Source organism: Lentzea albida (assembly GCF_900111005.1).
GTDB lineage: Bacteria > Actinomycetota > Actinomycetes > Mycobacteriales > Pseudonocardiaceae > Lentzea > Lentzea albida.
Genome location: NZ_FOFV01000005.1, coordinates 111,102 through 338,211 on the forward strand (window position 1 = coordinate 111,102; position 227,110 = coordinate 338,211).

Consider the following 227,110-nt stretch of genomic DNA (forward strand, 5'->3'; position numbering starts at 1 on the left):
AGGTGCAGGAAGAGCGGCTGCAGGTCCGGCGCGGCCCCCGTCCAGCCGGTGCTGTCGGCGTAGAACTGGGCCTCCAGCAGGTTCGCGCGCCCGGCGGGCAACGGCTTCACCGACTCGTAGACCACGCTGATCAACGGGTGGTCGTGCAGGTTCTCCCCCACGCCGGGCAGGTCGGCGACCACGTCGATGCCGAGGTCGCGCAGGTGCCCGGCGTCGCCGATGCCGCTGCGCTGCAGGATCGCGGGCGAGCCGATCGTGCCACCGGAGAGGATCACCTCGGCGGCGGCGCGGACGGTGCGCCGCTGACCGTCCACGATGTACTCGACACCGGCCGCGCGGCCGTTCTCCACGAGCACGCGGTCGATCAAGGCGCCGGTGGTGACGGTCAGGTTCGGGTCGTCCAGCACCGGTCCGACGAAGCTCTGCCAGGCGCTCATCCTGCGGCCGTCGCGCACGGTCATCTCGTTGAAGCCGACGCCGCGCATGTCGTCGCCGTTGAAGTCCTCGTTGCGCTTGTGCCCGGCGGCGACCGCGGCGTCCACGAAGGCCCGCGCGGCCGGGTGCGGGTGCGCGATCGGGCTGACCGGCAGCGGACCGCCGGTCGCGTGGTGCTCACCGGCTCCGGCGAGGTGGTCCTCGGAGCGCAGGAAGAGCGGGCGCACGTCGTCCCAGCCCCAGCCGGGCACGCCCCAGCCGTCGTAGTCGCTCGCGTGCCCGCGCATGTAGATCATGCCGTTGAGCGAACTGCTGCCGCCGAGGACCTTGCCGCGCGGCCAGAACAGCGAGCGGTTGTTGGCGTGCTTCTGCGGCACGGTCATGACGGCCCAGTCCTGCGGCCCGGCCAGCAGCAGCGGCCACCCTTGCGGGCTGTGGATCTCCTCGGCCACGTCGGCCGGTCCCGCCTCCAGCACGTGCACGGTCCTGCCCGCGTCCAGCAGCCGGCGAGCGAGCGCGCTCCCCGCCGATCCGGCGCCGACGATGACGTAGTCGCTGCTGCTCATGGCAACCCTCTCCACTCGGTGACGGGTGCCACTGTGCGACGCGGACGGGTTCGCGAGTTGACGTGCGGCGCACCGGAGTTGCCGTCTCGCGCACCCGCCGCGGAACGCGATCACCGCGTGGGACGATGACGGGGTGAGCGAGACACCCCGGCGCGGGCGCTGGCAGACGCCCTACACCCTCGAGCGGTTGCTGGAGGTCGCCGTGCGGGTGTTCACCGAACGCGGCTACGACGGCACGAGCTTCCAGCACCTGACCCAGGCGTCCGGGCTGTCCAGGTCCTCTATCTACCACCACGTCGAGAGCAAGGAGCAACTGCTGCGCCTGGGCCTCGAACGCGCGCTGGAGCCGTTGATGGCCAGCACCACCGAGGAGGGCGCGACCACCGGCCGCGCCCTCGACCGCCTCTCCTACCTGATCAAGCGCAACGTCGAGATCCTCGCCGCCGAACTGCCGTACGTGAAGCTGCTGCTGAGCGTGCACGGCAACACGGAGACGGAGCGGTGGGCGCTCGAACAGCGGCGCACGTTCGACAAGGTGATCGCCGGGGTGGTGCAGGAGGCGATCGACGAGGGTGACGTGCGCGCCGACCTCGACGCGCGCACCACGGCCCGGTTGCTGTTCGGCACGATCAACTCGCTCGCCGAGTGGTACAAGCCGCAACGCGGGCGCAAGCCTGATGAGCTCGCGGACCAGATCTGCGCGATGATCCTGCGCGGCATCCAGACCTAGTGTGCGGTCACCTCAGTCCCGACACGGCGGTCGGCACGGCCCTGGTGACCTTGATCTGGTCCACCAGCAGCAGCTCCCGCACCGCGGGACCGATCTCCTGCTGCCACCGCTCGCTCTCGTAGACGTTGGCGTACAAGGCGATCCGCTCCTCCTCGTCGGCGAACCGGCGGATCCAGACGTAGCCGTCCGGGTCCTCCTCGTCGACGAACGACGCGGTGACCGACATCCCCTGCTCCACCTGGAACGGGATGACGACGTTCTCCATGTACCGGACCCAGTCGTCCCGCCGCCCCGGCCGGGTCTGGTACCGGCGGATCTCGTAGAACATCAGCTGCTCCAATGGTTTCAGCCTCAGGACACGCGCAGGACGAGCTTGCCACGGGTGCGGTTGGACTCGCCGCGGGCGTGGGCCCGGGCGACCTCCTCGAGCGGGAACGTCTCCTCGACCTCCACCACCACGTCGCCGGCGTCGATCAGCTCGGCGATGCGGGCGAGCGCCGGGCCGTCCGGCTCGACCAGGAAGGCCGAGACGCGCAGGCCCTTCGCCTCACCGGCGGCGACCAGTTCGGGTGACGCCCCGCCGGGGATCGCGACGAGGAGACCACCGGGCCGCAACACCTCCAGCGACCGGGTGCTGGTGTGGTCGTGGCCGTCGCCGACGAGGTCGATCACGACGTCGACGTCGGACACCGCGTCCTCGAACCGCACGTCGGTGTAGTCGACGACCTCGTCCGCGCCGAGCTTCGTGAGCCAGTCGTGGCTGCGGGCACTGGCGGTGCCGATCACGTGGGCGCCGAGGTGCTTCGCGAACTGGACGGCCAGGTGACCGACCCCGCCCGCGGCGGCGTGGATGAGAACGCGCTGGCCGGACGTGACGTGAGCCGTGTCCACCAACGCCTGCCACGCCGTCAGCGCGGCCAGCGGGACCGCCGCCGCCTGCTCGTGACCGACGCTGGAGGGCTTGAGGACGAACTGCCGCGCGGGCGCGGTCACGTACTCGGCGTAGGCACCGGCCTGCCGCGGGAACCACGGCATGCCGTAGACCTCGTCGCCCTCCTTCAGCGTCGTGACGCCGAAGCCGACCTTCTCCACGACACCGGACACGTCCCAGCCGAGGATGAACGGTGGTTCCCCGAGCACACCGGCCATCCCGCCGCCGGCGCGGGTCTTCCAGTCGACGGGGTTGATCCCGGCGGCGTGCACCTTCACCCGGACCTCGGTCGGCAACGGCTCCGGACGCGGCACCTCCCGCACCGACAGCACCTCGGGACCGCCGAGGGCGTCCTGGACCACGGCGCGCATCGATGATTCAGACACTGGACTCTCTCCCTGGGTCACGCTCTCGGGAAGTTCTCTCCCCTGGCTCCAGCAACGTATCCCCAGGGTTATAGTTACCCGCAAGGGCTAGTACTTCCTATCGGGAAGCATGCAGGTGAGAGGCTCGCAATGACCACCGTATGTCTCACGGGGCAGCACTCCGACCACGACGTGTACGCCGCGCAGTGCCCGTGCCGGGCGATGCTCGACCTGCTGGCGAACAAGTGGTCGGCACTGGCGATCGGCGCGCTGGAGGAGGGCCCTCAGCGGTTCGGCGAGCTGCAGCGGCACCTGCAGGGCGTCAGCCCGAAGGTGCTGACCCAGACCCTGCGCCGGCTGGAGGAGTTCGGCTTCGTCGACCGCACCATCTACCCCGCCGTGCCGCTGCACGTCGAGTACTCGCTCACCGAACTGGGGAGCAGCGCGGCGGTGCCGTTGCGGATGCTGCGGGTGTGGGTGGAGGACAACATCGACAACGCGGCGAACGCGGGCGTGCCGGAGGCGTCCTGCGCCGCCGACTAGCGCGTCGCCGGCAGAGGGTGATCAACGTGATCTCCCCGAACCCGGTCTCCCGTGCGGGACGAGCCACGACAGCCCTGTGCGCACCTCGCGGAATCGGCCGGGGCCGACGGCGGAGCGGCCACGGACGTCCAGGCGCCGCTGGTCGAGATCACCAAGCCGGCATGGCTGCGCGCTCCTGAACCACGAACGCGCTCCGCATCCGGTGCGCTCACCACGGCGATCACACCAGAGCACTCCCCCAGGAGCTCAGCTGGGCCACACGGGCGTGTCGACGAGTCCCGCGAACTGCGGCACGACCTGGTCGTACCGCGGCTCACGCGGCACGACCACGGACGTCTCGGGGCGCGGTGCCGCCGGAGGCGTGGCGAGCACGTACTTGGCGTAGAGCTCGTCGAAGATCGGTGTTCCGGTCATGCAGAGCATGGTGAGGAGACCAGATCACGGATTCCGTCACAACGGGTCTAAACCGCTGGATCAGGTGACAAACGCGCTCACCTGGGTGGTCGCCGGTCCACGATCCGCTTCATCTTGCCCACGGAACGTTCGATTCCACCCGGCGCGACCACCTCGACCGCGACCGTGACACCGATCGAGTTCTTCACGAGCTTCCTGAGCTGGGCCCCCGCGTCTCCCGCGACGGCGTCCTCGCGGTGCTCGACCAGGACGGTCAGGTCGTCGAGGTTGCCCGTGCGGCTCAGCACGCACTGGAAGTGCGGCGAGAGCGCCGGCACGCGCAGGATCAGCTCCTCGATCTGGGTCGGGAAGAGGTTCACGCCGCGCAGGATGATCATGTCGTCGGTGCGTCCGGTGATCTTCTCGATGCGACGCATCGACCGGGCCGTGCCCGGCAGCAGGCGGGTCAGGTCGCGGGTGCGGTAGCGGATGATCGGCATGGCCTGCTTGGTGAGCGAGGTGAAGACGAGCTCACCCTCCTCGCCGTCGGGCAGCACCTCACCGGTCACCGGATCGATGATCTCCGGGTAGAAGTGGTCCTCCCAGACGTGCAGGCCGTCCTTGGTCTCCACGCACTCGCTCGCGACGCCCGGCCCGATCACCTCGGACAGGCCGTAGATGTCCACGGCGTGCATGTCGAGGCGGCGCTCCATCTCGGCGCGCATGTCGTTGGTCCACGGCTCGGCGCCGAAGATGCCGACCTTCAGCGACGTCGAGCGCGGGTCGACGCCCTGGCGCTCCATCTCGTCGATGATCGAGAGCATGTAGGACGGCGTGACCATGATGACGTCGGGCTCGAAGTCGCGGATCAGCTGCACCTGGCGTTCGGTCATGCCGCCGGACACCGGGACGACCGTGCAGCCGAGCTTCTCCGCGCCCGCGTGCGCGCCGAGGCCGCCGGTGAAGAGCCCGTAGCCGTAGGCGTTGTGCAGGACGTGCCCCTGACGCCCGCCGGCCGCGCGGATGCTGCGTGCCATCACGGTCGCCCACGTGTCGAGGTCGTCGCGCGTGTAGCCGACGACGGTCGGGCGGCCGGTCGTGCCGGAGGAGGCGTGCACGCGCACGACCTCCTGCCGGGGCACCGCGAACATGCCGAACGGGTAGTTGTCGCGCAGGTCGGCCTTGGCGGTGAACGGCAGCTTCGCCAGGTCCCCCAACGTCTTCACGTCGTCGGGGTGCACGCCCGCCGTGTCGAAGGCCGCGCGGTAGTGCGGCACGTTCTCGTACGCGTGCCGGACGGACCACCGCAGCCGTTCGAGCTGCAACGCGCGCAGCTCGTCCACCGACGCCGTCTCGATCGGCTCCAGGTCACCCGGCTGAGGGCTCAGGTCCAGCATCACGTCCTCCTCGTCGCCCGTTGCCGGGCAGGGTAGTTGACCGAACGACCATTCGGTAAGTATTGTCCGCCGTGACCGGCGTCTCAGCGAGGAGACCGCAGTGACCACAGCGACGTTCGAGGCCTGGGAACACAGCATCTGACGCACCTTCGTGCCGTTGCGGGCCCGCTGCGAGTCGGACGTGGCGAGCTTCAGCGGTGACGTCGGGTCCGCGCCGCTGGGCTCGGTCCTGCTGGCCGAGGTGGCCGCCTCGCACGCCGTCGTCGAACGCACCCGGCGGCTGATCCGCCAGGACGACCCGGAGCTGTACGAGTTCGGCCTGCAGGTCAGCGGGTCGAGCGTGATCGAGCAGGACGACCGGCGGGCCCGGCTGCTGCCCGGCGACCTCGCCATCTACGACACCTCCCGCCGTACCGCATCTCGTTCAGCGACGACTTCCGCATGACCATCGCCATGTTCCCCCGCAGGCTCGTCCGGCTGCCAGAGCACCAGCTGGCCGGGCTGACCGCCGTGCGCCTCGCGGGCGACACCGGGCTGGGCTCGCTCATCGCACCGCTGATGAAGGGCCTGAGCTCGGAGCTCAGCTCCACCAGGCCGGTCATCGCGACGCACCTCGGTGACGCCGTGGTGGACCTGGTGACGGCGGCCTTCGCCCAGCAGATGCAGCAACACCTCGACGAACCCGCCGCGCACCGCGCCCTGCTGGCCCGCGCCGGCAGGTTCATCGACGACAACCTGCACGATCCCGGCCTGTCCTCGAAGACCGTCGCCGACGCGCACTTCGTTTCCGTCCGCCACCTGCAGAAGGTCTTCGAGGCGGAGGGCACCTCGGTGTCGGCGATGATCCGCGGCCGCCGCCTCGAACGCTGCCGCCGCGACCTCGCCGACCCGCGGTGCGCCGACGTCCCGATCGCGAACGTCGGCCACCGCTGGGGTTTCACCGATCCGGCGCACTTCTCGCGGCTCTTCCGCGGCGCGTTCGGCCAGTCGCCGCGCGAGTACCGCAAGAACCGTCCTTGGAGGACGATCGTCACGACCTTCTCCTCGGTGTTGGCGAGGATGCCGGAACAGCCGAGCTCACGGCCGATGCCGCTCGACTTCATGCCGCCCCAGGGCAGGGCGGGGTCGATGGCCGCCCACCCGTTGACCCACACCGCACCCGCGCGCACCTTCGCCGCCATCGTGTGCGCGAGCGAGACGTCCCGTGTCCAGATCGTGGCGGCCAGGCCGTACTCGGTGTCGTTGGCGATCGCGAGGGCCTCCTCGACGGTGTCGAACGGGATCACCGCGCCGACCGGGCCGAAGATCTCCTCGCGGGCGATGGTCGAGGCGTTGTCGACGTCGGCGAAGATGGTGGGGCGCACGAAGAAACCGGGCCCGTCGACCTCGCCGCCCCCGGCGACCAGCCGCGCACCCTCGGCCTTGCCCTTCTCGACGTAGTCGGCCACCCGCTGCTTCTGCTTCGCGTTCACCAGCGCGCCCATGGTGGTCCGCGCGTCGAACGGGTCACCGAGGACCTGCGCCTCGGTGGCCTGGGCCAGGGCGTCCACCACGTTCTCGTAGTGGGAGCGGTGCACCAGGATCCGGGTGCCGGCCGCGCACACCTCGCCCTGGTTGAAGAACAACCCCATGGCGATGCCCTGGACAGCTGCCCGCACGTCGGCGTCCTCGCACACGATCTGCGGGCTCTTGCCGCCGAGTTCCAGGGTGACGCGCTTGAAGGTGTCCGCCGCGGACTTCTGGATCTGCCTGCCCACCTCGGGCGACCCGGTGAAGCTGATCTTGTCGACGTCCGGGTGCGCGACGAGCGCCGCTCCCGTGGTCCCGCCGAGCCCGGGCACGACGTTCACGACACCGGCCGGGAAACCGGCCTCCTGCACCAGTGTCGCGAGGTGCAGGATGGACAGCGGTGCGTCCTCGGCGGGCTTGACCACCACGGTGTTGCCCGCGGCGAGCGCCGGGCCGAGCTTCCACGCGGCGATCATCAGCGGTGTGTTCCACGGGATGATCGCGCCGATGACGCCGACCGGTTCGCGCACGGTGTAGGAGTGCGTCTTCGCCGTGCCGAGGTACCCGGCGGTCGGGATCGTGGCGCCCTGAGCCTTGTCCGCCCACCCGGCGAAGTGCCGGAACGTGGCGGCGGCGTTCGGGACGTCCAGCATCCCCGGCTGCGCGAACGGCTTGCCGACGTCGAGGGCCTCCAGCCGCTGCAGGACCTCGCCGTCCCGTTCCACGAGATCGGCGAGCCGGTTCAGCAACACCCCGCGCGTGACACCGGGTGTGTCACCCCAGGCACCGTCCAGTGCGGCACGGGCGGCGCGCACCGCCAGGTCCACGTCCGCGGCGCTGCCGTGCGAGACCCTGGCCAGCACCTCGCCGGTCGCGGGGTTGAGGTCCTCGAACGTCTCCACCGCGTCCGACCAGGTGCCGTCGACGAACAGGCCGGTGGTGAACCCCGTCCGCGGCTCGGCGATGAGTGTCATGGCGTCCTCCTGCGATGCGTGCCGGTGCTTGCCGTCACGCATCGCAGGAGGACGCTGCCGGGACTTGTGCGTGGACGCACGCGGCTTGACCGGTGGCGCTTGCCAGGCCGTGTCCCGGCCTAGAGGTCCGCCATCGCCGACTTCGGGTTCTCGACGCAGTCGGCGACGAACCGGATGAACCCGCCCGCGGTGCCGCCGTCGCACACCCGGTGGTCGAACACGAGCGAGAGCTGCACGACGTGCCGCACCGCGATCTCGCCGTCGACCACCCACGGCCGCGGCAGGATCCGGCCCATGCCGAGGATCGCGACCTCGGGGTGGTTGATGATCGCGGCGCTGCCGTCGACCCCGAGCACGCCGTAGTTGTTGAGGGTGAACGAACCCGAGCTCAGCTCGGCCGCCGTGGCGGTGCCCTCGCGGGCGGCGGCGGTGAGCCTGCGGATCTCGGCGTCGAGGCCGCGCATGCTCAGCCGGTGCGCGTCCCTGACCGACGGGACCACGAGTCCGCGGTCGGTCTGCGCGGCGAGGCCGAGGTTGACACCGTCGAGGTGGGTGATCTCGCCGTGGTCGGTGTCGACGCGGGAGTTCAGCTCGGGGAAGCGGGCGAGCCCCGCCACGACGAACCGGGCGACCATCGCCAGGAGTCCCGGTGCCGCACCGGTCTCCTTCAGCTCGGCGCGGAGTTCGAGCAACGCGGTCGCGTCGACGTCCACCCACGTCGTCGCCTCGGGGATCTCCGTGCGGCTGCGGGACAACGTGGTGGTGACGGCCTTGCGCATGCCGGTCAGCGGCACGCGGGTGCGGATCGGCAGGCCGGTGCGCTGGTCCACATCGGACACCACCGGGGCCGGCACCGGCGTCGGCTCGGGAACGACGACCGCCGCCTCGACGTCGCGGCGGGTGATCAGGCCGGCGGGCCCGGTGCCGGTCACCGCGGTGAGGTCGACGCCGTTGTCCTTGGCGAGGCGCCGCACGATCGGCGACTGCACCGCGGGGCGTTCGCCGGTGGGCGCCACCGCCGGCGTGGAACGGGCAACGGCCTTCCTGCGGCGACGGGAGGTGCTCGTCTCCGAGGTCCCGTAGCCGATCAGGACGTTGCCGGAACCGGCGCGCTCCTCCTCGGCGTAGGTCTCGGCGGCGGCGGACTGCGCGGGACCGACAGAGATCAACGGCGAGCCGACCAGGAGGGTCTCGCCCTCCTCGCCGTGCAGCCGCGCGACGACACCGCCGAACGGCGACGGCACCTCGACCATCGCCTTCGCCGTCTCGACCTCCGCCACCGGTTCGTCCACGGCGACGGGGTCACCGGTCTTGACGAGCCACCGGACGAGCACGGCCTCGGTCAGCCCCTCGCCGAGGTCGGGCAGGTCGAACACCTGGGTGCTCATGCGGCGTCCTCCCACTGCAACGTGTCGACGGCGTCGAGGACCCGGTCGACGCCGGGCAGGAAGTGGTGCTCCAGCTTGGGTGCCGGGTAGGGCACGTCGAAGCCCGTGACGCGCCGGACCGGGGCCTCCAGGTGGTGGAAGCAGCGCTCCCCCACCCGTGCCGCGATCTCCGAGGCCACCGAGGCGAAGCCGGGAGCCTCGGCGATGACGACCGCACGGCCGGTCCTGCGGACCTCGGCGCAGACGGTCTCGTCGTCGAACGGGACGATCGAGCGCAGGTCGACCACGCCGAGGTCCCGTCCCTCGGTCGCGGCCTGCTCGGCGGCGGCCAGCGCGACCGGCACGGACGGGCCGTACGCGATCAGCGTGGCGTCCTTGCCGGGACGGCGGACCACCGCGCGGCCGATGGGCGGCACGGGCACCGCCACGTCGACCTCTTCGCGGGCGAAGTAGTGCTTCTTGGGCTCCAGGAAGACGACCGGGTCGGAACCGGCGATCGCCGCGCGCAGCAGGCCGTACGCGTCGGCGTTGGTGGCCGGTGCGACGACGGTGAGACCAGGGGTGTGCGCGTAGTAGGCCTCGGACGAGTCGCAGTGGTGCTCCACGCCGCCGATGCCGCCCGCGTACGGGACGCGGATGACGATCGGCAGCCGCACCTTGCCGCGGGTGCGGTTGCCGAGCTTGGCCACGTGGCTGACGATCTGCTCGAACGCCGGGTACGCGAAGGCGTCGAACTGCATCTCGACGACCGGGCGCATGCCGTTCATGGCCATGCCGACCGCCATGCCGACGATGCCGGACTCGGCCAGCGGGGTGTCGAAGACCCGGCTCTCGCCGAACTCGCGGTGCAGGCCGTCGGTGACGCGGAAGACGCCGCCCAGCTGGGCCACGTCCTCGCCGAACACCACGACGGAGTCGTCCTCCGCGATGGCGTCCCGCAGCGCGGCGTTGATCGCCTGCGCCATGGTCATCTTCTCGGCGGTCATCAGGCCTCCTCGGCGTCGAGCTCGGCCCGCAGCGCCGCGCGCTGCTCCGCCAGCTGGGGCGTGGGGGTGGAGTAGACGTGGGCGAAGATCTCCTCGGGGTCCACGACCGTCTCGGCGCCGACGCCGGCGCGGACCGCGGCCGCCATCTCCTCCGCGGCGGCGGCGATCTCCTGCTCGCGTGCGTCGTCGAGCGCGCCCACCGACGTCAGATAGGTCCTCACGCGCAGCAGCGGGTCGCGCGGGAGCCACTCCGCGACCTCGTCGTCGGCGCGGTAACGAGTGGCGTCGTCGGCGTTGGTGTGCGACTCGACGCGGTAGGTGTCGGCCTCGACCAGCGTCGGCCCCTCCCCCGCGCGGGCACGGGCGACGGCCTCGCCGAGCACCTTCTCGAGCACCGGCAGGTCGTTGCCGTCCACGCGGAAGCCAGGCATGCCGTAGCCGATCGCCTTGGCCGCCAGTGACGGCGCGACCGACTGGCGCGCAAGGGGGACCGAGATCGCGTACTTGTTGTTCTGCACGAAGAACACGACCGGAGCGTTGAAGACGGCGGCGAAGTTGCAGGCCTCGTGGAAGTCGCCCTCGCTCGTCGCGCCGTCACCGCACAGCGCCATGACGACCGTGTCCTCACCCTTGAGGCGTGCCGCGTGAGCGACACCGACGGCGTGCAGCAGCTGCGTCGCGAGCGGGGTGGCCTGGGGCGCGACCTTGTGCTCGTTCGGGTCGTAGCCGCAGTGCCAGTCGCCGCGCAGCAACGTGAGCACCTCGACCGGGTCCACCCCGCGGGCGGCGATCGCTGCCGTGTCGCGGTAGGTCGGGAACAGCCAGTCGTCGTCCGAGAGGACGGACGCGCACGCGACCTGGCACGCCTCTTGGCCGCGCGAAGACGGGTACACGGCCAACCGTCCCTGACGGACCAGCGCGCCGCACTGTTCGTTCAGCCGCCTGGCGAACACCAGCTTGCGGTACCCCTCGAGCAGGGCCTCGGCGTCGGGTTTCGACGCTCCCCTGACCAGGCGGCCGTTCTCGTCCAGCAGCCGGGCCGGGGTGATGGCCGCCTTGAGCTGACCGGCACTCATCCGCACCTCCACGAGCAGTTACACCAGGCCCGAATGTTGCCTATATTGGAGGCCAATCGGCTAGGTCCGAGCCCAAGTGCGAGACGATTGACTTCTCGCTTCGATTCAGCCGGTCCAGTTGGACCGGTGCACAGCCCTTTTGCCCCGGGGAGTGAGACACGTGGACGCGGAACTGGACGAGGTCGACCGGCGGATCCTCGCCGAACTGGAGGCGGACGGCCGGTTGTCGGGGCGCGCGCTGGCCGAACGCGTGACGATCTCGCGCGCCAACGCCTACGCCCGGTTCGAACGTCTCGTGGCGGACGGCGTGATCACCGGCTTCCACGCGCGGGTGGACCCGGTGAAGGTGGGTCTCACGACGTCCGCGTACGTGGCGATGACGGTGCGGCAGAACAACTGGCGGGACCTGCAGGCGCGGCTGCGGGCCATCCCCGAGGTGCGGCACATGGCGCTCATGGGCGGCGAGTTCGACGTGATGCTGCTCGTCAGGGCGGCGGACAACGACGCCCTGCGCCGCGTCGTCCTGGAGCAGTTGCAGAACATCCCCGGAGTGCTGTCGACCAAGACGTTCCTGATCTTCGAGGACGCCGAGAACTGAGCTTCGCGTCACATCGGGTGGAAGCTGACACCGGTGTCAACGAATAGCTTCGAACCGTCCACAGGATCACGGTTCGAGGAGATGTTCACCATGGGCAAAGCGTTGGGGTACAAGGCTTTCGGCGAGGCAGACGTGCAGGTGTCCTTCGATCGGCCGGACCCCGTGCCCGGCCCGGCCGAGGTCCTCGTGCGCGTCGCGGCGGCGGGGGTCAACCCGCTCGACCACAAGCTGCGGTCCGGGCACGTCCCCTCCCTCAACGGCGAGCTGCCGTTCCCCCAGGTCCTCGGCATGGAGGCGGCCGGGACGGTGCTCGCGGTCGGCGAGGACGTCACGGGCCTGGCGGTCGGCGACCGGGTCACCGGGTTCGCGCTGACCGGCGCGGGCACGTACGCGGAGACGACGCTGCTGCTCGGCACGTCCACCGCCCGCATCCCCGACGCGCTGCCGGCCACCTGGGCGGCGACGATCCCGGTCGCCGGCACGACGGCGCTGGACGTGCTCGACCAGCTCGACCTGCCCGCCGGATCCTCGTTGCTGGTCAACGGGATCGGCGGCGGCGTCGGCATCGCGGTGGCCCAGCTCGCGCGGCACCGCGGCCTGGTGGTGACCGGCACGGCCAGCACGGGCAAGCGCGACCTCGTCGAGTCGACCGGCGCGACGTTCGTCGACTACACCGCCGGCGACGTCGTGGAACTGCTCCGCGCCGAGGCCCCGGACGGCTTCGACGCCCTGGTCGACAACGTCGGCGGCGACGCGTTGCGCGCCGTGGCGCCACTGGCCAGGAAGATCGTCTCGATCGGCGACTTCTCCGTGGGCGAGGTCGGCGGCGTGGTGGTGGAGCGCCGGGTCGACCGGGCGGGCCTCGAACGCGTCGCCCAGCTCATGGTCGAGGGCGCGCTCGACCCGCACATCACGGCGACCTACCCGCTCGACCGGGCGGACGAGGCGCTGGCGCTCGTGGAGTCGTTGCACGCCAAGGGCAAGCTCGTCATCGACCTGAGCCTCTGACCCGGCTCAGCGGGCCTCGATCCGGGTGCGGAACCGGGTGTTGCCCTCGATCAGCTCGTCGAGCGCGGCCCGCGCCTCGACGAGCCGGGTGATGTCGGCGGTCAGCCGGTCGCGTTCCCCCACCATGGCGACGAACGCGTCCTCGGCGACCTCCAAGTCGGACGTCTCCACGCACGGCAGCAGGCGGGCGATCACCTTGCTGCCGAGACCCGCGTCGAACAGCCGCCGGATGACCTCGACGCGCGAGACGTCCGTCGCCGCGTAGTGCCGCTGACCGCCGACGGAGCGCGTGCTGTGCATGAGCCCCTGCTGCTCGTAGTACCGCAGCGAGCGGGCGCTGACCCCGGTCAGCCGGGCCAGCTCACCGATCTTCATCGTGGCGGTGGAGGCGGTCATGGATCCAGCGTAACCCGGCACCACCACTGTCCGGAGTGGACAGATGCACGCGGGCCGGACCCCGCGGCCGCGCTCCGGTCCGGCGCCCGGCAGGTCGTGCGCGATCGGGCACGACCTGCCGGGCCTGCCGGTGGTGCCGAGATCCGCCGCCACCGGCCGGACCCCGCCACCACCGGCGCACCGCCGCGCGGCTCGCCCACCGCGCAAGCTCGCGGAACGCCGGTGTCCCGCACCTCGAAGAGCACGGGACACCGGCGTGGTGACATCAGCGGCCGTAGGCCTCGAGCAGCCGCAGCCACACCTCGCTGACGGTCGGGAACGACGGGACGGCGTGCCACAACCGGTCCAGCGGGACCTCCGCGACGATCGCGATGGTCGCGGCGTGCAGCAGCTCGGCGACGTCCGGGCCGACGAGGGTGAAGCCGACGATCACCTTGCGGTCCTCGTCGACGACCATGCGGGCGTGGCCGCTGTAGCCCTCGGCGTGCAGCGAGGAACCGGCGGTGGCGGCGAGGTCGTAGTCGACCACGCGGATGCGCAGCCCGGCGGCCTCCGCGGCGGCCGCGGTGAGGCCCACCGCCGCCATCTCGGGCTCGGTGAAGACCACCTGCGGCACCGCGCGCTCGTCAGCGGTCGCCGCGTGGCGGCCCCACGGGCCGACGTCGACGGTCTCGCCCTTGGCGCGGGCCGCGAGGCCGTCACCGAGCGCACGGGCCTGGTACTTGCCCTGGTGCGTCAGGAGAACGCGGCGGTTGACGTCGCCGATCGCGTACAGCCAGCCGTCGCCGAGAGGCGTGCCGTCCTCGCCCAGGACGCGCATCGCGTCGTCGACGGTGAGCCAGGAACCCGGCTTCAGGCCGACCGCGTCGAGGCCGATGTCCTCGGTGTTCGGCGTGCGGCCGATCGCGACGAGCAGCTCGTCCGCCTCGATCTCCTCACCGCTCTTGAGGGTGATGTGCACGGTGCCGTCGTCATCGCGGCGCACCGAGGCGGCCTCGGCACCGACGCGCACGGTCACACCGGCCTCCTGCAGGGCCGCGGTGACGCGCTCGCCGACGAACGGCTCCTGCACGTGCAGCACGCCGTCGCGGGCCAGCACCTCGACCGTCGCGCCGAGGCTCGAGAACGCGGTCGCCATCTCCGAGGCCACGACGCCGCCACCGATGATGGCGAGCCGGCCGGGAACCTCCTTCGCCGCAACGGTCTCGCGGCTCGTCCACGGCTTCGACGCGCGCAGGCCCTCGATGTCGGGGACCAGGGCGCCGCTGCCGGTCGCGACGACGACGGCGTGCCGCGCGGTGAGCGTCGTGACGCCGTTCTCGCCGGTCACCTCGACGACCTTCTCGCCGGTGATCCGGCCGTGGCCTCGGTACAGCGGGATGCCCGCGGACTCGAGCCAGGCGACCTGGCCGTCGTCCTTCCAGTCCGAGGCGAAGGCGTCGCGGCGGCGGAGCACGGCGGCCACGTCGAGCTCGCCCGTCACGGCCTCCCGTGCGCCGGGGAGCTTCTTCACGGCGCGGAGGGCGGCGGCGCTGCGCAGCAACGCCTTGGTCGGCATGCACGCCCAGTAGGAGCACTCACCGCCGACCAGCTCGCGCTCGACGATGGCGACGCTCAGGCCGCCCTGGACCGCGCGGTCGGCGACGTTCTCGCCCACCGGGCCCGCGCCGATGACGACGACGTCGTAGGTTTCCGCAACCATGTCACAGCTCCTTGGAAGTGCGGCGCAGACGCAGCGCCGAGATGAGGAAGAAGACACCGCCGAGGACCGCGTACCCGGCCACGTTGGTCAGTGAGGCGTCCGGTGCGCCCGAACCCAGGGCGAAACCCGAACCGGCGAACACCGAGATGCCGCCGCTGAGGATCATCGACCACTGGCCGCCCATCTTCAGGCGGGAGATGCCGACGGCCAGCTGCACGAGGCCGGCGATGACGGCCCAGGCGCCCCACACGATCAGGACCGCGGGCACTCCGGACGCACCGGCGAAGGCGAGGCCGATCGCGGCCGCCAGGCTGATCGCGATGTTGAGGTAGAGGCCGTACGGGAGCTGGGTGGCGCGGGAGGCGCGCACGTCGACCACGGCCGCGGCCACGTCGAACAGCGGGTACAGCACGATCAGGGCGATGCCGAGCGGCCCGAGCGCCCCGCCCGTGGCGAACAGCACGCCCGCCCAGACGATGGCGAAGGCGAACCGCACGAAGTACAGCCGGCGCAGCGCCTGCGCCGTGCCGGAGGCGGGTGAGTCGACGGGCGAGTCGACGGTGGTCATGGCGTTCCTTCCGAGGTACTGACGAGACCGAACGTTCTATCTGAGATGCAGCATGCTCACTTCCGCTCGAAGTGTCAAGACAGAACGTTCTATCTGATAGATTGGACACCATGGAGCACAGCGAAACCCAAGGGCGACCGTCGGAAGCTCGGTCGCGCCTGCTCGGAACGGCGACCAGGCTCTTCTACGCGGAGGGCATCCACTCGGTCGGCATCGACCGCATCGTCGCCGAGGCGCAGGTGACCCGCGCCACCCTGTACCGGCACTTCCCCGGCAAGGAGGACCTGGTCCTCGCCTACCTCGCCGAAGCCGGTCGAGCCGTCGAGGCCCTGATCGACGACGCGGTCGCCGCCGGGGCGCCCGCGGCCGACACCGTCCGCGCCATCAGCCGGTCGATCGCCCACGGCATCCAGACCTCCGAGTTCCGCGGCTGCGCGTTCCTCAACGCCGTCGCCGAGTACCCCGACCCCGCGCACCCGGTGCACCGTGCCGTGATCGAGCACCGGCAGTGGTTCCTGGAGGTCATGACGGACCTGTTGGCGCGCATCAGGGAGGAGCCCGCCGAGCCCGCCGCCCGGCACTTCGTGATGCTGCGCGACGGCGCCATGACCGCCGGCTGCCTGCACGACCCGGAACTGGTCTGCGAGACGTTCCTGCGCGGCGTCAACGGACTCCTGCAGGCCCACGCGGTCGACCAGACCGGCAGGTCGGCCTGACCCGCGGCCCGGGCGGAGGACGTGTCCACCCGGGCCCGCGCGAGGATCAGAGGTAGATCGACTTGAGCTGCTGGTAGTTGAGCAGCGCCTCCGGGCCGAACTCGCGGCCCATCCCGCTGGCCTTGACCCCGCCGAACGGCGACGCCGGGTCGACCGTGTAGTGGTTGATCCCGATCGTCCCGGTGCGGATCCGGCGCGCCACCTCGAGACCGCGCTCCTCGTCGTCCGTCCACACCGAACCGCCGAGGCCGTACTCGGAGTCGTTCGCGATCCGGATCGCGTCGTCCACGTCGTCGTAGGCGACGATCGACAGCACCGGCCCGAAGATCTCCTCACGGGCGATCATGTCGGCGTTGTCGACGTCGGCGAACACCGTCGGCTCGACGTAGAAACCCCTGTCCAGCCCGGCGGGACGCGACCCGCCGACGATCAGCCGCGCACCGTCGGACCGGCCCTTGGCGATGTACCCCTCGACCCGCGAACGCTGCCGCGCGCTCGCCATCGGACCGACCTGGGTGTTGGGGTCCAGCGGATCCCCGACCGTCAGCCCACCGACCACAGTGGACACGGCGTCGACGACCTCGTCGTACCGGCTGCGCGGCGCCAGCACGCGGGTGCTCGCGAAGCACGCCTGGCCGTTCGCCAGCAGCGTCGCGTTGACGAACTGCTCCCCGATCGCGATGCCGAGGTCGGCGTCGTCGAGCACGATGGCGGCCGACTTGCCACCGAGCTCGAGCGTCACCGGCCGCAGCAACGCGCCGCACGCGGCGGCGATCTGCCGCCCGGCCGCGGTGGACCCGGTGAAGGCCACCTTGTCGACACCGGGGTGCGCCACGAGGTAGGCACCGACCTGACGCCCGGCGGGCACGACGTTCACGACACCCGGCGGCAACCCCGCCTCGTCGACGGCCTCCGCGAACAGGACCGCGTCGAGCACCGTCTCCGGCGAGGGCTTGAGGACGAACGTGCACCCCGCGGCGAGCCCAGGCGCGTACTTGGTGGCGGACAACAACTGCGGCGCGTTCCACGGCACGATCGCCGCCACGACACCGATGGGCTCCTTGCGGATGCGAGTGAGCCCACCGGTCATCGCCTGCCGCACCTCTTCGCCGGAGCCGTCCCGGACCAGGTCGGCGTAGTAGCGCAACAACACGCCGGGCAGCCCGCCCTCGATCCCCTGCGCGAGCGTGATCGTCATGCCGTTCTGCGCGCTGACGGCCCGCGTGATCTCCGCCGCGCGCTTCTCGAGCGCCTCGGCCAGCCGGTAGAGCGCGTCGGCCCGCCGCCCCGGCTCCCAGCTCGACCAGCCGGTGGGATCGTCGAACGCCGCGCGGGCAGCGGCAACGGCGGCGTCCACGTCCTGCTCGTTGCCGTCGGGAACGCTGCCGAGGACCTCCTCGGTGCTGGACCCGATCACCGTGATCCTGGCGGTGGACCGGGGCGCCACCCATTCGCCGCCGATGAACAGCGCGTCGTGGTGCGGATTCACTTGTCTCCCTAGGGTGCTGGGGTCTCGCCGCCCCGGTTGCGCCGCCCTTCGCCGGGTGGGCGGGGACCGGTGGGGGACGCCGTCGCGCGGCGGTCGGCGGGAACGCTGGAGCGCGCCGGGCCGTTGGGCGACGAGCGCGTCGTATGTAACGCTCACTATAGCGGGTGGGGTGGTCGTGCCCCAGTACCGCGATCGTGTGATTGCGCTGCGGCGCAGGCTTTTCCGTCTCGGGTGGGGAGACGGCGGGTGGGGAGACGGCATGGCGGGTGGCGGTGGTGGTGGCGGCGGTCGTGACGTGTCATGGCGCGGCAGGTGGCGATGGCGGACGGTGGGAGCGGCCAGCGGTGGACGGCGGTCGTGACGTGGCGGTGGCGGCCGACGGTGGGTGGCGGCGGTGGGTGGCGCGGTGGGCGGCGGTGTCGTGGTGGTGGTGGTGGTGTCGTGGGGGCTAACGCGTCCCCAGCCAAGACGACCCGCGCTGCGCGGCAGCGCCCCGCGCGACTCGCACCCCAGCGCCGCCCCTCCCGCCCGATCCCAGCGCCGCCCGCCCCACCGAGCGCGGACACCGCCCGCCCCCACCGGCGCCCACGCCACCCGCCCGCCGCGCCCCTGCGCCGCCCACCCCGCCAAGCTCCCAGCACCGTCCCCCACCGGTCCCGCAGCTCCAGGCGGGCACCGGCCACACAGGACAGTCAGCCGCCCAACCCGAAGAACTCCCCCACCAACTCCGCCGTGTTCACGTGGTGACTGGTCTTCCCCAACACCCCCGGCACCCGAGCCGGCCCGGGAATCGTGTGCCCACCCCCGTGGACGGTGTACAGCACCACCGGCGGCCGCCCCTCCTGCCGGTACGACGTGCGCTCCACCTCCGTGGGGTCGCCCGCCTCGACCTGGGGCAGCCGCGAGGTCGTCGGGGTCGCGGTGATGCCGTTGCGCTCGGCGAAGTACACGGCGGTCTGCGGCGCGGACAGGCTGAGGCCGCCCACCTTGAAGAACTTCCGCTGCCACCAGGGGAAGCCGCCGCCCTCGTAGGAGACGATCGGGTCCTTCGTGCCGTGGATCAGCAGGACCGGCAGCGGGGTGGGTGACGGGTCCTCGGCGAGGAAGTTGTCGGGGACCGGCATGGTCGCGGCGAGCACGGCGGCGCCGGCGAGCAGGCCGGGTGCCTCGTGGGCCAGGCGGATGACCATCTGGCCGCCGTTCGAGTAGCCGAGGGCGAACACCTTCTCGCGGTCGATGCGGTGGTGCTCGCTCAGCAGCTCGACCACTGCTCGGGCGAAGCCCACGTCGTCGATGTTCTCCTTGCGGGCCGGGAAGTAGCTCTCGCTGCGGGCGTCGTTCCAGTTGCCGCGGTGACCGTCCAGGTAGGCCACCACCGCCTGGCCCGACTCCGCCAGGGCGTCGTACGCGCCGCCGGTGAAGTCGCGGTGGACGTCGCCCGTCTGGCGGGAACCGTGGAAGACCAGCAGAAGCGGGCGCGCGGCGCCGGGGGTCTCGACGGTGGTGAAGGTCCGGGTCCGCCCGGCTACGTCCACGCTCTCGCGCGTCACGGTTGCGGTGGTGGTGGGCATGAGGCTCACGATCCTTTTCGTACGCCAAAGCGGATGCGCTATCCGTTTCAAGGTAACACAGGCGGATAGTGCATCCGCTTCGGTGTGAGCGCGGGCACCGCGAGGAGTCGCCGTCTCATGGACGCAGCCCGCCCTCCTTTTCCTGCCTTAGCCACAGAACTCAGCGCACCTCCCGGAGCGAAGCGACGATGGCAACCGTCCTGATCACCGGAGCCTCCCGCGGCATCGGGCTCGAAACCGCGCGGGCGCTCGTCACCGCCGGCCACTCCGTCTGGACGGGCAGCCGCGACAAGGCCCGCGGTGAAGCGGCCGCCGCGGCCGTCGGCGGTCGCTTCGTCCAGCTCGACGTCCTCGACGACGAGTCCGTAGCGGCGGCGGCCGGCACCGTGGGGGCGCTGGACGTGCTGATCAACAACGCTGGCGTCCTCGAACCGAACGTGCCGCTCCCGGACGTGACGACCGCGGAGCTGATGGCCGTCTTCGACACCAACATCTTCGGCGCGGTGCGCACCACCAACGCGTTCCTACCCGCGCTCACCCGGTCGGCGGCCGCGGCGGTGGTGAACATGTTCACGGCGCAGTACGCCAAAGCGTGTCCGGCTCTGCGCGTCAACTGCGTCAACCCCGGCCTGACCGGCACGGACATGATGAACGGGTTCGGTCAGCCGCCGGCGGTGGCCGCGGCGGCGATCGCCCGGATCGCCACTGCCGGGCCGGAGAGCCCGACCGGGCGGTTCCTCGGCGCGGACGGCGTCATCCCCTGGTGACTTCCGTCCACAACGGACGGTCACACCAGCTCGAACACCGGTTCCAGCGCCGCCAGCCTGGGCAGCGCGACGCCGAGCCGCCGCGCTTCGGCCAGCACGTCCCTCGCGTAGACGCCCGCCGGCTCACGGGTCATGTACCCCGTGCGTTCGGTCTGTTCCAAGACGTGGCTGAAGATGTTCTCCCGGCTCAGGGCCTGCCTCAGCACGAAGCCGAGCAGTCCCACCGGAACGCGTGACGCGACGGTCGCGCCCAGGCGCGGGGTCCCTCCCCTGGCCTTCAGCAGCGGGATCATCTCCCGGATGAGCAGGAACGGCTCCCTGGTGGCACCGGCCGACCTCGCGAAGCCCGCACGGCCGCCCGCCGCCAGCACAGGGGCGAGGAACGCGGCGTCCACGATGAAGTGGAACCACAGCCAGTCGCGGAAGTCCCGCACCCGCGACACCGAGAAACCCGTGCGCTGGAACAGGTCGCGCACCACCCGGTAGCGGACACCGCGGTTCGAGTCGTCGCAGAACCCCAGGAAGACGTTCTTCAGCAGGGCGCCGTGCAGTTCGGAGCCGATGAAACCGCCGCCGGCGCCGGGGAACCCCCAGACGACCTGGTCGGCGGGCAGCGGTGAGACCACCGCAGCGGGGTCCGCCCACACGTTGCCGAACACCAGCACGGTCGCGTCGCCGACGTGCGGGGCCAGCACCTCGACCGCGCCGTCCAGCTGGTCGTGGTTGACGCTGAGGACGATCAGGTCGTACTCGCCGTCCAGGTCCTCGCGCAGGGTGACCGGCCACCGCTCGTCCACCTCGGCGCCGCGCGCACGGCCGTCCCTGATCCGCAGGTCGACCTCGGGCGGGAGCTGCGCGGCCCTGCCCGGGCGGACGTAGAACTCCACCTGGTGACCCGCTTCCGCGAAAGCCCACCCGTAGAAAGTCGCGATCGCACCGCGGCCGAAAATAAGAATTCTCACAGCGTTCTCCCCGATCTCGAAAATTCGATTACCAGGTGATCGGAAGTGCGATGAGGCCGTAGACGGCGCTGAGAGCGCGGAACTCGACCTGGTCCCGCGGGACAGCGAGTGCGAGTGACGGGAAACGGCGGAAGAGCGCGGGAAAGGCGACGCGCATTTCGAGCCGGGCGAGGGGCGCGCCGAGGCAGTGGTGCACCCCGTGGCCGAAGCCGAGGTGGCCGACCTCGCCGCGGCGGACGTCGAGCGTGCCGGGGTCGGAGATGAAGTCCGGGTCGTGGTTGCCGGTGTGCAGGCCCACCAGCACGAGGTCGCCGGCGCGGATGGTCTCGTCGCCGAACTCGACGTCGGTGGTGGCGATGCGCGGGACGCCGTTGTGCACGATCGACAGCCACCGCATCAGCTCCTCGACCGCGGGTTCCACGGCCTCGGGGTCGTCGCGGACGGCGGCGAGCTGGTCCGGGTGGCCGAGCAACGCCAGGGTGCCCATCGCGAGCATGTTCGCGGTGGTCTCGTGCCCGGCGACGAGGAGCAGCAGCCCGAGCCCGGCGACCTCCGCCGTCGACAGCTCGTCGCCGTGGTCGCGCACGAGCATGCCGAGCAGGTCGTCGCCCGGCTCCTCCCCGATCCTGGTCACGAGTCCGACCAGGTAGGCGTGGATCTCGCGCTGGGCGGCGGCGCGCTCGGCGTCCGACAGCCTGAGGTCGAGCATCTTGGCGCTGCGTTCCTTGAACTCGCCGCGGTCCTCCCACGGCACGCCGAGCAGTTCGCAGATCACCAGCGACGGCACGGGCAGCGCGAACTCGGCGACGAGGTCGGCCCCCGGTCCCGACCGCTCCAGCGCGTCGAGGTGGTCCTCGACGATGCGCTCGACGAGCGGGGCGAGGTGCCTCATCCGCCGCTGGGTGAACTGGCCGGTGAGCATCCGGCGCAGGCGGTGGTGGTCCGGCGGGTCCATCAGCAGGAGGTTGCCCGCAGGCTCCTCCCCCTCCGCGAAACCGTGCGCCGACGGGACGTTGCTGAACCGGGCCGAGTCGGCGAGGACCGCCTTCACGTCCGCCTGGCGCGTGACGAGCCACGCCGATCCGCCGGCGGGCCACGGCACCCTCCGGACGCGGTCGCCCGTCAGCAGTTCGGCCGGCGGAGCGAACCCGTCCCTCCGCATGAACAAAGGAACGTCGGCCGGAGCAGGACCGGTGCGCGTTTCTGCCACGAGAGATCTCCCCTGGAATTCCGGCGGCTCGTTCCGCCGCCCTGTCATCGACTTTATGCACTCAAGTGGAAAACACCGTCCACTTGCGCGGAAGTGAGAACAACGCGTGCGGGAGCGACTCACTTCGCCGTTCACGCATCGACCGGCAATGCATTCCTGCCGGAAGGGCGCAGGACCCCGGAACAGCGAACTGGCCGGGGGAAGAGGTTCTCCCCCGGCCAGTTCACCGGCGCTGCACCACGCCCAGGAGCAGGCCTAGTTCCAGGCTCGGTAGTCGTCGTGCGGCAGCGGGTGGTCCACCGGAACGACTCGCGAGTTGACCGCGGTCAGGCAGCCGGGGCACAGCAGCTGGCGGAACACGATCTCCGCGTCGACGTACTCCGACGGGTCGTGCCAGATGTGCGGTCCCGCCTCGGTCGGCGCCGTCTCTCGCCGGGCGAGGGAGTCGAAGAACGCGCCGCCTTCGAGCGGTCCGATCCGCGTGCTGCAGTGCACGCACACGACCGTGGAGTCCACGACGGCGAGGTTGTCGTCGAGCCGGCGGGCCTCGGACAGGTCCGCCACGCTGATCTCCTCGGTGCTCAGCCCCGTCACGCCCGCGTCGGTCGCACGCCGTTGGCGCAGCCGCACGCGGGTCGCCGCCGTGGCGTCCGCGTCCACCTCGCCGTCCTCCGCGACGACGACGCCGTAGACGTCACGCGCCGCCTCGGCCGAGACGCGGGCCTGCCGCACGTCCTCGCCGACGCTGTCCTCCTCGCGCAGCAACGGGTCTCCGTACCCACCGCCCGCCTGCCAGTGCAGGTAGAGCGCGTCGCCGGGGCCGAGGTCCGACTCGCCCTCTGCGGGCAGCACCTCGACCTGCCCGCCGAGCTCGTCCAGACCGGCGGGGATCGACGCCACGTCCGCGAGCTGCGGTCCGTCGATACCGCGCACGACGAGGTCGAGCTGCGAGTTGCCGGGGTACCCGCCCGCGAGGCCGACGTTCTGGTTCGCCACCTTGCCGTTGCCCGACACGACGAGCGACATCCGTCCACTTTGGTCCGGGTGCTGGACGTAGCAGACCGAGCCGCTCATGCCGCCGCGCTGCCGGCCGGGGCCGCCCGAGTCCGTCTGCTCGCGGCGCCACAGGGCGACCAGCGGGTAGAGGTACTCGGTCATTTCGACGTCGGGTGCCCGCGCGGAGGGGATGATCAACCGACCACCGGTGTCGACGCCGTCGTGGTGCACCTGGGCGCCGTAGCCGCCCGCCATGACGTCGAAGATGGGCGACACGAAGCGCTTGCTCGCCCCGCCGCGAACGTCCACACCGGACACGACGCAGAGGTCGGTGGTGCCGTTGCAGATGGACTGCACGTCGGTGCGGTGGTCGGGTTCGGCGTCGAGCATCCTCGCGAGGACCTCGGCGACGAGGTTGCCCGCGCCCCACGCGGGGCCGAACGGGCCCTTGCCGACCGCGGCGGGGAAGGACGCGTTGGTGATCGTGTCCTCGTCGGTGACGATCTCGAAGCAGCGCATCAGGCCGCCCGCGGCCCACGGGATGTCCCCCGCCAGCAACGGGAGCATGGTGAACACGATGCCGGCGCGCAGGCCCGGGTAGGGGCAGTTGATGATGCCGGTCTGGCCCGTGGTGCCGCGGAAGTCGAAGACGAGCTTCTCGCCCTCCTTGGTCATCGCGACCTTGATGGCGTGCAGGTTGCGGTCGCCGGTGCCCGACTGCTCCTGGTAGCCGACCGCGGTCCAGGTGCCGTCCGGCAGGTTCGCGAGCTTGGCCCGCAACCGGCGTTCGGCGTCGTTCATCATCCGGCGCATCACGGCCTTGACCGTGTCGGCGCCGTACTTGGTGATGAGCCTCAGGATCTGGTCGCCCGCGTTCTTGTTCGCGGCGATCTTGGCGCGCAGGTCGAGGCCGACCAGGTGGGGCAACCGCGAGCGGCGCACCCAGGCGTCGGCGATGTCGCGCTGCAGCACGCCTCCGCGCACGACCTTCATCGGTGGTGTGGGCACGGCCTCACCGAAGACGTCCTGCGCCGACGGGCTGAACGAGCCGGGGCGCGGGCCGCCGAGGTCGACCTGGTGGGCGATCGCCGTGGTCCAGCCGAACAGCTTGCCGTCGTGGAAGATCGGCGCGAGGATCGCGGCGTCGTTCTGGTGCAGGCCGCCGCCGATCCACGGGTCGTTGCACAGGAACATGTCGCCCTCGGCGATGCCGGGGTTGTCGCTGCGGTTGCGCAACGTCCAGGTGATCGCCAGGTCCATCGAGCCGATGAGGCCGATGTTGTAGGTGCCGACCTGGACCTGCTCGCCGAGCTCGTCGCAGATGGAGAAGTTGAAGTCGTTGGACTCGGTCACGACGTGCGAGCCCGACATCCGCCGCAGCGTCTCGCCCATCTCCTGGGTGATCGCCCAGAGGCGGTGCCGCACGACCTCGTAGGTGAGCGCGTCGACCTGCTCGTGGTCGTCGGCGATCTGGTGCAGGGGAAGGGAAGGGGAGATCTGCGCCAGCAGCTCCTCCCTCGGCATCGGGCGGCTGGTGAACTCGTCCGCGCCGGGGATCCGGGATGTCATGAGGGCTGTCCTCCCTGGTAGCGCAGCACGAGGTTGCCGAGGTGGTCGACGGTGCCGGTGACGCCGCCCGGGACCACGACGACGGTGGTGGGGACCTCGACGATCGCGGGGCCCTGCAGCACGTGGCCCGCGCGCAGCAACGAGTAGTCGTAGACGGGGGTGGGGACGAAACCAGCCTGCGAGTCGAGGCAGACGTCCCGTTGGCCGAGGAGCGCCTCGGACGGGTCCTCGCCGTCGCCCCGGGGAACGCGCGGCAGCTCGACCGGGAAACCGAGGCTCGCCTTGGCGCGCATGCGGTAGGTGATCGCCTGCACGCCGGCCTCGCGGAAGCCGGAGCCGCTGCCGTTGATGCGCTCGTACTGCTCCTCGAAGCGTTCGAGGACCTCGTCCCCGGTCCTCTCGGTGAACGTCCCGTCCGGTACGGCGGTGGACAGTTCGGTGACCTGCATGGAGTACCGCAGGTCGACCTCGCGCTCGAGCACGACGTCGTGGAACTTCACCTTCTGCCGGTCCAGCGCGCGCTGGAGGTCGGCTTCGAGGCGCGCGTAGTGCGACTCCAGCACGGTGTGGTCGACCGGGAAGGCCGAGGGGTCGGACAGCTCGGCGCTCAGCGAGACGTCGGAGGCCGCGAGCCCGTAGGCCGAGAACGCCGACGCGACGGGACCGAGCGGGACGACGACCTCGCGGACACCGAGGTCCTGGCAGTAACCGGCGCAGTGGGCGGGACCGGCCCCGCCGAACGCGTAGGCGACGAAGTCGCGCGGGTCGAAGCCCGCCTGCACGACCGCCCGCCGCAGCAGGTCGCCGGCCTGGGCGTTCTGCACCTCGTGGATCGCGATGGCGGCCTCTTCGACCGTGAGCCCGAGCGGCTCGGCCACGTGCACGCGGATCGCCTCGCGCGCCAGGTCCATCCGCAACGGCTTGCGGCCGCCCAGAAGTCCGCGCTCGCTCAGGATGCCCAGCACCAGGTTGGCGTCGGTGTTCGTGGGACGCGTGCCGCCGTTGCCGTAACAGGCGGGCCCCGGCACGGCTTCCGCGCTCTGCGGTCCGAGGCGGAGGTTGCCGCCCGCGTCCACCGACGCGAGCGCGCCGCCGCCGGAACCGATGGTGTGCACGCGGATCGTGGCCGCGTTGATCGGGAACTGGTTCACGATCGAACCGGGCGCCATGACGGGTTCGCCGTCGACGATCAGCCCGGCCAGGAACGTCGTGCCGCCGACGTCCGTGGTGATCACGTTGCGGTGCCCCAGCTGTTCGGCCAGGCGCTTGCCACCGATCACACCGCCGGACAGCACCGAGCCGATCGTGGTGATGGCGTGCTCGGGAGCGCGGTCGGCGGTGATGGTGCCGCCCTCGCTCTGCATGACCAGCAGCGGTCCCCTGAGGCCGCCCTCCTCCAGCTGCTTCTGCAACGGCAGGAGGTAGGTGCGCAGCTTCGGGCCCACCTGGGCGTTCATGATCGTGGTCGAGGTGCGCGAGAACTCGCGGATGCGCGGGCTCACCTCCGACGACAGCGTCACGTACAGCTCCGGCGCGATCTCGTGGATCAGCTGGCGGACGCGCTGCTCGTGCGCCGGGTTCTTGAACGACCACAGCAGGCAGACGGCGATGGCCTCCACGCCCTGGTCCACGAGGGTCTGTGCGACGCGGCGGACCTCGTCCTCGTCCAGCGGCACCAGGACGTCGCCCGTGTAGTCCACCCGCTCGGTGACCTCGAGCGCCCGGTACTTGGGGATCAGCGGCGCGGGCTTGCGCTGCCGCAGGGTGTCCTGGATCTCGTGCGCCGACCGGCCGAGCGTGCGGCCCTCGGCGTTCATGATGTAGATCGCGTCCCGGTGGCCCTTGGTGGCGATGAGGCCGACGTCGGCCACCTCTCCCTGGACGAGGGCGTTGATCGACGCCGTGGTGCCGTGGGCGATGTAGTCGGTCTGCGAGAGGAGCTCTCCGACGCCGATGCCGAGCTCGGCGGCGAGGTCCTCGATCGCCTTCATGACACCGACCTCGCGGTTCGGCGGTGTCGTCGGGGTCTTGGCCGAGACGATCCGCCCGGCTCCGTCGGACGCGACGGCATCGGTGAACGTGCCGCCCACGTCGATGCCCAGTGCGTAAGGCATGTGCGTTCTCCTGGTGGTTCTTATCGCTGGTGGGCGGTGACGCGTCCGGTGGCCGTGTGCAGGAGCTCGTCGGGGAAGCCGTCCGCGCCGCCCATCCAGGCGACGTGCTGGTCCGGGCGCACGAGCAGCAGTGCCGCGGGGTACCGGTCCGCGTGGTCCGCGAGCACGTCGTCCGGCAGGTCGACGACGGCGAGCGGCACGCCGGTCTCCCCCGCCGCCCAGACCCACGGTGCCGTGTCGGCGCTGTTGTCCGTGCGCAGCAAGGTGAAGCCGGGCCCGAGGAGGTCGAGCACCGACCTGCCGTCGTCGAGCCAGCTGTGCGGCAACCGGAACCCGGGCTGGGCCCTGTCCTGGTAACCGCCCATGCTGATGGCGTCCTGCTCCTCGCCCCCGATCACGAGCGGGGAACCCGCGTAGTGGTAGCCGAAGCTGAAGCCGTCCGGCGAGTAGCGCGAGGGCTCGGTGATCGCGAGCCGTTCGGCGAACTCCGCGCGGGCCTGCGCGCCCTCGTCGCCGGGCAGGTGGATGTCGGGCGAGAAGCCGGCGAGCGACTTGCGGGCCTTCGCCCCCACGGCCGCGGCGAACTGCTCCCCCACCGGCCTGCGTTCGAGCTCGTAGGCCCGCAGCAGCTCCGGCGGTGCCCAGCCCTGGCGGACGGCCGCGAGCATCCACCCCAGCGCCGCCGCGTCCTGGATGCCCGCGTTCATGCCGAACCCTCCCACCGGGATCCAGATGTGGGCGGCGTCCCCCGCGAGGAACACCCTGCCGTCCTGGTAGCGCTGGGCCACGAGCTGGCGCCCGGTCCAGCGGACGACACCGAGCACCTCGTGTTCGACGTCCGCGCCGACGGCCTCGCGCAGCAGCTGCTCGGGGTCCTCGGCGTCGGTGTCGTGGTCCGGTGCGAACGCGACGTGGTTGAGCCACAACGCATCCCCGTCGATGGCGATGATCGAGGCCTGCTTGCGGCCGTGCGTCCAGTAGGTCCAGGCCCGGTCGCGTGCGGCGATCTCGCCGAGCTCCGGTGACCGGACGAAGGTCGACACGAACTTCTGGATCGCCTCGACGCCCTCGTACCGGATGCCGAGCTGACGGCGGACGGCGCTGTGCGCACCGTCGCAGCCCACGACGTACGCGGCGCGCAGAACTCGTTGCGCGCCTTCGGTTTCCACGACGGCCTCGACGTGGTCGTCGTGCTGGCGCAGCTCGACCAGGCGGGTGCCGCGCTCGATCGACACCGCGGGCAGGCCGTTCGCGTGCCGTTCGAGGAGGGGTTCGAGGTACAGCTGCGAGATGCGGTGCTGGGGCTCCGGCGTCGGCCAGTCCATCATCCCGGTGCCGGAGAGCACCTCCCGCGCCGACGGCAGGTCGATGCGGTAGATCTCCTCGCCGACGAGCGTGGTCCGGTACTGGATCGACGTCGGGTAGTACGACGGCAGTCCGGCGCGCCGGATGTCGTCGGCGATCCCGAGGCGGCGGAAGATCTCCATCGACCGGGCGGAGGTCGTGTTGCAGCGCGGGTTCTCCGCGCGTTCTTCGGACGCCTCGACGACGTGACACCGCACGCCGCGCTGGGCGAGGTCGATCGCGAGCGTCAGCCCTGTGGGGCCTGCTCCGACGACCAGGACGTCGAGCAGTTCGTCACTGCCGGGTTGCTGTGTCATGAGCTGATGAACTCCCCTACCAGGGCGCAGAACTCGTCCGGCCGGTCGATGTGGATCCAGTGGCCGGCCCCGGCGACCACCTCCAGCCGGCCGTGGGGCAGTGCGGCGGCGAGGCGCCGCGAGACCTCGACGGGTGAGACCCGGTCGTGCTCCCCGTGCAGCGCCAGCACCGGTGTGGAGATCGACGCGAGGTCGACGGCGGGTGCGTCGACGGCCGCGAACATCGACCGGAAGGCCTCCTCGGCGCCGGGGCGCAGTGCCTGGCGCACGCGGAAGTCCGCGAGCTCGTCGAGCAGGTCGCCGTGGACGCTCTCGTCGGCGACGAGCCGCGCGAGGGTGGCGCGCATGGACTCCTTCGTCGGCTCGCCGTAGAACGGGACCGCGGCGGGCAGCGGCCCGGTGCCCGCACCGCCCATGACGACCGCGCGGCGGACCCGGTCCGGCGCGATGGCGAGCAGCGCCAGCGCGGCGGCCCCGCCGGCGGCGGAGTTGCCGACGAGGTTCACCTTCCCGAGTCCGTTGCGGTCGAGCAGGTCGAGGACCTGCCGTGCGCGGGCGTCGGCCCACGCCCGCGGTCCTTCGAGCCCCTCGGTCCCGGCGGCGGTGACCTGGACGCCGAAGCCGAGCAGGTCCGGCGCGACGCAGTCGAACTCCGCGCGGAGCCGGGTCGTCACCGCCGCCCAGTTGCTGACGGCGTCGACACCGGGCCCACCGCCGTGGAGCAGGACCAGTGGGAGATCGGCGCCTGTCACGGCGACGTCCTCCGTTGCGACGGACACCCGGAACCTCCTCGTTCGAGACATTTCACCATCACCCGCGCCACCGCCGGACGCACGTCGGAACCGGTCAGGCTTCCGCGACCGCACCGGCCTTGACCGGCGCGCCGACCGCGTTCGGGGTCGAACGCCCGAACCGCGTCAGGAGCAGCACCGCCGCGCCACCGATCAACGCGGGGATCGTGAACACCTGGTACATCGAGCTCGGCTGCCACCCCGCCTGCACGAGGTAGCCGGCGAACAGCGGTGCCAGCACGGCGCCGAGCCTGCTCACCGCGACCGCCATGCCGAGCGCCGTCGCGCGGGACTCCGCCGGGTAGATCAGCGGCACGATGACGTTGATGCCCGAGATCGTCCCGTTGAGGAAGAGCCCGAGCACGACGGCGAAGACCAGTGCGATCGCCAGCGTTCCCAGGGAGAGCGAGAACAGCACGAGCATCACGGCGGCGAGGCCGAAGTACGCCGCGGTCAGCTTCCGCGCCTCCACTTTGGACACCAGCACGCCGAGCAGCGCCGCGCCCGTGATGCCGCCGAGGCTGAACAGGATGCCGCCGCTGATGCCCTGCTGGTTGGACATGCCCGCCTTCAGCAGGAGGGTGGGCGTCCAGGAGCTCGCGAAGTAGAACGCGGTCTGCGCCGCGGTGAACGCGAGCCAGACCAGGACCGTGCGGACGGCGTTGCCGCCCTGGAACAGCGACTCCAGCGCGACCTTGCGCGAACCCGTGTCGTGCGCGGGCAGCTCGTCGACCGGCTGGCGTCCCATCGAGACGAGGATCTTGTTGAACCTCTGCAGCGCGCCGGCGGGGCGCTTCGCGACCAGGTAGTCCATGGACTCCGGCAGAAACCGCAGTCCCACCAGGAACAGCACGGCCGTCGCGACGGCGCCGAAGACGAACACGGAGCGCCAGCCCATGGAGCCGACCAGCACACTCGTGGAGAGCCCCGCGATGACCGCGCCGATGCCGTAGCCCGTCGTGATCAGCGCGACGGCCGTTCCCTTGCGCTTGTTGTTCGAGTACTCGGAGGTGAGCACCGGCAGGCTCGCCGCCATCGTGCCCACGGCGACACCCGTGACGACGCGGGCGGCGAGGAGCTGCCCGAGGTCCTGGGTGAAGGCCGCCGCCAGCATGCCGAGCGACGCCAGCGCCAGGCTGCCGAGCGTGATCTTGCGGCGGCCGATGCGGTCGGCGAACGGCGCCAGGAAGAGCGCGCCGATGGCCATTCCGGCCAGGCCACCGCTCAGCAGCACGCCCACCGACGACGGGGACAGGCCCCATTCGCGGGTGATGGCCGGGCCGACGAAGGACGTGACCAGTAGATCGAAACCGTCGACCACGTTCATGACCAGGCAGAGGGCGACTGCCTGGACCTGAGCGCGACTCATCGGTGAATTTCTGACCTGCTCGAGAACGTTCACGGGAAACCTCGCTTCGTTGCGACGGTCGTTCAGGCCCCGAAAAAGCCCGGCCCGGCACTGTGGTGCCGATCCGGAGCCCACCCTCTGTATGTAACGCTCACTCTACAACTTGGGGCAGGCGTTGGCCAGCACCAATTGCGACGGCGGCCGTGCGACGACCCTCGGTCGGTGAGCCCCACCGGCAACGATCTATCGGTGGACAGAAGGGCCACACCGGCCGTGGCGCCTGAAAGACCTTCTCTGAACAAACGCCGAACGAACAGCGACCGCGGACCGCGGGGCGCCGGGCGGGGGTTCTGGCGAACCCCGCCACCCGCGCGTCACCGCGTCGTGATCGGGAAGGGCTCAGACCGCGCCGGCCGTCGCGGGGGCCTTCTTCGCGGCGGAACCGAGGCGGATCGCCGACACGAGGAAGAAGATGCCGCCGAGCGCGGCGTAGCCCGCCACGGAGGTCAGCGCGGCGTTCGGCTGCGAGGCCATCAGGATGAACGAGGTGCCGGCGCCCACGGACAGGCCACCACTGAGGATCATGGGCCACTGGCCGCCCATCTTGCGGCGGCCGACGCCGACGACCAGCTGGACGATGCCCGAGACGATCGCCCACGCGCCCCACACCTGCAGGATGCCGGGGATGCCGGTCGTGCCGCTGGCGATCGCGATGCCGAGGGCCGCGAGCGTGCTGACGGCGACGTTGACGTACAGGCCCAGCACGTTCTGGGACTGCTTCGAGGAGCGGGCGTCGACGATGGCGGCGGCCACGTCGAACAGCGGGTACAGGATGACGAGCGTGATGACGATCGGCCCGAGCTCGGACCCGGTCACGCCCACCAGGACGGCCCAGACGAGTGCGAACGCGGCACGGACGAAGTACAACCGCCGCAGGGACGACGCGGCAGGACTGGTGGCAGTCACGGGATTTCCTTCGGTTCGATGTGGACGGCCCGGCTCATCGCGTCGTTCGCGCGCCAAGACCGAATTCCTTGCCCCACGTCCGAGGAGACGGACACCGGGGCGGTGTATAGAACGATCGCTACACCGGTACTGTATCGACGGCCCGTGACGGAGTCAAGACCGAACGTTCTATCTCATCCAGGTGGGTGACGATCGGGCACCGGCCGGTGTCGCCCTTGTGGTCTGAAGCCGAAGCCTCAGTTCCTGTTTCCGTTGCGCGGCAACGACATTCACCCACCGGATCGTCCCAGTCGCTCTCGGTCACGCGCACCACGGTGTTCCGCGCCCCGGAACGCCTCCGTCGTCAGGAGGCGCTCCAGCCCCCGTCGAGGACCATCTCGGTGCCGGTGACCGAGTTCGTCTCCGGTGAGCACAGGTAGGCCACCGCACCGGCGACCTCGGCCGGTTCGATCAGGCGCTTGACCGCGGTCTTCGCGAGCAGCACCTCCGCCAGCACGTCGTCGACGCTCAGGCCGTGCGCCTTCGCCTGGTCCGCCAGCTGGTTCTCCACCAGCGGGGTGCGCACGTACCCAGGGCACACGCAGTTGCTCGTGACGCCCTTGGCCGCGCCCTCCAGCGCGATCACCTTCGACAACCCCAGCAGTCCGTGCTTCGCGCTGACGTAGGCGGACTTGTAGGCGCTGGCCCGCAGTCCGTGGACGCTGGCGACGTGCACGATCCGCCCCCAGCCGCGTTCGTACATCCCCGGCAACACGGCGCGGCTCAACAGGAACGGCGCCTCCAGCATCAGCCGCAGCATGAAGGCGAACCGCTCCGGCGCGAACTCCTCGACCGGCGACACGTGCTGGACCCCGGCGTTGTTGACGAGGATGTCGGCGTCGAACCGCTTGTCCCCCAAGCTCTTCGTGTCACTCAGGTCGAGCGGCAACGCCTCACCGCCGATCTGCCTCGCCATCCTCTCGGCACCGTCGGCATCGACGTCGCAGACGACGACGTGAGCACCGAGCCCGGCGAGCCGGGTGGCCACAGCGGCCCCGATCCCGCTCGCCGCACCCGTGACGAGGGCACGCCGACCGGCGAGCGCGCCCGTCACGACTTCGCCCCGGCGAAGGGGTTGGTGTCGGTGTGGCGGTGTCCCCAGACGCTGGCCTGGCCGAAGTCGTGGGGGACCCAGTCGTCGTCGACTGTGATGCCGCCGCAGCCGATTTCGAGGTGGAAGCCGCTGGGGTTCTTGACGTAGAAGGAGATGGCTTTGTCGTTCATGTGGCGGCCGAGGCTGATGGAGACGGGGACGTTGTTGGCGTGGGCGCGGTCGTGGGCGCGGCCGACGTCGTCGATGGTGGCGTGCTCGAACTCGAGGTGATGGATCGAGGCGGTGTCCGCCGTACCGAGAGCGATGCTGTGGTGCGTGGAGTTGCAGCGCAAGAAGAACAGGCCGGGTGAGCGGTAGTCGGTGAGCCGGAACTCCAGCACCGTCTCGTAGAGGTGGCGCAGTTCGGTCAGGTGGGGGGTGGCCAGGACGAGGTGGCCGAGTCCGGTGATGCCGGGACCACCGGTGGGGCGGTCGGCGGCGACACGGACCTTGGTCTCGCCGATGGCCAGTTCGACCCGGAACCCGGCGGGGTCGGTGAACCAGCGCAGATGCGTGGCACCCCGCAGGTCGCGTTCGTCGTCGATGCCCTCGGCCACGGTGTAGCCGGCCACGGTGAGGCGGTGGGTGAGGCGGTCGAGTTCGGCGGGGGTGTCGACCACCCAGCCGATCTCACGCGGAGAGTCCTCGGTCGACGGGTAGAGCGCGACCCGGTATTTGAACTCGTCCATCTCAGCGAGCGCGATCGTCTCCGTACCCGACTTGGCGTCGGTCACCCCGACACCCAGCGTGCGCCACAACAGATCGGTCCACGCGTCGACATCGGTGACGTTCAAGCCGACATAGCCCAGCTTTCTGATACCCACCAGGTCACCCCTCCGACATAGAGTTGTATGTAACGCTCACTATACGACTCGTGAGGCCGGCGAGATCTCGCGAACGGGCGAAAGCCGCCTGACGGCCCAACTGCCGGGTGCGGGCCACCGGGGGCGAACGGCGCAGCCGTCCCCAACCCCGCTGCCCCGCACCGACCGAGCCTTCGGCGGCCGGCGAATCCTGCCCACAACCCCAGCCCCCCAAGGCGGGGCCCCGGGACGACCAAGCCTTCGGCGGAGAGCCGGTCCACGCCCGCGATCCCAGCCACCCGCCGCCCCGCGACGACCAAGCCTTCGTTGGACAGCCAGTCCCCACCCACAACCCCAACCACCCGCCCCCGCACCGACAAGACCCTCGGCACACAGCCAGTCCTCACCGGCAACTCCAGCCCCAAGGCGAGCCACCGCCCCACCCCACACCGCGGAGCTCCAACCCAGCACCTACCAACCCGCGCACGAAAAAGACCGGGCCGGCGATCCCCCGCCGGCCCGGCCGCTGCGAGGCTGCACCGGCGTTCCCCCGCCGGTGCAGCCGCTCCACTCAGGCGACAGTCGCGTCCACGGTGACCGGGATGTTGCCGCGCGTGGCGTTGGAGTACGGGCAGATCTGGTGCGCGGCTTCGACGAGCTCGTCCGCCACCGCCTGGTCCACACCGGAGAGTTCGACGTGCAGCGCGGCGCTCAGGCTGAAGCCACCCTCGGGCGTCGGGAGCACCTGGACCTCCGCGACGACCGCGGAGTCGGTGACCTGGACCTTGCGCTGCGCCGCGACGGCCTTCAGCGCCGAGTGGAAGCACGAGGCCCAGCCGGCCGCGAACAGCTGCTCCGGGTTGGTGGCGCCGCCGGGGCCGCCCATCTCCTTCGGGATCGCGAGCGAGATGTCGAGCAGGCCGTCGTCGGTCCTGGCGTGCCCTCCGGCCCTGCCGTCACCGGTCGAGGTGGCGATGCCGACGTACAGAGGAGTGCTCATGGCGGATCCCTTTCACGATCGCGGACGATCCGCGATACCGAACGTTCTATCGAGCTCCATCGTGCAGACGCGGACGCGCGTTGTCAAGACCGAACGTTCTATCTAAATTCGTGTAGAGTGAACGCTACATCCTGATCAGAGAGGACTTCCCGTGCACCGCTGGTCCTTCGACGACATCCCTGCGCTGTACGGGCGCACCGCGGTCGTGACCGGGTCGAGCACCGGCCTCGGGTTCGCGATCGCCGACGCCCTCGCGCGGCGCGGAGCCGAGGTCGTGCTGGCCTGCCGTGACGCGGGGCGGGCCGCCGCGGCCGCCGACCGGATCTGGGCGGGCTCGCCCGGCGCGGTCGTGCGCACGTTGCCGTTGGACCTCGCCTCTCTCGCGTCGGTCCACACGGCGTCCCACCGGCTGCACGACGAATACGGCCACATCGATCTGCTGGTCAACAACGCGGGCGGGTTCCGCCGGCGGTACTCGCTCACCGAGGACGGGTTCGAGTCGACCATCGGCGTCAACCACCTCGGCCCCTTCGCGTTCACCGGACTCGTTCTCGACCTGCTGCAGGACACGCCGGGCGCTCGGGTGGTGACGGTCGCCAGCAACGGCCACCTCAACGGCACGATCGACCCCGCCGACCTCGACCCCGAGGCGGGCCCGCGGTACCGGTTCGCGAAGGCCTACAACCGGGCCAAGCTCGCCAACCTGCTCTTCGCCCACGAGCTCGACCGGCGGCTGCGGGCGGTCGGCGCCCCGGCGATCTCCGTGGCCGGTCACCCCGGACTCGCGAGGACCGAGGGCGGGCGCGAGATGAACCGGCTCGTCCAGATCGTGCTCGACCCGAGGGTCAACCCGCTGATGTGGAAGCTCTCCCAGAGCGCGGAGATGGGGGCGCTCGGCCCGCTCCGCGCCGCCACCGACCCGCTCGCCCGCGGTGGCGACTACTACGGCCCGCGCGGCCGCACCGGTCACCCCGAACGGGTGACCTCCTCCAGCCTCTCCCACGACGCCGTCGTGCAGCGCCGCCTGTGGGAGGAGTCCGAAAGACTGACCGGCGTCACGTATCCGACGAAACGATCACGGAAGAACGAGGCAAGCAGTTGAGCAAGAGGACCCGTCGCATCGCGGTCACCGCCCTCACGGTGGCCGGCGCGATCTCGCTGACCGTCCCCCAGGCCACCGCGGCCCCGCACGCCGCGACACCGAACGCCGAGGTCGCGAGCAGCGCGGTCACGACCGCCGGGTCGTTCGGCAGGCTCGGCCCGCTGACCGACCTCGTCGTCGAGCGCCTCCTCGTGAGCGACGACGTGGCGGCGTCCAAGTTCGGCACCGCCTCGCCGATCGAGGACCCCGTCCGCGAGGAGCAGGTGCTCCAGCAGGTGCGCGCGCAGGCCGTCGGCGCCGGGGTGGACCCGGAGGCCGCAGCGGTGTTCTTCCGGGACCAGATCACGGCGAGCAAGGTCGTGCAGAAGGGCCTGTTCGCACGCTGGACGGCACACCCGGAGGAGGCTCCCACCACGCGTCCCGACCTGGCGCAGATCCGCGTCCGGCTCGACCAGCTGACCACGGCGCTGCTCGGGCAGCTCAAGGCCACCGAGGGCGTGCGCGCCCAGCACGTCCCGTGCACCGTGCAGCTGGTCCTGGCCACCACGTCGGCGACCGTCCTGCAGGACCTCGACGGCCTGCACCGCGAGGCACTCGGCTCGGCGGTGCGGTCCACGTGCGCCGCGCGTTGACGCAGGTCAGCGCGCGTTCTCGGCGTCGGCCACGCGGTCGAACCCCAGCTTCCGGTTGACCAGGGCACCCAGCGCGGCGGTGCGGCGGCGCGTCAGCACCCGGCCCACCCACGTCTGCACCCGGTAGAACCACGAACCGGGGTAGGAGGCGTGCCGGCCCTTCGCGAAGTCGTCGAGCGTCCGCGTGGCGATCTTCTCCGGCGAGTCGGCCGCGTCGCTGATCTTCGCGGTCGTGCCGTCGAGGAAACCCGTCGCGACGGCACCGGGGTGGGCGGCCATCACCCGCACCCCGGTGCCGGCCAGCTCCTGCGCCAGGGCCTCGCTGAACGACAGGACGAACGCCTTCGTGCCCGCGTAGACGGCCTGGTAGGCCAGGGGCTGGAAGGCCGCCGTCGACGAGACGTTGATGATCCCGCCCGCTCCCCGCTCGCGCATCCGGCTCCCTATGCGGTGGGTGAGGGTCACCAGGCCGGTGATGTTGAGGTCCACGCTCGCCAGCTGGGCGTCGAACGGCCGGTCGAGGAACGGGCCGATCGAGCCCGCGCCCGCGTTGTTGAGCAGCAGGTCGACCTCGATCCCGCGGCGCCGCAGCTCGTCGTCGACCTCGCGCGGACCGTCATGACCCGCGAGGTCGGCGGCGACCACCTCCACCCGGACGCCGTGCGCGCTCCGGATCTCCTCCGCCAGCCTGCGCAACGAGTCGGCCGACCGCGCGACGAGCACCAGGTCCGCTCCCCTGCGCGCCAGCTCGAGGGCGTAGGCCGCGCCGATCCCCTTCGACGCGCCGGTGACCAGCGCGGTGCTTCCCGCGAACGACATGACCACTCCATTGCTTCAAGACTTGAAGTATCTGCCCGAGCGTAGCAACTTCAAGACTTGAAGCAAATGACTAGACTGCGGTGGTGGCAGACGCGGAGCTGGAGCGGGCGGTTCGCCTCAACCACGAGATCTTCATGCGCACCAGCGACCGGATCGCGGGCGTCCTCGCCGAGCACGGGCTCACCCACGCGACCGCCCAGGTGCTCTGGGCGCTCGACCCCGCCCGGCCCCCGGCGTCGATGAAGGCACTGGCCGCACAGCTCTACTGCAACGCGTCGAACCTGACCTTCATGGCGGGCCAGCTCCTCGACCGCGGCCTCGTCGAGCGCGCCGTCGACCGGGACGACCGGCGGTCCCGCGTGCTCGTCCTCACCGAGGAGGGCGTCCGGGTCCGCGCCGCGGTGCTGAGCGCGACGCTCGGCACCAGTCCCCTGGCAGGCCTCGCCCCCGACCGGCTCGCCGCACTCCTGGAGCTGATGGAGGACGCGCTCGCCGACACCCGGCGAACCGGCGCTCCCTCCACAGTGGAGTGACCGGAAGGGGGGTGCACCACACCCTTCCGCTCTCCCGCCCAACGCCTACGGTGGGTTCATGAAGCGCGAGAACGACCTGGGCGACTTCCTGCGGGCCCGGCGAGACGCGGTCACCCCCGCCGCCGCGGGACTGCCGGACGACGGCCACCGCCGGGTGCCGGGCCTGCGCCGCGACGAGGTCGCTTTGCTGGCCGGGGTCAGCACCGACTACTACACGCGGCTGGAACAGGGCAGGGAACGCCGTCCGTCCGAACAGGCCCTGCGCGCGATCGCCCAGGCGCTGCGCCTGAACGAGGCCGCCGCCGAGCACCTGTACCGGCTCGGCATGCCGGCACTGACGACGGAGACCGCGGCGGTGGCCGAGGTCGGCTCGGACCTGCGGCTGCTGATGGCGAACGTCCGGGACCTGCCCGCGTTCGTGGTCGGGCCGGCGCAGGACATCCTCGCGGCCAACCCGATGGCCGAGGCGCTCTACTCCGGGTTCGCGCGTTTCGACAACCTGCTGCGGATGATCTTCCTGGACCCGTTCGCGCGCGAGTTCTACGTCGACTGGGACAAGGCCGCCGAGATCGCGGTGGGCAACCTGCGCGCGCAGTCCGCCACCTTCCCCGGCGACCGGCGCATCGAGGCCGTGCTGGGCTCGCTCAGCGCGCGCAGCCCGGCGTTCGCGTCGCTGTGGGCGCGCTACGAGATCCGTCCCCGGACGCACGAGGACAAGCGGTTCCGGCACCCCGGGGTGGGTCTGCTGCACCTGCACTTCGAGGCGCTGGCCGCGACCAGCGCGCCGGGACAGCACCTGTCCGTCTACACCGCCGAACCCGGCAGCGCCACCGAGGACGCCCTCGTGCTCCTGCGCCGGCTCGCCGAGCGGAGTGAAGTTTCGACCTTCACTGAAGTCACCGAGCAGACCGGGAGCACCGACCGATGACCGCCGGGACCTTCGAGATCGCGGGCAGGCCCGTCGCCCGCCTGGGCTTCGGCGCGATGCGGCTGACCGGCCTCGGCATCTGGGGTGAGCCCGAGGACCGGCGGGAGTGCGTCCGCGTCGTGCGCCGGGCGGTCGAGCTCGGTGTCCAGTTCATCGACACCGCCGACTCCTACGGCCCGCACGTCAGCGAGGAGATCATCCGCGAGGCGATCCACCCGTACCCCGCCGACGTCCTGATCGCGACGAAGGTGGGCCTGACCCGCAACGGGCCCGACGTCGTCGACACCCCGCGGGGCAGGGTCCGGCTGGGCCCGAAGGCGTGGCCTCCCGTGGGCAGGCCCGAGTACCTGCGCGCGCAGGTGCTGCTGAGCCTGCGGCGGCTGGGGCTCGACCAGATCGACCTGTTGCAGCTGCACCGGGTCGACCCGCAGGTCCCGCTCGAGGACCAGGTCGGCGAGCTGAAGGCGTTGCGGGACGAGGGGAAGGTCGTCGCGATCGGACTGTCGCAGGTGGACGTCGCCCAGATCGAGCGGGCCAGGGCCGTCGTCGAGATCAGCACGGTGCAGAACCGCTTCAACATCACCGAGCGCGACTCGGAGCCGGTGCTGGACCACTGCACCCGCCACGGGATCGGCTTCATCCCGTGGGCACCCGTCGCCCAGGGCGGCCTGGCGGCGGGCGACGTGGTCGACCGGATCGCGAAGGCCCACGACGCGACGCCCGCCCAGGTGGCCCTCGCGTGGCTGCTGGCCCGTTCCCCGGTGGTGCTGCCGATCCCCGGCACGTCGAAGGTGGCACACCTGGAGGAGAACCTGGCCGCCGCGCGGATCGAACTGACCGCCGCCGAGGTCGACGACCTCTCCGCGGCCTGACCCGGAGGACGAGCGTTGCTGCTCCCCCACGACGAACTCGGCAGCGGCCGACCGGTGGTGCTGCTGCACGCCCGGCCCGCCGACAGGACTATGTGGCGGCGGCACCTGCCGCTGCTCGCCGCCGCGGGTTTCCGCGCGGTCGCCCTGGACCTGCCGGGACACGGTGCCGCGGTGCTACCCGCACACCACACCGCCCCACCGGCCGACGACGTGCTGGAAACCTTGGGCCACCTCGGGATCGACCGGTTCGACATCGCGGGCAACTCACTCGGAGCGCTGGTGGCGCTGCAGATCGCGGCCGCCGCACCGGACCGGGTGCGGTCGCTCGTCGCCATCGGCTACCGCCGGCACGACCAGCCGCAGACCGACGGATTCGCCGCGGCGTTGCGACGCGAACGGGACAGGCTCGCCGCGGACGACCTCGAAGGTGCCGTGCAGGCCGGGGTGCAGGCGTGGGTGTCACCCGACGCGTCGCCGGCGGTCAAGGAGCACGCCGCGACGATGATGCGCGGCAACCTGCACCTGCGCCGGGCGCACGGAGAACCGCCCCGCGCCGACGACCCGGACCCGCGGCGGCTGCGGCCGCTGGCCGGGCGGATGCTGGTCGTGGTGGGAGCGCAGGACTTCCCGGACTTCGTCACCGGCGGCGAGGCGCTGCTCGAGGGCACCGGGGCGGGCGGCCTCGTGGTCGCGCCGGGCGCCGCGCACCTGGTGCCGCTCGACCAGCCGGAGTGGACGTGCGGGCTGCTGCAGGGTTTCCTGCGGCACAGCCAGGACTCGCGTGAGTCCTGACCGATCGGCGCAACGGTTTCTCCCGTCGCCAAGGCACGCGGGTCCGGGACTCACTCGTCCAGGACCCGCGTGCCTGCTCTCACGCCTCCGCGGGAGTGACGCGCTCGGCCCGCAGCGACAGCAGCGCGGAGACGGACAACAGCACCGCGATGATGACCGACACCGCGGCGATCGCGCGGGTCGACCCGTGCGCAGCGGCCACCGCGTAGAAGGTGCCGCCGATGACCGCGACCGACAGCGCGGCGCTGATCTGGAGGGTCGCGCTGACCAGACCGCTCGCGAGGCCCGCGAACGCGCGCGGGACGAGGGTGACCGTGATGCGGATGAGCGACGGCAGGGCGAGCCCTTGACCGAACCCGATGAGCGCCAGGGGTGCGGCGGCCCACGGGGTCTGGCCCAGCGCGGTGACGAGCCCCGCGAACGCGAGGAAGCCGATGGTCTCGAGGACCAGGCCGGCGGCGGCGATCCCCCGCGGCACGAACCGCGCGAGGTTCGGCACGACCAGCGGGCCGATCAGGAAGCCGATGCCGAGCGGCAGGATGTCGAGGCTCGCCTGCACCAGCGTGCGCCCGACGGCCTGCTCGTGTTCCGAGAACACGAGGAAGAACCCGGCGATCGAGTAGAACAGGGCGACCGACACCAGCGCGATCCGCACTCCGGGCGCGGTGACCGCCTTGGGTGGCACCAGCGGCATGACGCGAGCGCGTGAGCCGCCGGCACCGAGGGCGGATTCGTGGCGCCAGAACCGGATCAGCACGCCGGCGGCCGCGACGAGCAGCACCAGGCACCACAGGGGCCAGTCCAGGTCGGGCCCCTCGACCAGCGGGACGACGATCCCGGCGAGACCGGTGAGCAGCAGCAGGGCGCCGGTCCGGTCGAGCCGCTGCGCACCCCCGCTGTGCGGGTCGCGCAGGAAGAAGCCGCCCAGCAGGGCCAGCGCGGCGACGGGGAGGTTGACGAGGAAGATCGCCCGCCAGCCCAGGCCCCCGATGTCGGCGGTGACGAGGAGTCCGCCCAGGGACTGGCCGATGACGGCGGCGAGCCCGAAGGTCGCGCCGTGCAGGCCGAGGGCGATCCGCTGCTCACGACCGTCTAGGGCGGCACGGATGAGCGCGAGTGACTGCGGCGCCATGAGCGCGGCGGTGACGCCCTGCAGGACGCGCCCGGCCAGGAGCGTCCAGGGTCCGGTGGCCACGCCGCACAGCAGTGAGGCGAGCGCGAACCCGACCAAGCCGACGAGGAAGACCCGCCGCCGTCCGTGCAGATCTCCCAGCCGCCCACCGAGGGTGAGCATCACCGCGTACGTGGCGGCGTAGCTGGCGACGATCTGCCGGCCGAGGGTGTCCCCGCCGCCGAGGTCGTGCTGGATCGACGGGATGGCGAGGTTGACGATGAAGAAGTCCAGCGGCGGCAACAGCGTGCCGGCCAGCAGCGTGACCACTCCGGCCCACGTGCGGGCCTGCGTCCTGGTTGTCGAAGTCATTGCGCGGCCTTGCTTTCAGCGTGTGCGTCGGTGTGACGGGCGTGTGCCCGCCGCGAGGGGCCGTCCTCGTCGGCTCCGGAGTGCGTTCACCACACCCGTGCTGTGCGGGGACTGGTCATGACACCGACGGTATGGACGCTTCGACCCGCGTGGGAGGGCGCAGTGCCCCCACCCGGTGCGCCGCCGGCCGTCTCAGGCCACGGGCACCGGCGGGGCGTCGAGGAGACTCCGCTCGCCGTCGACGCCGTGGGCCAGCGCGCCCGCCACGTCCTCGTGGGGCGTGCCGAGCCGGATCGCGGCGGCCTCGTCCAGCAGCCGGTAGTGGTCGTGACCCAGGTCAACGGACAGCGCGTCGAGGTATCCCTCCAGGTGAGCCGGCGTGCGGGGGCCGACGATGGGGATCATCGAGGTCCGCGTGCGGGCGGCGCGCTGCCGCAACCAGGCCAGCGCCACCTGCACCGGGCCCGTGCCCACCTCCTCGGCGACGGCCAGGACGGCGTCGAGCACGGCGTCCCGCCGGGCGTCGTGCTCCACCCCCCTGCCGGTGAGCCGTCCCCGCTCACCGCGCCGGTACTTGCCGGTCAGCAGGCCGCCCGCCAGCGGGGAGTACAGGACGACGCCGAGCCCGTGGGCGTCCGCCATCGGGATCAGCTCCCGCTCGGCGGAGCGCTCGGCCAGGCTGTACTCGGTCTGGATGCCCACGAGCGGCGGGCCCCCGGCGAGCTCCGCCCTCACCGCGGCGCCCGCGACCCGCCAGGCGGGGAAGTTCGACAGGCCGCCGTAGCGGATCTTGCCCGCGCGGACCAGGTCCTCGAAGCCCGCCAGGATCTCCGCGATCGGCGTCACGCCGTCGGGGAAGTGCGGCATGAAGACGTCGACGTGATCCGTCTTCAAGCGCCGCAGGCTCTCCTCGATCGAGCGGATCATGGTCTTGCGGCTGTTGCCGGTGGTGCCCGGCCGGACGCGGTCCTGCCTGCTGCCGCTGTACTTCGTGATCACCACGAAGTCGTCGCGGTCGCGGCCGAGGAACTCGCCGAGCAGCGTCTCCGCCTCGCCGTTCTGGTAGATGTTCGAACTGTCGAACGTGGTGCCGCCGGCGGCGACGAAGGCCTCGAAGACCGCCTTCGCCCCGTCCACGCCCGCGGCGCCCGGCGCGGACCCGAATCCGGCCGTGCCCAGCACGTACTCCGAGACCCGCAACCCGCTGTTCCGCCCGAAGGCCTGGTAGCGCACGGAGATCCTCCTGATGACTCGCCATGGGGTACGGTCGTGACGCTACTACAAAAACGAATGGTCGTTCTTTATGCCGAAGGTCACCCAGGCCCACCTCGACGCACGCCGTCAGCAGATCATCGACGCGGCCCGCGCCCGGTTCGCGAGCCACGGCTTCGCGCGGACGTCCATGCCCGACCTCGTCGAGGCCTCAGGACTGTCCACCGGAGCGATCTACCGCTACTTCAAGAGCAAGGACGAGATCGTCGCCGCCATCTGCGAGCAGACGAGCGACACCCTGCCCGGCGAGCTCACGGCCGCCTCCGTCCTCGGCTTCCTCGAGGACGTGCGCACGGCGGCGCGGGAGCACGACCACGCCCGGCTGGTCGCCCAGATCTACGCCGAGGCCGCCGTCTCCCCCGCGCTCGCCGCCGTCGTCCGGCAGCAGCTCGACGACCTGCGCGCGGCGGTCGCCGCCCTGCTGCCCGGCCGGTCCGCGGAGGACGCGGCACGGATCGCCGAGGCGTTCGTGGCTCTGTGCAACGGTTATGCGAACCAACTGGCCGTGCGCGGCGACGTCGACCCCGGCCCGTTCGCGGCGGCCCTGACCGCCGTCATCGAGTCCTGACCTGTGTAGAGTGGTCGTTACATACAGGAGAGGACGGGCCTTGTCCGAGCACGGGAACCCGCTGAAGGTCTACGAGGAGTCGCTCCGGACGTTCGACCGGCTGGTGCACCGGATCCGCGACGACCAGTGGGACGCCTCCACGCCGTGCACCGAGTGGAGCGTGCGGGACGTGGTCAACCACCTCGTCTCCGAAGCGCTGTGGGTGCCGCACGTGCTCGCCGGCCAGACCACGGCCGCGGTGGGTGACCGCTACGACGGCGACGTGCTCGGGGACGATCCGGTCGGCGCCTGGGAACGGGCCTCCGCGGCGGCGCACGCGGCGTGGACGGTGCCCGGCGCGACGACGTGGACCGTGCACCTCTCCTTCGGGGAGACGCCCGCGGTCCACTACTGCTGGCAGATGGCGTGCGACCTGGCCCTGCACGCGTGGGACGTCGCCAGCGGGATCGGTGCGGCACAACCGATCCCCGAACCCGTCGCGGAGGTGCTGGTGAACGTGACGGCGTCCCGGCTGCGTTCCGTGCAGGGCAGCGCCATCATCGGGCCCGGTGTGCCCGTGCCGGACGACGCCCCGGCGGTCGACCGGCTGCTCGGGTTCGCCGGACGCGATCCGCGCGACGGCGTCCGCCCGGCTCAGGAGTCGAGCCCGGCCACGCGCAGCCACACGACCTGACAGGTCTCGCACGCCTCGTCGAGCGCCTCGGGGGACACCGCCGAGGCGTGGTAGAAGCTCCGCTCGACCATCCAGCACAGCGCCCGCGCGAGGGCCTGCGCCCCGTCCGGCCCCCCGTGCGCCGCGACGCCCGCCCGCACCAGGATCTTCGCGATGGCGTCGATGAAGATGTCCGCCGTCTCCTGCCACAGGGCGCTCAACTCGGGGATCGCCGGGGACTGGTCGATCGCGACGCGCATGATGAGACCGTGCTCGTGCCAGCGGTCCCTGGTGCGCCTCATGACCGTCGCGATCGCCTCCCGCGGCGCCGCCGGGTCGTCCGCCGCCGCGCGCGACTTCTCCCGCAGCGCCTCGACGGTCCTCGCGAAGAGGGCGACCAGCGCCTCCTGCTTGGAGTTGAAGTAGAAGTACATCGAGCCGCGGGAGAGCCCCGCGCGTTCCGCTATGTCCGCGGTCGTGAGCGCGTCGAAACCCTTGACCGCCAGCAGGCCCCCGAGGACTTCAAGGATCTTGAGCTCGCGCAGGTCCCCTTTGGACGGTGCGGCGGAACGACGGCGGCCCGCCCTGACCGACTCGGGCATCGCCCGTCCACCTCCGCAAGTCATCGGGCACCACCGCGGCCCCCGTCCAGGATGTCACGCGGTCAGTTCGACGCGATCTGGTGGCCGTCCGGGAAGTCCGTCGACCGGGAGAGCTCCTCCCACGCCTCGATGTCCGCGGTCACCGCCGCCCGGCCGTTCGCCACGAGCCTCAGCGCGTCCGAGCCGAGCACGAGGTGCACCGGCGGCTTCTCCGCGTCGAGCACCGCGAGCACGGCCTCGGCAGCCTTCTGGGGATTGCCCAGCTGGTTGCCGCTGGCGGCCTGCCGGGCCTCGCGGATCGGCCCGAAGAACTCGTCGTAGTCGGCGATCGACCGCTCGCTGCGGACCATCGAGCGACCTGCCCAGGCCGTGCGGAACGAGCCGGGCTCGATGATCGTCACCTTGACCCCGAGACCCGCGACCTCCTTGGCCAGCGACTCCATCATGCCCACCACCGCGTACTTGCTGCCGCAGTAGTAGGACAGGCCGGGAACGGACATCAGCCCGCCCATCGAGCTCACGGCGAAGATGTGGCCCGAACGCCGCTCGCGCATGCCGGGGAGCACCGCGTGGACGGTGGCGGCGACGCCGAACACGTTGGCCTCGAACTGCGCGCGCAGCTCGGCCATCGAGGACTCCTCGAACACGCCCTCATGGCCGTAGCCGGCGTTCGCGATCAGCACGTCGATCGGGCCGACGGTCTTCTCGACCTCTCCCACGACGGCGAAGACGGCCTCATCGTCGGTCACGTCCACCTGCCGCGCGTGGGCGCGTCCAGGGGCCAGGGCCTCGAAATCGGCCAGGTCACCGGCCCTGCGCACGGTGCCGACGACGGTGTGACCGGCCGCCAGCGCGCCCTGCGCGAAGGCCCTGCCGAGCCCGCTGCTCACCCCGGTGATCAGAAACGTTCGTGTGGTCATGCCGTGAAATCTACACCGTGCAGATAAAAATCTGCACGGTGTCGACTATCTCGCCCGTCACACCCGGCGGTGGCAACGCGCTTGCCGGAACCGCGTGGGAACGGGTAAACCTGGCACCGTGCCCCTCACCGTCCGTCTCGCCCGTGGCCGTCGGCCGCGTGGCTGCCGCGCGCCCGCACGGCGCGTGCTGGGACGCAGGGTGCGGTACGTGATCGGTTCCGAGGCGGGCCAGGTCAACGGGATGCGATGGCGTCGTGCGCCGCGCGTCGCGCGGGATCGCTGACTCCCAGACCACTCACGACACCACCCGGGACCGACGGTTCCGGGTCAGGAGCACATCGCCATGGAGCACGACTTCTTCTTCCCGGCCGCCCCGGGAAGCCTTCCCAGCGGTGACGGGTACTTCGGCGCGTTCGGCGGCCGGTTCGTCCCGCAGGCGCTCGTCGCCGCCATCGACCAGGTCGCCGCCGAGTACGAGCGGGCCAAGGCCGATCCCGCGTTCGTCGCGCGGTTCGAGGACCTCCTCGCCCACTACGTCGGCCGGCCGAGCGCCCTCACCGAGGCGCACCGCTTCGCCGAGCACGCCGGGGGCGCGCGGATCTTCCTCAAGCGCGAGGACCTCAACCACACCGGCTCGCACAAGGTGAACAACGCGCTGGGCCAGGCGCTCCTGGCCCAGCGGATGGGCAAGACCCGGGTCATCGCCGAGACCGGCGCCGGTTCGCACGGCGTCGCGACCGCCACCGCGTGCGCGCTGACCGGTCTGTCCTGCACCGTCTACATGGGAGAGACGGACATGCGGCGCCAGGCGGTCAACGTGGCGCGGATGGAACTCCTGGGCGCCGAGGTGGTCCCGGTGACGTCCGGCTCCCGCACCCTCAAGGACGCCATCAACGAGACGTTCCGCGACTGGGTGGCTCGCACCGGGGACACGCACTACCTGTTCGGCACGGTCGCCGGGCCGCACCCGTTCCCCGCCATGATCCGCGACTTCCAGCGGGTCATCGGCGTCGAGGCCCGCCGCCAGCTCCTCGAACGGACCGGGCGGCTGCCCGACGCGGCGATCGCCTGCGTCGGCGGCGGGTCCAACGCGATCGGCCTGTTCCACGCGTTCCTCGACGACCCGGTGCGCCTGATCGGGTGCGAGGCCGCCGGGCGCGGGGTCGGGAGCGGCGAGCACGCGGCGTCGCTGACGGCCGGCGAACCGGGAGTGCTGCACGGTTCCCGTTCCTACGTCCTGCAGGACGACGAGGGCCAGATCGTCGAGGCCTGGTCGATCTCGGCCGGGCTCGACTACCCCGGCGTCGGGCCGGAGCACGCGCACCTGCACACCTCCGGCCGCGCGGAGTACCGCCCGGTCACCGACGACGAGGCGATGCACGCGTTCCGGCTGCTCGCCAGGACGGAGGGCATCGTCCCCGCCATCGAGAGCGCGCACGCGCTGGCGGGCGCGCTCCAGGTCGGCACCGAACTCGGCCCGGACGCGCTCGTCCTCGTGAACCTGTCCGGCCGCGGTGACAAGGACATGGACACGGCGACCGCCCACTTCGGACTGGAGGCCGCGCGATGAGCGGAAACCTGAAGCTCCTCACGGACACGCTCGCGCGGGCACGGCAGGAGGGCCGCGCCGCGCTCGTCACCTACCTGCCGGCCGGTTTTCCCTCGGTGGACGGCGGAATCGACGCGATCCTCGCCACCGTCGACGCCGGCGCGGACGTCGTCGAGGTGGGCCTGCCGCACAGCGACCCGGTGCTGGACGGCCCGGTCATCCAGACGGCGGACGACATCGCGTTGCGCGGCGGGGTGCGGATCGCGGACGTGCTGCGCACGGTGCGGGAGGTGCACGCCGCCACGGGCACACCGGTGCTGGTGATGTCGTACTGGAACCCCGTGTCCCGCTACGGCGTCGAGCGGTTCGCGCGGGAACTCGCCGCCGCGGGCGGCGCGGGCTGCGTGCTGCCGGACCTCCCGGTGGCGGAGTCCGCGCAGTGGCGGCGGCAGGCCGCGGAGCACGACCTGGCCACCGTGTTCGTGGTAGCGCCCAGCAGCACGGACGAGCACCTCGCGGAGACGGTGGCGGCCGGGACCGGCTTCGTCTACGCGTCCGCGCTGATGGGCGTCACCGGCGCACGCGAGTCGGTGGACGAGGCCGCCGCGGTGCTGACCCGCCGGCTGCGCACGCTCACCGACCTGCCGGTCTGCGTCGGCATGGGCGTCGCGAACGCCCGGCAGGCAGCGGACGTCGCCGCGTTCGCCGACGGTGTCATCGTCGGATCCGCCTTGGTGGCAACGCTTCTGGACGGAGACCGGGACGCGCTCACCCGGCTCACCGCGGAGCTGGCCGCCGGCGTGCGGCCGGGCTACCCCGCCAGTGCCGTGCCGAGGTTCTCGACCGCCAGGTAGGGGTTGAGGTGCGGGTGCCGGCTGCCCACGGCGACGTCCCGCCAGAAGCGCTGCAGCGGGTTCGCCCGGTCGAACCCGCTCGCGCCGTGCAGGTCGAGCATCCGCTCCACGGCCGTGCGGCAGTCCTGCCCCGCCTCCGCGAGGACCTTGCGCAGGCGGGGCACGTCCGCAGGGGACAGTTCGGCGGAGTCCGCCTCGCGGGCCACCGCGAGCATGGCGTGCTCGGCGCGGTCGACGAGGTAGCCGGCCTCGGCCAGCCAGTGCCGGGCTCCCGCCGACTCCCCCATGCGCGTGTACGCGGTCATGAACGGCTTGCGGTCCGAGGCGAACATGGCGGTGACGACGTCGAGCGCTCCCCTGGCGGCGCCCACGACCGGGCCGAGGACCGTGCTGGCGAACAACATCATGTCGTTCGGGGTGAACGGCGTCGCCCCGGCGATCCGCTCGGCCGGTACCAGGACGTCGTCGGCGACGAGGGTGTGGCTGCCGGTGCCGCGCATGCCGGCCGCGGTCCAGGTCCGTTCGACGACGAGTTCGGCCGTGGGCACCAGCGCGAAGGAGAACGCGCCGTCGACCATCACCGCGAGCCCGGCCCACTCCGCGTCCTCGCAGCCGGAGACGTTCGGCCAGCGCCCGGTGACGCGCACGCCCTCCGGCACCCGCTCACCGCGGGCGCCGGGCACTCCCGACCCGCAGAAGAGCGCGTCCGGGTCGGCGAAGAACTCGGGCTTCTCGGACCGGTCGAAGACACCGCCGGCGAGCGTCTTGCTCGTCACGCAGGTGCCGGCCACCCACGCGCTGGACGGACAGGCACGCCCGAGTTCCGCCAACCGGCGCGCGATCGTTTCCACACCGGCCCACGCACCACCGTGCGCCTGCGGCGTGCGCAACGCGAACACGCCGTTCTCCCGCAACGCGGCCAGCCCTTTCGGGGCGGGCCGCTCGTTCTTCTCGACTTCTGCGGCATGCGCGCGCAGGACCTCATTGATCACCTGATCGACTCAAGCACCGTGCCCGCGGCCCGTGCCATGCGCGAACGCCACCGGTTCATACGCGCTTCACTACGATCGCCGGTGTGGACCTGATCAGCGAGGTGATCCGCACAGTCCGGGTCGGAGCCGCGCAAGCGCGCCTGATCAGGCAGGACGCCCCGGGCGTCCGGTTCCCCGCGTTCGCCGGCAGCGGGTTCCACATCGTGCTGCACGGCGTCTGCTGGCTGGTCGGCGACGGCGATCCCGTGTTCCTGCGCCCCGGTGACATCGTGCTCACGACGGCCGGCGGCGCGCACGGCCTCAGCGAGACGCCGTGCGACCTGGCGGACCTGCCGCTCATCGAGATGGGCGACCTCCCGCCGAACCCCGGCCCGGCGTCGTTCGAGTTCCTGTGCGGCAACTACCGGCTCGACCACGCCCGCACACCCCGCTACCTCCGCACGCTGCCCGGCCTCATCGCCGTGTCCCCGGACGAGGAACGCCACCCGGAGACCCGCGCGGTCATCTCCCTGCTCGCCGCGCACGTCACCAAGCCGCAACCGGGCTCGGCCGCCACCCTGCGCGCGTTGCTGGACCTGGTCCTCGTGCACGTCCTGCGCCAGTGGCACGAGCAGAACACCACCGAGACCTGGCCGGAGGTCGCCCACCCCGGCGTCGCCGCGGCACTGCGCGAGATCCACGAGAACCCGCACCACCCGTGGACCGTGGGCCGCCTCAGCGAGGCCGCCGGCATGCCCAGGGCGGCGTTCTCGCGACTCTTCACCGCCGAGGTCGGCGAGGCCCCGATGACCTACCTCACCGGGTGGCGGCTCAGCCGCGCCGCCCAGCTGCTGCGGGAGACCGACGCCTCGCTGGCGCGCATCGCGCCGCAGGTGGGGTACTCGACGGAGTTCGCGCTGTCGGCGGCGTTCCGGCGGGAGTACGGGGTGTCGCCGGGGCGGTTCCGGTCGGCTGCGGCGGGGCGGGCTGCGGACACCTGAGGCGCGCTTGGGTGAGACGACCCCGGTGGAAACGATTCCCCTCGTCTACCGTGGAGCGCCATGCCGACTCCCGTCATCCTCGACTGCGACCCCGGACACGACGACGTCTTCGCCCTCTGGCTGGCCGCGGGCACCCCGGCGATCACGCTGCTCGGCGTCACGACGGTCGGGGGAAACGGCCGCCTGGAGCACACGACGTTCAACGCGCGGGTCGCGCTGACCGTCGCCGGTGTCGAGGGTGTGCCGGTGGCCGCGGGGGCCGACAAGCCGTTGCGGCGCGAGCTCACGCCGGCGACCTGGATCCACGGCGACAACGCGCTCGGCGGTCCCGAACTGCCCGAGCCGGCGGTGCCGCTGGACGAGCGCGGGGCGATCGAGCTGATCTCGGACCTGCTGGAGGCGTCGCCGGAGCCCGTCACGCTGATCCCGACCGGGCCGCTCACCAACATCGCGATGCTGCTCGAGCAGCGGCCCGACCTTCGCGGCCGGATCAAGGAGATCATCTGGATGGGCGGCTCGACGGGGCGCGGCAACGTCGGCGCCTACCCCGAGTTCAACGCCTGGGTGGACCCCGAGGCCGCCGACCTGGTGTTCAAGTCCGCGCTGCCGCTCACGATGGTCGGCCTCAACATCTCGCACCAGGCCCTGATCACCGAGCAGGTGATCGAGTCGATCGGCGCGATCGGCAACGAGACCAGCGCGTTCGGGGTGGAGCTGCTCCGCTTCTTCTGCAGCACCTACGAGGCGGTCCAGAACATGCCCGAGGGGCCGTTGCACGACCCGATCACGGTGGCGATCGCCATCGACCGGACCGTCGCGACGGTGCGGCGCAGCCACGTCGACGTCGAGACGAAGGGCGAGTTCACGTCCGGCGCCACGGCGGTCGACCTGCACGACATGCTCGGCAAGGAGCCGAACGCCGACATCGCGATCACCTTGGATGTGCCGAAGTTCTGGCGACTGGTCCGCGAGGCCGTCGCGAACCTCAAGTGAGTCGCGCCGTCCCCTATGGACAGTAGGTTTTCGCCTACATGCTGTAGGGTGGGTTCATGCGCCCTCCATTAAGCGCCGCCATTGTGATCGCCGACGCCGCGGCCCTCGCGGACGAGGCGGGGTTCGAGAAGGTGACCCTGTCCGCCGTCGCGCGGCGTCTCGGCGTGCAGGCCCCCAGCCTCTACTCGCACGTCCGCGACCTGAAAGCGTTGCGGGACGGCATGACCGCGCTCGCACTCGGCGAGCTCGCCGATCTCGTCGCGGCGGCGATCGCCGGACGTTCGGGCCTCGACGCGTTGCGCGCGTACGCGGCGGTGTACCGGGCGTACGCGCAGGAGTCGCCAGGACGGTGGCAGTCGTTGCAGCGCCGCGCGGGCGAGGCCGTCGTGCGCTCGGACGCCGCGCGGAACATGTCCACGCAGGCGGGCGCGGTGCTCAGGGGCTACCCGGTGCCGCAGGACGAGCACGTGCACGCCGTGCGGTTGCTGGGCAGCACGATCAACGGGTTCCTGGGCCTCGAGCGCACCGGCAACTTCGACCACAGCTCCCCGGCGCCCGACGTGTCGTGGGACAGGACCGTGGTCGCTCTTGACGCACTGCTGCGGGCCTGGCCCGCGCACTCAGGAACGGACAGCTCATGATCACCACCCCCTTGACCGACGCGCTCGTGCGCGGCGCCGCCGAACTGGAGGACACCGGCCGCGGCCTGCGGCCGCACCGCCTGCCGGGCCGGGTGCGCACCCTGTTCCCCGACCCCCAGCTCATGGCAGCGGAAAGCCAGCCGTCGGGCGTGCGCGTGGTGATGACGACCGAGGCGCGCACCGTCGAGCTGGACCTCCACCCGACCCGCGTCTCGTACCGGGGCACCTCGCGCCCGCGCGGCAGCGTCGACCTCGTCGTGGACGGCACGCTGGTCGCCGGCACCCGGCTCGACGGCGGCGACCACGTGGAGATCGACCTCGCCACCGGCACCTCGGAGTTCCACGCGGGGCAGTCGACCACCGTCCGGTTCGACGGCCTCCCCGGCGGCGACAAGCTCGTCGAGATCTGGTTGCCCCACAACGAAGGCGTGGAGATCGTCGCGCTGCGCACGGACGCGCCGGTGCACCCCGTCCCGGCGGAGAAGCGGATCTGGGTGCACCACGGCAGTTCGATCAGCCACGGCTCGAACGCGACCTCGCCGACCAGGATCTGGCCCGCGGTAGCGGCCCGCCTGGGCGACGTCGAGCTGCACAACCTCGGCTTCGGCGGCAGCGCCCTGGCCGACCAGTTCGTGGCCCGCGTGATCCGCGACCGGCCGGCGGACCTGATCAGCGTGAAGCTCGGCATCAACGTGGTGAACCTGGACGCGATGCGCCTGCGCGCCTTCGTGCCCGCCGTGCACGGTTTCCTCGACACGATCCGCGACGGCCACCCGGACACGCCGCTGGTGCTGGTGTCGCCCATCTTCTGCGGCACCCACGAGGACACCCCGGGCCCCGGCGAGATGCACACCGACGCCGCCGGCACCGTCACGTTCGCGGCCTCGGGCCCGCACGGCCCGGCGCCCCAGCTGACCCTGCGGGTCATCCGCGACGCGTTGCGGTCACTGGCCGAACGGCGGGCGGACGACCCGAACCTGCACCACCTCGACGGCTTGCAGCTTTACGGCGAGCAGGACGCCGTCACGCACCCGCTGCCCGACGCGCTGCACCCGGACACGGCCACGCACGGGTTGATCGGGGAGCGGTTCGCTCGGTACGCGTTCGGGGAGGGTGGGCCGTTCGCGGCGCGGTGAGGTGAGAGAGGGCGGTGAGAGAGCCGCTTCCCGCCGCCCTTCGCGTCGCGGTGAGGGAGGGCGGTGAACGAACCGCTCGACTCCGTTGCCTTTCGCGTCGCCGCCCTTCGCGTAGCCGGCCTTCGCGGGGCGGTGAAAGGGCCGCTCACCGCAGCCCTTCGCAACACGGCGAGACAGCCACTCGTCCCCGCCGACCGCCCGCCGGCAGCCCCTAAGACGCGGCGCCCGACCGGTAGGTCAGCAGCCCTTCGACACCGGCGAGGAACGTCGCCCCCACCGCCGCCGGGTCCGTCAGGCACCCCGCCGCCATGGCCCCGTCGCGCAGCATCACGAAGTGCCGGGCGGCGGCCGCGGCCGACTTCTCCTCGATCTGCGCGAACAGGTCGGTGATGGTCTGCAGGAACCACGCGCGGTGCTCGAGGACGGCGTTCAGCACGGGGTGCGCGGGGTCGGGGAACTCCGCCGCGGCGTTGAGGAAGGCGCAGCCCCGGAAGCCGGCGGACTCGATGCCCGCGGCGATGCCCTGGGCGACGGCCCGCAGCGCCTGGTCGGCGGGCAGGCCGCTCCCGAGGGCCTGCTCGACCTGGTCGCGGTCCATCTGGGCGACGGTCTGGAGGTAGGCGACGACCAGGTCGTCCTTGCTGGCGAAGTGCCGGTACAGGGTCGCGCGGGTCACCTTGGCCTCGGCGACGATCCTGTCGATCCCGACGGAGTGGAGGCCCTCCGAGTAGAAGATCCGGGTCGCCGTGGAGAGCAGGCGCGACCGCGCTTCGGAGACCTGACCTCGAACGTTGTGCACCATTGGAGCAATGGTAGCAGATAGAACGGTCAGTCTACAGGGTTCACTCCCGCGCTGAGGCGCCCTGCCGGCCGGGTGCTCAACCGCCGTGAGCACCGTCTCAGGTCACGCCGCGGGCACCGCCGTCGCGGTGCGCCTGCAGTGTGCGGTGAGGATGACGCTGCAGGTGTGGGCCGCCGAACGCAGGCGCGTCGTCGCGGATCGGCACCACGACGGTGCTGGAGCCGAGGGTGCCCGCCACGGACTCCACGGCCACGCCTCGGTTTTGACGCGGTCGAGGTGGAGGCGGGCCAGGTCACCGATGCCCGCCTCACGCCTGGAGGCGCCGAGCGCCGGCAGCACGCTGCCCGCCGCGCTGCGGCGCGCCGGCACGTCGTCGGGAACGCCTGCGCGAGAACGCCCTGCCGCATGCCGTGCACCTTCTCGACGCACCGCACCAGTCCTCCCTCCACCACCGACAGCGACACCGGGGCACCGGTCGCCTGCTGGAAGACGTCTCCGCGCGGTTCCACCGGCTCGGCACCCCCACGCAGTTGCAGCGGATGCACGCCGCCCACTGCGCGTACCTGTTCGGGGTGCGGTGGCAGGTGAGCAACCGCAGCAGGAACGTGTTCCCCCGGACTGGACGGGTACCTGCTGATGCGGCGCGGCGCCGTGGGCGTCGGACCGCTGATCGCGGCGCTGGAGTTCGCGCACCGCAACGAGGTCCCCGCGGCCGAGTGGGACTCCCCCGCGGTGCGGGCGCTCACCGAGATGGTGATCGCAGTGGTGGCCCTGGACAACGACAGGCAGTCGATCGTCAAGGAGCTGCGTCTCGGGCAGACCGAGCAGAACGTCTTCACCGCGCTCATGGGCGAGGGCCTGTCGCTGGAGGAGGCCATCGCGGAGGCGACGGCGTCGCGCGACCGCGTGTTCTGCCGCTTCCTGCAGGTGGAGGAGCAGACGAGGCGGGGTGGCAGTGCGGCGTTGCGCCGCTACCCGCAGGGCCTGCGGTGGGCGATCCGCGGGAACGCGGAGTGGGGGCTCACGATCCCCGGTACCTCGGTGACGGTCCCCTTCCGGAGACCGGGTCCGCTCCCGTCGACGTCGACTGGGCGAAGCACCCCGCTGGGCACGACGGCCGGCCGGTACCGCCGAGCATTGCGTGGTGGTGGCAGGACCTCTCCTGACCGGAGGGTCCGCTCAAGGCGTCAGTCCGTGCCCCTGACGATGACCGATCCGACCATTTCCGCGTCGTCGAACCACTCGGCCCGCAATGGGGCGCTGCACAGCGTGGGGAATTCGTCGGTCGGGGTTTCGTCGGGCCGCACCTGTTCCCGGACGTTCATCGTGGCCTCCCGGATCTCTGGTGAAAACGTCCCACGACGCTAATTCGTCCCCGCTTCGCCGCCAATCTCCCGGTCCGCGAGCCGGAACGCCCGCAGAACCGGAACGGCCCGTCCCGGACACATGTCCGGGACGGGCCGTTCTCGTCGTGACCGGCGGGACGTCAGGCCCCCGCGACGCCGCGCGCCTTCGCGAGGCTGCGGACCAGCGAGAGGAACGCGCCGACCTCCGAGCTGTAGGAGACGCCGTCGAAGCTGTTCGACACGGCGAGGCCGTCGGTCAGCGCCCGCCCGAGCACCGCCAGCTCCTCCACCAGGGCTTTGTCCTCCTCCGCACCGTCCGGCGCGAAGATCGGCGTGAGCGCGTCCACCCAGGACCCGTGGGCGTTGTCCCGGATGCGGCGCACGGTCGCCCGGACCGCCTCGGCGTCCTTCTGCGGGCCGACGGCGACGGCGACGAGCAGGCGGAGGTAGTCCGGCCGTTCGTCGAGGGACTTGCACGCCGCGGTGAACCACGTCTCCAGCCGCTCGATCGGGGCCAGGTGGTCGAAAGCCGACGGGCTCGGGAACAGCGCGTGCAGTTCCTCGAACGTGCGCTCCAGGAGTGCCGCGAGCACACCGAGCTTGTTGCCGAAGTGGTAGTAGATCGAACTCGCCGGAAGTCCCGACTTCGCGCACAGGTCCGAGACGGCCATGCCGTCGTAGCCCTTTTCGCCGATGAGAGCACGAGCCGCGTTCAGAATGTCGTCGCGACTGCTCAAACCGGCGGCAGTCGGCGCGGAGCCGGATTCCCTCACCATGAGGCCATATTAAGTGGACCTTGCCGGAGGTCTGTCAACGGGCGACCGGAGTGTCGGCACCACCGGCCGGCGGCGGGCCTGGGCACGAATGGAACGCTGCCCAGGCACGACTTCCGCCGGACTCTGGATACGATCTTCCCACCGATGTAGAGTGAGCGTTACATACACACGATGGGAACCGCACCATGACGAGCACAGTGGATGTCGGAGACGCGGAGCTGGCCTACACCGACACCGGTACGGGTCATCCGGTCGTGTGGTTGCACGGCTCCGGGCCGGGCGCCACCGGGATGAGCAACTTCGGCGGGAACCTGCCCGCGTTCGGGGACTTCCGCAACATCGTGGTCGACCTGCCCGGCTGGGGCGGTTCCAAGCGGCCGGAGACCGACGAGCCGCTGATCTTCCACGCGGCGGACCGGGTCGTCCGCGCGCTGGAGGGCTTCGGGATCGAGCGGACCCACCTGGTCGGCAACTCCTACGGTGGCGCCGTCGCGATGCGGATCGCCATGCGCTACCCCGAGCTCGTGGAGCGGGTCGTCCTCATGGCGCCGGGCGGGGTGCTGCCGACCGACGCCCCGCCGTGGCCCGTCGGGCTGGAGCACCTCTTCGGGTACATGGCCGCGAAGAACCCGTCCCGTGAGGAAATGGCGAAGTTCGTCCGCCTCATGGTCTACGACGAGACGCTGGCGACCGAGGAGCTCATCGACGAGCGGTACGAGTCGAGCCTGCGGGCCCACCCCGAGCTGCCGATCCCGCCGAACTTCGGCGACCTGACGCCGGACCTCCGCCTCATCAGCGCGCCGACGCTGCTGGTGTGGGGACGCGATGACCAGACCGTTCCGCTGGCGTGGGCGCCCAGGATCCTGCACGGCATCCCGAACGCGGAGCTGCGCGTCCTCCCGAACTGCCGCCACTGGGTCCAGTACGAGCGCGCGCCCGAGTTCAACCACATCGTGCGCGAGTTCCTCGAGGGTGGCGTGGCCGCCGCGGCGAAGGGGTGACCTGGTGGGTATCAGGAAGCTGGGCTATGTCGGCCTGAACGTCACCGATGTCGACGCGTGGACCGATCTGCTGTGGCGCACGCTCGGTGTCGGGGTGACCGACGCCAAATCGGGTACGGAGACGATCGCGCTCGCTGAGATGGACGAGTTCAAATACCGCGTCGCGCTGTATCCCTCCGGCGTGGACTCGCCGCGTGAGATCGGCTGGGTGGTCGACACCCCCGCCGAACTCGACCGCCTCACCCACCGCCTCACCGCGGCCGGCTACACCGTCGCCGACGGCACCGATGACGAACGCGACCTGCGGGGTGCCACGCATCTGCGCTGGTTCACCGACCCCGCCGGGTTCCGGGTCGAACTGGCCATCGGCGAGACCAAGGTCCGCGTCGCCGCCGACCGCCCCGCCGGCGGACCCGGCATCACCGGACTCGGCCACCTCGTCCTGGCCACCCCCCACCTGACCGAACTGCGCCACCTCTACGAGACGGTGCTGGAGTTCCGGCTCACCGACTACCGCTCACCCGGCCTGTTCTTCTTCCGCTGCAACACAACCCACCACAGCATCGCCCTCGGCACCGCCGACACCGCCTCGATCCACCACCTCGAGTTCGAGCACGCCACCATCGACGACGTCGGCCGCGCCCACGACCGCGCCCACGCCAACAACGTCCCCGTCTCCATCAGCCTCGGCCGCCACATGAACGACAAAGCCATCTCCTTCTACGTCAAGAACCCCAGCGGCTTCCACCTCGAAATCGGCTGCGGCGGCATCACAGTCGACGACGACTGGGTCCCCCACGACTTCGGACAAGCCAGCGTCTGGGGACACCGCCACACCGACACCAACCCCTTCGCCGTCAAGGATTCGTAGTCCTCAACCCAAGACCCGCCGCCGCCACGCCGCGCCCAGCGGAGTGGCGAGCGGCGGCACCAACAAGCCGTGGTGACGGGAACGTGATCCGCGGTAGCTCCCTGCTGAAGCTCACACGGAACACGGCCCTACTGCGGCTCAACGAGATCATGCGGGCGGTGCGGTCGGGCACACCCCGGCTGGTGCTGGTCGAGGACAGACCCGGCCCCGGCCGGTCGACCGTGGTCGACGACTGGCTCGACGCCGGCTCGCCGCTGCCCCTGGTGTTCCGTGCCCGCTGTCTCGCCCCCACCGCGGGCAGGACCTTCGCCGTGCTGGGCGTGCTGCTGTGGGCGTCCAAGATCTCCGAGAACCAGTGGAGCGGGGAGCGCCGCCTGCTGACCGCGGCCGCCCACAGCGCGTGGATCGACGACTTCGCCAAGTGCGCGTATCAGGCCGTGGACGCGATCAGCCCTTCGAGGGCGTCGATGCGCATGTGCCCCTCACCCCAACGCTTGACCCTGACAATGACGGCACTGTTCAGATTAGCGAGCACACGACTCAGAACCCTTTGTGCGCAAGACTTTCCGAGATTAAGCTCGCGTTCCTGATCCACCGCGTCCCCTGTATGAGCGTCGAGGACCTCCAGCGCCACCGGGGTCGCGGCAGCTCGGCCCCTCACGCCAGGCGGACGGCCCCACCCTCGCACCGGTACGGCTCAGCTCCACGGCGAGCGCAGCGGGTCGAAGGGCCGGAGCTCGGGCAGGAGGGCTCCGGTCATCACCTGCCGCGTCAGCAGTGCGCCGGTGACCGGCCCGAGGATGAGGCCTCACATGCCGTGGCCGCCGGCGACGTGCACACCGTCCATCAAGGACGGACCGATCGACGGCAGCCCGTCCGGCGCCCGGCAGTTCCACCGCGCGCTGCTCGACCACGGCGTCGAGTCGGCGCTCGTCGTGTACCCGGCTGAGGGGCACGGGATCCGCGCGTTCCCCGCCGTGATCGACCAGTGCACGCGCGTGCTCGACTGGTTCGGCCGGTTCATGCCGGCCCGGTGAGCCTCCGTCAGCCCATCACCGTTCCCGTGCTCGCGGCGTTCGTGCTGCGGCGCCGGGAGAACGCGCCGAGGTCGATCTCCAGCCCCGTGCGCGGCGCGAGGAACCGCACGGGTTCCGCGTCGTGGTCGGCGCCGTTCTCGACCCGGCCGATCAGCTCGGCCATCAACTGCCCGACGACCGGGGCGTTCTTGAACTGGTTGCCGCTCGTGCCGATCGCGACGTAGAAGCCGTCGAGACCGGTGCGGTCGTAGATCGGCGTCCAGTCGTCGGCGACGTCGTAGACGCCCACCACGCCCCGCGGCCGGTTCGGCACCGGGAGGTGCGGCAGCCGCCGGGCGGCCCGCGTCACCTGCGCCTCGAACACGGCGGCCGTCGGGTGGACGCCGGCCTCGTCCGGGTCGTCCGCCCACTGCAGGGGGTCGCACTCCGGCTCGGTGCCGCCGACGAGCAGCCCGCCGCCGACCTCACCGCGGAAGTACGTGCCGAGGTCCATGTCGGCGACGGCCGGTCCGTCATATCCCTGCGGCACCTGCACGTGCGCGACCTCCTGCCGCATCGGACGCACGCCGACCGCGAAGTCGGACCCCACGCCCGCCAGCCGGTTCAACGCACCCGACCACGGACCGGCCGCGTTCACGAGCACCGCGCAGCCGAGCCGGCCGCCGTCCGCCAGCCGCACCCCGGTCACCCGCCCGCCGGACTCGTCGACGGCCACGACCGTGCTGCGGAACCGGAACTCCGCGCCGTGCGCGGCGGCCGCGGCCGCGAGGTTGACCGCCGCGAGCGCGGGATCGGAGACGTAACCCGCGTCCGGTGTGAACACGCCCCCGAGCGACTGCTCCGAGTCCGCCCAGAACGCCTCGTCGTCGAGCCGCTTCGGCGGCCAGTGACGGCCCACGTCGATCCCGGGCACCCCTTCGGCCAGCATCGCGCTGTCCCACTCCGCGTAGGGGACGCCGATCTCGTCGAACAAGGGCAGCCAGGCCTTCCGCGGGGCGGCGTCGACGTCCAGCATCACCAGGCCGGTCCGGCGGAACGCCGCCAGGTCCCCCACTTCGTGCCCGAGGTGACCGGCCCAGTCGAGCCAGCACCAGTACGACTCCCAGGCCGTGGCGACACCGGCATGGGTCGAGAAGTTGAACCGGACGACCGCGCTCGACGCCGACGTCGACCCCTGCCCCGCCCCCGGCGCCCGGTCCAGGACGACCACCCGGTGCCCCGCCCGTGCCAGTTCGAGCGCGATCGACGACCCGATCACGCCGGCCCCGATCACGACCGCGTCGGTCTTCATGCGCGTCTCCCTCCGTCAGGCCGCTCATTCCAGTCTCGTGACGGGGCACGCCGGGCACAGCAGACCGATGTCGCGCGTCCAGGCCGCGGGGGACGACATGTGTTTCGGGCGGGTCAGCCGTAGAGCACGGCCGGGTCACCGCCGAGCGCGGCCTTGACGAAGCGGCTGGCGTCGTCGACGAGCACCTCGACCAGACCGTCCCGCACGCCGTCGAGGCTCGCCCGCGCCACCTCGGCCGGGGCGATCTTGGGCACGTCGCTGCCGGCCATCATGTCGGTGTCGGCCGCGCCCAGGTGCACGCCCTGCACGAGGACCTTCCGGTCGGCGAGTTCCACGCGCACGCCGTTGGTCATGTTCCACTCGGCGGCCTTGGCTACCGAGTAGGAGCCCGAGCCCTGGGGCGTGGCGGCCCAGGACAGCACCGACAGCAGGTTCACGACCGCTCCCCCGGTCAGGGACGGGGCGAAGGCGCGGATGACGCGCAACGTGCCGAAGAGGTGGGTCTCCAGGTCCCGCCTGACGTCGTCGAGGTCGGCGGTCAGGAGGTCGGCGCCGGTCGCGATGCCCGCGTTGTTCACCAGCAGCGTCACGTCCGGTGCCGCCGCGGCGGCCGCCGCGATCGACTCCTCGTCGAGGAGGTCCAGGTGCAGCGGCGTGATGCGCGGGTCGGTCACCTCGACGAGTTCCGGACGGCGGGCCGCGGCGTAGACCTTGGCCGCGCCGCGGGCCAGCAGCTCGTCGGTGAAGGCCCTGCCGATGCCCCGGTTGGCGCCCGTGACCAGCGCGATCGATCCAGCGATGTCCATGCCCGTTCCCTTCGTCGTGCGGAAGGAGCAGGTCTCCGTCCGGCGTGGCCTACGCTAAAACTTGACGTTGACGTCAAGGGCAAGCCGGAGAGACGAGGACCACGATGCGGATCGGCGAACTGGCCGGGCGGGCCGACGTCAGCACGCGTGCCCTGCGCTACTACGAGGAGCAGGGTCTGCTGGAGTCCGGCCGCACCGTCAGCGGCCAGCGCGTCTACCCGGAGTCGGCCGTCGACCGCGTGCGGCTCATCCAGGAGCTCTTCACGGCCGGGCTCAGCAGCCGCCTCATCGTCACGCTGCTGCCGGCCATCGACGCCCGCCGCATCGATCCCGAACTGCTGCAACGCCTCGTCGGCGAACGCGCCGCCATCGAGGCGAAGCTCGTCGGCCTGCAGGCCGCGGCCCGCCGGCTGGACCTGCTCATCGACCTCGCCACGCACCCGGACACGACGTCGTGCCCGGCTTCGCTGGAGCAGGGCGCGGCTCAGCCGGTCTAGGTGGCGGTGCGCGCTGCTCCGCGTCAACTCCTCGAGCGGCGGTTCTGGTGCAGCACGCCGAGGAGTGCGAGCTTCTCCGCCTCCGCGGTGCCGGGCTCGGCCGTGTACACCATGAGCACCGGCCCCGGGCCGCCCGGCAGCGGGTACGTGGCCCAGTCCAGGGTGATCTCGCCGATCTCCCGGTGGCGGAACGTCTTCGTGCCCTGCACGGGCGCGCGCACGTCGTAGCGGTCCCAGAGCCGGCGGAAATCCGTGCTGCGGATGCTGAGCTCGCCGACGATCGCCGTGCCGCGCGGGTGTGACGGGTCGGCGGCGACCGTCGCCCGCAGCATGCCGAGGTACTCCACGGCGGTGCTTTCCCAGTGGGCGCACCGGAAACGCACCTCGGGGTCGAGGAACAGCGCCATGAGCATGTTGCGTTGCGGGGGCTGGGCGTCCGAGGGGTCGCCGAGCAACGCCTCCGCCATGTCGTTCCACGCCAGCACGTCCAGGTGCCTGCCCAGGACGTACGCGGGCGTGCTGAGGGAGTGCAGCAGGTGGCGGGTGGCGTCCGGGACTACCTCCTCGTCGCCGCGGACCTCCGGCGCGCCCCGGCGCACGGCGTCGGCGAGGGCGAACAGGTGGCGGCGTTCCTCCTCGTCGAGCTTCAGGGCGGTGGCGAGGGCGTCCAGCAGGTCGTCGGAGGGCCGCACCTCCCTGCCCTGCTCCATGCGCTGGTAGTAGTCGGTGCTCAGGCCGGCGAGCAGGGCCAGTTCCTCGCGGCGCAGCCCGGCCACCTTGCGCCTGCCGCCGGGCTCCAGGCCGACGTCCTGCGGGCGCAGCCTGTTGCGGCGGGCTCGCAGGAAGATGCCGAGTTCGCGGGCGTGCAGGCGGTTGCTGGCCATGTCCGCAGTCTGCCAGCGCCTCTCGGGGCGAAGGTAGGACTGGGATTCCCAGGGAAAGGAGTACGACCGAGGTCCGGCGGAGCGTTCCTAGATTCGTCGTCGAAAGTGGACGACACGCTTGAGGAGCACCGCCGTGGAGGACTGGAACGCCGGCCGGATCCCCGGCCAGGACGGCCGCGTCGCCGTCGTGACCGGCGCGAACTCGGGTCTGGGACTGAGCACCACCACCGAACTGGCCCGGCACGGCGCACGGGTCGTGCTCGCCGTGCGCGATCTGGACGCGGGTGCGCGAGCCGCCGCGGAGATCCGGAAATCGGCGCCCCGCGCCGAACTCGAGGTGCGCCGGCTCGATCTGGCTTCACTCGATTCGGTGAAGGCGTTCGCGGGCGAACTGGTGGCCGACCACCCCGTCGTCGACCTCCTCGTCAACAACGCCGGCGTCGTCCTGCTGGGACAGCGCCGCACGACCGCCGACGGGTTCGAGCTCCACTTCGGCACGAACGTGCTGGGTCACTTCGCCCTCACCGGCCTGGTGCTCGACGCGCTGGAGCGGGCGGAGGCCGCCAGGGTGGTCAGCCTGAGCTCCCTGTCGCACCAGAACGCCGTTCTCGACTTCGGCGACCTGATGTCCGAACGGGACTTCGACGCCAGCCGCGCCTACGGCCGGTCGAAGCTCGGCAACACCGTCTTCGGCCTGGAACTGGACCGCCGCCTGCGCGCCCGGAGGTCGTCCGTCATCAGTGCACTCGCCCATCCGGGGCTCACCAGCACCAACCTGACCCCGCGGGCGTGGGAGGACCGCGGCCTACTCGGCCGCGTCATCGCCAGGACCTACCTGCTGCAGACGCAACCGGTCGAGCGCGGGGTCCTCCCCCAGCTCTACGCGGCCACCGCGCCCGGCGTCCGGAGTGGACAGTTCTTCGGCCCGTCCGGCAGGGGCGAGAAACGTGGCGACGTCGCCGAGGTCCGCCCCAGCGCGGAAGCCGCGAACCCCGCCGTCGGGACCCGGCTGTGGGCGGCGGCCCAGGACCTGACCGGCGTCACCTACCTCTGATTTCCCGAGTTGCGAAGGAGTTCCAGTGCTCACCACTCTGCGGAGAACGTTCAGCGCGGTACTGGTGGTGGCGATGGCCACCACCACGGCGGTGACCGCTGCCGTCGCGGAACCGGTCACGACGCAGATCACGCGCCCGGACGACGACCCGTTCTACGACGTGCCGCCTCGCCTGGACATCAAGCGCGACGGCACGGTCCTGCGCTTCCGCCCGCTGCCCGCGAAGGCGCTGGCCGTCCCGGCACCCGCACAGGTCTGGCAGCTGCTGTACAAGACCCGCGACAACGCCGGGAAGGCCACCGCCACGGTCGCCACGCTCCTGGTGCCGACGGCGCGCTGGACGGGCCCCGGCGAACGCCCTCTGCTGTCGTACCAGACGCCCGAGGACGGCCTCGACACCACGTGCGCGCCGTCGTACCTGCTGCGCGCGGGATCGGTGACGTTCGACCAGGTCTCCGAGAACCAGGCCCGGTTCGACCGCGGCCAGGTCGCGGACGCCGTCCGGCGCGGCTGGACGGTCGTGGTGCCCGACTACGAGGGCCCGGAGTCGCAGTTCCTCGGCACCTCGGCCGCGGCCCACGGCGTGCTCGACGGCATCCGCGCCGCGCGGTCGTTCCCGCCCGCCCGCGTGGACCGCGACGCGCCCGTCGGGATGTGGGGCTACTCCGGCGGCGGGCTCGCCACCGCCGCGGCCGCGCAGAAGCAGTCCCGGTACGCACCGGAGTTGAAGATCAGCGCCATCGTCGAGGGTGGCGTGCCCGCCGACGTGAACGCGGCCTTCGGCGCCGTCAGCGGTCAGGTGTTCTCCGGCTGGATTCCCTTCGGGCTCGCCGCCCTGCGCAACGCCGAGCCGCGGTTCGACGTGTACCGGTACGCCAACGAGTCCGCGCGTGCCGCCGCGGACGAGGTCGCGCACGGGTGCGCCGGCGCGGCGATCGTCGCCGGCCCGCACTTCGCGGAGGTGGAGGACTTCGAGGCGTGGCCGGGCTCTCTCACGTCCGGCGCCTTCCGCGACTTCGCGCACGGGCTCAGCCCCGTGGGGATGGGCGGCACCCCGACGGCCCCCACGTTGCTGTACCACGGGACCGCGGACGAGCTCCTCCCCCTCGCGGCGGCGCAGGAGCTGTTCCGGCAGTACCGCGCTCGCGGTGCCGACGTCGTGATGGTCGAGCACGCGGGCCAGACGCACGGCGGGGAGCAGACGTTCGGTGTCGGCGAGGCGGTTTCGTTCCTGCAGCGGCACTTCGCGGGGGCGAGCCGGGGTTAGCCCGCATCGAGACGGTTGTGCGAGACCGGCGCCGGCCGCTGTTGCCCGGCGCCGGTCTCGCCGAGTCCACGCGGTTGCGCTCCTGAGCCGTTCACACGACCGGCGCACCGCCCTCCCGTTCGTTCCTCCACGCGCTGATGCAGCGGTGGAGCGCGCACCGCGAGAAGTGGCTGGCCGGGCGTCGCACCGACGCGCCGTGACCACGCCTAGACCGCCACGGCCTCGATGATGCTCGTGCTCGAAGACGCCATCGGCAGCACGCGCCGGACGTGGAACCCGGCCGCGTCCAGCAGCGCGTCGAACTGCTCGCGCGTGCGCTCCTGCCCGCCGTTGAGCACGAGCATGACCATGTCGAGGATCTTGCTGGGCGCGGGGTCGTCGCCCGGTTCGATCACCGACTCGACGACGAGCAGGGTGCCGCCCGCGGGCATCGCCGCGCGCACGCTCTTCAGGATCTCCACGGACTTCTCGTCGCTCCAGTCGTGCAGCACCCACTTGAGCACGTACACGTCCCCGCCGCGGGGCACCGCCTCGAAGAAGTCGCCGCCGACGACCTCGGCCCGGTCGGCGAGGCCCGCCGCCCGCAGCACGTCGCCGGTGACCACGTGCGGCTGGTCGAAGACGACACCGCGCAGGCCGGGGTTCGCGGCGAGCACGCCCGCGACGAGCGCGCCCTCGCCGCCGCCGACGTCGACCACGGTGCCGAACGGGCTGAAGTCGTAGGCGGCCACCAGGTCGCCGGTCATGTTCTCGGACTCGCGCGACATCACCTGGTTGATCAGGTCGTTCGCGGCGGGCCGGGTGCCGTGGTACTGCCAGACGGGTTCGCCGAACGCCTTGGTGAACGCCTCCTCGCCGGTGCGGATCGAGTGCGCCATCTCGCCCCACGCCGGGTAGAGGACGCCGAGGGTGTGCAGCACGAAGGGCCGCAGCGAGCCGTGGACGTCCGAGCGCAGCGCGTTCGCCTTCGGGGTCGTGGCGAAGGTGCGCGGCGCGGTCTCGGTGAACAGGCCGACGCTCGCGAGCAGCCGCAGCAACCGGTACAGCGACGGTTCGTGCGTTCCGGTGATCTCGGCGAGCTTCGCGGTGTCGGCGGGGCCGTTGGCGAGGTGGTCCGGGATCCCGAGTTCCACGGCCACGTGCAGGGCTCTGGAGGTGAGCAGTTCCAGTGCCATGTCGAACATTCCGGTGCGGTCGATGGGCAGGTCACTCACGGGGTGGCTCCTGGGTCGGGGTGAACGCGCGTGCCAGTTCGGCGCGCAGGAGTGCCGCGAACGCGTGGACGTGCCGCGGGCCGATCATGGTGTAGTGCTCCCCCGGCACGTCGACGTACCGGACGGGCCGCGCGGTGTGCTCGTCCCAGCGCCGCAGTTCGTCGCCGACCCAGTCCGCGCGGGTGCCGCGCAACGGGTCGGCGCAGAACACGGTCATCGTCCGCACCTCGCCCGCCGGGTGGTAGGTGCGGCCGAGGGTGGTCAGGCCGTCCGCGAGGTCCGCCCACGCGGTGAGCCCCGGCAGGTCGAGGTCCAGCTCGGCGAGCCTGCCGGGCGGGGCGAGGTCGAGCAGGGCGGCGATCTGCCCGGTCTTCGGCAGCGGCGCGAGCCGGGCCGGCAGCAGCTCGGCCTGGACCGGGTCCACGAGTTCCAGGAACATCGCCAGGTTCACGGCGGTCTCGACGAAGCCGAGCTCGTCCATGCGGTACTTGATGTGCGGCGGGAGGTTGAAGCTGGCGAGGAACTCCACCCGCTCGCCGTCGGCCTCCAGCACCTTGGCGATCTCGAACGCGACGGCGGCACCGAAGGAGTAACCGGCGAGCGCGTACGGTCCGTGCGGCTGCACGCGTCGGATCGCCTCGACGTAGGTGGCGGTCATCTCGGCGAAGCTGCCGAACGGTGTCTCGCCGGGGCCGAAGCCGCGGGCGCGCAGGGCGTGGAACGGCCGTTCGCCCGCGAAGTGCTTGGCGAGGTTGACGAACACCAGCACCTCACCGATACCGGGGTGCACGCAGAACAGCGGCACGCCGTCGCCGTCGGATTGCAGCGTCACCACGGGGTCGTAGCTTTGTTCCGGCGGTGTCCGCACGACTCGCGCCAGCTCCCGCACGGTCGGTGCGCGCAGCACGTCGAGCACCGACAGGCCGGCTCCGAACCGGTCCCGCACGGCCCTCGTCAGCCGCAGCACGTCCAGCGAAGTCCCGCCCAGGTCGAAGAAACCGGTCGTGGCACCGATCCGGGGGACGTCGAAGAGCTCGGCGCAGATCGCGGCCAGGGCGATCTCGACGGGGCCTTCGGGAGCAACGTGATGAACCGCAGGCGCGGCACTCAGCGCCTCGTGATCCGCGTAGGCACCGGACTCCAGCCGGGCGCGCAGCACACCGCGCCGCACCTTGCCCAGGCTGGTCCTCACGAACTCCTCACGCGGCACGGCGAGCACGACCGCGGGCCGGAAACCCCAGTGCAGCACCACCCTGTCCCGCACTCTCGCGACCACGCGGTGCAGTTCCTCGCCGGCGGCGGTGGCGGCGAAGAGGACCGCGAGCTGCTCGGTGTCGCTCCCCCGCGGCCGGACCGGGAAGGCGGCCGTGAACGACGGTGCCACGCCCTCGACCTCCGCGAGAACGGCTTCGAGGTCGTGACTGTAGTGGTTGACACCGTTGACGATGACGCTGTCCTTGCTGCGCCCGACGAGCGTCAGCCGGCCGTCCTCCACCACCCCGAGGTCGCCGGTGCGCAGCCAGCCGTTGGGCGTGACCGCGGCGGCGGTGGCGGCGGGATCGCGGTGGTAGCCGCTCGTGACCATCGGGCCGCGCAACCACACCTCCTGGTCGACGACCCGCACCTCCAGCCCCGTCACTGGACGGCCGACGGACGCGAACTCGGCGCCGGCGTCGGCTTCCGGGAACTCGCGGTTGTACAGCGATCCGGCGCAGGTCTCGGTCATGCCGAACGCGGGCCACAACGCCGTGCGGGCGAGTCCGTGCGGTGCCAGCAGGTCGAGGAACCGCAGCCCGGTCGCCACCGGGTTCGCCTCACCGCCGGAGACGATCCTGTCCACAGCGGACAGATCGAGGTCTTCGGGGCTCCCGGAGGCCAGTGCGGCGTTGATCAGCCCCAGCAGGAAGTTCGGCGTGAACGTGGCGGTGACGCGGTGGGCGGCCAGTGCGCGGAGGAACACGAGCGGATCGGCCAGCACCGGCTCCGGGGTGACGTGCAGCTGGGTCGCACCGCTGGCGACCGGCAGCAGGTGGCCCTCCAGCAGCGCCGCGACGTGGTCGTAGGACACCCAGTTGAACGTCACGTCGTCCGGCGTCGCGCGATGGGCCTCGGCCTTCGCCCGCATGGACGCGACCAGGTTGGCGTGCGTGAGCCGCACGGCCTTCGCCGTCCCGGTCGACCCGGACGTCAGCACCAGCAGCGCCAGGTCCTCCGGCCGCACCTGAACGTCCACAAGGGACTCTTCAGCGCTGTCGAGGCCGGCGACGTCGGCGACGTCGAGCCCGGCGACCTCGGGCAGGCGGGCGTGCAGCTCCGCGGTGGTGAGCACGAGCGGGCCGTCGAGCAGTTCGGCGACGTGCCGCAGCTGGGCGCCCCACCGCGCCGGGTCCTCGCGCAGCGGCTTCACCGGGCAGGCCACGAGCCCGCCGAGCAGGCACGCCCACAGCGCGGGCAGGAAGTCGCGCGGTTGTTCGAGCAGCAGCGCCACCGCCTGCCCGGGGCGCACTCCCCTGTGCCGCAACGCGTGCAGCATCCTGGTCGCCTCCGCGAGCAGCTCCGGGTACGGCATCAGCGACGGCGCGGCCTCGGGGTCGTCCCCGAGGTAGCCGATGCCGTGCTCGGGATGCCGTTCAGCGGCACGCATCAGCAGGTGCGCGACCGTGGTCATGCTCCCACTCCCAGGCCGGGCACCAGCACGATGCGGCGGGTGAGCCGTTCCGCGTCCCGCCACGACCGCGCGATGTCGGACAGCGGCCGGACCTCGGCGTCCACGGCCAGTTCACCGGCGGCGACCGGCACGGCCAGTTCGGTCAGTCCGGCGACGACCTCCCCCGCGCCCAGCGACCCCCTGCCGCTGCCGACGAGCTCGATCCGGCACGATCGCAGCGCGGCCGACGGCAGCACGGCGTCCGGGCCCGCGACCGAGCCGATCTCGACCCAGGTGAGGGTGCGGCGCGGATCGGTGCGGCGGGCGGCGATGCCCGTCAGGACGGCGGTCGTCGGCGGCCCCCACACGTAGTCGAGCACGACGTCGACGTCCGCGGCCGTGGCGGCGAGCAGGTCGACGTCGTCCAGTGGCACGACGTCCGTCGCACCGAGCGCGGGCAGCTCCGCGAGCCGGTCCGGATCACGCCCGGCGGCGACCACCCGCCGCGCGCCGAGCAGCGCCGCGATCCGCACGGCCATGCGCCCCGAGTTGCCGGTGGCGCCGAGCACGAGCACGTCCCGGCCGCGTTCCACCCGCGTCCGCACGCGCAGCGCGAGCCACGCGGACATCGCGGGGTTCATGGTGGCCGCCACGGCGACCAGGTCCGCGCCGGAGGGCAGCAGCACGGTGTGCCGGGCGTCCACGACGACCTGCTCGGCCATCGCCCCGCCAGCCGCGCCGAGGAGCACGAAGTAGCGCAACCCTCCCGCGGCGTCCCGGCCGACACCGTCGATCCCCGGCACGAACGGCAGGGCGCGGGTGCTGGTGTAGTGCGTTCCGCCCGCCTGCGCGCGCACGACCGGGTGCAGGCCTGCGGCGAGGACGTCGAGCAGCAGGTCGTGGTCGTCCACAACGGACGGACCGGGCAGGTCGACGAGCTCGGGAGGCGAGCCGTGCGAGGTGACGGCGACGGCCTTCATCAGATCTCTAGCCTTCGATTCCACGCGAGATTGTGTATGTAACGCTCACTCTACGCGAAGGAGCCGCCGAGCCGATTCGTCGACGGCGAGGTCTACCGCACCGAACGAAGGAAGGCCTCGACGAGCTCGCGGGAGTCGAGACCCCTGTCGTCAAGGCAGGGCAGCATCACCATGAACACCAACGGCGGCCACGAGGTCTACCGCGCCAGCAAGTCGGCCCTGAACCAGCTCATGCGCGGGTACGCCGCCCGCCACGCCGACGACAAGCGGACCCTGCTGCTGGTCAACCCGGGCTGGGTGCGCACGGGACTGGGCGGGCCGGGCGCGGTGCTGGAGGTCGAGGAGAGCATCCCCGGCGTGGTGGACACGCTGAAGGCGCGCGCGGGTGAGGGCGGGCTGCACTTCGTGGACTACGAGAACCAGCCGCTGCCCTGGCGAGGAAAGCGGCAACGGGGGCGGTGCCCAGCCTGTTCCTCCTCCGTGGCCATCACCCTCTCCCTACCAGCGCCCCCTCCCGCTAGCAGCGCCCCCTCCCGCTAGCAGCGCGCCCTCCCACCAGCACACCTTCCCTCCACTGGCACCTCTCCTCCGTGGCCAGCACCACACCCCGAAGAGCTGACTCCCCCACCCCACTCGTGTGACACTTTGTCCAGACGCTGACACTTTGTCCACGCCAGGAGGCGCCGTGCCCCGCACCAGCACCGCGGACGCGGTGTTCGCCGCCCTCACCCCCGTCGTCGAAGGCCTGGCCGCGACCTTCGGCCGCAGCTGCGAGGTCGTGCTGCACGACTACCGCGACCAGGAGCGGTCCGTCGTCGCGGTCGCGGGCGGCGTCACGGGCCGGCGGGTCGGGGACGCGATGAGCGAGATCGGCCTGCGCGTGCTCGCCGCCGGGGACGACGCCCGCAACGAGGTCGGCTACGTCACCCGCGCGCAGGACGGGAAGGTGCTCAAGTGCACGACGCTGCCGTTGCGGGACGTCGACGGGTCGCTGATCGGGGCGTTGTGCGTGAACGTCGACGTGTCGGCGATCAACCGCGCGACCGGGGTGCTCTCGGACCTGCTCGGGTTGTCCGCGCTGGAGGAGCCGCCCGCCGCCACGACGAACTTCTCCGGTGACCTGGACCAGGTGGTCGAGTCGCTGGTCGAACGCGCCGAGCGGACGCACGCGGTGCCCGTGACGGCACTGGGCAGGGACGAGCGGCTGGGTCTCGTCCGGTCCCTGCACGAGGCCGGCGTGTTCGCGTTGCGCGGTGCGCCGGGTCGCGTCGCGCAGCGGCTCGGGATCTCCCGCGCCGGTCTCTACAACGACCTCGCCGAGTTGAAGAAGGACACACCATGACCGACAGCCCCGTCTTCGTGAGCGAGTCCGAGTCGGCCGCGCTCGTCGACGACGACCTCGCGCTCGCCGCCGCGCGGGAGGCGTTCCTCGCCACCGCGCACGGGTCGACGTTCCCGGTGGTGATCGGGAGTTCGTCCACGCCGGGCACCCGGTTCACGCTCAAGTCGGGGTCCGCGGGCGACCTCGTGGGCGTGAAGATCGGCAGCTTCTGGCCGGACAACACCGACCTGCCGCGGCACAGCTCCACGATCGTGCTGCTCGACCCCGCCACGGGCCGGTTGAGGGCCGTGGTCGAGGCGGCGGCCGCCAACGCCTACCGCACGGCCGCCGCCGACGCGCTCGCCGTGCGGACGTTGGCCCGCGACGACTCCCGCACGCTGACCGTGATCGGCACCGGGCACCAGGCGCTGCACGAGGCCCGCGCGGTCAGCCGGGTTCGTCCGATCGACCGGGTCCTCGTCGTCGGCAGACGGGCCGACGCTGCGAGGAGGTTCGCCGCCGACGTCGCCGCCGCGACCGGTCTCCCGGTGGAAGCGGTCGACACGCGAACCGGTGTGGCCGAAGCGGACGTGCTCGTCACGGCCACCACGGCCCGCGAGCCGCTGTTCGACGCGAGCTGGGTCAGGCCGGGCACGCACGTCTCCGCCATGGGCGTCGACGGGCCGGGCAAGCAGGAGCTCCCGGTCGCGCTCCACGACCGCGCGAAGCTCTTCTGCGACCTTCCCGAGCAGTCCACCACCATCGGCGAGTTCCAGCACGCGCCGTCCGCCGCGCCCGTCGCGCTCGGGGCCGTGCTGGCCGGCACCGCGCCGGGCCGGACGTCGCCGGAGGACGTGACGGTGTTCGACAGCTCCGGCTTCGCCCTGCAGGACCTCACCCTCGCCGCCGCGCTGCTGCACCGCCACACCGTGCCAGGAGGCACCGAATGACCACTGTGGACACTCCGGACACGCCGTTCGCCCTGGTCGACGCCGAGAAGCTCGACCGCAACGCCGCACGGCTGCGCGAGCACCTCGACCGGCTCGGCGTGCCGCTGCGCCTGCACGTCAAGACGGCCAAGTCCGTCGAGGTGGCCGACCGGGTCCACGCGGGCGGGCCCATCACGGTGTCGACGCTGGCCGAGGCCGAGCACTTCGCGGCCGCGGGCTACACCGACGTCCTGTACGCCGTCGGCATCGACCCGCACAAGCTGCCGCGCGTCGCCGCCCTGCTGCGCCGGGGCGTGACCCTCACGGTCCTGCTCGACTCCCTCGCGCAGGCCCGGGCGGTGACCCGGTTCGCGCAGGAGGAGGACCTCCGCGTCCCGGCGCTGGTCGAGATCGACTGCGACGGGCACCGGGGTGGCGTCACGCCCGCCGACCCGTCCCTCACCGAGATCGGCCGGGCGCTCGGCGACAACCTCGCGGGCGTGCTCACCCACGCCGGCGAGTCCTACTTCGCTCACACGTCAGAGGCTTTGCACGCGTCCGCGCAGAACGAGCGGGACGTCGCCGTGGCCGCCGCCGAGGTCCTGCGCGCCGCGGGTCTGCCGTGCCCGGTCGTCAGCGTCGGCTCGACGCCCACCGCGCACGCGGCGACGGACCTGTCCGGCGTCACCGAGGTCCGCGCGGGCAACTACGTGTTCTTCGACCTCGTCATGGCGGGCATCGGCGTGTGCTCCACCGACGACCTCGCGCTGTCCGTCGTCGTCACCGTGATCGGCCACCGGCACGAGAAGAACTGGGTGCTCACCGACGGCGGCTGGATGGCGACCTCGCGGGACCGGGGCACGCAGGCGCAGGCCGTCGACCAGGGCTACGGACTCGTCGCCGACGTCCACGGCACCCTGATCCCCGGCCTGCTGATGACCGGGGCGAGCCAGGAGCACGGCGTGCTGAGCACCCGCGACGGCAAGCCCGTTCCCGAACTGCCCATCGGCACGCGTCTGCGGATCCTGCCCAACCACGCGTGCGCCACCGCCGCGCAGCACGAGCGCTACCACGTGGTCAGCGGCACGAACCCGTCCGTCGACACGACCTGGTCCCGCCTGCGCGGCTGGTGACCTGATCGTCAGGCGGGTGGCCAGTTCAGCAGGGCGACGTCGGCCACCCGCTGCAGTTCCTCCTCCGTCGCCCCGCCCGTCGCCTGCACGGAGATCCCGTTCGAGATCGTCATCAGGTAGCGGGCGAGGAGGTCCGGGTCGGCGCCGGCCGGCAGGTCGCCCTCGTCCACCGCCCGCTGGAACCGGTCGCGCAGGTACTCCTGCCCCAGCGCGCGCCACGCGATCAGGGTGTCGCGCGCGACCACTCCGGTCGCCCCCACGGCCAGCGCGCCCTGCACCCCGAGACACCCCGGCGGGCAGCCCGGCCGCGTGTTGGCCCGCACCGCGCCGTCGAGGAAGCGGGTCGCGACCTCGCCCGCGGTCTCCGCCGCCAACGCCTCCAAGACGTAGACGGCCTGGATCTCCGTGTAGCGCTGCAACGCCTTGCGGAAGAGCTCCTCCTTGTTGCCGAAGGCCGCGTACATGCTCTTGCGCGAGATGCCCATGCGCTCGGTCAGGTCGGTGAGGCTCGCTCCGTCGTAGCCCTGCTCCCAGAAGACGCGCATCGCCTTCAGGAGCGCCTGCTCGGCGTCGAACTCCCTCGGCCGGCCCACCTGCGCTTTCTCCACGAGCTCATCGTACGCCTTGTGCACCGATCGGTGCACAAGTGCTACGGTCGAAATATGCACCGATCGGTGCACAACTTCGTGGAGGTCGTAATGCGCAGGCTGGAAGGCAAGACCGCGGTCATCACCGGGGGCGGCACGCGGGGCATCGGCAGGGCGACCGCCGCCCGGCTGGTGGCGGAGGGCGCGCACGTGTTCATCACCGGCCGCCGCAAGAACGAGCTCGACGAGGCCGTGGAGGCGATCGGGGAGAACGTCACCGCGGTGCCGGGTGACATCACGAACCCGGCCGACCTGGACAACCTCTACGAGGTCGTCGCCGCCCGCGGCCAGGGGCTCGACGTGCTGTTCGCCAACTCGGCCACGGCGTCGTTCGCGACCATCGAGACGATCACCGCCGACGACTTCGACCAGGTCTTCGGCGTCAACGTCAAGGGCACGATGTTCACCGTGCAGAAGGCGCTCCCGCTGCTCAACGAGGGCGCCTCGGTGATCATCAACGCCTCCACCGCCGCCGACAGGGGCACCGCGGGGTTCGGCGCCTATGCCGCGTCCAAGGCGGCGCTGCGCACGTTCACGCGGTCGTGGGCGAACGAGCTCAAGGGCCGCGGCATCCGCGTGAACGCCATCTCGCCGGGACCGACCGACACCACCGGGATCACCGAGCTCGTCGGCGAGGAGAACGAGAAGGCGTTCAAGGCGGCCGAGGCGGCCAGGATCGCCATCGGCCGGATGGGACACGTCGACGAGGTGGCCGCCGCGGTGGCGTTCCTGGCCTCGCCCGACAGCAGCTTCATGCTGGGCGCCAACGTCTACGTCGACGGTGGCGAGAACCAGATCTGATCAGTCCGCGAACGCGTCCACATAGGACCGGACGCACGCGCCGGGGGTCGCCCGGGCCGTGACGAGGTGCCCGTCCACGGCCAGGGGCGGGTCGAGCGGCACCGACACGTGCCGCTCGGTCCGGTGCCCGGCGACGAGCTCGGCGGGCATCAGCGTCCACGCGTCCGGGTCGCGGCCGACGTCGAACAGCAGGTTGAGCAGGTCGCCCGCGGGCGGTGCCACCGGGGCCACGGGCACGGCGGCGAGGATCGCGTCGTGCATCGGCGGGTCGACGTCGCGGGCCAGCAGCCGCAGGCCGCGCGGGTCGAGGTCGAGCAGGCTGATCACGGACTTGCCCGCGGCGGCGTGCTCGGCCGACAGCACCACGTGCAAAGGCTCCGACCAGGCGCGTTCCACGGTCAGCGCGTCGTCGGCGACCGCGCCTCGGACCAGGGCGAGGTCCAGCTCGCCGTCGCGGACGGCCGCCAGTCGCTCGGGCACCGGCAGGCTCACCAGCTCTGGCACCGCGGGCCGGTCGCCCTCGCGCAGGCGGAGCAACGCGCGGTCGAGGCGGGGCGTCACGCACGACGCCACCCCGATGCGCAGCACGGCGGCGTGTTCTCCCGCCACCACCCTGACGCGCGCCGCCGCGGCCAGCGTCTCCCGCGCCGCGGCCAGCACCCGTTCCCCCGCGGCCGTGAGCCGCACCGTGCGCGAGGTGCGCTCCAGCAACCGCACGCCCAGCTCCCGTTCGAGACGGGCGACCTGCTGGCTCACGGCCGGCTGCACGATTCGCAGGCGTTCGGCGGCGCGCCCGAAGTGGAGCTCCTCCGCGACCGCGACGAAGTACTGCAAGGCCCTCAGTTCCACCCGTCCACATCTATCACGACTTGTGATCGCTGCACGTCGGAGTTGGTCGTTGATGGCGTGCGGCGGCCGGGATGGGATGGCGGTGAGCCACAGGAAACGGAGACTTCGCAGTGAACACACCCGTTCTCGGCATCATCGGCACCGGCATGGTGGGCGCGGGCTTCGCCCGGCTCGCCACCGACGCCGGCCTCGACGTCGTGCTCGGCAACTCGCGCGGCCCGCAGTCGCTGACCGGCCTGGTCGCGGCGCTCGGCCGGCACGCGCGTGCCGCCACCCCGGCCGAGACCGCGCGGGCCGCCGACATCGTCGTCGTGGCAGTTCCTCTTGCCGCACATGAGGAACTGCCGCGCGCCGAGCTCGCCGGCAAGGTCGTGGTCGACCCGACCAACTACGTGCCCACGCTGCAGTGGCGCTCCCCCGAGCTGGACTCCGACGAGCTGACGTCCAGCGAGCTCGTGCAGCGCCACCTCGCCGAGTCCGCCGTCGTGAAGGCGCTGCACAACATCGGTCCGCGCCACCTGCTGGACCTGCACCGCCCGGCGGGCGCACCGGACCGCACGGCGTTGCCGGTGCACGGGGACGACGAGGCCGCGAAGAAGGCGGTGGCCGACCTGTTCGACGTGCTCGGGTTCGACACCGTGGACCTCGGCCCGCTGTCCGGGAGCTGGCGCAGCGAGCCGAACACCCCGCTCTACGCGTTCCCGTACGTCGGCGAGCCGCCCTCCGGTCTGTCCGTGCCCGAACTGGTCGCGTGGGTGCAGAACGCGCAGGGTGTCACCGTGCCCGCCGCGCGCGTCAGCGAGCTCGCCGCGGCGGCCGTGCGCGGGCCCGCCGGGTTCCGGTTTTAGTGGAGTGGCTCAGAACGTTGCCGGTGTATTCGTGCTCAGACGGGTGTCTCGCGGTGCCGCCCCCACATCCTCGTACTGGTTGTACGGGGGTGTGGGGGCGGTGCCGCGAGGCGCCCCGCTGAGCGTGGGTACGCCGCCCACGTTCTGAGTCACACCACTAGATGCCGAACAACGCCGACGCGTTGCCGGACTTGAACTTCTCCCGGTCGGCGTCCGACTCGAACTCGTCGAGGAAGGCGCTGATCCGCTCCCGCGAGGGGTGCTGGAACGGGTAGTCGGTGGAGAAGATCAGCCGGTCGGCGGTGGTCACCGACAGGGCGTGCCGCAGCAGTGCGGGGTTGAGCATGCCGGAGGTCGTGATGTGGAAGTTCGACCTCAGGTAGTCCGACACCGACCGCTCCAAGCCTGCGACGCGGGCGAGGCTGTCCGCGCGGTCGAGCCAGAACAGCAGCACCTCACCCCAGTGGCCGAGCACGACCTGGAGGCCGGGGTGGCGGTCGAACGTGCCGCGCAGGACCAACCGCAGCGCGGCGAGCCCGGCGTCGACGTGCCAGCCCCAGCCGAACGTCGCGAGGGCCAGGTCGGTCATCGGGTCGAAGCCGCGGTAGGAGGCGTCGCGCAGGGCGTCCGACGGCAGCTGCGGGTGCAGGAAAACGGGCTGCCGCAACGCTTCCGCGGCGGCGAAGAAGCCGTCGTACACGGGGTCGTCGAGCAGGAGGTCGCCCGAGCGGCCGTAGACCATGGTGCCCACGTGACCGAGGTCGGCGGCGCGCCTGAGCTCGTCGGCGACCTCGTGCGGCGCCGACATCGGCAACGTCGACAGCGCGCGGAACCTCGCCGGGTGGCGGGTCACGGCCTGCGCGGCGACGTCGTTCGCGAGGCGGCTGAGCCGGACCGCGTCCCCGGCGGGCAACGCCTGCGTGCCCGGCGGGGTCTGCGCGAGCACCGCGAGGTCGATGCCCTGCTCGTCCATGGTGGCGATGCGGCCTTCACCGAGGTCCCGCAGGCGTTCCTGGTGGTCGCCGAGGTCGTTGAACGCGAGGCTGTCGTCGCGCCCCGCCAGCGCCGCGGTGAGCTCGGGCAGGACCCAGTGCTCCTCGATCCCGATCAGCATCGTGGTCTCCCTCAGTTCGAGCCCGCGAGCGAACCGGCGGGCTCGGGAACGACGACATCGTTGTCCTGCTTCGTGATCAGCCGGGACGCGCAGACCGCGACGCCGGCGAGCACGGCGATGATGACCGCCATCGGCAGCGCGGAGTGCTCGCTGCCGACGCTCACGAGCGGCGAGACCGCCGCGCCGAGCCCGAACTGCGAGGCGCCCAGCACGGCCGATCCGGTGCCGGCCGCTCCGGGAACCGCGTCGAGGGCCAGCGCGGTGGCCGGGCCGAGGACGAACCCGAGCGACGCGACGGCGAAGAAGATCGGCACGATCAGCCAGGCGGCGCTGATCGGCAGCAGCGCGAGGACCAGCAGGACCACGGCCGCCGTGAACAACCAGGCGGTGCCGATCGCGAGGATCCTGCGCGGCTGGCTCCGGCGCAGCAGCCGCGACGCGAGCGCGTTGCTCGTGACGAGCCCCAGCGCGTTGAACGCGAACAGCAGGCCGTAGCCGACCGGACTCATGCCGATGACCACCTGGTACAGGAACGGCGACGCCGAGATGTAGGCCATCAGCACGGCGAACGAGAAGACGAACGTGGCCACGGCGGTGAGGTAGGCACGCCTGCCGAGCGCGCGGAAGCCGGTCGTCCTCCCGGCGCCGCGCCGTTCCCGCGGCAACGTCTCCGGCACGACGGTGGCCGAGCCCGCGAGCATCGCGACCGCCAGGCCGGCCAGGACCAGCAGCACGCCGCGCCACCCGATCCCGTCGACCACCAGGCTGCCGAGCAGCGGCGCGACCACCGGCGCCACCCCGCCCACGATCATCATGAGGCTGAACGCCCGCGCGGCGGCACGCCCGGTGGCGAGGTCGGCGATGACGGCCCGGCCGATCACCATGCCGGCCGCCGCGGTCAGCCCCTGGACCAGCCGGGCGGCCAGCAGGACCTCGATCGTGGGCGCGAGGGCGGCGAGCACGCTGACGCCCACGAACACCGCCGAGCCCACGAGCAACGGCCCGCGCCGGCCCCACCGGTCCGAGACCGGGCCGAAGACGAGCTGCCCCGCGGCCAGGCCCAGCAGGAACATCGTGAGCGTGAGCTGGATGGCCGTGTCACTGGTCTCGAGCTCGGTGGCCATGCGCGGGAACGCGGGCAGGTAGAGGTCGATGCCGAACGGGGCGACGCTCGCCAGCAGCGCGAGCACGAGCAGCAGCGGCACGGGGATGGTGCTGCGGGACGGCGCGTCCACCGCATCTCCTATCGGGTGATAGCTATCATCTGACAGGAAAAGTACCATGGTCGCGTGGACGAGGCCCAGAAGTCGCGGTTGTTCGAGCTAGCCGACCTCATCGCGGCGGTCGGCCGCCAGATCCACGCCTCCAAGGAGGGCATGACCACGGAGTCGTGGACGGCCCTCGACATCGCCGTGATGCGGTACATCGACCGCAACCCCGGCACCTCGGCCCGCGCCGCCGCCGACGCCACGCAGCAGATCTCCAGCAACTTCAGCCGAGCGCTGCGAGGCTTGGAGCGCAAGGGTTTCGTGCACCGCGAGACCGACCAGGAGGACGCCCGCCGCGTCCGCCTCTACCCCACAGCCCGCGCCCAGGAGAACCTGCGCCGGCTGCACGACCTGTGGAGCGACCTGCTCGACGGCGTGGTGTCCGACCAGGACGAGGTCGACGCGACGATCGCGACGCTGCGGCGCATGGAGGCGGGGCTCGCCGAGAAGGCGCGGAAGTGGCGCGACTCACCCGAACCCGCACCGCGAAAGGCTTGAATCTGACGTTGGTGTCAAATTCTAGCTTGGAGGAATGAGACTTCTGCTCGTCCTCGTGACCGCCCTGCTGGCCCTCTCGACGTCGGTCGCCTCCGCCTCGACAGACCCCTACGCCCCCGTGAACCGCCCCGGCCCGCGGCTCTCCGTGCCGATCGCCCAACTCGAAGCCGCCGTGAAGTGCACACCGTCGGCGTACGGCTCACGCCGCGAGGTCGCCCTCTTCGTCCCGGGCACCGGCGTCGAGCCCGACGAGGCGTTCTCCTGGAACTGGTTCCGCGCCCTCGACGCGATCGGCCACCCCTACTGCTCGGTCGCGCTGCCCGCGAGCTCGGTCGGCGACGTCCAGGTGTCCGCCGAGTACGTGGTGCACGCCATCAGGCACACCCGCGCGATCAGCCGCGGCAAGATCGCCGTGATCGGCCACAGCCAGGGCGGCGTCAGCTCGAGGTTCGCGCTGCGGTTCTGGCCGGACACCCGCGCGATGGTCGCCGACCACGTCGGACTCGCCGCCGTCAACCACGGCAGCGACCAGAACGACGCCCTGTACCCCAACGGCAACGGCCCCGCCTTCGCCCTGCAGCTGAAGAGGTCGGCGAAGTTCGTCGAGGCGGTGAACTCCCGGCAGGAGACCTTCCCCGGCATCGCCTACACGTCGCTGTCCACCGTCCACGACCAGTTCGTCACCCCCGCCGGCACGACAGACCTGCGCGGCGCCACCAACATCTCGCTCCAGGACGTCTGCCCGGAGAACAAGAGCGACCACATCACCATCGGCACCAGCGACAACCTCGCGTTCGCCCTCACCATGAACGCCATCACCCGCCGCGGCCCGGCCACCCCGGCGGACCTCCCGGCCTCCGTCTGCGGCCAGGACCTCATGCCCGGCGCCGACCCGACCACCGTCACCGCCGACCTGACCGCGTTCCTCGAGACCGCCATGGACCGCATCGCCGCAGCCCCGGTCTCGGTGGCGGAACCCGCGCTGAAGCCGCACGTGTTCGCCCGCGGCTAGTCTCGGAGGTCGACGATTCGGGGGCGAGCATGCGCATCGGTGACCTGTCGGCACGCACCGGGGCCAGCACCCGTGCCCTGCGGTACTACGAGGACCAGGGCCTGCTGACCAGCACCCGCAGCGCGGGCGGCCACCGCCGCTACACCGAGGCGGACGTCGACCGCGTGCGGTACCTGCAACGGCTCTACCTCGCGGGGCTGAGCAGCCAGACGATCCTCACCCTGCTCCCCTGGTGCCTGAGCACCCCCACGCCCGACAACACCGACGCCGCGTTCGCGCGCATGAGCGAGGAACGGGAGAAGCTCGACGCGCACATCGCCGAGCTCTCCCGCACCCGCGACTCGCTGGACGAACTGATCGCCGGCAACCGCGCGTTCCGCGAGTCGCACGCCTGGTGAGCCGACAGCCGACCGTCGTACCGCTCAGCCGACGAGCTTCGCCAGCTTCGCCGGGGCCAGCTTGCGGTAGCTCTCGGCCAGCAACTCCCCCACCTCCACCCAGTCGACGCCGGCCAGCACCTTCATGCCGACCACGTCGTGGCCCCACGCGGCCCGGAAGAACGGCTCGCCACTGACCAGGGCCTCCAGCTCCTCGGGCTGGGCGCGGAAGGTCATGATCACCGTGGGCTCGGTGAGCTCGGCCGCGCGGCTGTAGGCGCCGTCCTGGCCGGGGTGGGCCGTGAAGACGTGCACGAAGGTGCGGGCGCGGATCCGCCAGCGCGTGCCGACCCACGCCGGTTCCTCCCGGCTTTCCGGGAGGCCGGCGCAGATCTTGCGGAGCTCGCTCAGCACCTCGTCGGGCACGTCGGCGCGATCGGACATGGCACTCCCCTGGTCAGCCGTGGACCGTTCGCGCCCCCAGCACGATCACACGAACCGCCCAGCGGAAAATCCTATGCGAGCGTGGAAAAAGGACAACTTCGGGTCAGGTCTTTTCTTGACGTCACAACGCTTTACCGCGCTGCGACACCACAGGCATGGTCCAACAACGCAGACGTTTCGCTCTCTTAGCAGGGTTGTTCGCCCTCATCGCCGGGCTGCTGTGGCCGACACCGGCACAGGCGCTGGGAAACGACTACCCGTGGCCCAACGCGAACATGAACCAACTGTCACCGCTCCGGTTCTACTACAGGAACTGCACCGACTACGCCGCCTGGACGCTCAACGTCCAACTCGGTGGCTCCACGAGCAACATCCGCTTCGACTGGGGAAGCATCCAGGCGAACAACAGCGGGCACGCCCGCGACTGGCGGCAGGGCGCCCTCAACCGCGGCAAGCCCGTCAACGACACCCCGGCACGCGGCGCCGTCGCGTGGTGGGGCGCGAGCCAGGGCGGCGGGTTCGGGCACGTCGCCATCGTCGCCGAGGTGCTCAACGGCGGCAGCAGCGTCGTCGTCCACGAGTACAACCGAGCCAACACGGGTGTCTTCGGCACCCGCACGCTGAGCCGCTCGGCGGGCTGGCCCGAGGCGTTCCTGCACATCGCAGACATACCGGAACCACAGCCACAGCCCTCCTCGCGCCGCAGCAGCACGAACGTCGTCTTCGGTCCCAGCGGCTTCCTGGAGGTGTACGGCCGCAGCCCTGCCAACGATCTCGTGCACAAGTGGTACGTCCCCGGCACGGGCTGGCAACCGTCCCCGTACGGCGACTTCGAGCACCTCGGCACCGGCCTCGGCGGCGAACCGACCGCGATCCGCCGCCCCAGTGGCGTCCTGGACGTGTTCGCCCGCGGCACCAACGGCGACCTCCTGCACAAGTGGCTGGCCCCCGGCGCGGGATGGGGCCCGTCCCCGTACGGCGACTTCGAGCGCCTGGGCACCGGCCTCGCCGGCGATCCAATCGCGATCGTCCGCCCCAACGGTCTTCTGGACGTGTTCGCCCGCGGCACCAACGGCGACCTTCTGCACAAGTGGCTGACTCCAGACGCCGGCTGGCAACCTTCGCCGTTCGGCGACTTCGAACGGCTCGGCACCGGCCTGGGCGGTGATCCGGTCGCGGTCGTGCAGGCCAACGGCCAGTTGGACGTCTTCGCCCGAGGCACCAACGGAGACCTGCTGCACAAGTGGGCCACCCCCACCTCGGGCTGGCAGCCCTCACCGTTCGGCGACTTCGAACGACTCGGCACCGGCCTCGCGAGCGACGTCGCCGCGATACCGCTGGCGAACGGCCAGCTGCACGTCTTCGGCCGCGGCCCGACGGGCGACCTCATGCACAAGTGGACGTCGAGCACCGGCTGGCAGCCATCACCGTTCGGTGACTTCGAACGGCTCGGCGGCGGCCTCGCGAGCGAGCCGGTGGTGCTCCAGCAGGCCAACGGCCAGCTCGACGTGTTCGGCCGCGGCAACACGAACGAGCTCTGGCACAAGTGGCTGAGCCTCAACTCGGGCTGGCAGCCGTCGCCGTTCGGGGAGGCAGAACGGCTCGGCACCGGTCTCGCCGCCGAGCCGTCGCTGATCCAGCAGCCGAACGGCCAGCTCGACGTGTTCGGTCAAGGCACCGGAGGCGACCTCGTGCACAAGTGGGCACCGCCTGGAGCAGGATGGCAGCCATCTCCGTTCGGCGACTTCGAACACCTCGGCGCCGGATTCTGACCGAATTCTCCCCAGGGCCGTCCGCAGCGCTGACCAGCACACCGGGCAACAGTGAGGCGGGGTTCCGCAGCCACCGAACCCCGCCTCACCGCACCGAATTCGCCGCGAACGGCGAGACCACCCGTACTCACCTAGTCGCGTTCGACCAGGTGCCCGATCACGGTCGGGCCGGGGTGCGCGTGACCGGAGCCGTCCCGGCGCGGGTCCACCTCGGGCAGTTCCACCGGCGAGCCCTTGTCGTCCGCGCCCGCCGGGCGGGAGCCGATCCACGCGAGCACCAGGTGCGTCTCCCCCTTGAGGAAGCGCTGCGACCGCACACCACCCGTGGCGCGGCCCTTCGCCGGGTACTCGCTGAACGGCGTGACCTTGACGCTCTGCCCGGACGACGTGACGACCATCGGCTCGCCGTGCTCGTCGTCGTCCGTGCGGATGGCGCCGAAGAAGACCACACGCGCGTCGCCGCTCAGGTTGATGCCCGCCATGCCACCGCCCTTGAGGCCCTGGGGCCGCACGAGTTTGGCGTCGTAGCGCAGCAGCGACGAGTCGGAGCTGACGAACGCCAGCGTCTCGCTGCCGTCCGTGAGCCACGTGCAGCCGACGATCTCGTCGCCGTCCTTGAGCGAGATGACCTCGAACTCGTCCGACCGTACCGGCCACTCCGGCACGCACACCTTCACGGTGCCGAGCTTCGTGCCGAGCGCGATGCCGGGCGAGTCCTTCGGGTCGAGCGGCGCGATGCCGACGACCTTCTCACCCTTCTGCAACGGCACCAGTTCGCTCGCCGCCATGCCGCCGCGCAGCGAGACCGTGCCGCTCTGCTCGGGCAGCACCGGGAGCGGGAGCACGTCCGTCTTGAAGGCGCGGCCGAGGTTCGTGATGAGGACGACCTGGCCCCGCGCCGTGGAGTGCACCGTGGCCAGCACGGCGTCGTGCTTCACCCGGCCCGCACGCCGCTTGCCCTCGCTCACCTCCTCCGACTCCGCCGCGGTGCGCGCGACCAGACCCGTGGCGCTCAGGATCACCTGGCACGGGTCGTCCGCGACCTCCAGCGGGCCGGCGGGCTTGGACGCCGCCAGCACCTCCTTGAGGTCGCCGTCGATGAGGCTCGTCCTGCGCTCACCGCCGAGTTCCTTGGCCACGGCGGCCAGCTCGGTCGACACGAGCTTCTTGAGCACGGCCTCGTCGTCCAGGATCGCGCTCAGCTCGGCGATCTCCTGACGCAGCTTGTCCTGCTCGTTCTCGAGCTCGAGCTTGTCGTACTTGGTGAGGCGGCGCAGCGGCGTGTCGAGGATGTAGGAGGCCTGGATCTCCGACAGCTTGAACTGCTTCATCAGGCCGTCCTTGGCGGCCTGCGCGTTCTCGCTGCCCCGGATCAGCTTGATGACCTTGTCGATGTCCAGCAGGGCCTTCAGCAGACCCTCGACGAGGTGCAGCCGCTCCTCGCGCTTGCGGCGCCGGAACTTCGTGCGCCGCGTGACGACCTCGTAGCGGTGCTGCAGGAAGACCTCCAGCAGCTCCTTGAGGCCGAGCGTCTGCGGCTGCCCGTTCACCAGCACCAGGTTGTTGATGCCGAACGACTGCTCCATCGGCGTCAGCCGGTACAGGTCCGCGAGCAACGCCTGCGGGTTCACGCCGACCTTGCACTCGATGACGAGCCGGATGCCGTTCTCGCGGTCCGTGAGGTCCTTGACGTCCGCGATACCCGTGAGGCGCTTGGACTTGTTGACCTCGTCCGTGATCTTCTCGACGATCCGCTCGGACCCCACGCCGTACGGCAGCTCGGTGACCGTGATGGCCTGACGGCCGCGGGAGCCCTCCAGCGGGCCGATCTCGACCTTGGCGCGCATGCGCACCACACCGCGGCCGGTCTCGTACGCCTTCCGCACCTCGTCGAGGCCGAGCAGCATGCCGCCGGTCGGCAGGTCCGGCCCCGGCACGAACTCCATCAGCTTGTCGAGGTCGGCGTTCGGGTGCGTGATCAGCCACCGCGCCGCGCCCACGACCTCGCGCAGGTTGTGGGGGATCATGTTCGTGGCCATGCCGACCGCGATGCCGGACGTGCCGTTGACCAGCAGGTTCGGGAACGCCGCCGGGAGCACGCTCGGCTCTTCGAGCGAGCCGTCGTAGTTCGGGCGGAAGTCGACCGTGTCCTCGTTCAACTCGCCGACGAGGTGCATCGCCGCGTGCGACATGCGCGCTTCGGTGTTGTGGTTGACGAACCCGCCGGCAAGGAACGAGTGATCCTCCGAGACGACGCGAACCGAGTAGACCTCTGCCGGCTCGGCCGCCTCGACCGCGGTCACCGACTCGAAGCGGTACCCGGAGTCCATGATCGGCAGGATCGTCGCGAGGACCTCCGGGTCCTTGATCCGGTCGATGATCCTCAGGCGCTCGGTCTCCCATCGTTCGATGCGGTCGAAGTTGTGCTGGACCAGCCACTTCCGGCCGCTGCCACGACGGTCGAAGTCGAGCGCGTTCCGCACGTAGTCCGCGACGAACGGCACCGAGTCCTGGCTGAGCCGGTGCGGCCGCAGTGGCGAGTGCCGAAGCAGGTCCTTGAGCTTCGCCTGCTTGGTCTTGAGGAAACCGACCCGCTCGGCGAACGCCGTCACGTTGCGCAGCCCCGAAACCACCAGCCGGTGCTCCACCGAGCCACTCGGACGCGTGTAGCGGCGGTGCACGGCGATCACGCCGAACTCCGCGAGCAGTTCCTGCATCTCAGCGGTGAGCCGCTCGCTGTACGACGTGTACTGAACCGTAAAGCCGTCCTTCGCGACCCGACAGCCCCCATCGCCTTCGAAGGCCGCCATCAGGAATGCGCGCTTGACACCCCAACCACCGCGCCAGACGCACTCCGGAACGAACTTGTCCCGTGCCTGGTGGCCGATGAGCTCCGCCAGGGGACCCGCCCGGAACGCGTCCATGCCACCTGAGCTCTCCTGGACGTCGAGCTCCCAGATCTTCTTCCGGTCCCGGCGCGTCTCACGCTCACGGACATAGCGCTGGCCGCCGACCACCTGGTCATAGGCGTGCAGAACCTCGCGGAAGTAGTGATCGTCGGCGTTGTTGAACCCAGCCCTGCTCTCGGATGCCCACCCTTCCGAAACCCACGCGCCGGCGAGGACCCCGAGCACGTATTCCTGCGCGGTGGGGACGATCTGCGACCACGCGTTCCGGGCTACCGCGACGACCGCGCCCGGCTCGAGTTCGTCCAGGCGCCGCCACTGGAACAGGGGCACGCCCATTGGCGCCTCGAGACACAGCACCAGGTGGTTTTCGCTGCCGCGGACCGAGAAGCCCGACTTGGTCGTCATCCGGAGCGTGGGATGCACGCCGGAGTTGAAGACTTTGTCGACCTGGACAGCCTTGCCGTCCTTGTCGAGCACCTCGAAGTCGGCGTCCGCCTCGGAGTCCGCCGGCAGGTCGACGAGATCGCCGATGCGCACACTGGCCCCGTCAGCAAGCCGGATGCGGGTGTCCCCCACCACGCAGTACCGGCTCGCGGCCGGTCCGTCATCTGGTGACCCGAAGTTGCCGTGCCCGTCGATCAGCGGCTCGTTCAGGCTGAAGTCCTGTGCGAGCCGGACCAGTGCGTCGTAGATCGCGGTGTCACCGTGCGGGTGATAGCGGCCCATCGTGTCACCGACCACGCGCGACGACTTCACGTACGGCGATGTCGGCCGCTGCCCGTTGTCATGCATCGAGTACAGGATGCGGCGGTGCACCGGCTTGAGGCCGTCGCGCGCGTCCGGCAACGCCCGCGAGTGGATGACCGAGTACGCGTACTCCAGGTACGAGTCCTCGATCTCCGTCTTCAGCGAGTTGTCGAGCACCTGGGCGCCGGCCCGGTCGAAGGCGGCGGGGTCGACCTTGGTCGTGGGTCCCTTGCGGCGTGCCATGACTGTGTTCCAGCTCTTTCTGTCTGAAGGCTCAGAGGTCGATGGCCGACTGGTCGACCCGTGCGGCGGACTCGACGAGCCAGTTGCGGCGCGGCTCGACCTTCTCGCCCATCAGCAGTTCCAGTGCCTCTTCGGCCGCCTCGACGTCGGTCATCGTGATGCGGCGGACGGAGCGGGTGGACGGGTTCATCGTGGTCTCCCACAACTCGTCCGCGTCCATCTCGCCGAGGCCCTTGAACCGCGGCACCGGCGTGACGACCTGCTTGCCGGCCTTCTCGAGCCGCGCGACCGTCTGCTCCATCTGGCGTTGGGTGAAGGTGAAGTGCGTCTCGGGGTTGCGGCCGCGGGTCATGACCTTGTGCAACGGGGGCATCGCCGCGTACAGGCGGCCGTCCTCGATCACCGGGCGCATGTACTTGGCGAACAACGTGATCAGCAGCGTGCGGATGTGGCTGCCGTCGACGTCCGCGTCGGCCATCAGGATGACGCGGCCGTACCGCATCTGCGACAGCTCGAAGGTGCGGCCGGTGCCGGCGCCGAGGACCTGGACGATCGAGGCGATCTCGGCGTTGCGCAGCGTGTCGGCCAGGGAGGCCTTCTGGACGTTGAGGATCTTGCCGCGCAAGGGGAGCAGCGCCTGGTACTCGGAGACGCGGGCCATTCTGGCCGAGCCGAGGGCGCTGTCGCCTTCCACGAGAAAAAGCTCAGAACGCGAAACACCCGTGGTGCGGCAGTCGACCAGCTTGGCCGGCATCGCCGCGCCCTCGAGCGCCGTCTTCCGGCGCGCCGCGTCCTTCTGCTGCTTCTGCGTGAGCCGGACGCGGGAGGCGTCGACGACCTTCTGCAGGACGGTCTTGGCCTCCACCTTGGTCTTGCGGTCCTCGGTCCACGCGCGGACCTGCGCGTCGACGATGCCCTGCAGGACCTTGGTGATGCCGGCGGTGGAGAGCTCGTCCTTGGTCTGCGAGGTGAACTGCGGTTCGGGGATGCGGACGTGGATGACGGCCGTCATGCCCTCGAGCACGTCGTCCAGGGTCGGCATCTCCTCCTTGGGCTTCAGCAGGCCCCGGGTCTTGGAGATGGCGTCCTGCACGGCCTTCACGACGGCGCGGTCGAAGCCGCGGCGGTGGGTGCCGCCGTGCATGTTGCGGATGGTGTTGGTGAAGCACTCGACGGTGCGCTCGTAGCCGGTGCCCCAGCGCAGGGCCACCTCGACCTCGGCCTGACGCTCCACTTTGGACCGCATGACGCCGTTCTCGTCGGCGGCGTTCTCGAAGTAGGTGCCGGAGCCGGTGATGACCAGCGTGCCGGAGACGGCGCGGTCGCCTGCGGGGGCCAGGAAGTCGACCATGTCGGTGAGGCCGTTGGGGTAGTGGAAGACCTCTTCGGAGATCGAGTCTTCCAGAGCGGTCCGCAGCACGTAGGTGACTCCGGGGACGAGGAACGCCGTGTTGCGCATCTTCTGGCGGACGGTCTCCACGTCCAGTGCGGCGCCGTTCTCGAAGTAGCGGGCGTCGTACCAGTAGCGGGTGGAGGTGCCGGTCGACTCGTTGCGCTTCATCTTGCCGACGACGTTCAGGCCGGCCTGGCGGGTGAACTTCGCCTTGGGGCCGGGGCCGTCGAAGACGCCGGGGACGCCGTGGGCGAACGACATCGAGTGGACCTTGCCGCCGCGGCGGACCGTGACGTCGTAGCGGTGCGAGAGGGCGTTGACGGCGGAGGCGCCGACGCCGTGCAGGCCGCCGGAGGTCTTGTAGCCGGAGCCGCCGAACTTGCCGCCGGCGTGGAGCTTGGTCAGCACGAGTTCCACACCGGACAGACCGGACTTCGCGTGCACGTCGGTGGGGATGCCGCGGCCGTCGTCGTCGACCTGGACGCTGCCGTCGGCGTGCAGCGTGACGACGATCTTGGTCGCGTGGCCGGCGACGCCCTCGTCGGTGGAGTTGTCGACGATCTCGCTGAAGAGGTGGTTGATGCCCCTGCTGTCGGTCGACCCGATGTACATGCCCGGCCGTTTGCGCACGGCCTCGAGACCTTCCAGGTGGGTGAGGTCGTCGGCCCCGTACAGGGTCTCAGCGGTCACGGGTATTGCTCCCTGATTGTGTGCGGACTGCCAGCAGGGTATCTGCACCGACCGACAATTCTTCGCAGGACGCCCGTCATGGAAGTGCGAATCGCCCTGGTTGGTGCGTCACATCCGGTTCCGCACCCCTGCTGACCTGCGGAATCGGGTGAGTTCGACCCAAACGGGACCGCGTGCGCCACATCGCGCGCGAGCGGGACTCGAAGGCCGGGTACCCGAGCACGTGCGCGGCCAACCCGCGGGCTCGGATCAGCGCGGTTCGACAGTCCTTTGTGGACTCGACCGCGCCAGCCGGGCAGGTCGGGAGCGCGCACGGCGGAGGTTGCGCGCGAGACCGTTCCGAGACCTTCCCGCAACGGACCCGTGAACCGCTGTGAACGGCAGCACGTATGCCCCGGTGTCGGAAACGGACCGAGGGACGGAGTGATCGCGTGCGGCATGGTGTGGACTCGGGTCTCTTCCAGCAGACCGCGCACAGCCCGTCCTACTTCGAGCTGTCGCGAACGGGTGCGGGCGAGCTCGTGGACTTCTGCATCCCGTGCAACCCGTACTTCCCGACCCCGCAGATGTTCGAGGAGCTGTCGAAGAACCTCGAGGCGGTGCTGAAGTTCTACCCGAGCGACTCGACGAAGATCGCGGCGCAGCTGAGCAGCGTGCTGGGGCTCAACCCGGCCACGATCGCGATGTCGAACGGCAGCACCGAGCTCATCACGTGGATGGACCACATGTGGATCCACGAGAGCGTCGCGATCCCGATCCCGACCTTCGGCCGCTGGACCGACCAGCCGATGGAGAGCAACAAGCGCGTCGACATGTTCCTGCTCCAGGAGAGCAACAACTTCGAGCTGGACGTCGACGAGTACATCAAGTTCATCCGCGCCCGCGGTTCCAGGGTGGCCGTGATCTGCAACCCGAACAACCCCGACGGCGGCTACCTGCCGCGCAGGGAGATCGTCCGGTTCATGGACGAGCTGTCGGACCTGGACCTGGTCGTGATCGACGAGTCGTTCATCGACTTCGTCGAGGTCGAGCGCGTTCCGTCGGTCGCGGCCGAGGCGTCCATCCGGCCCAACGTGGTCGTGCTGAAGAGCCTCGGCAAGAACTTCGGCCTGCACGGCATCCGGTTCGGCTACCTGGTGGCGAACCCCGGTCTGGCCGGGAAGATGCGCCAGATCCTGCCGAAGTGGAACCTGAACTCCCTGGCGGAGACCGTCGTGTTCATGCTGGCCGAGCACGAGGCGGAGTACGCCGAGAGCCTGCGTCTGCTGTCACGGGACCGGTACCGGATGGGCATGGAGCTCTCACGCCTCCCGGACCTGACCGTCTACTCCTCGCAGGCCAACTTCCTGCTGGTCAAGCTCGGCGGTGGCATCGACGGCCGCGAGCTGCGGGACCACCTGCTGTCCCGCCACCAGGTCTTCATCCGCGAGTGCGGCAACAAGCTCGGCATGACCAGCAAGTTCGCGCGCCTGGTAGTGCGGCCGGAACACGACGTGGACCGGCTCGTCGAGGGCATCCGCGACTTCACCCAGGCGAGGTGGACGAACGACCACCCGTCGCATTCGAGCCATTCCAGCGAACCGTCGCTGTTGATGCACAGCGCCTGACGATCAGCGCCACACGAGACAGCGACCGAACCACTTCTCCGAAAGGTTGCCCAGAGATGTCATCACCGCACGCCCTCAGCGGTCGGCGCGGCCAGGTGGCTGCGGCCGCGCTGGTGGCCGCCACACTGCTGAACGCGGCCATGTTCGGCGGTACCGGCGCCACGGCGTCCTCGCACCGGGAGGCGCCCCTCATCGCGGGTGACCCGGCCGTGGACAACACGGACCTGTACGCGTTCGTGAGTCCCGACCACAAGGACACCGTGACGCTGGTCGGCAACTGGTCCGGCTTCCAGGAGCCGAACGGCGGCCCGAACTTCTTCCCGTGGGCCGAGGACGCGCAGTACGACTTCAACGTCGACAGCGACGGTGACGCGAAGCCGGACATCACGCTGCGCTTCACGTTCGAGACCGACGACCGGCGCAAGAACAACACGTTCCTGTACGCGAACGGTGTCGTGGACTCGCTCGACGACGAGAACCTGCTGTTCCGGCAGCGCTACGACCTGGAGGCGATCTACCAGAACGGCCAGAAGGTCAGGCTGGTGGACAACGCCCCGGTCGCGCCGTCGCCGAACGGCCCGGCGTCGATGCCTGACTTCAAGAAGCTGCGCGACCAGGCGGTCACGCAGATCGCCGGTGGCGGCAAGGTCTACGTGGGTCCGTCGGAGGACGCGTTCTTCGCCGACCTGCGGGTGTTCGACCTGCTCTACGGCGGCAACCTGAGCGAGGTCGGCCAGGACACGCTGCGCGGCTACAACGTCAACACGATCGCGATCCAGCTGCCGAAGAACGCGCTGGCGTTGCGCAACGACATGCACCGCAACCCGAACATCGGCGTCTGGAGCACCACGCAGCGCCGCACGTTGAAGCTCTCGCCCGGCAAGGCGGAGGCGGTCGGTGACTTCGTGCAGGTCTCGCGCCTGGGCAACCCGCTGGTCAACGAGGTCGTGGCCCCCGCGGGTCTCAAGGACGCGTTCAACGGCCTGCGCCCCGACCAGGACGCCGGTGTGAAGGAGCTCGTCGACCGGGTGGTGAACCCGGAGCTGCCGAAGCTCGTCGAGGCGATCTACAAGATCCCGGCGCCGCAGGGCCAGCGCGACGACCTGGCGGAGATCTTCCTGACGGGCATCACGAAGAAGCTCGGCGCGCAGATCAACGCGGACCTGAACTCGCAGGTGAACAACCAGGACGCGGACGCGCGGAGGTTCCGGCCGAGCGAGATGCTGCGGCTGAACATGATGATCGACCCGAACCCCAGCCCGAACCGCCTGGGTCTGCTCGCGGGTGACACGCAGGGCTTCCCGAACGGCCGCAGGCTGACCGACGACGTGGTGGACATCGCCGTGCAGGCGATGGAGGGTGCGGCGGCATCGGGCAAGCTCGTCGACGCGCTCGCCACGGGCGACAAGGTCGACGCGAACGACCAGCCGTTCGAGGCGAACTTCCCGTACGTCGGCCTGCCCCGCAACGGCACGGCGGTCAACGCGAGCGGCACCACGGCCGAGGTCGCGGTCAACCCGGTCGGCAAGATCGGGACCATCGACCCGATGGCCATGACGACGGCGGTCGGCTCGGCGATCGTGTTCGGTGGCGGTTTCCTCCTGTGGCGCAAGCGCCAGCAGCAGATCCGCAAGTACGGGTCGCACTCGAAGTGAAGTACCAGCAGAGGCAGGTCGTCGCGGTGGTTCTCCTGGTCACCGCGGCGGTCGCCCACCTAGCCGCCTCCGGTCCTGCCGACAGCAGGGCCGGGGGCGCGCCCCCTGTTCCGGCCGTGGCGCAGCAGAACCAGATGCACAAGGTGGTGCACCAGCTTCAGCAGCGGTTGCACGAGCTGCCGCAGGACAAGGACTCGTGGGCGAGGCTCGGTGCGTCCTATGTGGAGTTGGCACGGGTCACGGCCGACCCGGCGTACTACGCGAAGGCCGAAGGCGCATTGAAGAACGCGGGTGACACGGCGCTCGCCGCCGTCGGCATGGGCACGCTGGCCAACGCCCGCCACGACTTCCACGCGGCCCGCGACTGGGGCCTGAAGGCCGTCGCCGCCCAGCCCGCCTCCGCGGAGGCGCACGGCGTGCTGGCGGACGCGTTGACGCAGCTCGGCGACGACGCGGGCGCGCAGGACGCGGTGCAGAAGATGCTGGACCTCAAACCGAACACGGCGTCGTTCGCCCGTGCTTCCTTCCACTTCGAGCTCCACGGTGACGTCGACGGCGCGCGCGAGGCGATGCAACGCGCCCTGAAGGCCTCGACGACACCCGAGGAGATCGCGTTCTGCCGTTACCGGCTGGGCGAACTCGCGTTCGACCACAACCAGTTGGACGTTGCCGCTGAGCACTACGAGCAGGGACTGGCGGCGAGAGGAGACGACATGACTCTCACTCAAGGCATGGCCAAGGTCGCGGCGGCACGGGGCGACGTCCCGGTGGCGCTCGACTCGTACCGCAGGCTGGTGGCCCGCGCGCCCCTGCCGCAGTACCTGCAGGAGTACGCGGAGCTGCTGGAGGCCGGCGGCCGCGGTGACGAGGCCGCGAAGCAGTACGGCGTGCTCACCGAACAGCAGCGGCTGATGGAGTCCCAGGGTGCTTCCGACGATCTGGCCGCGGCCCTCCTCGCCGCCGACCGAGGTGATGGCATGCAGGCACTGCGCCGCGCGGAAGCCGAGTGGAGCCGCCGGCAGAGCGTCTTCGTGGCCGACGCGATGGCCTGGGCCCTGCACGTCAACGGACGCGACGCCGAGGCGTTGAGCTACTCCGACCGCGCCGTCTCGCTGGGCTGGCAGAACGCCACGTTCGCCTACCACCGCGGCATGATCCTGGCCGCGCTCGGCCGGGTCGCCGAGGCGCAGGAGGCGCTGGTGCGGGCGCTCACGCTGAACGCGAACTTCTCGCCGCTGCAGGCGTTGAAGGCGGGCCGCAAGCTCGCGGAGCTCCGAGGCGGCAGGTGAGCCTGTCCTCCTGGGTGGTGCGGCCCGTCCTCGTGGTCGCCCTGCTGCTGGCCGGGATCTTCTTCATCACCGGCGAGGCCTCCGCCCACCCGCTGGGCAACTTCAGCGTCAACCACTACCACGGGCTGCACCTGCACCCGGACCGGATCGACCTGAGGTCCGTGGTCGACGTCGCGGAGATCCCGACGCTGCAGGAGAACCTCAAGGCGCGCGACGCGGGTCAGTGGTGCGACGAGGTGTCCCGCACCGACCGCTCCACCGTCGACGGGCGGCGGATCTCCTGGACGCTCGCCGCCTCCACCAAGACCCATCCCGTCGGCCAGGCCGACCTCCCGACGACACGGCTGGTCTGCGAGTTCACCGCCAGGGTGGACCTGGACCGGCCCGCCAGGCTCGAGTTCTCGGACGAGTCGAACACCGACCGCGTCGGCTGGCGTGAGATCACCGCCGCCGGCACCGGCATCCGGATCGCCGGCTCGGCCGTGCCGACGGAGAGCATCAGCGACGAACTCCGGACGTACCCCGAGGACCTGCTCAGCAGCCCGCTGGACGTCCGTTCGGTCACGTTCACCGCCGAACCGGGCACCGGGTCCGAGCCGAAGCAGGCCACCGGCTCCCCCGTCCAGTCGTTCAGCGTCACGGCGGCCAGGCTCAACGACATCCTGGGCAGCGACGACCTCACGCCGTGGCTCGGATTCCTCGCCCTGTTGCTGTCGTTGGTGCTCGGCGCCTCGCACGCGGCGTTGCCCGGTCACGGCAAGACGCTCATCGCGGCCTATCTGGCCGGACGCCAGGGCACGCCGAAGGACGCGTTCATCGTCGGTGCGTCGGTCACGGCCACGCACACCGGTGGCGTGCTGGTCCTCGGCCTGGTCATCAGCGCCTCCAGCGCTCTCGCCGGTGAGGAGGTGCTGCGCTGGCTCGGTCTGGTCAGCGGGCTGCTGATCGCGGTGATCGGCGTGGTGCTGCTGCGCTCGGCCCTGTCGGCAAACCGCGAACCGGCGCTCGCCGGAGCCCTGACGGGACACGGCCACGGCCACGGCCACGGTCATGGACACGGGCACGGGCACGGGCACGGCCATGGGCACGGCTACAGCCGCGCGAGCCTCGTCGGCATGGGCGCGGCCAACGGACTGGTCCCCTCCCCGTCCGCGCTCGTCGTCCTCCTGGGCGCGATGGCGCTGGGCCGGACGTGGTTCGGCGTGCTGCTCGTGGTCGGCTACGGAATCGGCATGGCCGGCACGCTCACCGCGGTCGGACTGCTGCTCGTGAAGGCGCGGGAACGCGTCGAGAAAATCCTGGACGGCCGTGCCACCCGCCTGCTGTCGCATTACGCACCCGTCGGCACGGCCGTGACGGTGATCGTCGTCGGCGCGTGGCTGACATTGCAGGCCCTCTAATTACACCAATGCAACTCGAAGGGCCCGGATTCGGTCAGAATCCGGGCCCTTCGACTGTTTCCGCCCTTACAGGTTCGCCACCACGAACGTCTTGCCCTCGGCGTTCTCGACCGCGATCGACTTCACCTTGTCGGGCGAGACGCTGACCATGCCCCGCACCTTGGAGCCCTCGGCCGTCTGCTTGTCGGTCGTGGTCCAGGCGAACGCCTCGGTCTTCGTGCCGTCCGTGCCCACCACGACCAGCTTGCACTTCTGGGCGACGGGCAACCCGTTGACGTCCGCCGACACCAGGTAGCGGTCCTGCGACGACGGCGCGATCTCGGCCACCATCCTGATCCCGCCCGCCGTCCCCTCGCCCGTGCGGGTCGAGGCGACGCTGGTACCCGGCGCCTGGTTCTGCATGAACACCGCGGCACCCCCGAACGCGACCACCGCGGCTACTGCCGCGGCGGCGAGATAGCCCGGCCAGCGCCGGGGCTTGGCGTGCTGCGGTGGGGGGAGGTCCTCCACCGGCGGCGGACTGGCTCTCAGACGGGGGACGGCCTCCCGCTGCTGCGGGATGACCGACTCCTGCCTGATCTGCCGCAGCGTGCGCTGCAGCAGCAGGTCCGACGGCATGGGCAGGTCGTCCTCGAGCTCGTGCAGAAATGCCTCACGAGGCACGTCGTCAAGTGCTGTTCGGATCCGATGGAAGTCGGCGACCTGCGCACGGCAGGACGGACAGCCCCGGAGGTGCTGCTCCACGCCAAAGCTCTCGTTCGCGTCCAGAACGCCGAGCGCGTAGCAGCCAAGGGTGACCGCGTCGTGCGCGCCAGCTGTCATACGACCTCCTCGTCGTCCCGATTCGACCCCCGCGGCGAAACGGTGTCACAAGTGAAAACGGGCAGATAGGAGTGGTCGGTTCAGCCTTCGAACGAGTTCATTCTGATATCGCATAACAATGGCATTACGTGACCGCGCAACTACGGTTCACACCCTGCCTGAGCTGTGCTTTTCACTCGATCGGACGACTCAAGTCGTCTCACCTGACTACAAGCACGTAGATCGACGAACTGCCGGTCGCTCCTCGGCTTCGACGAACGCCACGAGGCCGTCCAGAACACGCGCGAGACCGAACTCGAACTCGTCCAGCGGGCGTTCGAAGCCGCCCGTGTTCCAGATGTGGGTCATCATCGGCAGCCGGTCCGGCGTGAAGTGCTCCCAGAGCGAGTCGGTGGTGCTCCACCACTCCTCGTCCGACACCCCGGTCTCGCGCTCGGCCTTCACCCGGTCCGCCATGGTCCGGCCGACGCCGTCGACGAAGTGGCTGACCGCGGTCACGACGGCGACGATCTCCTCGGGCGCCAGACCCAGCTCCGAGACCACGGCGAACGCGGCGTCCAGGCGCGTCATCGCCTGCGGGCCCGGCATCCGCCGCGAGGTCGTGAGCTGCAGCATCCACGGGTGCGCCCGGTACATCGCCCACATCTGCCGCGCGAAGAACTCCAGCCCGTCGCGCCACGGCCCCTTCGGCGTGTGCTCGGTCTCGCCCCACGCCGCGTCGACCATGAGGTCGAGCAGCTCGGACTTGCCGGGGACGTGCCGGTAGAGCGACATCGTCGTGAAGCCCAGCATTTCGGCGATCCGTCGCATCGTGAGCGCATCGACGCCCTCTGCGTCGGCCACCTTCATGGCCGCCTCGACGACCCGAGTCCTGCTCAGCGCGGCCCTCGGTTCACGTGATTCGTGAACATCCGGCTCCCACAGCAGCCGCACGCTCCGGTCACGATCGCTCTTCACCCAGCCCCCTCTTTCACACACTCCTTGCCTGTGAATCCTAGTGCCGTGTACAACGTACACCTGGTGTACAACGTAAGCAGTCAAGCCACGGGGGTGAAGTCGTGGGACACGCGGTGCTCGCGGAAGGCCTGCGCAAGAGGTTCGACGAGAAGTGGGCGCTCGACGGGTTCGACCTGGCCGTGCCCGCGGGAACGGTCTGCGGGCTGCTCGGCCCGAACGGCGCCGGCAAGACCACGGCGGTGCGCATCCTGGCCACGTTGCTGCGCCTGGACGGCGGCCGTGCCGAGGTCGCGGGCCACGACGTGGAGCGGGAGGCGCCCGCCGTGCGGCGTCAGGTGGCGCTGAACGGCCAGCAGTCCACGGTCGACGACGTGCTGACCGGCAGGGAGAACCTGGTGATGTGGGGCAGGCTCTACCACCTGTCCAGGAGGGAGGCCTCGGCCAGGGCGGACGAGCTGCTCGAGCAGTTCGGGCTCACCGACGCGGCGGACAAGCGGGCCAAGCACTACTCCGGCGGCATGCGGCGGCGCCTGGACCTGGCGTCGAGCTTCATCACGGCGCCGTCCGTGCTGTTCCTGGACGAGCCGACCACGGGCCTCGACCCGCGCAACCGCGGCGAGGTGTGGCGGGAGGTGAAGCGGGTCGTCGCGGACGGGACGACGGTCCTGCTCACGACGCAGTACCTGGACGAGGCCGACCAGCTCGCCGACCAGATCGTCGTGCTGGACACCGGCAGGGTCGCGGCGCAGGGGACGCCGGACCAGCTCAAGTCCCGGCTCGGCGGCGACCGGATCGAGGTCGTCGTCCGCGACGCGGGCGAGCTGCCGGTCGTCGCGGAGGTGCTCGGCGCCGGCGCCGAGGTGGACCACGACGCGTTCCGGGTGAGCGCGGCGGTGGCGGACAGGGTCGCGGCGCTGACGCGGGTGACGTCGGCACTGGCCGCCCGCGGGGTCGAGGCGGAGGACATCGCGTTGCGACGCCCCACGCTGGACGACGCGTTCCTCGCCATCACCGGGCACAAGGCCGTCACGGGGGTGCAGGCGTGAACGCGGTGCGGTACGCGGCGGTCGACTCGTGGATCGTCGCCAAGCGGGATCTGATCCACTGGGTGCGCGAACCGGTCAGGGTGTTCGCGAACCTCGCCTACCCGATCATCTCGGTGCTGATCTTCGGCCTGGTGTTCGGCAGCGCGATGAACGTCTTCGGCGGCGGTGACTACATCGAGTTCCTGCTGCCGGGCATGTTCGGCCAGACCATCGCGTTCGGTGTCGGCTCCACGCTGATGATGGTGTCGATGGACGCCGACCGGGGCGTCACGGACCGGTTCCGCGCCTCGCCGATGTCGCAGACCGGTGTGGTGGCCGGGCGCAGCATCGCGGACCTCGTGAACTCGTCGCTCGAACTGCTGGTGCTCGCGCTGTGCGGCCTGGTGATCGGCTGGTCGTTCCACGACGGGCTGTTCAACGCGCTCGTCGCGTTCGCGTTGTTCCTCTGGCTGCGGTTCGCGCTGGTGTGGATCGGCATCTACCTCGGCCTGCTGGTCAAGCCCGAGGCGGCGCAGGCGTCGTGGATGTTCCTGTTCCCGCTGACGATGTTCGCGAACACGTTCGTCTCGCCGGAGCTGATGCCCGGCTGGCTGCGGGTGGTCGCGGAGTGGAACCCGCTGTCGTCCACGGTGGCGGCGGCGCGGGAGCTCTTCGGCAACCCCGGCGTCGGCGGCGACTCGTGGGCCGCGCAGAACTCGCTGCTACTGGCCGTGCTGTGGCCCGCTGTGTTCGTGGCGATCTTCTGGCCGCTCTCGGTGCTGAAGTACCGCAACCTCAGCCGCTAGGTAGTCGGTCCGGAACTGGTCGGCGAGCCACCGCGCGAGCAGCCGCCGCCAGTTCCGGACCCTCGCCAGCTGCTCCGGCCTCAGCGTCGCGTCGGCCTCCCACTCCCGCCAGTCCTCGCTCGCGAGCCACCCGATGCAGCCCGCGATCCGGTGCGCGCGCAGCAGCTCCGGGTCGGGCTTCGAGCCGTACCCGCTCCAGAACGCCTGCGGCAGAACGGTTCCGTGCAGGTAGAGGTGTTCCTCGAACGCCGCGAGCTCGTCGAGCGGGTTGCCCTGGCCGGGGTTGTCCCAGTCGATCAGCGTCGCCTTCCCGCCGCCCACGATGATGTTGTGGAGGTTCACGTCGTTGTGCAGGAGGCCGACGCGGTGGACCCTGCGGAACGCCAGGCCGATGCTGCGCCAGACCTCTTCGGACACCGGCAGCGCGTCCGCGAGCGTGCGGCCCTCCACGTACTCGACCAGAACGTCGCCGCGGCCGTTGTGGGCGAGGACCTCGGGTGCGCCGGGGATCACGAACTTCGGCAGGTCGCGCGCGACCTTCGGCCTGCGCAGCACGGCTTTGCGGCCGTCGGCGAGCGTCACGAGGTGCAGGACGTTGGTGAGCCCCTCTCCTTGCAGGGGTTCGACGTGGACGGCGGTCCGCAACTGCGGGAACAACAACACCCACCTCCAAACGGTGTAACACAGGACACTTCGGACGAGACATGTCGGGGGATGCATTCGGCGGCGATGTACGCATGGAGGCACATCGATGGTTCAACGTCCTCGACGCCTGGCACTGTTCGCGGCCCTGACACTGGTTCTACCACTCGCCGTGACCGGACAGGCACTCGCTGATCCCAACAACAACTCTCCCGCGAAGCTCACCAAAGCCGTGACGCTGGACGGGGTCCTGCGTCACCTCGACGCGTTCCAGTCCATCGCGGACGCCAACGGTGACCGGGCCGCCGGACGTCCTGGATACCAGGCGTCGGTGAACTACGTGGTCTCGCAACTGACCGCGGCCGGTTACTCGCCGACCGTGCAGGCGTTCGACTTCCCTTACGTGGAGGACAACTCGCGGCTCGACCGGGTCTCACCGGTTCCGCGCGCGTTCGTGCGCGACACCGACTTCAACCGCCACGGCTTCGACCAGCCGGTCGAGGGAACGGCGACCGGCGCGATCCAGGCCGTCGACGTGGTGCTCCCGCCGACCCCGGTGCCGAACGGCAACAGCAGCGGGTGCGAGGCCGCGGACTTCGCCGGCTTCACGCCGGGCAAGATCGCGGTGTTGCAGCGCGGCACGTGCGGGTTCGCCGTGAAGGCCCTGAACGCGCAGGCCGCCGGTGCGTCGGCGGTGATCCTGTTCAACGAGGGCCAGCCCGGCCGCACCGGCCTGGTCACGCCGATCGGTGACGCCACGGGCCTGACGATCCCCGTGGTGTTCGCGACGTTCGCCGCCGCACAGGACCTGCTCCTCAACACGCCGGGAGCGATCGTCCGCGTCACGGTCGACTTCACCGAGGAGACGCGGCAGGCGTGGAACGTGTTCGCCGAATCCCGTGACGGCAATGCGAACAACGTCGTGATGGCCGGCGCGCACCTCGACAGCGTGCAGGACGGGCCCGGCATCAACGACAACGGCAGCGGCTCGGCGGCGTTGCTCGAGACCGCGATCCAGATGAGGAAGGTCAAGCCCAACGCGAAGGTCCGCTTCGCGTGGTGGGGCGCCGAGGAGGAGGGCCTGCTCGGGTCCGAGCACTACGTCGCCACGCTGCCGCAGGCCGAGCAGGACAAGATCGCGCTGTACCTGAACTTCGACATGGTCGGCTCGCCGAACCACTTCTTCGGCATCTACGACGGCGACGACTCGAGCGGCACCGCGCCCGTGCCGATCCCGCCGGGATCCGCGGAGATCGAGGACGTGTTCGAGAAGTTCTACGCCGACCGCGGCCTGCCGTCGGAGGACACGGACTTCTCCGGGCGGTCGGACTACGGCCCGTTCATCGCGGTGAACATCCCGGCCGGCGGCCTCTTCACCGGTGCCGAGGAGGTCAAGACGGCGCAGCAGGCGGCGTTGTACGGCGGCACGGCCGGCATCGCGTTCGACCCGTGCTACCACCAGCCGTGCGACACCAGGTCGAACCTGAACCTGACCGCCCTGGACGTCAACGCAGACGCGATCGCCACCGCGGTGATCACGTTCGCGTTCGACACCTCGACGGTGAACGGCGTGCGCGCGCCCGGCAAGTCGCACGGACGCGCACCGCAGGGTTCCGTCGGCTAGTGCGTTCGCGCGGGCCGGGCAGGAACGCCCGGCCCGCGCGACCGGTCAGACGGCGGCGGTCTTGTCGCGGGACAACAACCGTGCCGCCACCGCCGCAGGCAGGTACATCAGCACGCCGTACACGGCGGGCGGGATCGCCATCGTCTCGTCGTTCAGCACCGTCAGCGCCAGCGTGATCGCGATGGTGGCGTTGTGGATGCCGATCTCCATCGCGCTCGCGATCGCCTGCTTGCGGTCGATCTTGAACGCCTTCGGCACGTAGTAGCCGATCAGCAGGCTGAAGACGCTCAGCAGCAACGCCACCGGCCCGAGCGTCCCGATGTTGTCGATCAGCTGCTGGTAGGCCTGCGCGATCGCGGCGATGATGACGAGCACGAGCACCACGACAGACGCGATGCGCACGGTGTCGTTCATGCGCAGCGCCCAGGCCTCGAACCTGCGGCGCACCAGCATGCCGATCGCCACCGGCACCAGCACGATCGCGAACACCTGCACGAACTTCGCCGGCTGCAACCCGACCTCCGCGCTGTCGGCCATGAAGTGCGCCATGGACAGACCCACCACCAACGGCAGCGTGAACACCGCCAGCACCGAGTTGATGGCCGTCAGCGTGATGTTCAGCGCGACGTCGCCGCCCGCGAGGTGGCTGAAGAGGTTCGCCGACGTGCCGCCCGGCGACGCGACGAGCAGCATCATGCCGACCGCGAGCACACCCTTGAGCCCGAACGCGAGCACCAGCCCGAGGCAGACCGCGGGCAGCACGACGACCTGGCAGACGAGCGCGATGACCGCGGCTTTCGGGTACTTCGCGACCCTGGCGAAGTCGTCGGTGGTGAGCGTGAGGCCGAGGCCGAACATGACCAGGCCCAGCGCCAGCGGCAGGAAGATCTGTACGACTAGCACGGCGGCCTCCGCGGATGTCCGGCTTGTGCAGTTTGATCTGTTCGGAAGATCCTGGCGTTACGCCCGCGCCGATGGAATCGGCCAGGTGGCGGCACAGGGCCGCCTCCGCGGAGTTCGTGGAGGACACTGAACGCCGTGCAGATCGGCGTGTTCACGGCGGGTGACCTCCCGCCGTCGGAGATGGTCGCCCTGGCGGTCGCCGCCGACGAGGCGGGCCTGGACGTCTTCGCCGTCGGCGAGCACCACAACCCGCCGTACACATCGTCCTCCCCCACGGTCCTGCTCGCCCACATCGCGGCTAAGACGTCGTTGCGGCTCTCCACCGCCACCACGCTGATCACCACGAACGACCCGGCGAAGCTCGCCGTCGAGTACGCCACGCTCGCCCTCCTCGCTCCCGATCGGACGGACCTGGTGCTCGGGCGGGGCAACACCGCGAAGGTGTTCGGCTGGTTCGGCAAGGAGATCGAGTACGGGCTGCCGCTCACGATCGAGCACTACGCGGCGTTCAAGGCCCTGTGGCGCGGCACGTACGTCTGGCACGCCTGCACCCGCTCACCCGAGATCGCCGACCTGGCGGCGGAGCACGACGACGGGCTGTTCGTGTTCGCCGGGCAGACCGAGCACGTGGGCAGGTACCGCGACCAGGCCGCGCATCCCAGGATCGGCGTGCTGGCCGGCGACCTCGAAGAGGGCCTGTCCTACGAGCCCGACCGGCTGCTCGTGGAAGTCAGCAGCCCCTCGCAGGTGGAAAAGCTAGGGTCGGCGGTGTGTTCAGCCTTGCCACACCGCCGCTCTTCGCGCGGCTCCGCGACGCCCGCACCGTCCTGATCGCCGGAGCCGGTGGCGGGTTCGACGTGTTCGCCGGGATCCCGCTCGGCGTCGCGTTGCGCGGCGAGGGCAAGCGCGTGCACTACGCCAGTCTCAGCTTCAGCGACCTCGAACGCCTCGACCTCGACGCGTGGCTGGAGCCCGGTCTCGCCGCCGTCGAACCGGAGACCTCCGGTGAGGACGCGTACTTCCCCGAACGCGAGCTCGCGCGGTTCCTCGGCGACACCGTCTACGCGTTCCCGCGCACGGGCGTGCGGCCGTTGCGCAGCGCGTACCGCACGATCATCCAGAAGCACTCCGTCGACGCGGTGGTGCTCGTCGACGGCGGCACGGACATCCTGCTGCGCGGCGACGAGCAGCACCTCGGCACGCCCACCGAGGACATGACGAGCCTCGCCGCCGTGGCGGGGATCCCTGGCGTGACGAAGATCGTGACCAGCCTCGGGTTCGGCATCGACGCGCACCACGGCGTGTGCCACGCGCACGTGCTGGAGAACCTGGCGGCACTGGACAGGCAGGGCGCCTACCTCGGCGCGTTGTCGATCCCGTCGGACAGCCACGAGGCCCGCGCGTACACGACGGCCGTGCAGCAGGCGCAGGAGGCGACGCCGTTGTCGCCGAGCATCGTGAACGGCCAGATCGCGGCCTCGCTGCGGGGCGAGTTCGGGAACGTGCAGTTCACCACGCGCACCGAGGGCAGCGAGCTGTTCGTGAACCCGTTGATGGGCGTGTACTTCAGCGTCGACCTCGACGCGTTGGCACGTGGCGTGCACTACCTGCCCGCGCTGGAGAAGACGCGGACGGCGTTCGACGTGGCCCTCGCGATCGAGGACTACCGCGAGAGCGTGGACGAACGCCGTCCACGACGGCCGCTTCCTCACTGACGTCGCACCACCACCGCGATGACGAGGATGAACACACCGATGGCGACGGCCGACCCGAGCACCCACAACCCGTAGATCGCGAACGCCACGAACTCCGACCCGATCGCGGCCACGGACGTGACCGTCGCACGGGCGTCGGAGGAGATCCGGTGCTGCAACTCGGTTTCCACGTGCACCAGCACGAACCGGTACAGGCCGTAGAAGAGTCCCAGCAGGACGATCGCGAACGGCACGGCCAGCAGTGCCGCCACGATCAGCAGGACACCCGAGGCGAACAGCACCCAGCCGCGGAACGGCAACCGGCCCGCCAGGTGCGCGCCCGCCGCGCCCATCAGCGGCACGCCGATGGTCGCCATCGGCACCCAGATCGTCGGCACGTGCCAGTCCTGGGCCAGCAGCGTGAAGTACTCCTCGAACGCGTCGATGGCGTACACGAGAGCCACTGCCAGCACAGCACGTTTGATCGGCACGGACGCCCGCAGCCCGCTCACCAGGGTGGCGAAGTAGCCGGGTTCGTCGTCGTCCCCGGATCCGCGCTCGGGTTCGGGGAACCGCAACGCGATCACCGACGACGCGAGGCACATCGCGACGGAGATCCAGCCGGCCAGCTGGTGGCCGCCGAGCGAGAACAGCGCGGTGGCCACGACCGCGACCGGCACCTGGGCGATCAGCTCGATCGTGTCGACACGGGCGTTGAGCTGTCCGTACTGCTCCTCGTCACCGTTGGCGGCCAGGCCGTCGTACAGCAGGGCCTCGAACGCGCCCGACTGCAGCGTGCCGCCGAGTCCCCACAGCACGAACCCCGCGGCGAAGCCCCAGAACGACGGGAACACCACCCAGGCCGCGTAGCCGAGAGCTTGCAGCACACCGGAGGCGACGAGCGAACTGCGCCGCGAGAACCGGTCGGCGATGGCGCCCGAGGGCACCTCGAAGACCACCGCGGTGAGCGACCAGATCGCCAGCAGCACCGAGATCTGGGCGTCCGACAGCCCGCTGTCGGCGAAGAGCAACGCGTACAGCGCGTAGATCGGGATGAGGTGCGAGCACCACGCCCACGCCGTCGCGGTTCGGGAGAGATCAGTTGAAGATCAATGTCGTCGACGCATGCGACAAGACTAAGCCGCCAGCGCCACCGATTAAATGGCGCTGACGGCTCGTGGTCGTTCAGGTGCTGCCGGTGACTAGAAGCCGGCGGTGATCTTCGTGAAGGCCAGCTCGGTCTGCCCGATACCGGAGCAGCTCGCCGACACCTGGCCGTCGCAGCCGCCGCGGTCGCGGTTGACCGACCAGAAGGCCAGTCGCCCGAGGCCGTTGGACTTCGACCAGTCGCGGATCGCGGTCCAGTCGTCGACCGTGGTCAGCTCGCGCTGGTCCGACAGGCCGTTCATGCCCGAGATGCCGACGTGCTTGAACGCCTCGGCGTCGCTCCAGCCGAAGGTCGACTTGAGCTTGTTCTTGAGCCCGGTGGCCGCGCCGATGGTGTCGGTGCGGATGTTCGAGCTGCCGAAGTCGAACGGCATGATCGTGAACACGTCGATGTTCGCGTTCAGGGCCTTGGCCTGGTCGATCAGACGGGCGCCGTAGAAGTTCGGGCCGGTGGTGCCGGTGCCGAACGTGACGATCGTCTGGATGCCCGGGTTGTTCTGCTTGACGATCTTCAGCGCGGTCAGGATCCGGTCCTGGACCGTCGTGTTCTCGAACTCGTCGGAGTTCTCGATGTCGATGTCGATCGCCTTGAGCCCGTAGGCGTTGATGACCTGCTGGTACGCGCCGGCCAGCGCCTCGGGGGTCGAGCAGTTCGGGCCCAGCTTGTTGCCGCTCCAGCCACCGAACGACGGCACGACGTCACCACCGGCCGCGCGGATGGCGTTGATCGTCTGCTGGTCGACACCACCGGTCAGCGGCCGCGAGCTGTCCCACGAGGGGGTGCAGCCGCCACCGGACAGCACGAACGCCAGCGTGAACCACTTGACGCCGGTCGCGCTCATGACCTGCGTCGCGCTCTGCGGGTTGCCCCAGCCCAGGTACAGGTAGGGCGCGCCGCGGCCGGTGCCGGGCACCGGCGGGTTCGACGTGGTCGTCGTCGTGGTGGTGGTCGTGGTGGTGGTCGTCGTGGTCGTCGGCGGCTGTCCGTTGCCGTCGCACGAACCGCCGTTGACCTTGCAGTTGGAGGGGTTCGCGCCGGAACCCCTCACGGTGAAGCCGAAACTGACGCTGCCGCCGACCGGAACGCTGCCGTTCCAGGTGTTGCGGACGGTGATGTTCTGGCCGTTGGCGGCGTAGCTGCCGTCCCACAGCGACGCGATCGACTGCCCGCTCGGCAGCGTGAACTCGACGGTCCACGACGAGAGCGCGGACGCGCCGCTGTTGGAGATCGTGTACTTGGCCTCGTAGCCGCTGCCCCAGTCCGACGTCTTCGTGAACGCCGCCGTCACGCCCGACGCGCCACTCGCGGGCGCGGCGAGAACGCCTCCGACCACGGTGGCCATCGCCAGACCTGCGGCCAGGATCTGCCAGCGAAACTTCCTCATGGTGCTCCATTCACGTGCAGGGGGTACGTGATGACGGGCACGTTAACTGGTCTAAACCATTGGTTCAAGGGGATGAAACGGACATCGTAACCGCACGTCAGGGCGTTGTGCGAGAACGCTCTCACACTCAGTCCACTCGACATGGTCGTCAGGTGACCACCGGCAGAAGCCCTGACGTGGGTGAAACCGGTACCGCGACCGGAACGCCTTCTCTTACGCTGCGGGCACATGGATGCTCACGAAATCGCTCGCCTCATGGCGACTTCCAGTCTCGATCCGGACATTCAGGCAACCCAGACCGCCTATCGTGTCCAATTGGCCGGGTCCTGGCAGATCCCCCGGGGCGCACGGGTCCTGGAGATCGGGTGCGGCCAGGGCGACATGACCGCGGTGCTCGCCGACCGGGTCGGTCCACGTGGGACGGTCGTCGGCACGGACGTCGCGCCTCCCGGTTACGGCGCACCGATCACCGTCGGCGACTCCGCCCAGCACCTGCTCGACGGGCCTCTCGGTTCCCGCATCACCATGCGCTTCGAGACGGACGTGCTCACCGACGACGTCGGAACCGGGTACGACCTCGTCGTGCTCGCCCACTGCTCCTGGTACTTCGCCTCCGCCGGCCTGCTGGAACAGACGCTCGGGAAGGCGCGGGAGCTGGGCTCCCGGCTGTGCTTCGCCGAGTGGGACCCGCAGCCCGCGGACCCGAGCCAGATCCCGCACCTGCTCGCCGTGCTCGCTCAAGACCGGATCACCGGGGACACCGACCTCAACGTGCGGGCGCCGATCACCCGCGCGACGCTGCTGGAGGTGCTCGACCGCACGGGCTGGCAGGTCGAGGGCATCGGCGAGGTGGACACCAGCGCGTTGCAGGACGCCGACTGGGAGATCGCCATCGCGCTGCACGAGGCACCGGACGGCCTGGCGAAGGAGCTCCTGCGCCAGACCGCACAGGCACGCGGCAACGTTCCGCTGCCCGCGTACGCCCTCACAGCACGCTAGGCCGTGTCCCGGGAGTTCGTTCGGTGGCAGGCGCGGGCGAGAGACCCGGAGGCGGTGCCGCCGCGACGTCCTCATACCGGGCGTATTCGGGCGACGCGGCGGTGCCGACTCCGGGGCCCTCGCCCGCTACTGGCGCCCGACGAGGCTTCCGGGACACGGCCCGGTGCGCTCCGCCCGGTCGCGGTCGCGCTCCTCCAGCAACTGCAACAACGCGTAGGTGGTCTGCCGCTGCTCCTCCAGCAGCTTCGTCAGCCACGATCCGAAGTAGAGGAACCCGCCGACCCCGATCAGCCCGACCCCGAGGATCCCGCCGGACACCACGTACGGGACCTGCTCGAACGTGTACCCGGTGTGCGCGACGCCCCACCAGGCGAAGAGGATCGCCGCGATCCCCGCCGTCATGAGCATCGTGCCCGCCAAGCCGAGTCCGCTGCGCATCCGGGCGCGGCGCCGGTCCTGGATCGTCATGGGTTCACCCTCAGGTCGGGGACACCGGTCGGGTGCCCGGAGGGACAGGGGGCGCCGCCCAGCAGGAACGTGCCGAACGACTTCATGCCGAACGCTCCCGCCGCCGCGACGCCGAGGCCGGTGAGCACCAGCAGCGCCGGTACGCCGGGGAAGTCGAGCAACGACCGCGGCCGGCTGCGCGCGGAGGCGACCGGTGTGACGGCCTTGGGAGGCGCGACTCCGGCGACCGGTGGCACGGCTCCCAGTGCGGGCGGTGGCGCGTCGCCCAAGGCCGGTGGCACGGGGGCGAGCGGGGCCGGTGCGTCCGGTGGGGTCAGAGGTGCTGAGGCGGAAGCGTTTGCGACCGCCTCGGTGTCGCCCACGATCACGACCATCTTGCGCAGTGGGTTGAGCAGCGGCGCCAGTTCCTTGGGCAGCAACGGGGCCAGGACGCCGTCCAGGATGCCTCCGATGCCGAGCTTGCTGCGCAACGCCAGCACGTCCACGGTCAGGGTGAGGCCGCGGCTGGCCGAGGTGGCCCGCGTGCCTTCGACCTCGGTGGACGACGCCGGCCAGGTGAGCGTGATCCCCAGTGGTTCCAACGCCTTCAGCAGCCCGTCCGGTGGCGCGTCCGGGGCCTTGACCGGGAACTTCCGGTTCAGCACGGTGAACTCGGCGACCGAGAACGTGCTGGTGCCGCTGCCCTTGCTGCCATCGCTCACGGCCACGGACTCGAACTCGACGCCCGACAGCACGACCAGCCCGGCCAGCAACGAAATCGTTTGCGCGGACGTCACGGCCGTCGACTTCGCCTCGGCCGCGCCGACCGTGCTGACGCTGCTCGACGACAGGCCGTCCGCGGTCAGCAGGAACGGCACCTCCTGCTTGGCGCCCGCATGGGACTCGGCCTTGGCGGCGCCCGCGGCGGCGCGCATGCCCGGTTGCGACTGGTCGGCGGGACCACCGGGGTGCGCGGCGTTGGCCTGCACGGGATACGCGAACCCGAGCAGCTGCGGCAGGCCGGTGCCGACGGCCGCGCCGGGCCAGAGCGAACTGGCGAGCGAGCGGCCGATCGGGCCGGAACCCAGTTCGGTCCGGGTGTAGGACAGGTGCGCCTCGCCCTGCGGTTCGGCGGGCACCGGAATGAGATCGGTGTGCAGCAGCACGGAGACGGGCGCGGCGCGGGCGGACAGCGTGAAGCCGCCGATGTCCGCGGCCCTCGCCGGCGCCGGGGACAGCAGGAGGAGCAGCAGGACGAGCACGTACCTCATGACGTCCCTCCGAAGTAGACGGTGGCCAGGTCGCCGTCGGCGGCGATCTCGCCGTGCGTCATCACGACGACCTGGTCGGCGACGGCGGAGGCGGTCTCGGCGAACTGCTCCACGATCAGCATCGTGACGCCGGAGCGCGCCAGCTCCGCCACCACCTCGTACAGCTCGGCGACGATCACCGGCGCGAGCCCCATCGACAGCTCGTCGATCACCAGCACGGCCGGGTCGGTGATCAGCGCGCGCGAGAACGCCAGCATCTGCTGCTCACCACCGGACATCGAGCCGGCGAGCTGCTTCTGCCGCGCCTTGAGTTTGGGGAACCGCGCGTAGACGACCTCGGCGTCCCCGCGCATCAGCCGGAGGTTCTCCGCGACGGTCAGGTTCGGGAAGATCGCGCGACCTTCCGGGATCGTGCACAGGCCGGCGCGGGCGAGCTCGTCGGGCGCGGCGTCGTTGACGTGCACCCCGCCCAGGTGGACGTGCCCGGAGGTGGCCCTGATCTGTCCACTGAGGACCTTGACCAGCGTCGACTTGCCCGCGCCGTTCGGACCGAGCAACGCGGTCACGGTCCCGCGCGGCACGTTCAGCGACACCCCGCGCAGCACCTCGATCCGGCCGTAGCCCGCGTGGACGTCCATCAGGTCGATCATCCGAGGTACGCCTCCCGGACTCCTTCGTCGGCGCGGACGACGTCCGGGGTGCCGGAGACCAGCAGCCGCCCCAGGTTCAGCACGTGCACCTGGTCGCAGTAGCCCATGACGAGGTCCATGTCGTGCTCGACCAGCACGACCGAGCGGCCCTCCGCGCTCAGCTGCCGCAACAGTTCACCGAACGCGTCGGTCTCCGCGCGGTCGAGCCCGGACGACGGTTCGTCGAGCAGCAGCACCACCGGGTCGGTGGCCAGCGCGCGGGCCAGCTCCAGCAGCCGTGCCGCCCCGGTGGGCACGGTGTCGGCCTGGTTGTCCGCGAACTCGGCGATGCCGACCCGGTCCAGGAGCTCACGAGCCAGTTTCGCGGGCCGGCGGCGGCTTTCCAATGCCACCACCACGTTCTCCCAGACCGTCAACGACCCGAAGACCTCCAGCCGCTGGAACGTCCGCGCGACGCCCATCCTGGACCGCTGGTGCGGGCCCTTGGAAGTGATGTCCTCCTCGTCGAGCAGCACCTGCCCCGCGGACGGCCTGCGCAGTCCGCTGATCACGTCGAACAACGTCGTCTTGCCCGCGCCGTTCGGCCCGATCAGCCCCGTGACACCGGGCTTCACGGTGAGGGTCACGTCGTTCACCGCGGTCACCTCGCCGAAGCGGACCGTCACGCCCTCCACCCTGAGCGTGCTCATGCGCGCCGCCAGGACCAGGCCCGGAAACCCCAGCTGACCAGCCCGTTCGGATCGCGCGCCAGCCCGGCCGCCGCCACGCCGAGCAGCACGACCGCCACCCCCGCGAACGCCGGGAACCCGCTCTGCAGCACGGGGAGCAGCATCAGCAACACCCCGCCGAGCAACGCGCCGGACACCGACGTGACGCCCGCGATCACCGCGAACAGCAGCAACGGCAGGTTGTTGAACAGCTGGAAGTCGCTCGCCGCCACGGTCTCCCGCAACTGCGCGAACAGCCCGCCCGCGAGCCCCGCGATCGCCGCCGACAGCGAGAACACCCACACCCGGATCCAGCGCACGTTGAGCCCCAGGGTCGCGCACGCCGCCGAGCTGTCCTTGACCGCGATCATGCGCCGCCCGAGCCGTCCGCGCCGGATCGCCAGCACCCCGGCCCCGACGAGGACGAACACGCCTGCCGCCAGCAACAGTTGCCCGCTCGCCGACTCGATCAGCTTCGGCACCTGCAGGCTCCCCCGCACCCCGAACGCGATCGGCGACTGGAGCACCAGCTTGTCCATGAGCTGCGCGAACCCCAGCGTCGCGAGCGCCAGGTAGAGCCCGCTGACCCGCAGCGCCGTCAACGCGATCAGCGCCCCGACCGCCGCCGCGACCCCGGCACCGATCAGCAGGGCCACCGGCGACGCGCTCCCGAGCCGCGCCACCGTCACCGCGCCGACCCCGACGAACGTGAACTGCCCCAGCGACACCACCCCGCCGTACCCGGTGAGCAGCACCATCGACAGCAGCACGATGCCGAACACCAGCGCCAGCGCGAGCTGCCCCGCCACCACCGGGTCCACCAGCAACGCCAGCACGACCGCCGTCGCACCGAACAACCCGGCGGCCACCCAGGTCGTCGCCGCGCTCGGCGTGGCCACCCCGCGCGTTCCCCGGACACCACCGATCCGCAACGGCGACTGCGGCATCACCAGCAACACGATGAACAGCGACAGCGCCGGGATCGCCGCCCGGAACGAGATCCAGAACGGCGACGACGGCAGGTACGCCACCGCGTACGACTGCACCAGCCCGAGCCCCAGCGCCCCCGCGAACGTCCACGGCAGACTCCTGAGCCGTCCGACCAGTGCCGCGGTGTACGCGGTGATCACGAGCAACGTCATCGTCACGTAGTCGAGCTGCACCACCGGCGTCAGCAGGATCCCGCCCAGCGCCGCCAACGCGGACCCGATCGCCCAGCTCAACGCCGACAACCGCGTGGGCCGCGTGCCGTACAGCGAGGCAAGCTCCGGCGCGTCCACGCACGCCCGCATCGCGAGCCCCGTCCGCGTCCGGTTCAGCAGCACGTACAACCCGCCCGCCACCAGCACCGCGCAGACCAGCGTCACCAGGTCGTGCCCGCTGACGAACGACTGTCCGATGTGGATGCCCAGCTGGTCGAGGAACGGCCGCACCGGACGCGCCATCGGCGGCCAGATCACCTGCGCCACCCCGATGAGCCCGACCAGCACCCCGACCCCGGCCACCAGCGTGATGCCGACCGGCGCGCCGGCCAAGCGTCGCATGATGAACCGTTCGACGACGAGGCCGAACAGCGGCGCGCACACCCCGACCACGAGCAGCAGGGCGAGCCACTGCGGGAGGCCGCGGTTCTCGGCCAGTTCCCAGTAGAGGAACGCCATGACCATGCCGATGGCGCCGTGGCCGACGTTGAACACCTTGGAGGTGCTGTAGGTGAGGACGAGGCCGCCGGCGACGACGGCGTAGGCGCCGCCGGTGACCAGGCCGAAGACGGTGTAGGCGAGGAGGGCGGTCATCCGCCCACCCCCGTGTCGATCAACGACCCGCACGAGTACCCCGACCCCGGCGCCAGCCGCGACCACGCGCCACCCTTCAGCCGCACCAGCGCCATGCACGCGGAAGTCCGCTTCCCCCCGACGTCCTGCGGCGCCACCAGCCCCTCGGCCGTGAAGTCGTGCACCCCGCGCACCGCGTCCAGCATCGCCTTGCGCGTGAGCTGCGGCCCCACCTTCGCCGCCGTCGTGACGAACAGCCGCGCCGCCGCCCACGCGAACATCCCGAAGTACGACGGCGCCGCACCGGGCGCGACCCGCCCGAGCCACTGCTTGTACAGCGCCATCTGCGCGTTGGGCTCCTCGAACAGCGCGCCGTTCGTGTAGACGACTGTGCCGTCGACCGCCGCGCCGCCCTGCTTCACGTAGGCCGGGTCGTAGGCCGACGGGTCGGTGATGAACGCCTCCGGCGTGTACCCCTGCTGCCGCATGGCCTGCTGCAGGCGCACCGCGTACTGGGCCGAGCCGATCCAGTAGACGATCTTGGTGCCGGTCTCCTTCAGCTTCGCCACGTACGGCGCGTAGTTGACGTCCGTGATGTCGATGGCCTGCGAGTACACGAACTTGATCCCGCGTGCCTCCGCCGCCTTCTGCATGCTCTTGGCGTTCTGCGCGCTCGCGTCGGCGTTCAGGTACAGGTAGGCCGCGGCGCCGACGGCGCCGGGGAAGCTCGACTTGACCAGGTCCGGGCCCGCGGACGAGACGAGGTTCACGACGTTCGACGCCACGCCGAAGCTCACGGGCGTGCGCTGGCGTTGCGCGGTGACGGTCGAGGCGCGCAGGTCGGGGATGCCGCACGACGCGGCGGCCGGTCCGCCGCCCTGGTCGAACGCCGACATCGAGCCCACCAGGGCGAAGGCCTGGTCACAGGCCTGGGAGGTGGCCTGCTGGTCGCCGCCGCTGTCGGTGCGGGAGTCGAACGAGACGAGCTTGAGCTTGCGGCCGCACACCGAGCCCTGGGTGGCGTTGAAGTACTCGACGAACGCCTTGGTGGCCTGCTGCGCCGACTGGAAGATGCCGGGTACCGGGCCGCTGATGTCGGAGATGTTGGCGATGGTGATCTCGCCGGCCGTGACGCCCTTGTCCGTGGCGCCGCCGGTGCCCTGGCACCCGCCCGCGATGCTGCCGGGCGGCACCGGTTTCTTGTCGGCCTCCTGCGGGTTCGCGGCGCCCGGCTGCTCGGCGGCGCCCTCGGGCACGGTGCCGTCCTCCCCGGCCACCGCGCCGTCCTGCACGCCCGCCGAGCCGCCCTGGGGCACGACGAGTGCCGCGCGTTGCTCGTCGGTGAGCCTGCTCCCGCACCCGGCGACCAACGCGCAGACCGTCAGGGCGATCAGTGCGGTCCTGGCTCGCATGCGCACCGACGCTAGGGATCTGCATGCATCCAGACCCAAGCAATATCTAGAACGCGTTCTACATGCAAAGAATCACGGAGAAACCCGTCACCGAAACGCGGACCACTCGTTATGGAAGGCCGCAAGGAACACGTTCTACTTCACGACGGCGGCAGCAGCTCCGGGCGGCGCGGCTGGATCACGTCACCGGACGACTCCCCGCGCACCCGCCGCACCACCCACGGCACGACGTGCTCGCGCGCCCACTTCCAGTCCTCCGCGCGCCGGACGCGGCGGTCGACGAGCGGCGCGACGCCGAGCAGGGTCCGCTCCAGCGCGTGCTCGACGCCGAGGCCCTCCAGCACCGAGATGGCGACCTCGGTGTGACCCAGCGAGTTCAGGTGCAGCCGGTCGTGGGACCACATGCGACGGTCGCGGAGCTGACGCATGTTCCACATGTCGACGAGCACGCACGAGTGCTCCTGAGCGATCGAGCGCACGTGCTCGTTGTAGATGGCGACGCGTCCGCGCATCTTGCGGAACACCGGGTCGTCCGCGCCGTCGACGCCCGTGAAGAGGATTACGCGCGCGCCCGCGTTGACGAGCCGTGCGACGGCCGCGCGGTAGCGGCGCATCAGCCCGTCGATGTCGACCTTCGGCCGCATGAGGTCGTTGCCGCCCGCGTAGAGGGAGACGAGGTCGGGCTTCATCGCGAGAGCGCGGTCGAGCTGCTCACCCAGCACCTGAGGCATCAGCCGGCCGCGCACGGCCAGGTTGGCGTAGGCGAACTCGGGGTCCGCCGCCCCCAGCACGTCGGCCACGCGGTCGGCCCAGCCACGCACACCGTTGGGACGACTGACGTCGTCGTCGCCCACGCCCTCGGTGAACGAGTCCCCCAACGCCACAAAACGCTTGCTCATGCTCACGACCTTATGTCGGGCATTTCCAGCGGATTCCGCCGGGGTTGCGGCCTCCGCGATAACGTTTCGATAACGGAGACGTCTCGAACTGAGGCGGCATCCCACTTCTGGCCGTATCCCCGGTCGTGCGACTCCCCATGGACTTGGCGAAGCCGACGCGACTGATGGTCGCGCTGGCCGGCTGTGCGCTGGCGGTGCTCCTGAACACCGGGGAGGCCGTCGGCCAACCCAGCACGACGCCGTCCACGCCCATCTCCACGCCGCCGCCCGACAGCGGCGGCAAGGGCGACGAGGTCGTCCAGACGCAGTGGGGTCCGCTCGGACCGGCCGACCGGGACTTCCTGAACCGGGTCAAGCAGGCCGGGCTGTGGGAGAAGCCCGCGGGCGAGAAGGGCAAGGCCAAGCGAGCCGACCAGCCCAAGATCCAAGAGGCCTGCAAGCACCTCATCGAGGGGCACACGCTCCTGGACAACGTGGTGAACAGGGCGGGCGTGCTGCTCGGCCACACGTTGCCCACCGAGGCGTCGGACGAGCAGAAGGGCTGGCTCGCCGAGATGGACGCGGCGACCGGCGACGAGTTCGACGCCGTCTTCGCCAACCGCCTCCGCGCGGCGCACGGCAAGGTCTACGCCTACGCCGCGCAGATCCGGGCGGGCACCAAGAACGAGCTCGTCCGCATCCTCTCCACCCAAGCGATGATCACCGTCTTCGACCACATGAAGGTGCTCGAGGACACCGGTCGCGTCGACTTCGCCGGACTCGAATCGCCGCAGCCGCTCGCGCCTCCCCCACCCGCGGACAACTCCGGAGCACCGGACGCGAGTGGTGACCAGGCGGCCGGGCAGACGGCCAACCCGACCGACGGCGTGATCCCCACCGTGCCGGAGGGCACGCGGTTCACCCGCACCGCCGAGCAAGGCGTGTTCGGTGACAACAACGGCGTCTTCTTCGGCGCCATCGCGGTGCTCGCGCTCGCACTGGTCGGGATGAGAATGGTGTCCCGGTCGAAGAAATCGCGACGGAAATCCCGTTCGTTCTAACCGAAAAAGCACACCCAGGTTCAACCGAAGATAGCGGCAACATACCGCCGTCAGCTTCGCCATGCCGTTTTATCGGACTACCACGAGGTGGCAAATGGCTATTCACCGGAGGAAATCCACGATCTGGCTCACCGCCGCCGCTGCGGCGATGGCCGTGGTCGCGGGCGGTGCCGCGGTGGTGGCCATCAGTTCTTCTGATGGCTCCGCGCTCGCCGACGGTGCGGACAAGAGCTTGTTCGTCGACATCACCAAGGTGAAGCCGAACGTGAAGAAACCAAGGCAGCAGAACAACGCCACCACAGGCACGTTCACCGTGAACTGCGGGCGGAACGAGAACGGGCACTTCAACCCGGACAACTTCATCGCGCAGCCTGGTGTCCGCAACGGTGCCCAGCACCTGCACGACTACGTCGGCAACCTCTCCACCAACGCGGACTCGAACAACCAGTCGCTCCAGGCGGCGGGCACGACCTGCAAGAACGGCGACAAGTCCGCCTACTTCTGGCCCGTCGTGCGCATCATCGACGAGGAGCCGGAGGAGGCCGCGCCGCCCGCCGAGCAGGCCCCGCCCAAGAAGGACGACAAGGCCCAGCAGGACAAGGACAAGGCCGCCAAGGAAGCGGCCCAGCTCGAGTGCCCCGACGTCGCGTCGCTGCTGCCGGAGAACGTGCCGGACGCGGCCCAGGCGGAGATCGACAAGGAGCTGGAGAACCTCGAGAACGTGACCGCCGAGGCCGAGAAGAAGGTCGCCTCGACCAAGGCCCAGGACCGTGACAACGTGATCGTCGGCCCGACGCGCGAGAAGCGCGCCGCCATCCTCAACCGGATGATGCTGGCGTTCAGCCGCCAGGGCCAGCAGGCCCCGGACCTCAACCCGGCCGCCGCCTGTGCCGTGAAGGACAAGGCGGCCGGCGAGCAGGGCCTCGACAACGGCGGCGAGAACAGCGACGACGCCCAGGCCGAGGGCACCGAGCAGAAGAAGCAGCAGGCCAACCCCGAAGAGGGCGCCGACAACGAGCTCGAGGGCAACGAGGGCAAGATCCAGCGCCCGGCCGTCGTGGACCTCACCTTCCGCGGCTCGCCCGTCGGCAAGGTCACCGCGATGCCCAAGTTCCTGCGCGTGCTCTACGGCGACGCCAAGGCCGGCCAGAACGGCCCGAAGAACGCCAAGGCGTCCTGGACCTGCACGGGCTTCGAGGACAAGGTCCTGATGGACAAGTACCCGATCTGCCCGCAGGGTTCGAAGGTCAAGCGCGTGCACGACTTCCCGAGCTGCTGGGACGGCAAGAACATCGACTCCGCGAACCACCGCGACCACATCGTGTTCCCCGACGCCAACGGCAAGTGCAAGCAGGGCTTCAAGGCCGTGCCGCAGCTGCGCATCTCGCTGACCTACAACATCCCGCTCGACGTCCAGAAGGACGGGCGCTACCTGGTCGACTCCTTCCCGGAGGAGGAGCACAACCCGCTCACCGACCACGACGACTTCGCGAACGTGATGTCGCAGAAGATCATGAACCGCCTGGTCAACTGCGTGAACTCCGGCAAGAAGTGCCGCGAGTGACGCTCTGACCGCGTTGTTCGGGTAGACGAAGGGCCCCGGTGCACCTCCCGCGCACCGGGGCCCTTCACCGTCCACAGCGGAGCTTCGATCCGCCGACGGGGTTCCTGCTTCAGTGCACGGTGCCACGCAGGTGCTCGGCCATCGTCCGCGGGGCACGGCCCAGCACCCGCGCCAGGTCGGGTGTCTGCCGCTCCAGGGCGCCCGCGCGGACCTGCGCGTTGAGCCACCGCATCGGGCCTGGCCCGTCGTCGGGCACTTCGCGGTAGGCCACTCCCAGGTCTCCGGCGACGCCGGGGTGGGTCCACAGAGGACCGGTGAGGTCGTAGGCCTTGCCGAAGTGCTCGTCGTCGAGGAGCACCTCGGCCGCGGCGTCCGCGAGGTCGGCGCGGAACGCGGTGTTCAGCCCGTGCCCGCCCACACTGCCCGTCAGCTCACCGTCGACGATCTTGGGCACGAAAGCGTCGCTGTAGAAGGGGTTCCGCAGCAGCGTGTGCGGCACTCCGCTGCCGCGGAGCACCTGCTCGGTCGCGTGGTGGGCTTCGGTGAGCCCCACCGCCGCGGTGTCGGCGCCCAGGAAACTGGTGTAGACGATCGCGTCCACCCCGGCGTCACGGGCGGCGTCGATCGCGTTGCGGTGGTGCGCCACGCGCCTCACCGCGTCCAGCTCGGGTGAGGAGATCAACAGCACCTTGCGGGCGCCCTTGAACGCCGCTCGCAGGCCGGCCGGGTCGTCGTAGTCCCCGTGCCGCACCTCGACGCCCTCAGGCGCGCGCGACCGGTCGCGGACGGCCGCGACCACCTCGGTGCGCCGTGACAACCGCCCGACGACCAGGCGTCCCAGTTCACCGGACGCAGCCGTGACGACGATCAAGGTCCCTCCTCCGCTCGATGATCGACGAGCTAAGCCGCACGGCCGGGTGTGCGCCACTGAATTACCCGTTCCTCGTGGCCAGCGGTGCACGCGGATCCCGTTGAGCGTTCAGAGATGCGAACCGGTTCACCACCGTGAACCCTGTTCCGGAATCATTGACCCGATAGGTATAGACCACTAACACTGGCCGCATGGTCACCCGCTCCTGCACGGTGCTGATCGCACTGCTGGCATCCCTTCTGGTCCCGGTCACCGCCCCAGCCCAAGCGGCACCGGCGACGTTCGTCCACCCGGGAGTCGTGGTCTCCCGGCCACAGCTCGACTTCATGCGCACCAAGGTCCTGGCCGGCGCGCAGCCGTGGAAGCTCGCCTACGACCGCATGCTGGCCTCGAAGTACGCCGACCTGAACCGCACGCCGAAGCCACGTGCCGTCGTGGAGTGCGGACCCGTCAGCAACCCCAACAACGGCTGCACCGACGAGCGCGAAGACGCTCTCGCCGCCTACACGCTGTCGCTCGCCTGGTACGTCACGCGGGACGCCCGGTACGCGACCAAGGCGATCCAGATCATGGACGCCTGGTCGAACACGATCCGCGACCACACCAACTCCAACGCTCCGCTGCAGACGGCGTGGTCGGCCAGCAGCTGGCCGAAGGCCGCCGAGATCATCAAGCACGTGTACGGCAACTGGCCGAACAGCGCGAGGTTCGGCACGATGCTGCGCACCGTCTACCTGCCCGAGATCCAGAACGGCCGTGCGAACACCAACGGCAACTGGGAGCTCAGCATGATGGAGGCGTCGATCGGCATCGCGGTGTTCCTGGAGGACAGGGCCGCCTACGACAAGGCGATCAGCATCTTCCGGACGCGCATCCAGGCGTTCATCTACCTGACCTCGGACGGCGCGCTGCCGAAGACGCCGCCGGGCAGCGGGATCGACACCAGGGCCGAGATCATCTCCTACTGGCACAACCAGTCCACGTTCGTCGACGGCCTCACGCAGGAGACCTGCCGGGACTTCGCGCACACGGCGTACGGGCTGAGCGCCGCCTCGCACCTCGCCGAGACCGCGCACATCCAGGGCCAGGACATCTGGGGCGAGATCAAGGACCGCATGCGGCACGCGTGGGGCCTGCACACGAAGTACCAGAACGGCGAGCCCGTGCCGTCCTGGCTGTGCGGCGGGAACTACTCCCGCGAGCTCGGGCCGACACCGGAGGTCAGCTTCAACGCGCTGAACACCCGCCTCGGCATCGCCATGGCGAACACGAAGATCTACACCGAGTCGAACCGTCCACACGCGACCGACAACCTCTTCATCGCCTGGGAGACGCTGACTCACGCGGCAAACCCCTCGTAGGAGCGACTAGCGTGCTCTCATGACCGAGACACCGGACGTGAAGCCACGCAGCCGCGACGTGACCGACGGCCTGGAGCGCACCGCCGCGCGCGGCATGCTCCGGGCCGTCGGCATGGGTGACGAGGACTGGGAGAAGCCGCAGATCGGCGTCGCCTCCTCGTGGAACGAGATCACGCCGTGCAACCTGTCGCTGGACCGCCTCGCGAAGGCGTCCAAGGACGGCGTGCACGCGGCGGGCGGGTATCCGCTGGAGTTCGGCACGATCTCGGTGTCGGACGGCATCTCCATGGGCCACGAGGGCATGCACTTCTCGCTGGTCTCGCGCGAGGTGATCGCGGACAGCGTCGAGACCGTCATGCAGGCCGAGCGCCTCGACGGGTCGGTGCTGCTCGCGGGGTGTGACAAGTCGTTGCCCGGCATGCTGATGGCGGCGGCGCGGCTCGACCTCGCCAGCGTGTTCCTCTACGCCGGGTCGATCCTGCCCGGCCGGGTGACGCTGTCCGACGGCACCGAGAAGGAAGTCACGATCATCGACGCGTTCGAGGCCGTCGGGGCCTGCGCGCGCGGGCTGATGAGCCGTGAGGACGTCGACCTGATCGAACGCGCGATCTGCCCCGGCGAGGGCGCGTGCGGCGGCATGTACACCGCGAACACCATGGCCAGCGCGGCCGAGGCGCTCGGCATGTCGCTGCCGGGCAGTGCCGCTCCCCCGGCCACCGACCGCCGTCGTGACGGGTTCGCGCGCAGGTCCGGCCAGGCCGTGGTCGAGATGCTGCGCAGGGGCATCACGGCGCGGCAGATCATGACGCGCGAGGCGTTCGAGAACGCGATCGCCGTCGTCATGGCGTTCGGCGGATCCACCAACGCCGTGCTGCACCTGCTCGCCATCGCGCACGAGGCCGGCGTCGAGCTGTCGCTGGACGACTTCAGCCGCATCGGCGCGCGCGTGCCGCACCTGGCGGACGTGAAGCCGTTCGGGCGGCACGTGATGACGGACGTCGACCGCATCGGCGGTGTGCCCGTGGTGATGAAGGCGTTGCTGGACGCGGGTCTGCTGCACGGCGACTGCCTCACCGTCACCGGCCGCACCGTCGCGGAGAACCTCGCCGACATCGCCCCGCCCGACCCGGACGGCCTGGTGCTGCGCGCGCTCGACAAGCCCATCCACCACACCGGCGGCATCACGATCCTCAAGGGCTCGCTCGCCCCGGAGGGCGCCGTGGTCAAGTCCGCGGGCTTCGACTCCGACGTCTTCACCGGCACCGCGCGCGTGTTCGACCGCGAGCGCGCCGCGATGGACGCCCTCGAGGACGGCACCATCACCGCCGGCGACGTCGTGGTGATCCGCTACGAGGGCCCCAAGGGCGGGCCGGGCATGCGGGAGATGCTCGCGATCACCGCGGCGATCAAGGGCGCGGGCCTCGGCAAGGACGTCCTGCTGCTCACCGACGGCCGGTTCTCCGGTGGCACCACCGGACTCTGCGTCGGGCACGTGGCACCCGAGGCAGTGGACGGCGGGCCCATCGCGTTCGTGCGGGACGGCGACCGGATCACGCTGAACGTCGCCGAGGGCACGCTGGACGTCGAGGCCGACCTGGACAGCCGTCGTGAAGGCTGGGCGCCGCTGCCCCCGCGCTACGAACGCGGTGTGCTCGCCAAGTACGCCAAGCTGGTCGGCTCGGCCTCACGCGGAGCCGTCTGCGACTAGGAAGCGACGCCTGGCCGCGCGGACCAGCGGCCCGACCGGTGAGCCGGGCGGCCAGGCGAGCACTGTCGTGACGTCCGGCGCGTCGACGACCGGCACCGCGACGTGCTCCGGCCACTGCCAGGCGCGGCTCGACGCCGGGATGACGAGCAGCGTCAGGCCGAGCGCCACCAGCTGGGCCAGCTGCGACTGCGTGCGCACCTCGGGGCCCGGCCCGTCCGGGTAGGTGCCGTCCAGGCGAGGCCAGCGGGCGATCGGCAGGCCCGGCACGTCGCTCACCTCGGCCAGCGTGACGCTCTCGCGCGCCGCGAGCGGGTGCGTCGCCGGGACGATCGCCACCTGGCCCTCGACGTGCAGGTCCTGGGTCTCGAAGCCGGCGAGGTCGTCGTACGGGCGGTGCATGACGGCCACGTCGGCCTGCCCGTCGCGCAGCCGGTGCGCCTGCTCCCCCACCTCGCACAGCAGGACCTCGACCGGGGTCTCCGCCGCGTCGAGCAGGTCGCGCAACAGCTCGTGCGACGCCCCGGCCTTCGTCACGAGCACCAACGGCCGTCCCGGATCCGCGGCCTGGCGCGTCCGGCGGGCGGCGGCCGCGACGGCGTCCAGGGCGGTGCGAGCCTCCCGCAGCAGCACCTCGCCCGCGCCGGTCAGCGCCGCGCCCCGGCGGTCCCGGTCGAGGAGCTTCACGCCGAGACGCCGTTCCAGCTGGAGGATCGCCCGCGAGAGCGGCGGTTGCGCGATGCCGAGCCGTTCGGCGGCGCGTCCGAAGTGGAGCTCCTCCGCGACCGCGACGAAGTAGCGCAGCTCGCGGGTTTCGAGGTCGTCCACGCCCCGAAGCCTAATACCCGCCGGGTATCAGGACTTACTGGATCGATCTTGGACAGCGGTCGGCCGCGCGCCGAGCATGGGTCGCGTGAGTGACAAGAAGACCGCGCTGGTCACCGGCGCGAACAAGGGAATCGGCTTCGCCATCGCCGAAGGGCTCGGAGCACTTGGCTTCACGGTCGCCGTGGGCGCCCGCGACGACGTCCGCCGCAAGGAGGCCGTCGAACGCCTGCGCGCCAAGGGGATCGACGCGTTCGGCGTCGCGCTGGACGTCACCTCCGACGACAGCGTCACCGAGGCGGCGGCCGCGCTCGACCGGCTCGACGTGCTCGTCAACAACGCCGGCATCAGCGGCTCGTGGCCGCAGGACCCGACGACGCTCGACCTCGACGTCGTCCGCACCGTGCTCGACACCAACGTGTTCGGCGTCGTGCGCGTGACGAACGCCGTGCTCCCGCTGCTGCGCCGCTCCCCGTCGCCGCGCATCGTCAACGTGTCGAGCAACATGGGCTCGCTGACGTTGCAGACGGGCCCGGTCATGGCCGCGTACGCGCCGTCGAAGACGATGCTCAACAGCCTCACCGCCCAGTACGCGCGGGCGTTCGCCGACACGAACGTCATCGTGAACGCCTGCTGCCCCGGCTACGTCGCGACCGACTTCACGGGTCACGCCCCGGACCGGACCCCCGAGCAGGGCGCCGCGATCGCCGTGCGGCTCGCCACCCTCCCGGACGACGGCCCGCGCGGCGGCTTCTTCGACGACGAGGGCGTCGTGCCGTGGTGAATCCGTCCCCCACTCGGCTGAACTGACAGGGGGCCACGGTCACCCGGTCGGAGGTCGCCCGAGATTGCGTTCCCGGCGGCGGGTACTTCGCGTCTGCAAGCGACAGCCAACGCGGAGGGACGACGACCATGATCGATCAGACGCACGTTGAGGCTCTGTACGACTGCGACGTGATCGACAACAAGGGCGAGAAGATCGGATCGGTCAAGCGGGTCTGGCTCGAGGACGGCACCGGCAAGCCGATGTGGGCCGAGGTCCACACCGGACTGTTCGGGATGAGGGAGAGCTTCGTCCCGATCCAGCAGGGCCAGGTGGCGGGCGGCGCGATCACCGTTCCGGTGAGCAAGCAGCAGGTGAAGGACTCGCCGAGCATGCACACTGCGGACGACCACATGACGGACGAGGAGCAGGACGCCCTCTACCGGCACTACGGGATGATCCCGCAGGCGAAGACCGGTGAGCACGACCGCCTCGACGGCAGGCAGGCGGCCGGGCAGCGCCGTCAGGAGGCGGGCGCGCAGCACGGCCGGCACGAACGCCGCGCAGCGGACGACTCGGCCGAGGTCACGCTCTCGGAGGAGCGGCTCGACGTGGGCACCCGCAACGTCGAGGCGGGCCGCGTCCGGCTGGTCAAGCACACGGTCACCGAGCAGCGCAACATCACCGTGCCGGTCACGCACGAGGAGGTCCGGGTCGTCCGCGAGCCGGTCCAGGGCGACGCGGCGCGCACGGGCAAGGCGTTCGCCGACGAGCAGGCCGAGATGACGCTGCACCGCGAGGAACCGGTGGTGCAGAAGCGCACCGAGGCCACGGAACGGGTCCGGCTCGAGAAGGACGCCGTCACCGAGCAGAAGGACATCAAGGGCGAGGTCCGCAAGGAGCGCGTCGAGGTCGAGCGCGACGACGAGCCGCGCAGCCGCCGCTAGTCGCACCACCAGCGAGCCGCCCACCACTTCCGCCGGTGGGCGGCTCGCTAGCGTTTTCTTTCAGTACAGCCTGTCCAGCACGTCCGCGTACCGCTTCTCGATCTCCCGCCGGCGCGGCTTCAGCGACGCGGTCAGCAACCCGTCCTCGACGCTGAAGTCCTTCTCCAGCAAGGCGAAGCGCTTGATCGTCTCGTGCCGCGCCAACTGCGCGTTGACGGACTTGATCGCGCCGTCCACTTCGGACTCCGCGTCGGCCAGGCCGGACGCGGTGTCCGGGTCGAGGGTCACCAGCGCCACGCAGTACTTGCGCTTGTCCCCGTGCACGATCACGTTGCTGATGTACGGCGACGCCGCGTTGATCATGCTCTCGATCCGGGTCGGCGCCACGTACTTGCCGCCCGAGGTCTTGATGAGCTCCTTCTTGCGGTCGGTGATCTTCAACCGGCCCGCGTCGTCGACCTCGCCGATGTCACCGGTGTGCAGCCAGCCGTCGACCAGCGTCTCGGCGGTCGCGTCCGGCCGGTTGTGGTAGCCGCGCATGACACCGGGGCCGCGCAGCAGCACCTCGCCGTCCTCGGCGATCCTGACCTGCATGCCGGGGATCGGCGGGCCGACCGTGCCGATCTTGATCATGCCCGGCCGGTTGAAGAACGTCGCCGCGGACGACTCGGTGAGCCCGTAGCCCTCCAGGATCGTGATGCCGGCGCGCTCGAAGAACTCGGCGATCTCCGGCGCGAGCGGCGCGGAGCCCGACACGAAGTAGCGGATCCGCCCGCCGACCCGGTCGCGCAGCTTGCGGTACACCAACCGGTCCGCGAGCCAGCGCGTCGCGGGGCCGTGGTCGCGGTCGGCCCACCGGAAGATCTTCTCGGTGAGCCCGCCCTTCTCCCGCGCCCCCGCGACGATCCGGCCGTGGATCTTCTCGAAGATGCGCGGCGCGGCGGCCACGATGGACGGCCGCAGCTCGCCCAGGTTGTCGACGATCCGCTCGACGTTGCCGTCGACGGCGGTCGGCACGCCCGCGGCGATCATCGCCATCGTCAGCACCTTGCCGAACGCGTGCGACAGCGGCAGCCACAGGAAGTGCAGGTCGCTCGGCCGCAGGATGCCCAGCGACGCGATGGCTTCCGACGTCGTCAGCCAGTTCTCGTGCGTGAGTTCGACGCCCTTGGGCGTGCCGGTCGTGCCCGAGGTGTAGATCAACGTGGCCAGGTCGTCCGGCGCGAGGCCGTCGATCAACGCGTCGTAGTCGCCCTGCCCCTGGGGAATCGCCCCGAACCGCAGCACCTCGACGCCGTCCGGCACCATCGCGGCGTGCTCGTCGGTCTCCACGACCACGACGGTGCTGCCGGAGTCGCCGATGATGTGCGCGACCTCCGCGGCGGTGCTGTTCGGGTAGATCGTGGTCGTGGCGCCCCCGGCGGCGAGCACGGCGAGGTCGGTGACGATCCACTCGATGCTCGTGCGGCCCATCAACGCCACGCGGTCGCCCTTGCGCAGCCCCTTCCCCACCAGCCCGAACGCCTCCGCGGCGACCCGTTCCTGCAGCTGCGCCCAGGTCAGCGACACCCAGCCTCCGTCGCCGCGGTACCGCACCGCCTCGGCGTCGGGCGTGCGGGCGACCCGGTCGTGCAGCAGGCCGGGAATCGACAGCGCCATTGCTCGTCCTCCTCTAGAGCGTCGCTCCAGAGCGGTACTCTAACCCCCATGGCCGACCGACGACAGTCTCTCCTCGACGCGGCACTCCGGCTCGTCGAAGAAGGCGGCCTCGACGCCGTCACGATCGCGGCGCTGACCGAGCGCTCCGGCATGTCGAACGGCAGCATCTACCACCACTTCGGCAGCCGCGCCGGCGTGTTCGCGCAGCTCTACGCCGACAGCTACGCCCGCTGCATCGCCGCGATGCTCCCCGCGCTCAACGCTCCCACGGCCGAGGCAGGCGTGCGCGCGCTGACCGTGAACTACCTGGACTGGGTCATCGCGAACCCCAGCCGCGCCCGCTTCCTCTACGCCGCGCCGGACCACGCCGACCCGGAGGCGAAGATGGTGGAGTTCGCGCCGGTGCTGGCGTGGTTCCTCGACCGCATGGCGTCCGGCGAGCTGCGTGCGGTGCCGGCGTGGACGCTGGAGCCGGTGGCGATGGGGCCGGCGCACGAGTCGGTGCGCCGGTTCCTGCTCGGGGTGTTCGACCTGGCGGGGGCGCGGGAGATCGTCGCGGACGCGGTGTGGGCCGTGCTGTCGCCCTAGCGGCGCGCGCGGCTGAGCGCGGATGCGCCGCGCGACCTCCAGCTGTCGCCCTAGAACACGTGTTCGATTATGCTGCCATCCCATGCGCCAGGGATCCCTCTTCGACCTGGCGGCGGAGCCGGAACTGGCCCCGCTCGCCCCACGCCGCACCGAACTCGCGCACGGCGCGTGGATCGACGTCCAGCCGGGCTGGCTCACGGGCGCCGACGCGGTGTTCGACCAGCTCGTCGCCGAGGTCCCGTGGCGGGCCGAACGCCGCCAGATGTACGACACCGTGGTCGACGTGCCGCGCCTGCTCTGCTTTTACGGCGGCACGCTGCCGTTCGACGTCCTCACCACCGCCCGTGACGCGCTGAGCAGGCACTACCTCGCCGAGCTGAACGAGCCGTTCACGACGGCCGGGCTCTGCTACTACCGCGACGGCCGGGACAGCGTGGCCTGGCACGGCGACACGATCGGCCGCGGGCAGACCGAGGACACGATGGTCGCGATCCTGTCCGTCGGCACGCCGCGCGCCCTGCTGCTGCGGCCGCGCGGGGGCGGTGAGACGCACCGGTACGCGCTGGGGCACGGCGACCTGCTCGTCATGGGTGGCTCGTGCCAGCGCACGTGGGAGCACGCGATCCCGAAGACGTCGAAGGTGGTCGGGCCGCGGATCAGCGTCCAGTTCCGCCCGCACGGAGTCCGCTAGCGACCATCTCCTCGGAGACCTCCCACACCCGCCGCGCCTCGTCCTCGCTGCGCAGGCGGCTGTAGAGCGCCTGCTCGGCGGGCGGCCCGCTGAGGTGGTTGAAGCGCTGGGGGCCGTAGAAGGCGGCAGGTCGCGGGGTCGTCGCCGCGAGCAGGGCCGGGAGTTGCGCGGACTCGACGGTGCCGAGCACGCCGATGGCCGAGGCGACGCGGATCAGGCGCACGCCGAGGGTGTCGCCGGAGCGGCCGATCTCGGGGCGGGCCGCCAGCAGGTTCGTCGGCGCCACGCCGGGGTGCGACAGGTTGCTCGTGATGCCCCAGCCGCCCGCCTCGCTGCGCCGGGCGAGTTCCAGGCCGAAGAGGCCGAAGGCGATCTTGGACTGGCTGTAGGCCTTGCCGCCGCTGTACGAACGCTCCCAGTTCAGGTCGTCCCAGTTGATGGCGCCCTGGTTGGCCGCGATGCTGACCTGCGACGTCACCCTGGCGCGCCCGGCCCTGAGCAACGGCAACAGGCCCGTCACCAGCGCGAAGTGGCCGAGGTGGTTGGTGCCCCACTGCAGCTCGAACCCGTCCGCGGTCGTCTGGCGCTCGGGCGGGGTCATGACGCCGGCGTTGTTGATCAGGATGTGGATCGGCTCGTCCTCCGCCAGGAGGGTCTCGGTGAGCGCGGCGACCGACCGCAGCGACGACAGGTCGAGCGAGCGCAGCGACACCCGCGCGTCCGGGGTCCGCCTGCGGATCTCCGCGATCGCGGCCTCGCCCTTGCGCTGGTTGCGGACGGGCATGATGACCTCGGCCCCCGCCGCCGCGAGCCGTCCCGCGATGCCGAGACCGACACCGTCGCTGGCGCCCGTCACGACGGCGCGCCTCCCGGACAGGTCCGGGACCTCGATGTCGAACTTCTTCCCGCTCATCACGCACTCCCCTGGTCGTCGTGGTCTTCTCATTCCACCTTGGACACACGACCCGCGCTGATCCAGGACCTGGGAGTCCGTGGCTACGGCGCGGCGGAGGCGTTAGAAACGAGGTGGCACGAGAGGAGTCCGCCGTGATCGACCGACCAGGACTGGCCGCGTTCCTGCGCAGCCGCAGGGAGGCGCTGCAGCCCGAGGACATCGGGCTCCCCCGCGGCGCCCGGCGCCGGACCAGCGGTCTGCGCCGCGAGGAGGTGGCCGCCCGGTGCAACATGTCCACCGACTACTACGCGCGGCTGGAACAGGAGCGCGGCACCCACCCGTCCGCCCAGATGATCGCCGCGATCGCCCAGGGCCTGCACCTGTCGCTCGACGAGCGCGACCACCTGTTCCGCCTCGCCGGGCACCCGCCGCCGGCGCGCGGTTCGGTCAGCGAGCACGTCAGCCCCGGTCTCGCACGGATCTTCGACCGCCTGCACGACACCCCGGCCGAGATCGTCACCGAACTGGGCGAGACGCTGCGCCAGACCGCGCTCGGCATCGCCCTGACGGGGGACGCGTCCCGCTACACCGGTCCGGCGAGGAGCCTCGGCTTCCGCTGGTTCAGCGAACCGGAGTCCCGCGCGCTCTACCACCCCGACGACCACGAGTTCCTGTCCCGCATGTTCGCCTCGGGTCTGCGCGAGGCGGTCACCCGGCGCGGCCCGCGCTCCCGCGCCGCCCACTACGCCGATCTGCTGCTCGCCCGCAGCGAGGAGTTCCGGACGGTGTGGGACGCGCAGGAGATCGGCCTGCGCCCCAAGGAGTTCAAGCGCTACGTCCACCCGAGCGTCGGCGCGCTGGAGCTGCAGTGCCAGACGTTGCTCGACCCGGACCAGCACCACTTCCTGCTGGTCTACACGGCCACGCCCGGCACCGAGAGCTACGAGAAGCTGCAGCTGCTCTCGGTCATCGGATCCGCTGCGCCAACGGGCTGAGCAGCATCAGCAACAGGCCGTAGTAGCCGATGAACGGCACCAGCACGAACGCCAGCAGCAACAACGCCGGCGGCACGGCCGCCCTCAGCACCACGGGCCGCGACAACCCGCCGACCTCGCGCCCGACCTCGGGATTCGCGTGCACCAGCAGGGTGATCGCGATGGCGACCACGGCGTCGGTGAAGAGGACCAGGCGGTCGGGCTCGCGAGTCACGGACACCCGGCCGACCTGGTCCTCAAAGGACCGTCAGAACTCAGATCACGTCGACGAACACCGGGTTGGCGTAGAACCAGAGATCGGCCCACGGGTCCGAGTTGGCGATCTCGTCGACCACCGGGTCTCCGGACGAGGTGAGCCGGTTGCCGTCACTGCCCCGAAGGCGCAGGTAGAACGACCGCTCGACGTTCTTGAACGTGTGCGTGAACCGGATCTTGCCCGTCCGCGGCACCTCGAACGTCTTCGCGACGCTCGTCTCCGGTGCCACGAACACGTCGCGGTCGGCCGACGGCCCGGTGACCGGCCCCGAGATCAGGTCGACCTTGGCGAGGACCGGCTTCGCGCCCGAGAAGTTCGGGCCACCGGCGCGGTCGACCTCGATCGTCACCTCGACGTCGCCGCCGCGGCGCACGAACGTCCGCCCGCCGAGCGTCACGCCCCGCAGGTCGTCGCGCGACCGCACGCGCAGCTCCAGGCCGTCGATGAGACGGCCGTGCACGGTCAGCACCTTGCCGGACTGCAGGCCGCGCATGACGTCCACATAGGACTTCGACCGCGAGCCGACGATGTTGGCGCCGTACTGGCCTGGGAAGAAGTCGCCGTAGCCCGTCTGCTTCACGCCCGAGTCGATCGGCGCGCCCTTCGAGCCGGTGGTGGCGTAGTCCTGCTTGCCGGGCGTGAACGTGTCGGCGAAGACCTGGTGCACGTCCGAGTTCGCGGTGATCCACCACGGGCGTCCCTCGGCGAGCAGCGAGTCCCACAGACCGCCGACCTTCGCGGTCATCCAGTCGAACCCGCCGTGGGTGCGGTAGGACTCCGGTGGGTAGGCCGGGAACGACTCCGGCAGCGGGGCCGCGGTGTCGTAGTAGCCGCGCGCACGGCCGGGACCGCCCGCGGACTTCGGGATGCCGGCGGCCTGGTGGCCGGGCGCGCCCTCCATGCCGACCGCGACACCGGGGGCCGCGTCGCGCCAGCCGCGGATCTCGTGCGGGCTGTCCACGCCTCGCCGCGACGGGTGGTTCGCGAACATCAGCGCGATCTCGGTGCGCCCGGAGAGGACCTGCGCCTCCAGGTAGCGCAGCGCGACCAGGGCGAGCGGCTCGGTGTTGTTCGCGACGCGGCCGTCGTAGGCGAGTTCGAAGGCCTTCAGGATCTCGACGGTGTGCTTGCCGGGCGGCAGGAAGACGGTGGCGTGCTCCGCGCCGGGGATGTTCCACTCCAGGCCCTGGTAGACCAGCACGTCGCGCTGGGACCTGCGCACGCGTTCGATGTCCGGCGTGACCTGGTCGATCGAGAACTTCTGGTGCGCCGGGCCGCCGTGGTCGGTGATCACGACCCAGTCGAGGCCGAACTCGTGCGCCTTCGCGACCTGCTGCGCGATCGTGTACTGACCGTCGTCGGAGTACTGGGTGTGGATGTGGTGGTCGCCCGCGAACCAGCGGTCGCCGCCGCCCCAGGGGTTGACCGGCACGTGCGCCGCGGCGGTGCCCGTGCCGGCGGCGACGGCTCCGACGGCGCCGGCCGCGATGCCCAGGCCCGCCAGGAACCTGCGGCGCTCGACCGACGACGGGCGGTCGTCCTCGGGGTCGAGCCAGCTGCCCTCGACCGGCTCGACCTCGTGGTGCGTGTGATCACCGTGCGGGTGACCGTGGGAGTGGGACATGCGCCGATCTCAGCCGGTGAAGCTGTCGTGGCAAACGAACGCAGGATGAACGCTTGGACCGGGAAATTCGTTCACAGCGGCCGGATCACACGGCCTGGACCGCCAGCAGCGCCAGGTCGTCGTGGTCGTCCTGGTCGAGCCACTTCAGCACGGCCCGCTCGCAGTGCCGCGCGATCTCCTCGGCCGACCGCCCCTTGCACTCCTTCAGCACCGCCCGCAGCCGCTGCTCACCGAACAGCTCCGTGCGGTCGGTGTGCGCGCGTGCCTCGGTGAAGCCGTCGGAGTAGAGCACCAGCGTGTCCCCCGGCGCGAGCGTCACCTGCTCGCCGGAGAACCGGACGTCGGCCAGGATCCCGACGATCGCGCCCGTCGTGCTCACCTCGTGCACGCTGCCGTCCGCCCGCAGCACCAGCGGCACGGGGTGGCCGCCGGACGCGAGCGACAGCCGCGCTCCCCCGCCGGACAGGGGTACCAGCTCACCGACGACGAGCGTGGTGAAGAGCTTCGAACCGGTGGCGCGCAACGAGGTGTTGAGCAGGTGCAGCAACCGCACCGGGTTCGTCTCGACCAGCGACAGCGCCTGCAGCGACTGCCGGACACGTCCACTGTGGACCGCGGCCTCCAGGCCGTGGCCGCAGACGTCGCCCAGCACGAACGTCGCCGAGCCGTCCGTGCGCGGGTGCACGTCGTAGAAGTCGCCGCCGACGAGCGCCCGCTGGTGGGCCGGGATGAAGACCGAGGCCATCGTCACGCCGCGCATCTCGGGCAGCGGCAACGGCAGCAGCGCCGAGCGGAGGATCTCGATGGTCCGCTGCTGCTCCGTCAGCTTCGACGACGACTCCAGCGCCACGGCGGCGTGCTTGCCGAACAGCCGCACGCGCTCCACGTCGTTCGGCGCGAACTCGCCCTTGCGCACCACGACCAGCGCGCCGCCGACGCCCAGCGGCACGGCGAGCGCGCAGCCGAAGTCCTCCGGCACGCCCCAACTGCCTTCACCCAAAGAGGTGATCCTCGTCAGGGTCGACGTGCCGGTCAGCACCTCGGCGATCTCCGAGGCGCGCCGGGGCGTGCGCGTGACCGTGGGCTCGCCGCCGCCGCAACGCCACCATTCGAGGCGATCGCGTGTGGCGGGCACCACAGCCACGCAGTGCTCGCCCAGCAGTTCCGCCGCGAGCTGCACGATCGTCTTCAGCGTCGCCTCGCGCGAGGTCCCGCCGGCGAGCCGCAGGTGGGCGTGGTCGAGCGTCGAGTCGGTGAAGTACCAGGCGCTCCAGCCGTCGCCCAGGTCGTGCTGGCGGCCCGCGACGTGCACGTCGAACTGCCCGCCGACGCCCAGGCGGGGGAACCGGTCGGCGGCCGCCGCGTTGCGCACGCGCACCACGCCGGCGTCGTCGACGACGAAGACGGCTTCGCGGAGCCCGTCCACCAGGCGCTGCCAGCCGTCGAGGTCGATCCCCACGGCGCTGCTCATCCGCTTCCGTCCAGCGCACTCGGCCGAATCATCACGGCCTCCTGCGGGTAGTTGGCGTGCATCGCGGCATCAAGTTACCTCGCTCCCAACCTAACGTGGCAGGCTTGGCTGCGACCACCGAGGCACGGAGGCTTGGAGTGACCACGGCCAACGAAGAGACGGACGCGACCCTCGAACGGGTTCTCTCCGCCATGAGAGACCTGCGTGACGGCAACTTCCGCCGCAGGCTCGTGGTGCCGGGGAGCGGGCCCGTCTCGGCGCTCGCGGACGTGTTCAACGAGATCGCGGAGCGCAACCAGTGGCTCGCCGGTGAGCTGGGCCGGGTCCGCCAGGCGGTGGGCCAGGAGGGCAGGCTCACCGAACGGGTGGCGCCCGCGGGCACCGCCGGGGGCTGGTCGCTGATCGCCGACTCGGTGAACGGCCTGGTCGAGGACCTGATGCGGCCGACGACGGAGCTGAGCCGCGTGCTCGCCGCCGTCGCCGAGGGCGACCTGACCAAGCGCATGTCGGACCAGACGCTGCGCGGTGAGTTCGCGACGCTCGGCTCGACGGTGAACGGCCTGGTCGACCAGCTGTCGAGCTTCGCCGACGAGGTCACGCGTGTCGCCCGCGAGGTCGGCACCGAGGGCCAGCTGGGCGGTCAGGCGAAGGTCCCCGGCGTCGCCGGCACCTGGCGCGACCTCACCGACAACGTGAACTCGATGGCGAACAACCTGACCAACCAGGTCCGCAACATCGCCTCGGTCGCCACCGCCGTCGCGAACGGCGACCTGACGCAGAAGATCACGGTCGACGTCTCCGGCGAGATGCTGGAGCTGAAGAACACGCTGAACACGATGGTCGACCAGCTGTCGTCGTTCGCCGACGAGGTCACGCGTGTCGCCCGCGAGGTCGGCACGGACGGCAAGCTGGGCGGTCAGGCGAAGGTCCCCGGCGTCGCCGGCACCTGGCGCGACCTCACCGACAACGTGAACTTCATGGCGGAGAACCTGACCACCCAGGTCCGCAACATCGCCCAGGTCACGACCGCGGTCGCGCAGGGCGACCTGACCCAGAAGATCACCGTCGACGCGCGCGGCGAGATCCTCGAGCTCAAGTCGACGATCAACACGATGGTCGACCAGCTCAGCGCGTTCGCCGACGAGGTCACCCGCGTGGCCCGCGAGGTCGGCTCGGACGGCCGCCTAGGCGGTCAGGCGCAGGTCCCGGGCGTCGCGGGCACCTGGCGCGACCTCACCGAGTCGGTGAACGTCATGGCGAACAACCTGACGACCCAGGTCCGCAACATCGCCTCGGTGACCACCGCCATCGCGCGCGGCGACCTGACGCAGAAGATCACCATCGACGCGCGCGGCGAGATCCTCGAGCTCAAGACCACGATCAACACGATGGTCGACCAGCTGTCGAGCTTCGCCGACGAGGCCACGCGCGTGGCCCGCGAGGTCGGCACCGAGGGCCGCCTCGGTGGCCAGGCGCAGGTGCCGGGCGTCGCGGGCACCTGGCGCGACCTCACCGACAACGTCAACTTCATGGCGAACAACCTGACCAACCAGGTCCGCAACATCGCCCACGTCGCCACCGCCGTCGCGAACGGCGACCTCTCGCAGAAGATCACCGTCGACGCGCGCGGCGAGATCCTCGAGCTGAAGTCCACCCTGAACACGATGGTGGACCAGCTCAGCTCGTTCGCCGAGGAGGTCACCCGCGTCGCCCGCGAGGTCGGCACCGACGGCCGCCTCGGCGGTCAGGCCCGCGTGCAGGGCGTCGCCGGCACGTGGAAGGACCTGACCGACAACGTCAACCTGATGGCGGACAACCTGACCGACCAGGTCCGCAACATCGCCGCCGTCGCCACGGCCGTCGCGAACGGCGACCTGTCGAAGAAGATCACCGTCGAGGCGAAGGGCGAGGTCGCGACCCTCGCCGACACCCTCAACGGCATGGTCGACACGCTGCGCGCGTTCGGTGACGAGGTCACCCGCGTCGCCCGCGAGGTCGGTACCGAGGGCATCCTGGGCGGCCAGGCGCGCGTGTCCGGCGTGGCCGGCACGTGGAAGGACCTCACCGACTCGGTGAACTTCATGGCGGACAACCTGACCAACCAGGTCCGCAACATCGCCCAGGTCACCACCGCCGTCGCCCAGGGCGACCTGACGAAGAAGATCGACGTCTCGGCCCGCGGCGAGATCCTCGAGCTCAAGACCACGATCAACACGATGGTCGACCAGCTGTCGAGCTTCGCCGACGAGGTCACCCGCGTGGCCCGCGAGGTCGGCACCGAGGGCAAGCTCGGCGGCCAGGCCGAGGTCGACGGCGTGGCCGGCACGTGGTCGAAGCTGACCGACAACGTGAACCAGCTCGCCTCGAACCTCACGACCCAGGTCCGCGCGATCGCCGCGGTCGCCACCGCCGTGACCGCGGGCGACCTGACCAGGCAGATCACCGTCGACGCGTCCGGCGAGCTCGCGGAGCTCAAGGACAACGTCAACCAGATGATCGCGAACCTCAAGGAGACGACGAGGGCCAACCGCGAGCAGTACTGGCTCAAGACGAACCTGGCCCGCCTGTCCGGCCTCATGCAGGGCCACCGCGACCTGCGCGCACTGGCATCGTTGATCATGAGCGAGCTGACGCCGCTGGTCAGCGCCCACCACGGCGCGTTCTTCCAGATCGAGGAGGACGACTCCAAGCAGTCGCTGGAGCTCACCGCCACCTACGGCTTCCGCCTGGACGGCGCCCGCACCACCCGCGTGGCGATGGGCGAGTCGCTGGTCGGCCAGTCCGCCCTGGAGAAGAAGACGATCCTGGTCAAGGAGGTGCCGGGCAACTACCTGACGGTCTCCTCGGCCCTGGGCGAGTCGGCCCCGGTCAACCTCGTGATCCTGCCGATCCTGTTCCAGGGCGAGACCCTGGGCGTGATCGAGCTGGCCTCCCTGAACGAGTTCTCCGACGTCCACCTCGACCTCCTGGACCAGCTCAAGGAGGCCATCGGCGTCAACGTGAACACGCTGCTGGCCAACTCCCGCACCGACGCCCTCCTCGTCGAGTCCCAGCGTCTCACGACCGAACTGAGGGCCGGTTCCGAGGAACTGGAGGACCGCGCCCGCCAGCTGCAGACGGCGTCGAAGTACAAGTCCGAGTTCATGGCGAACATGTCCCACGAGCTCAGGACACCGCTGAACTCGCTGCTGATCCTCGCGAAGCTGCTGGCCGACAACCTCGACGGCAACCTCAACCCGAAGCAGGTCGAGTTCGCCCGCACGATCCACTCGTCGGGCTCCGACCTCCTGCAGCTCATCAACGACATCCTCGACCTCACCAAGGTCGAGGCGGGCCACATGACCCTGCACGAGGACCCGGTCCGCCTGGACGAACTCGTCCGCTACGTCGAGACCCTCTGCCTGCCGCTGACGGCGGAGAAGAACCTGGAGTTCTCCGTCCGCGTCGACCCGAACGTGCCGGAAACCCTCCACACGGACGAGCACAGGCTTCAGCAGATCCTCAGGAACCTGCTCTCGAACGCCGTGAAGTTCACCCATGACGGTGGCATCCGCCTGCACGTCCGCATGGACGACCCGTCCACGGTGGCCTTCGACGTCCACGACACGGGCATCGGCATCCCGGCCGAGAAGCTGGCCGTCATCTTCGAGGCCTTCCAGCAGGCGGACGGCACCACGTCCCGCAAGTACGGCGGCACGGGCCTGGGCCTGTCCATCAGCCGAGAGCTGGCACAACTGCTCAACGGCGCCCTCAGGGTCCGCTCCGAACCGGGCATCGGCTCGACGTTCACCCTGTGCCTGCCCCTCGGCAAGGTCGTCCCGGAGGCGGTGGTCCTCCCCGAACCCACCCCGATCGTCACCCCGGCGCCGGTCGTGGCCCCCTCGGGCTCAATGCGCTTCCACGGCGAGAAGGTCCTGGTCGTCGACGACGACCTGCGCAACGTCTTCGCCCTGACCAGCGTGCTCGAACTCCACGGCCTGGAGGCGATCTTCGCCGACAACGGCATCACCGGCGTACGGGCGCTCGAACAGTACGACGACGTCGCGATCGTGCTGATGGACATCATGATGCCCGAGTTGGACGGCAACGCCACGATCTCGGCCATCCGGGCGATGGAACGGTATGCCGACCTTCCGGTCATCGCCGTGACGGCGAAGGCGATGAAGGGGGACCGCGAGAAATCCCTCGCTTCCGGGGCCACCGATTACGTCACCAAACCGGTGGACACCGAACACCTGATGCGTCTTATCGCCTATTACTTGGGCGTGACGGCAGAGGCTTAACAACGGGAAAGGGACGGGTGGCCGCCAAGCGAAGCCGAAGGCGAGCCACTCGTTCCTTGCCCTGAACAGCGGCGATGGCCCGACCAAGGCGGCAAGGGAATGGCCCGGCCACCTCCGCCGGAAAGCGGCAGGGCAACGCAAGCCGCACCGCAGCGTCAATCAGCACCGGTCAGCGCTCGTCAATCCCAATGCCGCGTTCTCAAAGCGTCAATCCCAATGCGGCAATCTCAATGCGGCGTTTCCACGGCTTCCTGCACCGCCACGTCCACCGACTCGAAGAGGCTCAGCACCTCGGCCACGTCCGCCAACTCGAACAACCGCCGGACCGGCCCCTGGGCCGCGGCGATCCGCAACTGCCCACCGGCCTCCAGCAACCGCCGGTGCCAGTCGAGCACCAGCGCCAGCCCGGTCGAGTCCATGAAGTCGAGCTGCGCCAGGTCCAGCACGGCGTGCGACCCGGTGACGTCCGCGTCCAGCCGCGCGGACAGCACGGGCACGGTGTCGATGTCCAGTTCCCCGGCAACGGCGAGCACACGCCATCCCCGCTGGACCTCGCTGCCGACGTTGAGCTCCATCGTCGCCCGTTCCTTCCGCCACGCCCGACTCGTGCGACCAAATCGTGCAGCACGACGTCCGAGCATGCGACCACCGGGGGGCTGAAAGATCCGGACGAGCCGCCGGATGTGCGACGATGCGCCTGTGCTGAACGACCCACTGGCAGAGGTGCGGGTGACCCTGACCGCCGAGGGCGGTTCGTGCGCTCGCGCACGTCAGGTGGTGCGCGAGGCCGCGACCTCGTGGGAGTTGTCCGAGGACCTGGCCGACGACGCGCAGCTCGTGGTGACCGAGCTGGTGTCGAACGGCATCGACCACGGTGAGGGTCCCATCACACTGACGGTGAGCCGCAAGGCCGGCGGGATGCTGGTCGAGGTGCACGACGAGTCGTCGCAGATGCCCCAGGTCAGACCCGTCGACCCCAACAGCGCGCGGGGGCGCGGCATGCAGCTGGTGCAGGCGCTGAGCGTGCGCTGGGGCGTGGAGCGGCAGAACGACGGGAAAGTGGTCTGGGCCCAGCTAGAAGGCTGAAAACGGGGTACCTCACCCCGTATGACCGCACTTCCGCCCGACCCCGACCCGAACCGCACCCCCGGCCTGGAACCCGGCGGTGGCGTCCGCCCTGGAGACACCCCGCCGGACTCGGGTTCGACCACCGGGGGTCTCACCCACCACGAGAAGACCCCGCCCACGGCGACCGCCGGGCGCATTGTGATCGCGATCATCGTGCTGTTCGCGGTGCTGGTGGCCGCGATGCTGCTGACCCGCGCCTTCCTGCTCGCCTAGGACGGTTCCGCACCGGCGGGACCGGCGTCGTCCAGGTTGTGGTCGTCGCACGATGGCGCGTACGGTCGGTGCGGACGGGAGTCCTTATGAACCAACTTCGCCAGAGAACTACCTATGTCCAGTCCATTCCGATCGTCGCGCTGACCGGCGAGATCGACATGATGTCCTCGGCACCGGTGACGAGCAGACTCGCCGAGTTGCTCGACCGCAAGCCGCCCGCCCTCGTCATCGACCTCCGCGAGGTGCGCTTCTTCGGGTCCGAAGGGATCCGCGCACTGGTGGAGGCCCAGGCCCAGGCCGACGAGCTCGGTGTCAAGTTCGGTGTCGTGAGCGACACCAGGATCGTGTTGCGCCCGCTGCAGATGACGGCCGTCGACCAGTTGCTGATGTTGTTCGACGACGTCGACGACGCGGTGACGGCGCTGAGCGCCTAGTCCTCAGGCCGCGGACGAGCCCCGTGCGCGGGAGCGTTCGACGAGCGAGAGCAGCAGGCCTTCCTTCGTGGACCACGGCGAGATGTCCACGACGTCGTGCCCCGAGACCCTCATCAACCCCTCCGCCACCACCGCGCCCGCCAGCGACTGCTGGGCCCGGTGGCGGGAGATCCCCGGCAGCGCCGCCCGTTCGCGCACGGACAGCTTCGCGAGGCGCGGGATCCACTTCTCCAGGTCCTTGAGCCGCAACTGGCGGGCCGCGTAGGTGCCGCTGCGGGCGCCGGCGAGGCGGGCCAGCTGCTCGAACACCTTCGAGCACCCGACCGCGCGATCGCTCTCCCCCCAGGGGAACGCGGTTTCCAGCCTGTCGGCCACCTCGGACCGCATGTCCGCGACCGTGAGTCCGGCCCGCGTCAACGTCCTCGCCCCCAGGGGCAACGACACCGCGCGCTCGGGCTCCGCCCCGGAGCCGGCCGCCAGTTCGACCGTGCCGCCACCGACGTCCAGCACCACCATCGAGCCCGCGCTCCAGCCGAACCAGTGGCGGGCAGCGGCGTACGACAGACGCGCTTCTTCCTTGCCGGACAACACCTTCAGCTCGACGCCGGTGCGTCTGGCAACCTTGCGGATGACCTCGGCCGAGTTCGAGCTGTCCCGGACGGAGGAGGTCGCGAAGGGCAGGAACGGGACGTCGCCCGCCTTCTTGCGGGCGGCCAGGACGGCGGTGCAGAGGGAGTCGACACCGGCACTGCTGATCGCCCCGCGGGCGTCGAGCTCGCGGTCGAGGCGCAGCCGGACCTTGTGGGACACCAGCGGACGCATCAGGTCTCGTTCCACGACCACCAGGTGTGCGCTGAAGCACCCGACGTCCAGAACTCCGACCGACATCCGCCACCTTCCCTCTGCCAAGTCTTCTTTACCTCATCGGTGGCCATTGTGCGGAACCGTGGGCCCGATCAGGCGAACTTCGCCCGATGAGATGCGTTACAGTCACCGAATGTCACTGGCGGAGATACCTTCCCGGCTCGAACGCGCCCTCGGCAAGGCACAGTCCGGTGTCATCGTGCTGGCGGTGACAGGTCTCTCCTCGGACGTGGCCAAACAGTCGTGGCTGTCGGCCTCGTCCGTGGTCACGCTCTCCTCCACGGTGCCGTCCACGTCCGCGACGGCGCTGCTGACGGCGGTCACCGGCGTCCCCGCCGACGTCCACCGGGTGCCGGGAACGGTGTACCGCAACGGATCCGGCCTCGTCCACGCGATCAACGGCACGCCCGCGATCCCGGACCTGCCGACCGTGCTGGAACGCCACGGGGCGACCGTGCTGGCCAGGGAACTCGATCTCCTCGAAGGCACCTGGGCCCAGGCGCTGCTGCGGGGCTGCACCCGTGTACCCGCTCCCGCCCGGCACAAACTCTCCGCGCAGGCCGAGGATCCGCCGCTGCTCGTGGCCAACGTCGTCGCCGATCTCGACAAGGCGCAGGAGGACTCCCGGTTCCTCTGGACCTACGTCAACATCGACGACCACGTGCACCGCCACGGGTACGACGAGTCGGTGCACGAGGCCATGCTCCGTCTGGACGCGCACGCTTCTCGTTGGGCCGCAAAGGGTTGGACCGTCGTCGCGCATTCGGACCACGGCATGGTCGCCGTCGACCCCGACCCGGAGCTCGTCGAGGCCTGGGACGCGATCGTGCGCGAGGAGTGCGTGATCCCGTCCGGCGGCGCGGGACGCACGCGGTGGCTCTACCCGAAGGCGGACCGCCTGGAGGCCGTTTTCGACCGCGTGGCAACGACTCTGGGCGACACGGCGACCGTCCACCACGCCACCGACCTGGGTCTGCCGCAGCCGGAGGCCGGGCCCGTCGTCGCGGTGGCGGCGTCACCGCGGTTCCCGATCCCGGACCCGTCCGCGCGCTACGAGCACGGTGGCCTGACCCGCGACGAGATCGACGTCCCCTTCGCGGTCTGGCAGGCCGTACAGTGAGCGCGTGCACGTCGAATTCTCCAGCAGCATAAGGGAAATCGATCCTGCCGATTGGGACGCGGTGGTCCACCGAGCGGGCGCACCGGTCTTCTACCAGCACGCGTACGTGAGCGCGTACGAACGGCTGCCGCTCACGGAGGTGGACGCGTTCGCGTACTTCGTGGTGCGCGACGCGGACAGGGCGGTCGCCGTCGCTCCCGCCTACCTCCAGACAGCGGCGAAACCGTTGCGCCGCCTGCACGAGGCGTATCCGGAGGCGGCCGGGCAGCCCGCTCTGCTCAGCCCGTCCTGGCACTGCTACGACGCGCACGTGCCCGCCACCGCGGACGTGCTGCCGAGGCTGCTGGACACGATGAACCGCACGGCGTCGATCCTCGGCGCGCGCTGGTGCGGCTTCATGAACGTCCAGCGCGGCGGCGCCCTGTCGCACGGCCTGCGGGCGGCCGGTCTGCCCGCGCGTCACCTCAACGACAGGTGGGTCACCGGGCTCACCACGTACGCGCACTACCTCGCGAGCCTGAGCCCGCGTGCCAGGGCGAACCTCCGGCGCAACGAGCGGAGGGCGCAGGAGGCCGGCGTCACCACCGAGGTCCTCCCGGTCCACTTCGCCTCGCTCGACCAGATCACGCTGCTCTGCGTCAAGACCGCCAGCCGGTTCGAGAACAACGGCTACCACCCCGGCACCACCTTCCCGAGGTTCGTGACGGCCCTCGACGACCTCGCGCACGTGATCGAGGTGCGCCAGCACGGCAGGCTCGTCGCGGCCGGTGTCTGCCTCACCGACGCCACCCGGTTCCACACGTGGACGTGCGGCGTCGACTACGCCGTCGAAGGCGGCTACAGCCCGTTCGCCGTGCTGTTCGCCGAGTCGGTGAAGCTCGCGATCCGCCTGGGCAAGTCGATCCTCGAGGACGGCAGGGACAACGCGGCCTTCAAGCGGCGGCACGGGTTGAGGCCGTGCCATTTGGACGCTGTTCTGCACCGCGTCTGACCCGGCGACTGTTCACCTCCGTGAACAATTCCGCTTACAACGTCGGAATACAGCGAGTTCACATACATGACCACCTTTGCGCTGTTCAGGAGCCCGGAAAAGCATTTCCGCGCACCTTTACACCGCTTGATCAGGTCTGGCACTGTGTCGCCGGGCGCATTACGAGAAAGGGACTGGACGGTCTCGTGAACCTGTCTCGACGCACCCTGCTGGCGTCCGCCGCGGCCACCCCGCTGCTCACCGGAGCGGGAGTCGCCCTGGGCGCGGGAGAAGCAGCCGCTTCGCCCGCCACGCTCCGCGCGGCCCTCGACTACGGCAACTCGAAGCTGAAGGCGGTCGCGCCCGGCATCACGTCGTTCCCGGAGATCACCCGAGCCGAGAAGTGGACCTACGTCGCCGACGGCGGCTGGGTCGGCGGTTTCTGGCCGGGCACGCTGTGGCTCGCCCACCTCGACAGCGGCGACGCGCAGTTCCGCGCGCTCGCCGAGGCCGCCTGCGACAGGCTGGCTCCGCGCCGCCTCGACCCCCGCGACCACGACCTGGGGTTCCTCTTCTACCCGTCGTGGATCACGGCCTACCGGCTCACCGGCGCGACCAAGTGGCGTGACGGCGCCGTCGAGGCCGCGAACACGCTGATCCAGCGCTGGAACGCCACGGGCGAGTTCATCCGCGCGTGGGGCAGGATCGGCACGCCGGGCAACGCGGGCCGGGTCATCATCGACACGATGATGAACCTGGACCTGCTCGCGTTCGCCACCGAGCAGACCGGCGACCGGAAGTTCCTCGACATCGCGATCGCCCACGCCAGGACAACCCAGACGCACTTCTTGCGCCCGGACGGCTCGACCCCGCACGTGTTCGACTTCGACCCGGACACCGGCGCGGCCGTCGGCCCGAACACCGTGCAGGGCTACAGCCCCACGTCGTCCTGGTCGCGCGGCCAGGCGTGGGGCATCTACGGCTTCACGACGATGTACCGCCGCACGGGCCTGCGCGAGTTCCGCGACACCGCGCGCAGGATGGCCGACTACGCGCTGTCGGTGCTCACCCCGGACGGCGTGCCGGTGTGGGACTACCGCTCCCCGTTGGGCCCCAACGACGTCAAGGACTCGTCGGCGGGCGCGATCATGGCGTGCGGCCTGCTGGACCTCGCCAAGGCCACCGGCACCGACCGCTACCGCGAGCGGGCGTTGAAGATCCTCGACGGCCTGGTCGGCACCTGCCTGACGACCAGGTCGTCGCGGGCCGAGGCGATCCTGGCCCGCGGCACCCGCAACCGCCCGGCCGAGGACGGCGTGGAGGTCTCGCTGCCGTACGGCGACTACTACCTGTACGAGGCAATCCTGCGGGTGCTCAAGCCCGCGCAGATCGCCAGGGCGATCGGTCTCTAGCCGGGTCTGGTGGGCCTGGGACTTCCCGGCCCACCACGCCCCTACTGCTCGACCACCTTCGCCGTCGGCCCGTTGTTCCAGGTCGCTTCCAGCCTGGACAGCCGGCCGGCGGCGTTGCGGAAGTTCACCACCAGCGGCCCGCCGGGCTGCTCCACCGACACCGAGTACCCGTCCGCGGGGGTCGCCGACAGCGCCTGCACCCCCTGCGGCCGGTACCGCACGACCACGTCGCCGCCGCGCAGGTTGAAGGCGTGCACGTAGGACCCGTCCGCCTGCCACTCCCCCTGCGGCGACGGCGATTGAGCCGAGGTGGGACGCGCATCCGTACTACTGGGAGGAACCGGAACAGTCGTAGTGACCACAGGAGGCCTGGTGGAAGAGGTCGTGACGGGCGGCGTGCCCGCGGAGGGACCGGAGTCGGGCGGCGGGACGGTGAGCGAGGTGACCGTCGGCATCGGCAGCACGGCCGACTCCGTGGTGGCCTCCAGGGCGGCGACCGGTGCGGGCTCCATCGCCCACCGGATGCCGAACCAGGAGAGGCCGACGGCGACCGTGGTCACCAGCGCCCAGGCGACCAGGTATCCGACGGACCTTCTCACTGCGGCGATCCTCCCGTAGCGGCTCATGGCATCAGTGCTGCTGGTCGAAGACGACCCGGTGGTGCGGGCGGCGATCACGCGCGCCCTCACCGGCCAGGGCCACATCGTGCACGGTGTCGCGCTCGCGATCGAGGCCTTGCGCGAAGTCACCGCCAACGACTACGACGTCGTGGTGCTCGACCTCGGGCTCCCCGACCTCGACGGCGGTGACGCGTTGAGGATGATCCGAGGCGTCACGAACACCCCGGTGGTCATCGCGACCGCCCGCGACGACGAGGCCGGGATCGTCCGGCTGCTCAACGCGGGCGCCGACGACTACCTCGTCAAACCCTTCTCGAGCGAGATCCTCGAAGCCCGGCTGCAGGCGGTGCTGCGGCGCGCCCGCGACACCAAGCAGCTCGTGATAGGCGGGCTCGAGATCGACGTGAACCTCCGCAGGGCCGCGGTGGACGGTCAGGAGCTCTCCTTGACGCACAAGGAGTTCGAGCTGCTCTCCTACCTCGCGGCACGGCAGGGGGAGGTGGTGCCGCGGGCGGAGATCCTCGCGAACCTCTGGCCGTCCCACCGCGACGACCAGACGCTCGACGTCCACCTGTCGTGGCTGCGCCGCAAGCTCGGTGAACGGGCCGCGCAGCCGCGTTACCTGCACACGGTGCGAGGAGTGGGTGTGCGTCTGGTCGACCCCAGATGAGGCGCTCACTGGTGCTGGTCGCTCTCGCGGCGACCAGCATGGTGGCGCTGGCGTTCCTGATCCCGCTCGCGATCGTCGTGAAGAACGCCGCGTACACCCGCGCCCTGGGCGAGGCCGAGAAGCAGGCGAACGCGATGACGCCCGCGTTGCTGATCACCCGCAGGCCGCAGGAGATCCGCCAGGCGATCAGGAGCACCCGGTACGGCGCCCAGCAACGGCTGGCCGTGCACCTGAGCTCCCCGGCGGGCACCTACGGCTACTCGCACATCACCGCGGCGGACCTCCAGGAGGCGCAGAACGTCGCGACCGCGTCCACTGTGGAACGGCCCGACGGCGTTGCCTACCTGCAACCGCTCGCCACCAGCGAGAACGGGCTCGCGATCGTCGAGGCGTTCGTGCCGCACGAGCAGCTCACCCGCGGCGTGGTCGGCACCTGGTGGGTGCTCGCGGGCGTCGCGGTCGGCCTGGTCGCAGGGTCGGTGCTCGTCGCCGACCGCCTGGGCGCGCGGGCCGTGAGGGCCACCCGCGCGCTGGCCGAGGGCGCGCGGCGGATGGGGCAGGGGGATCTCACGGCCCGCGTGCCGGTCAAGGGGCCTCCCGAACTCCAGGAGGTCGGCAAGGCCTTCAACGCCATGGCCGAACGCGTCCGGCACCTGCTCGCCGCCGAGCGCGAGGTGGTCGCCGACCTCTCGCACCGCCTCAGAACGCCTCTCACGGCCCTCCTCCTGGACGCGGACACCCTCGGACGTGGTCCGGGCGCGGATCGGGTCCGGGAGGCCGTCCAGGGCCTCGAGAGGGAGGTCGACGAGATCATCAAGGTCGCGCGCTCGGGCCTGCAGCCCGACGACAGCGGCGCCGACGCGGCGGACGTGGTGCGCGACCGGCTGGTCTTCTGGTCCGCGCTCGCCGACGACCAGGAGCGGCCGTGGACGGTCCGGGGCGCCGACCGGCCCACGCCCGTGCCGATCCCCCGCCCCGACCTGGCCGCCGCGCTGGACGCGTTGCTGGGCAACGTCTTCCGCTACACGCCGGAGGGCACCCGGTTCGCCGTGACGCTGGTGCACCAGGCCGACCTCGTGGCCCTGATGGTCGAGGACGCCGGTCCGGGCATCGCGGACTCCCGGCAGGCGGTGCGGCGCGGGGCCAGCGGCGGCGGTTCCACCGGTCTGGGCCTCGACATCGCCCGCCGCGCCGCGGAGGGCACGGGAGGGTCTCTCCACGTCGACCGCGGGCCGTTGGGCGGTGCACGCGTGCAATTGAGGCTCCGGAGGCTCTAGGGGGCGGCAGGGGCCGGGAACGAACACCGCCGGCGGCGTGCGGACCGTGGGACGGGTCCGACGCCGCCGGCGGGCACCGGCCGGCCGCGCTGCACCGCTGCCGCACCACCGAGTCCCGAGCAGGAGGAGGGATCCCGATGAGCGGTGCGCGCCTGCCTTCCCACACCGGTGGAACGAGGTGGATCAGCCGGGGCTCTCGGCGCCTGGTGTGGGGGTCCGGCGTATTCAGTGGGGTCTTGGTCGCTCTTTGCGAGCTGATATGAATTTAGCCGAGCACCGATGGGCACCAATCCACCGTTCAGACGATTAATGTGTTTTAAATATCCTTAAGCTCGACTCCGCGACTTAAATCAATTTAAAGGAACACAACTGCCGCAAGACGAGACGCCGAACGTGAACACAGGGCCCGTTCCTTCATGAACTCACCGAACCGCCGGCCTCTTCACCCGTCCGCGGTTCGCCGGAAGACGACGTTGACCCGAGGTATCACACAGCGGGCCTGACGCTATACTCACAGTGAGCGCCGAGCCCTCTCGTCGTGACCCGGACGTGACTTTTGACGGGTGAGTCAACCAGGGCATTGCTTCCCGCGTATACCCATGTAGATTCCCGCTCACCGTGACGGCCATTCGGGTGACCGCCACGGCTCGCGCGCCGCACGCGAAACGGAGGCAGCATGCAGGCGAACGCCCAGACCGCCCAGGTCGACGACCTGACACTCATCGCGCTTCCCACCGCGGTGAACTGCGCGGATCTGTTCGTGCGCTTCACCCTCGGTGAATGGCGCCTGCGCAACATGACCGCGGAGTGCTCGGCCGTCGCCTGTGCGCTGGTCGAGGCAGCTGTCGACTCGGCCGACCCCAAGACGTCGCGGCTGATCACGCTGCGACTGCGACTGACCGGCGACTACCTGGTCGTCGAGCTGGAGGCGGCCAGGTTCATCATGCCGCCGACCTCGCCGGACCTGCGCACCGGTGAGCTGCAGCTCGCCGGCGGCATCAAGCTGATCTGGTGCGAACTGCCGCTGCCGACGGGCGTGAACGCCAACGCGGTGCCGCTGCCCCGGCGCGAGAAGCGCCGCTCCCCCGCCGCCGAGGCGCTGGGCGACGAGCCGGACGTCGATCCCGAGCTCATCCAGCGCATCCTGTTCGGCCTCGGTGGCTCGATGGGCAACGGTCAGCAGCGCTGACGACTCGTTCCACCCACGAGGGCGCATTCTTCGATGAATGCGCCCTCGTGCTGTGCGCGGAAATCTCGGCGGAATTTTTCCGGTGAATCGGCAAAAGCACTACAAGGCCGAGCCCAGGAGGCATGGGCTCGGCCTTGCGGTTCTTCCGCGAACTCAGATGTTCTGGTTCGCGAAACCCTTCGTCGCGATCTTCGACAACATGCCCTGCCACACCGACGTGCTGGTGTGCGGGTCGCCGGTCACGCCGAGCGCGGACTTGAGGCCGTTGAACGCGGCCTGCGTGTTGGGACCCCAGATGCCGTCGATCGCGAGGCCGGCCGCGCGGAAGTTGTTGCAGGTGCCCTGGACGAACTTGGTGTCGGCCTCGGAGTCCTTGAGCACCCGCACCGGCATGCCGCCGAAGTCGGCGTGGATGTGGTCGCGGTGGTCGGCGTTGTACCAGCCGTCGAGCACGTAGCGGAACCGGCGGCGGGTCACGGCCTCCGTGGCGAGGTAGCGCTTGCGCAGCGCGGCGGTGCTCGACGCGTGGTGCTGGTCGAGCGGCGAGGTGACGTTGCCGTTGGACCAGCGGACGTGGTCGAGGTCCATCGCGGTGCCCGCGCCGTGCTGACCGGCCTTGTCGACGTAGAAGCCCGCCGAGACGATGTAGCTGATCGAGCCGTAGCTCGACGAGAGCGAACGCAGGTCGCGGATCCAGGCGACGAGCGCGTTGTAGAACGCGTCGGTGGCCTGCCAGTTGCGCGCGGTCGTGTTGCCGCGGTTGGAACGCCAGTAGTAGACGGGAGTGCCGTCGATCTTCTGGAACGTCATCATCGCGAGCGCGCCGACCTCGGCGGCCTCGATCTCGGCCGGCGTGTGCTGGTCGGTGGGCGTGGGCGCGGCACCGGCCAGGCCCGGCGCGATGGTGGACAGGCCGGCGAGACCGGCGACCGCGGCCGCGCCCGTGACGAAGCCGCGCCTGGTGACGTTGTTCTCGAACACCCCAGTACTCCCTCTGCGTCCAAGCCGGCGGCGGCAGGGGTGAAGGGCCTGTCTCACCCACCGGCCCGAGGGAGTCTAGGGATCACGTCCGAACGGAGGAATCGCGCCTGACCTGCGTTTTTCCTTTGCCTTTACCGGCACGGCCCGTGCGTGCCAGACTGCCTGGCCGGGGAGGTCGATCTTGGTGGTCAGGCGGCGTGGAGGGCTTTCCGCGGTGTCGGTGGTCCTGCTGGCACCGGCGCTGGCGCTGCTCGGGAACATCGCGACGAACACGGTCGAGGTGTCGTGGCGCTGGTGGCCGCCGACGGTGTGGGTCCTCGTGGGTCTGCTGGTCGCCGGCACGGTCTGGGTGGAGGTCCGGCGTCAGGGAGCGCCCGCGGAGGACGACGGCGAGCCGGTGGTGGTGACGCCGGAGTTCGTGGACGTCGACTACGTGCGCGAGTACCGGACCGGGAAGCTCCTGCCCGCCAGCGGCTTCCTGCTGCGCCTGGTGGTCGAGAGCCGCAGCCGCCGCCGGGTGGTCCTGCGGGCGCTGCGGGCCGAGGTCGTGGCGCGGGAGCCCGTCAGCGGTCACGTGCTGCCGCACCTGGGGAAGATCCGGACCAGGGCGTTCCGCCTCGACCTCGGCGGCGACCGGCCGGTGGTGACGGCCCGCAAGCGCGACGACTTCCCGTTGTGGGTCGACGCCGGCGAGCCGGAGGTGATCGACGTCCAGGTGCACAACACCGACGGCAAGGTCGAGTGGCGGCTGTTCCTCGACTGGACCGTGAACGGCCGCAGCGGCACCGCCGTGATCGATGCCGGCGGCCGGCCGTACATCACCGCCCAACGCCCAGGGGGATGAGTTCTTGTTCCGCCGCAAACAGGAGAAACGACGGCTGTCGGACGCCGAGCACTACGCGCGGGAGCTCGGTGCACGGGTCCACGCGGTGAGCAACAAGATCCACCCCGCGCCGACCCAGCGCCGGCTGGTCGACTCGCTGATCACCAGGCCGGGCGGGCTGGTCGCGGTCCTCGAGTCGGTCAGCCAGTGCTCCCAGCTGGTCCCGCCCGGCGCGCTGGGCAACCAGGTGCCGGTGGAGGTGCCGGTCAGCGGGCACAACCTGGTGCTGACCCTGATCAACCGCTCCGACCGGCCGATCACGGTGTCCGGGGTGCGCGCGGTGCTCAGGTCGGTGACCGAGTACGAGTTCCCCGCCCAGCTCTGCTCGACGCCGCCGCGCACGACGCTCGCGTACGGCGAGGACCTGCGCACATCCACCGAAAACGCTCGCGAGGGCTTCCAGAACCTGAAGCGACCGCACCTCGAGGTCCACCTCGACGGCGTCCGCCCGTTGATCGCCGAGGCCCTGCTCCCCGACGGCGAACGGGTCGGTGAGCCCGCCCCGCTGACGGTGGGGGCACGCCGCGCGGAGACGGTCGTGCTGTGCCCCGTGACCACGCGGACCGGGTGCGTCTCCTGGCGGCTGGTCATCCGCTGGCACGAGGACGGGGACGTCCTGCACTCGGCGTGGGACCTGCTCGCCACCGGCTTCTCCGGCTGGACGATCACCTCGCCGGACGGTGGGGTGGTGTCGCGCCCCCTCGACCAGCTCGGCCACTGGGACCCGGTGACCACGTGGGAGGGCGGCGGCACGTTCTACGACGAGCACCTCGGTCTGGCCGTCACGCCGGACCAGGCCTGGCTCGACGCGATCCGCTACGACTGAGTCAGCTCACGGCGCCGAGCACGCGGACGAGGCTCTTCTCGGTGTCGGTGCCGAGCTTCTCGAGCGCGAGCTTCGCGACCGGCGCCCCGAACTTCGCGAGCCCGTTGAACTCGACGTGGGCGTGGTAGGCGATCCGGGTGGTGCCCGGCTCGGGCCCGGCGCTGATCGAGATGTCGTCGGTCGAGGTGGCGGTGTCGTTGCGGCCGACGAACTGCAGGCCGCGCTCGTCGTCGCGGGTCAGCTCGTAGACGAGCTCGGTCTTGCGGCCGAGGAACGACGACACGTTGCGCCAGCGCGAGCCGACCCCGACCGGGCCGTCGTCGAGGCGCGTGCAGGACACGGTGCCCGGATCCCACTGCTCGGCGCGGGAGAAGTCGCGCAGGTACTCCGTCACGCCCTCGGGCGTGGAGGCGACGGTGAACGTCCGCTCGACGTCCACACCGGACACGTGCGGCGAGTCGAACGACCGCGGCGCCAGGCGGAGCCGGTACTCGTCGACGAGCTCGGCCTGGCCCGCGGCGCGGTTCGCCAGCCGCTCGAGCCGCGTCTCGTCGAAGCTCCCGAGCCTGCGCAGCGTCCGCCACAGCGCGGTCTTGCCCTCGATGCCGACGCGCAGCGCCTCCAGTTCGAGGACGTCGCTGAGCGGCGAGCGTCCGAGCACCCGGCCGTTCAGCTTGAGCCTGCCCGCCTTCTCGCTCAGCCAGCCGAGCGCTTCCTTGTGCGGACGCGACTCCACGCCGACCTCGCGCATGAAGTCGAGCAGTTCCTTGCGGTCGGCCTCGATGTCGTCCGCGAGAACCCGCAGTTCGGGATGCGTGCGGCTGATGCGACGCGCGAGCTCGGTGCCCGCCGTCGTCGCGGCCAGGTGGTCGTTGAGGTAGATGCCCAGGAGCTCCGTGTTCACGCAGACCGGTTACCCCTGGTCAAACCTGCTTGCGCGCCAGCGCCCGCACGGGTTCGAGGATGATCGGCTGCGCGCGGCGGCCCGTGACGAGGTTCCACGCCCACTGCGCCAGCACCGCGGCCCTGTTGCGCCACCCGACGAGGAACGCGATGTGCACACCCGCCCACGCCGCCTTGCCGATCAGTCCCTTGAGCCGCAGCTTCTTGATGTCCGCGACGGCGTCACCGGGCGAGATGGTGGCCATCGTGCCGAGGTCGAGGTACCGGAACGGCTTGGCGCGCCGCCCCTGCAACCGAGCCTTGATGACGCGCGCGACGTGGTGACCCTCCTGCAGCGCGGGCTCGGCGATGCCCGGCAGGTCGTTGAGGTTGACCATGTCGCCGATCGCGAAGATCTCGCCGGTGACCGAGCAGTCCACCGGGTTCACCTTGATCCGGCCCTTGCGGTCGGTCTCGGCCCCCGTCTGCTCGGCCAGCTGCCGCGCGAGCGGCGAGGCCTGCACCCCGGCGGCCCAGATGATCGTCTTGGCCTCGACCCGGTCCCCGTCCTTGGTGGTGAGCCCCTCGGAGTCGATCGACTCGACCATCGCCCCGGTCATCACCGTGACGCCGAGCCGTTCGAGCTTCGACCGCGCGTGGTCGCGCAACGGCGGCGAGAACGGCGGCAACACGTGCGGCACCGCGTCCATCAACGTGATCCGGACGTCCCGCGGGTCGATCTCCCGGAACTGCCCCTTCAACGCCCGCCGGGCGAGGTCCGCGAGCTGCCCGGCCAACTCGACCCCGGTGGGCCCGGCCCCCACGACCGCGAACGACAACCACTGCTTCGGGTCGTCCGCCGCCACCGCCGTCTCGAACGCCCGGAGGAGCTTCGAACGCAGGTCCACGGCCTGCTCGAGCGTCTTCATCGGCGGCGCGGCCTCGGCCCACTCGTCGTGCCCGAAGTAGCTGTCCCGAGAGCCCGCCGCCACCACCAGCGTGTCGTACTCGACGTGGCTCGACCGCCCGTCCGGCAGATCGACGTGCACCAGCCTGGCGGCCGTGTCGAACCCGGTCACCTCCCCCAGCAACACGTGGGCGTTGCGCTGCTTGCGCAGGATCGCGCGGAACGCCGGTGCGATGTCACCGGCGGGCAGCAGCGCCGTCGCCACCTGGTACAGCAACGGCTGGAACAGGTGGTGGTTGGTGCGGTCGATCAACGTGACCTCGGCGTCCGCGCGCTTCAACCCGCGCACCACGCCCAGGCCGCCGAACCCACCTCCGACAACGACTACCCGGTGCTTGCTCATGGGGGACGCATACCCGCTTAGGGCGCCACGTATCCGGGCCTGCTCCAGTTCGCCCGAAGGAAGCCGGTCGGGAGCCGGTCGGGAGCCGGTGCGGAGCCGGTTAAGAGCCGCGCACACGCGCGTCACGACGCGCACGGTGGGCCCACCACCACGCAGCTCGCGCCGCACACCGCCACGTCACGCGTTCTCACCACGCCTGCGGCCGCCCGCACGCCCACCACCACACACGCACCCACCACCGCACGCCACGCCTCACACACGCACCGCATCGCGTTCCCACGCCCCTGCTGCGCGCGCATGCCCGCCACCACACACGTCACCCCACGGCCGCCCACCCGAACGCCCCGAACACCCCCGACCCCACACCCCGGCCCCGCATACCCACCCCGAACCCGGGTATCCCCCGCCATGACCACCACCGCTGACCAGTCGCTCTGGCTCGCCGCCCTCCCGCCGGCACCCCGCCCCCCGCTGACCGGCGAGCACACCTACGACGTGGCCGTGGTCGGCGGCGGCATCACGGGCCTCACCACCGCCCTCCTGCTCAAGCGGCGCGGCCTGCGCGTCGTGGTGCTGGAGGCCGCCCAGATCGCGTCAGGTGTGTCCGGCAACAACACCGCCAAGGTCACCGCCCTGCAGTCCACCGTGTACTCGCAGATCCGCAGCCGGCACGGGCTGGCCGCCGCCACCGACTACGCCACCGCCTCGCTCGCGGCCGTGGCCCAGGTCGCGACCCTCGCCGAGGGCATCGACTGCGACCTGCGCCGGTCGCCCGCCATCACGTACGCGTTCACCGAGGCCGAGGTGCGCGACGTCGACAACGAGTTGGTCGCCGCCCGCCAGGTCGGGTTGCCGGTGCGGGCCACCACGGACGTCGGCCTGCCGTTCGAGGTGCACGCGGCGGTGCGGCTCGACGACCAGCTCAAGCTGCACCCCGTCAAGTACCTGCGGGGGCTGGCCGACCAGATCGACGGTGACGGCAGCCTGGTGTGCGAGAACAGCCGCGTGCTCGACGTCAGCGGCAACCGGGTGTCCACTTCGGACGGTCACGTCGACGCCGAGAAGATCGTGATGGCGACGCACTACCCGACGCTGGACCGCGGTGTGTACTTCGCACGCCTCGAGCTCACGCGCGCCTACTGCATCGCGGCCAGGGTCAGCTCGCCGCCCGAGGCCCTCGCCATCAGCACCGGCAGTCCGTCGTGGTCGATCTCGGCGCACGAGGACAAGCTCATCCTCGCCGGGCAGAGCCACCCGACGGGCAAGACCGTCGTGGAGCCGTTCCGGCGCCTGGAGGACTTCGCCCGCGAGCACTGGCAGGTCGAGGAGGTCACCCACCGCTGGTCGGCGCAGGACCCGACGGCCTACGACCACCTGCCGATGATCGGGAGCTACACGCCCGGCAACACGACCGTGTTCACCGCCACCGGGTACATGAAGTGGGGCCTGACCAGCGGCACGTTCGCCGCGGCGCTGCTCGCTGACCTCGTCACCGGCAAGCCGAACGCGCTCGCCGAGCGCTTCAGCCCGCACCGGGTATCGCTGAAGTCGGTGCCCACGCTGCTGCGCAAGAACGCCGAGGTCGCCGCGGAGATGGTCGGCGACAGGGTGATGCCCGCCGACGCCACCTCCAGCGAGGACCTGCTGCCCGGTCACGCCCACGTCATCCGCGACGGCCTCGGCAAGACCGGCGTCTACCGCGACGAGAGCGGGAAGCTGCACGGCGTGTCCATGCGCTGCACGCACCTCGGCTGCCTCGTGCGGTTCAACGCCGCCGAACGCAGCTGGGACTGCCCGTGCCACGGCTCGCGGTTCGACGTCGACGGTGAGGTACTGGAGGGACCCGCGACCAAGCCCCTGCCCCGCAAGGAACCCCGCTAGCCCTTCGCCACGAGCGTCAGCACGTCGTACTTCGCGACCGACTCGCCCTTCTGGTTCGTCACGTCCGCGTCCCACCGGACCTCGCCGTACTCCTGGTCCTCGCGCGGCGTGATCTGCTTGACCGTCAACGTCACCGTCAGATCGTCACCGGGGAACGTGGGCGTGACGAACCGCAGGTTCTCCAGGCCGTAGTTCGCGAGCACCGGTCCGGGCTCCGGCGAGACGAAGAGGCCCGCCGCGAACGACACCACGAGGTAGCCGTGCGCGACCCGGCCACCGAAGAACGGGTTCGCGGCGGCGGCCTCCTCGTCCATGTGCGCGTAGAACGTGTCGCCGGTGAACGACGCGAAGTGCTCGATGTCCTCCAGCGTCACCTCACGTGGGCCAGCCACGACCGTGTCGCCCACACGGAGTTCGGCCAGCGTCTTGCGGAACGGGTGCACGGCGTCGTCACGGCGTGGCGCGCCCGTCACCCAGCGGTTCGTGATGGCGCCCAACGCGCGCGGACTGCCCTGCACGGCCGTGCGCTGCATGTGGTGCAGCACGCCGCGCATGCCTCCCATCTCCTCACCACCACCGGCCCGGCCGGGACCGCCGTGCACGAGCATCGGCAGCGGTGAGCCGTGCCCGGTCGACTCGCCGGCGTCCTCGCGGTCCAGCACGAGCAACCGCCCGTGCCACGGCGCCACGCCGATGACGACGTCGCGCACGAAGTCCGTGTCGGCGGACACGATCGACCCGACCAGCGATCCGGCACCGCGGGCGGCCAGCGCCACGGCGTCGTCGGCCGACGTGTACGGCATCAGCGTCGACACCGGCCCGAAAGCCTCCACCTCGTGCGGCTGCACGGCGTCCGCCGCGGCGCGCAACAGCATCGGCGACATGAACGCGCCGCGCTCGGCATCCGCGTCCACAAGGGACAGAGGACCGTCGCCGTAGACGACAGAAGCGTTCTCCCGCAACGCCTTGAGCGACCGGAGCACCTCCTCCCGCTGCTCCAGGCCGGCCAGTGCACCCATCTTCACGGACCTGTCCGCGGGATTGCCGATCACGACCTCGGCCAGCTTCGCCGCCGTCGCCTCGGCCACCGCGTCCACCAGCGACTCGGGCACCAGCGCGCGCCGGATCGCCGTGCACTTCTGCCCGGCCTTGGTCGTCATCTCCGCCACGAGCTGCCCGACGAACAGGTCGAACTCGGGCGTGCCCGCGACGGCGTCCGGACCGAGGATCGAGCAGTTCAGCGAGTCGGCCTCCGCGTTGAACCGCACCGACGACCGGATCACGGCCTGGTGCGTGCGCAGGCTCTGCGCCGTGGACGCGGACCCGGTGAAGCCGACGAGGTCCTGCGGCGTCAGGTGGTCCAGCAGGTCGCCCGCCGACCCGCACACGAGCTGCAGCGACCCCTCGGGCAGCAACCCGGACGCGAGCATCAGCTCGACCATCTTCTCCGTCACGTACGCCGTCTGCGACGCGGGCTTGATGAGCGTCGGCACCCCGGCGATGAACGCGGGCGCGAACTTCTCGAGCGGCCCCCACATGGGGAAGTTGTAAGCGTTGATCTGCACCGCGACCCCGCGCAACGGCGTGCAGATGTGCTGCCCGACGAACGTGCCGCCCCGCCCGAGCGGCTCGACGGCGCCCTCGACGTAGACCTTGTCGTTCGGCAACTCGCGCTTGGCCTTGGACGCGTACCCGAGCAGCACGCCGAAACCGCCGTCGACGTCGATCCACGAGTCGGACTTCGTCGCCCCCGACCGCGCCGACAGCGCGTACAGCTCCGCCTTGTGCTCCTTCAGGTACAGCCCGAGCGCCTTGAGCAGCTGCGCGCGCTGGTGGAAGGTGAGCTCGCGCAACGCGGGCCCGCCGACCTCACGCCCGTACCGCAGCGCCGCGCCCATGTCGACGCCCGCCGACGAGATCCGTGCGATCTCCTCGCCCGTCACGGCGTCGTGCAACGGCGCGCCTTCCGCCGAAGACGTGTGCCACCCGCCCGACACGTAGCTGCGCAGCATGCTCATCGGCGCCACTCCTTCCAGCGGTGAGAACTCCCCGGCGCCAGGGAGTTTTCCCGGTGGTCAGCACCGTGGCAACCGGCGGTGGGGGGGTCAGGCGACGGTGAGCACGATCTTGCCCCGCAGGTGTCCCCGCGCGGCCCGCTCGTGCGCGGCCTGCGCGTCCTTCAGCTCGAAGGTGCTGTCCACGGCGACGCGGAGGGTGCCGTCGCCGAGGAGGCGGCCGATCTCCTCCAGCTGCGCGCCGTTGGAGCGGACCTGCGCGGACGTCACGGTGACGCCCCGCCGCGCGTTCTCCTCGTCGTCGAACTCGCCGAAGTACAACGGGTAGAGCGAGCCGCCGCGCCGGACCACGTCGAGGAAACGCCTGCTCTCGGGGCCGCCGACGCAGTCCAGCACCAGGTCGGCGTTCCGCACGACCTCCTCGGGGCGCTGCTTCGTGTAGTCGATCACCTCGTCGGCGCCGAGGTCGCGCAGGAACTCCTCGTGCCCGCCGGACGCGACCGCGACGACCCGCGCGCCCTTCCACTTCGCGAGTTGCAGCGCGAGGTGCCCGACGCCGCCCGCGGCGCCGTTGACGAGGACCGTGCTGCCGGGGCCGAACGGCATCGGGCGGTGCTGGGCCTCCTGGAACGGCGACGGGAAGTCGTGGCCCAGGTCGATCAGGAACTGCCACGCGGTCAGCCCGGACATCGCCACGGCGGCGGCGTGCTCGTGGCTCACGCCGGCCGGCTTGTGCGCGAAGTCCGCCGCCGAGGCGGTGACGTACGCCGCGTAGGCGTTGCCCTGCAACGAGTTCGGGAAGTTCAGCATGCCGAAGACCTCGTCGCCGACGGCGAAGCCCTCCACACCGGCACCGATCGCCGCGACCACGCCGGAGACGTCCGTTCCCGGGATGAGCGGCAGCTGCACCTGCGGCTTCAGCTCCTCCGGCACGTCCGGCATGCCCTCCCGCGCGTACCAGTCGGGCGGGTTGACGCCCACCGCGTGCACCCTGACCAGCAGCTGGCCCGGCTCGGCCACGGGCTTCGGCACCGTCTCGTACCGCAGCACCTCGGGACCGCCGTACTCGTGCAGGCGGATCGCGTTCATGGTCTCGGTCGGCACAGCTCTCTCCCTCTTCCGGCGCGGTAAGCTCTAAACGAGTCACAGACCCGCTTTTCCGGGTCACTGACCCGAATATATGGGTCAGTGACCCGTTTATGCAAGGAGCGCAGATGAGGGCGGATGCCAAGGCCAACCACGACCGCCTGCTGGCCGTCGCCGGCACCGTCATCACGGAGCACGGCAGCGAGGCCTCGATGCGCGACATAGCCCGTCGCGCCGGTGTGGGCCTGGCGACGCTGCAACGCCACTTCCCCACCCGCGAGTCGCTGCTCGAAGCCCTGCTGCGCACCAACTTCGACGAGTTGACCGCGCGGGCGGCCCAGGTCGAGGCCGCGAACGCGCCCGACGAGGCGTTGCTGCTGTGGCTGCGCGACTTCATCAAGGCGTGCACCAACTACCGCGGCGTCGTCACGGCGATGGTGCATGCGATCGAGGACCCCGAGTCGGCCCTGCACAGCTCGTGCGTGGCGATGCGCGGCTCCGGCGCACGGCTGCTCGCCCGCGCCCAGGAGGCCGGCGAGGCGCGCACCGACCTCGACGGCGCGGACCTGTTCGCGCTGGTGTCGTCGCTGGTGTGGCTCAGCGACCAGCCCGGCCAGGAGGCGCGGGCCGAGCACCTGTTCGAGGTCGTGATGAGCGCGGTCGTGACGACGCCGAGCCGCACGTAGGTTCTGCGGCACAACCGATCCTGCCCGGCCTCGCGGAGCTACCATCCGCGGGTGGAGCCTGCCGACGCAGATGCCGGGATCGACCTGGCCGAACTGCTCGCCGCCTTCTCCCTGGCGACGGACCTGGGGCTGGGGCAGCCGATGGAGCACGTGCTCCGGTCGTGGCGGATCGCGGAACGGCTCGCCGAGCGGATGAGGCTGCCGGAGGAGGAGCGGCAGGCGCTGTTCCACGTCTCGATGCTCGGCTGGGTCGGGTGCATCGCGGACTCACCGGAGGTGGCCGCGTCCTTCGGTGACGACATCGCCTTCCGCGCGGACAGCTACGAGGTCGACCTCGCCGGGCCGGCCGGGTTCGGGTTCTTCCTGCGGCGGGCCGGGCGGGGCGGGGCGTTGTGGCACCGGTTCCGGGTGGCGTCGACGATCCTGGCGAGCGGTGGTCAGCACGTCGTGCAGGGGATGCAGTCCCACTGCGTCACCACGTCGGCGTTGGCGGAACGGCTCGAGCTCGGGCCCGGTGTGGCGCGGGCGTTGCGGCAGTTCTTCACGCGCTGGGACGGACGCGGGGTGCCGCACGGGGTCGGGGGCGCGGACATCGCCCCCACCATCCGGTTGTTGCACCTGGCCGACGTCGTCGAGGTGCGGTACCGGACCGGCGGGATCGAGGGTGCGGTCGAGGTCGCCCGTGCGCGCCGTGGCCGTCAGTTCGCTCCCGACGTGGTCGACGCGTTCGTCGCACACGCGCCGGAAGTGCTGTCCGGCGACGGGATCGACCTCCCCCGGTTGCGGCCTCTCACCCAGGGCGAGCTGGACTCGGCGCTCGAAGCGCTGGCGGACTTCACCGACCTGCGCTGCGCGACACGGGCCGGGCACTCGCGCGGGGTGGCGGAACTCGCCGGTGCGGCGGCGCGGTCGATCGGACTTCCCACCGCCGACGTGATCGCCACCCGGCGGGCGGGGCTGCTGCACGACATCGGGTTGCACGGCGTGCCGGTGACGGTCCTGGAGCAGCCGGGGCCGCTGTCGGCCACCGACTGGGAACGCGTGCGACTCAGTTCCTACTACACCGAACGCGTGCTGGCCCGGCCGGCGGCGCTGGCCAGGCCGGGGGCGATCGCCGCCATGGCGCACGAGCGGATGGACGGCGGCGGCTACCACCGGGGGCTGTCGGGTGCGGCCCTGCCGATGACCGGGCGGGTGCTCGCCGCCGCGTGCGCCTACCGGGCGATGCTCGAACCGCGGGCGCACCGGGCCGCGTTGAGCGACAAGCAAGCGGTCCTCGCGGTGCGGGAGGCGATCAGGGCCGGTGCGCTCGACGGGGACGCCGCCGAGGCCGTGCTCTCCGCGGCGGGCAACGGCACCCGGCGGCGGGTGTCCGGGCCCGCCGGGCTCACACCGCGGGAGGTCGAGGTGCTTGTGCTGATCTCCCGCGGCGCGCAGACCGGTGAGGTGGCCGAGCGGCTCGGCATCTCGCGCAAGACGGCCGGGACGCACATCGAGCGGATCTACACCAAGACCGGGGCCTCGTCGCGGTCGACGGCGACGTTGTTCGCACTGCGCAACGGCCTGCTCGACCCGCTCGATCTGTAGGGAGAACGCCCGACGACACGGCCCCTTCCCGCTCCTAACGTCGTGGTACCCGACGAAATGGAGCAGATCATGCCGAACAAGGCCGTCATCAGTCTGTCGACAGGGCTCGAGGACGCGGAGAAGGTCACCGTCGCGTTCCTCGTCGCGATCGGCGCCGCCGAGACCGGGCGCGAGACGCTCATGTTCCTGTCCAAGGAGGCCGTGCGCCTGTCGCTCAACGGCACCGCCGCGGGCGTCGCGTGCGACGGCTGCCCGCCGCTGGCCGAACTGCTCCAGCGCTACGAGGCGGCGGGCGGCCGCTACTTCGTCTGCCCCCTCTGCTTCAACGCGAAGCGCCTCGACGCCGGCGACCTCGTGCCCGGTGCGGAGATCAACGGCACCATCCCGCTGTGGAAGTGGATCGGCGACGAGCCCGCCACCACGTTCAGCTACTGAGCTGTTGTCGCGCCTGCGATCCGTCAGCGCGTGCCGAAGTCCTGCGTCCAGTAGTGGCCGTACGTGGTGCCCTGCCGGTACGAGTGGCCGACCCCGATGTCGCGCAGCGCGCAGTTCAGGATGTTGGCGCGGTGCCCGGAGCTGTTCATCCACGAGCGCACGACGGCGGCCGCGTTCTGCTGTCCGGCGGCCACGTTCTCGGCGGCCCTGGTCCAGCGGGTGTAGCCGGCGCGTTCGATCCTCGTGACGAGGTTGCTGCCGTCGGAACCGGTGTGGCCCATGAAGTTCTTCGCGGCCATGTCGGCGGAGTGGCGCTGCGCCGCGGTGTTGAGGGCCGCGTTCGACTTCAGGGCCGGGCAGTTCACCTTGGCGCGTTCGGCGTTGGTCAGGGCGATCACGTCCTCCTGCACCGTGGCCGCCGAGGCCTGGGGTGCGAGGGGGGCCGCCAGAGCAAGTGCCGCGGCGGCGAGCAGGGAGGTGCGGAACATCGTTGTTCTCCTGTGCGGGGAATGAGGAGAGGGAGCCGGGGGATCCCCGGCTCCCCGAGGATCAGACGATCTGCCAGGTCACGTTGATGATGCCGACGGAGGTGTTGGCGAGACTGGCGAAGGCGGGCCGGCTGAGGTCGATCTTGGTGCTCGCGCAGCTCGGGCACTTGTCCCTGATCGGCACGGTGATCGTCTTGCCGTTGTAGGTGACCCGGATGGACTTGCGGCACAACGGGTCGTTGTTCGGGTTGGGCGACGTCCACAGCGCGGCGGGTGCCGCGACCAGCAGCTGCGTGTCCGCGTTGATCTGCGTTCCGCAGGCGCCGAAGCCGGCGTCGTTGTACCAGCTGGCGGTGCCGCTGACGGCCGAGGCGGTGCCGGAGAAGACGAACGAGAGGACCGCGGCCGACGCGAGGGCGCCGAGCACCTTGACAGCTGACTTCATGATTTCCCCCTCAGGAGTTGAACGTGACCTTGAACCCCGTGCAGTTGCCGCACTGGTACACGGTCTGGTTGCCCGGCTCGGTGTCCTGTTTGGACCACGCGTAGGCCTTGGGACAGCGCGACTTGATGGTGTTGCTGTAGTCGGTCGGCGCGTCCCGGTTGGGGTTGACGCAGTTGATGCGCTGACCGTTGGCGCCGTACTTGACGTACGCCGGGTTGCAGTAGGGCAGCAGGTTCTCCGGGCACCCGGCGGTACCGCACGACGTGGAGCCCGGTGGCGGGGACGCGTTCACCGGGGTGATGACCACCGGCACGGAGAACGCGTTGACGTAGCTGACGTTGTACCAAGGCGCGAGCCGGTCGCGGGAGTCGAAGTTGAACTCCGCGAGGCTCGCCGGCTGCTCACCGGTGACGCAGCGGGCGGCCTGCACACCGCAGTCGCCGACCGCGCACCGGAAATCGACGCCCGAGGTGCCCGTGCAGCCTGTGCGCGCGAAGAACTTGCCGCGCCAGTGACCGGGTGAGGCGGTCTCGGGGATCGTGATGGTCACGGACTGACCGGCGCGCAACGTGGGCATGTTCGTCAGCACCTTCGACCCGTCCGCGTTGACGGTGCTGCCCACCCAGATCGTCTGACCGGTGTTGTTGACGAAGGTGACCGTGTGGTCGATCGCCGCGGTCGCCGTCGGCACGGCGAGACCGGCGACGGCGAACGCCAGCGCGAACACCGCCGCGACCGAACGGCCGAGTAATCGTGTGAGCATCTGCGGGCTCCCTCCTGCGAACCGGTGCCGGCGCACCGGATGCCGTCAGGAGTCCACGATCACCCGGAGTAGCCGTCCGTGACTCCACGGTGAGTCCGCAAAGTTCCGGTCCACCTGGTGGCCTGCAGCTCACGCCGGCCCGCCAGGCCGAGCTTGCGGTAGACCCTCGTCAGGTGGAGCTCGACGGTCCGCGTCGCCATCGCGAGCTTCGCCCCGATCTCCCTGGTCGGGAGGCCCTCGCGCACGAGCCGGGCGACCTCCGCCTCGACGGGCGTCAGCACGGGCCCGCCCGGCACCCCGTCGCAGCCCACGACCTCGTCGGCCCGCCGCACCAGCACCGCGGCCCCGATGTCGAGGGCCGTGGCCCGCGCCAGCGCGTAGCTCTCGCACGCCGCCACCTGCCTGCCGTGCGCGGTGAGGCGGTCGGCGTAGTCGCAGAGCACCTCCGCGAGTTCCAACCTCGCGTTCGCCATCTCCAGCAGGCGGATCGCACGCTCGTACGTCATGAGGTCCTCGCCGGTCGGCGCACTCGCGCGTGCGACCGCCGACAGGCTCCAGCCGAGGACCCTGGGCTCGCCCCAGCGCGCCGCGGCCGCGTGCTCCTCCATCGCCAGCCGCAGGGCTTCCTCTGCGTCACCACAGGCCAAAGCCGCACGCGACGCGTGGGAGCGCCATTGCAGGACACCGGGGTTGAGGACGCCGTGCTCGGCGAGGGCCCGGCCGCACGCGAGGTGGGCCTCCAGTGCCTCGTGAGGGCGGTCCGCCGCCATGGCCACCACCGCCTTGGCCGCGAGCGCCAGCGGGCGGCCGGGATGCCCGGCCCTGATCATCGCGTCGGCGTCCTGGTCCAGCAGAACGGCTTCGGCGGCTTCCGGTTCGCCCCTGGCGACGAGCAGTTCCACCTCCCACAGCAACGCCACCGAACGGATCTCGTCCGCCATGCCGTTGCGCCACACCGTGACGAGCAGGGAGGAGCACCTCGCCAGGTCGCCCGTGTGGCGCGCGACGCACGCACGGGCGAGCAGCACGCGCTCCGCCATCACCCGGTCACCGGCGTGCGCTTCGAGCAGCGCGAGGCTGTGCGTGTCGGCGGCCACGAGCTCGCCCGCACAGACCAGCGTTCCCAGTGCACGCGAGACGCACAGCGGGTCCGCCCGGCAGACCGGGGTCGCGAGCGCCCTCTCTGCCGCCTGGACGGCGCCGGCCCAGTCCTGTCCCGCCGCGAGCAGGCCGACCGCGACGACCGCCGCGCAGTCGTGGCCCGGATCGGCCGACCACCGGCTCATGCCGTGGGGACGAACGCCCGGCGGAGTCCCGGCCTGCCCGCCACCCCCATCTTGCGGTAGACGGCGGTGAGGTGGAACTCGACGGTGCGCAGGGTCAGGCGCAGCTCGGCGGCGATCTCGCGGTTCGACCTCCCGGCTCTGGCGAGCAGGGCGATCCTGCGCTCCTGCCTGCTCAGCGCCGACTCGCCGTCATTGCGCAACAACCGTGAGGCCAGCACATCCGCCATCGCGGTCCATTGTGGACACGAATCGGCCGCCTCCCGCAGGAGCCGGGTGTGCTTCCTGGCGCGCTCGACCTCGCCGCGTCCCAGCAGGAGCTGCGCCAGGTCGTGGCGCGCACGCAACCCCTCGTCGGCGGTCGAGGCCCGGCCGAGGTGGGCGATGGCCTCTTCGAGCAGGACGTCGTCGCCCCGGACCAGGGCGCAGGCGTGCAGACCGAGCCCGATCCCCCTCGGCGCGCCCCACCGCCTCGCGGCCACCAGGTCCTTGTCGGCGCAGATCCGCGCGAGCACGAGATCACCCGCGTCGAAGGCCGCGAGCGCGGCGGAGGACCGCCACGGCAGCACCGCCGGGTTGACCACGCCCCACGACGCGAGCTGCCTGCCGCACTCGAGGAACTCGTCCAGCGCGCAGCTCCCCCGCCCCTCGGCCAGCAGGAGCCTGCCCCGCGCGAAGTGCAGCTCGGCGCTGTCCGGGTGCTCGGCCGGCGCACCGGCCAGCCCCGCGGACTCCAGCACGGCACGTGCCCTGTCGAACTCGCCGGCCTCGGTGAGCGCCAGGACCAGCCACGCCACCGCGACGACCCGCAGCCGGGGGCGAACGCCCTTGCACGCCACACCTTCGAGCAACCGGACCGCGGCGCGGGGTTCGCCGCGCAGCAGCATGATCCGCCCGCCGAGGAGGTCGTGGACGTCTCCGCAGGCGGCCGAGGAGGCCCAGCTCCGGTGTGCCAGCGCGACCTCGTCGGCGTAGGTCAGGACCATCACCGCCTGCCAGAACGTACCGGCGTCCCGCGGCTCCGCCGAGGCCAGCACGCGCTGCGCGACGCCGACCGCCTCCTCCCGGCCGGTGCCGAGGTTCGCGGCCTGCACCGCGCGGAACGAGAGCGCTCTCACCGGCCTGGACCGCCTGCCCGTCTTCGGGCTGCCCGGCAGGTAGGCGAGCGTTCCCGGCTCGAGTTCACCCGCGTCGAGCGCCACCGCGTTCCCCGCGAGCCGGTCGGCTTCGTTCCAGCGCCCGCTGCGGACCAGTTCGCACCGCTTGCGGCGGATGTCGTCGAGCGGGGCGCTGTTCGTCATGTCGACGGTGTCCTTCCCGGCCGGCCAATTGATACGCGGGACTCCCGCTAATCCGTCTCATATGGACGGTGACCTGGTCTGGACCTTACCGGGAAAAGCATCCCGTTTGAACCGGCACTTTTTACCTTCTTCACCCCTTGGCAAACAGGAATGGGAGGAGTATCAAAGGGAAATCGGCTGCGAACCGAACAGTTCGGCGCAATGCCCGGCGAACGCCCGCGCCCGGTGCGTCAGCGGGCCGCCTGCCGCCCAGCCCAGCACGACAGGTGTCGTGGGCACGGTGTCGCGCAACCGCACCGCCACGACCTCCAGCCCCTCGTACGACGAGTTGACGGCGGGCTGCTGGACGGTCATCGAGTAACCGAGGCCGCGGGCCACCAGCGCCCGCGCGAGCTCGAAGCCGCGGGCCCGGTGCGTCACCACCATCTCCACGCCCGCGGCGTCGAACACCGACCGGAAGTAGCGCTCGCTGGGCGGGACGTCCAGCAGCACGAACGGGTCCCCGGCGAGTTCGCGCAACGCCACCGCCCGCCGCCGGCGCAGCCGGTGGTCAGCGGGCAACAGCACCTGGGGCGCCTGCTCGTACAACGTTCTCGTCGCGATGCCGGGCACCAGGTCCTGGTCGTAGAGGAACGCGATCTCGCACCGCCCGGCGACCAGGTCCTCCCCGATCTCCGGCAGGCTCCCCTCCACGAACCGGACCGACACCTCCGGGTGTGCGCTCTCGAACGTCGCGATCGCCGCGGGCAGGTGGAACGGCGCGATCGGCGCGTAGCACCCGACCGTCAGCACACCGCTGACCCGCGAACTGAGCCCGCGCGCCTCGGCGCCGAGGTCGGCCATCGCCCCGACCACCCGGCGGGCGTCCGACAGCACGCGCGTGCCCGCCGCCGTCAACGCGGCACCCCGGCGCGGTGACCGCACCACCAGCCTCAGGTCCAGCACGCGTTCCATTTCGCTCAACGCCAGCGAGATCGCGCCCTGCGACACGTGGCACCGCGCGGCGGCCGCCGTCAGCGAGCCCGTCTCCGCCACCGCGATCAGGTAGTCGAGCTGCCGCAGCGTCACGTTGGGCAGATTCATGAGTTCAGCTTATGACTGGCCGAAGAAAATTGAACTGGCCATAAGAGTCATTCGCGGGAATCGTGCGGACCATGACCAGGCAGCACACCCACCCGTTCCTCCCCTACGCACCGCCCCGCCTGCCGATCGAGGAGGGACTCGACCGCGGCAGGGCCCTGCACCGGCTGCTCGACGCACGCAGGTCCGTGCGCTGGTTCTCGCCCGACCCCGTTCCGGCGGAGGCGGTCGAACTGGCCGTGCGCACCGCGAACACCGCCCCGAGCGGCGCGCACCAGCAGCCGTGGCGGTTCGTCGCCACCCGGGACCCGGACCTCAAGCGGCGCATCCGGCACGCGGCGGAAGAGGAGGAACGCCGCTTCTACCACGAACGCGAGCTGCCGGACTGGCACGCGGCCCTGGCACGACTGGAGACCGACGCCACGAAGGAGTTCCTGGAAGCCGCGCCCTGGCTCGTGGTCGCCTTCGCGCAGAAGCAGCAGAACGGCAAGAAGACCTACTACACCAACGAAAGCGTCGGCATCGCGTGCGGGCTCTTCATCGCGGCGCTGCACACCATGGGCCTCGCGACCCTGACGCACACGCCGAACCCCATGACGTTCCTGGCCGACCTGCTCGGACGCCCCGGCGAACGCCCGTACGTCCTGTTCCCGATCGGCTACCCGGCGCCCGACTGCGAGGTGCCGGACCTGCGCCGCAAGCCCCTGGACGAGGCCCTCACCTTCGCCGGCGGGCTTGCCTGATCGTCCCACCCGCGAGGACCATCACCGGCGTGGACGAACTACGCGCGCTGATCACCAAGCACGCCCGCCCGGACCTGACCACGACCATCGACGACGTCCTGGTGTCCAGGACGACGGTCGCAGGCCCGCCCGCCCCGTCGATGACCGGCACGATCCTCGCGTTCGTCGCTCAAGGCCGCAAACGCATCGCCTTGGGCGACCGCGTCTACGACTACCGGGCGGGCCAGTACCTCGTCGCGTCGATCGACATGCCGATCACCGGCAACTACGTCGGCATCAGCCCGTCCGAACCCGCGCTCGGCCTCGGCCTGGTGCTGCGGCCGGACAAGGTCGCCGAACTGCTCCTCGCCCACGACCTCCCGAAGGCCACGGGCACCCCGGAGGGCCTGGCCGTCAGCGACGCCTCCCCCGAACTGGTCGACGCCGTGACGAGGCTCGCGCGCCTGCTCGACCAGCCGAAGGACGCGCGTGCGCTGGCGCCGTTGATCAAGCAGGAGATCCTCTGGCGCGTCATGACCGGCGAGCAGGGCGCGGCCGTCCGGCAGCTCGGCGCGCAGGACAGCGGTCTCAGCCACATCGCCAGGGCGGTGAGGTGGATCAGGGAGAACTACGCCGAGTCGTTCAAGGTCGAGAACGTCGCGCGCATCGCGGGCATGAGCGAGTCGGCGTTCTACCGCAACTTCCAGGCCGTCACGGCGATGAGCCCGATCCAGTTCCAGAAGCAGATCCGCCTGCAGGAGGCCAGGTTGCTGCTCGCGACGAACTCCGACGTGACGAGCGTCAGCCACCGCGTCGGCTACGACAGCCCGTCGCAGTTCAGCCGCGAGTACCGCCGCCAGTTCGGCGCGCCGCCCAGCAGGGACGCGAAGCTCAGGCTCCAGCCCGCTCTCTGACGTCCAGGTACACGGCGCGGACCTCCAGCGTCCGCTCGACCTTCTCGATCACGGGCGCGAAGAACTGGCGCCGGTGCTCGGCGTCGCTCATCGAGATCACCGAGAAGTACATGCTGCCGAACGCCGCGAAGAGCGTGGCGTTGCGCAACATCGCCGCCGGCACACCGAAGAGCTTCGACGGGGTCGGCCGCTCGCCGATCCACTGCTCGGCGATCTCGGGCGTGACCACGATCAGGCCGAGCACCACGAAGAACGCGAACAGCGCGAGCCCGATCACCGCCGCCTGCACCAGCTGCCGGATCGCGAGCATCACCAGCAGGTTGCGCGACTGGCGGCCGTTCAACCGCCTGGGCGGCAACGGTTCGGTGATCTCGACGCCGGACAGCGGCGTGCCCTTGCACGCCACCTGGAGCACCTCGGGCCGCAGGTCCTGCTCGACCCGGCCGATCTCGTCGCGCAGCCGGGCGGCCGCGGCCAGCACGGTGATGGCGGCGAACATCAGCACCACGAGGCTCACCCGCTGCCAGCTCAGCCGGTTCATCGCCTGCCACAGCTCACCGGTGAAGAACAGGAACAGCGTCACGAACAGCATCGGCGGCAGCGCCCTGCCGATCAGGTGCACGCTGTTGCGCAGGTCCGCGATCACGTGCCGGATGGCGGCCTTGAGCAACGACCCCAGCCCGTACGTCGTGGCGAGCATCGTCGCCAGGAAGGCCACGGCGAACACCACGACGAACCAGATCAGGGCGCCCCACACGGGTTCGGGATCCGCGTCCCCGTCCGGCGCGGTGAACCTGATGTCGATCGCGGACTGCACCAACGGCGTGATCACGGGAATCGCCGCGTACACGACCAGCACCAGCACCGTCATGCGCGGCGAGAAGTTCGGCATCCGCCGCACGAACAGCGAGAGCAGCACCCACGCCGACACCATCACCGCGACGATCAGCCCGAGCAGCACCCACCGCGACAGCCCGGCGGACTGCTGCAGCACCAGCCACGCGAGGCTGCCGACGGCCACGAACGTCAACGCCGGCAGCATCCGCGGCAGCACGTGCGACCGGAAGCCGTAGCCCTCGATCATCGTCGGCGCGCCCTGCCGGACGAACCACTGCTCGGTCCGCCGCACCACCGCAGGGGAGATCATGCGGTGGATCATGCCTCACCGCTCGAACAGCCGCGCCATGATGGAGTAGTAGTGCGTCGGCGTGATGCGGGCGAGCGCGTCGAACACGTACGCGTCCGGCCCGACGAGCACGCGCGCCTTCCCGCGTTCGACACCGCGGTGGATGATCTCGGCGGCCTTGTCCGGGGTGGTCAGCGCGATCCGGTCGAAGTCCGAGACGATCTGTTCGAGCGACCGGCCGTTCTCGTCGAGCTCGGCGTGGATGCGGCCGTTGCGGATGATGTTGGTCTTGATGCCGCCGGGGTGCACCGCGACCGCCGAGACGCCCGTGCCGCGCAGCTCCTGGCGCAGCGAGTCGGTGAACCCGCGGACGGCGAACTTCGCGGCGCAGTACGCGCTCTGCTTCGGCATCCCGCACAGCCCGAACACGCTGGACGTGTTCACCACGACGCCGTAGTTGTGCTTGACCAGCATCGGCAGGAACGCCCGCGTGCCGTTCACGACACCCCAGTAGTTGATGTCGAAGAGCCAGGAGTCGTCCTCCGCCACGGAGTTCAGCACCGTCGTGGAGGTGGCGACGCCCGCGTTGTTGAACACGGCCGCGAGCGGCAGGTCGAGCCACGCGCGCACCTCGTCCGCGAACGCCCGCACGTCCTCCGCGTCGCGCACGTCGAGCACCCGGCTGAGCACCGGGCCCTGCAACGACGCCGCGGTCTTCTCCAGCTCGATCTCGTTGACGTCGGCGATGGCCACCGGCGACCCGTGCCGGGACAACCGCTGCGCGAGACTGCGGCCGATCCCCGAGGCGGCCCCGGTGATCACCGCCGGACGTCCTGAGATCTTGCGGACCATGTGTCTGCTCCTGTCGTCGAGGACGGCGGAGCCCCCCACGTTAGCGGCGCAGCTCGGGGAACTGGTCGTCCCGCCACTCCCCCGTGCCGGCGCCGCCTTCCTCCTCGCGCGTGCGCAGGTCGACCCGGCGGATCTTGCCGGACACGGTCTTGGGCAGCTCGTAGAACTCCAGCCGCCGGATCCGCTGGAACGGCGCCAGGTTCTCCCGCGCGTGCTTCAGGATCTCCAGCGCGGTCTCACGGCTGGGCTCCCAGCCGGGGCTCAGCGCCACGTACGCCTTGGGCACGGCAAGCCGCAGCTCATCCGGCGCGGGCACGACGGCGGCCTCGGTGACCGCCGGGTGCTCGATCAGCACGCTCTCCAGCTCGAACGGCGAGATCTTGTAGTCCGACGCCTTGAACACGTCGTCCGTGCGCCCGATGTAGAACAGGTAGCCGTCCTCGTCACGGCTCGCGATGTCGCCCGTGTGGTAGTAACCGCCGGCCATCGCCTCGGCGTTGCGCTCCTCGTCGCCGTGGTAGCCGACCATCAGCGACATCGGCCGTTGCCCGAGATCGATGCAGATCTCGCCCTCGTCGGCCCGCTCGCCGGTGATCGGGTCGACCAGCACGATCGGCACACCGCGCAACGGCCGTCCCATCGAGCCGAGCTTCACCGGCGCGCCCGGCACGTTGCCGACCGACAGCGTGGTCTCGGTCTGCCCGAACCCGTCGCGGATCGTGAGGCCCCACTGCTTCTGGACCTGCTCGACCACCTCGGGGTTGAGCGGCTCCCCCGCGGCCACGACCTCGCGCAGCCCGCCGGGACCGCCGCTGAGGTCGGCCTTGATCAGCATCCGCCACACGGTCGGCGGTGCGCAGAACGTGGTGACGCCCTTCTCGCGGATCTGACCGAGCAACGCGGCCGCGTCGAACCGGGCGTAGTTGTAGACGAAGATCGTCGCTTCGGCGATCCACGGCGCGAAGAAGCAGCTCCAGGCGTGCTTGGCCCAGCCGGGCGAGCTGATGTTGAGGTGCACGTCGCCGGGCTGCACGCCGATCCAGTGCATCGTCGTCAGGTGGCCCACCGGGTACGAGACCTGGGTGTGCTCGACCAGCTTGGGGCGGCTGGTCGTGCCGGAGGTGAAGTACAGCAGCAGCCGGTCGTCCGGCGCGGTCCGCGGGTGCGGCAGCGGGTCGTCGGACGCCTGCGAGGTGTCCGCGTAGTCGAGCCAGCCCTCCGCGGTGCCGCCGACGCTGATGACCACCGGGCCTTCCGCGAACTTGCCGGCGTCCTCGACGCGCGCGATGACGTGCCGGACCGAACCCCGTTCCAGCCGGTCGGCGAGGTCGGCCGGTCCCAGGGCGGTGGTCGTCGGCATGATCACCGCGCCGAGCTTCATCACCGCGAGCATCGACTCCCACAGCTCGGCCTGGTTGCCCAGCATGATCATCACGCTGTCGCCCCTGCCCACGCCGTGCCCGGCGAGCCAGCGTGCGACGCGGTTCGAGCGGCGGCGCACCTCGTCGTAGGAGTAGGCGCGCTCGGAGCCGTCCTCCTCGACGATGTGCAACGCCGTGGTGGTGTTGCCCTCGGCGACGACGTCGAACCAGTCGTGCGCCCAGTTGAAGCTGCTGCCGAAGCTCGGCCAGGCGAACGCGTCCGGGTCGCTGAGCATCAGGTCGCGGGCCGCGCGGTAGGTGTCGTGACTGGACATGTCGGAGAGGGTGGGAGCGCCGGCGCCGCCGGTATACCCCCGGATGGGGGTGCACCCCTTTTCGAGGGTGTGACGGTCAGCGAAACTTCTGGACGTGCTGCCAGACCGCTTCCAGACGTTGCTCCCGCAGCGCCTGGACATGCTCCGCCGTGCCACCGGGCTGCCCGTCGTGTTCGGCGGTGCGCTGACGACCGGCCGTGACCTGGTGCTCAGCAGCTTCTTCGGCACGCACGGCACGTCGTTGCACGGGCTGCGCATCGGCACCGGCCGGGGCCTCGGCGGCACGGCCATCGCGATGGGCACCGCGGTGCGCGTCAACGACTACGCCACGACCAAGGCGATCACCCACGAGTTCGACCAGATGGTGGTCGTCAACGAACGCCTGACCTCCGTGTTCGCCTACCCGGTGACGGTGCGCGGCACCGTGCACGGCGTCCTCTACGGGGCCGTGCGCGGGCAGACCACCGTCGGCGACCGGGCGATCAGGATGGCCGGCGCCATCGCGCAAGCATTCGCACAGGACCTCGACATGCCTTCGATCCACACCCAGGCCGCGCTGCGCGAACTGGCCGAGGTCACCAAGCTCGTCGGTGATCCCGTGCTGCGCGAACGACTCCGCAAGGTGCACCAGAGCCTCGGCGGCGAGCCTCCCGTCAGCGTCCCCAGCGGCCTCACCCCGCGCGAACTCGATACGCTCCGGCTGGCCGCGGTCGGCGCGTCCAACCGGGAGATCGCCGCCGAGCTCGGGTTGAGCGCCGAGACCGTCAAGGCCTACCTCCGGGGCGCGATGCGCAAGCTGGGGGTGCACAACAGAACCGCCGCGGTCCACGCGGCGAGGTCGACGGGAGCGCTCTAGATGTCGTTGATGGAGAAGGCCGTGATCGGCACCGATCGCCTGCTCTACAAGCTGACCGGCGGCAGGTTCACCCTCGTGTCGCTGTCGAAGCAGACCGGCCTGACCCTGATCACCACCGGCGCGAAGTCCGGTGAGAAGCGCGAGAACCAGGTCCAGTACGTCGCCGACGGCGACTCGATGCTGGTGGTGGGGTCCAACTGGGGCAAGCCGCACCACCCGGCGTGGACGGCGAACCTGCTGAAGAACCCCGACATCCAGGTGAACGTGCGCGGCGAGGTCCGCGACGTGCGGGGCACCCTGCTCGAGGGCGCCGAGCGGGAGGCCGCCTGGGCCCGCATGGTGGCGGCCTGGCCCGCGTTCCAGGACTACGTCGAACGCTCAGGCGGCCGCGAGCTGCGGGTGTTCCGCCTGACGGCGCGCTGAGTCCCACGCGAGCCACACACATCCGACGACCATCAACACGCCGTGGGCGATCCGCACCGCGGGCGGCGTGAAGAACTGCGGCAGGAACAACGCGAACCCGGCGGCGAACACGACCGCCGCCGTGGTGCGCAGCTTCAGCGCGACCACCACCGCCGCGACGCCCATGGTGACGAGCCCGAGCGCGAAGGTCGTGACGGCGAACGGGTTGTAGCGCACGGCCTCGGCCAGGTCGAGGACGTTCGGCTGCTGTGCGATGGCGTGCAGGCCGAAGTCCTCGGCGCCGTAGTACGGCAGCGTGAGGCCGGCGCCGACCCAGAACGTGATCGCGGCGGTGCGGTGGACCTCCAGCAACGCGATCGGCACGAGGATGAAGCCGATCATCGCGCACAGGTGCGAGAGGACCCACGCGGTCGACCCCATCGAGGCCGCCGCGCCCGCGGCCGTCGTCTCGTCGTGCCAGGGTCTCAGCGCCGGGTACAGCAGGAAGAGCAGGCCCGCGGCGGAAAGCGTCCACTTCACGATTGCCCCCTGAGATCGGTGAGGTACATCCGGACGAGCTGGTCGTAGGTGTCGTCGAGGCCCTCGGGCAGGCCGAAGCCGCCGCTCGACTCGATCGACGCGAAACCGTGCGCGATCACCCGCAACCGCCGCGTGGCGTGGATGGCGTCGGAGCCCTCCAGGCCGTACTGCCGCAACGTCGCGAGGACGACCTCCATGAACTTGGTGCCCGCCGCCAGCTGCAGGTCGTTGTGCAGCGGATCCATCGGCGCGGCCGCGTAGCGGTTCGGGTGCTCCCGCACGTAGGAGCGGTACGCGTGCAGGAGCGCGCTGACGGCGTCGTCCCCCGCCCGGCCGAGGACCGCGCCGGTGAACCGGTCGGTCATCTCCTCCAGCACCCGCACACCGATGTGGGCGCGCAGTTCACCGAGGCTCGCGACGTGCTTGTACAGCGAGGGCGTGGCGACACCGGTCCGCGCGGCGACGGCGGACAGCGTCAGGCCGTCGGCGCCCTGCTCGTCGATCAGCTCCAGCGCGGCGTCGACGACCTTGGCGGTGGTGAGACGTGGGCGAGCACTCATAGCCCAAAAGCTAACGACATTAGCCAGTGACGTCAAGCGAGGAGGTTCGGTGAAGATCTTGCGAATTCCCGGCGCACCTCGCCACCCGGCCGCTATGAAGGGGAGGTCATTCGCATCGGCAAGGAGATTCCATTGCGATTAGCCAAGATCCTGGGGGCGGTCACCGCGAGCGCGCTGCTCGCGTCGACCATCACGGCTGCACCGGCCACCGCCGGTCCGACGTTGCAGAACACGATCGACCCGAGCTCCGTCAAGGAGTCCGTCGACTACCTGGTGCAGACGTACCGGGTCAGCGAGCGCGAGGCGTTGAGGAGACTCGAGCTCCAGAAGGACGCCACCGGGCTCGAGAAGACGCTCAAGACCGAAGCCGCCGGCGAGTACGGCGGCATGTGGCTCGACCAGCAGGCCGGTGAGCTCGTCGTCGCGATGACGAAGCCCGCCGCCGCCCAGCGGCAGATCGCCGCGATGGCCGACCGGACCCACGTGAAGGTCCGCACGGTCAAGAACTCCCTGGCGTCGCTCGAAGCGGCACACGACCGGATCAGCAGGCAGGTCGGCGCCGGAGCCGACTCGGTGTACCTACCGGCCGTCAGCACCACCGAGAACCGGGTCGTCGTCTGGGAACGCGCCTGGCTCAGGGAGAACAAGCCCAACGCCGCCGCACAGGCGGAGGTCCGGACCTTTGACGCGGATCCCGGCATGGTGTCGGCCCGCGTCCTGCCGAAGCCCGCGCCGTACTCGTCGGTCGACCCGGTCGACTGGGGCTTCTGCCACCCGTTGTACTGCACCGGCTACGGCCCCATGCGCGGCGGTCTGCGCCTGGACATGAGGCGCGACAACGGAACCACGGGCGGCTGCACCGCGGCCTTCAACCTGCGGACGACGGGCGGCGCGTTCCCCGGCGTGCCGTGGGTGCTGACGGCGGGCCACTGCATGGCCACCAAGACGAACAACGTGCCGACCGAGCACAACCGCCAGGCGATCCTGAACCAGCACGGCATCGAGAAGAACGCCTACCCCTACGACTACGCGGCTCTGCGGTACGTGGACGCCGCCACCCAGAACACATGGCTGGACAGCCAGACCAACCGCAACATCGTGCTGAAGTACTGCCGCAACGGTGGTCTCGACAGCAACGGCGACACCCCCTGCGGCCCGCAGGCGACGTCGCAGAACCAGGAGATCACCTCCGTCACCCCGCTGTCCGGGATCCTGACCGGCGCGGTCGTGTGCGCCACGGGTTCCGGTGCCAGCTCGGTGAACTACCCGGACTCCTACGACAGCGGCTCCGGCGCCGACTACCTCGTCGGCACGCGCTGCGGCCGCGTCCTCTCGACCGACGTCGGCATCAACACCGACCTGTGCGCGAGGAACGGTGACAGCGGCAGCCCGCTGTTCAGCCAGGTCACCAGCGCCGGGCTGGGCATCCTGAACGGGAGCCAGCAGTCCCGCAGCGGCCCCTGCCAGCTGGGTGAGCTCAACAACTACGCCCCGCTCTCGACGATCCTCGAGGACCTCAGCGCCCGCCAGGCGAGCGGTGGGTCCGTCTTCTCGGTGATCACCACGCCGCAGGGCTGACGTCCACAGTCTCCGGAGGGCCTGTTCACAGGCCCTCCGGAGCCGTCTGAAGGCTTAAGCAGCCTTAAATCCGCTGGTATCGAGGAAGATCACTTGAGAGCGCTCTCATCTGACAAATTCGTGAAAACCTTTACACGTTGACCGAGGGTCACGGCGCGACAACACTTCCGAACCACTGGGCGCACAACCAACACCCGGAAAGGTCGGTTCGATGCATCGACGCATCGGGACGGCCCTTGCCGCTGCCTTGATGGTGGCCGCAGGGATCACCGTCGCCACCACCAGCCAAGCTCCCCCTGCCAACGCGGCGGTGACCTGGGCCGACGAGTTCAACGCCCCCGCCGGCACCGGTGTCGACGGCGGCAAGTGGAACATGGAAGTGGGCAACAACAACGGCAACAACAGGGAACACCAGTGGTACCAGGCGGGTACCTCCAACGCGGCGCACGACGGCCAGGGCAACCTCGTCATCACCGCCAAGAAGGAGAACCCCGGCAACTACAACTGCTGGTACGGCCGGTGTCAGTACACGTCCGCGCGCATCAACACCGCGAACAAGTTCACCCAGACCTACGGCAGGTTCGAAGCGCGCATGAAGATGCCGCGCGGCAAGGGGATCTGGCCCGCGTTCTGGATGCTCGGTGCTGACATCAACACCGGCAACCCGTGGCCGGGTTCCGGCGAGATCGACATCATGGAGTTCCTGGGACACCAGACGAACACCGTGTACGGCACGATCCACGGACCGGGCTACTCCGGTTCGGGCGGCAAGTCCCACGCCTACAACGGCCCGAACTTCTCCGACGGCTTCCACAACTTCGCAGTGGACTGGAAGCCCGGCGAGATCACGTGGTCGGTGGACGGCAACGTCTACGCCCGCAACACCCCGACCGACGTCAACGGCAACCCGTGGGTGTTCAACAAGCCCTTCTTCATCATCATCAACCTCGCGGTCGGTGGTGAGTGGCCGGGCTACCCGGACGCCAGCACGACGTTCCCGCAGCAGCTCGTGATCGACTGGGTCCGCGCTTCCTCCTCCGACACCCCCGGCGGTGGCGGTTCGGAGATCCGCGGCATCGGCGGCAAGTGCCTCGACGTGCCCTGGGCGAACACCGCCAACGGCACGCCCATCCAGGTCGTCGGCTGCAACGGCAACGCGGCCCAGAAGTGGAGCCGTCCCGGTGACGGCACGATCCGCGCGCTGGGCAAGTGCCTCGACGTCAACGGCGGCGGCACCGCCAACGGCACAGTGGTCCAGCTCTGGGACTGCAACGGCTCGGCTGCCCAGCAATGGGCCGTCAGCGGGGCACAGGACATCGTGAACCCGCAGGCCAACAAGTGCCTCGACACCATCGGCGGCGGTTCGGCCGACGGCACGAAGACGCACATCTGGCAGTGCCTCGGCGTGGCCAGCCAGAAGTGGCAGGTCTGAGGTCACTCCCCGCCGGGTCCTGACCCGGCACCGGGAGAACAGCGGCGCTGGACGTGAACCCCCGCGGCGGACGGGTTCACGTCCAGCGCTTCCTGCGCCGCGTCGGCGTCTGCCGCTACCCTGTCGGCCGTTCAGGTCGACGGAAGGCGGTTCATGCAGGTGCTGGCGCAAGGGATCCAGGTGTCCGACCTGCTGCTCAACAAGTACGGCCTCGCGGTCTTCGCCGCGATCCTCAGCGGACTCGCCGCGTACCTCACCGGCAGCCGACTCGAAGCCAAGAAGTTCCACAAGACGCTCAAGCAGCTGTCGTGGGACATGGACGTGAACTCACGACTCGTCTCGATCAAGGACGAGCTCAAGCAGAAGGTCCAGGTGAAGTACGCGGGCGAGTCCGTGACGAGCCTGACCACGGTGACGTTCCAGGTCACCAACACCGGCGGCGCCGTGGTGAAGGACCAGTTCCTGCGGTTCGCCTTCCCGGAGAAGGCACAGATGCTCGAAGTCGATCTGGCTCCGCGCCCCGAGCCGGAACTGGATGTCAGCGAGGTCTTCGACGATGTTCCTCCTGGCAACCGCCGCTATCGGATCGGTCATCTCGAACCGGGTCAACGCGTGCAGTTCAAGTTCGTCTCCGACGGCGGTGACTGGTCGGGCTGGCGTGGCGTCCACCCGAAGAACGACGAGGGCGGCGTCGTCTTCGAGCGCCGTGACGTCTCACGTGTGAAGGCGGACAAGGAACACATTCGACCGTTCGCGGTTCAGGCCGTGCTGCTGGTACTGACCCAGCTGGTGCTGAGCAACGTCGCGTTCTACCAGGACGTTCTCGATTTCGTGCGCGTCGCGATCACGCTGGTGCTCGGTGGTCTTCTGCTGTCGCACCTGGTTCCGATCGTGCGACTCGTGGAACGCTCGGCGTACGGCTGGAACTCCGGAAGCGGTTCCGGGAGCACGGAGAGCCACAACATGATCCACGGAAACACGGACGGATACGTGATCCAGGCCCGCAGCATTGAAGGCGATGTCCACCTCCACAACTACGGCAAGCAGGATCCCGACGCCGAAGAAACCCAACCGGCTACGCCATGAGTCTTGCCACGGCCCAGTCCTGCACCGCGACACCGACCGACTTGAACACCGTCCGCCCCTCCCGCAGCGGCGGGTTCCCCAGCGCCGCACCGAGTTCGACGAGCGACTCCAGCCGCAGCACACCGGACTGCACCGCGCGGATGATCTCCCCCGCCTCGCTCAGCGCCGCCTCGACCTGGTCCACCACCACGACCCCGGCGGTCGCCAGCAACTCCTCGGGCAGCTCCCGCATCACGGGACGGTACGAGCCGATCGCGTTGACGTGCACCCGTTCCTTGAGCGAGTCGCACCGGAACAACGGCACCGTCGACGCCGTCGCGCAGCACACGACGTCCGCATTCTCGACGGCCTCGTCCGCGTTCGCCGCCGTGTCCATGACCGTGTCCGGCAGCTCGTCGCGCAGGCCCTCCAGCAACGCCTCGGCCTTCTTCGCGTTGCGGTTGAAGACGACGAGCTTCTTCAACGGCCGCACCGCGTGCACGGCCCGCACCTGGTCCGCCGCCTGCGCTCCCGCGCCCAGCAGCGCGAGGTGCGACGCGTCCTCGTCGGCCAGCAGATCCGTTGCCACACCGACGACAGCGCCGGTCCGCAACGTCGTGAGCGGCACCGCGTCCGTGGCGAACTGACCGTCCGGATGCGAGTACACGACCGTGCCCGTGATCACCGGGTCGCGCTCGACCTCGACGCTGATCACCTTGACCGCGGTGGAGCTCGTCGGCCGGTGGTGCACCGCCATGACGAGCGACCGGCTGTCGCTGAACGCCTGCCGCGGCGGCAGGTCGAACTCCTCCGCCGCCAGCCCGACGAACGCTTCTCGCACGGCATCGATCGCAGCGGGCATCGTCATGGCCGGGATCGTAACGACTCAGCGCGAGCGCTTGACGGCCCCCAGGAACGACGACCAGGCGGCCGCGCCCACGGCGAGGTGGACGGCGGGCGCCTTGGTGTCCCGGATCCCGATGCCGGTGGCGATCTCCACACACTCGCTGGCGTTCGCGCTGTAGGTGCTCTTGCGCCACTCGGCCATCAATGTCTCCTCAACCGATGATGTCTTTGATCAGACTCCTCGATTGTTCCTCGTCCAACGCCGTCCGACCGAGTGATTCGACCACCGCGTCGTAGCTCTTGACCGGCAGCGCCGCCTCGATGATGAGGCTGGCGTTCTCGCTCTCCACGAAGACGACCGGCTCGATCTTGTGGAACCGCATCAGGTTGAAGCCCCCGGCATGCCCCGCGTGGGCCCCGACCGATGTCGGCACAACTCTGATGACGACGGACGGCCGCAGCGACATCCTCACCAGGTGCTCCAGCTGGGCGCGCATCACCTCCTCACCCCCCACCGGCGTCCTCAGGACGGACTCGTGGAAGAAGAACGTCGCCTTCACGCCGGATCGCAGCGCCTCGCTGCGCGCCACCCGAGCCGCGACGCGCTCCTCCACCTCGTCCTCGGGCACGTTGGCGCTCGCCCTGATCACGGCACGCGCGTACTCGGGGATCTGCAGCGTGCCGTGCACCAGCAACGGCAACCAGCTGATCAGCGTCTTGGCGGTCGACTCGTGCTGGAGCAGGGTGCGAGGCAGGATCGGCTCGGCGGCGCCGTGCTCCTGCAGCCACCCCTTCACGTTCGTCGCGTGGAACAGCTTCATCAGGTGTTCCCGCTCGTCCGACGGCGTCCGGCACGCGCCCAGCAACAGCGCGAGGTCGAGCTCCGTCACGCCTCCCTTGCCGTTGACGGCGTCCGACAGCTTGGCCTCCTGCCAGTCGACGATCTCGGCCACGGCCCGCGACGTCATACCCGTGGCCGCGATGGCGGCACGGAGCCCGTCACCGAACTCGCGGCCTCTTGCGGTGGAGAATCTTTTCGGCATGAACGGGCACGCTAGCGCCATTCACGGGCCTTTCAGAACATTCGGCACCAACACAACCCAAAAGGGCGTTAGCTTGGACCAGCTCCAAGTTGCAGAATAATTCCGTGAAGTTCCGATGGTTGCCCCACGACGGGCTGCGACACGCTATCCAGGACGAGCCGCTCAGGGGGCGGCTCGTCGAGACCCTGTGCGGTGATCCCTTCGTACCACAGGAGCTTGACCTGTGGTCGAGCAAGAACGTGTGGCCGACGTGCTGGGACTGCGACGGCGTCTGGCGAAAGAGCGAGGGGATCCTGCCATGGCCGCGGAAATCCTGACGGAGGACCTTCTGCGCGTATCTCTTCAACGCCTCTCGCGTGAGGTGGTGAAGACTTATCCACAGTTCGGCGAGTTGCTCGCGCAGAATATGTTGCGCACGTGCGGGCTGATTCCCGATCTCGAGCGCGCTGAGCATTACCGCGAGCTCGGGACGTTGCTCATCGACCTCGGCCGGCTGTACCTGGCGGAGGCCGACGTGCTGTCCACGGTGGAGGCGCCGCAGGACTGAGCGGTCCCTAGCGCGCGGACACGGCGACCGCGCGCCCGCTCGTGTCGAACTCGTGCGCCAGCACCTCCAGCCCCGCCCCGCCGGCGGCCCACGCCGCCGTCCAGGTGAGGCACTCCGCCGCCCCGTTCCCCGCCCTCTCCACCAGGTCCACCCCGATCGGGTCGAGCCACTCCCACGACGTGCCGGCGATCCCGGCCAGGAAGGCCTCGTCCCACGAGCGCACCAGCTCGCGGACGGTCCCCTCGCGGCGTGCGCGCTCGTTGACGTCCTTGATCCACGCCTGCCGCTCCTGCTCCGAGAGCACCACCCCGGTCTCGGGCTCGCGGAACCCCGGCAGGTCGTGGGCCAGCCCGCCCGACCCGACGTACAGCACCCGGCGGTCGGCGAAGAACTCCCCGACGCGGCGTCCCAGCGACGCCGCGCGGCGGAAGGTGGCGTGAGGCGGCGAGGCGCAGTTGACGAAGACCGGCAGCACGGGCTTGGCGGAGATCGAGCCCAGCAGGTCGCGCGCGGTGTGGCCGAAGGCGTGGTCGAGCGCGGCCTCGTAGGCCGTGGCGACGTCGAACTCCGATGCCACCAGCCCGGCCACCAGCTCGCGCCCCAGGTCCGAGGGCACGTCGTAGGAACCGACGGGCCCGGCCACGTCGCCCTGGGCGGTGGCGCTCAGGACCACGGCGAAGGTCGGGACCACCGAGCGGAAGGCCCGGCGGTGGTCGGTGCCGAAGAAGACCACGAGCTCCGGGTCGAACGCGCGCACCGCCTCCCGCGCGTCCGCGATCGCCGCCCGGACGGGCCCGTCAGGAGCGCCGGGCAAGGTGATCAGGTGCGAGGCGCAGACCGTTAGGCGGTTCTTCACCGGACCAGTCTAGGTTCCGATGCGTGACGAGACGTGCACTTGCGGTGATCATCACCGCCGCCCTCCTGGCGCCCGTTGCCCCCGCTCAGGCCGACGTCACCAGACGCATCGAGACCGACCGCGCCGAGAGACCCGTCGCTCCGGGCGTCACGCTCAGCTCGTTCGACTGGTACGAACCCGACGGGTGGGTCCGCGGGGACGCGCTGACCGTCGACCTCGCGAAGGCGCGGGTCGGGTACGTCGACACCGGCACCGTCGCGCAGGCGGCACCGCTGTCGCAGCAGACGACCGGAGCCGTCGCGGCGATCAACGGCGACTTCTTCGACATCAACAACTCCAACGCGCCCGAGGGCGTCGGGATCCAGGACGGCCACCTGAGGAAGTCCGGGAACGGACGCGCGGTGGGCATCGACGCGGCCGGCATCGGCAGCGTGATGGAGACCTTCTTCGAGGGCACGCTCAACGGCACGCACGAGCTGACGCAGCTCAACAGCGCGAAGATCGACGTGGACGGCATCGGGGTCTTCAACCCGTTGTGGGGCACGTACAGCCGAGCGCGCGCCACGCAAGGTGCGACCAACACGGCCGAGGTCATCGTCAAGGACGACGTGGTCCAGTCCGTCGGCGCCCCCAGCGCGACGCCCGTCGAGGGGTACGCGCTGGTCGGCCGCGACAAGGGCGCGGACGTGCTCAAAGCGCTCAAGCCCGGCGACAGGGCCGAGGTCGGCTACCGGAGCCGCACCAGCGACGGCAGCCGGCCGGTCACGGCCATCGGCGGACGGCAGCTCCTCGTCCGCGACGGCAGGAACGTCGCACCGGCCGACGCCCTGCACCCGCGCACGGCGGTCGGGTTCTCGCGGGACGGCAAGAAGATGTACGCGCTGACCGTCGACGGACGGCAGAGCGCCCACCTCCAGGGCCTGGATCTCACGGACCTCGCCGACGCCATGATCGAACTGGGCGCGCACAACGCCCTCAACCTCGACGGCGGCGGGTCGTCGACGATGCTCGCCCGGGAACCCGGCACCACGGAACTGGAGCTCGTCAACACCCCGTCGGACGGCGGCGAGCGCCCGATCCCCAACGGCCTCGCGTTCTACTCGCCCACCGGCACGGGCCGCCTCACCGGTTTCGACGTGCGGACCGCGAGCACCCGCGTGTTCCCCGGCCTGACCCGCCGGATGACCGTGCGCGGCCACGACGAGACGTTCGGCCCGGCCGCCGACGCGGGGCACCTCACCCGTGCCACGGGTGGCTGGGCGGTCGGCGACACCTTCCACGCGGGAGCCCGTCCCGGACCCGCCTCGTTCACCGCCTTCCGCGGCTCCACCGCCAGGACCACGCGGCTCACCGTGCTGGGCGAGCTCGCCAGGATCGCGCCGGAGAGCACCAGGATCAGCCTCGCCGAGGACGAGCACGGAACTCTGCGCGTCAACGGCTTCGACGCCCAGGGGTTCAGCGCACCCGTCGAGCGCGCCGACCTCGACCTGAGCTATGACCGCGAGGTCGTCGAGGTAACCCCCGACCTGCGGATCAGGGCGTTGAAGACCGGCGCCACCTCGATCAGGGTCCGGGTCGGGAACAAAACGACCGAAACAGCCGTGACCGTCGGCACGCACGAGCAGACGCTCGCGACCTTCGACGACGCTCCAAAGTGGACCTTCGGATCCGCCCGCGCGACCGGTGGGGTCGAGCCGGCGCCGGACGGCCACACGGGCCAGGGCCTGAAGCTGAGTTACGACTTCACGCAGTCGACCGGCACGCGCACCGCCTACGCCATCCCGCCGAAGCCGCTCCAGGTAGAAGGGCAGCCACTCTCGCTCGCCGCGAACGTCCTCGGCAGCGGCAAGGGCGAGTGGACCGCTTTCACCGTCACCGACTCGACAGGACAGTCGCGTTCGCTCTACGGCCCGCACATCACCTGGACCGGCTGGCAGCGGATCGAGGTCGCGGTGCCGCCGGAGCTGAAGTTCCCCGTCAGCGTCACGAGGTTCTACACGATCGAGACCAAGGCGGACCGTTCCTACACGGGTGAGGTCGTCGTCGACGACATCACCGCGGAGGTGCCACCGGAGATCGCGCTCCCACCGGTCCCCGAGCTGCGTGAGGACGTGGTCGGCCGGGCGGAGGGCTGGACGTTCGCGGTCATGTCCGACGCCCAGTTCGTGGCGAGGAACCCGGACAGCGACCTGGTCAGGTCGGCCCGCCGCACGCTGAGGGAGATCAGGGACTCCGGCGCCGAGTTCGTCGTGGTCAACGGCGACCTCGTGGACGAGGCCTCGCCGGAGGACTTCGCGTTGGCCCGCAGGGTCCTCACCGAGGAGCTCGGCGACTTCCCCTGGTACTACGTGCCGGGCAACCACGAGATCATGGGACCGGGCACGATCGACCACTTCCGCCGCGAGTTCGGCGCCACCCACCGCACGTTCGACCACAGGGGCACCAGGTTCGTGCTGCTCGACTCGTCGACCGGCACGCTCCGGGGCGGCGGCTTCGAGCAGGTGGAGATGCTGAGGAACGCGCTGCGGACGACCGAAGGCCAGGCCGTCGTGCTGATGCACCACCCTCCGCGCGATCCCACGCCCGCGCGCACGAGCCAGCTCGACGACCGGCTGGAAGCGTCCTACTTCGAGCGACTGCTGTCCGAACGCGACGCTCCCACCGCGTTCGTCGGCGGTCACGTCGGCGGGTTCTTCGCGTCCACAGTGGACGGTGTGCCGCACGTGGTCAACGGCAACTCCGGCAAGGCACCCGCCGAACCGGGCGGGTTCACCGGCTGGACGCTCCTCGGCGTCACCGGCGAGGGCGTCAAGGCCGAGATCCGTCCCCATGTGGACTCGCTCCACCTCCAGGCGCCGTCCACCCTCCGAACCGGCTCGGCGGAAACGGTTGCGGCCACGGTGAAACAGGGTTCCCGGTCGGTTCCGGTCCGTTATCCGATGGGCGCGGTGTGGGAAGGGTCACGTGCGGTGCACGTGGGCTCGGAGGGAGGGATCCGGCCGTGGCACGTCGCCCGCCTCGAACCGGACACCGGTGTCCTGACCGGGATCAGGCCTGGTCAGGCGAAGATCTCGGTCACCGTCAACGGCGTGACGGCCGTCGCGGAGGTGCGCGTCGAGGCGGGAGAGGGCGCCTGAGCTGGTCTGAGTGAGTGCGATGTGAGGCGGTGGGGGAAGATACTCCCCATGACCTCCGCCGACAACGGTTTCGCCGACCTGGGGCTGCGCTCCGACATCCTCAACGCACTCACCACGCTGGGCTACGAGGAGCCGACGCCGATCCAGAGCGAAGCGATCCCGCCGCTGCTCGCGGGCAACGACCTGCTGGGCCAGGCGGCCACCGGCACGGGCAAGACGGCGGCGTTCGCGCTGCCGTTGCTCGAACGCATCGCCGACAAGATCGGCAAGGGCGAGAAGCCGCTGGCCCTCGTCCTCGCCCCCACCCGTGAGCTGGCGGTGCAGGTCTCCGAGGCGGTGCACCGCTACGGCCGCCACATGGGCGCCCGCGTGCTGCCCATCTACGGCGGCCAGCCGATCGGCCGCCAGCTGCGCGAGCTGTCGCGCGGCGTCGACGTGGTGGTCGCGACCCCTGGCCGCGCGATCGACCACCTCCAGCGCGGCACGCTGCAGCTGGGCGACCTGCAGGTCGTCGTGCTCGACGAGGCCGACGAGATGCTCGACATGGGCTTCGCGGAGGACATCGACGCGATCCTCACCGAGACCCCGTCCGAGCGGCAGACGGTGCTGTTCTCGGCGACGATGCCGCCGCGCATCGACCGCATGGCCAAGAGCCACCTGCGCAACCCGACGCTGATCCAGATCGAGCGCGAGAAGACCGAGCCGGGCGAGGCCCCGCGCGTGCGGCAGACCGCGTATCTCGTGCGCCGCGAGCACAAGCCCGCCGCCCTCGGCCGTGTGCTCGACGTCGAGTCGCCGACCGCCGCCGTCGTCTTCTGCCGCACCCGCGACGAGGTCGACCAGCTCACCGAGACGCTGAACGGCCGCGGCTACCGCGCCGAGTCGCTGCACGGCGGCATCAGCCAGGAGCAGCGCGACCGCGTCATGTCCCGCCTGCGTTCCGGCACCGCCGACCTGCTGGTCGCCACCGACGTCGCCGCCCGCGGCCTCGACATCGAGCAGCTCACGCACGTCGTGAACTACAACGTGCCGTCCGCCCCCGAGGCGTACACGCACCGCATCGGCCGCGTGGGCCGCGCCGGCCGCGAGGGCGTCGCGATCACGCTGGTCGAGCCGCGCGAGAACTCGATGCTCAAGACGATCGAGCGCGTCACCAAGACCAAGATCCCGATGGAGAAGGTCCCGACGGTCGCCGACCTGCGCGCCCGGCAGCTGGAGCTGACCCGCTCGTCGCTGCAGGAGTCGCTGATGGAGGACGACCTGTCGCGGTTCCGCGTGGTCGTCGAGACGCTGGCCGACGAGTTCGACGTCATGGACATCGCCCTCGCCGCCGTGAAGCTCGCGCACGAGGCCTCCGGTGCCGCCGCCGACGAGGAGGAGATCCCGGAGGTGCGCCCGCGCGAGGACCGTCCGCGCCGCGACGGTGCCCCGGCGGGCCCGCGTCGTGAGCGCCGCGGCCCGTCCGAGGGCATGACGCGCCTGTTCCTCGGTGCGGGCCGCTCGTCGGGCATCCGGCCGCAGGACATCGTCGGCGCCATCACCGGCGAGACGAACCTGAAGGGCCGCGACATCGGCGCGATCGAGATCGCCGACAGGTTCTCGCTGGTCGAGGTGCCCGGCCCGGCCGCGAACGACGTGATCGAGCAGCTGCGCGACGCCACGATCAAGGGCAAGCGCGTGACGATCCGCCGCGAGCGCCAGCCCCGCTAGTGGCGTGGCTCAGAACGTTGCCGGTGTATTCGTGGTCAGACGGGTGTCTCGTGGTGCCGCCCCCACGTCCTCGTACTGGTGGTACGGGGGCGTGGGGGCGGTGCCGCGAGGTGCCCTGCTGAGCGCGGATACGCCGCCAACGTTCTGAGTCACACCGCTAGGATCAACGGACCAGCCCCGGTAGCCGACGAGATCGCTACCGGGGCTGTTTCGATCCCTGGGGGCCACATGACCATCGAGTACCGCTACTTCGCCCACGTCACGCAGACGCGCCCGTCGACGGACGACCCGGCGATCGTCTGCCGCCAGTGGACCGACCACGACGGCGTCACCCACGAGGAGCACTACACCGCCGACCTCAGGTGGGCACGCGGCTGCACGGTGCACCACGTCCGCAGCGGCAGGCTGGACGGCGAGATCCACCCGGTCACCGAGGAGCTCGCGCGGCGGTTCGAGGAGATCCAGGCGGCACGGGTCCGCGGCTACGAGCCGGCGGACGGCCAGTACTCCTATTCCGTGGTCGTCACGAACCTCCACCCCGTGGACAGTCCCCGCGCTCTCCTCAGGACGTGGCGCAGCCCGCAGGGCTACTCGATGGAGCAGTCGTGGACGGCTACGGCCGGTTGGCTGACGAGCAACTACAAGTACGAGATCGACTTCGACCACCTCGACGGTGAACTGGTGGGCATCTCGGAGGAGGACGTCGTGCGGTACCAGGACCTCTACCGGTCCTACCCGCGCTGAGGCTTGCGAGCCTCCACCAGGAACCGGGTCGAGGTGCTGACGAACGCGCCGTGCTCCTGAATGTGCTCGTGCACGTCCAGGAGCCGGTCCCGATACCCCTCCACGGTGAACCCCGGCACGGTCCACAACACCTTCCGCAGGAAGTGCACCACCGCACCGACGTCGAAGAACTCCACCCGCAGCGACACCGGCTCCAGCCGCAGCACCTCCAAACCGGCGGCCTCGGCGTCCGCACGTGCGACCTCGACGCTGCGAGCCGGACTCACCGGCTGCGGTCCCATCATGAAGTCGGTCAGCTCCCGGTTCGTCCCGGCCCCGATCTGCTGCGAGAAGTAGGTCCCGCCCGACCTCAGCACCCGCGCGATCTCGCCCCACGGCGTCACGACGGGGTGCCGCGAGATCACGAGGTCGAACGACGACGAACGGAACGGCAGCGGTCCCGCGTCGGCCGCCCGCACGACGAGCGGAAGGCGCCGAGAGGCCACCAAGGCGTTCGGCGGCCACGACTCGGTGGCGGCCATCCGCGGTGGCAGGACGGGCGCGGACGCGGTGACCTCTCCCCCGCCGGTCTGCAGGTCCAGCGCCGCGGACACGACCGCGAGCCGTGCGGCGATCAGCGAGGCATATCCCCACGGCGGGCGTTCCTCGGTGGCGCGGCCCTCGAACCAGGAGAAGTCCCAGCCCTCCAGCGGCACGGCCGCACCCTCGGCCACCAGCTCCTCGAAAGTCCCCATGGGCCGACATGCCACCACAGGTACGCCGGGCCGGCCACCGAAAATGGCGGCACCTGCCCTGGGCGCGGAGACGCCGCGTCCCTGGATCGTCTCGCGCTCGGCGGGGCAGGTGCCGCAGGTGGGTACAACGACCGAACAGCCGCCCGGTTACGCCCGAAGGCGGTACGCGCGCAGGACCGTTTGGTCTACCGAGTTGCCGGCGGCGTCACGGGCCACCACGCGGAGCGACACGTAGCCGCCCGCCTTCCCGCCTGGGGGAACGACGGACTTCACCGGCACCCAGTTGGCACCGTCGTCGAACGACGCGTAGGCCTCCAGCACTCGTGCGCCGCCCGACGCGGTGAACCTCACCGGCATCGCCAGCCCCGCCTTCCAGCTGTTGCGCAGGTCGACGGGCACCGAGTAGTCGACCTCGACCAACGGCAGCCGGCCGTCGGAGGCCGCGGAGAACTCCCACGTCGTCCGCACCGAGGTCGACAACGCCAGCCCGTCCCGGGAGGCGTCCAGCAGCAACTCGTACCGGCCGTCGCGGGCGGGGGCGTGGAACGATCCCCGCCGGACGTCCGAATACCCGAGCGTGACGTCGTCGTGCCGCAGTTCGAGCGTGCCCCAGCCGCCGCGGCGCCAGTTCTCCACCCAGCCGGAGCCGCCGAACGGCGAGATGCGGGCGTTGACCAGGTCGCCCGACCGTTCGACGCCGCCGCCGTCCGCCCACGTGACGACGGACGACCCGCCGAGCCGTGGTGAGGTGACCCCGCGCAGGTGGGTCCGCTCGTACTTCCGGCCCGCCTGGAACGTCACGGGCTCGAGGTCCGCCCACGACGTCGTGCTCGGGTCGTCGCCCGCGCCGGAGCTGCGGCCGTCGAACCCCTCCTGGTACCAGGAGATGCCCGGCGTGAAGTACTCGGTGCGCTGCGCGGGAGCGGAGAGCCGTTCGTCCAGCACCCTGCCGAGCACGCCGTTCACGACCGGCGAGTTCCGCTGCAGGACCGAACCGTCCGGACCGGACGTGTGGTAGCGCGTCTTCACCTCGGCGAGCTCCGAGTGCCGGACCTTCTTCACGCCGACCGGCAGCGCGCCCTTGTCCCGCAGGAACAACGTGTACGACACCGGCGAGCCCGCGACGGCCCGCAACGTCAACTTCGCCGGCGTCACCGCCACGTGGTGCTCCGCCACCGCGATCACCGGGATCGCCGTCTGCTGCTCCATCCCGAACGGCACCGGTCCCGCCCACAGCACGGCGACCGCCCCGGCGTCCTGCATGGCCGTCGCGACCTCGTACGGGTTCTCACCGGCGTGGCGGACGAGAGCGAGCTTGCCGCGCACGTCGGTGCCGCGCTCGGCCACGTCGAGCTCGTGCTCACCAGGCGGCAGGAATTTGCTGCCCTCGTAGTAGCGCACCGGGAAGCCGCCGACGACCGAGACCAGCGGCTGTCCGCCCTTGAGCCCGGAGTCGTAGGTCAGCTCGGGCAGCGGCGGGCCGAAGGACAGCCCGTACAACGGAACCCGGCCGTCGATCGTGCTCGCGACGCCGCTGATCCTGTCCGACTCGAACGGCACGCTCAGCCGGGCGTCGCGGTACCACACCTGCGAGTCGCGCTCGGGCAGCTCGACGCGGATCTCCTTGCCCTGCCGGGCGTCCAGGGTCACGGACACGTCGGCGCGCACCGACACGCGGCCCGCCACCTCGGTCGCGGAGACCGGGGTGAACCAGGCGTAGTTCGGCGTCAGCTCGTCGATGCGGCCGATCACCGCGTAGTCCGCGACCGGCAACCGCGCCGCGCCCGCGCCGTTCTCGATGGTGACCACCGAGGCTTCCCGCGTGGACAGGTCGACCACGACGACGAACTCGCTCGCGACCGGCTTGCCGTCACGGCCGATCATCGACAGGTTCAGCGTGTGGTGCTCCTCCTCCACGTACGCGCCGACGGCGGTCACCACCGACACACCCGGAGCGGAAGCCTTCAGGTGCCCGAAGAACTCGCCGATCCCCTTGGCCGGGTCCAGCACCACGTCGACGGAGGCACTGCCCCCGGCCGGCACGGTCACCGACGACGGCACCGCGAAGTCCGCGCCCAGGTCGTGCTGCAACGCCAGCGACACCGGCTCCGCGCCCGCGTTCGTGTAGGTGATCGTCTTCGTGAACGTCCTGGTGTGCGGCCATTGCAGCAGTCCGAACGACAGGCTGCCGACGGACGCGCGCACCTGCTGCGTCACCGCGCGCTCGACGTCGAGCAGTCCGGTGCCGACGTTCGAGGGCTTGTCCGCGACCGGCTTCACCGTCGCCATCAGGTGGGCCTTCAGCTCGGCGGCCTTCCAGGACGGGTTGCGCTGCGCGAGCACCGCGGCGGCGCCGGCCACGTGCGGCGCGGCCATCGAGGTGCCCGTCAGCCGCGCGTGCAGGTCGTCGACCGCGAAGTCCCACAACGTGTTCTCGGCGCGCGCGGCCACGATGTCCGTGCCCGGCGCCGCGATGTCCGGCTTCACCGCGTGGTCGCCCACCCGCGGACCGCGCGACGACCACTCCTCCAGCACGCCCTGCTTGGTCAGGTTCGCCACGGCCAGCGCGGCGTCGGCCGACGCCGGACCGGAGACCTGCCGCCGGGTGCCGGCGTTGCCCGCCGCCACCACGAACAGCGCGCCGGTCTCGGCGGTGAGCTCGTTGACCTTCAACGACAACGGGTCGGTGCCGTCGGACTGGTCACCGCCCAGCGAGAGGTTGACGACCTTCGCCTTCACCTCGCGCGCCGCCCACTCCATGCCGGCGATCACCGCGCTGTCGAGGCACCACTCGGCCTCGCAGACCCGGCCCACCGCCAGCGACGCGCCCTTCGCGACGCCGACGTGCCGGCTGCCGCGCCCCGCGACCGTCGCCGCGACGTGCGTGCCGTGCCCGATGTCGTCCTGGATCCCGGACGGCGTGAAGTCCTTGGCGACGGACACGACGCCCGCGAGTTCGGGGTGGTTCCGGTCGTACCCGGTGTCCAGCACGGCGACGGTGACCCCGGTGCCGTCGAACCCGGCCTGCCACGCGCCGGGCGCGCCGACCATCGGCACGCTCTCGGTCAGCGAGATCTTCGACTTGCCGTCGAGCCACAGCTTCCCGGCACGCGACGCGCTGGTGCGCCGGGCCGTCCACTGCTGCGCGGCATCCTTCTTCTCCACCGCGGCAGCCGCGCGGAAGCCGTCGGTCAGCAACGGGATCCGGTCGGTCCTCTCGTCGGTGTAGCCGTACGAGTGCAGCGAGGTGACGTCGAAGAAGCGCTGGTCGACGCTGTTCTGCGCCACCGCGTCGACCGCGTCCGCCGGCACCACGTACTGGTGGTCGTCGCGCACGTACTGCGCGAACGACATGCCGGGCCGCCCCTCGACCCGGACGAGACCGCCGCGTTCGTCGACCACGACCTTGTCACCGCTGATCAACGTGATGGTCGAGGTCTTCTGCGTTCTCACCGGTTCCGCCTGCGCCGTCGCCGCCGGACTCAGCAGTCCGGCGGCGAGAGCGGTGATCACCAAACATCGTGCTAAGCGCACGTGTCCTCCCCTAGGTGTGAACCTCTCCAACGGGGAAGACTCGAAACAGCGCGTGAAGGTTGCGTCACGCCCCGCGGTAGGTGCCGAAGCTCCAGCGGTTGCCCTCGGGGTCGGCCACGGTGAAGCCGCGCGAGCCGTAGTCCTCGTCGCACAGCCCGCGGATCTCGGTGGCGCCCCGTGCGAGCGCCTGGGCGTGCAGCTCGTCGGGCCGGTCGGTCACCACGTAGACGGACCCGCCGCCGGCCTTGGTCGCCTCGACCTCGCCGACCGACCGCACGGCGGAGCCCAGCATGACGCCGCCGCCCTCGGGCCAGACCATCTCGCAGTGCACGACCTCGCCGTCGGCCTCACCCGGAACGACGAGGTGCTCGGAGAAACCGAACGCCTCCACCAGGAAGCGGATCGCGGCGGGAGCGTCCCGATAGGACAGACAGGGCCAGCAGGTGGGTGCAGGTGTGCTCATGGCGCCAACTCTGCGCCCGCACCGCCCTCACCGCCTTGTACGAATGGAAGCTCGGCCGCGATCCACTCGGACGGGGTCGCCCCGACGAGCGCGCGCCAGTCCCGGTTGAAGTGCGCCTGGTCGGTGTACCCGCAGGCGGCGGCGACCTCGGTGAACGTCGGCCGCCGCTCACCGCGCAGCATCCGGTTCGCCCGCTCGAACCTCATCACCCGCGCCACGACCTTGGGCGTGAGCCCGTACTCCGCCGCGAACCGCGCGCTCAGGTGCTGGCGGCTCCACCCGACCTCGGCGGCGATGTCGGCCACCGCCACCCCCGCCGCGAGCCGCTGCCACGCCCACGCCACCTCGACCTGCTGCCGCACCGGCCGCACGAGCCGCCCGAGCACCAGGTCCAGCAACGCGAACCGGTCCGTCCACGTCGCCGCGTGCCGCAACCGCTCGCGCAACTCGGCGGCCGGGGCGTCGAGCGAGTCGAGCCCGACCGTCACCCCGGAGAGCTCACCGGCCGGCACGCCGAAGAACGCCCGCATCCCCAGCGGCGTGAGGTCGCACTGGACGCCGTGCTGGAACCCGTCGTGGGTGATGATCACGGCCTCGTCGTGCAGGCCGCCGCACAGCGTGGCGAACCGGCCGTCCGCCAGGTCGACCGTGCCGTCCAGCGTGACCACGAGCGTGAGGGAGCGCGACGGCAGGCCGCGGTGGATGCCGGGCTCGGTGCGCATCCGATACCCGGAGTACCGCGTGACGAACGGCCTCAGCCGCGGGTGCGGCAGGCCGACGACGTGCTCGACGTCCACACCCCCGATGCTAAAACAGTTCGCCGAGAACCAGCAGCCCCGCACCCACCGGCACCAGGTCGGGCCCGTACGACGTGACGCTCACGTCCACATCGGGCATCGCCCGCAGGTACAGCTCCGGCGACCGCAGCACCTTCCGTCCACTCAGGACGATCTGGTCGAGGTCCAGCAGCTGCACCAGGTTCGTGACCGCGGCGGCGAGGACCCGTGCCGCCTCGTCGTCCTTGGCGGCCGCGTGCACCGCCTCGACGCACCCGCGCCGTCCGCACACGCACAACGGCCCGTCGAGCTGGATCGTCGTGTGGCCGAACTCGCCCGCCCCCGACCGCGCGCCCCGGTGCACCTCCCCGCCGAGCAGCAACCCGACGCCCAGGCCGGTGCCGACGAACACGAGCGCCGCGTCCCGCATCGGCCGGCGCCACGCCTCGGCGAGCACGGCCGCGTTGGTGTCCTTGTCGACGACGACCGGCAGCCCGAGCCGTTCCTGCGCCAGCGCCTTCAGCGGGATCGAGGACCAGCCCGGCAGGCCGTTCGGCGACACCACTCCCTCGCCGTGCTCCAGCGGACCGGCGATGCCGATGCCGAGCCCGAGCACCTTCTCGTCGAGCGAGATCAACGGCTCCAGGGCGTCCAGCACGTCGGCGGGCGTGAACATCGGGGCCAGCGGTGCCACCGCGGTCGACACCACCTCGCCGGTGAGGTCGAGCTTCACCACGCGCAGCTCGTCGCGGTCGACGTACGCACCGTAGGCGTAGGCCCCGTCCGCGGCGAGCCGCAACGACATCCGCGGCTTGCCCCGGCCGCCGTCGCGCACGGCGCCGGTCTCCTCCAACAGGCCCGCCGAGATGAGCCTCGCCACGATCTTCGAGACCGCCTGCGGGGTCAGTCCGGCCTCCGCGGCGATGGAAGCCCTGCTCACGGCCCCTGAGCGGACGAGCCGGAGCACTGTCCTGTCGTTGTGCGAGCGCAGTGAGGTGAGGTCCACGGTCGCAATTATTCAACAGCGTTGCTTTAATCGGAAGCATGACTCGAGTCGGACTTCTGGGCTACGGCATAGCGGGGCGGGTCTTCCACGGCCCGCTGATCTCCTCCACCGAGGGCATGGACCTCGTCGCGATCGTCACCTCGGACCCGCGGCGGCAGGCGCAGGCCCGTGCCGCGCACCCGGACGCGAAGATCGTGACGGCGGACGAGCTGTTCGAGCTGGACCTCGACCTGGTCGTCGTGGCGACGCCGAACAGGACCCACGTCGAGTACGCGAAGCGCGCCATCGCCAAGGGTGTAGCGGTCGTCGTCGACAAGCCGTTCGCGCCGACGTCCGCGGAGGCCACCGAACTCCTGGCCGCGGCCCAGGCCGCCGGGGTGCCGCTCACCGTCTTCCAGAACCGCCGCTGGGACAGCGACTTCCTCACCGTGCGCGAGGTCCTGGGCGAACTCGGCGAGGTCCGGCGGTTCGAGTCCCGCTTCGAGCGCTGGATCCCGGAGGTCTGGGACAACTGGCGCGAGTTCGGCGCCCCCGAGGAGGCGGGCGGCCTGCTCTACGACCTCGGCGCACACCTCGTCGACCAGGCGCTGCAGCTGTTCGGGCCGGTCAGGAGCGTCTACGCCGAACTCGACCTGCGCCGCCCCGGCGTGCAGGTCGACGACGACGTGTTCGTCGCGCTGACGCACGAGAACGGCGTCCGCTCCCACCTGTGGGCCAACGCGCACGCGGCACACCACGGGCCGCGGTTCCGCCTGCTCGGCAGCGAGGGCGCGTTCGAGATCAGCGGCCTCGACGAGCAGGAGGACGCGCTCGCCGCCGGGCGCCGCCCGACCGGCTCCGGCTGGGGTCACGAGGACCGCACCGGCACGCTCGGCGTTCTCGACCGGACCACCGAGGTCGCCGTGGAACCCGGTGCGTACCAGAACTTCTACTCCGAACTGCAGGCCGGCCGGATCCCCGTGGACCCGGCCGGAGCCGTGGCCGCCCTGCGGGTGATCGAGGCCGCTTTCCTGTCCGCACGCGAGAACCGGGTGGTGCAGCTGTGAACTCCGAGGAACTCCTCGCCCAGGAACGCCGGCTCCAGTTCAGCCGGTTCGGCAACGACGTCGCGATCGAGCTCGGCCTGCACCTGCTCGACGCCGCCCGCCAACAGGGCCTGCCGATCGCGATCTCGGTGCGGCGGGGCGGTCACCGGCTCTTCCACGCCGCGCTGCCCGGCACGTCGCCGAACAACGACAGGTGGCTCGAGCGCAAGGCCCGCGTGGTCGAGCTGTTCGGGCACAGCTCGTTCTACGTCGGCACGGAGTTCCGGGAGAAGGGCACGACGTTCGAGGCGGAGTCGCGCCTCGACCCCGACCTGTACGCCGCACACGGCGGTGTGTTCCCCGTCATCGTCCGCGGCACCGGCCCGGTCGGCACGGTCGGGGTGTCCGGTCTCCCCCAGGCGGAGGACCACGCGTTCGTCGTCGACCAGCTGGAATCATTCCTGAACTCGCGCGACGCGCAATGACACCAATAGTCGTTGCGGCAATTTGATGCCCACCACTTCGAGTGGATTTCAGTCCGCTCGAAGTGGCATCTCATAACATCACCACCAGCCCTGACAATGTGCACGAAAGAGTGATCCTACTGGTCCAAACGAGTGCCCGATTCCATCGGCGAACGAATAGCGGGCGATCACTCGCCTGCCGATACAAGAACGGTTGCATCCGGCAGCAGTTGTACGCTCCGTAGCCCCACCAGGCGCAAGCCACCCACCCGAATGACGCCTTTTTGGCCCCTTCACAGCTCTCAATTCCGCGAACTAACGTCCTTTCCGGCTTATCGGATTGGTCCATTAGCGCATTGAGATAGGTGGGTACCGGTTGTGACTGTGACGGATTCTGACCTCAATGAGGGCCGTCAGCAGCTGAGTTTGGGCACGGCCGCCGCACGAAATCTGGCCACTACCACCAAGTCCGTCCCGCAGATGCAGGGAATCTCCTCCCGCTGGCTGCTCAAGGTGCTGCCGTGGGTGCAGGCGGCCGGTGGTGCGTACCGAGTCAACCGCCGACTCACCTACACGCTGGGCGATGGCCGCGTCTCGTTCACCAACATCGGCGCGGAGATCCGCGTCGTGCCGCAGGAGCTCACCGAACTCGCGCTGCTCAAGGGCTTCGACGACGAGGAGGTCCTCGCCGCGCTGGCCGGCCGGTTCCGCCAGCAGGAGTTCGGCATCGGTGACGTCATCGTCGAGAAGGGCCGCCCGAAGGACACCGTCGTGCTGATCGCGCACGGCAAGGTCGACAAGGTCGGCACCGGTGAGTACGGGGGCGAGACCGTGCTCGGCAACCTCGCCGACGGCCAGTACTTCGGCGAGACCGTGCTGGCGGGGCCGCAGGGCGAGTGGGAGTTCACCGCCAAGGCCGTCACCCCGGTCACCGTGCTCACCCTGTCGTGGGAGGACTTCCAGGCGCTCAACGGGGAAGCGGGCGGCCTGCGCGCACACATCCAGCACACCTTCAACAGCCGCAACAAGCCGCAGGACGAGCACGGCGAGGCCGAGATCGACCTGTCGTCCGGCCACGACGGCGAGCCCGTGCTGCCCGGCACGTTCGTCGACTACGAGCTCTCGCCGCGCGAGTACGAGCTGAGCGTCGCCCAGACCGTGCTGCAGGTCCACACCCGCGTCGCGGACCTCTACAACAACCCGATGGACCAGGTCGAGCAGCAGTTGCGGCTCACGATCGAGGCCCTGCGCGAGCGCCAGGAGCACGAGATCGTCAACAACCGGTCGTTCGGCCTGCTGCACAACGCGGACCTCAAGCAGCGCATCCACACCCGTTCCGGCCCGCCCAGCCCGGACGACTTCGACGAGCTGCTGTCGATCGTGTGGAAGGACCCCGGGTACTTCGTCGCGCACCCGCGCACGATCGCCGCGTTCGGCCGCGAGCTCAACAAGCGCGGCCTGTACCCGCAGCACATCGACTTCAACGGCCAGCAGGTGCCCGCGTGGCGCGGCATCCCGATCCTGCCGTGCAACAAGATCCCGGTCTCCGACACCCGCACGTCGTCGGTGATGCTGATCCGCACCGGCGAGCAGAACCAGGGCGTCATCGGCCTGCACCAGACCGGCATCCCGGACGAGTACCAGCCCGGCCTCTCGGTGCGGTTCATGGGCATCAACGACCAGGCGATCATCAACTACCTGGTCAGCGCCTACTACTCGGCCGCCATCATGGTGCCGGACGCCATCGGCGTGCTCGAGCACGTCGAGCTCGGCCGCGAGGGCTGACAGCGTTGGCGTCCTTCACCATGCCGGAGTTCTACGTGCCGCACCCGGCGCGGATGAACCCCCACCTCGAACGCGCCCGCGCCCACTCGACGCAGTGGGCGCGGGACATGGGGATGCTCGACACCGGGGTGTGGACCGACGAGGTCCTCGCGGGCGACGACTACGGGTTCATGTGCGCGTGGACCCACCCGGACGCGCCCGCGGAGGTCCTCGACCTCATCACGGACTGGTACGTCTGGGTCTTCTACTTCGACGACGAGTTCTTCGCGGAGTTCAAGCAGAGCAAGGACGTGGCCGGGGCCAAGGCCTACCTCGACCGGCTGCCTGCGTTCATGCCCCTGGGCGGCACCGACCCGTGGCCGGAGCCGCGGAACCCGACCGAACGCGGTCTCGTCGACCTGTGGCAGCGGACGATCCCGCTGATGTCGCAGGACTGGCGGCGCCGGTTCACCACGAGCACCCACAACCTGCTGCTCGAGTGCATGTGGGAGATCAAGAACATCGAGAGCGGCACGGTCGCCAACCCGATCGAGTACATCGAGATGCGTCGCAAGGTCGGCGGCGCGCCGTGGTCGGCGAACCTGGTGGAGGTCTCCGAAGCGGCCGAGGTGCCCGCGTCCGTCGCGGGCACCCGCCCGCTGCGCGTGCTGTCGGACACGTTCTCCGACGCGATCCACCTGCGCAACGACATCTTCTCGTACGAGCGGGAAGTGCTGCGGGAGGGCGAGAACTCCAACGGGGTGCTCGTGTTCGAGAAGTTCTTCGGCCACGACACGCAGACCGCCGTCGAGGCCGTGAACACGCTGCTGACCTCGCGCCTGCACCAGTTCGAGAACACCGTGTTCACCGAGCTGCCGCAGCTGTTCGCCGAGAACTCGCTGGGTCTGGAGGACCAGGCGCGCGTGCTCAAGTACGTGAAGGGGTTGCAGGACTGGCAGTCCGGTGGCCACGAGTGGCACCTGCACGCCGGCCGCTACACCAAGGTCGAGGGCGGAGCCGGGAACTCTGCGTTCTTCCGCACGATCCTGCGGGGGCCGACCGGCCTCGGCACGTCCGCGGCCTGGCCGGGGGTGTCCCGTGGTTGAGGTCCCCTCGTTCGACATGCCCTTCGCGGCAAGGCTCTCCCCGCACGTCGACCGCGTCCGCCGGCACACGAAGAAGTGGGTGCGGGACATGGGCATGCTCGGTGGCGTGCCGTGGACCGAGGCGTTCTACGACGCCGCGGACTACGGCGGCTTCGGTCCGCTGACCCATCCGACGGCGTCACTGGAGGACCTGAAGCACATCAACGACTGGCACACGTGGGGCTTCTACGTCACCGACGCGTTCCAGGCGTTCCTCCGCTCGCGCAACGTCGCCGGGGGCAAGGCCTTCGTGGCGGGGCTGAAGTCGGTGCTGAGCGGATCGGCGCCGATGAACCCCGCGGAGAAGGGCCTCGCCGACCTGGTCTCGCGGTCCACGTTGGACAGCTTCGACTCCGAGCACCTCGCCGAGTTCCTCGACGCGTTGCTGTGGGAGCTGCACAACACCGCGCAGGGCAGGGTGCCCGACCCGATCGACCTCGTGGAGATGCGCCGCCGGTCGATCGCCACCGAGCTCTCCGCGAAGCTCGCCCGCGGGTCCGTCGGCGCCGAGCTGCCCGAGGAGTTGTTGCGCAACAGCACCATGCGGGCGCTGGTGGACTCGTTCGGCGACGTTCCCGCGCTGCGTCAGGAGATCGTCGGCTTCGACCGCACCTACGCCACCGGCGGCAGCACCACCAGCGCGGTGCTCGCCGTGCAGCAGTTCTTCGGCTGCGAGACGCAGCAGGCCGTGTCGGTCGTCGCCGACCTGATCGCGGCACGGCTGCGGCAGATCGGCGCGATCATCGGCGAGCTGCCGTCGCTCGCCACCGAGTACGGGCTCGACGCGGAGGCGAAGGCCGGTCTGCACCGGTACGCCGAAGCGCTGAAGTCGTGGCTCGCCGGTGAACTGCTCTGGACGCGGAGATCCGGTCGCTTCACCCACTCCCCGGCCCCCACCCGGACGTCGTTCCACCGTCCCACCGGACTCGGCACCGCCGCGCTCTCCGTTTCATCCCGCTAAAACAGATTGGCAGGACCTGCAGTGACTGTTACCGATCCGGGCCTCGGGATCGAGGACAAGCAGCTGAGCCTCTCCCGGGCCGCGGCCCGCAACCTCGCCACGACCACCAAGTCCGCGCCGCAGATGCAGGGCATCTCGCCCCGCTGGCTGCTGCGCATGCTGCCGTGGGTCGAGGCGAAGGGTGGCGCGTACCGGGTCAACCGCCGGCTCTCCTACGCCATCGGCGACGGCCGGGTCACCTTCACCGCCGTGGGCTCCGAGGTGCGGATCGTGCCGCAGGAGCTGGCGGAGTTCAAGCTGCTGCGCGGGTTCGAGGACGAGGCGGCGCTGACCGCCGTCGCGAACCGGTTCGAGCAGCGCGAGTACGAGCCGGGCGAGGTGATCGCGCACCGCGGCCAGTCCGTCGACGAGATCATCGTGATCGCGCACGGCAAGGTCACCAAGACCGGCCGCGGCGAGTACGGCGACGACGTGGCGCTGGGCACGATCGCGGACGGCGAGTACCTCGGTGACGAGCCCGTCCTGTCCGGTGCGGACAAGAACTGGAGCTTCACCGCCCGCGCGTTGACGCCGACGACGGCCGTGGTGCTGTCGCGCGCGGCCTTCGCGCAGCTCACCGGGCAGATCGAGCCGATGCGCGAGCACATCCAGCAGCAGCTCGCGAACCCGTCGAAGACGTCGAACAAGCACGGCGAGGCCGAGATCGACATCTCGTCCGGTCACGACGGGGAGCCGACGCTGCCCGGCACGTTCGTCGACTACGAGCTGCGGCCGCGCGAGTACGAGCTCTCGGTGGCGCAGACGATCGTGCGCGTCCACACGAGGGTGGCGGACCTCTACAGCCAGCCGATGGACCAGGTCGAGCACCAGTTGCGGCTGACGATCGAGGCCCTGCGCGAGCGCCAGGAGCACGAGCTCGTCAACAACAAGGAGTTCGGCCTGCTCGCGAGCGCCGACCTCAAGCAGCGCGTCAGCACGCACTCCGGACCGGTGACGCCGGACGACATGGACGAGCTGATCTCGCGCCGCCGCAACACCAGGCTGATCCTCGCCCACCCCAAGGCGATCGCCGCGTTCGGCCGCCAGCTCAACAAGCGCGGGCTGTACGTGCCGACCGTCGACGTCGAGGGTCAGCAGCTGCAGTCGTGGCGGGGCGTGCCCATCGCGCCGTGCGACAAGATCCCGGTCAACAAGAACGGCACCACGTCGATCATCGCGATGCGGCTCGGCGAGGAGAAGCAGGGCGTCATCGGCCTGCGCCAGACCGGCATCCCGGACGAGTACGAGCCCGGCCTGAACGTGCGGTTCATGGGCATCGACGAGCACGCGATGCTCAAGTACCTGGTGTCGACGTACTACTCGGCCGCGGTGCTGGTGCCGGACGCCCTGGGCGTGCTGGAGAACGTGGAGATCGGTCTCTAGGCGATGACAGCGGAGATGACCGAACCACTGGCCGCCGGACGGCCGTCCGGCGAGCTGCTCGCGTGGAGCCGGAGCCTCGTGCTCCCGGCTCTGCGCAAGGCCGTCGACCAGCTGCCGCCGGCGATGCGCACGATCGCGGAGTACCACCACGGGTGGCGCGACGAGTACGGCAACCCGGTGCTCGAGAACGGCGGCAAGGCGATCCGTCCCGCGCTGGTGCTGCTGGCGGCCGAGGCCGTCGGCGGCACCGCCGACTCCGCCGTGCCCGCCGCGGTCGCGGTGGAGCTGATCCACAACTTCTCGTTGCTGCACGACGACGTGATGGACCGCGACACGACCCGGCGCCACCGGGCCACGGCGTGGACCGTGTTCGGCGTCAACGCGGCGATCCTCGCCGGTGACGCGTTGCAGGCGCTGGCCCTGGACGTGCTCGCGGCGTCGGGACACCCGCGCGCGCTGGAGGCGATCCGGACGCTCAACGACGCCACCGTCGCGTTGCTCGAAGGCCAGGCGTACGACCTGGACTTCGAGACGCGCGACGACGTGCGGGTCTCCGAGGTCGAGCGGATGTCGCGCGGCAAGACGGGAGCGCTGCTCGGCGCCTCGACCTCGCTGGGCGCGCTGTACGGCGGCGGGTCCGACGAGCAGGTCGAGGCGATGCGCGGCTACGGGACCGAGCTGGGGCTGGCGTTCCAGCACGTGGACGACCTGCTCGGCATCTGGGGCGACCCGGCGGTGACGGGCAAGGTCGCGCAGATGGACCTGGTGAACCGCAAGAAGTCGCTGCCGGTCGTGCGGGCCCTGAACGCGGGGTTCCCCGCCTCCGCGGAGCTCGCGTCGCTGTACTTCGGCGAGCACGAGATGAACGCGGAAACGCTTGCGCGGGCGGCGGACCTGGTCGACCAGGCCGGCGGTCGCGCGTGGAGCCAGACGCAGGCCGACGAGCTCCACACGCAGGCGTTGGTCCACCTCGGCGAGGCGTCCCCGACCGCACGCGCGGCCGTGGAGCTCGGCACGCTCGCCCAACTGGTCACCCATCGAGATCACTGATCCTGGAAGGCACTGATGACGGAACACCCGCCGCGTTCGGTCCTGCTCGCCTCCCCCCGGTCGTTCTGCGCCGGGGTGGAGCGCGCCATCGAGATCGTGGAACGACTGCTCGACCAGCGCGGCGGCCCCGTCTACGTGCGCAAGCAGATCGTGCACAACGTCCACGTCGTGCGGTCACTGGAGGCTCGTGGCGCCGTGTTCGTGGAGGAGCTGTCCGAGGTGCCTTTCGGTGCCACGGCGGTGTTCTCCGCGCACGGCGTCTCCCCCGCGGTGCGCGCCGAGGCCCGGCTGCGCGACCTCGACGTGCTGGACGCGACGTGCCCCCTGGTGACGAAGGTGCACTCCGAGGCGCGGCGGTTCGCCGAGCGCGGGGACACCATCGTGCTGATCGGCCACGCCGGGCACGAGGAGGTCGAGGGCACGCTCGGTGAGGCCCCCGACCAGATGGTGCTGGTGGAGACCGTGGAGGACGTCCTCGCGCTGGAGATCACCGGTCCGGTGTCGTACCTGACGCAGACGACGCTGGCCGTCGACGAGACGGCCGAGGTGATCGAGGCGCTGGAGCGGAAGTTCCCGCACGTGCGGGGGCCCGGTTCCGACGACATCTGCTACGCCACCACGAACCGGCAGATCGCGATCCGCGAGGTCGCCGAGCAGTCCGACCTCGTGCTGGTGGTGGGATCGAAGAACTCGTCGAACTCGGTGCGGATGGTGGAGCTCGCGGCCCGCGGCGGCACGCCGGCGCACCTGATCGACGACGCCTCGGAGATCGACCCGGCGTGGCTCGCCGGCGTGACGTCGGTCGGCCTCTCCGCCGGCGCCTCGGCCCCTCCCGAGCTGGTGGACGAGGTCGTGGAGGCGTTGAAGGCCATGGGTTCCGTGTCCGTGTCGACGCACACGACCGCGACGGAGACGATCTCGTTCACGTTGCCGCTGGCGGTGCGCCGTGCTGGCTGACATCACCTCGCCCGCGGACGTGCGGGCGCTCTCGTCCTCCGAGCTCGGTGCGCTGGCGTCGGAGGTCCGGTCGTTCCTGATCTCGAAAGTGCACCGGACCGGTGGTCACCTCGGGCCGAACCTGGGTGCCGTCGAGCTGACGATCGCGGTGCACCGGGTGTTCACCTCGCCGGTCGACGTGGTGCTGTTCGACACCGGGCACCAGTCGTACATGCACAAGATGCTGACGGGCCGGTGCTCGGACTTCGACTCGTTGCGGCAGGCCGGCGGCATGTCGGGGTACCCGTCGGCGGCCGAGTCCGCGCACGACGTCGTCGAGAACTCGCACGCCTCGACGGCACTGTCCTATGCGGACGGTCTGGCCAAGGCGTTCGAACTGGGCGGCACCGAGCGCAGGGTGGTCGCGATCGTCGGTGACGGCGCGCTCACCGGCGGGATGTGCTGGGAGGCGCTGAACAACATCGGCGGTTCGTCGCGCCCGGTCGTGGTGCTGCTCAACGACAACGGCCGCTCGTACGACCCGACCGCCGGTGGTTTCGCGGCGTCGTTGCTGGACGGCACCGCGCGGGGGTTGTTCGAGGCGTTGGGTCTCGCGTACATCGGCGAGGTCGACGGGCACCACGTGCACGCCGTCGAGAACGCCCTGTGGGAGGCCAAGTCGCTCGGCCGTCCCGTCGTCGTGCACTGCAAGACCGTGAAGGGCAAGGGCTATCCCGCTGCCGAGTCCGACGAGGCCGACCGCATGCACGCGGTCGGCGCCGCGGGTGCCACCGGCGGCCGGACGTGGACCGACGCGTTCTCCGACGAGATCGTGGCGATCGGCGCCGAGCGCCCGGACGTCGTCTGCCTGACCGCGGCGATGCTGGAACCGGTGGGGCTGCGGCCTTTCTCCGAACGCTTCCCGTCGCGCGTGTTCGACGTGGGCATCGCCGAGCAGCACGCCGTGACGTCCGCCGCGGGCATGGCCATGGGCGGCCTGCACCCGGTGGTCGCCGTCTACGCGACGTTCCTGTCCCGCGCGTTCGACCAGCTGCTGATGGACGTGGCGCTGCACCGGCTCCCGGTGACGTTCGTGCTGGACCGGGCCGGCGTGACCGGTCCGGACGGCGCATCGCACCACGGCATGTGGGACGCCTCCGTGCTGCCCGTGGTCCCCGGCCTCCGGCTGGCCGCCCCGCGCGACCCGGCGTCCCTGGCCGCACTGCTGCGCGAGGCCGTCGAGGTGGTGGACGGCCCCACGGTCGTGCGCTACCCGAAAGCCGCGGTGGGGCCGGACGTGCCCGCGGTCCGCCGTGTGGGCCACTTCGACGTGCTGCGCGAGGCCCCGGACGCCGAGGTGCTCCTCATCGCCGTGGGCCCGCTGGCGGGTGCGTGTCTGGCCGCGGCGGACGAACTGGCGTCGCACGACGTCCGCGTCACCGTGGTGGACCCGCGCTGGACCGCACCCCTGGACCCGCACCTGGTCAAGTACAGCGGCCGGCACCGCCTCGTCCTGGCCGTCGAGGACACGACGTCGACAGGCGCCCTGGGAGCACGTCTCGGCCAAGCCCTGACCGGCACGTCCGCGTGCGTGGCGACCTTCGCCCTGCCACCGCGTTTCCTGCCCCACGACTCCCGCGCGCGCATCCTCCGCGCCCACGGCCTCGACGCCGCGGGCATCACGACGAGCGTGCTGAAGCGCCTCGGCGTGAAGTGACCACCCACCCGATCCCGAACGACAGCACGATCGCCGCCGCCCCCACCAACGGCGCCTTCACCTCGGCGGGAAGGTCCAACGGCCGCAACCCGGTGGCGAGCGCGAGCAGGATCGGCCCCTGCACCACGAACGCGACGTAAGCCGACCGCGCCAGCCCGTCCACGAACGGCCCCTGGCGCGTCAGCCTGCGCTGAGCCAGCCCGATGAGCCACAGACTCCCGGCCACCACCAGGATCCCCTCGACGACGGCCAGCACCGCCGCCTGCCACCGGAAGCCGCCGAGGAACGGCTCCGCGCTCTTCGCCAGGTCCAGCACACCCATCATCGCCGCCGCGACCGGCAGGAGCGCGATCGTGCCGATGACGACGTTGCGCGTCATGCGGTAGATCTCGTCCGGCACCCGCTCAGCGAGTTTGCGACCCCCGATCGCCCCCAGCAGCAGCATGCCGAGGCACTGCGGCCACCACCACAGGTGCAGGTCCCCGACCTGCCCGCTGCGAGCCGGGAACACCAGCCGCGTCAGGAACGTCGTCCCCGCCACCGCCACGGTCATCCCCACGACGGTCCCGCTGGTGATGGCGCGCTCCCTGATCGGCGGCGCCAGCGCGACGCCGACGCTGAAGATCAGCAACACCCCCACGAACCACAACGACCCGCTGTCGAGGAACGGGTCCCGATCGGTGAACGCCTGCCACCACGACACATCGCGCCCGGCCCCGTTGTAGGCGATCCACACGAACGTCGGCCACACCACCAGCGCACTCACGACCCACGGCGTCCCCAGCCGGACGAGCCGCTCGGCGATGAACCGCCGCCGCCCTTTGCGCTCGATCGAGCCGGGCGTGAAGATCCCGGCCATGAAGTAGAACGTGCCCATGAAGAACAACCCGGACGGCCCGATCAACGCCGCCAGCACCGTCTCCGTGCCGGGGTGGAACGTGACCTCGTTGACCTCGTCGTAGGGCCAGCCACCGATCGCGGCGTAGCCGAGCAGCGCGTGGCCGCCGATGACCCACGCGACCAGGATCACCTTCAGGTTGTCCACTGCGGACAATCTCATGCTTTTCATGGTCCGCTCCTCGTGGCTGTCACGCCAGCGGCCATGCGGGGCCGGCCTCGTCAGCCGGTGAACAGCTGGTCGAGCCGGTAGTCGACGATCTCCGCGGCCCTGGTCGCGTCGTAGGCGCCGACGAGCATCCCGCTGAGCAGCCCGCCGGTCATGATCGCCAGCGCGTCCGCCTCCAGCTGGAGGTCGAGGCCCGGTGCGATCCGGCCGCGTTGCCGCGCGTGTCCGAGCTGGTCCGCGATCAGGCGCACGAGGTGCGGCAGCATGGCCTGCTGGTCCGGTGCCTGGCTGCCGCGCGTGACGTCCACGGCGAAGTAGGCGATCTGCACCGCGCACAGCATGCGGCTGCGTTCGTCCGTCGGCAGGACCCCGAGCACGCACGCGCGGATGACGGCACGTTCGTCACCCGTCCGCGCCGCTTCCGCGATGCCCCTCCCGGCACGCTCGGCGCCCAGTTCGGTGATCCGTTGCCAGGCGTGGCGCAGCATGTCCTCCTTGGTCGGGAAGTAGTACTGGATCTGGAACATCGACACGCCCGCCTCTGCCGCGACCGCGCGCAACGTCACCGCCTGCAGGCCTCGCATCGACGCGATCCGGAAGAGCGCCTCCGCGAGGTCGCGCCGCTTCTCCTCGTGGTCAACGCGTTTGGGCATGTGATCACTCTGGCACAGCGACAGGTGTCGACGGGCACTGCGCGCGGCTGTTACATTGCATCTGCATTGGAAAGACACCTGGGGGTGCGATGGTCGGGAAGTTCGTGGACCAGAAGGCGGCGGATCGCTATTTCGCCACGTACGAGACGATCCGGCGGAAGTGGCCGGTGCCGTCGGAAGAGCTGGACGTGGAGACCCGGTTCGGTGCGACCCGCGTTCGGCGCAGCGGCACCGGCACGCCGATCGTGCTGCTGCCCGGCGCCATGGGCACGTCGTTGTCCTGGTACCCCTGGGTCGCCGAGCTGGCGGCCCGGCACACCGTGTACGCCGTCGACGTGATCGGCGAACCGGGGCGCTCGGTCCAGACCCGGCCCTTCGAGAACACCGACGACGAGGCGGATTGGCTGGCCGACGTCCTCGCGGGCCTCGGTCACGAGAAGGTCCACCTGGTCGGGATCTCGCGCGGCGCCTACCTGGCGCTGAACCTCGCCACCCGGCGCCCCGCCGGGGTCGCCGGCGTCCTCGCCTTCGAACCGGGCGGGTTCGGGATCGCCTTCCTGAGGTTCGTCCTCTGGAGCCTCGGCGAGCTGTCCCGCTGGTGGCTGCCCGCCCCGATCCTGCGCCGGGTCAGCGCCGGCGATCCCACCGTGCGCCACACGATGCGCCCGCTGGTGTTCCGCGGCATGAAGTACAAGATCCAGATGGCTCCGCAGCACGCGTTCACCGACGACGAACTGCGCTCGATCGACGTGCCGACCCACTTCGTGCTGGGCGCACGCAGCTCGCTGCTCAACGCACAGGAACTCAGCGCGCGCGTCGAGTCCCTCGTCCCGCGCGTGCGCACCGAGATCGTGCCGGGGGCGACACACGCGCTGAACCTGGAGGAGCCCGAGCTGACCATCGCGCGGATCCTCGCCTTCGCCGGGCAGGACCACGCCGGCCTGCCGGACTGACCGAGTGCCGAAGACCAGGCGTCCTGGGGGTCGCCTGGTCCTCACCCGGCTACGGCCGGTCCCCCGTGTACACGCCCATCGCGCGGAACCGCAGCCCCGGCTCGCGGTACTCCTCCATCGCGTGCGCGATCCACCCCACGATCCGCGCGATCGCGAAGATGGCCTCGCCCGCGTCCGCCGGCATCTTGAACATCAGCGCGAACTGCGCCAGGGCCAGGTCGACGTTCGGGAACGACTGCGGCTGGGTGCCCATCACCTTGTCCGCCACCAGCTCACCGTGACTGCGCAGCAGCGCGAGCAGGTGGTCGGCGCGGGGGTCCCGGGACCGGTAGACGCGGTGGCCGAAGCCCGGGATCGGCTGGCCCGAGCGCAGGTGTTCGGCGAGGGTGCCCATCGGGTCGGACTGCGCCTGGAGCAGGAAGCGGTACGCGATGGTGGTGGCCGCGCCGTGCTTCTGACCCTCCATGGCGCCCATGCCCGCGGACACGACCGCGTACGGGTTGGCGTGGGCCGAGGCGGCGACCCTCGCCGCCATGGTCGAGATGGCCAGGTCGTGGTCGGCGAGCAGGATGAGGGCGGCGTTGAGCAGGTCCGGCTGCGGGGGCTCCGGGGACAGGCGGGCCCACAGGCGTTCGGCTATGTCGGTGCCCTGGGGCCTGCCGGCCATGGGCAGGGACTCGACCACGTCCGCGATGAGGGACTTGGCCGTGGTGACGGCCCTGTCCAGGTCGTAGCGGAGGGGGTCGCCGACGCTGGCGAGGGCGATGGCGACGCGGACCCGGTCGGTGAGGGTGGCGCTCTCGGGGAGGGCCATCCAGATCTCCTGGCCCTCGGGGAACTGCATGCCCTCCGAGTCGATCCCGGTCCACAGCCAGTGCGCCACGTCCTCGAAGCGCTTGGTGCCGGCGAGCGCGGGGACCGATCTGCCGCGATAGTGGAGCTGGTCGTTCTCCAGCAGGGAGATGCGGGTGCGGATGCGATCCGTCACAGCTGCCACCGCTCCGCGCGCACCGGTGCGCTGCGCGAGGGCCTCTACCTCGGCGACACCGAACATGCTGGAGCGGTTGACCTTCGTGCTGGTCAGGAGCCCGCGGCTGACGTACGCGTAGACCGTCGCCGGCTTCACGCCGAGGCGACGGGCAGCTTGATTCGTCGTCAACATTGATTCCATCAACGTTGACTGTACAAGACATGTTGACGGAGCCTGTTGTGCATGTTGATTGATGCACCCAAAGGGCTTAAAGACGTCGTCGTCACCACGACGTCGATCGGGGACGTGAACGGTGCCGCGGGCTACTTCCACTACCGCGGGCACGATGCGATCGAACTGGCCGCCACCCGGTCGTTCGAGGACGTGTGGTTCCTCTTCGTCGAGGGCCGGTTGCCGGACGGGGACGAGGCCGCCGAGTTCGCGCGGCGGACCGCCGGGCTGCGGGAACTGCCCGAGTCGATCCGGGAGGTGCTGCCGGCCATCGCGCGGTCGGGGTGCACGGCGCTGGCCGGACTCAGGACCGCGCTGTCGATGGTGCCGAGCCGGCCGATGTGGGACGCGCCCATGAGCGACCGCAGGGCCGACGCCCTCAAGGTCAGCGCGATGACGCCGACGATCCTCGCCGCACTGCACCGGATCAAGCATGGACTTGATCCCGTCAACCCCAGGGTTGATTTGTCCACCTCGGCGAACTGGTTGTACATGTTGACTGGACTGGAGCCGTCACCGTGGACGAGCCGTGCAGTCGAGCAGTACTTGATCGCGACGATCGACCACGGCTTCAACGCGTCGACGTTCACGGCACGCGTGGTCGCGAGCGCCGGGGCGGACGTCGTGTCGGCGGTGACGGCGGCGATCGGGACCTTCTCCGGGCCGCTGCACGGCGGCGCGCCGGACCGAGCGCTGGAGGCGCTGGACCTCATCGGGTCGCCGGACAACATCGACGCCTGGGTGCGGGAGCGCATCGAGCAGGGCGACCGGATCATGGGCTTCGGTCACGCCGTCTACAAGACGGAGGACCCGCGGGCACGGCTGCTCAAGGAGATCGCGCTGAAGAGGCCGACCGGGCTCACGGACTTCGCGGTCACGGTCGAGCGGCGGGTCACCGAGCTGCTGGCCGAGCTGAAGCCCGGCCGGCAGCTCTACGCGAACGTCGAGTTCTACGCCGGCGTGCTGATGGAGCAGTGCGGTGTCCCGCGCGAGATGTTCACGCCGACGTTCGCGTGCAGCCGGGTGATCGGGTGGTGTGCCAACGCGCTCGAGCAGTCCGAGGACACGAAGATCATCCGCCCGGTCGCCCGCTACACGGGACCGGAACCGGTCATCAGGTGAGGTACCGCAGGTCGTCGCGCACGCGGACGCGGTCGCGGTCGTTGACGTCGGACGAGCCTGCCAAGCCGGCGTTGCGGTCGCGGTGCCGGTCGAGCCAGACGGAGAGAGCTGCCACTACGAGGACGATCGCCGCAAGAGTCATGTCAGTAAGTTTGCGGTCACCAATATCCCGCCAACAGTGGCAGATCTGACGCTGCGCGCTAAAATCCTGCCATGCTGCGATCGGTGGCGGTTCCCCTCATCGACGGCGTCGCGCCGTTCGAGTTCGGCCTGCTCTGCGAGGTCTTCGGCATCGACCGGACCGAGGAGGGCGTGCCGCTGGTCGACTTCCGGGTGTGCGGGGAGGTCCCGAACGAGCCGGTGCCGACGAGCATCCGCGGCGTGAGCATCACGCCGGAGCACGGGTTCGACGCGCTGCAGAGCGTCGACCTCGTCGCACTGCCCGCCGCGCGGGTCCGCGACGAGTACCCGGAGAAGCTCGTCAAGGCGCTGAGGGAGACCGGCGCGACGTTGCTCAGCGTGTGCAGCGGGGCGTTCATCCTGGGTGCGGCCGGACTGCTCGACGACCGGCACTGCACGACGCACTGGCGCGAGGCGCGGATGTTCCAGGAGCGCTTCCCGAAGGCCCGGCTCGACGCGGACGTGCTGTTCGTGGACGACGGCAACATCATCACCAGCGCCGGCACGGCGGCGGGCATCGACGCCTGCCTGCACCTCGTGCGCAGGGAACTCGGCACCAAGGTCGCCAACACCATCGCGCGCCGGATGGTCGTGGCGCCGCAGCGCGACGGCGGCCAGCGGCAGTTCGTGGAGCTCCCCATCCCGGAGTGCAGCTCCGACAGCCTGGAGCCGGTGCTGGAACGGGTGCTCGACACGATCGCGGACAACCACACGGTGGCGACGATGGCGAAGCTCGCCGTCATGTCCGAACGGACCTTCGCGCGCAGGTTCGCCGCGGAGACCGGCACCACCCCGAACAAGTGGCTGTCACTCCAACGGGTGCTTCACGCGCGCAGGCTGCTCGAAGAGACCGACCTGGACGTCGACGCGGTCGCGACCAGGTCAGGCTTCGGAACAGCCGCTCTCCTGCGGCACCACTTCCATCGCGTCGTCGGCGTCGCACCGAGCGACTACCGCCGCACATTCTCCTGTCGTTAAGCGCGTGAGGATCTTCTCCGAGATGGCCTGCAACGCCGTCACCTCCGAGGCCGTGAGCTGGTCGAACACCAGCTTGTGCACCATCTCGGCGTGCGCCGGCGCGGCCGCCTCGATCGCGGAGCGGCCCTGGTCCGTCAGCACGACGAACGACCCACGTCCGTCGCTGCCACAACTCTCTCGCCGCACCAGACCGCGCTTCTCCATCCGTGCGACGTGATGTGAGATGCGGCTCTTCTCCCAGTGCAACGACCGTGCAAGCTCCAACACGCGCACGCGCTCCTCACGCGTGTCGGTGAGCTGCACCAGCACGGCGAAGTCGGCCATCGAGATGTCCGAGTCGACCGACATCTGCCTGCTCAGATGCGCATTGAGCTCCCCCTGCATGCGGACGTAGGCACGCCACGCCTGCTGCTGCTCAGGCTCCAACCATCGTGTCACCGGTTCAGCATACGGGAATAGTTGACACATCATCCACGTTCGGGCAGGGTGAGTGAGACTTCAACCAAATCGAGCAACCGAAGGACTTGACACCATGACCACCGCCACCAACCTCACCGAACTGACCGGCGACTACGTCATCGACGGCTCGCACTCCCGCATCGGCTTCGTCGCTCGCCACGCGATGGTCACCAAGGTTCGTGGTGCGTTCAACGAGTTCGACGGCAAGATCAAGATCGACGGTGACAAGCCGGAGAACACCACCGCCGAGGTCACGATCAAGGCCGCGAGCATCGACACCCGCAACGCCCAGCGCGACGGTCACCTGACGACGAACGAGTTCCTCGACGTCGAGACCTTCCCGGAGATCAAGTTCGTCTCGACCGCCGCCAAGCAGATCGACGACGACAACTTCGAGATCTCCGGTGACCTCACCATCAAGGACGTCACCAAGAACATCACCATCCCGTTCGCCTTCGAGGGCGTGGCCGTCGACCCGTTCGGCAACACCCGCGTGGGCTTCGAGGGCTCGCACACCATCAACCGCAAGGACTACGGCGTCAGCTGGAACGCGGCGCTCGAGGCCGGCGGCGTGCTGGTGAGCGAGAAGGTCGTCCTCGAGTTCGAGATCTCGGCGATCAAGCAGGCCTGACCACGGCCACCGGGCACGGGGCGTGGTAGACCAGGGCCTGCGAGGTCGACCCGAGCAGCATCCCGGCGAAACCGCCACGCCCCCGTGACCCGACGACGAGCAGCCCGGCCCGTTGCCCCTGTTCCAGCAGCAACGGGATCGGCCGCTCCCCCAGCACCTGCTCCACCGCGACGTCCGGGTACTTCTCCAGCCACCCGGACATTCGCGTTTCCAGGGACTTCTCGTCGCCTTGCGCCATGGCCGCCACCAGCGGCGCCCCGGACGCCGCCGCCTCCTCGAACCCGAAGCCGATGGCCGCGTCCGATTCGGGCGACAGGTCGACCCCCACCACCACGGGCCCGTCGCGCCGGTGGCCACGTACCACCACCACGGGACACTCACCGTGAATCGACAACGCGACGGCCGTTGAGCCGATCAACGCTCCGGTGAACCCGCCCAGTCCGTGCGACCCCACCACCACTTCCCGCGCGCGTGCAGACTCCGCGAGCAACACGGGCGTGGGGTGCTCCATGCGCAGGTCGTGCTCCACAGGCACGTCAGGCGCTTCCGCCCGTACGACGGCCACGGCCTGAGAAAGCCACATTCGCCCTTGGTCGTACATGGCCGAACGCAGTTCACGCGCTGATGAGATGACCTCGGGATAACCGCGCGTGGGCAACGTGTACGCATGTACCAGACGCAACGGCGCGCCGTGCAGTACGCAGGCTCGCGCAGCCCACGCCACCGCGGCGAGCGCGGACGGGGAACCGTCGACACCGACGACAACGGGAAGACCGCTCATGATCTGAAAATAAGGCCCGATCGGCGCAGTGGGCAGCGTGCGTCGGTCCCCTCATGCCAGGGACTTTGGGCTACCGTGACCTCCATGGCGACGCGTGTCTTCCTCGTCGACGACCACGAGATCGTCCGGCGGGGCATAGCGGACCTGCTCGGCGAGGAGTCCGACCTCGAGGTGGTCGGTGACGCCGCGTCGGTCGCGGAGGCCCTGGCCAAGGCGCCGGGCGCGCAGGCCGACGTGGCGGTGCTCGACATCAGGCTGCCCGACGGCAACGGCATCGAGCTGTGCCGCGAGCTGCGCAGCCGCCTCCCCGGCCTGCAGTGCCTGATGCTCACGAGTTTCGCGGACGACGAGGCCCTGTTCGACGCGATCATGGCGGGCGCCTCCGGTTTCGTGCTGAAGCAGATCCTCGGCGCGGACCTGGTCAACGCCGTGCGCACCGTCGCGGCGGGACAGTCCCTTCTGGACGCCCGCACGACTTCCGCACTGCTCAACCGGATCCGCCGCGAACGCGAGGAGGGCGACCCGCTGCGCATGCTCAGCGAGCAGGAGCGCACGGTGCTCGACCTCATCGGCGAGGGCCTCACGAACCGCCAGATCGCCGAGCGGATGTTCCTCGCCGAGAAGACGGTCAAGAACTACGTCTCGCACCTGCTGGCGAAGCTCGGCATGCAACGCCGCACGCAGGCGGCCGTGTTCGCCTCGCAGTTCCGCAAGGACGGCGACAAGCCCCGCTGACCGCCCGCGGCTCAGTCCTCCGGCAGCGGCACCCGCCACACCAGGCAGGCACCGCCGCCCTCCGGGACCTGCACCGCCAGCGTCCCGCCGAACTTCGCCGCGCGGTGGGCGAGGTTGCGCAGGCCGCTGCGCGCCGCGTCGGCCGGGATGCCGGTCCCGTTGTCCTGCACGGTGATCACGACGTCGTCGCCCGCGTCGACGAGCACCGCGAGCTCGGTGGCGGAGGCGTGGCGCACACAGTTCGTGACGGCCTCGCGCACGACGGCCTCCACGTGTTCGGCCAGTTCCGGCGGCACGGAGTTGTCGACGGTGCCCGACATCCGCACCGACGGCTTGAGGTGCGTCGCCTCGGTGAGGCCCGCGACGAGGTCGAGCAGGCGGCGGCGCAGCGAGGTGTTGTCGGTCGAGTGCAGGTCGAAGATGGACGTGCGGATCTCGCGGACGGTCTCGTCGAGCTGCTCGACGGCGGTCCGCAGGCGCGCGGCGACCTCGGGCTCGGTGACGCGGCGCATCGTGGCCTGCAGCGTGAGACCGGTGACGAACAGGCGCTGGATCACGTGGTCGTGCAGGTCGCGGGCGATGCGGTCGCGGTCCTCCAGGACGTCCAGGAGGCGTTGGGAGCGCTGCTGTTCGGCGAACTCCAGCGCCACGGCGGCCTGGTCGGCGAACGACGCGAGCATCGGGACCTGCTCCGGCAGGAACGGCGTCTCACCGGCCCGGCGCGACACGACCAGCGCGCCGGTGACGCCCATCTCCGAACGCAGCGGCACGGCCAGGACCGGGCCGGACGGGGCGTCGTGGTCCACCAGCAGGGGGACGCCGGAACGGATCACCTCCGCCACGGCGTCCTCGACGTCGGTGAAGTCGACCTTCGCACCCGCGCCCGCGGCGACCGACAGCGGCGTGTGGTCGCCGTCGCCGAGCACGACCAGCGCGGAGTCGGCGCCCGCCAGTTCCACCGTGCGCTGGGAGATCAGGCGCAGCGCGTACTCGCCGGAGGCGCCTCCGAGCAGTTCGGAGTTGACCTCGCCGATGGCCTCGAGCCAGCGTTCGCGCATGCGGGACCGTTCGAACAGGCGGGCGTTCTCGATCGCGATGCCGGCGGCCGCGGCCAGCGCCTGCAGCACGGCCTCGTCGTCGGCGGTGAACTCCGCCGCGTCGATCTTCTCGGTCATGTAGAGGTTGCCGAAGACCTCGTCGCGCACGCGGACGGGCACCCCGAGGAAGTTGTGCATCGGCGGGTGGTTGGGCGGGAAGCCCACGGACATCTCGTGCTGCGAGAGGTCGCGCAGGCGCAGCGGTGCCGGGTCCTTGATGAACAGCCCGAGCAGGCCCTTGCCCTCGGGCAGCCGGCCCATCGACGCCCGCGTCTCGTCGTCGATGCCGACGTGCAGGAACTGGGACAGGTCGTCGCGGGTCCCGAGCACGCCCAGCGCGCCGTAGCGGGCGCCGACCAGGTCCACGGCGGCCTGGACGATGCGCAACAACGTCGACTCGAGTTCCAGACCCGACGCGACGGCGAGCACGGCGCCGAGGAGTTCCTGCATGTGGTCGCGGGTGGTGACGATCTCGTCCATGCGGTCACGCACCTCGTCGAGGAGCTCGTCGAGGTCTCGGCGACCGGGCGTGTCAGGCACGCCGCCTAGATTCGCACACTTTCCGCCACCCCACGGCCCTAGCAAGTGAGGACCTTCGACCGTGGCCGAGCCCCGCCGGCGACCGGACAGTGGGCACATGACGATCGCCGTACCCGGCTCACTCGGACTGGCGGGTGAGGACGTGCGCGGCGTCCTCGCGCTCGCAAGGGCCTCGGTCTCCGGCGTGCGCTTCGAGGTACGCCCCGAGCAGATCGAGCTGCACACCGCCACCCCGCACAGCCGCGAGGCAAGACTCGCCTGCGGGGTCGCGTTGCTCAACGCCCGGCTGGCGTTGCAGGGCCACGGCATCCGTCCACTGGTGACGCTGCTGCCGGGACCGAGCGCGAACGACGCGGCCGCGGCCATCCGGCTCGGCGGGTACCAGGAGCCGAGCCCGGACGTGCTGGCGTTGCTGCACGCCCTGCGCACGAACCGTCGCACGTGGACGACGTTCCCCGAGCCGGCCGCGTGGCGCGGGCTGCTGTCGCGGGCGGCGGAGGTCGAACGCGCGTGGCTGCACGTCAAGGACGGCGCCGAGCTCGTGCTGTGCACGTTCACCCAGGGCGCCTGCGCGGAAATCCGTGCGGGACAGGCGATGCAGCGCGTGATCCTCACCGCGGGCACCGTCGGGTTCTGCGTCTCCCCCGCGCACGACCCGATGAGCCCGGCGGCGTTGCGCGCGGACCTGCGTCCACTCCTCGGCAACACGGTGGTGCCGCAGGTGGTTCTGCGTCTGGGAACCGCGACGGACTAGCGGGCGACCACCGCCTTCCACAACAGCCTGGCCAGCTCCGGGTGGCAGATGTCGTTGTGCGCGCCCGCGATCCCGTCGATGCGGCGGATCACGGACGTGCAGTCGACGTTGTGGACCTGTCCGCGCGACAGCTCGCCGGGAGACCCGATCTGGTGGCCGTGTGCGTACGTGCCCTGCACACCGTGGGAGCCGATGGCGCCGTACTTCGGGTACGAGTCCAGGTCGACCTGGCGGCCCGACCGCGCGGCCAGCGGGTAGAACCTGCCGGTCGCGTAGTCGTTCGACGACGTGGTGACGATGATCGGACCGGGCACGCGGCCGAGCACGCCGCGGAAGTAGCCGGAGCCGGGTTCGCCGGGCAGTCTCTCGGCGAACGACCACAGCGACATCGCGCCCTGCACCAGCGTCAGCGTCGCGGCGGGCACCACGTTCGCCATCGCGGTGGCGGTGATGCAGCCGAAGCTGTGGCCCATCAGGTGGATGCGCGCGTTCGGTGCGGCCTGGGCGACCTCGCGGGCGATCCGGGACGCACCGCTCTCCCCGAACACCTTGGCGCGCCGCTTCATCTTCCAGAACGTCAGGATCCGCAACGGTGACAGGATCCCGCCCAGCGCCGGGTCCTCCAGGCACGCCCGGTAGAGCTGCTCCGGGTCGAACGCCATCCCGTCCTCGCCCGGCAGGTCGGGGACCGAGCTCTCCAGGTAGTCGTAGGCCTGCTTGACCGCGGCCGACATGCGGCACGGATGCTGCCGCGCGGCCTCGACGATGGTGCGCACGGCGGCCGTGCGCCCGGCTCCTCCGCCGAGGCGCTGGGCCTGGGCCTTGATGAACTCGTCCGACCGCACGTCCTCGTCCCCCCAGGCCTTCGACGGCCAGTGCAGGCCCACGAGGAGGGACTTGAACCCGCCGGGAAGCCGGTGTGCCGCTTCCCGTTCGGCCCGGCAGTCGGCCATCGTCGCGACCCACCGCCCGTACTGCTCGCGGGCGGCCGGCACGTCGCCGTTCCACCCGTGGATGAAGAAGAAGACATCGGTGACACCGCGGCGGGCGTCGTACAGGACGTCCGCGCTGTCGCGCCCCCGCTCGTTGCCCGTCTCGTCGAAGCAGACGAGGTGATAGCCGATGTCGTGCCCTGGCACGGTTTCTCGGGACATCGTGGATCACCACCACACACAAACGCGCCCAACTGTTGTCCGGTTAATCGGAACTGGAGCGGCTCATGTTTACCCCTGCCGAGCAGGAAAACCCGTTCGGACCAGGGAATTCACCCCCGGTTGCGCCGGTAGTGGCGTGCCGCGCGGACCCTGTTGCCGCACGACGGCGAGCACCACTCCCGCCGCGGGTGGTCCTTCACGAAGTACAGCACGCAGCCCGGCGCGTGGCAGGCGCGCACCAGCACCGCGTCCTCACCGGTGAACAGGTCCACCGCCTCCGCTGCGATCAGGGCGCGTTCGCGATCCGCGAGTGATCCTTCACTCTCGTTGTGCCGCAACAGCTTCCCGTCGTGCACGGCCAGCTGCGGCCACCGCGGCGCCGTGCGCGCCGCACGGTTGACCTCAGCCACGGCCCGCTCCAGGTCGCGGTCCTGCGCGATCGGGCGCGTGTCCTCGGTGAGCACCGCCGCGAGGTCCCGCAGGGCCTGCCGCAACGCGCGGAACGCCTCCAGGTCGGCCTGGTCCGCCGGCACGCCCAGGAACTCGCGGAGCCCACCGACAGTCGTCAGGTCGTCGTGGACCCGCGACCGGTTGGCCCAGACGGTGTTCATCAGCAGGACCGGCCGGGGTTCGTCGGGCGTGAGCACACCTAACGGTAACACAGACTTGCAAACGTTAGACCAACGTTCTAACGTTTACGGCGTCGCCCAACCGTTGGAAGGACAGCCGTGAAGCTCGTACCCCCGTTCGACGCCGAGACCGCCCGGCTCAAGGTGCAGGCGGCGCAGGACGCCTGGAACTCCAGGGACCCGGTGCGCGTCGCCGCCGCCTACACGCCGGACTCGGTGTGGCGCAACAGGTCCGAGTTCGTCACCGGCACCGACGAGATCGTCGCGTTCCTGACGAGGAAGTGGGAGCGCGAACACGAGTACGTGCTGCGCAAGTCGCTGTGGGCGTTCGGCGGCAACCGCATCGCCGTGCGCTTCCAGTACGAGTGGCACGACGACGAGGGCCAGTGGTGGCGCAGCTACGGCAACGAGAACTGGGAGTTCGCCGAGTCGGGCCTGATGCGCAGGCGCGAGGCGAGCATCAACGACGTGCGGATCGCCGAGTCGGACCGCCGCGTGGACCCGAACTCCACCGACGAGATCCCGGCGGTGTGACGACATGTACCTCAAGGCGTTGTGGCGCTACCCGGTGAAGTCCCTGGGCGGCGAAGAACTCCAGCAGGCGACGTTCACCGAAGACGGCGTCGAGGGCGACCGGCTGGTGCACGTGCAGGGCCCGCGCGGCGTGCTGACCGGCCGCACCCGCTACGGCCTGCTCACGATCCCCGCCTCCACCGGCCCGGACGGCCCGCTGGTCGACGGGCACCCGTGGGACAGCTGGCAGGCGCACGAGAAGGTGCTCCCGTTCGGCGGCAGGCTGACCCGCTACACCGGCCCGGAGCGGTTCGACGTGCTCAACGTCCTGGTGGCCACGGACGGCCAGGTCGAGGCGGCGGGCGTGGACGTGCGGCGGCTGCGACCGAACATCCTCATCGGCGGCGTCGAGGCCGGGGAGGAGGACACCTGGCCGGGGCACGCGCTGGTGGTCGGCGACGTGGTGATCGGGATGTACCAGAAGCGCGCCCGGTGCGTGGTCACGACGATCGACCCGGACACCGGCGCGCAGGACCTGGACGTGCACCGGCGGATCCGGCGCGAGTTCGGCGGGGTGCTGTGCCTCGACAGCTGGGTGGTCCGGCCCGGGGTGGTCGAGGTCGGCGACACCGTGGAGCTGGTGCCGACCGACGAGCTGCCCGGCCACGTGGGCGGGTGGATCGTCGGCCGGCCGTACGCGGTCTAGTCGATGTCGCTGGTGTGCACCCAGCCGACCAGGTTCGTGTGCACGTTGTCGTGGTCGAGGATCAGCGTCCAGAGGTCGCCGTCGCCCTCCTCGCTCGCCAAGGTCAAGGCTGCGATGTCATGACCGGGCGGCACCACTCCGTATCCGCAGGCCATCTTCGGGCAGCTGTGGGCCCACAGCTCGGTCTGCGACCTCCGCAACTGCCTGCCCGCGTTGCTGCACGACTGGTACCAGTTGGGCACCTGAACTGCGGAGGCGTCCAGGTGGCCGGCGCGGTTGTCCGCCGTCCTCGCGACGTTCCAGCTGATGCCCGCGTTGGTGGTGTAGCAGTAGACCCGGACGTTGGTACCCGCGGGAAGGACGTGGTAGCCGCAGTTGAAGGTTGCGCACTGGCGCAACCAGACTTCGGTGGTCGTGGTCGTCCAGTGGTCCGCCGCCGGGACGGCCTGCTCGGGAGCAGGGACGTCCGCAGTCGCTCCGGCCGGTACCGATGTCGTCCCGATCGCGAGGACGATCGCCATCAAGCTGAACAAGCGCAGCAGAACAGAACGCATGTGCATGAGAGCCCCCAGGCTTTCTCAAGTGCGCCGGCAGCCCCCGCTGCCGACGCGCTCAAGCCTGCCGGAGCACCGGAACAGGTGTCAACGAGGCCGGTGCGCCTAGATGTTGCGGCGGTACTGCCCGCCCACCTCGAAGAACGCCTCGGTGATCTGGCCGAGCGTGCACACGCGCGCCGCGTCCATCAGCACCGCGAACACGTTCTCGTTCGTCTGCGCGACCTCGCGCAGCCGGGCGAGCGCCTTCTGGGCCTCGTCGCGGTGCGCCGCCTGGTAGGCGCGCGTGCGGTCGACCTGCGACCTCTTCTCCTCCTCGGTGGCGCGGGCGAGCTCGATCTTCACGACCTCGCGCGTGCCGTCCTCCGGCAGGAAGGTGTTGACGCCCACCAGGGGCAGTGAGCCGTCGTGCTTGCGCTGTTCGTAGAGCATCGACTCGTCCTGGATGCGGCCGCGCTGGTAGCCGGTCTCCATCGCGCCGAGCACGCCGCCGCGTTCGGAGATGCGGTCGAACTCCATCAGCACGGCCTCTTCGACGAGGTCGGTCAGCTCGTCGATGACGAACGAGCCCTGCAACGGGTTCTCGTTGGCCGACAGGCCCCACTCCTTGTTGATGATCATCTGGATGGCCATCGCGCGGCGGACGGACGACTCCGTGGGAGTGGTGATCGCCTCGTCGTAGGCGTTGGTGTGCAAGGAATTGCAGTTGTCGTACAGGGCGCAGAGGGCCTGCAGGGTCGTGCGGATGTCGTTGAAGTCCATTTCCTGCGCGTGCAGCGAACGGCCCGAGGTCTGCACGTGGTACTTGAACTTCTGCGAACGCTCCGCGGCGCCGTAGCGGTCGCGCATGGCCACGGCCCAGATCCTCCGCGCCACGCGGCCGATGACGCTGTACTCGGCGTCCATGCCGTTGGAGAAGAAGAAGCTCAGGTTCGGCGCGAAGTCGTCGATGTTCATGCCGCGCGCGAGGTACGACTCGACGTAGGTGAAGCCGTTGGCGAGCGTGAAGGCGAGCTGGCTGATGGGGTTCGCCCCGGCCTCGGCGATGTGGTAGCCCGAGATCGACACCGAGTAGAAGTTCCGCACCTGCTGCTGGATGAACCACTCCTGGATGTCCGCCATCATGCGCAGCGAGAACTCCGTGGAGAAGATGCAGGTGTTCTGGCCCTGGTCCTCCTTGAGGATGTCGGCCTGCACGGTGCCGCGGACATTGGCCAGCGCGAACGCCTTGATCTTCGCGTGCTCCTCCGCGGACGGCTCGCGCCCCTCCTTCTCCGTGAAGACGGCGACCTGCTGGTCGATCACGGTGTTGAGGAAGTACGCGAGGATCGTCGGCGCCGGGCCGTTGATCGTCATCGACACGGACGTGGTCGGCGCGACGAGGTCGAAGCCGTCGTACAGGGCCTTCATGTCGTCGAGCGACGCGATGGAGACGCCGGAGGTGCCGATCTTGCCGTAGACGTCCGGCGGGGTGTCGGGGTCGCGGCCGTAGAGCGTCACCGAGTCGAACGCCGTCGACAGGCGGGTGGCCGGGTTGCCCTTCGACAGGTACTTGAAGCGGCGGTTGGTGCGGAAGGCGTCGCCCTCGCCCGCGAACATGCGCGCCGGGTCCTCACCCTCGCGCTTGAACGGGAAGACGCCTGCGGTGAAGGGGAAGAAGCCCGGCAGGTTCTCCTTGCGCAGGAACCGCAGCAGCGAGCCCTCGTCGTCGTAGCGCGGCAGGCTGACCCGGCGGACCTGGTTGCCGGACAACGTCTCCCGCGTCAGACGGGTGCGGATCTCCTTGTCCCGCACCGTGAACACGAGCTCGTCACCGGAGTACTGCTCGACGGTCGCGGGCCACGACCGCAGCAGGTCGGTGGTGTCGCGGTCGAGCCTGCGCTCGGCGTCGGACACGAGCTCGGCGATGTCCGCGACGCCCTTGCCCGCGGCTTCGAGGGCCTTCTGCGCGCCGGAGAGCTGGCCGTGCGCGCGAACGGCGGCGACCTGCTCGTCGGTCTTGCGGTGGTAGCCGCGCACGGTGTCCGCGATGTCGGACAGGTAGCGGGCACGGGACGCCGGCACGACCGTGGACGCCGAGGTCGACGTCTTGCCCGCGACGACGGCGAGCGAGCCCTCCTCGACCGCTAGACCGTGCTCCACCAGGCCGTCGCGCAGGAACTGGTAGAGCGCCGTCACGCCGTCGTCGTTGAACGTCGCGGCGGACGTGCCGTAGACCGGCATGTCCTCCCACTTGACGCCGAACGCCTCGCGGTTGCGCACCATCTGCCGTGCGACGTCACGACGTGCGTCCTCGGCACCGCGGCGCTCGAACTTGTTGATGGCGACGGCGTCGGCGTAGTCGAGCATGTCGATCTTCTCGAGCTGCGACGCGGCACCGAACTCCGGCGTCATCACGTACAACGAGAAGTCGACGAACGGCACGATGGCCGCGTCACCCTGACCGATACCGGGCGTCTCGACGATGACCAGGTCCGCACCAGAAGCCTTGCACGCCACGATGGCCTGCTCCAGGCCGTCCGGGATCTCGCTGCCCGCACGGCGCGTGGCCAGCGAACGGAAGAACACGCGGTCGCCGTCGAGGCAGTTCATGCGGATGCGGTCACCGAGGAGCGCGCCACCACCACGGCGGCGCGTCGGGTCGACGGCGAGCACGGCGATGCGCAGCTTGTCCTGCTGGTCGAGCCGGAACCGGCGCACCAGTTCGTCGGTGAGCGACGACTTGCCCGAGCCACCGGTGCCCGTGATGCCCAGAACGGGCACCTTGCGCGTGGTTTCCAGTGGCTCGGCGGTGCCGGCCTCGATGTGCGTGATCGCGCGCGCCAGGGCCTCGTCGGCTCCCGTCAGCAGCGCGTCGTGGCTGAACGGCTCGGTGAGCGCGTGGTCGCACTCCTCGATCATCAGGTTGATCATGCGGGCGAGGCCGAGCGTCTGACCGTCCTGCGGCGAGAAGATCCGCGCGACACCGCGCGAGTGCAGCAGCTCGATCTCCTCGGGCACGATGACGCCGCCACCGCCGCCGTAGACGCGGATGTGCCCGGCGCCGCGCTCGTTGAGCAACTCGACGAGGTACGAGAAGTACTCGACGTGCCCGCCCTGGTACGCGCTGATGGCGATGCCCTGCGCGTCCTCCTGGATCGCCGCGTCCACGACCTCCGCCACCGACCGGTTGTGGCCGAGGTGGATCACCTCCGCCCCCTGCGACTGCAGGATGCGCCGCATGATGTTGATGGCCGCGTCGTGCCCGTCGAAGAGGCTGGACGCGGTCACGAAGCGCACCGGGTTCACCGGCTTGTGCAGCGCGGGCGCGGAGGACGTCGTCATGAGAATAGTTTGACTTCCTACTATTGGACGTGCAACCGAGGGTGGTCCAGGTCTCTGTATCGAGCAGGAAGGACCAGTCTCCCGGCGCCCGCCACAGGTTCGCTCGCGGAGCGCTGCGCGCCGGTGGCGTGCGCGCATGGACGACGTCGACGACTGCTTCGAGAGCCACGACGTCCCGGCGCGGGCCGCGGCGGAGCGCGGGTTCAAGGCAGCGAAAGAGACACGCCGCCGCTCGTCACCGCGTCGCCCCGCTCAGGTCTCCAGCACCCCGCGCCCCCAACGGCTCTAGCGCGCCGTCGCGCCCCACTCGTGCGCCAGCGCCGCCGCCTCGCCCCGCGACCCGACGCCGAGCTTCTCCAGGATCTTCGCCACGTGGAACTTCACCGTCGACTCGCTGATGTGCAGCTCACCGGCGATGTCCCGGTTGCGCCGGCCGCGGGCCACCTGCCCCAGCACCTCCAGCTCCCGCGCGCCCAGCACGGTGAGCGGGTCCTCGCGCGGCGTCTCGGGCGGTCCCAGCGGCACCTCGATCGTCACGGTCGCGCCCCAGCCGGGGACGGCGTCCACCTCCACCTTGCCGCCGATCGGGCCGAGGCGTTCCGGGACGCGGCGCTGGTCGAGGCTGCCGCAGGACAGGGTGCCGGGGCCGTCGTCGCGCACGGTGGCGCGCAGCACCGCCCCGGCGATCTTCCAGCCGATGTGGACGCGGCTGACCCCGCCCTGGTCGTCGAGCATCGCGTGCACGGTCGCGCGGACCACGGCGGCGGCCGTGGAGGTGATCTCGGTCGGCACGACCCGTTCCGCGCCCTCCTCGGCACCGGGGGTACCGAGGTCCAGCCGCACGTCGCGGCCTCGCAGGACTCGGCGCAGCGACTCGGCGAGCCGTTCGAACGCGTCGCCCGCGCGTTCCTCGGTCTGGGCGCGGTCCAGGTCCGCCCGCGCCCGCAGTTCGACCAGCGCGGTGACGGCCAGGTCGGCGGCGCGCGCACGGGCCACCGAGTCCTCCACGGCCCGGTCGCGCAACGCGGTGAGCATCGAACTCAGAGAGGCGCCGTAGGCGTCACTCAGGTCGGAGATGGCCACGGCGCGGGCCGCCGCCGCTGCGCGCGACACGGCGAGAGTGGCGGGCACGGCCTCGTTGCGCAGGCCCTCCATGTGCGCGGTGACGACGTCCCACAGGGCCTTCGCGGAAGTCAGAACCTCTAACGGAATCGGCGTGTCGTCGGTCCTGAGCAGCACGAGCATCGCGCTCGGCGCGGAGACGGCGCTCATCAGCACCACCACGGGGACCTCACCGCTCGCCAGGCGCGCCCGGCCCTGCCACGTCCCCTCCACCGGCACCTGGGACCGCAGGGCGGCGAGGTCGGTGATCGTGATCGACGGCGACTCGCCGCGGAACTTGAACGGCGCGAACGAGCAGTTCGACAGCTCGGCGATCGCCGCGTGCGGGATGTCCGGACCGAGCACCGCGGAGAGCTGCGGCAACGTCTCACTCAGCGGCGCCGAGATCACCTGGGCGGCCTTCTGCAGGTCCATGAAGTCCAGCGTAGTCAGCTCCCCACCTCAGCCGGCTGGCCGAAAGGCCAGCCGGAACTAGCCGAAGTGCGGGACGTCCCGCCACCGAGCCGGCGCTAGAGTTGACATGTCAACCAAATGACGGAGGAGCCAGACATGAAGGCGATCACCTACACCGAGTTCGGCGGACCCGAAGTGCTGCGCCTGAGCGACGTCGAGGAGCCGCACGCCGGCCAGGGACAGGTCCGGTTGAAAGTCGTCGCCGCGGCGGTCAACCCGCTGGACCACAAGATCCGCAACGGCTGGATGCCGCACATGACGCCGCCGTTCCCGATCACGCCCGGCGCGGAGGTGGCGGGCATCGTCGACGAGGTCGGCGAGGGCGTCACCGGCGTCTCGGTCGGTGACGCGGTGCTGGGCTGGCCTGCCACCGGCGGGTACGCCGAGTACGCGCTGTCGAGCAACTTCGCCCTCAAGCCCGCCGACCTCGACTGGGACACCGCCGTCGCGCTACCGACGGCGGTCGAGACGTCGGTCCGCGTGCTCGACCTGCTGGAGGTCGGCGAGGGCGACACGCTGCTGATCCACGGCGCGGCGGGGGTCGTCGGCGCCGTCGGCGTCCAGCTCGCGGTGGCCAGGGGTGCCACGGTCATCGGCACCGCCTCCCCCGCCAACCACGACTACCTGCGCTCGCTCGGCGCCACCCCCGTCGCGTACGGCGAGGGCCTCGCCGACCGGGTCCGCGCCGTCGCGCCGCAGGGCGTCAGCGCCGTGTACGACGCGGCGGGCCAGGGCGACCTGCCGGTGTCGATCGAACTGGTCGGCGGCACCGGCCGGATCGTCACCATCGCCGACCCCGCGGCCGCTGACCTCGGCGTCACGTTCTCCGGTGGTGGCGCCCCGTTCGGCTCGCGGCTCGGCGAATACGCGCAGCAGGTGGTCGACGGCAAGCTCACCGTGCGGGTCGCGCAGAGCCTGCCGCTGGCCGACGCGGCCGAGGCTCAGGAACTGGTCGCGACCGGGCACGCGGCGGGCAAGGTCGTGCTGCGTCCCTCGGAGTGAGGCTCCGCGCTCGCCTGGGCGGGCACGACCGGCGCGCGCCTGGCCGTCGTGATCTCCCCGGCGAGCCCGGTCAGCTCCTGCGCCGCCCCCGCCCTCGGACCGCACTGCCGCAGGTGGTTCAGGGCGCGGGCGAGCAGGAGGCCGGCCTGCTGCTCGCACCACTTCCGCCCGCCGGCGACGGTGATGCCGGCGACCATCGCGGCCACCACCGGGAGCGTGCGGCGGCCGGAGTGCGGCGCCAGGGCGTCGTCCACGTGCTTGCGCGCCATGCCGACGTCGTCGCCGAACTGCCGGAGGTGGCCCGCCTGGCTCGCGCTCGCCCCCGCCGCCAGCGCGCCGAGCTCGCACGCCGCCGCGGTGATCGAGCTGTGCTTGGCCGCCGCCACGCCGAGGTACTCGGACATGTCCGCGTCGTCGCGTTCGTCCATCCCGATCTCCTGGACGTAACCGTCCACAACGGACATCAGCGCCACGTTGAGGATCATCACCTCCGGCTTGGTGAGCCGGGCGAAGGCGAGCGAGAGCAGCGCGTCGGCCGCCGAGACGACCCGGTCCGCGCCGAACGCCTGCCGCGCGCTCCCGAGGACCGCGAGATCCGCGTGCAGCTGTTCGTGCAGGTGCGCGAACTCCATCGCGAGGGCGACGGGAGCCACGTCCGCGTCACCGAACGCCTCGGCGGACAGCAGCACGAGCGCGGCCGTCGAGAAGTCCTGGCGCGCGAGACCGTGTTCGACCACTTCGCGCGTTTCGCCCGGAAGCTCCTCGAGCGCGGCCCGCAGCAGCGGTTCGACGGCGGTGCGGGCGCGCTCCAGCACGTGCGGCCGTGCGACCAGGTCGGTGCTCGTCATGGGCTTTCCTCTCAGACCCCGGGAAAACGACGCTAAACCCGCTGGTCAGGCAACCCCGCCCGCTAGCCACGGTCGTGTTCAACACAGGCACGATCCGGCGAGCCGGACTACGTTGATGTTGAACGGGTTGTCGCCACCATCACCCGACCGTGATGGTCCTTTCCCTGAGAGGCTGACAGTGCGCTACACCAAGCTCGCCGGCATGGACGTCTCCGAGCTCTGTCTCGGCATGATGAGCTACGGCGATCCGAAACGGGGCAACCACTCGTGGTCCCTGCCCGAAGAGGAGTCCCGGCCCTTCATCAAGGCCGCGCTCGACGCCGGGATCAACTTCTTCGACACCGCGAACGTCTACTCCGACGGCTCGTCCGAGGAGATCACCGGCCGGGCGTTGAAGGACTTCGCGCGACGCGACGAGCTCGTCCTCGCCACCAAGGTCCACGGCCGCATGCACCAGGGCACCAACGGCGCCGGCCTGTCGCGCAAGGCGATCCTCGCCGAGATCGACAACTCGCTGCGCCGGCTCGGCACGGACCACGTGGACCTGTACCAGATCCACCGCTTCGACAGCACCGTCCCGCTGGAGGAGACGCTCGAAGCGCTGCACGACGTCGTGAAGTCCGGCAAGGCCCGCTACATCGGTGCGTCGTCCATGTACGCGTGGCAGTTCGCCAAGGCGTTGTACACGCAGGAGGCCAACGGCTGGACGAAGTTCGTGTCGATGCAGAACCACTACAACCTCCTCTACCGCGAGGAGGAGCGCGAGATGCTGCCGTTCTGCGCGGACCAGGGCGTCGCCGTGATCCCGTGGAGCCCGCTGGCGCGCGGCCGCCTCGTCCGCGACTGGGACGCCACGACCGCCCGCACCGAGACCGACGAGTTCGGGTCCACCCTGTACCTCGAGTCCGACCGCGCGATCGTCGAGCAGGTGGCCGCCGTGGCCTCCGCCCGCGGTGTCTCACGGGCCCAGGTCGCACTGGCCTGGTTGCGGCGCCACCCGGTCGTGACGGCCCCGATCATCGGCGTCACGAAGCCCGGTCAGCTCGACGACGCCCTGGCGGCGCTCGACTTCGAGCTCACCGACGACGAGGTGCGCCAGCTGGAGTCCGGCTACCAGCCGCACCGCATCGCCGGCCACTCCTGATTCGGCAAACGCGGATATACACTCCCGCTCGTGCCGAACTTGCGGATCAGCGAGGCCGCCGCGCTGCTCGGGGTCAGTGACGACACCCTGCGCCGGTGGATCGACCAGGGCCGCCTTGCGTCCGTCGTCCTCGACAACGGGCGCAAGGGCGTCAGCGGCACCGAGCTCGCCGCGTTCGCGCAGAAGATGACCGAGGTGGCCGAGCCCGGCGCGACGGTGGCGGCCTCCGCGCGCAACCGCATGAAGGGCATCGTCACGCGGGTCGTGAAGGACGGCGTCATGGCCCAGGTCGACATGCAGGCCGGGCCCTTCCGCGTCACGTCCCTGATGAGTCGTGAGTCCGCGGACGAGCTCGGCCTGGAGGTCGGCAGCGTCGCCGTGGCCTCGATCAAGTCGACGCACGTGGTCGTCGAGATCCCCGAGGCCTAGAGAACTTCTAGACGAACGCGCTCTGCCCGGTGATCGCCTTGCCGACGATCAGCGTGTTCATCTCGCGCGTGCCTTCGAACGAGTAGATCGCCTCGGCGTCGGCGAAGAACCGGGCCACGTCGTACTCCAGCACGATCCCGTTGCCGCCGAAGATCTCCCGCGCCCAGGCGACGACCTCGCGCATGCGGGAGGTCACGAACGCCTTCGCGAGCGACGAGTGCTCGTCCTTGAAGATGCCCGCGTCCTGCAGCCGGGCGAGCTGCACGAGCATGCCCCACGACGCGGTGATGTTGCCGAGCGACTGCACCAGCTTGTCCTGCACCATCTGGAAACGGGCGATCGGGCGGCCGAACTGCTCGCGCTCCTTCGCGTAGGCCAGAGCCAGTTCGTAGGCGCCGATCATCACGCCGAGCGCCTGCCACGCGACACCGCCGCGGGTGGCGCGCAGGATCTCCGCGATGTCGCGGAACGAGTTGATGTTCTGCAGCCGGTTCGCCTCGGGCACGCGGACGTCGGTGAGGGTGATCTCGGCGTTCTCGACGATCCGGAACGCGATCTTGCCCTCGATCTTCTCGGCGACGAAGCCGGGCATGCCCTTCTCCACGACGAAACCCTTGACCTGGTCGTCGTCGAGGTCGCGCGCCCACACCACCACGTAGTCGGCGAAGGTGGCGTTGCCGATCCACTTCTTGGCGCCGTTGAGCACCCACGTGTCGCCCTCGCGCTTCGCGGTGGTGCGCATGCCGCCCGCCACGTCGGAGCCGCCCAGCGGCTCGGTCATCGCGAACGCGCCGATCTTGTCCATCGCGGCCATGGCGGGCAGCCAGCGGTCGCGCTGCTCCTGCGAGCCGCCCGAGTAGATCGAGTACATCGCGAGTCCGTTGTGGACGCCGAAGAAGGTCGCGACCGACGCGTCGGTGCGGGTCATCTCCATCGCGAGCATGCCGGTGAGCAGGTTGCTGACGGCGGCCGGGTGTTCGCCGTAGCCCTCGTACGACAGGGCGGTGAGGCCGGCGCTCTTGAACTTGCCGATCAGCTCGTGCGGGAACTCGCCCCTGCCCCAGGCGTCGTTGACCATCGGCTTGATCTCGGTGGTCATGAACTCGCGGGCGCCGAGCAGGATCTTGCGCTCCTCGTCGCTCAGCAGCGCCTCGTAGTCGTAGAAGTCGGCGGTCAGCTGGTCTTCCAGGCGGTCCATGTCAGTTCTCCTCCAATGCCGTCAGAACGGCGAGTTGCCTGCGGTCGCGCGTCTCGGCGAGAGCCGGGTACGTGGAGGAGCCGTAAGCGTCTTCCACGGCCTTGATGAGCCGTTCCGGATCTTGTGACGGGGTGCCCAGGTCCAAACCCCGCATCGACTTGCCGATGTGCTCGGCGAGGTGCCGGTAGCCGCCGGGGCCACCGCCCAGGTGCGCGCCGAGGAACGGCCCGACCGTCGCCCAGCGGATGCCGAGCGAGTTCGTGACGACCGCGTCGAGGTCCTGCGGCGTGACGACGCCCTGCTCGACGAGGTAGGCGGCTTCGCGGGAGAGCGCGGCCTGCAGGCGGTTGCCGACGAAGCCGGGGATCTCCTTGCGCTCGACGACGGGCGTGCGGCCGAGCGAGCGGTAGAACTCGACGGCCTTCGTGACGGACTCCTCGCTCGTCTGCTCCCCCGGCACGACCTCGACCAGCGGGATCACGTGCGGCGGGTTGAACGGGTGTCCGATCAGGACGCGCGAGCCGTCGATGCCCTTAGTGAACGCGGTCGACGGGATCGCGGACGACGAGCTGAGCAGCAGGGCGTGCTCCGGTGCCTCCCGGACCAGCTCGGCGAACAGGGTCCTCTTGAACTCCAGGTCCTCCGGGCCGTTCTCCTGCACGAAGTCGGCGTCCCGCACGGCTTCGGCGACGCTGGCGGCGATCTCCACGCCGTCGGGGACCACCAGGTCGGGACGGGGGTCCACGACGCGCACGGTCAGGCCGTACCCGGCGAACAGGCGGGCCCACGACAGGCCGATCACCCCTGCTCCGACGACAGCGACTGTCCTGGACCTGCTCTCGGGCTTCATGCTTCCTCCAAGTAGTTGTGAACCGGCTTGGCGGGAGCGAGCGTCAGGTCGGTGATGACGTGGCTGGCGGAGAGGACCTCCAGCACGGGGAGGTCGGCGAGCGGCGCGAGGACGTGCTGGAACAGCTGCAGGCGCGCGGGGCCGGTGTAGGCGGCCTTGACCACCACGTCGGTGATCTCCGTGCGCACGAGCTCCTGCACCCGCGGCGAACCGTCATAGTCTGGGATGGTCTTCAGCATGAAGGTTGGAACCGTGATCTCCGCCTCAGCCTGACGGGTGTCCAGTTCGTACTGCTTGTAACCCATCGTGGCCGTCGCCACCCGAACGGTGCCGTAGTCGAGAGTGCCGACCAGGGCGCCGTTGTCGGCGTAGAGCCTCGGCGAGCCCATGACCTTCGGGTAGGCGCTGACCTCGCGGCCGGACGCCGTGGCGGCGAAGCTGTCCAGGTACATCGCGTGCAGGTACTCGCCGCGTTCACCGTCGAAGACGACCGGGATCGCCTGGCCCGCCTCGGTGTACGGGCCGTAGCCGGTGACGTCGTTCATCTTCATGACCTCGAACCGGACGAGCGGCTCGTCGATCTCGAGCGGCGCGGGGACGACGGCCCGCAGCGCCTCGGGATCGGTGCGGTAGACGATGTTCAGGTACTCGCGGTCGAAGAACCGCGGTCGCACGGCGGGAAACGCGGGTGCGGTGAGGGGTGTGGTGCCCAGCATGTCACTGTCCTGTCCACTGTGGAGCGCGGCGCTCGGCGAAGGCGGTCATGCCCTCGCGGACGTCAGCGGTGGTCATCAGGCGGGCGCTCTCGGCCCGTTGCGCGGCCCAGGGGTCCTGGGAACGCACGACGGCCTTCACGGCGGCGAGCGCCAGCGGTGCGTTCAGGGCGATCTGCTCCGCGAGCTGGAGCGCGGTCGCGACGGTCTCGCCGTCCGGCACGACCCGGTTGGCGATGCCCAGCGCACCCGCGCGGACGCCGTCGATCGGCTCGCCGGTCAGCAGAATCTCCATCGCGAGGTGGTGCGGGATGCGCTGCGGCAGGCGGACGACTCCCCCTGCGGCGGCGATCAGGCCGCGCTTCACCTCGGGCAGTCCGAACCTGGCGCCCTCGGCGGCGACGATCAGATCGCAGGCCAGTGCCAGCTCGAACCCGCCTCCCAGCGCGAAGCCCTCGATCGCGGCGATCAACGGCTTGGTCAGCTCGGCCTCGGTGAGCCCGCCGAGCCCTCGGTCGCCGACCACCGGCGACTCGCCCTTCAGCGCGGCCTTGAGGTCCATGCCGGCGCTGAACGCCCCACCGGCACCGGTGAGCACGCCCACGCGCAGTTCCGGCGTGGCCTCCAGCTCGTCCAGTGCGGCGGAGAGCTGGGTCGCGACGGCCGCGTTGACGGCGTTGCGGGCCTCCGGGCGGTCGATCGTGATCAGCAACGCCGAACCGGCGCGTTCGGTGCGGACCTCGCTCA

217 protein-coding genes and 3 pseudogenes (3 of these 220 cut by a window edge) are annotated in these 227,110 nt (G+C 70.6%); 107 read left to right on the top strand and 113 right to left on the bottom strand.

What is annotated here, in order from left to right; translation table 11 throughout:
• Positions 1-1,001 carry the 5' portion of a GMC family oxidoreductase gene (locus BMY74_RS15075; RefSeq protein ID WP_089916080.1) on the bottom strand. It extends 526 nt beyond the left edge of the window, so 1,001 of the gene's 1,527 nt are visible here — the first part of the coding sequence; it begins with the start codon at positions 999-1,001; the stop codon falls past the left edge of the window.
• A gap of 133 nt (positions 1,002-1,134) precedes the next feature.
• Here BMY74_RS15075 and BMY74_RS15080 point away from each other — a divergent pair, with 133 nt between their 5' ends.
• Positions 1,135-1,731 (top strand): TetR/AcrR family transcriptional regulator, encoded by a 597-nt coding sequence (locus BMY74_RS15080; protein ID WP_177229754.1) that lies wholly within the window; start codon positions 1,135-1,137, stop codon positions 1,729-1,731.
• A 7-nt stretch (positions 1,732-1,738) separates the two neighbouring features.
• Here the strand turns inward: BMY74_RS15080 and BMY74_RS15085 are convergent, their stop codons facing one another.
• Complete coding sequence (locus BMY74_RS15085; RefSeq protein WP_089916882.1) at positions 1,739-2,059, bottom strand: NIPSNAP family protein; 321 nt, start codon at positions 2,057-2,059, stop codon at positions 1,739-1,741.
• Positions 2,060-2,082: 23 nt separating this feature from the next.
• Positions 2,083-3,033 (bottom strand): NADP-dependent oxidoreductase, encoded by a 951-nt coding sequence (locus BMY74_RS15090; RefSeq protein ID WP_089916085.1) that lies wholly within the window; start codon positions 3,031-3,033, stop codon positions 2,083-2,085.
• Positions 3,034-3,177: 144 nt separating this feature from the next.
• On the opposite strand from BMY74_RS15090, the gene BMY74_RS15095 reads away from it, so the two are divergent.
• The gene (locus tag BMY74_RS15095; protein ID WP_089916086.1) at positions 3,178-3,570 is read left to right on the top strand and encodes a winged helix-turn-helix transcriptional regulator; all 393 of its coding nucleotides are present in this window, start codon (positions 3,178-3,180) and stop codon (positions 3,568-3,570) included.
• A gap of 246 nt (positions 3,571-3,816) precedes the next feature.
• Here the strand turns inward: BMY74_RS15095 and BMY74_RS45055 are convergent, their stop codons facing one another.
• Together BMY74_RS45055 and paaK are read right to left on the bottom strand one after the other, a co-directional pair.
• Positions 3,817-3,984 carry a hypothetical protein gene (locus tag BMY74_RS45055; protein WP_177229755.1) on the bottom strand — a complete coding sequence of 56 codons (168 nt, stop codon included), beginning with the start codon at positions 3,982-3,984 and terminating at the stop codon, positions 3,817-3,819.
• A 77-nt stretch (positions 3,985-4,061) separates the two neighbouring features.
• Positions 4,062-5,360: a phenylacetate--CoA ligase PaaK gene (gene paaK / locus BMY74_RS15100; RefSeq protein WP_089916089.1), complete on the bottom strand. Its 1,299-nt coding sequence runs from the start codon at positions 5,358-5,360 to the stop codon at positions 4,062-4,064.
• Positions 5,361-5,541: 181 nt separating this feature from the next.
• On the opposite strand from paaK, the pseudogene BMY74_RS47130 reads away from it, so the two are divergent.
• Positions 5,542-6,317: pseudogene (locus BMY74_RS47130) on the top strand (AraC-like ligand-binding domain-containing protein); the annotation flags it as partial.
• A 74-nt stretch (positions 6,318-6,391) separates the two neighbouring features.
• Here the strand turns inward: BMY74_RS47130 and styD are convergent.
• From styD to pdhA, 4 genes and pseudogenes are all read right to left on the bottom strand, one after another.
• Positions 6,392-7,885: pseudogene (gene styD / locus BMY74_RS15115) on the bottom strand (phenylacetaldehyde dehydrogenase StyD); the annotation flags it as partial.
• Positions 7,886-7,962: 77 nt separating this feature from the next.
• Positions 7,963-9,231 carry a dihydrolipoamide acetyltransferase family protein gene (locus BMY74_RS15120; RefSeq protein WP_089916094.1) on the bottom strand — a complete coding sequence of 423 codons (1,269 nt, stop codon included), beginning with the start codon at positions 9,229-9,231 and terminating at the stop codon, positions 7,963-7,965.
• Positions 9,228-10,217: an alpha-ketoacid dehydrogenase subunit beta gene (locus tag BMY74_RS15125; protein ID WP_089916096.1), complete on the bottom strand. Its 990-nt coding sequence runs from the start codon at positions 10,215-10,217 to the stop codon at positions 9,228-9,230. Before BMY74_RS15125 ends, BMY74_RS15120 begins: the two co-directional genes overlap by 4 nt.
• A complete protein-coding gene (pdhA, locus tag BMY74_RS15130) occupies positions 10,217-11,293 on the bottom strand; it encodes a pyruvate dehydrogenase (acetyl-transferring) E1 component subunit alpha (protein ID WP_089916099.1) in 1,077 nt (358 codons plus the stop codon). The genes BMY74_RS15125 and pdhA overlap by 1 nt, the downstream gene beginning before the upstream one ends.
• A gap of 160 nt (positions 11,294-11,453) precedes the next feature.
• Between pdhA and BMY74_RS15135 the strand changes: the two genes are divergently transcribed.
• Positions 11,454-11,891 carry an Lrp/AsnC family transcriptional regulator gene (locus BMY74_RS15135; RefSeq protein WP_089916102.1) on the top strand — a complete coding sequence of 146 codons (438 nt, stop codon included), beginning with the start codon at positions 11,454-11,456 and terminating at the stop codon, positions 11,889-11,891.
• A 90-nt stretch (positions 11,892-11,981) separates the two neighbouring features.
• The gene (locus BMY74_RS15140) at positions 11,982-12,899 is read left to right on the top strand and encodes an NADP-dependent oxidoreductase (protein ID WP_089916885.1); all 918 of its coding nucleotides are present in this window, start codon (positions 11,982-11,984) and stop codon (positions 12,897-12,899) included.
• 6 nt (positions 12,900-12,905) lie between these two features.
• Here the strand turns inward: BMY74_RS15140 and BMY74_RS15145 are convergent, their stop codons facing one another.
• The 3 genes from BMY74_RS15145 to BMY74_RS15155 all read right to left on the bottom strand — a co-directional run bounded on the left by BMY74_RS15145 (position 12,906) and on the right by BMY74_RS15155 (position 15,565).
• Positions 12,906-13,295, bottom strand: coding sequence for a MerR family transcriptional regulator (locus BMY74_RS15145; protein WP_245786134.1), 390 nt, complete (start codon positions 13,293-13,295; stop codon positions 12,906-12,908).
• A 265-nt stretch (positions 13,296-13,560) separates the two neighbouring features.
• Entirely contained in the window at positions 13,561-14,997 is a 1,437-nt protein-coding gene (locus tag BMY74_RS15150; protein ID WP_089916105.1) for a dihydrolipoyl dehydrogenase family protein, read from the bottom strand.
• 1 nt (position 14,998) lies between these two features.
• Positions 14,999-15,565: a hypothetical protein gene (locus BMY74_RS15155; RefSeq protein WP_089916108.1), complete on the bottom strand. Its 567-nt coding sequence runs from the start codon at positions 15,563-15,565 to the stop codon at positions 14,999-15,001.
• A 110-nt stretch (positions 15,566-15,675) separates the two neighbouring features.
• Between BMY74_RS15155 and BMY74_RS15160 the strand changes: the two genes are divergently transcribed.
• Complete coding sequence (locus BMY74_RS15160) at positions 15,676-16,281, top strand: TetR/AcrR family transcriptional regulator (RefSeq protein ID WP_089916111.1); 606 nt, start codon at positions 15,676-15,678, stop codon at positions 16,279-16,281.
• 46 nt (positions 16,282-16,327) lie between these two features.
• Here the strand turns inward: BMY74_RS15160 and BMY74_RS15165 are convergent, their stop codons facing one another.
• Together BMY74_RS15165 and BMY74_RS15170 are read right to left on the bottom strand one after the other, a co-directional pair.
• Positions 16,328-17,770: an aldehyde dehydrogenase gene (locus tag BMY74_RS15165; RefSeq protein ID WP_089916113.1), complete on the bottom strand. Its 1,443-nt coding sequence runs from the start codon at positions 17,768-17,770 to the stop codon at positions 16,328-16,330.
• A 692-nt stretch (positions 17,771-18,462) separates the two neighbouring features.
• On the bottom strand, positions 18,463-19,341 hold the full coding sequence (locus tag BMY74_RS15170) for a CE1 family esterase (RefSeq protein ID WP_089916891.1): 879 nt from the start codon (positions 19,339-19,341) through the stop codon (positions 18,463-18,465).
• A gap of 188 nt (positions 19,342-19,529) precedes the next feature.
• Here BMY74_RS15170 and BMY74_RS15175 point away from each other — a divergent pair, with 188 nt between their 5' ends.
• Positions 19,530-20,108 carry an SDR family NAD(P)-dependent oxidoreductase gene (locus BMY74_RS15175; RefSeq protein ID WP_089916116.1) on the top strand — a complete coding sequence of 193 codons (579 nt, stop codon included), beginning with the start codon at positions 19,530-19,532 and terminating at the stop codon, positions 20,106-20,108.
• A 20-nt stretch (positions 20,109-20,128) separates the two neighbouring features.
• Here the strand turns inward: BMY74_RS15175 and BMY74_RS15180 are convergent, their stop codons facing one another.
• The 11 genes from BMY74_RS15180 to BMY74_RS15230 all read right to left on the bottom strand — a co-directional run bounded on the left by BMY74_RS15180 (position 20,129) and on the right by BMY74_RS15230 (position 34,660).
• Positions 20,129-21,070 carry a ketopantoate reductase family protein gene (locus tag BMY74_RS15180; RefSeq protein ID WP_089916118.1) on the bottom strand — a complete coding sequence of 314 codons (942 nt, stop codon included), beginning with the start codon at positions 21,068-21,070 and terminating at the stop codon, positions 20,129-20,131.
• 28 nt (positions 21,071-21,098) lie between these two features.
• Positions 21,099-22,280 (bottom strand): cytochrome P450, encoded by a 1,182-nt coding sequence (locus BMY74_RS15185; RefSeq protein WP_245786135.1) that lies wholly within the window; start codon positions 22,278-22,280, stop codon positions 21,099-21,101.
• Between the two features lie 255 nt (positions 22,281-22,535).
• The gene (locus BMY74_RS15190; protein ID WP_089916122.1) at positions 22,536-24,845 is read right to left on the bottom strand and encodes a hydantoinase B/oxoprolinase family protein; all 2,310 of its coding nucleotides are present in this window, start codon (positions 24,843-24,845) and stop codon (positions 22,536-22,538) included.
• The gene (locus tag BMY74_RS15195; RefSeq protein ID WP_089916124.1) at positions 24,842-26,959 is read right to left on the bottom strand and encodes a hydantoinase/oxoprolinase family protein; all 2,118 of its coding nucleotides are present in this window, start codon (positions 26,957-26,959) and stop codon (positions 24,842-24,844) included. Before BMY74_RS15195 ends, BMY74_RS15190 begins: the two co-directional genes overlap by 4 nt.
• 20 nt (positions 26,960-26,979) lie before the next feature.
• Positions 26,980-28,620 (bottom strand): FAD-dependent monooxygenase, encoded by a 1,641-nt coding sequence (locus BMY74_RS15200; protein WP_089916127.1) that lies wholly within the window; start codon positions 28,618-28,620, stop codon positions 26,980-26,982.
• Entirely contained in the window at positions 28,617-29,399 is a 783-nt protein-coding gene (locus tag BMY74_RS15205) for an alpha/beta fold hydrolase (RefSeq protein ID WP_245786136.1), read from the bottom strand. Before BMY74_RS15205 ends, BMY74_RS15200 begins: the two co-directional genes overlap by 4 nt.
• A 67-nt stretch (positions 29,400-29,466) precedes the next feature.
• Positions 29,467-30,780 carry an MFS transporter gene (locus BMY74_RS15210; protein WP_245786137.1) on the bottom strand — a complete coding sequence of 438 codons (1,314 nt, stop codon included), beginning with the start codon at positions 30,778-30,780 and terminating at the stop codon, positions 29,467-29,469.
• 378 nt (positions 30,781-31,158) lie between these two features.
• Entirely contained in the window at positions 31,159-31,725 is a 567-nt protein-coding gene (locus tag BMY74_RS15215) for a hypothetical protein (protein ID WP_089916134.1), read from the bottom strand.
• Between the two features lie 343 nt (positions 31,726-32,068).
• Complete coding sequence (locus BMY74_RS15220) at positions 32,069-32,818, bottom strand: 3-hydroxybutyrate dehydrogenase (RefSeq protein WP_218159633.1); 750 nt, start codon at positions 32,816-32,818, stop codon at positions 32,069-32,071.
• A complete protein-coding gene (locus BMY74_RS15225; RefSeq protein WP_089916139.1) occupies positions 32,815-33,681 on the bottom strand; it encodes a VOC family protein in 867 nt (288 codons plus the stop codon). The genes BMY74_RS15220 and BMY74_RS15225 overlap by 4 nt, the downstream gene beginning before the upstream one ends.
• Before the next feature lie 550 nt (positions 33,682-34,231).
• Positions 34,232-34,660: an organic hydroperoxide resistance protein gene (locus BMY74_RS15230; protein ID WP_089916141.1), complete on the bottom strand. Its 429-nt coding sequence runs from the start codon at positions 34,658-34,660 to the stop codon at positions 34,232-34,234.
• Positions 34,661-34,811: 151 nt separating this feature from the next.
• On the opposite strand from BMY74_RS15230, the gene BMY74_RS15235 reads away from it, so the two are divergent.
• Positions 34,812-35,762, top strand: coding sequence for an oxidoreductase (locus BMY74_RS15235; RefSeq protein ID WP_089916144.1), 951 nt, complete (start codon positions 34,812-34,814; stop codon positions 35,760-35,762).
• On the top strand, positions 35,759-36,394 hold the full coding sequence (locus BMY74_RS15240) for a chorismate mutase (protein ID WP_089916146.1): 636 nt from the start codon (positions 35,759-35,761) through the stop codon (positions 36,392-36,394). Before BMY74_RS15235 ends, BMY74_RS15240 begins: the two co-directional genes overlap by 4 nt.
• A gap of 6 nt (positions 36,395-36,400) precedes the next feature.
• On the opposite strand, the gene BMY74_RS15245 is transcribed toward BMY74_RS15240, so the two are convergent.
• Positions 36,401-37,213, bottom strand: a complete 813-nt coding sequence (locus BMY74_RS15245; RefSeq protein WP_089916894.1) for an SDR family NAD(P)-dependent oxidoreductase — start codon at positions 37,211-37,213, stop codon at positions 36,401-36,403.
• 83 nt (positions 37,214-37,296) lie between these two features.
• Between BMY74_RS15245 and BMY74_RS15250 the strand changes: the two genes are divergently transcribed.
• From BMY74_RS15250 to BMY74_RS15265, 4 genes are read left to right on the top strand one after another with little or no spacing between them, the layout of a single operon-like run.
• On the top strand, positions 37,297-37,746 hold the full coding sequence (locus BMY74_RS15250; protein ID WP_089916897.1) for a MarR family winged helix-turn-helix transcriptional regulator: 450 nt from the start codon (positions 37,297-37,299) through the stop codon (positions 37,744-37,746).
• A gap of 58 nt (positions 37,747-37,804) precedes the next feature.
• A complete protein-coding gene (locus tag BMY74_RS15255) occupies positions 37,805-38,674 on the top strand; it encodes a helix-turn-helix transcriptional regulator (protein WP_089916149.1) in 870 nt (289 codons plus the stop codon).
• The gene (locus BMY74_RS15260) at positions 38,671-39,546 is read left to right on the top strand and encodes an aldo/keto reductase (protein WP_089916150.1); all 876 of its coding nucleotides are present in this window, start codon (positions 38,671-38,673) and stop codon (positions 39,544-39,546) included. Before BMY74_RS15255 ends, BMY74_RS15260 begins: the two co-directional genes overlap by 4 nt.
• 15 nt (positions 39,547-39,561) lie before the next feature.
• Complete coding sequence (locus BMY74_RS15265) at positions 39,562-40,338, top strand: alpha/beta fold hydrolase (protein ID WP_089916152.1); 777 nt, start codon at positions 39,562-39,564, stop codon at positions 40,336-40,338.
• A 79-nt stretch (positions 40,339-40,417) separates the two neighbouring features.
• Here BMY74_RS15265 and BMY74_RS15270 read toward each other — a convergent pair whose 3' ends face one another.
• A complete protein-coding gene (locus BMY74_RS15270) occupies positions 40,418-41,821 on the bottom strand; it encodes an MFS transporter (protein ID WP_245786138.1) in 1,404 nt (467 codons plus the stop codon).
• Between the two features lie 192 nt (positions 41,822-42,013).
• Positions 42,014-43,054 (bottom strand): aldo/keto reductase, encoded by a 1,041-nt coding sequence (locus tag BMY74_RS15275; protein ID WP_089916157.1) that lies wholly within the window; start codon positions 43,052-43,054, stop codon positions 42,014-42,016.
• 70 nt (positions 43,055-43,124) lie between these two features.
• On the opposite strand from BMY74_RS15275, the gene BMY74_RS15280 reads away from it, so the two are divergent.
• Both BMY74_RS15280 and BMY74_RS15285 read left to right on the top strand, forming a co-directional pair.
• The gene (locus BMY74_RS15280; protein WP_089916160.1) at positions 43,125-43,661 is read left to right on the top strand and encodes a TetR/AcrR family transcriptional regulator; all 537 of its coding nucleotides are present in this window, start codon (positions 43,125-43,127) and stop codon (positions 43,659-43,661) included.
• 40 nt (positions 43,662-43,701) lie between these two features.
• Positions 43,702-44,334: a TIGR03086 family metal-binding protein gene (locus BMY74_RS15285; protein WP_245786139.1), complete on the top strand. Its 633-nt coding sequence runs from the start codon at positions 43,702-43,704 to the stop codon at positions 44,332-44,334.
• Here BMY74_RS15285 and BMY74_RS15290 read toward each other — a convergent pair.
• Positions 44,295-44,915 carry a TetR/AcrR family transcriptional regulator gene (locus BMY74_RS15290; protein ID WP_089916163.1) on the bottom strand — a complete coding sequence of 207 codons (621 nt, stop codon included), beginning with the start codon at positions 44,913-44,915 and terminating at the stop codon, positions 44,295-44,297. The two genes, BMY74_RS15285 and BMY74_RS15290, sit on opposite strands and share 40 nt — an antisense overlap.
• Positions 44,916-44,977: 62 nt before the next feature.
• Positions 44,978-45,835 (bottom strand): oxidoreductase, encoded by an 858-nt coding sequence (locus BMY74_RS15295; RefSeq protein WP_089916165.1) that lies wholly within the window; start codon positions 45,833-45,835, stop codon positions 44,978-44,980.
• A gap of 118 nt (positions 45,836-45,953) precedes the next feature.
• Here BMY74_RS15295 and trpM point away from each other — a divergent pair, with 118 nt between their 5' ends.
• From trpM to trpA, 3 genes are read left to right on the top strand one after another with little or no spacing between them, the layout of a single operon-like run.
• A complete protein-coding gene (gene trpM / locus BMY74_RS47005) occupies positions 45,954-46,118 on the top strand; it encodes a tryptophan biosynthesis modulator TrpM (protein WP_382430376.1) in 165 nt (54 codons plus the stop codon).
• Positions 46,119-46,178: 60 nt separating this feature from the next.
• A complete protein-coding gene (gene trpB, locus BMY74_RS15305) occupies positions 46,179-47,405 on the top strand; it encodes a tryptophan synthase subunit beta (protein WP_089916169.1) in 1,227 nt (408 codons plus the stop codon).
• A gap of 8 nt (positions 47,406-47,413) precedes the next feature.
• A complete protein-coding gene (gene trpA / locus BMY74_RS15310) occupies positions 47,414-48,238 on the top strand; it encodes a tryptophan synthase subunit alpha (protein WP_425434838.1) in 825 nt (274 codons plus the stop codon).
• On the opposite strand, the gene BMY74_RS15315 is transcribed toward trpA, so the two are convergent.
• Complete coding sequence (locus BMY74_RS15315) at positions 48,196-49,230, bottom strand: acyl-CoA dehydrogenase family protein (RefSeq protein WP_089916175.1); 1,035 nt, start codon at positions 49,228-49,230, stop codon at positions 48,196-48,198. The genes trpA and BMY74_RS15315 overlap by 43 nt on opposite strands.
• Before the next feature lie 83 nt (positions 49,231-49,313).
• Between BMY74_RS15315 and BMY74_RS15320 the strand changes: the two genes are divergently transcribed.
• The 4 genes from BMY74_RS15320 to BMY74_RS15335 are packed head-to-tail and all read left to right on the top strand — an operon-like array spanning position 49,314 to position 52,980.
• A complete protein-coding gene (locus tag BMY74_RS15320) occupies positions 49,314-50,210 on the top strand; it encodes an AraC family transcriptional regulator (protein ID WP_089916178.1) in 897 nt (298 codons plus the stop codon).
• Between the two features lie 60 nt (positions 50,211-50,270).
• Positions 50,271-51,203: a nucleoside hydrolase gene (locus BMY74_RS15325; protein WP_089916180.1), complete on the top strand. Its 933-nt coding sequence runs from the start codon at positions 50,271-50,273 to the stop codon at positions 51,201-51,203.
• Between the two features lie 56 nt (positions 51,204-51,259).
• A complete protein-coding gene (locus tag BMY74_RS15330) occupies positions 51,260-51,844 on the top strand; it encodes a TetR/AcrR family transcriptional regulator (protein WP_089916182.1) in 585 nt (194 codons plus the stop codon).
• Positions 51,841-52,980, top strand: coding sequence for a GDSL-type esterase/lipase family protein (locus tag BMY74_RS15335; RefSeq protein ID WP_089916185.1), 1,140 nt, complete (start codon positions 51,841-51,843; stop codon positions 52,978-52,980). The genes BMY74_RS15330 and BMY74_RS15335 overlap by 4 nt, the downstream gene beginning before the upstream one ends.
• Before the next feature lie 211 nt (positions 52,981-53,191).
• Here the strand turns inward: BMY74_RS15335 and BMY74_RS15340 are convergent, their stop codons facing one another.
• Positions 53,192-53,782, bottom strand: coding sequence for a TetR/AcrR family transcriptional regulator (locus tag BMY74_RS15340; protein ID WP_089916188.1), 591 nt, complete (start codon positions 53,780-53,782; stop codon positions 53,192-53,194).
• A 97-nt stretch (positions 53,783-53,879) separates the two neighbouring features.
• Complete coding sequence (locus BMY74_RS45060) at positions 53,880-54,035, bottom strand: hypothetical protein (protein ID WP_177229757.1); 156 nt, start codon at positions 54,033-54,035, stop codon at positions 53,880-53,882.
• A gap of 365 nt (positions 54,036-54,400) precedes the next feature.
• Between BMY74_RS45060 and BMY74_RS15345 the strand changes: the two genes are divergently transcribed.
• A complete protein-coding gene (locus tag BMY74_RS15345) occupies positions 54,401-55,150 on the top strand; it encodes a terpene synthase family protein (protein ID WP_281244981.1) in 750 nt (249 codons plus the stop codon).
• Between the two features lie 118 nt (positions 55,151-55,268).
• On the opposite strand, the gene BMY74_RS15350 is transcribed toward BMY74_RS15345, so the two are convergent.
• A complete protein-coding gene (locus BMY74_RS15350; protein WP_089916194.1) occupies positions 55,269-55,904 on the bottom strand; it encodes a TetR/AcrR family transcriptional regulator in 636 nt (211 codons plus the stop codon).
• Between the two features lie 185 nt (positions 55,905-56,089).
• Here BMY74_RS15350 and BMY74_RS15355 point away from each other — a divergent pair, with 185 nt between their 5' ends.
• The 4 genes from BMY74_RS15355 to BMY74_RS15370 all read left to right on the top strand — a co-directional run bounded on the left by BMY74_RS15355 (position 56,090) and on the right by BMY74_RS15370 (position 58,813).
• A complete protein-coding gene (locus tag BMY74_RS15355; protein ID WP_089916196.1) occupies positions 56,090-56,905 on the top strand; it encodes an alpha/beta fold hydrolase in 816 nt (271 codons plus the stop codon).
• A gap of 4 nt (positions 56,906-56,909) precedes the next feature.
• Positions 56,910-57,776, top strand: coding sequence for a VOC family protein (locus BMY74_RS15360; RefSeq protein WP_089916902.1), 867 nt, complete (start codon positions 56,910-56,912; stop codon positions 57,774-57,776).
• 182 nt (positions 57,777-57,958) lie between these two features.
• On the top strand, positions 57,959-58,366 hold the full coding sequence (locus tag BMY74_RS15365) for a hypothetical protein (RefSeq protein WP_177229758.1): 408 nt from the start codon (positions 57,959-57,961) through the stop codon (positions 58,364-58,366).
• A gap of 222 nt (positions 58,367-58,588) precedes the next feature.
• The gene (locus BMY74_RS15370) at positions 58,589-58,813 is read left to right on the top strand and encodes an alpha/beta hydrolase family protein (protein ID WP_089916201.1); all 225 of its coding nucleotides are present in this window, start codon (positions 58,589-58,591) and stop codon (positions 58,811-58,813) included.
• A gap of 7 nt (positions 58,814-58,820) precedes the next feature.
• On the opposite strand, the gene BMY74_RS15375 is transcribed toward BMY74_RS15370, so the two are convergent.
• Positions 58,821-60,104, bottom strand: a complete 1,284-nt coding sequence (locus tag BMY74_RS15375) for an NAD(P)/FAD-dependent oxidoreductase (RefSeq protein ID WP_089916204.1) — start codon at positions 60,102-60,104, stop codon at positions 58,821-58,823.
• A gap of 113 nt (positions 60,105-60,217) precedes the next feature.
• Entirely contained in the window at positions 60,218-60,910 is a 693-nt protein-coding gene (locus BMY74_RS15380) for an SDR family oxidoreductase (protein ID WP_089916207.1), read from the bottom strand.
• Positions 60,911-61,014: 104 nt separating this feature from the next.
• On the opposite strand from BMY74_RS15380, the gene BMY74_RS15385 reads away from it, so the two are divergent.
• Positions 61,015-61,407, top strand: coding sequence for a MerR family transcriptional regulator (locus BMY74_RS15385; RefSeq protein ID WP_089916209.1), 393 nt, complete (start codon positions 61,015-61,017; stop codon positions 61,405-61,407).
• A gap of 23 nt (positions 61,408-61,430) precedes the next feature.
• On the opposite strand, the gene BMY74_RS15390 is transcribed toward BMY74_RS15385, so the two are convergent.
• Complete coding sequence (locus BMY74_RS15390) at positions 61,431-62,291, bottom strand: helix-turn-helix transcriptional regulator (protein WP_089916212.1); 861 nt, start codon at positions 62,289-62,291, stop codon at positions 61,431-61,433.
• A 133-nt stretch (positions 62,292-62,424) separates the two neighbouring features.
• Here BMY74_RS15390 and BMY74_RS15395 point away from each other — a divergent pair, with 133 nt between their 5' ends.
• Together BMY74_RS15395 and BMY74_RS15400 are read left to right on the top strand one after the other, a co-directional pair.
• Complete coding sequence (locus tag BMY74_RS15395; protein WP_089916214.1) at positions 62,425-63,345, top strand: oxidoreductase; 921 nt, start codon at positions 62,425-62,427, stop codon at positions 63,343-63,345.
• Positions 63,346-63,370: 25 nt separating this feature from the next.
• Positions 63,371-64,612, top strand: coding sequence for a lipase family protein (locus tag BMY74_RS15400; RefSeq protein WP_089916216.1), 1,242 nt, complete (start codon positions 63,371-63,373; stop codon positions 64,610-64,612).
• A 206-nt stretch (positions 64,613-64,818) separates the two neighbouring features.
• Here the strand turns inward: BMY74_RS15400 and BMY74_RS15405 are convergent, their stop codons facing one another.
• From BMY74_RS15405 to BMY74_RS15415, 3 genes are read right to left on the bottom strand one after another with little or no spacing between them, the layout of a single operon-like run.
• Positions 64,819-65,826, bottom strand: a complete 1,008-nt coding sequence (locus BMY74_RS15405; RefSeq protein ID WP_218159634.1) for a methyltransferase — start codon at positions 65,824-65,826, stop codon at positions 64,819-64,821.
• Positions 65,819-68,494, bottom strand: coding sequence for an AMP-binding protein (locus tag BMY74_RS15410; RefSeq protein WP_089916218.1), 2,676 nt, complete (start codon positions 68,492-68,494; stop codon positions 65,819-65,821). Before BMY74_RS15410 ends, BMY74_RS15405 begins: the two co-directional genes overlap by 8 nt.
• Positions 68,491-69,477 carry a quinone oxidoreductase family protein gene (locus tag BMY74_RS15415; protein WP_218159635.1) on the bottom strand — a complete coding sequence of 329 codons (987 nt, stop codon included), beginning with the start codon at positions 69,475-69,477 and terminating at the stop codon, positions 68,491-68,493. Before BMY74_RS15415 ends, BMY74_RS15410 begins: the two co-directional genes overlap by 4 nt.
• 147 nt (positions 69,478-69,624) lie before the next feature.
• On the opposite strand from BMY74_RS15415, the gene BMY74_RS15420 reads away from it, so the two are divergent.
• The 4 genes from BMY74_RS15420 to BMY74_RS15435 all read left to right on the top strand — a co-directional run bounded on the left by BMY74_RS15420 (position 69,625) and on the right by BMY74_RS15435 (position 72,836).
• A complete protein-coding gene (locus BMY74_RS15420; RefSeq protein WP_245786140.1) occupies positions 69,625-69,993 on the top strand; it encodes a Rossmann-fold NAD(P)-binding domain-containing protein in 369 nt (122 codons plus the stop codon).
• A gap of 145 nt (positions 69,994-70,138) precedes the next feature.
• Positions 70,139-70,795 carry a helix-turn-helix transcriptional regulator gene (locus BMY74_RS15425; RefSeq protein WP_089916222.1) on the top strand — a complete coding sequence of 219 codons (657 nt, stop codon included), beginning with the start codon at positions 70,139-70,141 and terminating at the stop codon, positions 70,793-70,795.
• Positions 70,792-71,724 carry an ornithine cyclodeaminase family protein gene (locus BMY74_RS15430; RefSeq protein WP_089916225.1) on the top strand — a complete coding sequence of 311 codons (933 nt, stop codon included), beginning with the start codon at positions 70,792-70,794 and terminating at the stop codon, positions 71,722-71,724. Before BMY74_RS15425 ends, BMY74_RS15430 begins: the two co-directional genes overlap by 4 nt.
• Entirely contained in the window at positions 71,721-72,836 is a 1,116-nt protein-coding gene (locus BMY74_RS15435) for a DSD1 family PLP-dependent enzyme (RefSeq protein WP_089916228.1), read from the top strand. The genes BMY74_RS15430 and BMY74_RS15435 overlap by 4 nt, the downstream gene beginning before the upstream one ends.
• A gap of 8 nt (positions 72,837-72,844) precedes the next feature.
• On the opposite strand, the gene BMY74_RS15440 is transcribed toward BMY74_RS15435, so the two are convergent.
• Positions 72,845-73,444: a TetR/AcrR family transcriptional regulator gene (locus tag BMY74_RS15440; protein WP_245786141.1), complete on the bottom strand. Its 600-nt coding sequence runs from the start codon at positions 73,442-73,444 to the stop codon at positions 72,845-72,847.
• Between the two features lie 54 nt (positions 73,445-73,498).
• Between BMY74_RS15440 and BMY74_RS15445 the strand changes: the two genes are divergently transcribed.
• Positions 73,499-74,284, top strand: a complete 786-nt coding sequence (locus BMY74_RS15445; RefSeq protein ID WP_245786142.1) for an SDR family NAD(P)-dependent oxidoreductase — start codon at positions 73,499-73,501, stop codon at positions 74,282-74,284.
• On the opposite strand, the gene BMY74_RS15450 is transcribed toward BMY74_RS15445, so the two are convergent.
• Positions 74,285-75,133, bottom strand: a complete 849-nt coding sequence (locus tag BMY74_RS15450; protein ID WP_089916231.1) for a LysR family transcriptional regulator — start codon at positions 75,131-75,133, stop codon at positions 74,285-74,287.
• A 110-nt stretch (positions 75,134-75,243) separates the two neighbouring features.
• On the opposite strand from BMY74_RS15450, the gene BMY74_RS15455 reads away from it, so the two are divergent.
• Positions 75,244-75,981 carry an NADPH-dependent F420 reductase gene (locus BMY74_RS15455; RefSeq protein ID WP_089916234.1) on the top strand — a complete coding sequence of 246 codons (738 nt, stop codon included), beginning with the start codon at positions 75,244-75,246 and terminating at the stop codon, positions 75,979-75,981.
• Between the two features lie 157 nt (positions 75,982-76,138).
• Here the strand turns inward: BMY74_RS15455 and BMY74_RS15460 are convergent, their stop codons facing one another.
• Positions 76,139-77,095, bottom strand: coding sequence for an amidohydrolase family protein (locus BMY74_RS15460; protein ID WP_089916236.1), 957 nt, complete (start codon positions 77,093-77,095; stop codon positions 76,139-76,141).
• 11 nt (positions 77,096-77,106) lie between these two features.
• Positions 77,107-78,330, bottom strand: coding sequence for a multidrug effflux MFS transporter (locus BMY74_RS15465; protein ID WP_218159636.1), 1,224 nt, complete (start codon positions 78,328-78,330; stop codon positions 77,107-77,109).
• A gap of 54 nt (positions 78,331-78,384) precedes the next feature.
• Between BMY74_RS15465 and BMY74_RS15470 the strand changes: the two genes are divergently transcribed.
• Genes BMY74_RS15470 through BMY74_RS15480 form a run of 3 tightly spaced genes read left to right on the top strand, consistent with a single transcriptional unit; the run spans position 78,385 to position 80,271 of the window.
• Positions 78,385-78,861, top strand: coding sequence for a MarR family winged helix-turn-helix transcriptional regulator (locus BMY74_RS15470; RefSeq protein WP_089916240.1), 477 nt, complete (start codon positions 78,385-78,387; stop codon positions 78,859-78,861).
• A gap of 34 nt (positions 78,862-78,895) precedes the next feature.
• The gene (locus BMY74_RS15475; RefSeq protein WP_089916241.1) at positions 78,896-79,873 is read left to right on the top strand and encodes an esterase/lipase family protein; all 978 of its coding nucleotides are present in this window, start codon (positions 78,896-78,898) and stop codon (positions 79,871-79,873) included.
• A gap of 29 nt (positions 79,874-79,902) precedes the next feature.
• Positions 79,903-80,271, top strand: coding sequence for a MerR family transcriptional regulator (locus BMY74_RS15480; RefSeq protein WP_089916243.1), 369 nt, complete (start codon positions 79,903-79,905; stop codon positions 80,269-80,271).
• Positions 80,272-80,295: 24 nt separating this feature from the next.
• Here BMY74_RS15480 and BMY74_RS15485 read toward each other — a convergent pair whose 3' ends face one another.
• On the bottom strand, positions 80,296-80,694 hold the full coding sequence (locus BMY74_RS15485) for an MmcQ/YjbR family DNA-binding protein (RefSeq protein WP_089916247.1): 399 nt from the start codon (positions 80,692-80,694) through the stop codon (positions 80,296-80,298).
• Positions 80,695-80,888: 194 nt separating this feature from the next.
• Between BMY74_RS15485 and BMY74_RS15490 the strand changes: the two genes are divergently transcribed.
• The gene (locus BMY74_RS15490; RefSeq protein WP_177229759.1) at positions 80,889-82,466 is read left to right on the top strand and encodes a DUF8189 domain-containing protein; all 1,578 of its coding nucleotides are present in this window, start codon (positions 80,889-80,891) and stop codon (positions 82,464-82,466) included.
• 131 nt (positions 82,467-82,597) lie between these two features.
• Here BMY74_RS15490 and BMY74_RS15495 read toward each other — a convergent pair whose 3' ends face one another.
• Positions 82,598-86,365: a DNA gyrase subunit A gene (locus BMY74_RS15495; RefSeq protein ID WP_089916252.1), complete on the bottom strand. Its 3,768-nt coding sequence runs from the start codon at positions 86,363-86,365 to the stop codon at positions 82,598-82,600.
• Between the two features lie 31 nt (positions 86,366-86,396).
• Positions 86,397-88,448: a DNA gyrase/topoisomerase IV subunit B gene (locus tag BMY74_RS15500; protein ID WP_089916254.1), complete on the bottom strand. Its 2,052-nt coding sequence runs from the start codon at positions 88,446-88,448 to the stop codon at positions 86,397-86,399.
• A gap of 431 nt (positions 88,449-88,879) precedes the next feature.
• Here BMY74_RS15500 and BMY74_RS15505 point away from each other — a divergent pair, with 431 nt between their 5' ends.
• The 4 genes from BMY74_RS15505 to BMY74_RS15520 are packed head-to-tail and all read left to right on the top strand — an operon-like array spanning position 88,880 to position 94,399.
• Complete coding sequence (locus BMY74_RS15505) at positions 88,880-90,055, top strand: pyridoxal phosphate-dependent aminotransferase (RefSeq protein WP_218159637.1); 1,176 nt, start codon at positions 88,880-88,882, stop codon at positions 90,053-90,055.
• Positions 90,056-90,111: 56 nt separating this feature from the next.
• The gene (locus tag BMY74_RS15510; RefSeq protein WP_089916262.1) at positions 90,112-91,710 is read left to right on the top strand and encodes a DUF4331 domain-containing protein; all 1,599 of its coding nucleotides are present in this window, start codon (positions 90,112-90,114) and stop codon (positions 91,708-91,710) included.
• The gene (locus tag BMY74_RS15515) at positions 91,707-92,999 is read left to right on the top strand and encodes a tetratricopeptide repeat protein (protein WP_089916265.1); all 1,293 of its coding nucleotides are present in this window, start codon (positions 91,707-91,709) and stop codon (positions 92,997-92,999) included. The genes BMY74_RS15510 and BMY74_RS15515 overlap by 4 nt, the downstream gene beginning before the upstream one ends.
• On the top strand, positions 92,996-94,399 hold the full coding sequence (locus BMY74_RS15520; RefSeq protein ID WP_245786143.1) for a nickel/cobalt transporter: 1,404 nt from the start codon (positions 92,996-92,998) through the stop codon (positions 94,397-94,399). The genes BMY74_RS15515 and BMY74_RS15520 overlap by 4 nt, the downstream gene beginning before the upstream one ends.
• 66 nt (positions 94,400-94,465) lie before the next feature.
• Here the strand turns inward: BMY74_RS15520 and BMY74_RS15525 are convergent, their stop codons facing one another.
• A complete protein-coding gene (locus tag BMY74_RS15525; RefSeq protein ID WP_143091574.1) occupies positions 94,466-95,221 on the bottom strand; it encodes an anti-sigma factor family protein in 756 nt (251 codons plus the stop codon).
• A gap of 207 nt (positions 95,222-95,428) precedes the next feature.
• The gene (locus BMY74_RS15530) at positions 95,429-96,178 is read right to left on the bottom strand and encodes a TetR/AcrR family transcriptional regulator (RefSeq protein ID WP_143091575.1); all 750 of its coding nucleotides are present in this window, start codon (positions 96,176-96,178) and stop codon (positions 95,429-95,431) included.
• A gap of 101 nt (positions 96,179-96,279) precedes the next feature.
• On the opposite strand from BMY74_RS15530, the gene BMY74_RS15535 reads away from it, so the two are divergent.
• Together BMY74_RS15535 and BMY74_RS15540 are read left to right on the top strand one after the other, a co-directional pair.
• The gene (locus tag BMY74_RS15535) at positions 96,280-97,224 is read left to right on the top strand and encodes an ATP-binding cassette domain-containing protein (protein ID WP_089916272.1); all 945 of its coding nucleotides are present in this window, start codon (positions 96,280-96,282) and stop codon (positions 97,222-97,224) included.
• Positions 97,221-98,009 carry an ABC transporter permease gene (locus BMY74_RS15540; RefSeq protein WP_089916274.1) on the top strand — a complete coding sequence of 263 codons (789 nt, stop codon included), beginning with the start codon at positions 97,221-97,223 and terminating at the stop codon, positions 98,007-98,009. Before BMY74_RS15535 ends, BMY74_RS15540 begins: the two co-directional genes overlap by 4 nt.
• Here BMY74_RS15540 and BMY74_RS15545 read toward each other — a convergent pair.
• Positions 97,926-98,666 (bottom strand): lipopolysaccharide kinase InaA family protein, encoded by a 741-nt coding sequence (locus BMY74_RS15545; RefSeq protein ID WP_177229760.1) that lies wholly within the window; start codon positions 98,664-98,666, stop codon positions 97,926-97,928. The genes BMY74_RS15540 and BMY74_RS15545 overlap by 84 nt on opposite strands.
• 157 nt (positions 98,667-98,823) lie before the next feature.
• Between BMY74_RS15545 and BMY74_RS15550 the strand changes: the two genes are divergently transcribed.
• Positions 98,824-100,275, top strand: coding sequence for a M20/M25/M40 family metallo-hydrolase (locus BMY74_RS15550; RefSeq protein WP_177229761.1), 1,452 nt, complete (start codon positions 98,824-98,826; stop codon positions 100,273-100,275).
• A 45-nt stretch (positions 100,276-100,320) separates the two neighbouring features.
• Here the strand turns inward: BMY74_RS15550 and BMY74_RS15555 are convergent, their stop codons facing one another.
• Entirely contained in the window at positions 100,321-101,178 is an 858-nt protein-coding gene (locus tag BMY74_RS15555; protein ID WP_245786144.1) for a bile acid:sodium symporter family protein, read from the bottom strand.
• A 135-nt stretch (positions 101,179-101,313) separates the two neighbouring features.
• On the opposite strand from BMY74_RS15555, the gene BMY74_RS15560 reads away from it, so the two are divergent.
• Both BMY74_RS15560 and BMY74_RS15565 read left to right on the top strand, forming a co-directional pair.
• Positions 101,314-102,009: an LLM class flavin-dependent oxidoreductase gene (locus tag BMY74_RS15560; RefSeq protein ID WP_245786145.1), complete on the top strand. Its 696-nt coding sequence runs from the start codon at positions 101,314-101,316 to the stop codon at positions 102,007-102,009.
• Complete coding sequence (locus tag BMY74_RS15565) at positions 101,949-102,893, top strand: DUF1152 domain-containing protein (protein WP_089916282.1); 945 nt, start codon at positions 101,949-101,951, stop codon at positions 102,891-102,893. Before BMY74_RS15560 ends, BMY74_RS15565 begins: the two co-directional genes overlap by 61 nt.
• Here the strand turns inward: BMY74_RS15565 and BMY74_RS15570 are convergent.
• Positions 102,887-103,903: an MFS transporter gene (locus BMY74_RS15570; RefSeq protein ID WP_245786146.1), complete on the bottom strand. Its 1,017-nt coding sequence runs from the start codon at positions 103,901-103,903 to the stop codon at positions 102,887-102,889. The genes BMY74_RS15565 and BMY74_RS15570 overlap by 7 nt on opposite strands.
• A 171-nt stretch (positions 103,904-104,074) precedes the next feature.
• Positions 104,075-105,424 (bottom strand): cellulose binding domain-containing protein, encoded by a 1,350-nt coding sequence (locus BMY74_RS15575; RefSeq protein WP_089916287.1) that lies wholly within the window; start codon positions 105,422-105,424, stop codon positions 104,075-104,077.
• Between the two features lie 315 nt (positions 105,425-105,739).
• Between BMY74_RS15575 and BMY74_RS15580 the strand changes: the two genes are divergently transcribed.
• Positions 105,740-106,423, top strand: a complete 684-nt coding sequence (locus BMY74_RS15580) for a class I SAM-dependent methyltransferase (protein ID WP_218159638.1) — start codon at positions 105,740-105,742, stop codon at positions 106,421-106,423.
• A gap of 126 nt (positions 106,424-106,549) precedes the next feature.
• Here the strand turns inward: BMY74_RS15580 and BMY74_RS15585 are convergent, their stop codons facing one another.
• The 7 genes from BMY74_RS15585 to BMY74_RS15615 form a co-directional block, all read right to left on the bottom strand.
• Positions 106,550-106,891 (bottom strand): hypothetical protein, encoded by a 342-nt coding sequence (locus tag BMY74_RS15585; RefSeq protein WP_089916292.1) that lies wholly within the window; start codon positions 106,889-106,891, stop codon positions 106,550-106,552.
• Positions 106,888-108,141 carry a choice-of-anchor P family protein gene (locus BMY74_RS15590; protein ID WP_089916295.1) on the bottom strand — a complete coding sequence of 418 codons (1,254 nt, stop codon included), beginning with the start codon at positions 108,139-108,141 and terminating at the stop codon, positions 106,888-106,890. The genes BMY74_RS15585 and BMY74_RS15590 overlap by 4 nt, the downstream gene beginning before the upstream one ends.
• Entirely contained in the window at positions 108,138-108,791 is a 654-nt protein-coding gene (locus tag BMY74_RS15595) for an ABC transporter ATP-binding protein (protein WP_089916298.1), read from the bottom strand. The genes BMY74_RS15590 and BMY74_RS15595 overlap by 4 nt, the downstream gene beginning before the upstream one ends.
• The gene (locus BMY74_RS15600) at positions 108,788-109,480 is read right to left on the bottom strand and encodes an ABC transporter ATP-binding protein (protein ID WP_089916301.1); all 693 of its coding nucleotides are present in this window, start codon (positions 109,478-109,480) and stop codon (positions 108,788-108,790) included. The genes BMY74_RS15595 and BMY74_RS15600 overlap by 4 nt, the downstream gene beginning before the upstream one ends.
• A complete protein-coding gene (locus tag BMY74_RS15605) occupies positions 109,477-111,294 on the bottom strand; it encodes an ABC transporter permease (protein ID WP_089916304.1) in 1,818 nt (605 codons plus the stop codon). Before BMY74_RS15605 ends, BMY74_RS15600 begins: the two co-directional genes overlap by 4 nt.
• Positions 111,291-112,685 (bottom strand): ABC transporter substrate-binding protein, encoded by a 1,395-nt coding sequence (locus BMY74_RS15610; protein WP_143091577.1) that lies wholly within the window; start codon positions 112,683-112,685, stop codon positions 111,291-111,293. The genes BMY74_RS15605 and BMY74_RS15610 overlap by 4 nt, the downstream gene beginning before the upstream one ends.
• A 140-nt stretch (positions 112,686-112,825) precedes the next feature.
• The gene (locus BMY74_RS15615; RefSeq protein WP_089916310.1) at positions 112,826-113,584 is read right to left on the bottom strand and encodes an SGNH/GDSL hydrolase family protein; all 759 of its coding nucleotides are present in this window, start codon (positions 113,582-113,584) and stop codon (positions 112,826-112,828) included.
• A 137-nt stretch (positions 113,585-113,721) separates the two neighbouring features.
• On the opposite strand from BMY74_RS15615, the gene BMY74_RS15620 reads away from it, so the two are divergent.
• Both BMY74_RS15620 and BMY74_RS15625 read left to right on the top strand, forming a co-directional pair.
• Positions 113,722-114,624 carry a DUF4142 domain-containing protein gene (locus tag BMY74_RS15620; protein WP_089916312.1) on the top strand — a complete coding sequence of 301 codons (903 nt, stop codon included), beginning with the start codon at positions 113,722-113,724 and terminating at the stop codon, positions 114,622-114,624.
• A 94-nt stretch (positions 114,625-114,718) separates the two neighbouring features.
• Positions 114,719-116,188, top strand: coding sequence for a DUF1996 domain-containing protein (locus tag BMY74_RS15625; RefSeq protein WP_089916315.1), 1,470 nt, complete (start codon positions 114,719-114,721; stop codon positions 116,186-116,188).
• A gap of 109 nt (positions 116,189-116,297) precedes the next feature.
• Here BMY74_RS15625 and BMY74_RS15630 read toward each other — a convergent pair whose 3' ends face one another.
• Positions 116,298-117,059, bottom strand: a complete 762-nt coding sequence (locus BMY74_RS15630) for an NAD(P)H-binding protein (protein WP_089916318.1) — start codon at positions 117,057-117,059, stop codon at positions 116,298-116,300.
• Positions 117,060-117,250: 191 nt separating this feature from the next.
• Between BMY74_RS15630 and BMY74_RS15635 the strand changes: the two genes are divergently transcribed.
• Complete coding sequence (locus BMY74_RS15635) at positions 117,251-118,420, top strand: alginate lyase family protein (RefSeq protein WP_089916320.1); 1,170 nt, start codon at positions 117,251-117,253, stop codon at positions 118,418-118,420.
• A 19-nt stretch (positions 118,421-118,439) separates the two neighbouring features.
• Positions 118,440-120,128 carry a dihydroxy-acid dehydratase gene (ilvD, locus tag BMY74_RS15640; protein ID WP_089916323.1) on the top strand — a complete coding sequence of 563 codons (1,689 nt, stop codon included), beginning with the start codon at positions 118,440-118,442 and terminating at the stop codon, positions 120,126-120,128.
• On the opposite strand, the gene BMY74_RS15645 is transcribed toward ilvD, so the two are convergent.
• Positions 120,105-120,953 (bottom strand): LysR family transcriptional regulator, encoded by an 849-nt coding sequence (locus BMY74_RS15645; RefSeq protein WP_089916325.1) that lies wholly within the window; start codon positions 120,951-120,953, stop codon positions 120,105-120,107. The two genes, ilvD and BMY74_RS15645, sit on opposite strands and share 24 nt — an antisense overlap.
• 76 nt (positions 120,954-121,029) lie before the next feature.
• Between BMY74_RS15645 and BMY74_RS15650 the strand changes: the two genes are divergently transcribed.
• Together BMY74_RS15650 and BMY74_RS15655 are read left to right on the top strand one after the other, a co-directional pair.
• Positions 121,030-121,734, top strand: coding sequence for an SDR family oxidoreductase (locus BMY74_RS15650; protein WP_089916328.1), 705 nt, complete (start codon positions 121,030-121,032; stop codon positions 121,732-121,734).
• A 128-nt stretch (positions 121,735-121,862) separates the two neighbouring features.
• Complete coding sequence (locus BMY74_RS15655; RefSeq protein WP_089916331.1) at positions 121,863-122,660, top strand: DUF2382 domain-containing protein; 798 nt, start codon at positions 121,863-121,865, stop codon at positions 122,658-122,660.
• Between the two features lie 60 nt (positions 122,661-122,720).
• On the opposite strand, the gene BMY74_RS15660 is transcribed toward BMY74_RS15655, so the two are convergent.
• Positions 122,721-124,319: an AMP-dependent synthetase/ligase gene (locus tag BMY74_RS15660; RefSeq protein ID WP_089916334.1), complete on the bottom strand. Its 1,599-nt coding sequence runs from the start codon at positions 124,317-124,319 to the stop codon at positions 122,721-122,723.
• Between the two features lie 48 nt (positions 124,320-124,367).
• On the opposite strand from BMY74_RS15660, the gene BMY74_RS15665 reads away from it, so the two are divergent.
• Together BMY74_RS15665 and BMY74_RS15670 are read left to right on the top strand one after the other, a co-directional pair.
• Complete coding sequence (locus BMY74_RS15665) at positions 124,368-124,907, top strand: TetR/AcrR family transcriptional regulator (RefSeq protein WP_089916337.1); 540 nt, start codon at positions 124,368-124,370, stop codon at positions 124,905-124,907.
• Positions 124,908-124,989: 82 nt separating this feature from the next.
• Complete coding sequence (locus BMY74_RS15670; RefSeq protein ID WP_089916340.1) at positions 124,990-125,598, top strand: alpha-ketoglutarate-dependent dioxygenase AlkB; 609 nt, start codon at positions 124,990-124,992, stop codon at positions 125,596-125,598.
• Here the strand turns inward: BMY74_RS15670 and BMY74_RS15675 are convergent.
• Positions 125,564-126,511 (bottom strand): SDR family oxidoreductase, encoded by a 948-nt coding sequence (locus tag BMY74_RS15675; protein ID WP_089916344.1) that lies wholly within the window; start codon positions 126,509-126,511, stop codon positions 125,564-125,566. The two genes, BMY74_RS15670 and BMY74_RS15675, sit on opposite strands and share 35 nt — an antisense overlap.
• 134 nt (positions 126,512-126,645) lie before the next feature.
• On the opposite strand from BMY74_RS15675, the gene BMY74_RS15680 reads away from it, so the two are divergent.
• Entirely contained in the window at positions 126,646-127,488 is an 843-nt protein-coding gene (locus BMY74_RS15680) for a helix-turn-helix transcriptional regulator (protein ID WP_089916346.1), read from the top strand.
• On the opposite strand, the gene BMY74_RS15685 is transcribed toward BMY74_RS15680, so the two are convergent.
• From BMY74_RS15685 to BMY74_RS15695, 3 genes are all read right to left on the bottom strand, one after another.
• Positions 127,460-127,708 carry a hypothetical protein gene (locus BMY74_RS15685; RefSeq protein WP_089916349.1) on the bottom strand — a complete coding sequence of 83 codons (249 nt, stop codon included), beginning with the start codon at positions 127,706-127,708 and terminating at the stop codon, positions 127,460-127,462. The two genes, BMY74_RS15680 and BMY74_RS15685, sit on opposite strands and share 29 nt — an antisense overlap.
• Before the next feature lie 34 nt (positions 127,709-127,742).
• On the bottom strand, positions 127,743-129,368 hold the full coding sequence (locus BMY74_RS15690) for a PHP domain-containing protein (RefSeq protein ID WP_089916352.1): 1,626 nt from the start codon (positions 129,366-129,368) through the stop codon (positions 127,743-127,745).
• Positions 129,369-129,453: 85 nt separating this feature from the next.
• Positions 129,454-130,839 (bottom strand): PP2C family protein-serine/threonine phosphatase, encoded by a 1,386-nt coding sequence (locus BMY74_RS15695; RefSeq protein WP_089916355.1) that lies wholly within the window; start codon positions 130,837-130,839, stop codon positions 129,454-129,456.
• Positions 130,840-130,976: 137 nt separating this feature from the next.
• On the opposite strand from BMY74_RS15695, the gene BMY74_RS15700 reads away from it, so the two are divergent.
• Entirely contained in the window at positions 130,977-135,122 is a 4,146-nt protein-coding gene (locus BMY74_RS15700) for a hybrid sensor histidine kinase/response regulator (RefSeq protein ID WP_089916357.1), read from the top strand.
• Positions 135,123-135,349: 227 nt separating this feature from the next.
• On the opposite strand, the gene BMY74_RS15705 is transcribed toward BMY74_RS15700, so the two are convergent.
• The gene (locus BMY74_RS15705) at positions 135,350-135,697 is read right to left on the bottom strand and encodes an STAS domain-containing protein (protein WP_089916359.1); all 348 of its coding nucleotides are present in this window, start codon (positions 135,695-135,697) and stop codon (positions 135,350-135,352) included.
• 124 nt (positions 135,698-135,821) lie between these two features.
• Between BMY74_RS15705 and BMY74_RS15710 the strand changes: the two genes are divergently transcribed.
• From BMY74_RS15710 to BMY74_RS15720, 3 genes are all read left to right on the top strand, one after another.
• Positions 135,822-136,208 carry an ATP-binding protein gene (locus BMY74_RS15710; protein WP_089916362.1) on the top strand — a complete coding sequence of 129 codons (387 nt, stop codon included), beginning with the start codon at positions 135,822-135,824 and terminating at the stop codon, positions 136,206-136,208.
• Positions 136,209-136,229: 21 nt separating this feature from the next.
• A complete protein-coding gene (locus tag BMY74_RS15715; protein WP_089916364.1) occupies positions 136,230-136,463 on the top strand; it encodes a DUF6480 family protein in 234 nt (77 codons plus the stop codon).
• Positions 136,464-136,549: 86 nt separating this feature from the next.
• Positions 136,550-136,897 (top strand): STAS domain-containing protein, encoded by a 348-nt coding sequence (locus BMY74_RS15720; protein WP_089916365.1) that lies wholly within the window; start codon positions 136,550-136,552, stop codon positions 136,895-136,897.
• Between the two features lie 3 nt (positions 136,898-136,900).
• Here BMY74_RS15720 and BMY74_RS15725 read toward each other — a convergent pair whose 3' ends face one another.
• Positions 136,901-137,785, bottom strand: coding sequence for a Ppx/GppA phosphatase family protein (locus tag BMY74_RS15725; protein ID WP_089916368.1), 885 nt, complete (start codon positions 137,783-137,785; stop codon positions 136,901-136,903).
• A 109-nt stretch (positions 137,786-137,894) separates the two neighbouring features.
• Here BMY74_RS15725 and BMY74_RS15730 point away from each other — a divergent pair, with 109 nt between their 5' ends.
• The 3 genes from BMY74_RS15730 to BMY74_RS15740 all read left to right on the top strand — a co-directional run bounded on the left by BMY74_RS15730 (position 137,895) and on the right by BMY74_RS15740 (position 141,263).
• The gene (locus tag BMY74_RS15730) at positions 137,895-138,881 is read left to right on the top strand and encodes an alkaline phosphatase family protein (RefSeq protein ID WP_089916372.1); all 987 of its coding nucleotides are present in this window, start codon (positions 137,895-137,897) and stop codon (positions 138,879-138,881) included.
• Between the two features lie 4 nt (positions 138,882-138,885).
• On the top strand, positions 138,886-139,872 hold the full coding sequence (locus BMY74_RS15735) for a GNAT family N-acetyltransferase (RefSeq protein WP_143091578.1): 987 nt from the start codon (positions 138,886-138,888) through the stop codon (positions 139,870-139,872).
• A gap of 185 nt (positions 139,873-140,057) precedes the next feature.
• Positions 140,058-141,263: a glycoside hydrolase family 88 protein gene (locus BMY74_RS15740; RefSeq protein ID WP_089916377.1), complete on the top strand. Its 1,206-nt coding sequence runs from the start codon at positions 140,058-140,060 to the stop codon at positions 141,261-141,263.
• A 41-nt stretch (positions 141,264-141,304) separates the two neighbouring features.
• Here BMY74_RS15740 and BMY74_RS44205 read toward each other — a convergent pair whose 3' ends face one another.
• Positions 141,305-141,862, bottom strand: a complete 558-nt coding sequence (locus tag BMY74_RS44205; protein WP_143091579.1) for a hypothetical protein — start codon at positions 141,860-141,862, stop codon at positions 141,305-141,307.
• Positions 141,863-141,887: 25 nt separating this feature from the next.
• Here BMY74_RS44205 and BMY74_RS15755 point away from each other — a divergent pair, with 25 nt between their 5' ends.
• The 3 genes from BMY74_RS15755 to BMY74_RS15765 all read left to right on the top strand — a co-directional run bounded on the left by BMY74_RS15755 (position 141,888) and on the right by BMY74_RS15765 (position 145,019).
• Positions 141,888-142,553, top strand: a complete 666-nt coding sequence (locus BMY74_RS15755; protein WP_089916385.1) for a response regulator transcription factor — start codon at positions 141,888-141,890, stop codon at positions 142,551-142,553.
• The gene (locus tag BMY74_RS15760; protein WP_089916388.1) at positions 142,550-143,830 is read left to right on the top strand and encodes a sensor histidine kinase; all 1,281 of its coding nucleotides are present in this window, start codon (positions 142,550-142,552) and stop codon (positions 143,828-143,830) included. Before BMY74_RS15755 ends, BMY74_RS15760 begins: the two co-directional genes overlap by 4 nt.
• A 676-nt stretch (positions 143,831-144,506) precedes the next feature.
• Positions 144,507-145,019 (top strand): histidine kinase, encoded by a 513-nt coding sequence (locus BMY74_RS15765; protein WP_089916391.1) that lies wholly within the window; start codon positions 144,507-144,509, stop codon positions 145,017-145,019.
• Positions 145,020-145,172: 153 nt separating this feature from the next.
• On the opposite strand, the gene BMY74_RS15770 is transcribed toward BMY74_RS15765, so the two are convergent.
• A complete protein-coding gene (locus tag BMY74_RS15770) occupies positions 145,173-146,000 on the bottom strand; it encodes an extensin family protein (protein WP_089916393.1) in 828 nt (275 codons plus the stop codon).
• Positions 146,001-146,214: 214 nt separating this feature from the next.
• Between BMY74_RS15770 and BMY74_RS15775 the strand changes: the two genes are divergently transcribed.
• A complete protein-coding gene (locus tag BMY74_RS15775) occupies positions 146,215-146,844 on the top strand; it encodes a hypothetical protein (protein WP_089916395.1) in 630 nt (209 codons plus the stop codon).
• Between the two features lie 4 nt (positions 146,845-146,848).
• Positions 146,849-147,709 (top strand): hypothetical protein, encoded by an 861-nt coding sequence (locus tag BMY74_RS15780; RefSeq protein WP_089916397.1) that lies wholly within the window; start codon positions 146,849-146,851, stop codon positions 147,707-147,709.
• 1 nt (position 147,710) lies between these two features.
• Here BMY74_RS15780 and BMY74_RS46175 read toward each other — a convergent pair whose 3' ends face one another.
• Together BMY74_RS46175 and BMY74_RS15795 are read right to left on the bottom strand one after the other, a co-directional pair.
• Entirely contained in the window at positions 147,711-148,613 is a 903-nt protein-coding gene (locus tag BMY74_RS46175) for an SRPBCC family protein (RefSeq protein ID WP_245786147.1), read from the bottom strand.
• A gap of 19 nt (positions 148,614-148,632) precedes the next feature.
• Positions 148,633-149,901, bottom strand: coding sequence for an NAD(P)/FAD-dependent oxidoreductase (locus BMY74_RS15795; protein ID WP_089916399.1), 1,269 nt, complete (start codon positions 149,899-149,901; stop codon positions 148,633-148,635).
• 408 nt (positions 149,902-150,309) lie between these two features.
• Here BMY74_RS15795 and BMY74_RS15800 point away from each other — a divergent pair, with 408 nt between their 5' ends.
• Entirely contained in the window at positions 150,310-151,782 is a 1,473-nt protein-coding gene (locus BMY74_RS15800; protein WP_089916402.1) for an FAD-dependent oxidoreductase, read from the top strand.
• Here BMY74_RS15800 and paaZ read toward each other — a convergent pair.
• Both paaZ and BMY74_RS15810 read right to left on the bottom strand, forming a co-directional pair.
• Positions 151,779-153,800: a phenylacetic acid degradation bifunctional protein PaaZ gene (gene paaZ, locus BMY74_RS15805; protein ID WP_089916923.1), complete on the bottom strand. Its 2,022-nt coding sequence runs from the start codon at positions 153,798-153,800 to the stop codon at positions 151,779-151,781. The genes BMY74_RS15800 and paaZ overlap by 4 nt on opposite strands.
• Before the next feature lie 87 nt (positions 153,801-153,887).
• The gene (locus BMY74_RS15810) at positions 153,888-154,901 is read right to left on the bottom strand and encodes an NADP-dependent oxidoreductase (RefSeq protein WP_177229762.1); all 1,014 of its coding nucleotides are present in this window, start codon (positions 154,899-154,901) and stop codon (positions 153,888-153,890) included.
• Positions 154,902-155,011: 110 nt separating this feature from the next.
• Between BMY74_RS15810 and BMY74_RS15815 the strand changes: the two genes are divergently transcribed.
• The 3 genes from BMY74_RS15815 to BMY74_RS15825 all read left to right on the top strand — a co-directional run bounded on the left by BMY74_RS15815 (position 155,012) and on the right by BMY74_RS15825 (position 157,591).
• Positions 155,012-155,569, top strand: coding sequence for a TetR/AcrR family transcriptional regulator (locus BMY74_RS15815; protein WP_089916405.1), 558 nt, complete (start codon positions 155,012-155,014; stop codon positions 155,567-155,569).
• Between the two features lie 51 nt (positions 155,570-155,620).
• On the top strand, positions 155,621-157,156 hold the full coding sequence (locus BMY74_RS15820) for an HD domain-containing phosphohydrolase (protein WP_245786148.1): 1,536 nt from the start codon (positions 155,621-155,623) through the stop codon (positions 157,154-157,156).
• A 69-nt stretch (positions 157,157-157,225) separates the two neighbouring features.
• Positions 157,226-157,591, top strand: a complete 366-nt coding sequence (locus BMY74_RS15825) for a DsrE family protein (protein ID WP_089916930.1) — start codon at positions 157,226-157,228, stop codon at positions 157,589-157,591.
• A 23-nt stretch (positions 157,592-157,614) separates the two neighbouring features.
• On the opposite strand, the gene BMY74_RS15830 is transcribed toward BMY74_RS15825, so the two are convergent.
• The 6 genes from BMY74_RS15830 to BMY74_RS15855 form a co-directional block, all read right to left on the bottom strand.
• The gene (locus BMY74_RS15830; protein WP_089916408.1) at positions 157,615-158,079 is read right to left on the bottom strand and encodes a CAP domain-containing protein; all 465 of its coding nucleotides are present in this window, start codon (positions 158,077-158,079) and stop codon (positions 157,615-157,617) included.
• 61 nt (positions 158,080-158,140) lie between these two features.
• Positions 158,141-158,524, bottom strand: coding sequence for a cysteine/serine endopeptidase inhibitor (locus BMY74_RS15835; RefSeq protein WP_089916410.1), 384 nt, complete (start codon positions 158,522-158,524; stop codon positions 158,141-158,143).
• 10 nt (positions 158,525-158,534) lie between these two features.
• Positions 158,535-159,287 (bottom strand): thaumatin family protein, encoded by a 753-nt coding sequence (locus BMY74_RS15840; protein ID WP_089916413.1) that lies wholly within the window; start codon positions 159,285-159,287, stop codon positions 158,535-158,537.
• A gap of 59 nt (positions 159,288-159,346) precedes the next feature.
• Positions 159,347-160,573, bottom strand: coding sequence for a helix-turn-helix domain-containing protein (locus BMY74_RS15845; RefSeq protein WP_089916416.1), 1,227 nt, complete (start codon positions 160,571-160,573; stop codon positions 159,347-159,349).
• Positions 160,570-161,871 carry a helix-turn-helix transcriptional regulator gene (locus BMY74_RS15850; protein ID WP_089916419.1) on the bottom strand — a complete coding sequence of 434 codons (1,302 nt, stop codon included), beginning with the start codon at positions 161,869-161,871 and terminating at the stop codon, positions 160,570-160,572. The genes BMY74_RS15845 and BMY74_RS15850 overlap by 4 nt, the downstream gene beginning before the upstream one ends.
• 162 nt (positions 161,872-162,033) lie before the next feature.
• Positions 162,034-162,954, bottom strand: coding sequence for a LysR family transcriptional regulator (locus tag BMY74_RS15855; protein WP_089916421.1), 921 nt, complete (start codon positions 162,952-162,954; stop codon positions 162,034-162,036).
• Between the two features lie 71 nt (positions 162,955-163,025).
• On the opposite strand from BMY74_RS15855, the gene BMY74_RS15860 reads away from it, so the two are divergent.
• Both BMY74_RS15860 and BMY74_RS15865 read left to right on the top strand, forming a co-directional pair.
• On the top strand, positions 163,026-163,694 hold the full coding sequence (locus BMY74_RS15860) for a nitroreductase family protein (protein ID WP_089916933.1): 669 nt from the start codon (positions 163,026-163,028) through the stop codon (positions 163,692-163,694).
• A gap of 29 nt (positions 163,695-163,723) precedes the next feature.
• On the top strand, positions 163,724-164,587 hold the full coding sequence (locus tag BMY74_RS15865; protein ID WP_218159639.1) for an AraC family transcriptional regulator: 864 nt from the start codon (positions 163,724-163,726) through the stop codon (positions 164,585-164,587).
• Here BMY74_RS15865 and BMY74_RS15870 read toward each other — a convergent pair.
• The 3 genes from BMY74_RS15870 to BMY74_RS15880 are packed head-to-tail and all read right to left on the bottom strand — an operon-like array spanning position 164,565 to position 168,261.
• Positions 164,565-165,734, bottom strand: a complete 1,170-nt coding sequence (locus tag BMY74_RS15870; RefSeq protein WP_143091582.1) for a hypothetical protein — start codon at positions 165,732-165,734, stop codon at positions 164,565-164,567. The two genes, BMY74_RS15865 and BMY74_RS15870, sit on opposite strands and share 23 nt — an antisense overlap.
• Before the next feature lie 15 nt (positions 165,735-165,749).
• Complete coding sequence (locus BMY74_RS15875) at positions 165,750-166,565, bottom strand: SDR family NAD(P)-dependent oxidoreductase (RefSeq protein ID WP_089916427.1); 816 nt, start codon at positions 166,563-166,565, stop codon at positions 165,750-165,752.
• A gap of 40 nt (positions 166,566-166,605) precedes the next feature.
• Positions 166,606-168,261: an AMP-binding protein gene (locus tag BMY74_RS15880; RefSeq protein WP_089916429.1), complete on the bottom strand. Its 1,656-nt coding sequence runs from the start codon at positions 168,259-168,261 to the stop codon at positions 166,606-166,608.
• Between the two features lie 94 nt (positions 168,262-168,355).
• Here BMY74_RS15880 and BMY74_RS15885 point away from each other — a divergent pair, with 94 nt between their 5' ends.
• Positions 168,356-169,117, top strand: a complete 762-nt coding sequence (locus tag BMY74_RS15885) for a LuxR C-terminal-related transcriptional regulator (protein WP_089916430.1) — start codon at positions 168,356-168,358, stop codon at positions 169,115-169,117.
• Positions 169,118-169,540, top strand: coding sequence for a nitroreductase family deazaflavin-dependent oxidoreductase (locus tag BMY74_RS15890; RefSeq protein ID WP_089916433.1), 423 nt, complete (start codon positions 169,118-169,120; stop codon positions 169,538-169,540).
• Here the strand turns inward: BMY74_RS15890 and BMY74_RS15895 are convergent.
• Positions 169,496-170,059: a hypothetical protein gene (locus BMY74_RS15895; RefSeq protein WP_218159640.1), complete on the bottom strand. Its 564-nt coding sequence runs from the start codon at positions 170,057-170,059 to the stop codon at positions 169,496-169,498. The two genes, BMY74_RS15890 and BMY74_RS15895, sit on opposite strands and share 45 nt — an antisense overlap.
• Complete coding sequence (locus BMY74_RS15900; RefSeq protein WP_089916435.1) at positions 170,056-170,619, bottom strand: TetR/AcrR family transcriptional regulator; 564 nt, start codon at positions 170,617-170,619, stop codon at positions 170,056-170,058. Before BMY74_RS15900 ends, BMY74_RS15895 begins: the two co-directional genes overlap by 4 nt.
• A 132-nt stretch (positions 170,620-170,751) precedes the next feature.
• Here BMY74_RS15900 and BMY74_RS15905 point away from each other — a divergent pair, with 132 nt between their 5' ends.
• From BMY74_RS15905 to BMY74_RS15915, 3 genes are all read left to right on the top strand, one after another.
• Positions 170,752-172,197, top strand: a complete 1,446-nt coding sequence (locus tag BMY74_RS15905; protein WP_245786149.1) for a S1 family peptidase — start codon at positions 170,752-170,754, stop codon at positions 172,195-172,197.
• 211 nt (positions 172,198-172,408) lie between these two features.
• A complete protein-coding gene (locus tag BMY74_RS15910) occupies positions 172,409-173,629 on the top strand; it encodes a glycoside hydrolase family 16 protein (protein WP_089916438.1) in 1,221 nt (406 codons plus the stop codon).
• A gap of 153 nt (positions 173,630-173,782) precedes the next feature.
• Positions 173,783-174,715 (top strand): hypothetical protein, encoded by a 933-nt coding sequence (locus BMY74_RS15915; protein ID WP_089916440.1) that lies wholly within the window; start codon positions 173,783-173,785, stop codon positions 174,713-174,715.
• Here BMY74_RS15915 and BMY74_RS15920 read toward each other — a convergent pair.
• From BMY74_RS15920 to BMY74_RS15930, 3 genes are read right to left on the bottom strand one after another with little or no spacing between them, the layout of a single operon-like run.
• On the bottom strand, positions 174,705-175,562 hold the full coding sequence (locus BMY74_RS15920; protein WP_089916441.1) for an ornithine cyclodeaminase family protein: 858 nt from the start codon (positions 175,560-175,562) through the stop codon (positions 174,705-174,707). The two genes, BMY74_RS15915 and BMY74_RS15920, sit on opposite strands and share 11 nt — an antisense overlap.
• 18 nt (positions 175,563-175,580) lie before the next feature.
• Positions 175,581-175,742, bottom strand: coding sequence for a DUF397 domain-containing protein (locus BMY74_RS15925; protein ID WP_089916444.1), 162 nt, complete (start codon positions 175,740-175,742; stop codon positions 175,581-175,583).
• 10 nt (positions 175,743-175,752) lie between these two features.
• Positions 175,753-176,583 carry a helix-turn-helix domain-containing protein gene (locus tag BMY74_RS15930; protein WP_177229763.1) on the bottom strand — a complete coding sequence of 277 codons (831 nt, stop codon included), beginning with the start codon at positions 176,581-176,583 and terminating at the stop codon, positions 175,753-175,755.
• 104 nt (positions 176,584-176,687) lie between these two features.
• Here BMY74_RS15930 and BMY74_RS15935 point away from each other — a divergent pair, with 104 nt between their 5' ends.
• Complete coding sequence (locus tag BMY74_RS15935) at positions 176,688-176,900, top strand: HC3 family zinc finger protein (protein WP_089916449.1); 213 nt, start codon at positions 176,688-176,690, stop codon at positions 176,898-176,900.
• Complete coding sequence (locus BMY74_RS15940; RefSeq protein ID WP_177229740.1) at positions 176,807-177,130, top strand: hypothetical protein; 324 nt, start codon at positions 176,807-176,809, stop codon at positions 177,128-177,130. The genes BMY74_RS15935 and BMY74_RS15940 overlap by 94 nt, the downstream gene beginning before the upstream one ends.
• A gap of 7 nt (positions 177,131-177,137) precedes the next feature.
• Here the strand turns inward: BMY74_RS15940 and BMY74_RS15945 are convergent, their stop codons facing one another.
• Positions 177,138-177,986: a DODA-type extradiol aromatic ring-opening family dioxygenase gene (locus tag BMY74_RS15945; protein ID WP_089916455.1), complete on the bottom strand. Its 849-nt coding sequence runs from the start codon at positions 177,984-177,986 to the stop codon at positions 177,138-177,140.
• A gap of 23 nt (positions 177,987-178,009) precedes the next feature.
• On the opposite strand from BMY74_RS15945, the gene BMY74_RS15950 reads away from it, so the two are divergent.
• The 3 genes from BMY74_RS15950 (at position 178,010) to BMY74_RS15960 (ending at position 183,577) form a co-directional block, all read left to right on the top strand.
• Complete coding sequence (locus BMY74_RS15950) at positions 178,010-181,123, top strand: phosphodiester glycosidase family protein (protein WP_089916459.1); 3,114 nt, start codon at positions 178,010-178,012, stop codon at positions 181,121-181,123.
• Positions 181,124-181,171: 48 nt separating this feature from the next.
• Complete coding sequence (locus BMY74_RS15955; protein ID WP_089916461.1) at positions 181,172-182,833, top strand: DEAD/DEAH box helicase; 1,662 nt, start codon at positions 181,172-181,174, stop codon at positions 182,831-182,833.
• A gap of 228 nt (positions 182,834-183,061) precedes the next feature.
• A complete protein-coding gene (locus tag BMY74_RS15960; protein ID WP_089916464.1) occupies positions 183,062-183,577 on the top strand; it encodes a hypothetical protein in 516 nt (171 codons plus the stop codon).
• Here the strand turns inward: BMY74_RS15960 and BMY74_RS15965 are convergent.
• From BMY74_RS15965 to BMY74_RS15985, 5 genes are all read right to left on the bottom strand, one after another.
• Positions 183,565-184,311, bottom strand: a complete 747-nt coding sequence (locus BMY74_RS15965) for a methyltransferase domain-containing protein (RefSeq protein ID WP_089916467.1) — start codon at positions 184,309-184,311, stop codon at positions 183,565-183,567. The two genes, BMY74_RS15960 and BMY74_RS15965, sit on opposite strands and share 13 nt — an antisense overlap.
• A gap of 147 nt (positions 184,312-184,458) precedes the next feature.
• A complete protein-coding gene (locus tag BMY74_RS15970; protein WP_089916470.1) occupies positions 184,459-187,824 on the bottom strand; it encodes a S8 family serine peptidase in 3,366 nt (1,121 codons plus the stop codon).
• Between the two features lie 85 nt (positions 187,825-187,909).
• Complete coding sequence (locus BMY74_RS15975; protein WP_089916472.1) at positions 187,910-188,308, bottom strand: VOC family protein; 399 nt, start codon at positions 188,306-188,308, stop codon at positions 187,910-187,912.
• Positions 188,305-189,105: a helix-turn-helix domain-containing protein gene (locus BMY74_RS15980; RefSeq protein WP_245786150.1), complete on the bottom strand. Its 801-nt coding sequence runs from the start codon at positions 189,103-189,105 to the stop codon at positions 188,305-188,307. The genes BMY74_RS15975 and BMY74_RS15980 overlap by 4 nt, the downstream gene beginning before the upstream one ends.
• Positions 189,106-189,115: 10 nt before the next feature.
• Entirely contained in the window at positions 189,116-190,090 is a 975-nt protein-coding gene (locus BMY74_RS15985) for an ROK family transcriptional regulator (RefSeq protein ID WP_089916475.1), read from the bottom strand.
• 38 nt (positions 190,091-190,128) lie between these two features.
• Here BMY74_RS15985 and BMY74_RS45720 point away from each other — a divergent pair, with 38 nt between their 5' ends.
• The 9 genes and pseudogenes from BMY74_RS45720 to BMY74_RS16020 all read left to right on the top strand — a co-directional run bounded on the left by BMY74_RS45720 (position 190,129) and on the right by BMY74_RS16020 (position 200,574).
• The gene (locus BMY74_RS45720) at positions 190,129-191,136 is read left to right on the top strand and encodes a Gfo/Idh/MocA family protein (protein WP_143091583.1); all 1,008 of its coding nucleotides are present in this window, start codon (positions 190,129-190,131) and stop codon (positions 191,134-191,136) included.
• Positions 191,133-191,600 carry a heme-degrading domain-containing protein gene (locus BMY74_RS45725; protein WP_143091584.1) on the top strand — a complete coding sequence of 156 codons (468 nt, stop codon included), beginning with the start codon at positions 191,133-191,135 and terminating at the stop codon, positions 191,598-191,600. Before BMY74_RS45720 ends, BMY74_RS45725 begins: the two co-directional genes overlap by 4 nt.
• A gap of 357 nt (positions 191,601-191,957) precedes the next feature.
• Positions 191,958-193,364: a family 2B encapsulin nanocompartment shell protein gene (locus tag BMY74_RS15995; RefSeq protein WP_218159641.1), complete on the top strand. Its 1,407-nt coding sequence runs from the start codon at positions 191,958-191,960 to the stop codon at positions 193,362-193,364.
• 5 nt (positions 193,365-193,369) lie between these two features.
• A pseudogene (locus BMY74_RS45730) lies at positions 193,370-194,401 on the top strand (terpene synthase family protein); the annotation flags it as partial.
• A 40-nt stretch (positions 194,402-194,441) separates the two neighbouring features.
• Positions 194,442-195,449, top strand: coding sequence for a terpene synthase family protein (locus BMY74_RS45735; RefSeq protein ID WP_218159643.1), 1,008 nt, complete (start codon positions 194,442-194,444; stop codon positions 195,447-195,449).
• Between the two features lie 21 nt (positions 195,450-195,470).
• Complete coding sequence (locus BMY74_RS16005; RefSeq protein WP_218159644.1) at positions 195,471-196,871, top strand: family 2B encapsulin nanocompartment shell protein; 1,401 nt, start codon at positions 195,471-195,473, stop codon at positions 196,869-196,871.
• Positions 196,872-196,886: 15 nt separating this feature from the next.
• Positions 196,887-197,921, top strand: coding sequence for a family 2 encapsulin nanocompartment cargo protein polyprenyl transferase (locus tag BMY74_RS16010; RefSeq protein ID WP_089916480.1), 1,035 nt, complete (start codon positions 196,887-196,889; stop codon positions 197,919-197,921).
• 15 nt (positions 197,922-197,936) lie between these two features.
• Positions 197,937-198,878: a 4-hydroxy-3-methylbut-2-enyl diphosphate reductase gene (ispH, locus tag BMY74_RS16015; protein ID WP_089916483.1), complete on the top strand. Its 942-nt coding sequence runs from the start codon at positions 197,937-197,939 to the stop codon at positions 198,876-198,878.
• Positions 198,868-200,574, top strand: coding sequence for a 1-deoxy-D-xylulose-5-phosphate synthase (locus tag BMY74_RS16020; RefSeq protein ID WP_089916485.1), 1,707 nt, complete (start codon positions 198,868-198,870; stop codon positions 200,572-200,574). The genes ispH and BMY74_RS16020 overlap by 11 nt, the downstream gene beginning before the upstream one ends.
• Here BMY74_RS16020 and BMY74_RS16025 read toward each other — a convergent pair.
• Entirely contained in the window at positions 200,537-201,634 is a 1,098-nt protein-coding gene (locus BMY74_RS16025) for an acyltransferase family protein (RefSeq protein WP_177229764.1), read from the bottom strand. The two genes, BMY74_RS16020 and BMY74_RS16025, sit on opposite strands and share 38 nt — an antisense overlap.
• Before the next feature lie 59 nt (positions 201,635-201,693).
• Positions 201,694-202,293 (bottom strand): TetR/AcrR family transcriptional regulator, encoded by a 600-nt coding sequence (locus BMY74_RS16030; RefSeq protein ID WP_089916490.1) that lies wholly within the window; start codon positions 202,291-202,293, stop codon positions 201,694-201,696.
• An 89-nt stretch (positions 202,294-202,382) separates the two neighbouring features.
• On the opposite strand from BMY74_RS16030, the gene BMY74_RS16035 reads away from it, so the two are divergent.
• The gene (locus BMY74_RS16035; RefSeq protein ID WP_089916493.1) at positions 202,383-203,246 is read left to right on the top strand and encodes an alpha/beta fold hydrolase; all 864 of its coding nucleotides are present in this window, start codon (positions 202,383-202,385) and stop codon (positions 203,244-203,246) included.
• A gap of 49 nt (positions 203,247-203,295) precedes the next feature.
• Here the strand turns inward: BMY74_RS16035 and BMY74_RS16040 are convergent, their stop codons facing one another.
• Positions 203,296-204,417 carry a citrate synthase gene (locus tag BMY74_RS16040; RefSeq protein WP_089916495.1) on the bottom strand — a complete coding sequence of 374 codons (1,122 nt, stop codon included), beginning with the start codon at positions 204,415-204,417 and terminating at the stop codon, positions 203,296-203,298.
• A gap of 42 nt (positions 204,418-204,459) precedes the next feature.
• Between BMY74_RS16040 and BMY74_RS16045 the strand changes: the two genes are divergently transcribed.
• Positions 204,460-205,569 (top strand): citrate/2-methylcitrate synthase, encoded by a 1,110-nt coding sequence (locus BMY74_RS16045; RefSeq protein ID WP_089916497.1) that lies wholly within the window; start codon positions 204,460-204,462, stop codon positions 205,567-205,569.
• On the opposite strand, the gene BMY74_RS45070 is transcribed toward BMY74_RS16045, so the two are convergent.
• On the bottom strand, positions 205,562-205,711 hold the full coding sequence (locus BMY74_RS45070) for a hypothetical protein (protein WP_177229765.1): 150 nt from the start codon (positions 205,709-205,711) through the stop codon (positions 205,562-205,564). The two genes, BMY74_RS16045 and BMY74_RS45070, sit on opposite strands and share 8 nt — an antisense overlap.
• A 71-nt stretch (positions 205,712-205,782) precedes the next feature.
• Here BMY74_RS45070 and BMY74_RS16050 point away from each other — a divergent pair, with 71 nt between their 5' ends.
• Complete coding sequence (locus tag BMY74_RS16050) at positions 205,783-206,727, top strand: helix-turn-helix domain-containing protein (RefSeq protein WP_089916500.1); 945 nt, start codon at positions 205,783-205,785, stop codon at positions 206,725-206,727.
• Here the strand turns inward: BMY74_RS16050 and BMY74_RS16055 are convergent.
• The gene (locus tag BMY74_RS16055; protein WP_089916502.1) at positions 206,632-207,165 is read right to left on the bottom strand and encodes a MarR family winged helix-turn-helix transcriptional regulator; all 534 of its coding nucleotides are present in this window, start codon (positions 207,163-207,165) and stop codon (positions 206,632-206,634) included. The two genes, BMY74_RS16050 and BMY74_RS16055, sit on opposite strands and share 96 nt — an antisense overlap.
• A gap of 94 nt (positions 207,166-207,259) precedes the next feature.
• On the opposite strand from BMY74_RS16055, the gene BMY74_RS16060 reads away from it, so the two are divergent.
• Entirely contained in the window at positions 207,260-207,817 is a 558-nt protein-coding gene (locus tag BMY74_RS16060) for a YceI family protein (RefSeq protein ID WP_089916505.1), read from the top strand.
• Here BMY74_RS16060 and BMY74_RS16065 read toward each other — a convergent pair.
• Positions 207,804-208,598, bottom strand: a complete 795-nt coding sequence (locus tag BMY74_RS16065) for a universal stress protein (protein ID WP_089916508.1) — start codon at positions 208,596-208,598, stop codon at positions 207,804-207,806. The two genes, BMY74_RS16060 and BMY74_RS16065, sit on opposite strands and share 14 nt — an antisense overlap.
• An 84-nt stretch (positions 208,599-208,682) precedes the next feature.
• Between BMY74_RS16065 and BMY74_RS16070 the strand changes: the two genes are divergently transcribed.
• Positions 208,683-209,333: a response regulator gene (locus BMY74_RS16070; RefSeq protein ID WP_089916511.1), complete on the top strand. Its 651-nt coding sequence runs from the start codon at positions 208,683-208,685 to the stop codon at positions 209,331-209,333.
• 11 nt (positions 209,334-209,344) lie between these two features.
• Here BMY74_RS16070 and BMY74_RS16075 read toward each other — a convergent pair whose 3' ends face one another.
• On the bottom strand, positions 209,345-210,910 hold the full coding sequence (locus BMY74_RS16075) for a sensor histidine kinase (RefSeq protein ID WP_245786181.1): 1,566 nt from the start codon (positions 210,908-210,910) through the stop codon (positions 209,345-209,347).
• Positions 210,911-211,067: 157 nt separating this feature from the next.
• Here BMY74_RS16075 and BMY74_RS16080 point away from each other — a divergent pair, with 157 nt between their 5' ends.
• A complete protein-coding gene (locus BMY74_RS16080) occupies positions 211,068-211,724 on the top strand; it encodes a hypothetical protein (RefSeq protein ID WP_089916517.1) in 657 nt (218 codons plus the stop codon).
• Here BMY74_RS16080 and BMY74_RS16085 read toward each other — a convergent pair.
• On the bottom strand, positions 211,721-212,878 hold the full coding sequence (locus tag BMY74_RS16085; protein WP_089916519.1) for a hypothetical protein: 1,158 nt from the start codon (positions 212,876-212,878) through the stop codon (positions 211,721-211,723). The genes BMY74_RS16080 and BMY74_RS16085 overlap by 4 nt on opposite strands.
• A 110-nt stretch (positions 212,879-212,988) precedes the next feature.
• Positions 212,989-213,525 carry a CGNR zinc finger domain-containing protein gene (locus BMY74_RS46180; protein ID WP_089916521.1) on the bottom strand — a complete coding sequence of 179 codons (537 nt, stop codon included), beginning with the start codon at positions 213,523-213,525 and terminating at the stop codon, positions 212,989-212,991.
• A gap of 81 nt (positions 213,526-213,606) precedes the next feature.
• Between BMY74_RS46180 and BMY74_RS16095 the strand changes: the two genes are divergently transcribed.
• Both BMY74_RS16095 and BMY74_RS16100 read left to right on the top strand, forming a co-directional pair.
• Positions 213,607-214,041 (top strand): nuclear transport factor 2 family protein, encoded by a 435-nt coding sequence (locus BMY74_RS16095; protein ID WP_089916524.1) that lies wholly within the window; start codon positions 213,607-213,609, stop codon positions 214,039-214,041.
• Between the two features lie 4 nt (positions 214,042-214,045).
• Entirely contained in the window at positions 214,046-214,726 is a 681-nt protein-coding gene (locus BMY74_RS16100) for an MOSC domain-containing protein (protein WP_089916526.1), read from the top strand.
• Here BMY74_RS16100 and BMY74_RS16105 read toward each other — a convergent pair.
• The 3 genes from BMY74_RS16105 to BMY74_RS46650 all read right to left on the bottom strand — a co-directional run bounded on the left by BMY74_RS16105 (position 214,723) and on the right by BMY74_RS46650 (position 220,140).
• Positions 214,723-215,280, bottom strand: a complete 558-nt coding sequence (locus BMY74_RS16105) for a hypothetical protein (RefSeq protein WP_143091585.1) — start codon at positions 215,278-215,280, stop codon at positions 214,723-214,725. The genes BMY74_RS16100 and BMY74_RS16105 overlap by 4 nt on opposite strands.
• 105 nt (positions 215,281-215,385) lie before the next feature.
• A complete protein-coding gene (gene icmF, locus BMY74_RS16110) occupies positions 215,386-218,604 on the bottom strand; it encodes a fused isobutyryl-CoA mutase/GTPase IcmF (RefSeq protein ID WP_089916532.1) in 3,219 nt (1,072 codons plus the stop codon).
• A gap of 285 nt (positions 218,605-218,889) precedes the next feature.
• A complete protein-coding gene (locus BMY74_RS46650) occupies positions 218,890-220,140 on the bottom strand; it encodes a helix-turn-helix transcriptional regulator (RefSeq protein WP_089916534.1) in 1,251 nt (416 codons plus the stop codon).
• A gap of 135 nt (positions 220,141-220,275) precedes the next feature.
• Here BMY74_RS46650 and BMY74_RS16120 point away from each other — a divergent pair, with 135 nt between their 5' ends.
• The gene (locus BMY74_RS16120; protein WP_089916537.1) at positions 220,276-221,181 is read left to right on the top strand and encodes an NADP-dependent oxidoreductase; all 906 of its coding nucleotides are present in this window, start codon (positions 220,276-220,278) and stop codon (positions 221,179-221,181) included.
• Here BMY74_RS16120 and BMY74_RS16125 read toward each other — a convergent pair.
• Entirely contained in the window at positions 221,121-222,029 is a 909-nt protein-coding gene (locus BMY74_RS16125) for a polyprenyl synthetase family protein (RefSeq protein WP_089916539.1), read from the bottom strand. The genes BMY74_RS16120 and BMY74_RS16125 overlap by 61 nt on opposite strands.
• Before the next feature lie 178 nt (positions 222,030-222,207).
• Between BMY74_RS16125 and BMY74_RS16130 the strand changes: the two genes are divergently transcribed.
• Complete coding sequence (locus BMY74_RS16130) at positions 222,208-223,173, top strand: aldo/keto reductase (protein ID WP_089916542.1); 966 nt, start codon at positions 222,208-222,210, stop codon at positions 223,171-223,173.
• Between the two features lie 30 nt (positions 223,174-223,203).
• Complete coding sequence (locus BMY74_RS16135) at positions 223,204-223,602, top strand: TOBE domain-containing protein (RefSeq protein ID WP_089916545.1); 399 nt, start codon at positions 223,204-223,206, stop codon at positions 223,600-223,602.
• A 7-nt stretch (positions 223,603-223,609) separates the two neighbouring features.
• On the opposite strand, the gene BMY74_RS16140 is transcribed toward BMY74_RS16135, so the two are convergent.
• On the bottom strand, positions 223,610-224,800 hold the full coding sequence (locus tag BMY74_RS16140; RefSeq protein ID WP_089916548.1) for an acyl-CoA dehydrogenase family protein: 1,191 nt from the start codon (positions 224,798-224,800) through the stop codon (positions 223,610-223,612).
• A gap of 1 nt (position 224,801) precedes the next feature.
• A complete protein-coding gene (locus BMY74_RS16145; RefSeq protein WP_089916550.1) occupies positions 224,802-225,650 on the bottom strand; it encodes a 3-hydroxyacyl-CoA dehydrogenase NAD-binding domain-containing protein in 849 nt (282 codons plus the stop codon).
• On the bottom strand, positions 225,647-226,366 hold the full coding sequence (locus BMY74_RS16150; protein WP_089916553.1) for an acetoacetate decarboxylase: 720 nt from the start codon (positions 226,364-226,366) through the stop codon (positions 225,647-225,649). The genes BMY74_RS16145 and BMY74_RS16150 overlap by 4 nt, the downstream gene beginning before the upstream one ends.
• Position 226,367: 1 nt before the next feature.
• A protein-coding gene (locus BMY74_RS16155; protein WP_089916555.1) for a crotonase/enoyl-CoA hydratase family protein crosses the window boundary here: on the bottom strand, positions 226,368-227,110 show its 3' portion. It continues 1 nt past the right edge of the window; 743 of the gene's 744 nt are visible here — the last part of the coding sequence; its start codon straddles the right edge of the window (only 2 of its three bases are visible, at positions 227,109-227,110); its stop codon occupies positions 226,368-226,370.
• A protein-coding gene (locus tag BMY74_RS16160; RefSeq protein ID WP_177229767.1) for a CaiB/BaiF CoA transferase family protein crosses the window boundary here: on the bottom strand, positions 227,108-227,110 show its final stretch. 1,146 nt of this gene lie beyond the right edge of the window; only the last 3 of its 1,149 coding nucleotides appear in the window; its start codon lies off the right edge, out of view; the stop codon is at positions 227,108-227,110. The genes BMY74_RS16155 and BMY74_RS16160 overlap by 4 nt, the downstream gene beginning before the upstream one ends.

Excerpts from the sequence above, each read along its gene's own strand:
- BMY74_RS15840 (WP_089916413.1), bottom strand. The coding sequence starts at position 159,287 with ATGCTCACACGATTACTCGGCCGTTCGGTCGCGGCGGTGTTCGCGCTG.
- BMY74_RS15260 (WP_089916150.1), top strand. The coding sequence starts at position 38,671 with ATGACCGCCGGGACCTTCGAGATCGCGGGCAGGCCCGTCGCCCGCCTG.
- BMY74_RS15765 (WP_089916391.1), top strand. The coding sequence starts at position 144,507 with ATGCAGGCGAACGCCCAGACCGCCCAGGTCGACGACCTGACACTCATC.
- BMY74_RS15280 (WP_089916160.1), top strand. The coding sequence starts at position 43,125 with ATGCCGAAGGTCACCCAGGCCCACCTCGACGCACGCCGTCAGCAGATC.
- BMY74_RS45720 (WP_143091583.1), top strand. The coding sequence starts at position 190,129 with ATGACTCGAGTCGGACTTCTGGGCTACGGCATAGCGGGGCGGGTCTTC.
- BMY74_RS15815 (WP_089916405.1), top strand. The coding sequence starts at position 155,012 with ATGAGGGCGGATGCCAAGGCCAACCACGACCGCCTGCTGGCCGTCGCC.
- BMY74_RS15140 (WP_089916885.1), top strand. The coding sequence starts at position 11,982 with ATGGGCAAAGCGTTGGGGTACAAGGCTTTCGGCGAGGCAGACGTGCAG.
- BMY74_RS16025 (WP_177229764.1), bottom strand. The coding sequence starts at position 201,634 with ATGAGATTGTCCGCAGTGGACAACCTGAAGGTGATCCTGGTCGCGTGG.
- BMY74_RS15420 (WP_245786140.1), top strand. The coding sequence starts at position 69,625 with ATGAACACCAACGGCGGCCACGAGGTCTACCGCGCCAGCAAGTCGGCC.
- BMY74_RS15085 (WP_089916882.1), bottom strand. The coding sequence starts at position 2,059 with ATGTTCTACGAGATCCGCCGGTACCAGACCCGGCCGGGGCGGCGGGAC.
- trpB (WP_089916169.1), top strand. The coding sequence starts at position 46,179 with ATGGAGCACGACTTCTTCTTCCCGGCCGCCCCGGGAAGCCTTCCCAGC.
- BMY74_RS15160 (WP_089916111.1), top strand. The coding sequence starts at position 15,676 with ATGGAGCACAGCGAAACCCAAGGGCGACCGTCGGAAGCTCGGTCGCGC.
- BMY74_RS15575 (WP_089916287.1), bottom strand. The coding sequence starts at position 105,424 with ATGAGGAAGTTTCGCTGGCAGATCCTGGCCGCAGGTCTGGCGATGGCC.
- BMY74_RS15690 (WP_089916352.1), bottom strand. The coding sequence starts at position 129,368 with ATGTCCCACTCCCACGGTCACCCGCACGGTGATCACACGCACCACGAG.
- BMY74_RS16120 (WP_089916537.1), top strand. The coding sequence starts at position 220,276 with ATGAAGGCGATCACCTACACCGAGTTCGGCGGACCCGAAGTGCTGCGC.
- BMY74_RS15855 (WP_089916421.1), bottom strand. The coding sequence starts at position 162,954 with ATGAATCTGCCCAACGTGACGCTGCGGCAGCTCGACTACCTGATCGCG.
- pdhA (WP_089916099.1), bottom strand. The coding sequence starts at position 11,293 with ATGAGTGCCGGTCAGCTCAAGGCGGCCATCACCCCGGCCCGGCTGCTG.
- BMY74_RS15825 (WP_089916930.1), top strand. The coding sequence starts at position 157,226 with ATGCCGAACAAGGCCGTCATCAGTCTGTCGACAGGGCTCGAGGACGCG.
- paaK (WP_089916089.1), bottom strand. The coding sequence starts at position 5,360 with ATGCTGGACCTGAGCCCTCAGCCGGGTGACCTGGAGCCGATCGAGACG.
- BMY74_RS15430 (WP_089916225.1), top strand. The coding sequence starts at position 70,792 with ATGACCGACAGCCCCGTCTTCGTGAGCGAGTCCGAGTCGGCCGCGCTC.
- BMY74_RS15615 (WP_089916310.1), bottom strand. The coding sequence starts at position 113,584 with ATGAGCAAGCGTTTTGTGGCGTTGGGGGACTCGTTCACCGAGGGCGTG.
- BMY74_RS16085 (WP_089916519.1), bottom strand. The coding sequence starts at position 212,878 with ATGTCCCGAGAAACCGTGCCAGGGCACGACATCGGCTATCACCTCGTC.
- BMY74_RS15125 (WP_089916096.1), bottom strand. The coding sequence starts at position 10,217 with ATGACCGCCGAGAAGATGACCATGGCGCAGGCGATCAACGCCGCGCTG.
- BMY74_RS15730 (WP_089916372.1), top strand. The coding sequence starts at position 137,895 with ATGTCACTGGCGGAGATACCTTCCCGGCTCGAACGCGCCCTCGGCAAG.
- BMY74_RS15495 (WP_089916252.1), bottom strand. The coding sequence starts at position 86,365 with ATGGCACGCCGCAAGGGACCCACGACCAAGGTCGACCCCGCCGCCTTC.
- BMY74_RS16080 (WP_089916517.1), top strand. The coding sequence starts at position 211,068 with ATGACGATCGCCGTACCCGGCTCACTCGGACTGGCGGGTGAGGACGTG.
- BMY74_RS15200 (WP_089916127.1), bottom strand. The coding sequence starts at position 28,620 with ATGACACAGCAACCCGGCAGTGACGAACTGCTCGACGTCCTGGTCGTC.
- BMY74_RS15705 (WP_089916359.1), bottom strand. The coding sequence starts at position 135,697 with ATGGAGCTCAACGTCGGCAGCGAGGTCCAGCGGGGATGGCGTGTGCTC.
- BMY74_RS16035 (WP_089916493.1), top strand. The coding sequence starts at position 202,383 with ATGGTCGGGAAGTTCGTGGACCAGAAGGCGGCGGATCGCTATTTCGCC.
- BMY74_RS15890 (WP_089916433.1), top strand. The coding sequence starts at position 169,118 with ATGTCGTTGATGGAGAAGGCCGTGATCGGCACCGATCGCCTGCTCTAC.
- BMY74_RS15380 (WP_089916207.1), bottom strand. The coding sequence starts at position 60,910 with ATGGACATCGCTGGATCGATCGCGCTGGTCACGGGCGCCAACCGGGGC.
- paaZ (WP_089916923.1), bottom strand. The coding sequence starts at position 153,800 with ATGAGCATGCTGCGCAGCTACGTGTCGGGCGGGTGGCACACGTCTTCG.
- BMY74_RS15965 (WP_089916467.1), bottom strand. The coding sequence starts at position 184,311 with ATGGGGACTTTCGAGGAGCTGGTGGCCGAGGGTGCGGCCGTGCCGCTG.
- BMY74_RS15155 (WP_089916108.1), bottom strand. The coding sequence starts at position 15,565 with ATGACCACCGTCGACTCGCCCGTCGACTCACCCGCCTCCGGCACGGCG.
- BMY74_RS15955 (WP_089916461.1), top strand. The coding sequence starts at position 181,172 with ATGACCTCCGCCGACAACGGTTTCGCCGACCTGGGGCTGCGCTCCGAC.
- BMY74_RS16065 (WP_089916508.1), bottom strand. The coding sequence starts at position 208,598 with ATGAGCGGTCTTCCCGTTGTCGTCGGTGTCGACGGTTCCCCGTCCGCG.
- BMY74_RS15830 (WP_089916408.1), bottom strand. The coding sequence starts at position 158,079 with ATGTTCCGCACCTCCCTGCTCGCCGCCGCGGCACTTGCTCTGGCGGCC.
- BMY74_RS16150 (WP_089916553.1), bottom strand. The coding sequence starts at position 226,366 with ATGCTGGGCACCACACCCCTCACCGCACCCGCGTTTCCCGCCGTGCGA.
- BMY74_RS15435 (WP_089916228.1), top strand. The coding sequence starts at position 71,721 with ATGACCACTGTGGACACTCCGGACACGCCGTTCGCCCTGGTCGACGCC.
- BMY74_RS16105 (WP_143091585.1), bottom strand. The coding sequence starts at position 215,280 with ATGCGTTCTGTTCTGCTGCGCTTGTTCAGCTTGATGGCGATCGTCCTC.
- BMY74_RS15195 (WP_089916124.1), bottom strand. The coding sequence starts at position 26,959 with ATGCCTTACGCACTGGGCATCGACGTGGGCGGCACGTTCACCGATGCC.
- BMY74_RS15355 (WP_089916196.1), top strand. The coding sequence starts at position 56,090 with ATGACGAGCACAGTGGATGTCGGAGACGCGGAGCTGGCCTACACCGAC.
- BMY74_RS15330 (WP_089916182.1), top strand. The coding sequence starts at position 51,260 with ATGCGCCCTCCATTAAGCGCCGCCATTGTGATCGCCGACGCCGCGGCC.
- BMY74_RS15090 (WP_089916085.1), bottom strand. The coding sequence starts at position 3,033 with ATGCGCGCCGTGGTCCAGGACGCCCTCGGCGGTCCCGAGGTGCTGTCG.
- BMY74_RS15190 (WP_089916122.1), bottom strand. The coding sequence starts at position 24,845 with ATGACATCCCGGATCCCCGGCGCGGACGAGTTCACCAGCCGCCCGATG.
- BMY74_RS15370 (WP_089916201.1), top strand. The coding sequence starts at position 58,589 with ATGCCGTGGCCGCCGGCGACGTGCACACCGTCCATCAAGGACGGACCG.
- BMY74_RS15410 (WP_089916218.1), bottom strand. The coding sequence starts at position 68,494 with ATGACCACGGTCGCGCACCTGCTGATGCGTGCCGCTGAACGGCATCCC.
- BMY74_RS15585 (WP_089916292.1), bottom strand. The coding sequence starts at position 106,891 with ATGACGATCCAGGACCGGCGCCGCGCCCGGATGCGCAGCGGACTCGGC.
- BMY74_RS15625 (WP_089916315.1), top strand. The coding sequence starts at position 114,719 with ATGGCTATTCACCGGAGGAAATCCACGATCTGGCTCACCGCCGCCGCT.
- BMY74_RS15290 (WP_089916163.1), bottom strand. The coding sequence starts at position 44,915 with ATGCCCGAGTCGGTCAGGGCGGGCCGCCGTCGTTCCGCCGCACCGTCC.
- BMY74_RS15460 (WP_089916236.1), bottom strand. The coding sequence starts at position 77,095 with ATGCTGATCGGGATCGAGGAGCACTGGGTCCTGCCCGAGCTCACCGCG.
- BMY74_RS15870 (WP_143091582.1), bottom strand. The coding sequence starts at position 165,734 with ATGATCTCCCCTGCGGTGGTGCGGCGGACCGAGCAGTGGTTCGTCCGG.
- BMY74_RS15475 (WP_089916241.1), top strand. The coding sequence starts at position 78,896 with ATGAGACTTCTGCTCGTCCTCGTGACCGCCCTGCTGGCCCTCTCGACG.
- BMY74_RS15605 (WP_089916304.1), bottom strand. The coding sequence starts at position 111,294 with ATGACCGCCCTCCTCGCCTACACCGTCTTCGGCCTGGTCACCGGCGGC.
- BMY74_RS16100 (WP_089916526.1), top strand. The coding sequence starts at position 214,046 with ATGTACCTCAAGGCGTTGTGGCGCTACCCGGTGAAGTCCCTGGGCGGC.
- BMY74_RS15610 (WP_143091577.1), bottom strand. The coding sequence starts at position 112,685 with ATGCGAGCCAGGACCGCACTGATCGCCCTGACGGTCTGCGCGTTGGTC.
- BMY74_RS15850 (WP_089916419.1), bottom strand. The coding sequence starts at position 161,871 with ATGACGAACAGCGCCCCGCTCGACGACATCCGCCGCAAGCGGTGCGAA.
- BMY74_RS15335 (WP_089916185.1), top strand. The coding sequence starts at position 51,841 with ATGATCACCACCCCCTTGACCGACGCGCTCGTGCGCGGCGCCGCCGAA.
- BMY74_RS16050 (WP_089916500.1), top strand. The coding sequence starts at position 205,783 with ATGCTGCGATCGGTGGCGGTTCCCCTCATCGACGGCGTCGCGCCGTTC.
- BMY74_RS15695 (WP_089916355.1), bottom strand. The coding sequence starts at position 130,839 with ATGAGCAGCGCCGTGGGGATCGACCTCGACGGCTGGCAGCGCCTGGTG.
- BMY74_RS15385 (WP_089916209.1), top strand. The coding sequence starts at position 61,015 with ATGCGGATCGGCGAACTGGCCGGGCGGGCCGACGTCAGCACGCGTGCC.
- BMY74_RS15390 (WP_089916212.1), bottom strand. The coding sequence starts at position 62,291 with ATGGCCAGCAACCGCCTGCACGCCCGCGAACTCGGCATCTTCCTGCGA.
- BMY74_RS15230 (WP_089916141.1), bottom strand. The coding sequence starts at position 34,660 with ATGAGCACTCCTCTGTACGTCGGCATCGCCACCTCGACCGGTGACGGC.
- BMY74_RS15975 (WP_089916472.1), bottom strand. The coding sequence starts at position 188,308 with ATGAGCACACCTGCACCCACCTGCTGGCCCTGTCTGTCCTATCGGGAC.
- BMY74_RS46650 (WP_089916534.1), bottom strand. The coding sequence starts at position 220,140 with ATGGACCTGCAGAAGGCCGCCCAGGTGATCTCGGCGCCGCTGAGTGAG.
- BMY74_RS15795 (WP_089916399.1), bottom strand. The coding sequence starts at position 149,901 with ATGAGCAAGCACCGGGTAGTCGTTGTCGGAGGTGGGTTCGGCGGCCTG.
- BMY74_RS15720 (WP_089916365.1), top strand. The coding sequence starts at position 136,550 with ATGAACCAACTTCGCCAGAGAACTACCTATGTCCAGTCCATTCCGATC.
- BMY74_RS15325 (WP_089916180.1), top strand. The coding sequence starts at position 50,271 with ATGCCGACTCCCGTCATCCTCGACTGCGACCCCGGACACGACGACGTC.
- BMY74_RS15665 (WP_089916337.1), top strand. The coding sequence starts at position 124,368 with ATGGCCGACCGACGACAGTCTCTCCTCGACGCGGCACTCCGGCTCGTC.
- BMY74_RS15725 (WP_089916368.1), bottom strand. The coding sequence starts at position 137,785 with ATGTCGGTCGGAGTTCTGGACGTCGGGTGCTTCAGCGCACACCTGGTG.
- BMY74_RS15595 (WP_089916298.1), bottom strand. The coding sequence starts at position 108,791 with ATGATCGACCTGATGGACGTCCACGCGGGCTACGGCCGGATCGAGGTG.
- BMY74_RS15925 (WP_089916444.1), bottom strand. The coding sequence starts at position 175,742 with ATGGCCGAGTGGCGCAAGAGCACCTACAGCGCGAACGCCAGCGAGTGT.
- BMY74_RS16145 (WP_089916550.1), bottom strand. The coding sequence starts at position 225,650 with ATGAAGCCCGAGAGCAGGTCCAGGACAGTCGCTGTCGTCGGAGCAGGG.
- BMY74_RS15875 (WP_089916427.1), bottom strand. The coding sequence starts at position 166,565 with ATGGTCCGCAAGATCTCAGGACGTCCGGCGGTGATCACCGGGGCCGCC.
- BMY74_RS16125 (WP_089916539.1), bottom strand. The coding sequence starts at position 222,029 with ATGACGAGCACCGACCTGGTCGCACGGCCGCACGTGCTGGAGCGCGCC.
- BMY74_RS15915 (WP_089916440.1), top strand. The coding sequence starts at position 173,783 with ATGCAGGTGCTGGCGCAAGGGATCCAGGTGTCCGACCTGCTGCTCAAC.
- BMY74_RS16010 (WP_089916480.1), top strand. The coding sequence starts at position 196,887 with ATGACCGAACCACTGGCCGCCGGACGGCCGTCCGGCGAGCTGCTCGCG.
- BMY74_RS15170 (WP_089916891.1), bottom strand. The coding sequence starts at position 19,341 with ATGCCCACCACCACCGCAACCGTGACGCGCGAGAGCGTGGACGTAGCC.
- BMY74_RS15145 (WP_245786134.1), bottom strand. The coding sequence starts at position 13,295 with ATGACCGCCTCCACCGCCACGATGAAGATCGGTGAGCTGGCCCGGCTG.
- ispH (WP_089916483.1), top strand. The coding sequence starts at position 197,937 with ATGACGGAACACCCGCCGCGTTCGGTCCTGCTCGCCTCCCCCCGGTCG.
- BMY74_RS15845 (WP_089916416.1), bottom strand. The coding sequence starts at position 160,573 with ATGAGCCGGTGGTCGGCCGATCCGGGCCACGACTGCGCGGCGGTCGTC.
- BMY74_RS15375 (WP_089916204.1), bottom strand. The coding sequence starts at position 60,104 with ATGAAGACCGACGCGGTCGTGATCGGGGCCGGCGTGATCGGGTCGTCG.
- BMY74_RS15675 (WP_089916344.1), bottom strand. The coding sequence starts at position 126,511 with ATGAGCGGGAAGAAGTTCGACATCGAGGTCCCGGACCTGTCCGGGAGG.
- BMY74_RS15175 (WP_089916116.1), top strand. The coding sequence starts at position 19,530 with ATGGCAACCGTCCTGATCACCGGAGCCTCCCGCGGCATCGGGCTCGAA.
- BMY74_RS15650 (WP_089916328.1), top strand. The coding sequence starts at position 121,030 with ATGGGTCGCGTGAGTGACAAGAAGACCGCGCTGGTCACCGGCGCGAAC.
- BMY74_RS15340 (WP_089916188.1), bottom strand. The coding sequence starts at position 53,782 with ATGGTGCACAACGTTCGAGGTCAGGTCTCCGAAGCGCGGTCGCGCCTG.
- BMY74_RS15800 (WP_089916402.1), top strand. The coding sequence starts at position 150,310 with ATGACCACCACCGCTGACCAGTCGCTCTGGCTCGCCGCCCTCCCGCCG.
- BMY74_RS15880 (WP_089916429.1), bottom strand. The coding sequence starts at position 168,261 with ATGTCCAGTCACGACACCTACCGCGCGGCCCGCGACCTGATGCTCAGC.
- BMY74_RS15350 (WP_089916194.1), bottom strand. The coding sequence starts at position 55,904 with ATGGTGAGGGAATCCGGCTCCGCGCCGACTGCCGCCGGTTTGAGCAGT.
- BMY74_RS16030 (WP_089916490.1), bottom strand. The coding sequence starts at position 202,293 with ATGCCCAAACGCGTTGACCACGAGGAGAAGCGGCGCGACCTCGCGGAG.
- BMY74_RS15620 (WP_089916312.1), top strand. The coding sequence starts at position 113,722 with ATGGACTTGGCGAAGCCGACGCGACTGATGGTCGCGCTGGCCGGCTGT.
- BMY74_RS15485 (WP_089916247.1), bottom strand. The coding sequence starts at position 80,694 with ATGTCCGATCGCGCCGACGTGCCCGACGAGGTGCTGAGCGAGCTCCGC.
- BMY74_RS16045 (WP_089916497.1), top strand. The coding sequence starts at position 204,460 with ATGTTGATTGATGCACCCAAAGGGCTTAAAGACGTCGTCGTCACCACG.
- BMY74_RS15525 (WP_143091574.1), bottom strand. The coding sequence starts at position 95,221 with ATGACAGCTGGCGCGCACGACGCGGTCACCCTTGGCTGCTACGCGCTC.
- BMY74_RS15255 (WP_089916149.1), top strand. The coding sequence starts at position 37,805 with ATGAAGCGCGAGAACGACCTGGGCGACTTCCTGCGGGCCCGGCGAGAC.
- BMY74_RS15210 (WP_245786137.1), bottom strand. The coding sequence starts at position 30,780 with ATGAGTCGCGCTCAGGTCCAGGCAGTCGCCCTCTGCCTGGTCATGAAC.
- BMY74_RS16040 (WP_089916495.1), bottom strand. The coding sequence starts at position 204,417 with ATGGAATCAATGTTGACGACGAATCAAGCTGCCCGTCGCCTCGGCGTG.
- BMY74_RS15930 (WP_177229763.1), bottom strand. The coding sequence starts at position 176,583 with ATGCCGAAAAGATTCTCCACCGCAAGAGGCCGCGAGTTCGGTGACGGG.
- BMY74_RS15835 (WP_089916410.1), bottom strand. The coding sequence starts at position 158,524 with ATGAAGTCAGCTGTCAAGGTGCTCGGCGCCCTCGCGTCGGCCGCGGTC.
- BMY74_RS15715 (WP_089916364.1), top strand. The coding sequence starts at position 136,230 with ATGACCGCACTTCCGCCCGACCCCGACCCGAACCGCACCCCCGGCCTG.
- BMY74_RS15150 (WP_089916105.1), bottom strand. The coding sequence starts at position 14,997 with ATGGTTGCGGAAACCTACGACGTCGTCGTCATCGGCGCGGGCCCGGTG.
- ilvD (WP_089916323.1), top strand. The coding sequence starts at position 118,440 with ATGACCGAGACACCGGACGTGAAGCCACGCAGCCGCGACGTGACCGAC.
- BMY74_RS15660 (WP_089916334.1), bottom strand. The coding sequence starts at position 124,319 with ATGGCGCTGTCGATTCCCGGCCTGCTGCACGACCGGGTCGCCCGCACG.
- BMY74_RS15445 (WP_245786142.1), top strand. The coding sequence starts at position 73,499 with ATGCACCGATCGGTGCACAACTTCGTGGAGGTCGTAATGCGCAGGCTG.
- BMY74_RS15270 (WP_245786138.1), bottom strand. The coding sequence starts at position 41,821 with ATGACTTCGACAACCAGGACGCAGGCCCGCACGTGGGCCGGAGTGGTC.
- BMY74_RS15635 (WP_089916320.1), top strand. The coding sequence starts at position 117,251 with ATGGTCACCCGCTCCTGCACGGTGCTGATCGCACTGCTGGCATCCCTT.
- BMY74_RS15960 (WP_089916464.1), top strand. The coding sequence starts at position 183,062 with ATGACCATCGAGTACCGCTACTTCGCCCACGTCACGCAGACGCGCCCG.
- BMY74_RS15295 (WP_089916165.1), bottom strand. The coding sequence starts at position 45,835 with ATGACCACACGAACGTTTCTGATCACCGGGGTGAGCAGCGGGCTCGGC.
- BMY74_RS15600 (WP_089916301.1), bottom strand. The coding sequence starts at position 109,480 with ATGAGCACGCTCAGGGTGGAGGGCGTGACGGTCCGCTTCGGCGAGGTG.
- BMY74_RS15860 (WP_089916933.1), top strand. The coding sequence starts at position 163,026 with ATGACCAGGCAGCACACCCACCCGTTCCTCCCCTACGCACCGCCCCGC.
- BMY74_RS15760 (WP_089916388.1), top strand. The coding sequence starts at position 142,550 with ATGAGGCGCTCACTGGTGCTGGTCGCTCTCGCGGCGACCAGCATGGTG.
- BMY74_RS15510 (WP_089916262.1), top strand. The coding sequence starts at position 90,112 with ATGTCATCACCGCACGCCCTCAGCGGTCGGCGCGGCCAGGTGGCTGCG.
- BMY74_RS16060 (WP_089916505.1), top strand. The coding sequence starts at position 207,260 with ATGACCACCGCCACCAACCTCACCGAACTGACCGGCGACTACGTCATC.
- BMY74_RS15120 (WP_089916094.1), bottom strand. The coding sequence starts at position 9,231 with ATGAGCACCCAGGTGTTCGACCTGCCCGACCTCGGCGAGGGGCTGACC.
- icmF (WP_089916532.1), bottom strand. The coding sequence starts at position 218,604 with ATGACGACGTCCTCCGCGCCCGCGCTGCACAAGCCGGTGAACCCGGTG.
- BMY74_RS16070 (WP_089916511.1), top strand. The coding sequence starts at position 208,683 with ATGGCGACGCGTGTCTTCCTCGTCGACGACCACGAGATCGTCCGGCGG.
- BMY74_RS15245 (WP_089916894.1), bottom strand. The coding sequence starts at position 37,213 with ATGTCGTTCGCGGGAAGCACCGCGCTGGTCACCGGCGCGTCGAAGGGG.
- BMY74_RS45070 (WP_177229765.1), bottom strand. The coding sequence starts at position 205,711 with ATGACTCTTGCGGCGATCGTCCTCGTAGTGGCAGCTCTCTCCGTCTGG.
- BMY74_RS15910 (WP_089916438.1), top strand. The coding sequence starts at position 172,409 with ATGCATCGACGCATCGGGACGGCCCTTGCCGCTGCCTTGATGGTGGCC.
- BMY74_RS15590 (WP_089916295.1), bottom strand. The coding sequence starts at position 108,141 with ATGAGGTACGTGCTCGTCCTGCTGCTCCTCCTGCTGTCCCCGGCGCCG.
- BMY74_RS15670 (WP_089916340.1), top strand. The coding sequence starts at position 124,990 with ATGCGCCAGGGATCCCTCTTCGACCTGGCGGCGGAGCCGGAACTGGCC.
- BMY74_RS15920 (WP_089916441.1), bottom strand. The coding sequence starts at position 175,562 with ATGACGATGCCCGCTGCGATCGATGCCGTGCGAGAAGCGTTCGTCGGG.
- BMY74_RS16075 (WP_245786181.1), bottom strand. The coding sequence starts at position 210,910 with ATGGACGAGATCGTCACCACCCGCGACCACATGCAGGAACTCCTCGGC.
- BMY74_RS45055 (WP_177229755.1), bottom strand. The coding sequence starts at position 3,984 with ATGACCGGAACACCGATCTTCGACGAGCTCTACGCCAAGTACGTGCTC.
- BMY74_RS15480 (WP_089916243.1), top strand. The coding sequence starts at position 79,903 with ATGCGCATCGGTGACCTGTCGGCACGCACCGGGGCCAGCACCCGTGCC.
- BMY74_RS15900 (WP_089916435.1), bottom strand. The coding sequence starts at position 170,619 with ATGAGTGCTCGCCCACGTCTCACCACCGCCAAGGTCGTCGACGCCGCG.
- BMY74_RS15755 (WP_089916385.1), top strand. The coding sequence starts at position 141,888 with ATGGCATCAGTGCTGCTGGTCGAAGACGACCCGGTGGTGCGGGCGGCG.
- BMY74_RS15095 (WP_089916086.1), top strand. The coding sequence starts at position 3,178 with ATGACCACCGTATGTCTCACGGGGCAGCACTCCGACCACGACGTGTAC.
- BMY74_RS15655 (WP_089916331.1), top strand. The coding sequence starts at position 121,863 with ATGATCGATCAGACGCACGTTGAGGCTCTGTACGACTGCGACGTGATC.
- BMY74_RS16140 (WP_089916548.1), bottom strand. The coding sequence starts at position 224,800 with ATGGACCGCCTGGAAGACCAGCTGACCGCCGACTTCTACGACTACGAG.